Annotated in this window: 187 protein-coding genes, 3 tRNA genes and 1 pseudogene; 97 read left to right on the forward strand and 94 right to left on the reverse strand. The window is 66.3% G+C overall.

All coding sequences use genetic code 11. The features are described 5' to 3' along the window. Nucleotides 1-73: 73 nt before the first annotated feature. The 7 genes from DVH29_RS05935 to DVH29_RS05955 all read right to left on the reverse strand — a co-directional run bounded on the left by DVH29_RS05935 (nucleotide 74) and on the right by DVH29_RS05955 (nucleotide 3,720). Nucleotides 74-1,165, reverse strand: a complete 1,092-nt coding sequence (locus tag DVH29_RS05935; RefSeq protein ID WP_114645254.1) for a terminase large subunit domain-containing protein — start codon at nucleotides 1,163-1,165, stop codon at nucleotides 74-76. 66 nt (nucleotides 1,166-1,231) lie between these two features. Then, nucleotides 1,232-1,579, reverse strand: coding sequence for an HNH endonuclease (locus DVH29_RS05940; RefSeq protein ID WP_114645424.1), 348 nt, complete (start codon nucleotides 1,577-1,579; stop codon nucleotides 1,232-1,234). Continuing rightward, entirely contained in the window at nucleotides 1,572-1,817 is a 246-nt protein-coding gene (locus DVH29_RS16170) for a hypothetical protein (RefSeq protein WP_147276013.1), read from the reverse strand. The genes DVH29_RS05940 and DVH29_RS16170 overlap by 8 nt, the downstream gene beginning before the upstream one ends. Then, nucleotides 1,807-2,514, reverse strand: coding sequence for a hypothetical protein (locus DVH29_RS16175; protein ID WP_147276014.1), 708 nt, complete (start codon nucleotides 2,512-2,514; stop codon nucleotides 1,807-1,809). Before DVH29_RS16175 ends, DVH29_RS16170 begins: the two co-directional genes overlap by 11 nt. Before the next feature lie 228 nt (nucleotides 2,515-2,742). Beyond that, nucleotides 2,743-2,819, reverse strand: a tRNA-Arg gene (locus DVH29_RS05945). Nucleotides 2,820-2,984: 165 nt separating this feature from the next. Next, nucleotides 2,985-3,287, reverse strand: coding sequence for a DUF1150 family protein (locus DVH29_RS05950; RefSeq protein ID WP_114645255.1), 303 nt, complete (start codon nucleotides 3,285-3,287; stop codon nucleotides 2,985-2,987). 13 nt (nucleotides 3,288-3,300) lie between these two features. Continuing rightward, a complete protein-coding gene (locus tag DVH29_RS05955) occupies nucleotides 3,301-3,720 on the reverse strand; it encodes an Hsp20 family protein (RefSeq protein WP_114645256.1) in 420 nt (139 codons plus the stop codon). 115 nt (nucleotides 3,721-3,835) lie between these two features. On the opposite strand from DVH29_RS05955, the gene DVH29_RS05960 reads away from it, so the two are divergent. Beyond that, nucleotides 3,836-4,684, forward strand: a complete 849-nt coding sequence (locus DVH29_RS05960; RefSeq protein WP_158541578.1) for a glycosyltransferase family 2 protein — start codon at nucleotides 3,836-3,838, stop codon at nucleotides 4,682-4,684. 6 nt (nucleotides 4,685-4,690) lie between these two features. Here the strand turns inward: DVH29_RS05960 and msrA are convergent, their stop codons facing one another. The 5 genes from msrA to DVH29_RS05985 form a co-directional block, all read right to left on the reverse strand. Continuing rightward, nucleotides 4,691-5,197 carry a peptide-methionine (S)-S-oxide reductase MsrA gene (msrA, locus tag DVH29_RS05965; RefSeq protein WP_114645258.1) on the reverse strand — a complete coding sequence of 169 codons (507 nt, stop codon included), beginning with the start codon at nucleotides 5,195-5,197 and terminating at the stop codon, nucleotides 4,691-4,693. Further along, nucleotides 5,194-5,634 carry a peptide-methionine (R)-S-oxide reductase MsrB gene (gene msrB / locus DVH29_RS05970; RefSeq protein ID WP_114645259.1) on the reverse strand — a complete coding sequence of 147 codons (441 nt, stop codon included), beginning with the start codon at nucleotides 5,632-5,634 and terminating at the stop codon, nucleotides 5,194-5,196. The genes msrA and msrB overlap by 4 nt, the downstream gene beginning before the upstream one ends. A gap of 196 nt (nucleotides 5,635-5,830) precedes the next feature. Then, nucleotides 5,831-8,722 carry a DNA polymerase I gene (gene polA, locus DVH29_RS05975; RefSeq protein ID WP_114645260.1) on the reverse strand — a complete coding sequence of 964 codons (2,892 nt, stop codon included), beginning with the start codon at nucleotides 8,720-8,722 and terminating at the stop codon, nucleotides 5,831-5,833. Between the two features lie 101 nt (nucleotides 8,723-8,823). Beyond that, nucleotides 8,824-9,360 carry a CAP domain-containing protein gene (locus tag DVH29_RS05980; protein WP_114645261.1) on the reverse strand — a complete coding sequence of 179 codons (537 nt, stop codon included), beginning with the start codon at nucleotides 9,358-9,360 and terminating at the stop codon, nucleotides 8,824-8,826. A 66-nt stretch (nucleotides 9,361-9,426) separates the two neighbouring features. After that, nucleotides 9,427-10,008, reverse strand: a complete 582-nt coding sequence (locus DVH29_RS05985; RefSeq protein WP_114645262.1) for an HdeD family acid-resistance protein — start codon at nucleotides 10,006-10,008, stop codon at nucleotides 9,427-9,429. Nucleotides 10,009-10,291: 283 nt separating this feature from the next. Here DVH29_RS05985 and rpmI point away from each other — a divergent pair, with 283 nt between their 5' ends. The 5 genes from rpmI to pheT all read left to right on the forward strand — a co-directional run bounded on the left by rpmI (nucleotide 10,292) and on the right by pheT (nucleotide 14,998). Further along, complete coding sequence (gene rpmI, locus DVH29_RS05990) at nucleotides 10,292-10,492, forward strand: 50S ribosomal protein L35 (RefSeq protein WP_114645263.1); 201 nt, start codon at nucleotides 10,292-10,294, stop codon at nucleotides 10,490-10,492. Between the two features lie 68 nt (nucleotides 10,493-10,560). Continuing rightward, the gene (rplT, locus tag DVH29_RS05995) at nucleotides 10,561-10,962 is read left to right on the forward strand and encodes a 50S ribosomal protein L20 (RefSeq protein ID WP_114645264.1); all 402 of its coding nucleotides are present in this window, start codon (nucleotides 10,561-10,563) and stop codon (nucleotides 10,960-10,962) included. 135 nt (nucleotides 10,963-11,097) lie between these two features. Further along, nucleotides 11,098-12,183: a phenylalanine--tRNA ligase subunit alpha gene (pheS, locus tag DVH29_RS06000; protein WP_114645265.1), complete on the forward strand. Its 1,086-nt coding sequence runs from the start codon at nucleotides 11,098-11,100 to the stop codon at nucleotides 12,181-12,183. Next, nucleotides 12,183-12,593, forward strand: a complete 411-nt coding sequence (locus tag DVH29_RS06005) for an ASCH domain-containing protein (RefSeq protein WP_199562534.1) — start codon at nucleotides 12,183-12,185, stop codon at nucleotides 12,591-12,593. The genes pheS and DVH29_RS06005 overlap by 1 nt, the downstream gene beginning before the upstream one ends. Continuing rightward, nucleotides 12,590-14,998, forward strand: a complete 2,409-nt coding sequence (pheT, locus tag DVH29_RS06010) for a phenylalanine--tRNA ligase subunit beta (protein ID WP_114645267.1) — start codon at nucleotides 12,590-12,592, stop codon at nucleotides 14,996-14,998. The genes DVH29_RS06005 and pheT overlap by 4 nt, the downstream gene beginning before the upstream one ends. A 60-nt stretch (nucleotides 14,999-15,058) precedes the next feature. On the opposite strand, the gene DVH29_RS06015 is transcribed toward pheT, so the two are convergent. Continuing rightward, nucleotides 15,059-15,562: a DUF2306 domain-containing protein gene (locus DVH29_RS06015; RefSeq protein WP_114645268.1), complete on the reverse strand. Its 504-nt coding sequence runs from the start codon at nucleotides 15,560-15,562 to the stop codon at nucleotides 15,059-15,061. An 87-nt stretch (nucleotides 15,563-15,649) separates the two neighbouring features. On the opposite strand from DVH29_RS06015, the gene DVH29_RS06020 reads away from it, so the two are divergent. Continuing rightward, a complete protein-coding gene (locus tag DVH29_RS06020) occupies nucleotides 15,650-16,429 on the forward strand; it encodes a LytTR family DNA-binding domain-containing protein (RefSeq protein ID WP_114645269.1) in 780 nt (259 codons plus the stop codon). A gap of 53 nt (nucleotides 16,430-16,482) precedes the next feature. On the opposite strand, the gene infB is transcribed toward DVH29_RS06020, so the two are convergent. The 10 genes from infB to DVH29_RS06070 form a co-directional block, all read right to left on the reverse strand. Further along, entirely contained in the window at nucleotides 16,483-19,122 is a 2,640-nt protein-coding gene (infB, locus tag DVH29_RS06025) for a translation initiation factor IF-2 (RefSeq protein WP_114645270.1), read from the reverse strand. Beyond that, a complete protein-coding gene (locus tag DVH29_RS06030) occupies nucleotides 19,119-19,709 on the reverse strand; it encodes an RNA-binding protein (protein ID WP_114645271.1) in 591 nt (196 codons plus the stop codon). Before DVH29_RS06030 ends, infB begins: the two co-directional genes overlap by 4 nt. Before the next feature lie 134 nt (nucleotides 19,710-19,843). Further along, nucleotides 19,844-21,451, reverse strand: a complete 1,608-nt coding sequence (gene nusA / locus DVH29_RS06035; protein WP_114645272.1) for a transcription termination factor NusA — start codon at nucleotides 21,449-21,451, stop codon at nucleotides 19,844-19,846. A gap of 10 nt (nucleotides 21,452-21,461) precedes the next feature. After that, nucleotides 21,462-22,082: a ribosome maturation factor RimP gene (gene rimP, locus DVH29_RS06040; protein ID WP_114645273.1), complete on the reverse strand. Its 621-nt coding sequence runs from the start codon at nucleotides 22,080-22,082 to the stop codon at nucleotides 21,462-21,464. A gap of 112 nt (nucleotides 22,083-22,194) precedes the next feature. Beyond that, nucleotides 22,195-22,533 carry a type II toxin-antitoxin system HicB family antitoxin gene (locus DVH29_RS06045; protein WP_114645274.1) on the reverse strand — a complete coding sequence of 113 codons (339 nt, stop codon included), beginning with the start codon at nucleotides 22,531-22,533 and terminating at the stop codon, nucleotides 22,195-22,197. Further along, complete coding sequence (locus DVH29_RS06050) at nucleotides 22,530-22,784, reverse strand: type II toxin-antitoxin system HicA family toxin (RefSeq protein WP_114645275.1); 255 nt, start codon at nucleotides 22,782-22,784, stop codon at nucleotides 22,530-22,532. Before DVH29_RS06050 ends, DVH29_RS06045 begins: the two co-directional genes overlap by 4 nt. Nucleotides 22,785-22,821: 37 nt before the next feature. Next, nucleotides 22,822-23,511: a tRNA (guanosine(46)-N7)-methyltransferase TrmB gene (trmB, locus tag DVH29_RS06055; protein ID WP_114645425.1), complete on the reverse strand. Its 690-nt coding sequence runs from the start codon at nucleotides 23,509-23,511 to the stop codon at nucleotides 22,822-22,824. Between the two features lie 86 nt (nucleotides 23,512-23,597). Further along, entirely contained in the window at nucleotides 23,598-24,767 is a 1,170-nt protein-coding gene (gene metK / locus DVH29_RS06060) for a methionine adenosyltransferase (protein WP_114645276.1), read from the reverse strand. 136 nt (nucleotides 24,768-24,903) lie between these two features. Further along, nucleotides 24,904-26,523, reverse strand: a complete 1,620-nt coding sequence (lnt, locus tag DVH29_RS06065; RefSeq protein WP_114645426.1) for an apolipoprotein N-acyltransferase — start codon at nucleotides 26,521-26,523, stop codon at nucleotides 24,904-24,906. A gap of 135 nt (nucleotides 26,524-26,658) precedes the next feature. Beyond that, on the reverse strand, nucleotides 26,659-27,264 hold the full coding sequence (locus DVH29_RS06070) for a hypothetical protein (RefSeq protein WP_147276015.1): 606 nt from the start codon (nucleotides 27,262-27,264) through the stop codon (nucleotides 26,659-26,661). 329 nt (nucleotides 27,265-27,593) lie between these two features. On the opposite strand from DVH29_RS06070, the gene DVH29_RS06075 reads away from it, so the two are divergent. The 4 genes from DVH29_RS06075 (at nucleotide 27,594) to DVH29_RS06090 (ending at nucleotide 29,610) form a co-directional block, all read left to right on the forward strand. After that, the gene (locus DVH29_RS06075) at nucleotides 27,594-28,295 is read left to right on the forward strand and encodes an AzlC family ABC transporter permease (protein WP_114645278.1); all 702 of its coding nucleotides are present in this window, start codon (nucleotides 27,594-27,596) and stop codon (nucleotides 28,293-28,295) included. Continuing rightward, nucleotides 28,292-28,612, forward strand: coding sequence for an AzlD domain-containing protein (locus DVH29_RS06080; protein ID WP_114645279.1), 321 nt, complete (start codon nucleotides 28,292-28,294; stop codon nucleotides 28,610-28,612). Before DVH29_RS06075 ends, DVH29_RS06080 begins: the two co-directional genes overlap by 4 nt. 77 nt (nucleotides 28,613-28,689) lie before the next feature. Then, complete coding sequence (locus tag DVH29_RS06085; RefSeq protein WP_114645280.1) at nucleotides 28,690-29,076, forward strand: MliC family protein; 387 nt, start codon at nucleotides 28,690-28,692, stop codon at nucleotides 29,074-29,076. 42 nt (nucleotides 29,077-29,118) lie between these two features. Beyond that, nucleotides 29,119-29,610: an MmcB family DNA repair protein gene (locus tag DVH29_RS06090; RefSeq protein WP_114645281.1), complete on the forward strand. Its 492-nt coding sequence runs from the start codon at nucleotides 29,119-29,121 to the stop codon at nucleotides 29,608-29,610. On the opposite strand, the gene DVH29_RS06095 is transcribed toward DVH29_RS06090, so the two are convergent. After that, nucleotides 29,602-30,402, reverse strand: coding sequence for a YbaY family lipoprotein (locus DVH29_RS06095; RefSeq protein WP_114645282.1), 801 nt, complete (start codon nucleotides 30,400-30,402; stop codon nucleotides 29,602-29,604). The genes DVH29_RS06090 and DVH29_RS06095 overlap by 9 nt on opposite strands. 230 nt (nucleotides 30,403-30,632) lie before the next feature. Between DVH29_RS06095 and DVH29_RS06100 the strand changes: the two genes are divergently transcribed. Further along, nucleotides 30,633-31,094: a hypothetical protein gene (locus DVH29_RS06100; RefSeq protein WP_114645283.1), complete on the forward strand. Its 462-nt coding sequence runs from the start codon at nucleotides 30,633-30,635 to the stop codon at nucleotides 31,092-31,094. A 54-nt stretch (nucleotides 31,095-31,148) separates the two neighbouring features. On the opposite strand, the gene DVH29_RS06105 is transcribed toward DVH29_RS06100, so the two are convergent. Then, nucleotides 31,149-31,802, reverse strand: a complete 654-nt coding sequence (locus tag DVH29_RS06105; protein ID WP_158541579.1) for a helix-turn-helix domain-containing protein — start codon at nucleotides 31,800-31,802, stop codon at nucleotides 31,149-31,151. Nucleotides 31,803-31,920: 118 nt separating this feature from the next. Here DVH29_RS06105 and DVH29_RS06110 point away from each other — a divergent pair, with 118 nt between their 5' ends. From DVH29_RS06110 to DVH29_RS06145, 8 genes are all read left to right on the forward strand, one after another. Continuing rightward, a complete protein-coding gene (locus DVH29_RS06110) occupies nucleotides 31,921-33,093 on the forward strand; it encodes a hypothetical protein (RefSeq protein ID WP_114645285.1) in 1,173 nt (390 codons plus the stop codon). Nucleotides 33,094-33,169: 76 nt separating this feature from the next. After that, the gene (locus DVH29_RS06115; RefSeq protein WP_114645286.1) at nucleotides 33,170-34,090 is read left to right on the forward strand and encodes a ribokinase; all 921 of its coding nucleotides are present in this window, start codon (nucleotides 33,170-33,172) and stop codon (nucleotides 34,088-34,090) included. Continuing rightward, on the forward strand, nucleotides 34,087-35,283 hold the full coding sequence (locus DVH29_RS06120; RefSeq protein ID WP_114645287.1) for a class I SAM-dependent RNA methyltransferase: 1,197 nt from the start codon (nucleotides 34,087-34,089) through the stop codon (nucleotides 35,281-35,283). The genes DVH29_RS06115 and DVH29_RS06120 overlap by 4 nt, the downstream gene beginning before the upstream one ends. Before the next feature lie 141 nt (nucleotides 35,284-35,424). Further along, a complete protein-coding gene (gene ugpB, locus DVH29_RS06125; protein WP_114645288.1) occupies nucleotides 35,425-36,756 on the forward strand; it encodes a sn-glycerol-3-phosphate ABC transporter substrate-binding protein UgpB in 1,332 nt (443 codons plus the stop codon). 69 nt (nucleotides 36,757-36,825) lie between these two features. Continuing rightward, the gene (ugpA, locus tag DVH29_RS06130) at nucleotides 36,826-37,710 is read left to right on the forward strand and encodes a sn-glycerol-3-phosphate ABC transporter permease UgpA (RefSeq protein ID WP_114645427.1); all 885 of its coding nucleotides are present in this window, start codon (nucleotides 36,826-36,828) and stop codon (nucleotides 37,708-37,710) included. A 13-nt stretch (nucleotides 37,711-37,723) separates the two neighbouring features. Next, nucleotides 37,724-38,563 (forward strand): sn-glycerol-3-phosphate ABC transporter permease UgpE, encoded by an 840-nt coding sequence (gene ugpE, locus DVH29_RS06135; RefSeq protein ID WP_114645289.1) that lies wholly within the window; start codon nucleotides 37,724-37,726, stop codon nucleotides 38,561-38,563. A 4-nt stretch (nucleotides 38,564-38,567) separates the two neighbouring features. Next, nucleotides 38,568-39,620 carry a sn-glycerol-3-phosphate import ATP-binding protein UgpC gene (locus tag DVH29_RS06140; RefSeq protein ID WP_114645290.1) on the forward strand — a complete coding sequence of 351 codons (1,053 nt, stop codon included), beginning with the start codon at nucleotides 38,568-38,570 and terminating at the stop codon, nucleotides 39,618-39,620. Nucleotides 39,621-39,691: 71 nt separating this feature from the next. Then, nucleotides 39,692-40,318 (forward strand): DUF4893 domain-containing protein, encoded by a 627-nt coding sequence (locus DVH29_RS06145; protein WP_158541580.1) that lies wholly within the window; start codon nucleotides 39,692-39,694, stop codon nucleotides 40,316-40,318. Nucleotides 40,319-40,331: 13 nt separating this feature from the next. On the opposite strand, the gene DVH29_RS06150 is transcribed toward DVH29_RS06145, so the two are convergent. Beyond that, nucleotides 40,332-40,763 (reverse strand): Lrp/AsnC family transcriptional regulator, encoded by a 432-nt coding sequence (locus DVH29_RS06150; RefSeq protein WP_114645428.1) that lies wholly within the window; start codon nucleotides 40,761-40,763, stop codon nucleotides 40,332-40,334. Nucleotides 40,764-40,888: 125 nt separating this feature from the next. Between DVH29_RS06150 and DVH29_RS06155 the strand changes: the two genes are divergently transcribed. Continuing rightward, entirely contained in the window at nucleotides 40,889-41,989 is a 1,101-nt protein-coding gene (locus DVH29_RS06155; protein WP_114645292.1) for a saccharopine dehydrogenase family protein, read from the forward strand. A gap of 53 nt (nucleotides 41,990-42,042) precedes the next feature. On the opposite strand, the gene DVH29_RS06160 is transcribed toward DVH29_RS06155, so the two are convergent. Beyond that, nucleotides 42,043-42,840 (reverse strand): DUF72 domain-containing protein, encoded by a 798-nt coding sequence (locus tag DVH29_RS06160; RefSeq protein ID WP_114645293.1) that lies wholly within the window; start codon nucleotides 42,838-42,840, stop codon nucleotides 42,043-42,045. 127 nt (nucleotides 42,841-42,967) lie between these two features. On the opposite strand from DVH29_RS06160, the gene DVH29_RS06165 reads away from it, so the two are divergent. The 3 genes from DVH29_RS06165 (at nucleotide 42,968) to DVH29_RS06175 (ending at nucleotide 45,418) form a co-directional block, all read left to right on the forward strand. Continuing rightward, on the forward strand, nucleotides 42,968-43,672 hold the full coding sequence (locus DVH29_RS06165; RefSeq protein ID WP_114645294.1) for an HAD family hydrolase: 705 nt from the start codon (nucleotides 42,968-42,970) through the stop codon (nucleotides 43,670-43,672). Nucleotides 43,673-43,718: 46 nt separating this feature from the next. Beyond that, nucleotides 43,719-44,606 (forward strand): cation diffusion facilitator family transporter, encoded by an 888-nt coding sequence (locus tag DVH29_RS06170; protein ID WP_199562535.1) that lies wholly within the window; start codon nucleotides 43,719-43,721, stop codon nucleotides 44,604-44,606. A 230-nt stretch (nucleotides 44,607-44,836) separates the two neighbouring features. After that, a complete protein-coding gene (locus tag DVH29_RS06175) occupies nucleotides 44,837-45,418 on the forward strand; it encodes a cell wall hydrolase (RefSeq protein ID WP_114645295.1) in 582 nt (193 codons plus the stop codon). A 73-nt stretch (nucleotides 45,419-45,491) separates the two neighbouring features. Here DVH29_RS06175 and DVH29_RS06180 read toward each other — a convergent pair whose 3' ends face one another. Next, nucleotides 45,492-47,090, reverse strand: a complete 1,599-nt coding sequence (locus DVH29_RS06180; protein ID WP_114645296.1) for a phosphoenolpyruvate carboxykinase — start codon at nucleotides 47,088-47,090, stop codon at nucleotides 45,492-45,494. A gap of 292 nt (nucleotides 47,091-47,382) precedes the next feature. On the opposite strand from DVH29_RS06180, the gene DVH29_RS06185 reads away from it, so the two are divergent. The 12 genes from DVH29_RS06185 to trxA all read left to right on the forward strand — a co-directional run bounded on the left by DVH29_RS06185 (nucleotide 47,383) and on the right by trxA (nucleotide 63,532). Then, nucleotides 47,383-48,102 (forward strand): response regulator transcription factor, encoded by a 720-nt coding sequence (locus tag DVH29_RS06185; protein ID WP_114645297.1) that lies wholly within the window; start codon nucleotides 47,383-47,385, stop codon nucleotides 48,100-48,102. Nucleotides 48,103-48,110: 8 nt separating this feature from the next. Then, the gene (locus tag DVH29_RS06190; RefSeq protein ID WP_114645298.1) at nucleotides 48,111-49,898 is read left to right on the forward strand and encodes a sensor histidine kinase; all 1,788 of its coding nucleotides are present in this window, start codon (nucleotides 48,111-48,113) and stop codon (nucleotides 49,896-49,898) included. After that, nucleotides 49,895-50,362, forward strand: a complete 468-nt coding sequence (locus DVH29_RS06195; protein ID WP_114645299.1) for an HPr kinase/phosphorylase — start codon at nucleotides 49,895-49,897, stop codon at nucleotides 50,360-50,362. The genes DVH29_RS06190 and DVH29_RS06195 overlap by 4 nt, the downstream gene beginning before the upstream one ends. 76 nt (nucleotides 50,363-50,438) lie before the next feature. Next, nucleotides 50,439-50,837, forward strand: coding sequence for a PTS sugar transporter subunit IIA (locus DVH29_RS06200; RefSeq protein ID WP_114645300.1), 399 nt, complete (start codon nucleotides 50,439-50,441; stop codon nucleotides 50,835-50,837). After that, the gene (locus tag DVH29_RS06205; protein WP_114645301.1) at nucleotides 50,834-51,151 is read left to right on the forward strand and encodes an HPr family phosphocarrier protein; all 318 of its coding nucleotides are present in this window, start codon (nucleotides 50,834-50,836) and stop codon (nucleotides 51,149-51,151) included. Before DVH29_RS06200 ends, DVH29_RS06205 begins: the two co-directional genes overlap by 4 nt. 30 nt (nucleotides 51,152-51,181) lie before the next feature. Next, on the forward strand, nucleotides 51,182-51,700 hold the full coding sequence (locus tag DVH29_RS06210; protein ID WP_114645302.1) for a DUF2937 family protein: 519 nt from the start codon (nucleotides 51,182-51,184) through the stop codon (nucleotides 51,698-51,700). Nucleotides 51,701-51,815: 115 nt separating this feature from the next. Next, nucleotides 51,816-53,219, forward strand: coding sequence for an adenosylhomocysteinase (gene ahcY / locus DVH29_RS06215; protein ID WP_114645303.1), 1,404 nt, complete (start codon nucleotides 51,816-51,818; stop codon nucleotides 53,217-53,219). A gap of 392 nt (nucleotides 53,220-53,611) precedes the next feature. After that, nucleotides 53,612-56,083, forward strand: a complete 2,472-nt coding sequence (locus tag DVH29_RS06220) for a sensor histidine kinase (protein WP_114645304.1) — start codon at nucleotides 53,612-53,614, stop codon at nucleotides 56,081-56,083. 1 nt (nucleotide 56,084) lies between these two features. After that, complete coding sequence (gene tsaE, locus DVH29_RS06225) at nucleotides 56,085-56,552, forward strand: tRNA (adenosine(37)-N6)-threonylcarbamoyltransferase complex ATPase subunit type 1 TsaE (protein WP_114645305.1); 468 nt, start codon at nucleotides 56,085-56,087, stop codon at nucleotides 56,550-56,552. A gap of 52 nt (nucleotides 56,553-56,604) precedes the next feature. Next, nucleotides 56,605-59,703 (forward strand): double-strand break repair protein AddB, encoded by a 3,099-nt coding sequence (addB, locus tag DVH29_RS06230; protein WP_114645306.1) that lies wholly within the window; start codon nucleotides 56,605-56,607, stop codon nucleotides 59,701-59,703. Then, the gene (gene addA / locus DVH29_RS06235) at nucleotides 59,703-63,083 is read left to right on the forward strand and encodes a double-strand break repair helicase AddA (RefSeq protein WP_158541581.1); all 3,381 of its coding nucleotides are present in this window, start codon (nucleotides 59,703-59,705) and stop codon (nucleotides 63,081-63,083) included. The genes addB and addA overlap by 1 nt, the downstream gene beginning before the upstream one ends. Nucleotides 63,084-63,208: 125 nt before the next feature. Then, a complete protein-coding gene (gene trxA / locus DVH29_RS06240; RefSeq protein ID WP_114645308.1) occupies nucleotides 63,209-63,532 on the forward strand; it encodes a thioredoxin in 324 nt (107 codons plus the stop codon). A gap of 70 nt (nucleotides 63,533-63,602) precedes the next feature. Here trxA and DVH29_RS06245 read toward each other — a convergent pair whose 3' ends face one another. The 4 genes from DVH29_RS06245 to DVH29_RS06260 all read right to left on the reverse strand — a co-directional run bounded on the left by DVH29_RS06245 (nucleotide 63,603) and on the right by DVH29_RS06260 (nucleotide 67,972). After that, nucleotides 63,603-64,895 (reverse strand): bifunctional folylpolyglutamate synthase/dihydrofolate synthase, encoded by a 1,293-nt coding sequence (locus DVH29_RS06245; protein ID WP_199562537.1) that lies wholly within the window; start codon nucleotides 64,893-64,895, stop codon nucleotides 63,603-63,605. A 34-nt stretch (nucleotides 64,896-64,929) separates the two neighbouring features. Continuing rightward, a complete protein-coding gene (accD, locus tag DVH29_RS06250) occupies nucleotides 64,930-65,928 on the reverse strand; it encodes an acetyl-CoA carboxylase, carboxyltransferase subunit beta (RefSeq protein WP_114645310.1) in 999 nt (332 codons plus the stop codon). Nucleotides 65,929-66,020: 92 nt separating this feature from the next. After that, nucleotides 66,021-66,848, reverse strand: a complete 828-nt coding sequence (gene trpA, locus DVH29_RS06255) for a tryptophan synthase subunit alpha (protein WP_114645311.1) — start codon at nucleotides 66,846-66,848, stop codon at nucleotides 66,021-66,023. Nucleotides 66,849-66,934: 86 nt separating this feature from the next. Beyond that, a complete protein-coding gene (locus tag DVH29_RS06260; RefSeq protein WP_199562538.1) occupies nucleotides 66,935-67,972 on the reverse strand; it encodes an aldo/keto reductase in 1,038 nt (345 codons plus the stop codon). Between the two features lie 120 nt (nucleotides 67,973-68,092). Here DVH29_RS06260 and trhO point away from each other — a divergent pair, with 120 nt between their 5' ends. Next, a complete protein-coding gene (gene trhO, locus DVH29_RS06265) occupies nucleotides 68,093-69,097 on the forward strand; it encodes an oxygen-dependent tRNA uridine(34) hydroxylase TrhO (RefSeq protein ID WP_114645313.1) in 1,005 nt (334 codons plus the stop codon). Here the strand turns inward: trhO and DVH29_RS06270 are convergent. Further along, nucleotides 69,091-69,609 carry a GNAT family N-acetyltransferase gene (locus DVH29_RS06270; RefSeq protein ID WP_114645314.1) on the reverse strand — a complete coding sequence of 173 codons (519 nt, stop codon included), beginning with the start codon at nucleotides 69,607-69,609 and terminating at the stop codon, nucleotides 69,091-69,093. The genes trhO and DVH29_RS06270 overlap by 7 nt on opposite strands. A gap of 11 nt (nucleotides 69,610-69,620) precedes the next feature. Continuing rightward, nucleotides 69,621-70,385, reverse strand: coding sequence for an alpha/beta hydrolase (locus tag DVH29_RS06275; RefSeq protein ID WP_245944896.1), 765 nt, complete (start codon nucleotides 70,383-70,385; stop codon nucleotides 69,621-69,623). A 210-nt stretch (nucleotides 70,386-70,595) separates the two neighbouring features. Between DVH29_RS06275 and infC the strand changes: the two genes are divergently transcribed. Continuing rightward, on the forward strand, nucleotides 70,596-71,132 hold the full coding sequence (gene infC, locus DVH29_RS06280; RefSeq protein ID WP_199562542.1) for a translation initiation factor IF-3: 537 nt from the start codon (nucleotides 70,596-70,598) through the stop codon (nucleotides 71,130-71,132). A 69-nt stretch (nucleotides 71,133-71,201) separates the two neighbouring features. Here infC and DVH29_RS06285 read toward each other — a convergent pair whose 3' ends face one another. Both DVH29_RS06285 and DVH29_RS16790 read right to left on the reverse strand, forming a co-directional pair. Beyond that, nucleotides 71,202-72,089: a hypothetical protein gene (locus tag DVH29_RS06285; protein WP_147276016.1), complete on the reverse strand. Its 888-nt coding sequence runs from the start codon at nucleotides 72,087-72,089 to the stop codon at nucleotides 71,202-71,204. 382 nt (nucleotides 72,090-72,471) lie between these two features. Then, nucleotides 72,472-73,395 carry a transglycosylase SLT domain-containing protein gene (locus DVH29_RS16790; protein ID WP_114645318.1) on the reverse strand — a complete coding sequence of 308 codons (924 nt, stop codon included), beginning with the start codon at nucleotides 73,393-73,395 and terminating at the stop codon, nucleotides 72,472-72,474. A 144-nt stretch (nucleotides 73,396-73,539) separates the two neighbouring features. Between DVH29_RS16790 and DVH29_RS06295 the strand changes: the two genes are divergently transcribed. Next, on the forward strand, nucleotides 73,540-74,211 hold the full coding sequence (locus DVH29_RS06295; RefSeq protein WP_114645319.1) for a pseudouridine synthase: 672 nt from the start codon (nucleotides 73,540-73,542) through the stop codon (nucleotides 74,209-74,211). A gap of 3 nt (nucleotides 74,212-74,214) precedes the next feature. Here DVH29_RS06295 and DVH29_RS06300 read toward each other — a convergent pair whose 3' ends face one another. The 5 genes from DVH29_RS06300 to ectA form a co-directional block, all read right to left on the reverse strand. Beyond that, complete coding sequence (locus DVH29_RS06300) at nucleotides 74,215-75,657, reverse strand: aspartate kinase (protein WP_245944897.1); 1,443 nt, start codon at nucleotides 75,655-75,657, stop codon at nucleotides 74,215-74,217. A 35-nt stretch (nucleotides 75,658-75,692) separates the two neighbouring features. Further along, nucleotides 75,693-76,619: an ectoine hydroxylase gene (gene thpD, locus DVH29_RS06305; protein ID WP_114645321.1), complete on the reverse strand. Its 927-nt coding sequence runs from the start codon at nucleotides 76,617-76,619 to the stop codon at nucleotides 75,693-75,695. A 61-nt stretch (nucleotides 76,620-76,680) separates the two neighbouring features. After that, nucleotides 76,681-77,073: an ectoine synthase gene (locus DVH29_RS06310; RefSeq protein WP_114645322.1), complete on the reverse strand. Its 393-nt coding sequence runs from the start codon at nucleotides 77,071-77,073 to the stop codon at nucleotides 76,681-76,683. A gap of 35 nt (nucleotides 77,074-77,108) precedes the next feature. Next, nucleotides 77,109-78,395 carry a diaminobutyrate--2-oxoglutarate transaminase gene (gene ectB / locus DVH29_RS06315; protein WP_245944898.1) on the reverse strand — a complete coding sequence of 429 codons (1,287 nt, stop codon included), beginning with the start codon at nucleotides 78,393-78,395 and terminating at the stop codon, nucleotides 77,109-77,111. Nucleotides 78,396-78,478: 83 nt separating this feature from the next. Beyond that, on the reverse strand, nucleotides 78,479-79,036 hold the full coding sequence (gene ectA, locus DVH29_RS06320; RefSeq protein ID WP_114645324.1) for a diaminobutyrate acetyltransferase: 558 nt from the start codon (nucleotides 79,034-79,036) through the stop codon (nucleotides 78,479-78,481). A 278-nt stretch (nucleotides 79,037-79,314) separates the two neighbouring features. Here ectA and DVH29_RS06325 point away from each other — a divergent pair, with 278 nt between their 5' ends. The 8 genes from DVH29_RS06325 to DVH29_RS06360 all read left to right on the forward strand — a co-directional run bounded on the left by DVH29_RS06325 (nucleotide 79,315) and on the right by DVH29_RS06360 (nucleotide 84,675). Next, entirely contained in the window at nucleotides 79,315-79,818 is a 504-nt protein-coding gene (locus DVH29_RS06325; RefSeq protein WP_158541582.1) for a MarR family winged helix-turn-helix transcriptional regulator, read from the forward strand. Next, nucleotides 79,815-80,414, forward strand: coding sequence for a nucleotidyltransferase family protein (locus DVH29_RS06330; protein ID WP_158541583.1), 600 nt, complete (start codon nucleotides 79,815-79,817; stop codon nucleotides 80,412-80,414). Before DVH29_RS06325 ends, DVH29_RS06330 begins: the two co-directional genes overlap by 4 nt. A 117-nt stretch (nucleotides 80,415-80,531) precedes the next feature. Further along, nucleotides 80,532-80,783, forward strand: a complete 252-nt coding sequence (locus DVH29_RS06335) for a GlsB/YeaQ/YmgE family stress response membrane protein (RefSeq protein WP_114645327.1) — start codon at nucleotides 80,532-80,534, stop codon at nucleotides 80,781-80,783. A gap of 159 nt (nucleotides 80,784-80,942) precedes the next feature. Next, entirely contained in the window at nucleotides 80,943-81,389 is a 447-nt protein-coding gene (locus DVH29_RS06340) for a TadE/TadG family type IV pilus assembly protein (RefSeq protein ID WP_114645430.1), read from the forward strand. A gap of 3 nt (nucleotides 81,390-81,392) precedes the next feature. After that, nucleotides 81,393-83,048 carry a TadG family pilus assembly protein gene (locus DVH29_RS06345; protein ID WP_114645328.1) on the forward strand — a complete coding sequence of 552 codons (1,656 nt, stop codon included), beginning with the start codon at nucleotides 81,393-81,395 and terminating at the stop codon, nucleotides 83,046-83,048. Between the two features lie 138 nt (nucleotides 83,049-83,186). Next, nucleotides 83,187-83,621, forward strand: coding sequence for a curlin (locus DVH29_RS06350; protein ID WP_114645329.1), 435 nt, complete (start codon nucleotides 83,187-83,189; stop codon nucleotides 83,619-83,621). Nucleotides 83,622-83,694: 73 nt separating this feature from the next. Next, nucleotides 83,695-84,081 carry a curli-like amyloid fiber formation chaperone CsgH gene (gene csgH, locus DVH29_RS06355; protein WP_114645330.1) on the forward strand — a complete coding sequence of 129 codons (387 nt, stop codon included), beginning with the start codon at nucleotides 83,695-83,697 and terminating at the stop codon, nucleotides 84,079-84,081. 186 nt (nucleotides 84,082-84,267) lie between these two features. Further along, nucleotides 84,268-84,675 (forward strand): curlin, encoded by a 408-nt coding sequence (locus DVH29_RS06360; RefSeq protein ID WP_114645331.1) that lies wholly within the window; start codon nucleotides 84,268-84,270, stop codon nucleotides 84,673-84,675. A 16-nt stretch (nucleotides 84,676-84,691) separates the two neighbouring features. On the opposite strand, the gene DVH29_RS06365 is transcribed toward DVH29_RS06360, so the two are convergent. Then, a tRNA-Ala gene (locus DVH29_RS06365) sits at nucleotides 84,692-84,767 on the reverse strand. Nucleotides 84,768-85,227: 460 nt separating this feature from the next. Beyond that, complete coding sequence (locus DVH29_RS06370) at nucleotides 85,228-85,665, reverse strand: TIGR02300 family protein (protein ID WP_114645332.1); 438 nt, start codon at nucleotides 85,663-85,665, stop codon at nucleotides 85,228-85,230. 268 nt (nucleotides 85,666-85,933) lie between these two features. Here DVH29_RS06370 and aroA point away from each other — a divergent pair, with 268 nt between their 5' ends. The 3 genes from aroA (at nucleotide 85,934) to rpsA (ending at nucleotide 89,803) form a co-directional block, all read left to right on the forward strand. Beyond that, nucleotides 85,934-87,280 carry a 3-phosphoshikimate 1-carboxyvinyltransferase gene (gene aroA, locus DVH29_RS06375; protein WP_114645333.1) on the forward strand — a complete coding sequence of 449 codons (1,347 nt, stop codon included), beginning with the start codon at nucleotides 85,934-85,936 and terminating at the stop codon, nucleotides 87,278-87,280. Further along, a complete protein-coding gene (gene cmk / locus DVH29_RS06380) occupies nucleotides 87,277-87,915 on the forward strand; it encodes a (d)CMP kinase (protein WP_114645334.1) in 639 nt (212 codons plus the stop codon). Before aroA ends, cmk begins: the two co-directional genes overlap by 4 nt. Before the next feature lie 184 nt (nucleotides 87,916-88,099). Further along, nucleotides 88,100-89,803: a 30S ribosomal protein S1 gene (rpsA, locus tag DVH29_RS06385; RefSeq protein ID WP_114645335.1), complete on the forward strand. Its 1,704-nt coding sequence runs from the start codon at nucleotides 88,100-88,102 to the stop codon at nucleotides 89,801-89,803. Nucleotides 89,804-89,926: 123 nt separating this feature from the next. Here rpsA and DVH29_RS06390 read toward each other — a convergent pair whose 3' ends face one another. Next, a complete protein-coding gene (locus DVH29_RS06390) occupies nucleotides 89,927-90,796 on the reverse strand; it encodes a division plane positioning ATPase MipZ (RefSeq protein WP_245944899.1) in 870 nt (289 codons plus the stop codon). Between the two features lie 117 nt (nucleotides 90,797-90,913). Further along, nucleotides 90,914-91,345: a DUF6841 family protein gene (locus DVH29_RS06395; RefSeq protein WP_114645336.1), complete on the reverse strand. Its 432-nt coding sequence runs from the start codon at nucleotides 91,343-91,345 to the stop codon at nucleotides 90,914-90,916. A 339-nt stretch (nucleotides 91,346-91,684) separates the two neighbouring features. Between DVH29_RS06395 and DVH29_RS06400 the strand changes: the two genes are divergently transcribed. The 11 genes from DVH29_RS06400 (at nucleotide 91,685) to DVH29_RS06450 (ending at nucleotide 104,832) form a co-directional block, all read left to right on the forward strand. After that, nucleotides 91,685-93,595, forward strand: coding sequence for an autotransporter assembly complex protein TamA (locus DVH29_RS06400; protein ID WP_439331614.1), 1,911 nt, complete (start codon nucleotides 91,685-91,687; stop codon nucleotides 93,593-93,595). Then, nucleotides 93,592-97,950, forward strand: coding sequence for a translocation/assembly module TamB domain-containing protein (locus DVH29_RS06405; protein ID WP_114645338.1), 4,359 nt, complete (start codon nucleotides 93,592-93,594; stop codon nucleotides 97,948-97,950). The genes DVH29_RS06400 and DVH29_RS06405 overlap by 4 nt, the downstream gene beginning before the upstream one ends. Before the next feature lie 175 nt (nucleotides 97,951-98,125). Further along, nucleotides 98,126-98,626 carry a GNAT family N-acetyltransferase gene (locus DVH29_RS06410; RefSeq protein ID WP_114645339.1) on the forward strand — a complete coding sequence of 167 codons (501 nt, stop codon included), beginning with the start codon at nucleotides 98,126-98,128 and terminating at the stop codon, nucleotides 98,624-98,626. Between the two features lie 45 nt (nucleotides 98,627-98,671). Continuing rightward, a complete protein-coding gene (sppA, locus tag DVH29_RS06415) occupies nucleotides 98,672-99,613 on the forward strand; it encodes a signal peptide peptidase SppA (RefSeq protein ID WP_114645340.1) in 942 nt (313 codons plus the stop codon). Nucleotides 99,614-99,669: 56 nt separating this feature from the next. Beyond that, a complete protein-coding gene (locus DVH29_RS06420; RefSeq protein ID WP_114645341.1) occupies nucleotides 99,670-99,951 on the forward strand; it encodes an integration host factor subunit beta in 282 nt (93 codons plus the stop codon). Between the two features lie 38 nt (nucleotides 99,952-99,989). Further along, complete coding sequence (locus DVH29_RS06425; RefSeq protein ID WP_114645342.1) at nucleotides 99,990-100,340, forward strand: lipopolysaccharide assembly protein LapA domain-containing protein; 351 nt, start codon at nucleotides 99,990-99,992, stop codon at nucleotides 100,338-100,340. Next, complete coding sequence (locus DVH29_RS06430; protein WP_114645343.1) at nucleotides 100,337-100,981, forward strand: phosphoribosylanthranilate isomerase; 645 nt, start codon at nucleotides 100,337-100,339, stop codon at nucleotides 100,979-100,981. Before DVH29_RS06425 ends, DVH29_RS06430 begins: the two co-directional genes overlap by 4 nt. Nucleotides 100,982-101,010: 29 nt before the next feature. Then, on the forward strand, nucleotides 101,011-102,231 hold the full coding sequence (trpB, locus tag DVH29_RS06435) for a tryptophan synthase subunit beta (protein WP_114645344.1): 1,221 nt from the start codon (nucleotides 101,011-101,013) through the stop codon (nucleotides 102,229-102,231). A 162-nt stretch (nucleotides 102,232-102,393) separates the two neighbouring features. After that, nucleotides 102,394-102,576 (forward strand): DUF1127 domain-containing protein, encoded by a 183-nt coding sequence (locus DVH29_RS06440; protein WP_147276017.1) that lies wholly within the window; start codon nucleotides 102,394-102,396, stop codon nucleotides 102,574-102,576. A gap of 168 nt (nucleotides 102,577-102,744) precedes the next feature. Then, nucleotides 102,745-104,559, forward strand: a complete 1,815-nt coding sequence (lepA, locus tag DVH29_RS06445) for a translation elongation factor 4 (RefSeq protein ID WP_114645346.1) — start codon at nucleotides 102,745-102,747, stop codon at nucleotides 104,557-104,559. An 84-nt stretch (nucleotides 104,560-104,643) separates the two neighbouring features. Then, the gene (locus DVH29_RS06450; RefSeq protein ID WP_147276018.1) at nucleotides 104,644-104,832 is read left to right on the forward strand and encodes a hypothetical protein; all 189 of its coding nucleotides are present in this window, start codon (nucleotides 104,644-104,646) and stop codon (nucleotides 104,830-104,832) included. Between the two features lie 110 nt (nucleotides 104,833-104,942). Here the strand turns inward: DVH29_RS06450 and ptsN are convergent, their stop codons facing one another. Beyond that, complete coding sequence (gene ptsN / locus DVH29_RS06455; RefSeq protein WP_114645348.1) at nucleotides 104,943-105,410, reverse strand: PTS IIA-like nitrogen regulatory protein PtsN; 468 nt, start codon at nucleotides 105,408-105,410, stop codon at nucleotides 104,943-104,945. A gap of 103 nt (nucleotides 105,411-105,513) precedes the next feature. Next, on the reverse strand, nucleotides 105,514-106,086 hold the full coding sequence (gene hpf, locus DVH29_RS06460) for a ribosome hibernation-promoting factor, HPF/YfiA family (RefSeq protein WP_114645349.1): 573 nt from the start codon (nucleotides 106,084-106,086) through the stop codon (nucleotides 105,514-105,516). 191 nt (nucleotides 106,087-106,277) lie between these two features. Here hpf and DVH29_RS06465 point away from each other — a divergent pair, with 191 nt between their 5' ends. Together DVH29_RS06465 and irrA are read left to right on the forward strand one after the other, a co-directional pair. Beyond that, nucleotides 106,278-106,562 (forward strand): hypothetical protein, encoded by a 285-nt coding sequence (locus DVH29_RS06465; protein WP_147276019.1) that lies wholly within the window; start codon nucleotides 106,278-106,280, stop codon nucleotides 106,560-106,562. 97 nt (nucleotides 106,563-106,659) lie between these two features. Continuing rightward, nucleotides 106,660-107,100, forward strand: a complete 441-nt coding sequence (irrA, locus tag DVH29_RS06470; RefSeq protein ID WP_281270807.1) for an iron response transcriptional regulator IrrA — start codon at nucleotides 106,660-106,662, stop codon at nucleotides 107,098-107,100. Nucleotides 107,101-107,150: 50 nt separating this feature from the next. On the opposite strand, the gene fabB is transcribed toward irrA, so the two are convergent. The 7 genes from fabB to DVH29_RS06500 all read right to left on the reverse strand — a co-directional run bounded on the left by fabB (nucleotide 107,151) and on the right by DVH29_RS06500 (nucleotide 113,216). Then, nucleotides 107,151-108,377 (reverse strand): beta-ketoacyl-ACP synthase I, encoded by a 1,227-nt coding sequence (fabB, locus tag DVH29_RS06475; protein ID WP_114645351.1) that lies wholly within the window; start codon nucleotides 108,375-108,377, stop codon nucleotides 107,151-107,153. 41 nt (nucleotides 108,378-108,418) lie between these two features. Next, entirely contained in the window at nucleotides 108,419-108,934 is a 516-nt protein-coding gene (fabA, locus tag DVH29_RS06480; protein WP_114645352.1) for a 3-hydroxyacyl-[acyl-carrier-protein] dehydratase FabA, read from the reverse strand. Nucleotides 108,935-109,042: 108 nt separating this feature from the next. Then, nucleotides 109,043-110,542, reverse strand: a complete 1,500-nt coding sequence (rpoN, locus tag DVH29_RS06485; protein ID WP_114645353.1) for an RNA polymerase factor sigma-54 — start codon at nucleotides 110,540-110,542, stop codon at nucleotides 109,043-109,045. 122 nt (nucleotides 110,543-110,664) lie between these two features. Beyond that, a complete protein-coding gene (gene lptB / locus DVH29_RS06490; RefSeq protein WP_114645354.1) occupies nucleotides 110,665-111,405 on the reverse strand; it encodes an LPS export ABC transporter ATP-binding protein in 741 nt (246 codons plus the stop codon). Then, nucleotides 111,405-111,923, reverse strand: a complete 519-nt coding sequence (locus tag DVH29_RS06495) for an LptA/OstA family protein (protein ID WP_158541584.1) — start codon at nucleotides 111,921-111,923, stop codon at nucleotides 111,405-111,407. Before DVH29_RS06495 ends, lptB begins: the two co-directional genes overlap by 1 nt. Beyond that, nucleotides 111,910-112,584 carry a hypothetical protein gene (locus tag DVH29_RS16180; protein WP_147276020.1) on the reverse strand — a complete coding sequence of 225 codons (675 nt, stop codon included), beginning with the start codon at nucleotides 112,582-112,584 and terminating at the stop codon, nucleotides 111,910-111,912. The genes DVH29_RS06495 and DVH29_RS16180 overlap by 14 nt, the downstream gene beginning before the upstream one ends. 14 nt (nucleotides 112,585-112,598) lie before the next feature. Then, a complete protein-coding gene (locus DVH29_RS06500) occupies nucleotides 112,599-113,216 on the reverse strand; it encodes a ribonuclease D (RefSeq protein ID WP_114645356.1) in 618 nt (205 codons plus the stop codon). 184 nt (nucleotides 113,217-113,400) lie between these two features. On the opposite strand from DVH29_RS06500, the gene DVH29_RS06505 reads away from it, so the two are divergent. Next, nucleotides 113,401-113,925 carry a hypothetical protein gene (locus DVH29_RS06505; RefSeq protein WP_114645357.1) on the forward strand — a complete coding sequence of 175 codons (525 nt, stop codon included), beginning with the start codon at nucleotides 113,401-113,403 and terminating at the stop codon, nucleotides 113,923-113,925. 111 nt (nucleotides 113,926-114,036) lie between these two features. Beyond that, nucleotides 114,037-114,642, forward strand: a complete 606-nt coding sequence (locus DVH29_RS06510) for a hypothetical protein (protein ID WP_147276021.1) — start codon at nucleotides 114,037-114,039, stop codon at nucleotides 114,640-114,642. Nucleotides 114,643-114,727: 85 nt separating this feature from the next. Here the strand turns inward: DVH29_RS06510 and DVH29_RS06515 are convergent. Then, nucleotides 114,728-114,814: transfer RNA gene (locus tag DVH29_RS06515), tRNA-Leu, on the reverse strand. A gap of 99 nt (nucleotides 114,815-114,913) precedes the next feature. Beyond that, nucleotides 114,914-115,273, reverse strand: a complete 360-nt coding sequence (locus tag DVH29_RS06520; protein ID WP_114645359.1) for a GFA family protein — start codon at nucleotides 115,271-115,273, stop codon at nucleotides 114,914-114,916. Nucleotides 115,274-115,413: 140 nt separating this feature from the next. Here DVH29_RS06520 and DVH29_RS06525 point away from each other — a divergent pair, with 140 nt between their 5' ends. The 12 genes from DVH29_RS06525 to DVH29_RS06580 all read left to right on the forward strand — a co-directional run bounded on the left by DVH29_RS06525 (nucleotide 115,414) and on the right by DVH29_RS06580 (nucleotide 126,581). Further along, nucleotides 115,414-116,394 (forward strand): complex I NDUFA9 subunit family protein, encoded by a 981-nt coding sequence (locus DVH29_RS06525; protein ID WP_114645360.1) that lies wholly within the window; start codon nucleotides 115,414-115,416, stop codon nucleotides 116,392-116,394. Nucleotides 116,395-116,573: 179 nt separating this feature from the next. Next, entirely contained in the window at nucleotides 116,574-117,254 is a 681-nt protein-coding gene (locus DVH29_RS06530; RefSeq protein WP_114645361.1) for a glutathione S-transferase family protein, read from the forward strand. Then, complete coding sequence (queG, locus tag DVH29_RS06535) at nucleotides 117,251-118,366, forward strand: tRNA epoxyqueuosine(34) reductase QueG (RefSeq protein WP_114645362.1); 1,116 nt, start codon at nucleotides 117,251-117,253, stop codon at nucleotides 118,364-118,366. Before DVH29_RS06530 ends, queG begins: the two co-directional genes overlap by 4 nt. Continuing rightward, nucleotides 118,354-119,226, forward strand: coding sequence for an SDR family oxidoreductase (locus DVH29_RS06540; RefSeq protein WP_199562539.1), 873 nt, complete (start codon nucleotides 118,354-118,356; stop codon nucleotides 119,224-119,226). The genes queG and DVH29_RS06540 overlap by 13 nt, the downstream gene beginning before the upstream one ends. 70 nt (nucleotides 119,227-119,296) lie before the next feature. Next, nucleotides 119,297-119,665: a 30S ribosome-binding factor RbfA gene (rbfA, locus tag DVH29_RS06545; protein ID WP_245944900.1), complete on the forward strand. Its 369-nt coding sequence runs from the start codon at nucleotides 119,297-119,299 to the stop codon at nucleotides 119,663-119,665. Between the two features lie 13 nt (nucleotides 119,666-119,678). Further along, nucleotides 119,679-120,596: a tRNA pseudouridine(55) synthase TruB gene (gene truB / locus DVH29_RS06550; RefSeq protein WP_245944901.1), complete on the forward strand. Its 918-nt coding sequence runs from the start codon at nucleotides 119,679-119,681 to the stop codon at nucleotides 120,594-120,596. A gap of 92 nt (nucleotides 120,597-120,688) precedes the next feature. Continuing rightward, entirely contained in the window at nucleotides 120,689-122,425 is a 1,737-nt protein-coding gene (locus DVH29_RS06555; protein WP_114645366.1) for a sensor histidine kinase, read from the forward strand. Between the two features lie 42 nt (nucleotides 122,426-122,467). After that, the gene (locus tag DVH29_RS06560; RefSeq protein WP_114645367.1) at nucleotides 122,468-122,719 is read left to right on the forward strand and encodes a type II toxin-antitoxin system RelE family toxin; all 252 of its coding nucleotides are present in this window, start codon (nucleotides 122,468-122,470) and stop codon (nucleotides 122,717-122,719) included. Continuing rightward, nucleotides 122,709-123,053: a helix-turn-helix transcriptional regulator gene (locus tag DVH29_RS06565; RefSeq protein ID WP_114645368.1), complete on the forward strand. Its 345-nt coding sequence runs from the start codon at nucleotides 122,709-122,711 to the stop codon at nucleotides 123,051-123,053. Before DVH29_RS06560 ends, DVH29_RS06565 begins: the two co-directional genes overlap by 11 nt. Before the next feature lie 66 nt (nucleotides 123,054-123,119). Continuing rightward, a complete protein-coding gene (gene rpsO / locus DVH29_RS06570; RefSeq protein WP_245944904.1) occupies nucleotides 123,120-123,497 on the forward strand; it encodes a 30S ribosomal protein S15 in 378 nt (125 codons plus the stop codon). A gap of 262 nt (nucleotides 123,498-123,759) precedes the next feature. Next, nucleotides 123,760-125,898 (forward strand): polyribonucleotide nucleotidyltransferase, encoded by a 2,139-nt coding sequence (gene pnp, locus DVH29_RS06575; protein WP_114645433.1) that lies wholly within the window; start codon nucleotides 123,760-123,762, stop codon nucleotides 125,896-125,898. Nucleotides 125,899-126,158: 260 nt separating this feature from the next. Continuing rightward, nucleotides 126,159-126,581, forward strand: coding sequence for a YciI family protein (locus DVH29_RS06580; RefSeq protein ID WP_114645370.1), 423 nt, complete (start codon nucleotides 126,159-126,161; stop codon nucleotides 126,579-126,581). Between the two features lie 12 nt (nucleotides 126,582-126,593). On the opposite strand, the gene DVH29_RS06585 is transcribed toward DVH29_RS06580, so the two are convergent. Next, nucleotides 126,594-127,601, reverse strand: coding sequence for a 2-hydroxyacid dehydrogenase (locus tag DVH29_RS06585; protein WP_281270808.1), 1,008 nt, complete (start codon nucleotides 127,599-127,601; stop codon nucleotides 126,594-126,596). A gap of 219 nt (nucleotides 127,602-127,820) precedes the next feature. Between DVH29_RS06585 and DVH29_RS06590 the strand changes: the two genes are divergently transcribed. Further along, nucleotides 127,821-128,375 (forward strand): SH3 domain-containing protein, encoded by a 555-nt coding sequence (locus tag DVH29_RS06590; RefSeq protein ID WP_158541585.1) that lies wholly within the window; start codon nucleotides 127,821-127,823, stop codon nucleotides 128,373-128,375. 16 nt (nucleotides 128,376-128,391) lie between these two features. Here DVH29_RS06590 and DVH29_RS06595 read toward each other — a convergent pair whose 3' ends face one another. The 7 genes from DVH29_RS06595 to ubiE all read right to left on the reverse strand — a co-directional run bounded on the left by DVH29_RS06595 (nucleotide 128,392) and on the right by ubiE (nucleotide 134,532). Beyond that, nucleotides 128,392-129,132, reverse strand: coding sequence for a HesA/MoeB/ThiF family protein (locus DVH29_RS06595; RefSeq protein ID WP_114645372.1), 741 nt, complete (start codon nucleotides 129,130-129,132; stop codon nucleotides 128,392-128,394). Nucleotides 129,133-129,135: 3 nt separating this feature from the next. Continuing rightward, nucleotides 129,136-129,882, reverse strand: coding sequence for a DUF2259 domain-containing protein (locus tag DVH29_RS06600; RefSeq protein ID WP_158541586.1), 747 nt, complete (start codon nucleotides 129,880-129,882; stop codon nucleotides 129,136-129,138). Further along, nucleotides 129,842-130,294 (reverse strand): dUTP diphosphatase, encoded by a 453-nt coding sequence (gene dut / locus DVH29_RS06605; protein ID WP_114645374.1) that lies wholly within the window; start codon nucleotides 130,292-130,294, stop codon nucleotides 129,842-129,844. The genes DVH29_RS06600 and dut overlap by 41 nt, the downstream gene beginning before the upstream one ends. A gap of 2 nt (nucleotides 130,295-130,296) precedes the next feature. Then, the gene (locus DVH29_RS06610; RefSeq protein ID WP_147276022.1) at nucleotides 130,297-130,890 is read right to left on the reverse strand and encodes a hypothetical protein; all 594 of its coding nucleotides are present in this window, start codon (nucleotides 130,888-130,890) and stop codon (nucleotides 130,297-130,299) included. 114 nt (nucleotides 130,891-131,004) lie between these two features. Next, complete coding sequence (gene coaBC / locus DVH29_RS06615; protein ID WP_158541587.1) at nucleotides 131,005-132,222, reverse strand: bifunctional phosphopantothenoylcysteine decarboxylase/phosphopantothenate--cysteine ligase CoaBC; 1,218 nt, start codon at nucleotides 132,220-132,222, stop codon at nucleotides 131,005-131,007. Continuing rightward, complete coding sequence (ubiB, locus tag DVH29_RS06620; protein ID WP_114645377.1) at nucleotides 132,219-133,766, reverse strand: 2-polyprenylphenol 6-hydroxylase; 1,548 nt, start codon at nucleotides 133,764-133,766, stop codon at nucleotides 132,219-132,221. The genes coaBC and ubiB overlap by 4 nt, the downstream gene beginning before the upstream one ends. A gap of 1 nt (nucleotide 133,767) precedes the next feature. Then, nucleotides 133,768-134,532: a bifunctional demethylmenaquinone methyltransferase/2-methoxy-6-polyprenyl-1,4-benzoquinol methylase UbiE gene (gene ubiE, locus DVH29_RS06625; protein ID WP_114645378.1), complete on the reverse strand. Its 765-nt coding sequence runs from the start codon at nucleotides 134,530-134,532 to the stop codon at nucleotides 133,768-133,770. Between the two features lie 101 nt (nucleotides 134,533-134,633). Between ubiE and mutM the strand changes: the two genes are divergently transcribed. The 7 genes from mutM to DVH29_RS06660 all read left to right on the forward strand — a co-directional run bounded on the left by mutM (nucleotide 134,634) and on the right by DVH29_RS06660 (nucleotide 145,708). Further along, nucleotides 134,634-135,497, forward strand: coding sequence for a bifunctional DNA-formamidopyrimidine glycosylase/DNA-(apurinic or apyrimidinic site) lyase (gene mutM, locus DVH29_RS06630; protein WP_114645379.1), 864 nt, complete (start codon nucleotides 134,634-134,636; stop codon nucleotides 135,495-135,497). A gap of 184 nt (nucleotides 135,498-135,681) precedes the next feature. Beyond that, complete coding sequence (gene rpsT / locus DVH29_RS06635) at nucleotides 135,682-135,945, forward strand: 30S ribosomal protein S20 (protein WP_114645380.1); 264 nt, start codon at nucleotides 135,682-135,684, stop codon at nucleotides 135,943-135,945. Nucleotides 135,946-136,730: 785 nt separating this feature from the next. After that, nucleotides 136,731-138,167, forward strand: coding sequence for a chromosomal replication initiator protein DnaA (dnaA, locus tag DVH29_RS06640; RefSeq protein ID WP_245944906.1), 1,437 nt, complete (start codon nucleotides 136,731-136,733; stop codon nucleotides 138,165-138,167). A gap of 207 nt (nucleotides 138,168-138,374) precedes the next feature. Continuing rightward, nucleotides 138,375-139,493, forward strand: coding sequence for a DNA polymerase III subunit beta (dnaN, locus tag DVH29_RS06645; RefSeq protein WP_114645382.1), 1,119 nt, complete (start codon nucleotides 138,375-138,377; stop codon nucleotides 139,491-139,493). A gap of 227 nt (nucleotides 139,494-139,720) precedes the next feature. Continuing rightward, nucleotides 139,721-140,845: a DNA replication/repair protein RecF gene (recF, locus tag DVH29_RS06650; RefSeq protein WP_114645383.1), complete on the forward strand. Its 1,125-nt coding sequence runs from the start codon at nucleotides 139,721-139,723 to the stop codon at nucleotides 140,843-140,845. Between the two features lie 111 nt (nucleotides 140,846-140,956). After that, nucleotides 140,957-143,386, forward strand: coding sequence for a DNA topoisomerase (ATP-hydrolyzing) subunit B (gene gyrB, locus DVH29_RS06655; RefSeq protein WP_114645384.1), 2,430 nt, complete (start codon nucleotides 140,957-140,959; stop codon nucleotides 143,384-143,386). Nucleotides 143,387-143,581: 195 nt separating this feature from the next. Continuing rightward, nucleotides 143,582-145,708 (forward strand): transglycosylase domain-containing protein, encoded by a 2,127-nt coding sequence (locus DVH29_RS06660; RefSeq protein WP_114645385.1) that lies wholly within the window; start codon nucleotides 143,582-143,584, stop codon nucleotides 145,706-145,708. Nucleotides 145,709-145,762: 54 nt separating this feature from the next. On the opposite strand, the gene DVH29_RS16350 is transcribed toward DVH29_RS06660, so the two are convergent. Together DVH29_RS16350 and DVH29_RS06670 are read right to left on the reverse strand one after the other, a co-directional pair. Further along, nucleotides 145,763-146,497: a M48 family metallopeptidase gene (locus DVH29_RS16350; RefSeq protein WP_158541588.1), complete on the reverse strand. Its 735-nt coding sequence runs from the start codon at nucleotides 146,495-146,497 to the stop codon at nucleotides 145,763-145,765. A gap of 313 nt (nucleotides 146,498-146,810) precedes the next feature. Next, nucleotides 146,811-147,248 carry a DUF2852 domain-containing protein gene (locus DVH29_RS06670; protein ID WP_114645387.1) on the reverse strand — a complete coding sequence of 146 codons (438 nt, stop codon included), beginning with the start codon at nucleotides 147,246-147,248 and terminating at the stop codon, nucleotides 146,811-146,813. 149 nt (nucleotides 147,249-147,397) lie between these two features. On the opposite strand from DVH29_RS06670, the gene DVH29_RS06675 reads away from it, so the two are divergent. Both DVH29_RS06675 and DVH29_RS06680 read left to right on the forward strand, forming a co-directional pair. Then, nucleotides 147,398-148,735 carry an ActS/PrrB/RegB family redox-sensitive histidine kinase gene (locus tag DVH29_RS06675; RefSeq protein ID WP_211198139.1) on the forward strand — a complete coding sequence of 446 codons (1,338 nt, stop codon included), beginning with the start codon at nucleotides 147,398-147,400 and terminating at the stop codon, nucleotides 148,733-148,735. A 68-nt stretch (nucleotides 148,736-148,803) separates the two neighbouring features. Next, nucleotides 148,804-149,355 carry an ActR/PrrA/RegA family redox response regulator transcription factor gene (locus tag DVH29_RS06680; protein ID WP_114645388.1) on the forward strand — a complete coding sequence of 184 codons (552 nt, stop codon included), beginning with the start codon at nucleotides 148,804-148,806 and terminating at the stop codon, nucleotides 149,353-149,355. A gap of 34 nt (nucleotides 149,356-149,389) precedes the next feature. Here the strand turns inward: DVH29_RS06680 and DVH29_RS06685 are convergent, their stop codons facing one another. From DVH29_RS06685 to DVH29_RS06760, 16 genes are all read right to left on the reverse strand, one after another. Continuing rightward, complete coding sequence (locus DVH29_RS06685) at nucleotides 149,390-150,511, reverse strand: hemolysin family protein (protein WP_245944902.1); 1,122 nt, start codon at nucleotides 150,509-150,511, stop codon at nucleotides 149,390-149,392. Between the two features lie 46 nt (nucleotides 150,512-150,557). Next, nucleotides 150,558-151,049: an rRNA maturation RNase YbeY gene (gene ybeY, locus DVH29_RS06690; protein ID WP_114645389.1), complete on the reverse strand. Its 492-nt coding sequence runs from the start codon at nucleotides 151,047-151,049 to the stop codon at nucleotides 150,558-150,560. Beyond that, a complete protein-coding gene (locus DVH29_RS06695; RefSeq protein WP_114645390.1) occupies nucleotides 151,046-152,077 on the reverse strand; it encodes a PhoH family protein in 1,032 nt (343 codons plus the stop codon). Before DVH29_RS06695 ends, ybeY begins: the two co-directional genes overlap by 4 nt. Nucleotides 152,078-152,126: 49 nt before the next feature. Further along, nucleotides 152,127-153,509, reverse strand: coding sequence for a tRNA (N6-isopentenyl adenosine(37)-C2)-methylthiotransferase MiaB (gene miaB, locus DVH29_RS06700; protein WP_114645391.1), 1,383 nt, complete (start codon nucleotides 153,507-153,509; stop codon nucleotides 152,127-152,129). Continuing rightward, entirely contained in the window at nucleotides 153,506-154,318 is an 813-nt protein-coding gene (locus tag DVH29_RS06705; protein WP_114645392.1) for a lysophospholipid acyltransferase family protein, read from the reverse strand. The genes miaB and DVH29_RS06705 overlap by 4 nt, the downstream gene beginning before the upstream one ends. A 10-nt stretch (nucleotides 154,319-154,328) precedes the next feature. Then, entirely contained in the window at nucleotides 154,329-154,763 is a 435-nt protein-coding gene (locus DVH29_RS06710) for a Fur family transcriptional regulator (protein WP_114645393.1), read from the reverse strand. Between the two features lie 46 nt (nucleotides 154,764-154,809). Continuing rightward, the gene (gene rimI / locus DVH29_RS06715) at nucleotides 154,810-155,289 is read right to left on the reverse strand and encodes a ribosomal protein S18-alanine N-acetyltransferase (RefSeq protein WP_114645394.1); all 480 of its coding nucleotides are present in this window, start codon (nucleotides 155,287-155,289) and stop codon (nucleotides 154,810-154,812) included. Continuing rightward, nucleotides 155,286-155,885, reverse strand: a complete 600-nt coding sequence (gene tsaB, locus DVH29_RS06720) for a tRNA (adenosine(37)-N6)-threonylcarbamoyltransferase complex dimerization subunit type 1 TsaB (protein WP_114645395.1) — start codon at nucleotides 155,883-155,885, stop codon at nucleotides 155,286-155,288. The genes rimI and tsaB overlap by 4 nt, the downstream gene beginning before the upstream one ends. Before the next feature lie 41 nt (nucleotides 155,886-155,926). Beyond that, nucleotides 155,927-156,115, reverse strand: a complete 189-nt coding sequence (gene tatA, locus DVH29_RS06725) for a twin-arginine translocase TatA/TatE family subunit (protein ID WP_114645396.1) — start codon at nucleotides 156,113-156,115, stop codon at nucleotides 155,927-155,929. Between the two features lie 172 nt (nucleotides 156,116-156,287). Then, on the reverse strand, nucleotides 156,288-156,857 hold the full coding sequence (locus DVH29_RS06730; protein WP_114645397.1) for a NifU family protein: 570 nt from the start codon (nucleotides 156,855-156,857) through the stop codon (nucleotides 156,288-156,290). 141 nt (nucleotides 156,858-156,998) lie between these two features. Beyond that, complete coding sequence (locus DVH29_RS06735) at nucleotides 156,999-157,493, reverse strand: universal stress protein (RefSeq protein ID WP_114645398.1); 495 nt, start codon at nucleotides 157,491-157,493, stop codon at nucleotides 156,999-157,001. A 67-nt stretch (nucleotides 157,494-157,560) separates the two neighbouring features. Further along, nucleotides 157,561-158,595: a tryptophan--tRNA ligase gene (gene trpS / locus DVH29_RS06740; RefSeq protein WP_114645399.1), complete on the reverse strand. Its 1,035-nt coding sequence runs from the start codon at nucleotides 158,593-158,595 to the stop codon at nucleotides 157,561-157,563. Between the two features lie 51 nt (nucleotides 158,596-158,646). After that, the gene (gene murJ / locus DVH29_RS06745) at nucleotides 158,647-160,209 is read right to left on the reverse strand and encodes a murein biosynthesis integral membrane protein MurJ (protein WP_114645400.1); all 1,563 of its coding nucleotides are present in this window, start codon (nucleotides 160,207-160,209) and stop codon (nucleotides 158,647-158,649) included. A 16-nt stretch (nucleotides 160,210-160,225) separates the two neighbouring features. Next, a complete protein-coding gene (locus DVH29_RS06750) occupies nucleotides 160,226-163,015 on the reverse strand; it encodes a [protein-PII] uridylyltransferase (protein ID WP_114645401.1) in 2,790 nt (929 codons plus the stop codon). Next, a complete protein-coding gene (mutS, locus tag DVH29_RS06755) occupies nucleotides 162,996-165,698 on the reverse strand; it encodes a DNA mismatch repair protein MutS (RefSeq protein ID WP_114645402.1) in 2,703 nt (900 codons plus the stop codon). Before mutS ends, DVH29_RS06750 begins: the two co-directional genes overlap by 20 nt. Nucleotides 165,699-165,788: 90 nt before the next feature. Continuing rightward, the gene (locus tag DVH29_RS06760) at nucleotides 165,789-166,640 is read right to left on the reverse strand and encodes a GNAT family N-acetyltransferase (RefSeq protein WP_114645403.1); all 852 of its coding nucleotides are present in this window, start codon (nucleotides 166,638-166,640) and stop codon (nucleotides 165,789-165,791) included. 131 nt (nucleotides 166,641-166,771) lie between these two features. Here DVH29_RS06760 and DVH29_RS06765 point away from each other — a divergent pair, with 131 nt between their 5' ends. From DVH29_RS06765 to xylA, 3 genes are all read left to right on the forward strand, one after another. Next, entirely contained in the window at nucleotides 166,772-167,803 is a 1,032-nt protein-coding gene (locus tag DVH29_RS06765; RefSeq protein ID WP_158541589.1) for a LacI family DNA-binding transcriptional regulator, read from the forward strand. 82 nt (nucleotides 167,804-167,885) lie between these two features. After that, complete coding sequence (gene xylB / locus DVH29_RS06770) at nucleotides 167,886-169,352, forward strand: xylulokinase (RefSeq protein WP_114645405.1); 1,467 nt, start codon at nucleotides 167,886-167,888, stop codon at nucleotides 169,350-169,352. Beyond that, complete coding sequence (gene xylA, locus DVH29_RS06775) at nucleotides 169,349-170,656, forward strand: xylose isomerase (protein WP_114645406.1); 1,308 nt, start codon at nucleotides 169,349-169,351, stop codon at nucleotides 170,654-170,656. The genes xylB and xylA overlap by 4 nt, the downstream gene beginning before the upstream one ends. 69 nt (nucleotides 170,657-170,725) lie before the next feature. Here xylA and DVH29_RS06780 read toward each other — a convergent pair whose 3' ends face one another. Both DVH29_RS06780 and DVH29_RS06785 read right to left on the reverse strand, forming a co-directional pair. Next, nucleotides 170,726-171,154, reverse strand: coding sequence for an organic hydroperoxide resistance protein (locus DVH29_RS06780; protein ID WP_114645407.1), 429 nt, complete (start codon nucleotides 171,152-171,154; stop codon nucleotides 170,726-170,728). 124 nt (nucleotides 171,155-171,278) lie between these two features. Continuing rightward, complete coding sequence (locus DVH29_RS06785; RefSeq protein WP_114645408.1) at nucleotides 171,279-172,679, reverse strand: helix-turn-helix domain-containing protein; 1,401 nt, start codon at nucleotides 172,677-172,679, stop codon at nucleotides 171,279-171,281. A 164-nt stretch (nucleotides 172,680-172,843) separates the two neighbouring features. Here DVH29_RS06785 and DVH29_RS06790 point away from each other — a divergent pair, with 164 nt between their 5' ends. The 3 genes from DVH29_RS06790 to DVH29_RS06800 all read left to right on the forward strand — a co-directional run bounded on the left by DVH29_RS06790 (nucleotide 172,844) and on the right by DVH29_RS06800 (nucleotide 176,173). Next, entirely contained in the window at nucleotides 172,844-173,059 is a 216-nt protein-coding gene (locus DVH29_RS06790) for a hypothetical protein (RefSeq protein ID WP_114645409.1), read from the forward strand. Nucleotides 173,060-173,090: 31 nt separating this feature from the next. After that, the gene (aceA, locus tag DVH29_RS06795) at nucleotides 173,091-174,386 is read left to right on the forward strand and encodes an isocitrate lyase (protein WP_114645410.1); all 1,296 of its coding nucleotides are present in this window, start codon (nucleotides 173,091-173,093) and stop codon (nucleotides 174,384-174,386) included. Nucleotides 174,387-174,589: 203 nt separating this feature from the next. Continuing rightward, nucleotides 174,590-176,173, forward strand: a complete 1,584-nt coding sequence (locus DVH29_RS06800; protein WP_114645411.1) for a peptide chain release factor 3 — start codon at nucleotides 174,590-174,592, stop codon at nucleotides 176,171-176,173. A 24-nt stretch (nucleotides 176,174-176,197) separates the two neighbouring features. Here DVH29_RS06800 and DVH29_RS06805 read toward each other — a convergent pair. The 10 genes and pseudogenes from DVH29_RS06805 to DVH29_RS16355 all read right to left on the reverse strand — a co-directional run. Next, nucleotides 176,198-177,088: pseudogene (locus tag DVH29_RS06805) on the reverse strand (YifB family Mg chelatase-like AAA ATPase); the annotation flags it as partial. 330 nt (nucleotides 177,089-177,418) lie between these two features. After that, nucleotides 177,419-177,958, reverse strand: a complete 540-nt coding sequence (locus tag DVH29_RS06810) for a putative glycolipid-binding domain-containing protein (protein WP_114645412.1) — start codon at nucleotides 177,956-177,958, stop codon at nucleotides 177,419-177,421. Nucleotides 177,959-178,167: 209 nt separating this feature from the next. Continuing rightward, on the reverse strand, nucleotides 178,168-178,752 hold the full coding sequence (locus tag DVH29_RS06815; protein ID WP_114645413.1) for a DedA family protein: 585 nt from the start codon (nucleotides 178,750-178,752) through the stop codon (nucleotides 178,168-178,170). A gap of 17 nt (nucleotides 178,753-178,769) precedes the next feature. Next, nucleotides 178,770-179,369, reverse strand: coding sequence for a hypothetical protein (locus DVH29_RS06820; RefSeq protein ID WP_114645414.1), 600 nt, complete (start codon nucleotides 179,367-179,369; stop codon nucleotides 178,770-178,772). A gap of 64 nt (nucleotides 179,370-179,433) precedes the next feature. Continuing rightward, nucleotides 179,434-180,558, reverse strand: a complete 1,125-nt coding sequence (locus DVH29_RS06825; RefSeq protein ID WP_114645437.1) for a transporter substrate-binding domain-containing protein — start codon at nucleotides 180,556-180,558, stop codon at nucleotides 179,434-179,436. A 46-nt stretch (nucleotides 180,559-180,604) separates the two neighbouring features. After that, the gene (locus DVH29_RS06830; RefSeq protein ID WP_114645415.1) at nucleotides 180,605-181,777 is read right to left on the reverse strand and encodes a PrsW family intramembrane metalloprotease; all 1,173 of its coding nucleotides are present in this window, start codon (nucleotides 181,775-181,777) and stop codon (nucleotides 180,605-180,607) included. 156 nt (nucleotides 181,778-181,933) lie between these two features. Continuing rightward, a complete protein-coding gene (locus DVH29_RS06835; protein WP_245944903.1) occupies nucleotides 181,934-182,359 on the reverse strand; it encodes a hypothetical protein in 426 nt (141 codons plus the stop codon). 17 nt (nucleotides 182,360-182,376) lie between these two features. After that, nucleotides 182,377-182,796, reverse strand: a complete 420-nt coding sequence (locus DVH29_RS06840) for a hypothetical protein (RefSeq protein WP_147276023.1) — start codon at nucleotides 182,794-182,796, stop codon at nucleotides 182,377-182,379. Between the two features lie 151 nt (nucleotides 182,797-182,947). Continuing rightward, nucleotides 182,948-183,484, reverse strand: coding sequence for a YqhG/Tai3 family protein (locus DVH29_RS06845; RefSeq protein WP_114645418.1), 537 nt, complete (start codon nucleotides 183,482-183,484; stop codon nucleotides 182,948-182,950). A gap of 68 nt (nucleotides 183,485-183,552) precedes the next feature. Next, a complete protein-coding gene (locus tag DVH29_RS16355; protein ID WP_158541590.1) occupies nucleotides 183,553-183,768 on the reverse strand; it encodes a hypothetical protein in 216 nt (71 codons plus the stop codon). Nucleotides 183,769-184,142: 374 nt separating this feature from the next. Between DVH29_RS16355 and DVH29_RS06855 the strand changes: the two genes are divergently transcribed. From DVH29_RS06855 to DVH29_RS06870, 4 genes are all read left to right on the forward strand, one after another. Beyond that, on the forward strand, nucleotides 184,143-184,877 hold the full coding sequence (locus tag DVH29_RS06855; RefSeq protein WP_158541591.1) for an AraC family transcriptional regulator: 735 nt from the start codon (nucleotides 184,143-184,145) through the stop codon (nucleotides 184,875-184,877). 387 nt (nucleotides 184,878-185,264) lie between these two features. Beyond that, complete coding sequence (locus tag DVH29_RS06860; RefSeq protein WP_114645421.1) at nucleotides 185,265-185,837, forward strand: tyrosine-type recombinase/integrase; 573 nt, start codon at nucleotides 185,265-185,267, stop codon at nucleotides 185,835-185,837. A gap of 521 nt (nucleotides 185,838-186,358) precedes the next feature. Continuing rightward, nucleotides 186,359-187,201 carry a hypothetical protein gene (locus DVH29_RS06865; protein WP_114645422.1) on the forward strand — a complete coding sequence of 281 codons (843 nt, stop codon included), beginning with the start codon at nucleotides 186,359-186,361 and terminating at the stop codon, nucleotides 187,199-187,201. A 72-nt stretch (nucleotides 187,202-187,273) separates the two neighbouring features. Beyond that, nucleotides 187,274-187,804: a hypothetical protein gene (locus DVH29_RS06870; RefSeq protein WP_114645423.1), complete on the forward strand. Its 531-nt coding sequence runs from the start codon at nucleotides 187,274-187,276 to the stop codon at nucleotides 187,802-187,804. Nucleotides 187,805-187,889 lie beyond the last annotated feature (85 nt).

Consider the following 187,889-nt stretch of genomic DNA (forward strand, 5'->3'; position numbering starts at 1 on the left):
CGCGCGACCCACTTCCTAAGCTTCTTGCAACTCGCCGCAGCAATGCTGTGGATGCGATGAATGTCGATTCAGCCTAGCCGCCCTGCTCATCGGGAAACACCATGACGAAGGCGGTCAGATCACGCGTTGCGCCCAGATCAAGGCCGGCGAAGCACTGCCGGCCTTCCAGCCGCGCCAGGTCCGGCTTGCCACCATTGGCATTCCATTCCGCCTTGTGGATGAAGCGGGAGACCGACGACACGCGCTGATTGAGGATCAGGTTTCGGAATGCGGCCTCTTTTGACGGCACAAGGCGAGCCTGGCCAGCCTGGCGCTGTACGTCTTCGAGCGAACGGAAATCGCCGATGGCCGGGTTCGCCAGCAGCCAGGTATCCGGCTCCCAGGGGTCCGCATCCTGCGGCGCGGCATAGAGCGTCAGATGAAAGCTGGGATCGACAATATCGCCATCCTGGCAGCGTATCCCATAGTCCACCAGCTCGCTCATGACGGCATGGTCATCGGCCGCCTGGGTGGAAATCACCATCATCAGCGGATTGTCTCGGGCACCCGACGCGGTATCCATGGCGTCGAACAGCGCCCGGTTCGGCGCGCTGCCCAACTCGTCATAGACGACGAAGGAAGGCGATAGGCCCAGCTTGCTCCCGGCATCGGCGGACAGCGCCGTATAGATCGAGCCCATGCCGTCGCCGGATAGAACCTCGATCTGTTTGGTGAAGCGCACCACGTTGCAGCGGTCATCCAGCTCGGGATGAAATTGCAGGATCGCCGCCATCTCGGCATAGAGCTTCGCGGCCTGGTCGCGGGTCAGGGCGCAGGAATAGACCTCACCACGCGGCTCGGCTTCCGGCCCCAGCAGATGGCACAGCGCGAGCGCCGCCGCGAGCTGGGTCTTGCCGTTTTTGCGGCCCATCGACAGCACCGCCGTTCGCACCGGCCGGTTGCCGGCATCGTCCACTGCATAGACATCGCGGATGAATTCGCGCTGCCACTCTCGCAACTCCATCTGCGATCCGGCCAGCTTCCCGGCCGTGATCGGCAAATCTTCGCAGAAGGCAATCACCCGCTCGGCACGGGTCAAACCCGGCTCGTCCCAGGGCGCGACCTCGCGAACCTCGATCTTTCCGCGAGCCGAAAGTGCCTTCGCTCCCTTGCCTCTAAGTGCCATCTGCCAATCCCCTAAATCCTGCTAAGTTTTTGAAACTAAGTATTTTGTCATTACCCCCGCCGCTCCTTAGGTCCCGCATTTCTGGTCTTTCGAGGCACCCCCACCATGCCAATCATCACCGGGATCAATGGGATTGCCTTGTGCGTCGAAACCTTTGAAGCGTCGTCCGGTCGCTGCTCGATCCGGCCGATCAACCGCGCCGGTCTTCTCATTGTGGCATCGGTCGCAAAGGCTCATCAGCCCATCGAGCGAGGGGAAGGGATCTCCGCCCGACTTCACTGACTTGATGTGATCGACCGCGCGAGCCATGACGATCTGCCCGCGCAACTGGCAGGCAAAGCACAAAGGATCATGGGCCAGCTTGGCGAGGCGTAACCGCCGCCAGGTCGCAGTATTGTAGGGCCAATCAGCCATTAGCGGTTTCTCCCCGATCCAGTCGTTCCCGCGCGGCAGGCAGCACATCGACCGGCACAGTCACCCATTTATGTTGAAGCATCCAACGGCGATCCTCCCCATCGACACGAGAGGACCATTCCGCCAGGCAAGCGGCGGCGAAAGCCCTGCTTTTTGAGGTGTTGATAGACACATAGCTCTGCCCATCGCTGGCGATAAAGCGCTCCGATTGTGCCTCATCCTTCGGCCTATACAGCATCTGAACCTCCCGTTCGGTTCAGTGTGCCCGGACTTCGCCATTTCCTTCGTTCCAGAGCCCCTTTCTGCCTCTCCAATGGCACTGAGCTATTAAGAGGAATAGACTGGTTTTCCGTGGTAGGACACGAATGTCCCCCTATGCGGCGCGACGGCTTCGGCCCCATCTTGATCCACGTCATCCATTCCGCCGAAGCGATCGCGACAACATTGGAGAGGTGCTTGCGGCCCCTCACAGGCCGCTCAGTGACTTTGACCCAGCCAAGCTCGGTTAAACGATCCTGCGCCCGCTTTGCCGTCTTGCGGCACATGCCGCCGCGCGCAGCGATTTCATCGAGCGTTAACCGGCAATCGCCAGATCGCTTGACCTCATCGGAGACGATGCGAGCATAGGCAACTTGGCTTGTGGTGAGAGAGCCTGCCATCGCGGGCGGCATCGGCCACGTTGCTGCGAGTGTGCGCCGCCTATGGATCGACCGCTCCCGATCTGGAGACCGCTGCAGGCGGCGCTTCGCGAACCGGCTCATTGTCGGATAGAGGTGTCCGCTCTTTGGGCCGGTGAGACGGGTGGGAACGGTTGTCGCTGGAACGGTTGCGATCTCGCCGGTGAGATAGCCCGCATAGCGCTGGGGGTCGCGGATAGGTTTGTTCAGAACTCCCAAAAGGCCAGATGACACGGCAATGGGTTTGGCGGCGCTCATGCAGCACCTCCAATCCCGCATGAGACCATTGCGACCGTTGGCTTTGCATGATAGAAATTGCCGCTGAAAACGCTGGTGTGTTTTCCATCTGCATAGTCGCCGTTCCGGGGTCCAGCCGGGGCGGCGTTTTGCATTTCCGCAAACCCCTGAAAGGGCCGTAGCGCGGACAATCTGCGGACAGAGGCAATTCGGCCTTACGGTCGATACCTGCTAAGTCATTGGGAAGATTGGCGCACCCGACACGATTCGAACGTGTGACCTCTGCCTTCGGAGGGCAGCGCTCTATCCAGCTGAGCTACGGGTGCCAAGGCAGAAGACGCCTGACGATGGGCGCGAACCTACTGTAAGGCGGACCCAGGCGCAACATGGGAATTGGCTTCGGGCCACTTCTTTTGTCGGGGAAAAGCGAGAGGGGAATGGTCCCCGCGGGGAAGGGATGAGGAAACCCCGCGGGGGGAAGGGCGGGCCGGTCAGTGGAGGGTTGCCAGCCGCACTTCGTGGGTGTCGATCCAGTCGATGACCGCTTCCGGACTGTCGGCGATCAGCACCGGGGCGCCGTCGGCGCTCATCAGCAATTCGAGGCGCTGCTGGGCCGGAGCCATGGCAGCCTGGGGAATGAACGCGGCCAGTTCGCCGGCATCCATCTGCTTCCAGAACACGATATCGCCGGCGCCAAGCGCGGCGAACTGGGCTTCGGTCAGGGTCTTGAGCGGTTCAGCCGCCAGCCCGAACCGGGCTTCGGCATAGGCCGATTTTTCATTGGGCTTGTTCATAACGCACACCTTTCTACTCGACCGAGCTGATCTCGATGCGGCGAGTCACCGGTTTGGCAACGGGCCGGTATACGGTGATAACGAGCAGGCCGTTCCTGAGTTCGGCCCCCTCGATTCTCATGCCGTCCGCCAGAAGGAAACTGCGCTGGAACTGCCGGGCGGCTATGCCGCGATGCAGATAGTCCCGCGTGCCGTCATCCTTCTGCCGGCCCCGCACGATGAGCTGATTATCCTCCCCAATCACTTCCAGATCGTTACGCGAGAACCCGGCCACCGCGATGGCGATGCAATAGGTCTCTCCATCACCCTGGGTGATGCGCTCGATATTGTAGGGAGGATAGCCCTCGGCGGCCTTGGCCAGCCTGTCGAAGCGCTCTTCGAACGCGTCGAACCCCAAAAGAAAGGGGGCGGAAAACACAGATACCCTCGTCATCGGTCGAGATGTCCTTGATCGTCAAGCAACATGTCCACGATGACCCGCAATTTCGGCATCATCGTCGATTGGCTATGATATGGGTCTTCGACCGCGCCATTCAAGGGAAGCCGCAATGTCCGCACCCCCTCCGGTGTCCATCGTCATGCCGGTTTATCGCGGCCAGGCGACCATAGCCCGCGCCGTGCGCTCGGTGCTGGAGGGCGGCCATGCGGATTTCGAATTGATCGTGGTCGCCGATGACGGGGACGATTACGAGGCCATCCTCGGCCGGGCCGGGCTGGCCGATCCCCGCATCCGTCATTTCGAGAGCGGGGTTTTCGGCGGCGGCTCGCCTCCGGCGCGCAATGTGGGGCTCGATGCGGCCCGCTACGACATCGCCGCCATTCTCGATGCCGACGATGCCTATAAGCCCGGGAAACTGGCCATCATGGCCCCGCTCGCCGCCCGGCACGGGCTGGTCTCCTGCGCCCTCGACGTCACCCTGCCCGATGGCACGCATCTGCGCCATGTGGGACGGGGGCCGGACCGGCTATTGTCGCCGGGAGCCTACAAGTTCACCAATTTCTCCATGGATTCCATGCTGGTGCACGACCGGCGCCGCGTCGATCCGCGCTATGATCCCAGCCTGCCCTGCCTTACCGATCTCGATTTCCTGCTCAAGCTGTTCGCGGTCCTTCCGGCCTGCTTTCACGTGGGCACGCCGCTGCACGATTATGTGAAGATGCCGGTCTCGGTTTCCAACGGTCCGGGAGTAACCGAAAAGATGGTGGCGACCAAGCTGCTGATGCGCCACAGGCTGGCCACGGGCTTCTATCCCCTCGCCGACCCGCGCGGGTGCGAAGGGCTGGACCGCTTCCTCGCCCTCTCACTGGCCGCCGAACGCGCCTTCGCGCCGGATGCTCCAGCCTCCGGCGGGGTCGCGCTGTTCGAGGACCATATCGAGCCGCGGCTGGGCGCCTGAACGGCTCTATTCCGCCGCGGCACGCCGGGGCAGCACCCATCCGGGGCGCGGGAAATGGCAGGTATAGCCATTGGGGATGCGCTCGAGATAATCCTGATGCTCGGGCTCGGCCTCCCAGAAGGGGCCCACCGGTTCGATTTCGGTCACCACCTTGCCGGGCCACAGGCCCGAGGCCTCCACATCGGCGATGGTATCCAGCGCGGTCTTTTTCTGCGCCTCGTCCTCGTAATAGATCGCCGAACGATAGCTGGTGCCGATATCGTTGCCCTGCCGGTTCGGCGTGGTGGGATCGTGGATCTGGAAGAAGAATTCGAGCAGCTTGCGGTAGGAGAGCGTTTCGGGATCGAAGACGACCTCGATGGCTTCCGCATGGGTGCCGTGATGACGATAGGTGGCGTGGTCCACATCGCCCCCCGAATAGCCCACGCGGGTTGTTTCGACGCCGGGCAGCCTGCGGATCAGATCCTGCATGCCCCAGAAGCAGCCTCCGGCCAGGACGGCACGTTCACTCATGATTGGGTCTCCACCTGATCAACATAATCGCCATAGCCTTCGCGTTCCATGGCCTCGAGCGGCACGAAACGCAGGGAGGCGGAATTGATGCAATAACGCAGCCCGCCGCGATCGGCCGGCCCGTCGGGGAAGACATGGCCGAGATGGCTGTCCCCATGCACCGAGCGGACCTCGGTACGGATCATGCCATGGCTGGTGTCGCGCAATTCGGTGACATTGGCCACCGGCTTGGTGAAGCTCGGCCAGCCGCAACCGGAATCGAACTTGTCCGAGGAAACAAAGAGCGGCTCGCCGGAGACGACATCGACATAAAGGCCAGGGGCCTTGTGGGTGTTGTATGCGCCGGTGCCGGGATATTCGGTGCCATTTTCCTGGGTGACCCGATATTGTTCGGGCGTCAGCCGGGCAATGGCCTCGTCAGTCTTCTTGTATGTCATGACGGCTCCTTAGGTTTTGCCCAATATGGGGATTGGGGCGGACATTTGCGAGGGGGCGGGGCTCCGCCGGCTCAGCGCCCCTCATCCGTCCGTCGCTAGAGTGTGATCCAGCTTCGTTGAATCTGGATCACACTCCAAATTGCTGATGTGTCGTGCGGTCGAACCGGAAAAGTCTGCAACTTTTCCTGACCGCACTCTAATGCGCCTCGTCCCAGTTGCTGGCGGCCTTGGCCTCGACGCTGAGCGGCACGCTGAGGCGCAGGGCCGGTTCGGGGGCCCCCTCCATCACCCGCTTGATGATGGGGATCGCCTGCTCGGCCTTGTCGGCGGGGGCTTCGAAGATCAGTTCGTCATGGACCTGCAGCAGCATGTCGGCCGGGACGTTCTCGTCCGCCAGCACACGCTCCATGCGGATCATGGCGCGGCGGATGATATCGGCGGCCGAGCCCTGGATGGGGGCGTTGATCGAGGCGCGCTCGATGAAGGCCCGCTCCGACGGGTTCTTGGTGTTGACGTTCTCGAACGGAATGCGACGGCCGAAAATGGTCGAGACATAGCCCTGCGCTTTGACGATGCGGCGCTGCTCGCTCATATAGTCCTGGATGCCGGGGAAACGGGCGAAATAGGTCTTGATGTACTCCCCCGCCTCGCCGCGCGAAATGCCGAGCTGGTTGGCAAGGCCAAAGGCGGAAATGCCGTAGATGATGCCGAAATTGATCGCCTTGGCCCGGCGACGGATCATCGGGTCCATGCCCGCGATGGGCACGCCGAACATCTCCGACGCGGTCATGGCGTGGATATCCAGCCCCTCCTCGAAGGCGTCGCGCAACGACTGGATGTCGGCGATATGGGCGAGGACCCGCAATTCGATCTGCGAATAGTCGGCGGAGATCAGCACATTGCCCGGGGTGGCGATGAAGGCGTTGCGGATCTTGCGGCCATCCTCGGTGCGGATGGGGATATTTTGCAGATTGGGCTCGTTGGACGACAGCCGTCCCGTCGCCACCGAGGCTTGGTTGTAGGAGGTGTGCACGCGCTGGGTGCGCTGATTGACATAGCCGGGCAGCGCGTCGGTATAGGTGGATTTGAGCTTGCTCACCCCGCGCCAGTCGAGAACCGTCTGGGCCAGCGGGACGCCCTTGGCGGCGAGGTCGTCGAGCACCGAGGCGCCGGTGGCCCAGGCGCCGGTCTTGGTCTTTGTCCCACCTTCGAGCCCCATCCGGCCGAAGAGGATGTCGCCCAGCTGCTTGGGGGAGCCGAGATTGAACCTTTCCCCGGCCAGTTCGTAGGCCTGCTCCTCGAACGCGGCGGCGCGCTGGGCGAAATCCCCCGACAGGCGCGACAGGATCTGCCGGTCGACGGTGATGCCCCGCGCTTCCATGCGGGCCAGTACCGGGGTCAGCGGACGGTCGAGCGTCTCGTAGACCGTGGTGACCCCCTGGGCGACGAGGCGCGGCTTGAGCACCTGCCAGAGCCGCAGGGTGATATCGGCATCCTCGGCGGCGTAGCGCGAGGCGGTGTCGATGGCGATGCGGTCGAAGGTCAGCTGGTTCTTGCCGGTGCCCGCCAGGTCGGTGAATTTGAGGCAGGTATGGGAGAGGTATTTGTCGGCCAGCGCATCCATGGAGTTGTTGCGCGCGCCGTCGAGCGCGTAGCTCATCAGCAGCGTGTCGTCGATCGGCGCCATGACGATGCCGTAGCGGACCAGGATGCCCAGATCGTATTTGACGTTCTGGCCGATCTTGAGGATCGCCGGGTCCTCGAGGACGGGGCGCAGCATGTCGAGGGCGGTGCGCATGTCCATCTGCCCCTCGGCCAGCCCGCCGCCGAACATGTCGCCCTCGCCGGTGACGTGCCCCAGGGGAATGTAGCAGGCGCGGCCGGGGCGGGTGGCAAGGCAGATGCCGACCAGATCGGCGGCCTGGTTGTCGAGCCCGGTGGTCTCGGTATCCACCGCCACATGGCCGGTGTCCACGATGTCGGCGATCCAGGCGGCCAGCGCGTCGGCGTCGCGGACGATCTCGTAATCCTCGTGCCGGCACGGAATGGCGCGGATCTTTTCCAGCACCGCTTCCGCATGGGCGTCGGGACCCGACGTGCCCGAAGCCGGGGACGGGCCTTCCGAGACCGCGATGGCGCCGGGGATCGAGGCGCCCCGCGCCGCCAGCTCGGGATCGGCCTCGAAATCGTCAGGGTCCACGTCGAGCAGCGCGGCGATGCGGCGGGTGATCGAGGTGAATTCCATGGCCTTGAGGAACGGCATCAGCGACTTGGCGTCGAGGGGCTGGCGCACCAGATCGTCGAGCGGGATCTCGACCGGGGTATTGCAATCGAGCTCGACCAGCTTGCGCGAGATGCGGGCCAGATCGGCGTGCTCGATGATCGATTCCCGACGTTTTTGCTGCTTGATCTCCGAGGCGCGGGCCAGGAGGGTTTCCAGATCGCCATATTCGTTGATCAGCAGGGCGGCGGTCTTGACCCCGATGCCGGGAATGCCGGGCACGTTGTCGACCGGGTCGCCGCACAGCGCCTGCACGTCGACCACCTTGTCCGGGGTGACGCCGAATTTCTTCATCACCTCGTCCGGGCCCATCCAGCGCAGGGGCGGCTGGCCGGGGCGGGCGATGGTATCGAGCATCTGGATGTGATCGTCGTCGATCAGCTGCATCATATCCTTGTCGGAGGAGACGATGGTGACCTTGCCGCCCCGGTCGCGCATCTGACAGGCATAGGTGGCGATGATGTCGTCGGCCTCATAGCCTTCCTGCTCGATGGAGGGCAGGCAGAAGGCGCGGGTGGCGGCGCGGGTGAGGGGGAATTGCGGGACCAGGTCCTCGGGCGCTTCGGGCCGATGCGCCTTGTACTGGTCGTAGAGATCGTTGCGGAAGCTGGTGCCGGAATAATCGAAGATCACCGCGAAATGGGTGGGCTCGTTCTCCCCCTTGAGGTCCTCGCCGAGCTTGAACAGCATGTTGCAGAAGCCCGAGACCGCGCCGACCGGCAGGCCGTCCGATTTGCGGGTGAGGGGCGGCAGCGCGTGATAGGCGCGGAAGATGAAGGACGAGCCGTCGACTAGGACGAGATGCATGGCGGGTTTCCTCGGGCCCGGCATTGCGCGCCCTCAACGATTCTGTTTGGTGCGGACTTTCGCGCGAATAGGGATGGGGGGCAAGCGCCCAGGCGTCATGCCTAGGCACGACCCGGCGGGGATTTGACCCCCATGAGCAGCGCCCAATAGGTGCCATAAGTGTTGTAGGTGGTCGAGGGCCCGCGCCGCAGGGCCAGGCCGAACTGCACGTAATCGGGATTGACCATAGTGCGGTGATGCGAGGGCGATTTGAGCCAGCCGGCGATCACCGCGTCGAGATTGGGCGGGCCGCCGGCGAGGTTTTCCCCCGCCCCGCCCCCGAACCCGGCCCGGCGCAGGCGGACGATGAGGGTCTGCTCGGGCGCGGCGGTATGGGCGATGGTGGTGGTGTCGGCCATCAATTGCGCCTGCTCCTCGGCGACCTTTTGCAGCGTGGCGTTGTGGCCGAGCAGCGGCAGGTTGCGCTCCGCGCGCATGGCGTTGAGCTTTTCGCTCGCCTCGGCGATGGTGATCGCGGAGACCGGATCGGCGCGGGCGGTCTGCATGATCATCGGCCCGCCCATGCAGCCGCTGAGCGCGGCGGCGCCAAAGCCCAGGGCGGAGAGGGTGAGGAATCGGCGGCGGGTGGGTTCGGTCATGGGCGCAATCCTAGCCGAACCGGGCCGCTTTGAAACCTCCCAAATCACCGTTTTCCGGCCTTGGCCTCACGCCTTGGCCGCCATGCGGATCGACCAGGCGAGATAGCCGATGGCGGCGCCGATGACGATCAGCTGCAGCCCGACCAGCATGGCCAGCACCCAACTGGCGGCGGTTTCCAGATTGGCGATGAGGAACACCGAGAGCACCATGCCCAGGGCGCCGCTCAGCGCCACCCAAGGCCAGCCGGGCAGCGGGCGGATGGTGAGGGCCCAGATGAGCTTGCCCAGCCCCTCCATCATGAAGAAGACCACGATGAGCAGGCTGAAGCCGATGATCGACTGGGCCGGGTTCATGAGGATGAGGACGCCGATCAGAACCCCCAGCACCGCCGACATCAGTTGCAGCGAGGCATAGGAGGCCCGCCAGGTGGCGATGAGGCTCAGCCCCTGCATCAGCCCGCTCAGGATCAGCAGCCAGCCGATGGCGAGCGTGATGGTCTGGGCGGAAAAGATCGGGAAGATGATGGCCAGAATCCCGGCGACGATCATCAGCCCGGCCTGGACGAGATAGAGAAAGGCCGAGCGGCGCACCGAGTCGCGAATGGCTTCCTGGTAGATTTCCGATGCGGCATTGACGGATACGGGCATGGCGGCCTTCCTTGCGGTTGCAGCGGGCGGATCGATCCGCCCAGCATGCGCCTCGAATGTTAAGGTTCATTTGCCGTCTCCCCGCTTGCACGACGGCCGGCTTGGCCCTATAAGCGGTCGATCCATGGACACGCCCTTGCGGCCTGGCCACGGATTGTGTATGTCGCGCATCTCGCATACCCGATGCGCATTCGAGCCGCCCGGCCAAAAGGCATGCCGTGGCGGTTCATGAAAGCGGAAGCTCACCAGAGCGGCTGCAAGAAGACCAAAAGGAAACCGCAAAATGCCCAAGATGAAGACCAAATCTGGCGCCAAGAAGCGCTTCAAGGTCACCGCGACCGGCAAGGTCCTGGCCGGTGCCGCCGGCAAGCGCCACCGCCTGATCAGCCACAACGCCAAGTACATCCGCACCAATCGCGGCACCTCGGTCATGGCCGACGCCGATGCCAAGATCGTCAAGAAGTACATGCCCTACGACCGCTGAGCGGTTGCCGGCAGTTTTGGATTGTCGCGCTGGCTTGACAGCGCCCCGTCAGATTTGAGGATAACAACATGTCCCGCGTGAAAAGAGGCGTTACCGCCCACGCCCGCCACAAGAAGGTGATCAAGGCCGCCAAGGGCTATTATGGTCGCCGCTCCACCAATTACCGCTCGGCGGTCCAGGCCGTCGAAAAGGCGGCCCAGTACGCCTATCGCGACCGCAAGGCCAAGAAGCGCAATTTCCGTGCGCTGTGGATCCAGCGCATCAACGCCGCCGTGCGCAGCCATGGGCTGACCTATGGCCGATTTATTGACGGCCTCAGCAAGGCTGAGGTCGCAGTGGACCGCAAGGTCCTGGCCGATCTGGCCGTGCACGAACCGGCGGCTTTCGAAGCGCTGGTCGTCAAGGCCAAGGACGCCCTCACCTATCTCGGTGACATCGAAGCGACCACCCACGAGCGCATTTCCGCCTGATTTTCCAGCGGACGCGCACGCGCCTTAACTGAGGCCGGAGATTCAAAGCCTTGCGCTGCCCCCTTTAGGGGTGGCGCGGGGCTTTTTCGTTTGCTACCGCTTCGCCCGAAACCCGTTCACGATACGAAGAAGATCATGTCCACCGCCATCGCCGACCTTTCCCTCTCGATCCGTGCCGCGATTGCCGAGGCGCAGGACGAAACCGCACTCGAAGCGGTGCGCGTCTCCGCTCTGGGCAAGAAGGGCTCGATTTCCGCCCTGCTGGCCACGCTGGGCAAGATGAGCCCCGAGGAGCGCAAGGAGCAGGGCCCGGCCATCAACGGGCTGAAATCCGAGATCGCGGCCGCCATCGAAGACAAGCGCGCAGACCTGGCCGCTTCGGCGCTGGAGGCCCGCCTGGCGCGCGAAAAGCTCGACGTGACCCTGCCGCTGCGGCCCGCTCCCACCGCCATCGGCCGGGTGCACCCGATCAGCCAGACCATCGACGAGATCACCGCCATCTTCTCGGACATGGGCTTCGCCATCGCCGAAGGCCCCGATATCGAGACGGACTATTATAACTTCACCGCGCTCAACTTCCCCGAGGGGCACCCGGCGCGCGAGATGCACGACACCTTCTTTTTCGAGCCCGACGCCAAGGGCGAGCGCAAGCTGTTGCGCACCCACACCTCGCCGGTGCAGATCCGCACCATGGAACAGGCCGAGCCGCCGATCCGCATCGTCATCCCCGGCCGCACCTATCGCAACGATTCCGACCAGACCCATACCCCCATGTTCCATCAGGTGGAGGGGCTGGTGATCGACAGGAATTCCCATATCGGGCAGTTGCGCTGGGTGATCGAGGAGTTCCTCAAGGCCTTCTTCGAGGTCGAGAGCGTCACCACCCGCTTCCGCCCCAGCTTCTTCCCCTTCACCGAGCCCTCGATGGAGGTGGACGTGCAATGCGACCGCTCGGGCAGGGAGGTCAAGATCGGCGAGGGCAATGACTGGCTGGAGATCCTGGGCTGCGGCATGGTGCACCCCAATGTGATCCGGGCCGGGGGTTTCGATCCCGACGTCTATCAGGGCTTTGCCTGGGGCATGGGGATCGACCGCATCGCCATGCTCAAATACGGCATGCCGGACCTGCGGGCCTTTTTCGACGCCGACAAGCGCTGGATCGACCATTACGGCTTCCGTCCCTTCGACCTGCCGACCCTGTTCGGGGGCTTGTCGAGCTGATGGCTCTGCCGGCCCGCTATGCCGATGCGCATCGCTTCGCCTTCGGGGACAGCCCCGAACTGGCGGACGAACTGCTTGCGCTGGTGCTGGCGGGAACAAAAACCGCGACGTGCGGTGCCTTGCGCGACCACGAGGCCGATGGCGAGCCGCTTCCCGAGATCGGGCGGCGCGACATCGTGCTCGACGGGGCCGGCCGCCCGGCCTGCGTCATCGAGACCACCGCGGTCGAGATCATGGCATTCGACGCGGTGAGCAAAGATTTTGCCGAGGCCGAGGGCGAAGGCCCCTATGCGGCCTGGCGCGAAGGACACATCGCCTTCTTCTCCCGCAATGGCGGGTGGAGCGGCGAGATGAAACTCGTTTGCGAGCGCTTCAGGCTCATCGAAGTGCTGGATAGGGATCCAAGATGAAATTCACGCTTTCCTGGCTCAAGGACCATCTCGAGACAACCGCAACCTCCGACGAGATCATCGAGACCCTGACCATGGTCGGGCTCGAGGTCGAGGCGGTGACCGACAGCGGTGCGGCGCTCAAGGATTTCGTCACCGCGCATGTGGTGAGCGCCGAACAGCACCCCAATGCCGACAAGCTCCGCGTCTGCAAGGTGGATGCGGGCACCGGCGAATTGATCGACGTGGTCTGCGGCGCCCCCAATGCCCGCACGGGGCTGAAATCGGTGTTCGCCTTCCCCGGCACCTATATTCCGGGCAAGGACATGACCATCGGCAAGGGCAATATCCGCGGTCAGGTTTCCAACGGCATGCTGTGTTCCAATGCCGAGCTGGAGCTCTCGGACGACCATGACGGAATCATCGAGTTGCCTGAGGATGCCCCGGTCGGGGTCTCCTATCCCCAATATGCCGGGCTCGACGAGGTCGTCATCGAGGTCGGGCTGACCCCCAATCGCGGCGATTGCGCCGGCGTGCGCGGCATCGCCCGCGACCTCGCCGCCGCCGGGCTGGGCACGCTGCGGAACGAGGCGGTTGCCCCGGTGCCGGCGAGCGCCGGGCCGTCCCCCATCGCCGTTGCGGTCGATGGGGAGGTCTGCCGGATGTTCGCCGGGCGGCTGGTGAAGAACATCGCCAACGGCCCCTCGCCGCAATGGCTACAGGACCGTTTGCGCGCCGTCGGGCTGCGCCCGATCAACGCCCTGGTCGATATCACCAATTACGTGTCCCTCGACCGGGCGCGGCCGCTGCACGTCTATGACGCCGACAAGCTGGCCGGCGGGGTTTCGGCCCGCATGGGGCGGCAAGGCGAGAGCTTCCTCGCCCTCGACGGCAAGACCTATGAGGTCGACGAGACCCTGTGCGTGATCGCCGACGACGAAAAAGTGCTGGGGCTGGCCGGGGTGATCGGCGGCGAGGATACCGGCTCGACCGACCAAACCACCAATGTGTTCATCGAATGCGCCTGGTTCGAGCCCAAAGCCATCGCGGCGGCCGGACGCAAGACCGGCATCGTCTCGGACGCCCGCTACCGCTTCGAGCGCACCGTGGACCCCGCTTCGGTCATGCCGGGGATCGAGCTGGCGACCCGTATGGTGCTCGATCTGTGCGGGGGCGAGGCCGCCGAAGTGGTCGTCGCCGGCCATGTGGAAGCCCCCGGCACCCGGATCGATTTCCCCTTGAGCGAGATCGAGCGGCTGACCGGCCTCAAGGTCGAACCGGCCGAGGTTGAGGCCATTCTGGGCCGGCTGGGCTTTGCGGTGTCGGGCAGCGGCGAGCGCAGGCAGGTGCGCGTGCCGAGCTGGCGCCCCGACGTCACCATGAAGGCCGACCTGGTCGAGGAGGTGATGCGCATGGTCGGGGTCGACAAGGTCCCGGTGACGCCGCTGGCCCGGCTGTCGGGCGTGGCGCCGCGCATGCTCACCCCGATCCAGAACCGCCGCCGCATCGCGCGGCGGGCACTGGCGGCGCGCGGCATGAACGAGGCGGTGACCTGGTCGTTCATTTCCACCGAGCTGGCCGAAACCTTCGGCGGCGGCACGCCGACCCTGCGGCTGGCCAATGCCATCGCGTCGGACATGACCGATATGCGCCCCTCGCTGCTGCCGGGCCTTTTGTCGGGCGCCGGCCGCAACGCCAATCGCGGCTTTGCCGATGTGGCGCTGTTCGAGGTGGGCCAGGTGTTCTTCTCCGACGCCCCCGAGGGCCAGCGCACCCATGCTACCGGCATCCGCACCGGTACGGCCGGGTTCACCGGCGCGGGCCGGCACTGGCAGGGCAAGGCGGACAAGGTCGGCGTCTATGACGCCAAGGCCGACCTGGCGGCGGCCCTCGACGCGCTGGGGATCGATATCGAAAAGGTGCAGGTGGTGGCCGAACCGGCGGCGTGGAGCCATCCGGGCCGCGGCGGACGCGTGCAGCTCGGGCCCAAGCTGATCCTGGGCTGGTTCGGGGAACTGCATCCCGGGCTGGTGGACCAGCTCGATCTCGACGGACCGGTGGCGGCCTTCGAGATCGATCTCGACGCCATTCCCGAGCCGCGCAAAAAGCCGACCCGGGCCAAGCCGGCGCTGGAGCTCTCGCAGTTCCAACCGGTCAAGCGCGACTTCGCCTTCGTCGTCGACGCCGATGTCGAGGCGGCCGGCCTGTTGCGCGCGGCGCGCGGCGCCGACAAGGGCCTCGTGAGCGAAATCTCGGTGTTCGACGTCTTTGCCGGAGCCCATCTGGGCGAGGGCAAGAAATCGGTGGCCATCGAGGTGACCCTGCAGCCCAGGGACCATACGCTGACCGAAGAGGAGATCGAGGCGGTGAGCGGCCGCATCGTCGCCGCGGTCGAAAAGGCCACCGGCGGCGCGCTGAGAGCCTGAGCCCTTGCGGCAACCGGGACAAGACAAAAGCCCCGCCGAGCGATCGGCGGGGCCGGCATCCTAATCGGCAGCGCGTGATCGCACCGCATGCCGCTGGCGGCGTTGATAGTGAAGCGCGACCAGCGTTCCAGCGACGAGTATGGCGAACAGCACGGCCATCGCTCCGCCATCGGTGAAGATCACCTGATGCATGATGCGGCCGGGCAGGAGCGTGAAAAGCCCCGCACCGATCAGCCCCCCGCCATAGACGGCAATCATGGTCGACCGGTGCGTCCTGACATCGCCGGCCCGGATGGCGCGCCACCCGCCCCAGAGGCCGAACAGCGTCAGCAGCGAGAGCAAATGAATCGGGCTATAAGGACCCAGCACCCGGATTTCGCTGATGAAGAAGGATGAGGCCGAAACGCAAAGCATCAGGCCGATCCAGATCCGGCCCAGGGCCTTGTGCAGGGGCGTGCCCTTTTCCCAGAACAGCGACAGCGTTCCGATGATCAGGGCCAGCACCGCGCAGGCGGCATGGATCTGGATGAAGACGGTCGCTTCGATGAGGGCGGTTGCATCCATGGGGGCTCTCCGGCATGACTTCGCAGACGTTCAATCGCGTGGACGCCGCCCCGGCAACACCCTCTACGCCAGCGACAGGATTGGTTCGTGAAGGAAACGCTTGTGCAATTGACGCTTCGCGAATTGCGCCGTGTGTATTCCGACCCGCTCGCCCTTGCCGTCATGATCGGCGTCGGGGCCATGGCGGGGCTCACCGGCCCCTTCGGAACCTTTGCCTTGCTGCCGCTGGCGCCGCGCCTCCTCTATTGGCTGCTGATCGCGCTGGGCAGTTACGGGGCAGGTCTGGTGGGCGCAGTTCCCGCTTACGCGCGCCTGACCGCACGACATCCGCTCGCGCTGCGTATCCTCATCCTGGGGTTGGGCGCCTCGGTGCCGGTCACCCTCTATGTCATCGCGGTGAGCCTGTTGTTCTTTCCCGATCTGGGCCAGACGGGCATCGCGTTGCACGAGCTCTATCTCTATAATCTCGCCATAAGCCTCGGTCTGATGACGCTTCTCGAAGCGGTGGTGCGTCCCCGCCTTGCCGCAGGCGCGCTGCCGGAGGAGCCCACCTCCCCGCCCATCCTCGATCGTCTGCCGCAGGCCGTGCGCGGCAGGCTGACCCATATGTCCATGGCCGATCACTATGTCGAAGTGTTCACCGAACGCGGCAAGGCGCTGGTTCTGATGCGCCTGGCCGATGCCATCGCCGAAACGCGGGGCATCGACGGGTTGCAGATCCACCGGAGCCATTGGGTGGCGCTTGGCGCGGCGGCTGGCCTCGGCAGGGTGGACGGCCGCGCCGTCGTGAAGCTCAGGGACGGCACGGTGCTTCCCGTCTCACGCTCCCATCTGGCCGCTGCCCGGGCCGCATTCGGAAGCTCATGAAAAAGGCGCGGCCTTTGCGGTCCGCGCCTGATGCTTTGACGAGAGGTCGCAGCCTACAACGAGCGCTGCACCTTCTCCACGCGGTAGCATTCGATGACGTCCCCGGGGCGCATGTCCTCGTATTTCTCGAACGCCATGCCACATTCCTGGCCGGCCGGCACTTCCTTGACCTCGTCCTTGAAGCGCTTGAGGGTCGAGAGCTTGCCTTCGTGGATCACCACGTTGTCGCGGATGAGACGCACCCCGGCGCCACGTTCCACCATGCCCTCGGTGACCCGGCAGCCGGCGACCTTGCCGACCTTGGAGATGTTGAACACCTCGAGGATCTCGGCATTGCCGATGAAGGTCTCGCGCACTTCCGGCGCGAGCATGCCGCTCATCACGCCCTTCACGTCGTCGATCAGGTCGTAGATGATGTTGTAGTAGCGGATCTCGATGCCTTCGCGATTGGCCAGTTCGGCGGCCTGCTTGTTGGCGCGCACGTTGAAGCCGATGATCACCGCCTTGGAGGCGGTGGCCAGGGTCACGTCGGATTCGGTGATCCCGCCCACGCCCGAATAGAGGATCTGCGCCGAGACCTCGTCGGTCGAGAGCTTGTTGAGCGCCGAGACGATCGCTTCCACCGAGCCCTGCACGTCGCCCTTGATGACCAGCGGGAACTTGGCGATGTCGCTGTCCTTGAGCTGCTTCATCATCTGCTCGAGCGAGGTCGCGCCGCCACCGGCCGACTTTTCGCGGATGACGCGCTGGCGGTATTCGGTGATCTCGCGGGCCCGAGCCTCGTTCTCGACCACGGCGAAGCGGTCGCCGGCATCGGGGACGCCCGAGAAGCCCAGCACCTCGACCGGGGTCGAGGGACCGGCGGCCTTGACCTGCTCACCCTTGTCGTCGATCAGGGCGCGGACCTTGGCCCATTCATTGCCCGCCACCACGATGTCACCGACGCTCAGCGTACCGCGCTGCACGAGGACGGTCGCCACGGCGCCACGACCCTTGTCGAGCTTGGATTCGATCACGAGGCCCTGGGCCGAGCCCTTTTCCGGCGCCTTGAGCTCAAGCACTTCGGCCTGCAGCAGCACCGCTTCGAGCAGCCCGTCGAGATTGATCTTCTTGAGCGCCGAGACTTCCACGTCCAGCACGTCGCCGCCCATGGATTCCACGAACACCTCGTGCTGGAGCAGGTCGGTGCGCACCTTGGTGGGGTCGGCGGCGGGCTTGTCGATCTTGTTGATCGCCACGATGATCGGAACCCCGGCCGCCTTGGCGTGCTTGATCGATTCCACCGTCTGCGGCATCACCGCATCGTCCGCCGCCACCACCAGGATGGCGATGTCGGTGGCCTGGGCGCCGCGGGCCCGCATGGCGGTGAACGCCTCGTGGCCCGGAGTGTCGAGGAAGGTGATCTTCTGGCCGTTCTTTTCCACCTGATAAGCGCCGATATGCTGGGTGATGCCACCCGCTTCGGTCGAGACCACATTGGCCTCGCGCAGCGCGTCGAGCAGGCTGGTCTTGCCGTGGTCGACATGGCCCATGATGGTGACGACCGGCGGGCGGGCGACCAGGTCGCCTGCATCGTCCTTGGCCACGTCGTCGAACAGGCCTTCTTCCACGTCGCTCTCGGCCACGCGCTTCACCGTATGGCCCATTTCGGTGGCCACCAGCTCGGCGGTGTCGGCGTCGATCACGTCATTGATCTTGAGCATCTGCCCCTGGGCCATCAGCAGCTTGATGACGTCGACGGCACGCTCGGACATGCGGTTGGCCAGTTCGGCCACCGTGATCGCCTCGGGGATGATCACCTCGCGGCTGAGCTTGGGCTGGGCCGCCTTCTGGGTCTTGCCCATCTTCTTGTTCTGGCGCCGGCGCATGGCCGCGAGCGAGGGCCCGCGCTGGTCGTTGTCGTCCAGCGCCGAATTGACGTTGAGCCGGCCGCGCGAGCTGTTGTCGCGCCGGGTCGGGGTGGCGCTGGGCTTGGGGGCGGCGGAGCGCTTGGCGCGCTCGAGCTCGTCCTTGTCGACAAGCGCCTTGGGGGCCGGCGCGGCGCGGCGGCGCACGCGATCGTCCTCGCCTTCACCCGGCGGGGGCGGGGGCGGCATATTGGGCTGGGCAGCGCGCGGCGAGGGCTTGGCCTGCGGCTTGGGACGGGCCTGGCCGGCGCGGACCGGCACGATGGAATCGAGCTCGTCGCGAACCTTTTCGGCTTCGGCTTCCTCGGTCTTCTTGGCCTCTTCCTCGGCGGCGCGGCGTTCGATTTCGTCGCGCTCGGCCTTACGGCGGGCGTCGATCTCGGCGAAGCGGCGCTCTTCCTCCTCGGCCTTGATGCGGTCTTCCTCGGCGCGGGCCGCCGCTTCGCGCAAGGCGCGTTCGCGGGCCTGGTTCTCGCTCTGGGTCAGGCTGCCGGCCGGCGCGCCCGAATGGCGCGGGCTGGCCGATTGCGGCCTGCCGCCGCCCGGACGCTGGCCTCCGGGGCGCTGGCCGCCCGGCTGCGGGCGGCCGCCACCGGCCGGTGCGGCGCCCGAACCCTGCGGCCCGGCGCCGCCCGGCGCGCCGACCCGGCGGGTGCGCTTTTCAACAACCACGGTACGTGAGGACCGCGACATGCCGGGCCGTGCGCCGAGATTGGGCGCGCCCTTGAGGGTCAGGGTCTTTTTCCCCGGGCCCTGATTGTCGCTGGTCTTGTCCTTATCGGTCATATGGTGCCGTCTTCTTCTCTGTCTGTGGCGAGAAAAGCGCTGAGCCGATGGGCCCGCTCTATCGCCGAATTTGCCGCCGCGCCGGAGGTCAGCGCAGCGTGTATCACATTTTCGAGCCCCAATGCCAAACCCAATTGGGCCGACGAAAGAGATTCGATATGGGGCAGCTTCTCCTCGCCGAAACCGCGCCGCATCGACTGCAACATCTTGCGGCGCCCGTCCGGCGCCGCGTCGCGCGCCGTGATGAGGGCCCCGGCCCGCCCCGTCTCGAGAAGGCCGGCGACCTTGGCCGCGCCAGTCACGAGAATGCCGGCCTTGCGCGCCAGGCCCAGAGCGCCGCTGAGGCGCTGTTCTAACCGGGACCGGACCATTTGTGCAAGGTCGGGCGGCACCTTGACGTTTTCCTTGAGGCTGCGGGCGAAAACCTTCCGCTTCACCGCCTCTTCCACCGCCTGCTGCGAGCAGGTGATCCAGACCCCCCGGCCCGGGGCCTTGCCGTCCACATCGGGCAGGATGTCTCCCTCGGGCGAAACCGCGAAGCGGATGAGTTCGGAAGCGGGACGCTCTTCCCGCGTCAGCGCACACATCCTTTGAACTTGCTTTGCGCGGCCCAAGGCCAATCCCTCTTCATGCTGTCGCGGGCGCGATGGGCCCGCGGCACCGTCAAACTCTCACCGGGGCCACCGGTCGGGCGGCCCCGTTCATCCTTTAGGCGGCGGCCTCAGCCGGCGATCTCGGCCTCGGCTTCCTCGCCTTGCGCCTCTTCCGCCTGCGGCAGGTCGTCCTCGGTGATCCAGCCCGCCTTGAGCCGGGCCGCCATGATCATGTCCTCGGCCTCTTCGCGGCTGAGCGGATAGGCCGAGAGCGTGCCGTCATAACGCTTGGTCTCGCCGTCCTTGCGCTCGGACCAGCCGATGAGGTCGTCGGCGACGCAGCCGGCGAAATCCTCGACCGTCTTGATGTCGTCCTTGCCCAGCGCCACCAGCATGGCGGCGGAAAGGCCCGGAATGTCGTAGAGCGCGTCCTCGACCCCGAGCTTCTGCCGCTCCTCGTCCAGTTCGCGTTCGCGCGCGTCGAGATATTCGGTGGCGCGGTTCTGGATCTCCCCGGCCGTCTCCTCGTCGAAGCCGCCGATCGAGGCGATTTCCGAGAGATCGACATAGGCCAGCTCCTCGATCGAGGAGAAGCCTTCCGAGGCCAAAAGCTGGGCCACCATCTCGTCCACGTCCAGCGCGTCCATGAACAGGGCCGAGCGTTCGGTGAATTCCTTCTGCCGGCGCTCGCTCTCTTCCTGTTCGGTCAGGATGTCGATATCCCAGCCCAGAAGCTGGCTGGCGAGACGCACATTCTGGCCGCGGCGGCCGATGGCGAGCGAGAGCTGCTCGTCGGGAACCACCACTTCGACCCGCTCGGCCTGCTCGTCGAGCACCACCTTGGCGACGTCGGCCGGCTGGAGCGCCGAGACGACCAGATCTGCTATATTGTTCGTCCAGGGGATAATATCAATCTTTTCGCCCTGCAATTCTCCCACGACCGCCTGCACGCGGCTGCCGCGCATGCCCACGCAGGCGCCGACCGGATCGATCGAGGAGTCCGAGGAGGTCACGGCGATCTTGGCGCGGCTGCCCGGATCGCGGGCGATGGAGCGGATGGTGATGATGCCGTCGTAGATTTCCGGCACTTCCTGGGCGAACAGCTTAGCCATGAATTGCGGATGGGTGCGCGAGAGGAAGATCTGCGGCCCGCGCTGCTCGCGCCGTACGTCATAGATATAGGCGCGCACGCGATCTCCATAGCGGAACTGCTCGCGCGGGATCAGTTCGTCGCGGCGGATGATGGCTTCGCCCCGGCCCAGATCGACGATCACATTGCCATATTCGACGCGCTTGACCGAGCCGTTGACGATCTCGCCGACCCGATCGGCATATTCCTCATACATGCGGTCGCGCTCGGCATCGCGCACCTTCTGCACGATCACCTGCTTGGCCGACTGGGCGGCGATGCGGCCGAACTCGATGGGGGGCAGCGGCTCGGTGACGTAGTCGCCCAGCTTGGCGGCGGAATTCTTGCCGATGGCTTCCTTCAGGGAAATCTGCCGGCCATATTCCTCGACCCGCTCCACCACTTCGAGCAGGCGCCACAGGCGCAGTTCGCCGGTGCGCGGGTTGATCTCGGCCTTGACCTCGGTTTCGGCGCCATAGCGGGCCTTGGCGGCGCGCTGGATGGCTTCCTCCATCGCCTCGATCACGATCATGCGGTCGATGGATTTTTCCCGCGCCACCGCATCCGCGATCTGCAAAAGTTCCAGTCTGTTGGCTGAAACGGCCATCTGTGGTCTCCTAATTGCGCTCTTCGGCGTCGGGGCCGTCGGTTTCGTCGGTGTAGATGGTTTCGACATCCTCGTCGGAGTCGTCGTAATCGGGATCGTCCGCCTGGCGCTGGCGGGCCTCCTCGAGCAGCTTGTCGGTCATCACCAGCTTGGCATCGGCCAGAAGCGCCAGCGGCAGAGTGTGCACCGGCTCGGTGCCGGCCGGGGCGTCGGGCAGGCGGATGGAGAAGGTCTCCTCGTCGGCGCCCACGATCTCACCGCGAAAGCGCCGCCGGCCATCCACCATGTCGGAGAGTTCGACCTTGGCCTCGTGCCCGGCCCAGGCCGCGAAATCGCGGGCCCGCACCAGGGGGCGGTCGATGCCGGGGGAGGAGATTTCGAGGTGATATTCCCGGTCGATCGGGTCTTCGAGATCGAGGATCGGGTTGAGGTCGTTATGGAGCTTTTCGCAATCGTCGATGGTGAAGCGCCCGGTCTCGTCCTCGGCCATGATCTGCAAGGTGCAGCCATTGTCATTGGTGACGCGGATGCGCACCAGATCATAGCCCAGGGACTGGGCCACGGGCTCGACGATCCCCGCGATGCGGGCTTCGAGGGCGGATTCGCGAATATAGCGTCTGGTATGGGCCATGCGGTGTCTTGATCAATAAAAAAGAGCGGGGCCGGTTGGCACCCACTCTCTCATTTTCCGAGATTGTTGGCGATTATATAGCGCGCAAGCCGGGAAAAGGCAAGGTCCGCTCTCAGGACGCCTTGGCGGCTTCGGCGAGGGTCTGGGCCACCCATTCATTGAGGCTCTTGTTCTCGGCCGCCGCCGCCGCCACGGCCGCTTCATGCAGGGACGGATCGAGGCGGACGTTGAACCGTCCCGAAAACTGCCGGAAGGGCGCTATGCCCTTTTCGGCGCAGACCTCCAGATAGGTCCCGAGCGACAGGCGCCCTTCTTCCCGCAGGGCATCGACGCTGGCTGCATAGAAATCGGCGCCGCCGGACAGGCCGAGAAATTCGCCACGCAACAGGCCCAGGTCCGGGTCGAAGGTCACCAGCGCCTTGTGCCCGTCGATCTCGATGATGTTTTTCATGGTGTCACTCCATGGCTTTCGAGCCATTTCCGCATACTGGCCACTGCGCCCTTGTCGGTGTCGGGGGAAGGATGGGGCCGGTGAAAAATGCGCACATCGTCAAAAAGCACCACGGCGATCCGCGATCCTTCGCGCTCGGAAATCTCAGCCCCCAGGGCGATCAGCAACGCCTCGATCTCGGCCCATCGGATCGATCCGCTGACGGGACGGGCAAAGATCCGCTGCAGGGTCGCCTCGTGCTTTCGCTTCATGCATCATGGTACCATATGGCGATACCACGAGCAATCATCAAGCCCGGCGCAGGAACTCCAAGTAAAAGCTCTGCATCCGGCCTTGCCGCCGCGCCTTTTCTTCGTAGCGAGTGGGTTGCCAGCCGGGATAGGGCGCGTGCCAGGCGCCCGGCGCCTGAACCGGCCACGAAAAATCCTCGCTGCGCAGGATGTGGGCCAGGGTCCAGTTGGCATAGTCCTCGATATCGGTGGCAAAGCGGAAGCGGCCGTCCGGCTTCAGCACCCGGGCGAATTCGGCCAGCACCGGAAACTGGATCAGCCGCCGCTTGTGGTGGCGCGGCTTGGGCCAGGGGTCGGGATAGAGCACGTAAAACCGGTCGACCGAGGCGTCGGGCATCACGGCCAGGAGCTTGATGACGTCATCGGGAAAAAGGCGGATATTGCCGATCGCCTCGGCGTCGATGGTTTCGAGCAGCTTGCCGATGCCGCCAGTGAACACCTCGCAGCCGATAAACCCATCCTCTGGGTTTTCCCGCGCCATGCGCGAAATATGCTCGCCCCCGCCATAGCCGATCTCGAGATGGATATGGCGCGCCGCGGGAAACAGAATCCCCGGATCGACCGGCGCGGAAATATCCACCGAGAGCTCGGGCAGCAGCGTTTCGAACAGCGCCCTCTGGCCCTTGTGCAGCTTCTTGCCGGAGCGGCGGCCGAAAAAGGCGCGCGGGCCCTTGGGGTCCTGCGGAATGGGTTTCAAACTGGATACCTCGACAAAACAAAAGCGCGGCAGGGCTGCGCCGCGCTTTTATGGCCATCGCCGCCGATGGGCAAGGCTCAGCTCAGTTCGGCCCTGATGTCCTCGGCCAGGTCGGTCTTTTCCCAGGAAAAGCCGCCATCGGCGTCCGGCTCGCGGCCGAAATGGCCATAGGCGGCGGTGCGCTCATAGATGGGTTTGTTCAAGCCCAGATGCTCGCGGATGCCGCGCGGCGAGAGGTTCATCACCTTCTGGAGCACGATGCCCAGCCGGTCCTCGTCCACCGTGCCGGTGCCATAGGTGTCGACGAAGATCGACAAGGGCTTGCTGACCCCGATGGCGTAGGCGAGCTGGATGACGCATTTCTCCGCCAGCCCCGCCGCGACGACGTTCTTGGCCAGATAGCGCGCCGCATAGGCCGCCGAGCGGTCGACCTTGGTGGGGTCCTTGCCGGAAAAGGCGCCGCCGCCATGGGGCGCCGCGCCGCCATAGGTGTCGACGATGATCTTGCGCCCCGTGAGCCCGGCATCGCCGTCCGGCCCGCCGATGACGAAGGCGCCGGTGGGATTGACGTAGAATTCGCTCTCCGGCGGCATCCAGCCCTCGGGCAGCACCTCCTCGACAAAGGGACGGACCCGTTCGCGCATGCACGCCTGGGAGACCCCCTCGCGGTGCTGGGTGGAGACCACCACGGCGGTGACCCCCACCGGCTTGCCGTGCTCGTAGCGCAGGGTCACCTGGCTCTTGGCGTCCGGGCCGAACTCGCTGACCGCGCCCGAATGGCGGGCGGCGGCCATGTTGCGCAGGATCTTGTGGGCGTAGATCAGCGGGGCGGGCATCAGTTCGGGAGTCTCGTTGACCGCGAAGCCGAACATGATCCCCTGGTCGCCGGCGCCCTCGTCCTTGTTGCCGGCGGCGTCTACCCCCTGCGCGATATGGGCCGATTGCTCATGCACATGGCAGGAGAAATCCAGCGTCTTCCAGTGGAACCCCTCCTGCTCGTAGCCGATGCGCCGGACCACGCCGCGCGCCAGCTCCTCCATGCGCCCGGCATCGATGGAGGCGGGGCCGCGCACCTCGCCGGCCAGAACGATGCGGTTGGTGGTGGCAAGGGTTTCCACGGCGACGCGGGAATAGGGGTCTTCGGTGAAAAAGGCGTCGACGATGGCGTCGGACACCTGATCGCAGATCTTGTCGGGATGGCCCTCGGAAACCGATTCCGAGGTGAACAGATAGGAGGAACTGGCCACGTTAAACCTCATTTCTAAAGCGGCGAGGGCGCACGCGGTAGTGCGCGTGCATGGAGACCCATGCACTTTCAGCTCCGCTTGTCGCAGGTTCGCGGCCGGAATGCAAGGTGGACATAAAGAAGTCTTTATGTGGCGATCAGCCGTCGAGCCCCTTGCGGCGGCGGCGCCAGCCGGGGAGGGCGGCCACGAGGCCCAGCGCCAGCAGGACGAGCAGCGGCCCGTACCGCCATTGGGCGAAAACCGTCGCGGCGAGGGGCTGGTCGGGCACCCCCTTGATGGCCCCCACCTGTCCTTCCGCCAGCATGGTCTCGATCCGGCCCAGCGGGTCGACCAGGGCGGAAATGCCCGAATTGGCGGCGCGCACCAGGGCACGCCCTTCCTCGACCGCCCGAATGCGGGCGTGGTGGAAATGCTGGGCCGGGCCGATCGAGCCGTCGAACCAGGCGTCATTGGTGAGCACCAGCAGGAAGGCCGCCTCCTCGACCGGGCCCAGCGCACCGGGGAAGACGATCTCGTAGCAGATGAGCGGCAGGAAGGCGGGCGAGCCCGGGAGCTCCATCAGCCGGCGTTCGGACCCCGCTGCCCAACCCTGTGATCCCGCGACGAACTGCGTGACGCCCAGGGCGCGGAACAGGTCGTCAAAGGGCAGATATTCCCCGAACGGCACCAGATGGGTCTTGTCGTAGGAAGTCACCACCTCGCCGGCTCCGTTGAAGGCGAGGATGGAGTTGTATGGCTTGGCGCCGGGCACGATTTCGCCATTGGTGCCATAGGGCTCGCGCGGCGCGCCGGTCACCAGCCAGATTGCGTCGGGCAGCGTGCGGGCGATCTGGGCGAGCAGTTCGGGCTCGTCGGAGAGAAAGAACGGGATGGCCGCCTCGGGCCAGATGAGATGGGTGACGTCGTCCAGACCGGCGTCGTCGGGGCCGACCTGCATGGTCGAAAGATCGAGCAGGCGCTGGATGGTCTCGGCCCGGGCATAGGTCTGCCATTTGATGTCCTGGGAGATCACCGGCTGCACGATGCGCAGATTGACCCCGTCGAGCGGCGTGGTCGGGGTGTTGCCGAGGCGGTAGTGCCCCCAGCCGATCTGCAGTGCGATGAGGGCGAAGGCAGCGAACAGCGGCGCGATGCGGGCCACCAGCGAGCGGTCGGCCGCCGGCCAGACCAGGGCGGGCGTCGCGGCGATGAGGACGGCGAAAAAGCTCAGCCCATAGACCCCGACCAGGCTGGCCGCCTGCATCATCTCGGCATTGGCGGTGAGGGCATAGCCCAGAAGGTTGAAGGGAAAGCCGGTGAAAAGGGTCCCCCGCGCCCATTCGGCGAGGGTGAGTCCAACCGCGAGGGCGAAAATGCGCCCGGCCCCCGACGACCAGAGCATATGGGCCAGCGCCGTCCCCATTCCCCAGAACAGGGCCAGCACCAGCGCCAGCCCGGCGACCGCCGGGGGCATGGCGGCGAGCAGCCAGCCGCCATCGACCAGGAAGGCCGCCCCCACCCAATGCAGCGTCACGGCGAAATAGCCGAACCCGAAGGCGAACCCGATGCGGAAGGCCGGGCCGAACACAGCGCCCGCAAGCCCCTTGCGGCGCTCAGCGCCGTCAAGCGCCCAGACCAGTACGGACAGCCCGAGGAACAGGGCGGGGAGGAAAAACACCGGCGCCGCCGACAGTCCGGCGATCGCCCCGGCCAGCATGACAAAGAGAGCCCGGCGCCAGCCGAAGGACAGCATGGCGAATTCGGCGAGAGCGGTCATCATCATCCTTGCGGCCGAATCAGTACGCCATGACGGTGGCCATGAGAGGGGCCTCGCGTCAACCGAACCGGCGCCCGGACGGCAAAAAGGGCGGAGCGCGCAAGCGCCCCGCCCTGGACTTTGGTCGGCCGCGAATTACTGCGTGGTGACCTCGCCTTCGACGTCGGTTTCCACATCGGTGGTGACGTCGGTCCCGGCGCCGCCATCCATGTCGCTGGAGGCGTCATCGACATAGATGGTCACCGAGGTGTCGGCTTCAGCCCACACCGCGACCACGTCGCTGCTGTCATAGCCTTCGGCTTCCAGCGCCGCGACGATCTCGGCATTGCCGTCGATATTGGCCTGCAGCGCGTCGATATCGGCCTCGAATTCGGTCCGCGTATCGGCAAAGCTTTCGGCCGTGATCTCATCGGCATCGCCCAGCGTGGAAATCGGCACGATGCTGATCTCGGTCTCGGCGGTGATGGCGCTCAGATCGACCGTCGCCGCCGACTGGACCGCCGTGGACAGGTCCTCATAGGTATGGACGCCGTCTTCGGCTTCCCCGCCGACAGTCACCACGGCATCGACGCCAGCATCGACACCCGCGTCCACACCGGCATCCACGCCAGCGTCGACATCGAGGTCGTCACCGACATCGACCCCGACGTCCACGCCGGCATCGACATCCTGGGCCAGTGTTGCCAGGGGCATGGACAGGGCCAGGGCCGTACCAAGGGCAAGAGCAGAGAGCTTCTTCATTTTCAGTCTCCGTTTTTGAGCGTTTGGAAGGGCTTTGGCGCTCTTCCTCTTTCGGAAGCGGTTGAACGGGCCGGACCCGGATTCGCCGCCTCTCTCGGGGGAGACAACGGATGACTTCCCATCGGGTTGCACAATTGCCTGCGCGATCTGTCGCAGCCCGGAGGCGGCTTTGCAGCCCCGCTGCTGCCCGCGCAAAGGCTGGAAATGCGGTCATTATCATGGATTACAGGCGGGTTGAGCGCCCATGAGCGGGCTCGTGCGATCCACTGGCCATCGCCCCGAAACCGCATTATGGTCCCGCCTCTTTTCCACGTGCCCGAATTTCCCCCATGTCCGCACCTCCCGCCTCCTTCCGCCTCGGCGCGCAGATATCCATGCCGTTCACCATCGGCTATGTCCCGGTGGGGATCGCCTTCGGCATCGCGGCGATCAAGGTCGGGCTGTCGCCGCTCGAAGCGGTGTTCATCTCGGCGGCGGTCTATGCCGGGGCGAGCCAGTTCCTCGTCCTGGCGCTGCTCGGGGGCGGCGCGCCGATCCTCGTCACCGCGCTCTCGATCATCGCCACCAATGTGCGACACATCTTTTACGGCCCCGCCCTCATCGAAAAGGCGCGCGACCGGGCCGACAAGCGCCATGCCTGGGCCTGGAGCTTCTGGCTGTCGGACGGGGCCTTCGCCTCGGCGCTGATCGGGCTCAACCGCTCCAAAGACAATTTCTCCCCCCGCTACATGTTCGGGATCGGCTTCGGGCCGTATTTCGCCTGGCTGGCGGGCACCATCATCGGGGCGTATTTCGGCGCGGTGCTGGGCGCCTATCCGGTGATCGACGCGGCCATGGAATTCCTGATGCCGGCCCTGTTCCTTGCCATGATGCTGTCCATGCTCGACCGCGAGACCGTGCCCGTGGTGATCGTCACGGCGCTGGCTGCCATCGGCCTCACGCTCACGGTTTCGGTCACGGTGGGCATCATCGGCGGCATGGTGGTCGGCGCCCTCGCCGGGCTGGTGCCGTGGCGGAGGCTGGGGCGATGAATTCCGAATTCTGGACGATCACCATATTGGTGGCCATCGGCACCTATCTCATCCGCTTCCTGCCCACCTTCCTGATGCGCGGCACCGGCAATCCCGATTCCCCGCTCAGCCGGTTCCTCGCCGCCACCGGGCCGGCGGCCATTGCCGCGCTGTTCGTCGGCGCCCTTCTGCCCCGGATCGCGCCCGACTGGCCGGTCATCGCCCCGCTGGCGGCCGGCGCGCTCGCCGTAGTCGCGGTCTATTGGTGGCGGCGCGAGGTGACCATCGCCACCCTGGCCGGGGCGGTGGCCTATGGCGTCGTCTTCGCACTGGTGTGATCGCCGCCGCCATGGCACGGTCATCTTTTGGATGCTAGCCTCCCGGCCACGGGGGTGATTTGCCAAGGAGGACCAGGATGAAGACGCTTTTGCTTGCCACGGCCATCGGTGCCCTGGCGCTGTCGGCCGCTCCGGCGGGGGCCGTGGAGACCGGCATGCAGCTGGTGTTCGAGCTCGAGGGCAATGCCCAGCGCGACATTGCCGTCTATCAGTGCGACGGCATGGATGAACCCAAATCGGTGCAATATATCAATGCCCATCCCCATTTCCTGGCCATCGTGCCGGTGGAAGGGGAGGACCTGATCTTCGTCAACGTCATCTCGGGCTCGGGCGCGCGCTATGTCTCGGGCCAGTATGAATGGTGGAGCCGGGGCAACGAGGCCATGTTCACCGACGCCATGACGGCAACCGAGGATGCCGAGGCCGAGCCGGCCATGTGCCACACCATCGAGGATATTCCCTGAAAATCAGTTGAGCGATGGGGCTTGTGAGAATAAAAGAGGAACATGAACCCCGCCCAGCCCTTGCTTGAACCCTCCCTCACCGATGGCCGCCAGTCGGCCACCGCCCTGCGCGTGCAGCGCGGAGTGATGCGCTATCTGCGCTCGGTGCACGACATGACCTGCTTTGCCGAAGTGCCGCTGCGCAATGGGCGCCGGGCCGATGTGGTGGGGCTGGGCTGCAAGGGCGAGATCTGGATCGTCGAGATCAAGTCGAGCCTCATCGACTACAAGGTTGACGCCAAATGGCCCCATTACAAGGAATTCTGCGACCGGTTCTTCTTCTGCAAGCCCCCCGAGCTCGATGCGGGGATTTTCCCGGAGGCCGAGGGGCTGATGGTGGCGGACGGCCATTGGGGCGACATCATGCGCCCCGCCGCCCATGACCCGCTGCCCGGCGCGCGGCGCAAGGCGATGATGCTCAAGCTCGCCCGGCTGGGCGCCGACAGGGTCCATGCGCTGATGGACCCCGAGACCCGGCGCGAGGATCTATTCTGACGGCGTTTCCGCTGCCGCCTCGGCGGTAAGGGTGGCGAGGCGATTGCCCTCGGCATCGATGAGGATCAGCGTGTCGCCCTCGATCCCATAGGCGGTCGCGGCCTGCAGCGCGGCGAAAAAGCCCTGCTCCTGCTCCATGCTGGCCGGGTCGCACGCCATCAGGGTCGCCGCCACCTGTCCGATGGCGAAGCTGCCATCCTCCGCAAAGGCGATATTGCCGCCATAGGAATTGCAGCCCCCATTGCCGCCCAGCGACGCGCCCCCGGCCTCGAAACGCAGCGTGCTCTCGACCCCTTCATTGGCCGCCTCGGCGCCCAGCAGGGACAGCCGCCAGGCCGTCCCGGCCAGCTCGGCAGGCATCGCCGCCTCGGCCTCCGCGCCGGGCGCTTCCGAGAGGGCGCGCACCAGCTCGAGCCCGATGGGCTCATTTGCGGCGAGGGGGTCGAGCTCGTTCCGGGTGTCGGTGATGAACCACAATTCGCCCTCGACCTCGATGCGCGCCGCGAGGGCATAGGTGTGGCCCGCCTCGATCGCGGACGCGTCGACCTCGAGCACGAAGCCGATGGGAATCTGCCCGGCCGGGTCGATCACCTGTTCGGCGAGGGTCCGGGACGGCGCATCGGCCAGCGACACGTCGAGCAGCGAGACCGTGGCGACGGCGCTCTCGGGGAGGGCGATGCGTTCGCGATAGGCGAGGTCGCCGGTGATCGTATGGGTCTGGGCCAGGGCCGAGCCGGCCAGAAAAAGGCTGGACAGGGCGGCGAGCGCGAGGGCGGGCAAACGGATGGTCATGGCAAAATCTCCGGTCGGGAAAGGGGTAAAACCGTGGCGGGGGTTGTGGGTTCCCGGCGCTGAACGCGGGCTGAACGGGCCGGTAACGCTAACCCGCAGCGTTAATTTCCCGGCCAAACGCGCATAAAGCGCATGGGACGCATATAAACATGGTTAAGCATTGATGAAGCCCGTCCGCCGGGGCTCTGCTCGTTTCGTCGAAGAGCAAAACCCGCCCCAAGGAGGCAATCATGAAACTTCTCGCAACCGCTACCGTCGTTTCCGCCCTGGCCTTCGCCGCTCCGGCCCATGCCCAGCTGCTCAATTCGGGCAATTCGGGCCTGCTCGGCATCGGCAACAACCTGCTCGCCTTCCAGACCGGCCATATCTCGGTCCTCAACGGCGGCGTCCTCAACGGCTCCAACGTCTTGTCGGGCATCGGGCTCGGTTCGTCCGCCAGCGCCAACAACGCCGCGACCAACACCACCGGCTCCAGCCATGCGGTGGTCACCGGCCGCGACAACACCTATATCCCCGGCCGCGGCAACACCATCGTCTCGGGCAAGGGCAACACGGTGGGCTCGGGCAATATCTCCGGCTATGGCCACACCGTCGTCCCCGGCAACAGCAACGTGATCGGCACCGGCAACGCGGTCGGCAACCAGTGGGGTTCCAATTTCTACACCCACTCGCTCAACAGCTTCGGCTGGTGACCTCCCGCAGGCTTCGTTCCGACCGTGCCCCCGGGACGAGCGAGACCTGCACCACTACCAGTCAGGCCCGGTCCGGGTCGGCATTGCGCCGGCCCGGGCTGTGGCGTTGGGTGCGTTTTCGGCCCCGGTCCGCGCCGGCACGACGCCAGACGCTTCGAGGGTGATGGTGGTCACCGCGTGGCGCGGGTCGCGCGCGAAACTCATCTCCCCGATGGCATAGGGCTCGGAGGCCACCGCCGCCACGCTCAGCCGCCCGCGACAGGCCCAGGGCTCGTCCTCATGGGTGAAGGGAATGGCCAGGGCAATCACCGCCTCGCTGCGCGCCAGCCTCTGGAAGCGCTGCGCCATGGTGGCCAGCACCGGGTTGATCGCCGCGTCGAACAGCCAGCCGAACTGGGCCAGCGGCCCGCCGCGCATGCGCAGGAACGGGCTGGCGGCCACAATGTCCAGCCGGGCGTCGAACAGCGCCAGCGGTCCATGGGCGCCTTCCACATAGGCCAGCAAGGCCTCCACCTGCTCGTCCCGCCGTCCCCAGACCAGGGCCCTGATGGCCTCGGCATTGTGGGCGCGCGGGGCGTCGCGGCCGCTTTCCCAGCGCGAAATCTGCCCCTGGCTCACCCCCAGGGTCCGGGCGATGGCCTCCTGATTGATCCGGGCGCGGATGCGAAAGCGCCGCAGCGCATCGCCCAGATCCCCGATATCGCTCATCTGTGTCATGCTACGTAAAAACCCCGGTCCGCCGATGATGGGAGTGTCAACCACGCCCGCCCCATGCTCGACGCCATCAGAGCATCCGCCGGTGAACAAGTGTTATGGGGGCGTATCCGTGATCATCCTGAACTGGGGCCGCATCGCCTGCCTCGTCCTCGCCGCCACCGCTGCCGCGCCCGCCGCCGCTGGGGACCTCCCCGTGGCGCTGGAGAGTTCTTTCGAGGCGGGCTGGACCTCCAACGCCCAGGACGGGCCGGGGGGCAGCGGCTCGGCCTATGTCATCGACAGCCACACCCTGGCGCTCACCGCCGGGGAGGGCGATGCGATGCTGCGGGCGGCGTTCGGGATCGAGCAGACCCGCTATCTCTCCCTGCCGGCCCTCGATGACTGGCTGGCCCGGGCGCGTATCGAGGCCGGCATCGGATTGGGCCCCGACACCCGGCTGCGGGGGCGGCTGGACCTCTTCTATGAGGAACAGGGCAATTGGGCCGCGACCGGGCTGGAGATGCTGGGGACACGGAGCCCGCTCTTCACCGGCAAGGCCGGTCTGCGCCTCGAACACCGCGCCGGGCAGGCGCTTCTTGGCCTCTCGGTTGGCTATGAGGCGCGGCGCCCGGGCGAAACCCGGATCGAGGCCGATCTGGTGCCGCCGCTGCGCACCGCGTCCCATGCCGATCTCTTTTCGGCCGGGCTCGATCTCGCCCATCCGCTCGGCCGCCACGCCACCCTCTCGGGCGTGGTGGAATGGCAGGCGGTCGTGGTCGAGGCGGCCGAACAGGCGCTTTACGGCCGCGTGCCCGGCCAGCTCTGGCGCATCGCCGGGGGCATCGAGATCGGCGACGGTAGCGGCACGGCGCTCGCCCTGCGCGGCGGCGCGGACATGCTGTTCGCCGGCCTTGACGGCATCGCGCCCATCGTCCTGCCCTATGCCCGGGCGGAGATGAGCCTCGTCCTTGTCCCCGGGCTGACGCTGCGCGGCTCGCTCTCGGCCGAGGCCGATATCGGCGATCCGGCCGATCTCTACGCCGATTGGCGCCTGCGGGCCCGCGCCGGGCTGATGGTCAACCCGCTCGACGGCCTCTCGCTGGAGGCGGCGCTGTCCGCGCAGCAGCGCCGCTCGGCGGCCCTCGACGTCACCATCGAGACCGAATGGGGCGCTTCCGCCGAGGCGGTCTATCGCCTCGGCCCGCTCTCGCTTTCGGGCAAGCTCGCCTATCGGCGGGTCGAGGGGCTGGCCGGGCCCTATGACGAGAACCGGCTGGGCCTGCGCGTCGCGGCCAATCTCTGACGCTGCGTCAGTCTGCGGTTGGCTCGGCCGCCGCCCTCTGGCAAAAGGGGGCGCTGACAGCCAGACGGAGGATTCCATGATCGTCGTTTTCGGTTCGATCAATATCGACCTGATCGGGCACGCCCCGACCCTGATGCGGCCGGGCGAGACCGTTCTGGGCACGACGCTCGAATTTTCCCCCGGCGGCAAGGGCGGCAACCAGGCGCTGGCCGCCAGCCGGGCCGGGGCTGCGGTCAAGATGGTGGGGTGCGTGGGGTCGGACGATTTCGCCACCCGCGCCCTGGCGCTGCTCAGCGAAGCCGAGATCGATCTCTCCGGAGTGCGCCGCATGGACCGCCATACGGGCACGGCGCTGATCATCGTCGACGACGCCGGCGAGAACATGATCACCGTGCTGCCCGGCGCCAATTCGCGCCTGCGGGCCAGCGCGCTGGAACAGGCCGGCATCGAGGCGGGCGACTATCTGCTGCTCCAGCTCGAAACCCCGCTCGAGGGCACCATCGCGGCGGCGGCGCTGGCCCGGCGGCGGGGCGCGAAAGTGATTCTCAATCTGGCGCCCTTCATGGTGTTCGACGCCGCGCTGCTCGACGAGGTGGACGTGCTGGTGGTCAACGAGACCGAGCTGGCCGGCGTCCTCGACCTGTTCGACGCCCCCCGGATGGCCGAGGCCGAGGCCCTCGCCTGGCTGTCGCAGAGGATCGGCGCCACCGTGGTGGCGACCCTGGGCGCGCGCGGCGCCATCGCCATCGAGGACGGAAAGCCCCTTTCGGCCCCGGCTCTCGCCATCAAGCCCGTCGATACGGTGGGGGCGGGCGATACCTTTGTGGGCTATCTCGCCGCCGGGCTGGCCGAGGGCCTCGATCTGGGTGCGGCCATGGCCCGGGCCGGGGTCGCGGCGGGCCTGGCCTGCCTCACCCCCGGCGCGCAGCCCTCGATTCCCGAGCGCGGCGCGGTCGAGGCCCGCATCGCGCAGGAGGCGGCCGCCGCCGCCCCATGAGAGCCACCCTCACCATCGACCGGCTCGGCCATCGCGGCGAGGGCATCGCCGAGCTGGACGGTGAGCGGGTGTTCGTGCCCCTCACCCTGCCCGGGGAGACCGTCGCCGTCGACCGCGAGGGCAATCGCGGCCAGGTTCTGGACATCCTCGCGCACAGCCCCGACCGCGTCGCCCCGCCCTGCCCGCATTTCGGCGCCTGCGGCGGCTGCCAGCTCCAGCATATGGCGCCCGCCGTCTATGAAGGCTTCAAGCGCGGCCTCGTCGCCTCGGCGCTGGCCTGGGCCGGACTCGCGGCGGAAACCGAGGAGATGGTCGCGGCCCATGGGGAGGGCCGTCGCCGCGCCACCCTGCACGCAGCCGGCGGAGCGGCGGGCTTCATGGCCCTGCGCAGCCATACCATTCACGATCTCGACGCCTGTCCCATCCTCGTCCCGGCCCTCGCCAGGGCGCCGCAGATCGCCCGCGCCATTTCCGCCCTGCTGGGGCCGTGCGACGTGGCGTTCACCGCCAGCGCCATGGGCCTCGACGTCGCCATCCGCGCCAAAGGCGCCGGTGTCCATAAGGGCCTCGCGGCCATAGCGCGCGATTTCGACCTGGCCCGGCTGGCGCTCAATGGCGAGGTGCTGGTCGTCGCCCGCCCGCCGCTCATCGCCATGGGCCGGGCCGATGTGCCCCTGCCGGTCGGCGGCTTCCTGCAGGCGACCGCGCGGGCCGAAGCGGTTCTCGCCGATCTCGTCCTCGAGGCGACACGGGGTGCCCGGGAGATCGCCGACCTCTTTTGCGGCGTCGGGCCCTTCGCCCTGCGGCTGGCCGAGCGCGCCACCGTGTTCGCCGCCGATTCCGACGCCCCGGCCATTGCCGCCCTTGACGCGGCGCGGCGGAAGGCCAGCAAGCTCAAGCCCATCACCGCCGAGCGCCGCGACCTGTTCCGCGAACCGCTCGGGGTGTTCGAGCTCAACCGCTTCGACGCCGTGGTGCTCGATCCGCCCCGCGCCGGCGCCCAGGCGCAGGCGAAAGAGCTGGCCCGCTCCCGGGTGCCGACCGTCGCCTATGTCAGCTGCGACCCGCAGAGCTTTGCCCGCGACGCGGCGATCCTGGTCGCCGGCGGCTATCATATGGGGCCGGTGACCCCGGTCGATCAGTTCGCCTTTTCCGCCCATACGGAAGTGTTTGCGCGGTTTTCCCGGCGCTGAGCCCCGTATAGGGGGCGTTCGGGGCGTCATCGAACCGTCATCGATCCGTCACGCCAGCTTTATCCCCAGGGCCTAGGTCTCGCCTCGCAACGGCGGACGCATGGGCGTCGCCGACGGATCAGCAAGGTTTGGATCACCAACATGCTCAAGACACTGCTCGCCGGCTCCACCGCCGGTATCGTACTTCTCGCCGCTGCCGCTCCGGCCCTGGCACAGACCGAAATCAACTGGTGGCACTCCATGGGCGGCGAGCTTGGCGAACGCCTGGTCGGCATCGCCGATGATTTCAACGCCTCCCAGGACGAATACGTCGTCGTCCCCTCCTATCGCGGCGAATACGAGGAATCGATGGTCAACACCATCGCCGCCTTCCGCGCCGGCGAACAGCCCCATATCGTGCAGGTCTATGAAGTTGGCACCGGCACCATGATGGCCGCCCAGGGCGCCGTCTACCCGGTCTATCAGCTCATGGCCGACCACGGCTCGGATTTCGATCCCAACGCCTATCTCCCTGTGGTCACCGGCTATTACACCGACACCGAAGGCAATATGCTTTCGATGCCGTTCAACTCCTCGACCCCGATCCTTTACTACAACAAGGACGTGTTCGCCGCCGCCGGCCTCGATCCCGAAACCGCTCCGGCGACCTGGGAAGACATCGAGTCCTTCTCGCAGGCGATCCTCGATTCCGGCGCCGCCCAGTGCGGTTTCACCATGGCTTATACGGCAACCTGGCTCGGCACCGAAAACCTCTCGGCGCTGCACAACGTGCCCTATGGCACGCTGGAGAACGGCTTTGGCGGCCTGTCGAGCGAGTTGGCCTTCAACCATGAGCTCGCCGTCCGTCTCTGGGACAAGCTGGCCGAATGGCAGGATGCGGGCATCTATGCCTATGGCGGCACCGCCGGCGGCGCCGACAATGCGCCCAAGTTCTATTCGGGCGAATGCGCCATGTACATGAACTCCTCGGCCTCGCGCGCTGGCGTTCTGGCCAATGCCGATGGTTTCGAAGTCGGCTTCGGCATGCTGCCGGTGTTCGGCGACGTCGCAGGCGCCCCGCAGAACTCGATCATCGGCGGTGCCACCCTGTGGACCCTCGCCGGTCACGAAGACACCGAATATGAAGGCGTCGCCGAATTCCTCACCTATCTGTCCTCGGCCGAAGTGCAGGCCGCCTGGCACCAGGCCACCGGCTATCTCCCGGTGACCCTCGCCGCTTACGAACTGAGCCAGGAACAGGGCTATTACGACGCCAATCCGGGTTCGGACATCGCCATCCGCCAGATCAACCTCAACGAGCCGACTGAGAACTCCAAGGGCGTGCGCTTCGGCAACATGCCCCAGATCCGCACCGTTCTCGATGAGGAATTCCAGGCAGTTCTCTCGGGCGACAAGACTGCCCAGGAGGCCCTGGATTCGGCCGTCCAGCGCGGCAACCAGATCCTGCGCGAATTCGAAGCCGCCAACAGCTAAGGCAGACGCCACCCGCATGGAAGGGCCGGTCGAATCCGGCCCTTCCCTTTTTTTCACGATGGGCGGATGATGGAAACCAAACGCACAGTCTTTCCCAACAAATTGCTGCCCTATCTGTTCGTGGCGCCGCAATTGGTCATCACTCTGGTGTTCTTCATCTGGCCGGCGACCCAGGCGGTCAAATCCTCGTTCGAGCGCACCGATCCCTTCGGGTTCTCGACCCAGTTCGTGGGGATCACCCATTACATCCGCCTGTTCCAGGACCCGCTCTATCTCAATTCCGTCGGGCGCACGGTGGTCTTTGCCGTCGCGGTCACTGCGATTTCCATGGGGCTGGCGCTGTTGTTTGCCGCGGCGGTGTCCCGGCTGGTGCGCTCGTCCCAGTTCTACACCACGCTGCTGGTCTGGCCTTATGCGGTGGCCCCGGTGGTCGCGGGCATATTATGGTGGTTCCTGTTCAATTCCTCCACCGGCATCCTGCCCTATATGCTGCGCTATTTCGGCGTGGTGTGGAACGCCAATCTCAATGGCACCCATGCGATGATCCTCGTCATCATCGCCGCTGCCTGGAAGCAGATTTCCTATAATTTCCTGTTCTTTCTCGCCGGCATGCAATCGGTGCCCCATTCGCTGACCGAGGCCGCAGCCATCGACGGCGCGGGTCCGCTCAAACGCTTCTGGACCATCGTCTTCCCGCTCTTGTCGCCGACCACCTTCTTCCTGTTCATCGTCAACATCAACTACGTGATGTTCGACACCTTCGGCATCATCGCCGCGACCACCAATGGCGGGCCCAACCAGGCGACCAATATCCTGGTTTACAAGGTTTATTCCGACGGATTCATCGGGCTCAACATCGGATCGTCATCGGCCCAATCGGTGGTGCTGATGCTCTTTGTCATCGCGCTCACCTTCATCCAGTTCCGCTATGTGGAACGCCGCGTAAACTATTGAGGGGAACGGTCCCGTGGTTGAAAACAGACCCTTTCTCGGTTTTCTCACCCATCTGGTGCTGATCGCCGGCGTCATCGTCGTCGCCTTCCCGGTCTATGTGGCGATCATCGCCATGACCCATACCGACGTGACCCTCAACAGCGGCGCCCCGCTCCTGCCCGGCGCCGAGCTGATCTCCAATCTCATCGCCGTGTGGACCTTCGACCCGCCGGGCGCGCCGCCCTTCTGGCTGATGGTGTGGAACTCGACGCTGATGGCGCTGATCATCATGGTGGGCAAGATCGCCATCTCGATCATATCGGCCTATGCCATCGTCTATTTCCGCTTCCCCTTCCGAACGCTCGCCTTCTGGATCATCTTCATCACCTTGATGCTGCCGGTGGAAGTGCGAATCATCCCCACCTATGAGGTGGTCGCCAATCTAGGCATGCTCAATTCCTATGCCGGGCTCACCATCCCGCTCATAGCCTCGGCCACCGCGACCTTCCTGTTCCGTCAGTTCTTCATGACCATCCCCGACGAGATGATGGAAGCGGCACGGGTCGATGGCGCGGGTCCGCTCAAATTCTTCCGCGATATTCTCCTGCCGCTCTCGCGCACCAATATCGCGGCCCTGTGCATCATCCTCTTCATCTATGGCTGGGTGCAATATCTCTGGCCGCTTCTGGTCACCACGCGCGAGGAGCACTTCACCCTGATGATGGGCGTGCGCCAGATGGCCGGCGCCCAGGAGGTCGATCCGCAGTGGAACCTCATCATGACGGCGGTGGTACTCGCCATGCTGCCCCCCGTTCTCATCGTCATTGCCATGCAGCGCCTGTTCGTCAAAGGCCTCGTGGAAACGGAGAAATAACCCCATGGCCTCCATCACGCTTTCCGCCGTCAAGAAGACCTATCAGGGTCAGGTGACCGCCATTCACGGGCTCGATCTTTCCATCGCGGACGGTGAACTCGTCGTCCTTGTCGGCCCGTCCGGCTGCGGCAAGTCCACCCTGCTGCGCATGATCGCCGGGCTTGAAACCATCACCTCGGGCGAGGTGAGGATCGGCGACACCATGGTCAACCGGCTCGAACCCGCCGAGCGCGACATCGCCATGGTGTTCCAGAACTATGCGCTCTATCCGCATATGAGCGTGCGCCAGAACCTCGAATACGGGCTGAAGAACCGCAGGACGCCGCGCCCCGAGATCGACCGCCGCGTCACCGAGGCGGCCCGCATCCTCGAGATCGAGCCTTTCCTCGACCGCAAGCCGCGCCAGCTCTCGGGCGGGCAGCGCCAACGCGTCGCCATGGGCCGCGCCATCGTGCGCCAGCCCAAGGCCTTCCTGTTCGACGAGCCGCTTTCCAATCTCGACGCCAAGCTGCGCGGCCAGATGCGGGTGGAAATCCGCCGCCTGCAGCGCACGCTGGGCACCACGTCGGTCTATGTCACCCATGACCAGCTCGAAGCCATGACCATGGCCGACAAGCTGGTGGTGATGAATGGCGGGCGGATCGAGCAGGTCGGCCGGCCCCTCGAAGTCTATTCCCGGCCCGCCTCGCTGTTCGTCGCCGGCTTCATGGGCTCGCCGGGCATGAACCTCATTCCCGCCCCGGCCCTGGCCGGCATTGCGGGCGGGCTGCCCGACAGCGTCGGCCCGGCCTGCGGCACCATCGGCATCCGCCCCGAGGACGTGGCGCTCACAGCCCCCGACCGGCCGCATCTGCGCCTCGATGCGGTGCTTGACGCGGTGGAACTGGTCGGCTCGGAAAGCCTCGTCTATGCGCATGTGGCGGGGCTGGACAGCGAGGTGGTGCTGCGCACCCCCGGCATCCATGCCGGCGAGCCGGGCCAGACACTGGGCCTTCACATCGCCCATGCCGACCTGCACTGCTTCGACGCCGAAAGCGGACGGCGGCTCGCTTCCTAGCGGCTTCGCCAGAATCGCGCCGCAGATCGGGTCCACGCTGGCCGGGACGTATCCGAGCGTGGAGACCCAAGGTGAAGCCTATCCTGATCGTGCTGCTGGCCGTCCTTGCCGGCGGCCCCGCCCTCGCCCAGGCGCCCGAGACCGCCCCCTATGCCAAAACGCTGTTCGCCCGGCTCCATCCCGAGGACCAGGGTCTGGCCCGGGGCTGGCAGGAGGGGCTCGCCGGACTGCTCGACACAGTCCGGGAGTCGTCCGACGATCCGGAAACCCTCGATGCCATTCCCCAATTCCTGGCCCTGGCCGAGGCGCCGCACCTTCCCTTCGCCCTTGCCGAACTGGAGGGCGACTGGCGGATGCGCTCCCTGCAGGCCACCGATTACGGCGCCTTCATCTACCAGTATTTCCCGGCCCGCATTTATCCCGAGGGCGATGCCTATGTGTTCGACAAGAATTCCGGCTCCCAGCGCCATCGCGGCCTTCTGGCCCAGAAGGATGACACCAGCGCCTTCTTCGTCGGCGCGCTCTATTACGGCTACGAGGCCCCGCGCCTCTATTCGGCGATGACGGTGGGGGAAACCACGCCGGAACAGCGCGAATTCGACGCGGTGGCCGAGATCTACAAGATCGGCGAAGCGCATTTCCTCATGGCCTTCGCGCCGGAAGACGGCCGCTATCGCCTCTACGAAATCCGCAAATAGCGCGCCCGCAACGCTACCGATCGATCCGCGTCGAGAGGATGATGGCGCTCATGGTGCGCTCGACCCCCTCGATTCCGCCGATCCTGTCGATCACCGCATCGAGCTCGGCGACCGAGGGCGCCTGGAGGATCACGATCATGTCGAAGCTCCCCGAGACCGAATGCACCGTGCGCACCGCGATCAGCGCTTCGAGGGCCTTGACCACCTGGGAGACCAGCTTGGGCGAGACGGTCACGAGAAGATGGGCGCGAATCTGGCTGGAGAGGTAGCGCCCCGAGAGCTTGACGGCATAGCCGGCGATGATGCCGGTACGCTCCAGCCGTTCGAGCCGGCTCTGGGCCGTGGAGCGCGAAACCCCCATGCGCCGGGCCAGTTCGGCCACCGGCATGCGGGCATCCTCCCGCAACAGGGCGAGAAGGGTTTCATCGGCGTTAATTTTCGTCATTATGACGTAAATTTCCGTCAGTTTGTCCAATCTTACCCGCAATTGTGCTCTGAATGGGCCTACAAATCAACGGGAGTGCATGCCATCCTTTCGGCAAGACTGATCCGAATGCACAGGAAGATGGTATGAAACAGATCGTCGTCGTTGGGGCCGGACGCATTGGCGCCACTATCGCGGACATGCTCGATGAGAGCGGCGATTATGCGGTGACCGTGGTCGACCGCTCGGCCGAGGCGCTGGCGGCCCTCGATACGGGTCCCAAGGTCAAGACCGCGCAATGCGAGGTCTCCGAGCCCGGCGCGCTGGAAAAAGTGCTCGAAGGCAAGTTCGCCGTGCTCTCGGCGGCGCCCTATTCGCTGACCATCCGCATCGCCGAGGCCGCGGCGGCGGCCGGGGTGCATTATCTCGACCTCACCGAGGACGTGAAATCCACCCGCCGCGTCAAGGAAATCGCCGCCGGCGCCGAAACCGCCTTCATTCCCCAATGCGGGCTGGCCCCCGGCTTCATCGCCATCGCCGCCATGAGCCTTGCCAAGCGCTTCGACACCCTCGAAGAGGTCAAGATGAAGGTCGGCGCCCTGCCGCAGCATCCCGCCAATGTGCTCGGCTACGCCCTCACCTGGTCGCCCGAAGGGGTGATCAACGAATATTGCGAGCCCTGCGAGGCGATCGTCGACGGCAAGCTGGCCGAGATCGCCCCGCTCGAAGACCTCGAAGAGGTGAGCATCGACGGCGTGCGCTACGAGGCCTTCAACACCTCGGGCGGGCTGGGCTCCACCCCGCAGGCGCTGCTGGGCAAGGTCAAGAACCTCAACTACCGCACCATTCGCTATCCCGGCCACGCCGCGATCATGAAGCTGCTGCTCAACGATCTCAATCTGCGTGACCGCCGCGACCTGGCCCTCGATATTTTCCGCCACGCGCTCACCCCCACCAGCCAGGACAAGGTGGTGATCCTTGTCGAGGTGACCGGGACCCGCGACGGCAAGCCGGCCCAGGAGCGCTTCGAGCGCACCGTGCTGTCGGGCCGGGTGGGCGATCGCGAGCGCACGGCGATCCAGATCACCACCGCCTCGGGCATTTCCACCGTGCTCGATATGCTGGCTTCGGGCGCCCTGCCGCAAAAGGGCTTCGTCGCCCAGGAGGACATCGATCTCGATACCTTCCTCGCCAACCGCTTCGGCAAGGCCTATGCCGCCGACGGGCCGGTGCGCAAGGTCGCCTGATCGCCGACCCGGAAACGGGATCGGCGCGAAGGTGAGGGGAAAGCGGTGCCCTCCTACCGCGCCCTCACCTTCGCGATCAGCGCCATGGCCGCGGCCGGGTTGTTTTCCTTGAAGCCGGAAATGACGAAGGCGAAGACGTCGCGCGGCGTCGCTTCGGGCGCCTTGCCGCGCAAAGGCAGGTCCTCGGGCACCCCGCCCCCGGCATAGGTGACGATCCGGTCGGCCCAGGCGTCGAGCGCCGCCTCGGAATAGCCCTTCTCATGCTCGGCGCTGCTGCCCTGCAGCCGCAGATAGACGAAATCGGCGGTGGGATCGGCGATCACCTCATATTCGGCGTCGGCGCCGGTGACCAGCCCCACCCCATATTGGCGCGCCAGCGCCACGGCCTCGCCATTGGCAAAGCTCGCATGCCGCGCCTCCACTGCATGGCGCAGCCTGCGTCCGTTCACCTCTTCGGGCAGCAGCTTGAGGAAGGCCTCGAAATCGGCCGGATCGAACGGCTTGGTCTTGGCCAATTGCCAGTTGATCGGCCCCAGCTTGTCCTTGAGTTCGGCCACCCCGCCGTCCACGAAGCGCATCACCGACTCCCCCGCCTCGCCCAGCACCCGGCGATTGGTGGCATAGCGCGTGCCCTTGAGGGCGAACATGAAGTCATCCGGCACCGAATCGTGCCATTTGGCGAAACTTTCCGGCTTCTGGCTGCCATAGAAGGTGCCGTTGATCTCGACCCCGGTCATGGTCGCGCCCATATGCTCGAGCTCGCGCTTTTGCGGCAGCTTTTCGGGATAATAGGTGCCGCGCCACGGCTCGAACGTCCAGCCGCCCACCCCGATGAATATCCTGCCTGCCATGCCGGGTCCTCCGCTGCGATGGCCGCCAGCCTAGCACGCGCCCCGCCCCCTGCGGCAAGGGGGCTCTTTTCCTTTGGTAGGGGGCGTGATAAGGCAATCTGCCTTTCTTCCTCTCGCCGAAAGCGCCATGTCTCCTCTCTCCCATCCGTTCGACGCCGCCATCTTCGACATGGACGGCACCCTGCTCGACACCGAGAACGTCTTCAAGACCATCGTCTACGAGATCTGCGCCGAGCTGGGCTTCGAGATGACCGAGCAGGTGCATATGCGCATGGTGGGGTCCTCGCACGAAACCACTGCCCGCCTGCTCGAGGAAACCTATGGCACGGGCTTTTCCTATCTCGAATTCGATACGCGCTGCCGCGCCGTGATGAGCGACCGGCTGCATCAGGGGGTTCCGGTCAAGCCCGGGGCGCGGGAATTGCTCGGCGCGCTGCGCGAGCTCGACATCCGGCTGGCCGTCGCCACCTCCTCGCGCGCCAGCCACGCCCTGTCGCATCTGCAACGGGCCGGGGTGATCGAATTCTTCGACACCATCGTCACCCGCGACGACGTGCTCCATCCCAAGCCGCACCCCGAACCCTATGTCACCGCCGCCGGGCGGCTGGGGGTCGATCCGGCGCTGTGCATCGCCTTCGAGGATTCCCATGCCGGCGTGCGCGCCGCCCATGCGGCGGGCATGCGCACCGTCATGGTGCCCGATCTCGTCCAGCCCACCGACGAGGTCGCGGCGCTTTGTGCCGCGGTGCTCGAGAGCCTGGCCCATGCCCATGAACACCTGGTGCCTGCAAATGGGTTGCAAAGGCATTTGCAAGTAAAATCAAGAGGATAGACAGGAGCGACGAATCTGGATTATGCCATGCGCAGTGGAGCGCATCATGACCCAGACCCTCAGACTCGCCCTTGGCAGCCTCGGCATCGCCATCGCCGTATTGGCGCTCAAGCTGTGGGCGGCCCGCATCACGGGATCGGTGGCGCTGCTCTCGGATGCGCTGGAATCGGTGGTCAACCTCGCCACGGCGCTGGCGGCGCTGATCGCCGTGCGGCTGGCGGCGCGCCCGGCCGATACGCGCATGCCCTATGGCTATCACAAGGCCGAATATTTCTCCGCCGTGATCGAGGGGGTGTTCATCGTCGTCGCGGCGCTTTTGATCTTCCATCAGGCCTATGAGGGGTTCCGCGCCCCCGCTCCCATCGAAGCGCCGTTCGAGGGCATCGCGATTTCCATGCTGGCCACGGCGATCAACGGCGTCTGGTGCGTGGTGCTCATCCGCCAGGGGCGCAGGCTCCACTCCCCGGCGCTGGAGGCCGATGGCCAGCATCTGTGGACCGATGTGCTCTCCTCGATCGGGGTGGCCGCCGGGCTGGTGCTGGTGATCGTCACCGGCATGCCGGTGCTCGATTCCGTGCTTGCCGCGCTGGTGGGGCTCAACATCCTGTGGTCGGGGACCCGGCTGCTGGCCAGCAGCGTCGGGCAGTTGATGGACGTCGCCGTGCCCAAGGAGCAGCTCGACGCCATCAGGGAAACCATCGGGGCCAATGCGCAAGGGGCGATCGAGGCCCATGACGTGCGCACGCGTCAGGCGGGCAAGGTCACCTTCATCGACTTCCACCTCGTGGTGCCCGGCACAATGAGCGTCGAGGAGGCGCATGCGATCTGCGACCGCATCGAGGCGGCGCTGCAGGCCGACCACGCCGAGGCCATGGTCACCATCCATGTGGAGCCCGAGGCCAAGGCGAAGCATTCGGGCATCGTAGTGCTCTGACCTCTTGCGGCGGCCATGCGCCGCACCGCGTCGCAATTGCATCAAATGCCGGCCAATCCCGCCACTTCCCCTTCAGGTCCTCCCGATAGGCCTTCTCAAACGCGATCAAACTGGCTAGGTTAACCAAAAATTAAGCTTAACATCGCGTTAATTGCCGCGTGTGACTAGGGTGCGCGTGCAATCGGAAAAACGGCTGGTCAGGGCCGGACGGGGTACAAGAAGGGGCACATATGGCGCGGGCGACGCACGCCATTCTGGGCATGGTTACGGGGGCCGTCATGGCCCTTTCGGTTGCGGGGGCGGCCAAGGCGCAGGAGGCGGAACTCACCGCTGAGCTGCTCACCCATTATATCGCTTCCACCGATTACCGCCCCACTGATGAGCGCAAGGAACTGGCGGCGAGCGAGGTCTATTGCCTCGCCCAGGCCGTCTATCACGAATCGCGCGGCGAGCCGGAAAGCGGGCAATGGGCCGTCGCGTCGGTGATCCTCAACCGCGTAGAAAGCCGCGCCTATCCCGATACGGTGTGCGACGTGGTGTTCCAGAACGCCCATCTGCCCAATCGCTGCCAGTTCTCCTTTGCCTGCGACGGACGCCCCGACGATGGCGGCAAGGGCAATATCATCGATCGCGAGAGCTGGGTGAAGTCCAACCTCATCGCCCAGATCGCCTATCGCCAGTTCCTCGAAGGCGAGCGCCATCCCGATGACGGGCTCACCACGGCCATGCATTTCCACACCACCAGCGTCCGGCCCTCCTGGGCCTCGGCCTATGTGGAAGTCGCCGCCATCGGCAATCATATCTTTTATTGAACGCCTACCAGATACAAAAAAGGCCCGCTCCGGCATCCCGGAGCGGGCCTTTTCATTTATAGCGCCGTAAAGCCTATTCGGCGGCCACGGCGAGGCGCGGGCCGGCTTCGGCGATCTGCGCGTCGGCGGCGGCGAATTTCTCGAAATTGGCTTCGAACAGGCCGACCAGCTTGGCCGACTGGCGGTCATAGGCGTCCTTGTCTTCCCAGCTCTCGCGCGGGGTCAGCAGCCTGGAATCGACGCCATTGACCGCGAGCGGCACCTGGAAGCCGAACACCGGATCGACGCGGGAGGGCACGTTGACCAGTTCCCCCGACAGGGCCGCGTTGAGCAGCAGGCGGGTGTCCTTGATCGAGATGCGGCTGCCCACGCCATAGGGGCCGCCGGTCCAGCCGGTGTTGATCAGCCAGCATTCGGCGAGGCTTTCGCGGATGCGCTTCTTGAGCATGCGGCCATAGACCGTGGGGTGCAGGCTCATGAAGGGGGCGCCGAAACAGGCCGAGAAGGTGGCCTCGGGATCGACCACGCCGCGCTCGGTCCCCGCCACCTTGGCGGTGTAGCCCGAAAGGAAGTGGTAGATCGCCTGCTCGGGCGACAGCCGCGCGATGGGCGGCAGGACGCCGAAGGCATCGGCGGTCAGCAGCACCACATTGGTCGGCGTCGGGCCGGTGCCGGTGCGCGAGACATTGTCGAGCACATAGAGCGGGTAGGCGGCGCGGGTGTTCTCGGTCTTGGAGCCGTCGGCGAAATCGGGCTCGCGGGTTACGGAATCGAGGGCCACGTTCTCGAGCACGGTGGCGAAGGTCTTGGCGGCGGCGTAGATTTCCGGCTCGGCCTTTTGCGACAGGTTGATGGTCTTGGCGTAGCAGCCGCCTTCGAGGTTGAAGACGCCTTCGTCGGACCAGCCATGCTCGTCATCGCCGATCAGCACGCGCTCCGGATCGGTCGAAAGCGTGGTCTTGCCGGTACCCGACAGGCCGAAGAACAGCGCCGTATCGCCGCCCTTGCCGGTATTGGCCGAGCAGTGCATGGGCAGGACGCCATCGGACGGGGCGTGGAAATTGAACAGCGAGAACACCGATTTCTTGATCTCGCCGGCATAGGCGGTGCCGCCGATCAGGACGATATTGCGCGCCAGGTCGAGGGCGATCACCGTGTCGGTGCGCGTGCCGTGCCGGGCCGGATCGGCCTTGAAATCGGGGTTGTGCAGGATGGTGACGTTGGGCGCGAAGCCGTCGAGTCCGGCCCGGGCCGGACGGATCAGCAGGTTGCGGATGAACAGCGCGTGCCAGGCCGAGGGGGTCAACACTTCCACATTGAGCTGGTGCTTGAGCTCGGCCCCGGCCAGCAATTGCTGCGAGAACAGCTCGGCCCCGGCGAGGCTGGCGGTGAAATCGGCCAGCAGGATCTCGAAATGCTCCGGGCTCAGGGCCTTGGTATTGTCCCACCACACGAGGTTCTCGGTCACCTCGTCGCGGACGATGAACTTGTCGGACGGGGAGCGGCCGGTGAACTTGCCCGTATCGGCGACAAAGGCGCCGTCGGCGCTCAGCTGCCCCTGGTTGCGGGCAATGGCGGCTTCGAGCAGCACGGGCGCGGCATCGTTATAGTGGATCGCGCTGGCTTTTCCGGCAATATCGGCGGCAAGGCTCTGGCAGGTCACGTCGGTCATCTCGGGCACTCATGGATGCAATGATAGTGCCGCCAACTTAAGGGGCCGGCCCCGTGCGGGCCATCTGGCAAAGGGTCGTAAGACGATAGTCTCACAGTGCGGCCAGCGATGCGGAGGGAGCGCAATTGCGCTGCAGCGGGGCAAAGCCGCGCGAGGGCGGGCGGGAACCATTTGGCCTTGCCTTAATTTGCGCGTATTATGAGGGGCACAAGGCACCATATGTTCATGTGATGTTGAAAGACTGGCCGGCCACCCCTATCTGCCGGCCGTAAACCGCCATGAAGGGAAGTGCATGCCCAAGATCGCTCTGGTTGACGACGACCGCAACATTCTCACCTCGGTGTCGATGACGCTTGAGGCCGAAGGTTATCAGGTCGCGACCTTCACCGACGGCGCCTCGGGCCTTGACGGGCTGACCTCGGAACGCCCGGACCTGGCCATTCTCGACATCAAGATGCCGCGCATGGACGGCATGGAGCTGCTGCGCCGCCTGCGGCAGAAATCCGACGTGCCGGTGATCTTCCTCACCTCCAAGGACGAGGAGATCGACGAATTGTTCGGCCTCAAGATGGGGGCCGACGATTTCATCACCAAGCCGTTCTCCCAGCGGCTCCTGGTCGAGCGGGTCAAGGCCGTGCTGCGCCGCGCCGCCGCGCCCAAGGAGCAGGGCGCTGCCGCCGTCACCAATGGCGAGGACGGGACGCCCCGCACCTCGCTGGAACGCGGCTCGCTAGTCATGGACCAGGAGCGCCATACCTGCACCTGGAAGGGCCAGCGGGTGACCCTCACGGTCACCGAATTCCTCATCCTGCTCGCCCTGGCCCAGCGCCCCGGCGTGGTCAAGAGCCGCAACGCCCTGATGGACGCGGCCTATGACGACCAGGTCTATGTCGACGACCGCACCATCGACAGCCACATCAAGCGGTTGCGCAAGAAGTTCAAGAGCGTGGACGACAATTTCGACATGATCGAAACGCTCTATGGCGTGGGCTACCGCTTCAAGGAGCAATAGGTCCCTCGGTGGACGCCAGCGCGCCAATCCCCTCCGACCCCGCGGCGCGGGACGATCGCAAGGCCGAGGCCGCCCGGGAGAGGCGCGCGGCCCGGCGCCCCCTGCTGCGCCCGGTCTTCGCCTTTTTCCGCGCCATCGGCCGGGCCATCAACTTCACCTTCTTTTCCTCGCTCACCCGCCGGATCGTCATCCTCAACCTCGTGGCGCTGGCGGCGCTGGTGGCGGGGATCATGTATCTCAATTCCTTCCGCTCGGGGCTGATCGACGTGCGCGTCTCGGCCCTGCGGGTGCAGGGGGAGATCATCGCCGCGGCGATCGCCGCCTCGGCGACGGCGGATTCGGAAACCATCACCGTCAATCCCGACCGGCTGCTCGAGCTCTATATGGGCGAATACGCCTCCCCCTACGCCCTGTTCGATCCCAGCCTCGAATTTCCCATCAATCCCGAGCGGGTGGCGCCGCTGCTGCGCAATCTCGTGACCCCGACCCGGACCCGGGCCCGCATCTACGACCGCGACGGCATGCTGATCCTCGACAGCAACAACATCTATGCCAGCGGGGAGATCCTGCGCCAGGCGACGCCGGCCGCCGAACCGCGCGACACCCCGTTCTTCTTTGCGGTGTGGAACTGGTTCGGGCGCCTGCTGCGCGGGGGCGACTATCCGCTCTATCAGGACTATGCGGCCCATGAGGGGCTCAACTATCCCGAGGTCGCCGCCGCGCTGGGCGCCGCCCCCGCCGATATCGTGCGCGTCGACGCGCGCGGGCAATTGGTGGTCTCGGTCGCCGTGCCCATCCAGCGCCAGCGCAATGTGGTGGGGGCGCTGCTGCTCTCGACCAGCCCGGGCGAGATCGACGCCATCGTCGCCCAGGAACGCTGGTCGATCCTGCGGCTCTCCTTCGTCGCGGCGCTCGTCACCGGCACGCTCTCGGCGCTGATGGCCAGCACCATCGCCGGGCCCATGCGCAGGCTGTCGGCCGCCGCCGAGCGGGTGCAGACCACCATCACCGCGCGGGCGGAAATCCCCGACTATACGGAGCGCTCCGACGAGATCGGGCATCTGTCCGGCGCGCTGCGCGCCATGACCAACGCGCTTTACAACCGCATCGAGGCCATCGAGCGCTTCGCCGCCGACGTGGCCCACGAGCTCAAGAACCCGCTCACCTCGCTGCGCAGCGCCATCGAGACCCTGCCCCTGGCCCGGACCGAGGCGGACCGCCAGCGACTGGTCGACATCATCCAGCACGATGTGCGCCGCCTCGACCGGCTGATCTCCGACATCTCCAATGCCAGCCGCATCGACGCCGAGCTGGCGCGGGAGAACACCGAGACGGTCAACCTCGCCGAACTGGGGGCGGCCATCGTCGCCATCCAGGCCGATCTGGCCGCCAATCACGGGGTGACGGTGCATCTGGCGGTCGCGCCGTCGCGCCATGCGCCGCTGGTCAAGGGCCATGATACACGCCTCGCCCAGGTGTTCACCAATCTGATCGACAATGCGGTGTCCTTCTCCCCCGAGGGCGGCACGGTGACCGTGCGCATCGGCACCGATTCCGAGAGCGTATGGGTCGCCGTCGAGGACGAGGGGCGCGGCATCGAGGGCGATAGCGAAAAAGTGTTCCAGCGCTTTTACACCGACCGCCCGGAGGGCGAGAGCTTCGGCGATCATTCGGGGCTAGGCCTTTCCATTTCACGCCAGATCGCCCAGGCGCATCAGGGCACGCTTGACGCGGATAACCGTTCCGATGCAACTGGGGCGGTTTTCACCCTCAAGCTGCCGCGAGCCAGGACGTGACGAGCCCAAAGCACAATACCCACGGAACCGGCATCCTGGTCGGCGACCACGGCATCCTGCTCACCGGCGTCTCGGGAGCCGGCAAGTCGCTGCTGGCCATCGACCTTCTGGAACAGGCCCGACTGCGCCGCGAGACCGCGCTGCTGATCTCGGACGACCGGGTGCTGCTGTCGGTCGACGAGGACGGGCTGGTGATGGAAGCCCCCGACACCATCGAGGGGATGATCGAACTGCGCGGGCGCGGCATCGTCACGCTGCCCTTCACCAAGCGCGCCCATGTGCATCTGGTGGTCGAACTGGTCGAGGAGGAGGAGCGCCTGCTCGAGGAAAGCGCGCTCTCGACCCGGATGCACGGGATTTTCGTGCCCCGCTGCCCGGTGCCGCGCCGCGGGCGGATCGACGGGCTGCATCAACGCTTTCTCGTCCATGCCGCCCTGCGGGCGCTGGGCGCCAGGCTGGGATAAAAAACGCTTGCAACCCCGCCCCGCCCGTTCAAGAGTCCGGCGGGACGGGCGCTGGCCAGGAAAGGGTGCTGTTGCAATGATTGGCATGGTCCTTGTGACCCATGGAAAGCTCGCCGAGGAGTTCCTCTCGGCGCTCGAACACGTGGTGGGCCCGCAGGACAATGTGGCCACGGTCTCGATCGGGCCCGATGACGACATGGAGGCGCGGCGCCAGGACATCCTCACCGCCGTCGAGGCGGTGGATGCGGGCCGGGGCGTGGTGATTCTCACCGACATGTTCGGCGGTACCCCCTCCAACCTCGCCATATCCGTCATGCAGGACCGCGAGATCGAGGTGATCGCCGGGCTCAACCTGCCCATGGTGGTCAAGCTGGCCCGGGTGCGCGAGGGTGCCGGCATGCGCGAGGCGGTGGGGCTCGCCGCCGAGGCCGGGCGCAAATATATCAACGTCGCCAACGACGTCCTGGGCAAATGAGCGCCCCGGTGACCGATTGCGGCCGGGCGATCTGCCAGCGGCTCACCATCTGCAACCGGCGCGGCCTGCACGCCCGCGCCTCGGCGCGCTTCGTGCGCATGGCCGATCATTTCGACGCCGAGGTCAGCGTCACCCGCGACGGGGTGACGGTGGGCGGCACCTCGATCATGGGGCTGATGATGCTGGCGGCGGGGCCCGGCGCGACCATATTGGTGCAGGCCACCGGGCGGCAGGCCCGGGAGGCGGTCGAGGCGCTGACCGAACTGGTCAATAACGGCTTTGACGAGGACAATGACGGTGCCGAACCCGCATAGGCCCGGCGCCGCACAAGCCCGGACACGGCCATGATCAAGCGCATCGTCTGCGTGGCCGGGGCCCTTCTGGGCGCGGTGGCCCTCTCCCAGACCCCCGAATATACCCAGCAATATACCCAGCGCCTGGCCGGGGCGGTGGACGAACTCACCACGATCATCACCCGCTTCGACGAGGACGCGGCCCGCTTCGGGCTGAGCCGGGAGGAAGGGCTGGAGCGCTACCAGGCCAGCCCCGACGATTTCCTCGCCGGGCGCGGCCTTTCCATGCAGGCGGTGTTCGCCCGCCACGAGGCGCTTGCGGCGCAGCTGGCCGATCTGCGCGCCGCCGGCGGCATGACCAAAATCCTCTCGCTCACGCAATATTTCGATAGCGATGTGGGCGCCGCAGCGCTGGAGGATTTCCGCCCCGCCGTGCCGGTCACCCTCGAGGGCCTCGCCTTCGCCCTGGTCGGCTGGGTCATGGGCTATGCGCTGGCCTGGGGCGGAGCCACCACCGCCGCTGCGCCCTTCCGCCGGCGCCGCCCCCGGGTGCGCGTCAGCCGGCGCTGATCGGGTCCGACGGGATATAAATCTTTCTTTATGTCCCGGTTGCCTCGGCGGCGCGGGCTGGCGTATAAGGTCGGCTGACCACGATCACCAGCAACCAGAAGCGGAGAACGGGCCCATGAGCGCGGCTTCCCCCAATTACGCCGTTCGCGACATTTCCCTTGCCGGCTATGGCCGCAAGGAGATCGCGATGGCCGAGATCGAGATGCCCGGCTTGATGGCCATTCGGGCCGAAAATGCCGAGCGCCAGCCCCTGAAGGGCGCGCGCATCGCCGGCTCGCTGCACATGACCATCCAGACCGCCGTGCTGATCGAAACCCTGGTGGCGCTGGGGGCCGAGGTGCGCTGGGCCTCGTGCAACATCTTTTCCACCCAGGACCACGCCGCCGCGGCCATTGCCGAAGCGGGCATTCCGGTCTTTGCCCATAAGGGTGAAACGCTCGAGGAATACTGGGATTTCGCCGACCGCATCCTCGACTGGGGCAATGGCGAGGTCGCCAACATGATCCTCGACGATGGCGGCGACGCCACCATGCTGGTGCTGCTGGGCGCCAGGGCCGAAACCGATCCTTCCGTTCTGGCCGACCCCAAGAACGAGGAAGAGGAAGCGCTGTTCGCCACCATAAAGCGGCGGCTGGCCAGCCAGCCGGGCTTTTATTCCCGCTGCCGCGCGTCGATCCGCGGCGTATCCGAAGAAACCACCACCGGGGTAATGCGGCTCTACCAGTTGCAGGAGCGGGGCGAACTGCCCTTCCCGGCCATCAACGTCAACGATTCGGTGACCAAGTCGAAATTCGACAACCGCTATGGCTGCCGTGAAAGCCTCGTGGACGCCATCCGCCGCGGCACCGACGTGATGATGGCCGGCAAGGTGGCGATCGTGTGCGGCTATGGCGATGTGGGCAAGGGCTCGGCCGAATCCCTGCGCGGGGCCGGGGCGCGGGTTCTGGTCACCGAGATCGACCCCATCTGCGCGCTGCAGGCGGCCATGGACGGCTATGAGGTGGTGACGCTGGACGACGCCATCGAGCGCGCCGACATCGTGGTCACCGCCACCGGCAACAAGGACGTCTTGACCATCGAGCACATGCGCCGCACCAAGAACATGGCCATCGTGTGCAATATCGGCCATTTCGACAACGAGATCCAGGTCGCCGCCCTGCGCAACCTCAAATGGGACAACGTCAAGCCCCAGGTCGACCTCGTGGAATTTCCCGACGGCAAGAAGATGATCCTGCTGTCCGAGGGACGGCTGGTCAATCTGGGCAACGCCACCGGCCACCCCTCTTTCGTCATGAGCGCCTCGTTCTCCAACCAGACGCTGGCGCAGATCGAATTGTGGACCAAGGGGGACGATTACGGCAACGAAGTCTACATCCTCCCCAAGCATCTCGACGAGAAGGTGGCGCGTCTGCATCTGGACAAGCTGGGCGCCAAGCTGACCCAGCTCAGCCCCACCCAGGCCGCCTATATCGGCGTCGACCCCCACGGCCCCTTCAAGAGCGAACACTACCGGTATTGAGGGACGCGCGGTCCCTCCCCAAGCCCCGGAATCGCCCTCCCCTTGACGGGGAGGGGTTAGGGGTGGGGTGGGGCCAAGGGCTCAAGGCCCGATTTGCCGGCTGACGCCGGCACCCCCACCCTCAATCCCTCCCCTCAAGGGGGAGGGAGGCCAGGCTGTGCGGGAGGTGGGGTGGGGCCAGGGGCACCAGCATCCGCCTTCATCCCATGCCGGAACAAATCAGGACCGCCGCCCGCGTCAATGGCGGCGGCGGGGTTTAAGTTATCCCCGTCCGCAAAGTTGACTCTTTTTCCCGATTCGCCCCCCCTGTATGGTTAACCGATTCGCGAGGCCCGTCTCGGTGATCGCACGGGCAAGTCAAGGTGAAATCTTTGGGCAAGGGGGCATTGGCAATGCAGCCGGCAGGATTCCGGAAACGCGCTGGAGTCGCAGCCCTTTCCGCCACCGGCCTCGTCCTGGCCTCCCCCGTCCTCGCCTCGCCCATCGCCCCCCTCGCCGCCACCTCGCTCAGCGCCGCCGCCCCCTATGCCATCACCCTCGGCGCGGCGGGATTTGCCCTGGTCAGCGCGCTGCTTGCCCTCAAATGGCGCCGCGAGGCCGATGCCGCCCGCGCCGACAGTGGCGAACGGCTCGGGGCCATGCGCGCCGCGCTGGACGAATTCGAAACCCTTTTGGCCGGCATGCCCGAGGTCACTATCATCTGGCGCGATACCGGGATTGAACCCTCGGTGCTGGGCCCGGTCTCGGCACTGCTGCCGGGAGAAACGCGGCCCCAGGCGGTGCTCGAATTCCGCACCTGGCTCGACCCCGAAGCGGCCCGCGAGCTGGCCGCCCGCCTCACCGATCTGCGCATCGAGGGACGGATGTTCGAAACCTCGGTCACGGCGCGCGACGGCCGCATCGTGCGCGCCACCGGGCGGCTGGTCGGGGGCACCGCCGTGGTGCGGCTGCGCTCCTCGGGCGCCTCGATCGAGCCCCCCTTGCGCGGCGACGCCCTTGCCCGCTTGCCTTCCCCCGCCGAAGCCCAGGCGGTGCTGGCCAGCCTCACCATCCCCGCCTGGCTGCGCGACAAGGACGGGCTGCTGATCTATGCCAATGCCGCCTATCTCCATTTCACCCGCACGCTGGGGCTGAAGGGCGAGCGCGGCACCGCCCCCGACATCTTCGACGCCGTGACGCGCGAAAAGCATTTGAAGGCCCTCGAGGACGCCGCCGACACCATCGCCTTCACCGAGCCGCATCCGGCGGCCGGCGGGCTCGATCTGGTGCTGTTTCCCCTTTCGGGGGGCAGCGCGGGCTATTGCTATCCGCCGGTCACCCGCGCCAAGCCGGCCGAGGCCGAGACCGGCCAGCCCGATCTGGGCCATCTCACCACGGTGATCGACGCGCTGGCCACCCCCATCGCCGTCTTCGACAAGCGGCGCCAGCTCACCCATTACAACACCGCCTATGCCCGCTTCTGGGGGCTCGATATCGCCTGGCTCAACACCGCCCCCGACGAGCGGGCCATCCTCGACCGCCTGCGCACCCAGGGCATGCTGCCGGCCGAGACCGATTATCGCGACTGGCGGGCCCGGCACCTGATGAGCTATGCGCTCACCAGCCCGCGCGAAACCCCCTGGTATCTGCCGGACGGGCGCTGCGCCAATGTCATCGCCGCCCCGGCCACCGGCACCGGCGGGGTGATCTATGTCTTCGAGGACATGACCGAGCGGCTGGAGCTCGAAACCCGCCACAACGCGCTGATCCACGTGCAGCGCGAAACCCTCAACGCCCTCAGCGAGGGCGTGGCGGTGTTCGGCACCAATGGCCGGCTGCGGCTGCACAATCCGCGGCTGGCGCTGCTGTGGTCGCTGCCCATGGCAAGCCTGGGCAACCACCCTCATATCGACGACATGGCCCGCGCCTGCGCCCAGGCCTTCCCCGAGGACGGGGCCCGCATCTGGGCCGACCTCAAGCAGCGCGTGGTCGATCTCGACCCCAACCGCATGGACACCAAGGGCCGCATCAACCGCGCGGACGGTCGGCTGCTCGATTATGCCGTGGTGCGCCTGCCCGACGGGCAGACCATGATGACCTTTGTCGACGTCTCGGAAAGCGCCAATTACGAGCGCGTGCTGCGGGAGCGCAACGAGGCGCTGATCGCCGCCGACCGGCTCAAGGACACTTTCGTGCAGAACGTTTCCTACGAACTGCGCTCCCCCCTCACCAACATCATCGGCTTTGCCGATCTGCTCGCCAATGATTCCGGGCCCCTCAACGACAAGCAGCGCTCCTATACCGACTATATCCGCGCCTCCTCGGCCAATCTGGGTCTGTTGATCGATAATATCCTCGACCTCGCCACCGTCGATGCGGGCATCGCCCAGCTCCATCCCGAACAACTCGATATCGCCCAATTGATCGAAAAGGCCCGCGCCGGGCTGTCGGCCGCCTTTGCCGGCACCGACGCCGCGGTCGACATCACCGTCGAGATCGAGGACGGCCTGCCGGTCCTCGTCGCCGATGGCACGCGCATCGTGCAGGTGCTCTACAACCTGCTTTCCAACGCGGCGCGCTTTTCCGATCCGGGCTCCGAGGTGCGGGTGCGGGTTTCGGCGCGCGGGCCGGACCACATCGCCTTCGCCGTCGAGGATGACGGGGCGGGCATTCCCGAGGACATGCGCAGCGCCATGTTCCAGCGCTTCGAGGGCCAGTCGGTGGAAGGCCGCCAGCGCGGGGCGGGGCTGGGGCTGGCCATCGTCAAGACCTTCGTCAACCTGCATGGCGGCACGGTGCTGATCGAAAGCCGCGAGCCGCGCGGCACCCGCGTCACCGTCATCGTGCCGGCCAATGCGGCGCTGGCCCTCAACGCCGGCGAATAGGATGCTCACCGCCTTCGCCCCCGACGACGCCGCAACCGCCGCCATCGGCACGGCGCTGGCCGCGGTGCTCCGCCCCGGCGATGTGGTCGCCCTCGACGGGGGGCTGGGGGCCGGCAAGACGGCCCTGGCCCGTGCCATCATCCGCGCCCGGCTCGGGGCGCCCGATCTCGAAGTGCCCTCTCCCACCTTCGCCATCGTGCAGCCCTATCCCGGCATCCTGCACGCCGATCTCTACCGGCTGGCCGATGAGAGCGAGATCTTCGAATTGGGCCTGTTCGACGATGACGACGTCATCCTGCTGGTCGAATGGCCTCAGCGCGCGCCGATCCTCTTTGACCGCGACGGGCTCAAGCTGACCCTCGACATGGGCGAGGACGGCGCCGGGCGGGTGCTCTCGGTCAAGCCCATGGGCCACCGCGACATGGCTCCCGTCGCCACGGCGCTTGCACCCTGGCTGCGGACGCGGTGAAATCGGGCATGGCCGATTCGCTTTTCCCCCTTCCTGCCGATCCCCAGACGCAATGGACGCCGGCCGGCGCGCGGCTCTGATGGCGCGGCACGGCTCGGTCTTTTCCATCCCCCCCGACGCCCCGTTCCTCGCGACGCTGGCCGAGGCGCTGCTCGATGGCCGGCTGACCCCGGACTGGCCGCGCGAGGGCCCGTTCTGGCTGTCCGACATCACCCTCTACCTGCCCACCCGCCGCGCCGCCACGGCGCTGTCGCGGCTGATCGCCGGGCGGCTGGGCGCCGCTCCCCTGCTGCTGCCCGATATCCGCCCGCTGGGCGGCGAGGACCCGAGTCAGGAGCCCTTCCTGCCGCCCTATGAGCCCATCGTCCTGCCGCCGGCCGTCAACCGTTTCAAGCGCCGCCTGCTCCTGGCCGAGCTGGTCGAGGCCTGGCTCGGCACCCAGCGGGGCGCCACCGCCTTTTCCGCCCCCGGTCTCGGGGGGTTCTCGGGCCCGCCCAACAGCGCCGAAATCCTGGCGCTCGCCGATTCGCTGGCCACGCTGATCGACGATTTCGCCATCGCCCGCGTGCCGCCTACGCTTCTGGCCGATGTCGATGACGCACAACTGGCCGCCCAATGGCAGGCCAATCTCGATTTCGTCGCCTTCGTGCTCGACGCCTGGCCGGACATTCTATCGGCCGAGGGCGAGATGGACGCGGCGGCGCGCACCAATCATCTCCTCGAGCGCAAGGCCGCCTCCCTCGCCGCCGTGCATGGGACGCGTCCGGTGATCGTGGCCGGCTCCACCGGCTCGATCCCCGCCACCGCCGACCTCATCGCCGCCATCGCCCGCCTGCCCAATGGCGCGGTGGTGCTGGGCGGGCTCGATACCGGCCTCGACGCCACGACCGTCGAGACCCTGCGCAATCCTGCCGCCAATCCCCATGGCCATCCGCAATATGGGCTGGTGCGCCTGTTGCGCCGGCTCGAAACCGGGCCGCAGGCGGTCATCGCGCTGGCCGCGCCTGGCCCGCGCGCGAAGATGCTCGATGCGGCGCTGGGCCTGCCGGAAACCACGGCCCATTGGGAGCGGCTGACCCGCGATCTGGGCCCGGACCTCGAACAGGCCGTTGCCGGGCTGAGCCTTATCCGGGCCCGCACCCCCGAGGAGGAGGCCCGCGCCATTGCCATCGCGGTGCATGAGGCGCTGGCTGCCACCCCGCCGCGCGCGGTGGCCATCATCGCCCCCGACCAGACCCTGGCCCGGCGCATCTGCGCCGAGCTCGCCCGCTTCGATATCGCGCTCGACGACGCCGCCGGCACCCCGCTGCTGCGCACAAGGGTGGGGCGGCTGGTGCGGCAGGCCGTGTCGCTGGTGGCCAATGGCCTCGCTCCCGTCGACCTGATGGCGCTGCTGCGCGACCGCCATGTGGGGCTGGGCCTTGGGCGGGCCGCCGTCTCGCGCGCGGCCCAATGGCTCGACCTCGGCGCGCTGCGCGGCCAGCGCCCGCTGCCCGGCTTTGCCGGCCTGCGCAAGGCCGTGACCGACAATTTCGACAAGCGCACCGCCTATCCGGCCCTTAGGTTGCAGACCGGCGAGGCGATCGCGGTGCTTGCCCTGCTCGACGCGCTCGAAACCGCTTTGGCCCCGCTTGCCGCCCTCGCCTCGGAGGCATTTTCGGCCAGCCGCTTCGCCGCCGCCCTCGCCGAGACGCTTGTGCTGCTGCGCGATACCGGCCCCGATCCGCTGCCCGCCATCGAGGGCGAGGCCGAGCTCATGGCTTGGATCGAGACCGCCATGGCCCAGGGGGCGCGGGGCCCGCGATTTTCCGGCGCGGCGCTCGGCCAGGCGCTGGAGGGGCTGTTGGCCGGTCCCAGCGTGCGCCCGCCACGCCCCGAGGCCGAGGACGTGGTGCTGTTCGGCCGCCTCGAAGCCCGGCTCATGCAGGCCGACCGGGTGATCCTTGCCGGCATGATCGAATCCGTGTGGCCCGAGATCGCCGATCCCGGCCCGTGGATGAGCCGCGGCATGCGCATGGCGGTGGGGCTCGAGCCGCCCGAAAAGCTGCACGGGCTGGCCGCCCACGACTTCCTCATGGCGGCCGGGGCGCCGGAGGTTATCTTCACCCATCCCGAGCGCGCCGGCACCTCTCCGGCCACCCCCTCGCGCCTCATCCAGCGGCTTGAAGCCTTTGTCGGCGAGGACCTCAGCGGCCAGATGGCGGCGCGGGGCGAGCATTTCCTGGCCCAGGCCCGGCGGCTCGACGCCACCGGCCATCCCCCGCGCCCCGCCACCCGCCCGGCGCCCAATCCCCCTCCCGGCGTGCGCCCGCGCGCCCTTTCGATCACCGAGGCCGAGACCCTGCTGCGCTCGCCCTATGACATCTATGCCCGCCACGTGCTGGGGCTGCGGCGCATCGATCCCCTGGGCGCCGATCCCGACCATGCCGAGCGCGGCACGCTGATCCACGCCATACTGGGCGATTTCATCTCCGAAGGGCAAGACCCCGCCGCGCCCGAGGCCTTCGAGACCATCATGGCCATGGCGCGCCGCGACTATGCTCGGCTCGACGCGCTGCCGGCCCGGCAGGCCCTCTGGCTCAGGCGCTTCGAGACCATCGCAAGCGATTTCCTCGCCTTCGAGCGCCGCCGAGGCCATATCGCCACCCGCCGGGCCGAGATCTCGGGCCGGCTGGACATGGTGGTGGGAGGCGCCGACTTCACCCTGCGCGGCCGCGCCGACCGCATCGACCGCACCCGGCTCGGCACCCTCGAAATCATCGATTTCAAGACCGGCGAGCCGCCAAAGGCCGGGGACATGAGGGCCTTCTTCGCGCCGCAACTGCCGCTCGAGGCCCGCATGGCCGCCGCCGGAGCCTTCGGCCCCGATCTCGCCCGACCCACCGAGGCGATGGGGTTCATCAAGCTCTCCCATGGTCCCGAGGCGCTGAAAGCCACCGCCTTCGCCCTTCCCAAGGGCATGGCGCTGGAGGAGATGGTCGAGGAGACCTTCCGCCGCTTCCAGACCCATGTGGAAGCCATGCTGATCCGGGGCGAGGTGCCCATGCCGGCCCGCGTCCTCCCCCGCCCCGGCCAGCGCTTCAAGGGCGATTACCACCATCTGGCCCGCACCGAGGAATGGACGGTGCTCGACGGCGAGGAGGAGGAGTGATGGCCGAGCCGCGCGAAGAGCTGCGCATCCCCACCGATACCCAGGCCACCCAGGCCCTGGTCATCGATCCGCGCGCCCATGCCTGGGTCTCCGCCAATGCCGGCTCGGGCAAGACCTATGTGCTCTCGCGCCGCGTCTTGCGGCTGCTGCTCGACAATGTCGCCCCGGAGGCCATTCTGTGCCTCACCTATACCAAGGCCGCCGCCGCCGAGATGCGCCACCGGGTGACCACCATCCTCGCCGGCTGGGCCCGCCACGACGCCGCGCGGCTGGACACGGACCTCGCCGCGCTGCTCGGCCGCGCGCCCTCGGAGGCCGAACGGGACCGGGCCCGCAGTCTGTTCGCCCTGGCGCTCGATACGCCGGGCGGGCTCAAGATCAACACCATCCACGCCTTTTGCGAATCGGTGCTGCAGCGCTTTCCGCGCGAGGCCGGGGTGCCGGTCAATTTCGCGGTGATCGAGGAGGCCGAGGCGGCTCGTCTGCTCGACGCGGCGCGCGAGGACACGCTGGCCGAAGGGCTCGCCGCGCCCGGCCCCGTCGGCGATGCGGTGCGGGCGCTGTTCGCGGCGCTCACCGACCACCAGATCGAGACCGCGCTCGGCAAATGCCTCACCAATGCCCGCAAGCTCGGCGGCATCCTCGCCGATCCCGAAGCGGCCATCGCCGCCATGCGCGCCAGTCTCGGCCTCGCGCCGGGGGAGACGCGGGCCGGCTTCGAGGCCGAGGCGCTGGCCGGCATGATCGTGCCGGTGGCCGACTGGCCCCTGATCTTTGCCATCTGCCCGCCCGATGCCGACAAGACCCGCTTCGAGGACAAGCTGGCCAGCATCGATCCCGCCGCCCCGACCCTCGACGCCCTCTTCGCCGCCTATCTCAAGGGCGACGGCACGGTTCCAGCCCGCTTCCCCAAATCCGATTTCGCCAAGCGCGATCCCGGGCTGGCCGACCGGCTGGCCCGCGAGGCCGACCGGCTCGCCATCCTGCATGATCGCCGCCGGGCGCTGGTGATCGCCGAAAATTCCGCCGCCCTCACCCGCGTCCTCGCCGTCATCGTTGCCCGCTATGAGGGGCACAAGCGGGCCCGCTCGCTGATGGATTTCGACGATCTGGTGGCCCGCACCGCGCTGCTGCTCGCCGATCCGGCCCTCGGGCCCTGGGTGCGCTACAAGCTCGATGCGGGCATCGACCATATCCTCGTCGACGAAAGCCAGGACACCAATCCCGAGCAATGGGCGGTGATCGACGCGTTGGTCGAGGATTATTTCTCCGGCGCCGGGGCGGCGCGGCGGCCCAAGACCGTGTTCGCGGTGGGCGATCCCAAGCAGTCGATCTATTCCTTCCAGGGGGCCGAGCCCGAACTGTTCATCGAAAAGGGCCGTGCGCTGGCCCGCCGGGCCCGCGAGGCGGGGCAGGACTGGCACGGGCGCACCCTGCGCACCAGCTTCCGCACCCTCGCCGAGGTGCTGCGGGGGGTCGACAGCGTGTTCCGGCGCGCCGATATCGCCGCGGCGCTGCTGTCCGCGCCCGAGGAGATCGGCCATGAAAGCGCCCGCACGCTTGAGGGCGGGCGGATCGAGATCTGGCCGGTCGTGGAAAATCCCCCGGCCCCCGCCCCCGGCGACGACTGGCCGGTCGCGCCGCTGGAAAACCTCGCCAGCGCCCCGCGGCAACTGGCGGGACGCATCGCCGACACCATCGCCGGCTGGGTCGAGGCCCGCGTCCCGCTCGGCCCGCGCGGCCGCGCCATCCGGCCCGAGGATATCCTCGTCCTCGTCCAGAAGCGGTCGGGGATATTCCCCGAGATCGTGCGGGCGCTCAAGCATCGCAACATCGCCAGCCCGGGCTCGGACCGGCTGCCGGTTTCCGCCCATATCGCCATCGACGACCTTCTGGCGCTGGCCGATGTGCTGCTCAACCCAGCCGACGACCTCTCGCTCGCCGCCCTGCTGCGCTCGCCGCTGTTCGCGCTGTCCGAGGACGACATCTTCGCCCTCGCCCATGATCGCGACGGCGAAACCCTCTGGACCCGGCTGGAATTGAGCGCCATCGCCGCCGCCCGCACCGCCTTTGCCGAGCTCTCCGCCCTGCGGGCCCGGCTCGATTTCGAGCGCCCCTATGAGTTCTTCGCCCATATGCTCTATGCCCGGGGCGGGCTCAAACGCTTCCACACGCGGCTGGGCGCGGAGGTCGACGAGGTGATCGCCGAATTCCTCGACCTGGCGCTGGAGCACGAAACCTCCGAGCAGCCCTCGCTGACAGGGTTCATCGCCGCCATGCGCGCCTCCGACATCGTCATCAAGCGCGACCTCGCCGCCAAGGCGGCCGGGGTGCGCATCATGACCGTGCACGGCGCCAAGGGGCTGGAAGCACCGGTGGTGATCCTCGCCGACGCGGCCAGCAAGCCGCGCGGGATCAACGACACGGTCTATTTCGGCACCCATGCGGGGGCGCCCTTCCTCCTTTTCTGCCCAAACAGGGACAGCCATTGCGCCGCCTCCCAGCCGCTGCGCCAGGCGCTGGAGGCGCGCGGCATGGCCGAATACTGGCGCAATCTCTATGTCGCCATGACGCGGGCCGAGGACCGGCTCTATGTGGCCGGGGTCAAGGGCCAGGCCAAGCTCGAGGAAACCTGGCACGGCGCGGTGTCCCAGGCGCTGGGCGAACACGCCGAGCCGGTCGCCGATTTCGAGGGCGCGCTGCGCTTTCCCGCCGGCGCGGCGCCTTCCGCCGCCATCGCCGAAGCACCGGCTGAGGAACGCCCCTCGGACCAGCCGCTTGCGCTGGGCCCGGTGCCGCGCGCCGCGCCCATCCGCACCCTCGCGCCCTCGCGCCACGAGTTCGAAACGGGAAAGCTCGAAGCGCTGGCCCCGGCGGTGGAAAGCCTCCTCGACGCCCGGGCAGCGCGCCATCGCGGCATTGCGCTGCATGCCCTGCTCGAACATCTGAGTGCCGTACCTCAGGAGCTGCGGGCCAGCGTGGCGCTGAGCGCCGCGCAGACGCTGCTCCCCGACGAGCCCGACCTCGCGGCGCCGGTGGCCGATGCGGCGCTCGCCATCCTCTCGGCTCCCGAACTTGCCCCGATCTTCGGCCCCGATAGCCGCGCCGAGGTGCCGTTTTCCATCCTCGCCACCCGGGACGGCGCGCCAGTGCGCATTGAAGGGCGCATCGACCGGCTGGTGGTTTCGGACGCCGGGGTCACCATCGTCGATTTCAAATCCGACGCCGCCGTGCCCGCCGGCCCCGATTCGGTTCCGCCCGCCTATCGCGCGCAATTGGGGCTCTATGCCGCAGCCATGGCGCAGGTCTTCCCCGGCCGTCCCATCGCCACGGCGATCCTGTGGACGGCCGACCGCACCCTGATGCCGGTCGTGCTTTAAGTCACGCCGATATGAGCGCCGCGCCGGGTGCGGCGGGGTTGAACTGGTTCCCGACTCTGCCTAGCTATGGTGCCATATCTGTGTTTGGACCCCGACATCTGGGGCCAGTTTCTGGAAGGTGAACAATGACCGGACATGTGACCGACGCCAATTTCGCGACCGAAGTGCTGGGCGCCAAGGAGCCCGTGCTCGTCGATTTCTGGGCCGAATGGTGCGGGCCGTGCCGGGCCATCGCCCCGATCCTCGAGGAGATTTCGGGCGAGATGGAAGGCCGGGTCAAGATCGTCAAGCTCAATGTGGACGAGAACCCCGGCACCGCCGCGCAATATGGCGTGCGCTCCATTCCCACCATGATCCTGTTCAAGGGCGGCGAGGCGGCCGATATCAAGATCGGCGCCGGCACCCCCAAGGCGGGGCTGGTCAAATGGCTCGAAGGCCACGCGGCCTGACCCTCGCCTCTTCCGAACCTCTCGCCGCTCCTTTCGTTCTCCGGCGAGATGCAAAACGCCTCCGGCCCGATCAGGCCGGGGGCGTTTTGTTTTGCCTCAGCACCGCGCCGGCGAGATAGAGCGAGCCGCAGATCACCACCCGCGCGCCGGGGCTATGGGCGGCCCGGGCCAGCGCGGCGGGCACCGAGCGGGTGATGGCGGTCTCCAGCCCCCGCGCCCGGGCGAACCCGGCCAGGGCCCGCGCCGGCAATGCCCCCGGCTCGCCGGGAATGGGCACGGTGAACACTTTGGGCGTCATGGCCGCGAAAGCAGCGAAGAAATTGGCGGCGTCTTTCGATGCCATCATGCCGCAGACCAGCACCAGGGGGGCGGGGCGCTGGCGGTTCATGTCCTTGAGCGCCTGGGCCAGCACCTCGGCCCCGGCGGCGTTGTGCCCGCCATCGAGCCAGAGCTCCTGGTCCTCGGCGAGATAGGCGTTGAGCGCCCCGCGCAGGGGCATCAGCCGGGCCGGCCAGGTGACGGCGCGCAGGCCGCGGGCCAGCGCCGCCTCGTCCCCCGCCAGCCCGAAATGGCGCAGCGCCGCGATGGCGAGGGCGGCGTTGTCGATCTGGTGCGCGCCGACCAGGGCCGGCAGCGGCAGGTCGAGCAATCCGTCCTCGTCCTGATAGACCAGCTTGCCGCGCTGGGCGAAGCCGTCGAAATCGATCCCGGCGCAGAAGGGCGAGACCCCATGCGCCGCCGCCTCGTTCTCGATCACTGCCATGGCGGCATCGGGCTGGCGCGCCACGACGAGGGGGCTGCCGCGCTTGATGATCCCCGCCTTGGCCGAGGCGATCTCGGCAAGGCTGTCGCCGAGGAACTGGGTGTGGTCGGACGAGACCGGGGTGATCACCGTCCCCAGGGGGCGGTCGATGACATTGGTGGAATCGAAGCGCCCGCCCAGGCCCACTTCGAGCAGCAGCACATCGGCCGGGGTGCGCGAGAACAGCAGCAATGCCGCCGCCGTGGTGATCTCGAAAAAGGTGATGGGCCGGCCCTGGTTGGCCCGCTCGCATTCCTCCAGCGCCCCGTTGAGGGCCCGCGAGGACACCAGCCTGCCCGCCAGCCGGACGCGCTCGCGGAAGGCCACCAGATGGGGGGAGGTGTAGACGTGGACGCGCTTGCCCTGGGCTTCGAGCATGGCGCGCATGAAGGCGATGGTCGAGCCCTTGCCATTGGTCCCGGCCACATGGATCACCGGCGGCAGCCGGTCCTGCGGCCGCCCGATGGCGTCGAGCATGGCGAGGGTGCGCCCCAGCTCGAGATCGATCAGCTTGGGGTGCAGCCCGAGCAGCCGCTTCAGAATCGCATCGGTGCGGGACACGGCCGGTCCTGTATTTTGTATCGTCAGGTTGACGCTATTCGGCGTGTCCGGCGACCGGGGTGGTGGCGAGCAGTTCCATCTCGTCCTCGCCGCCGGCTTCGGCGGCCACCGCCGCATCGCGCATCGAGACCGCGGCGGCGATCGCCGCCCCGCTGCTGCGCGCCGCCGGAATGGCCTCGTTGACCGGCGCCCGGGTCAGCATGCCGATCAGCGAGCCTATGGTCGAACGCAGATTGTGCCGGTGCACCACCATGTCGACCATGCCGTGCTCGTAGAGATATTCCGAGCGCTGGAAGCCCTTGGGCAGCTTTTCGCGGATGGTCTGCTCGATGACGCGCGGGCCGGCAAAGCAGATCAGCGCCCCCGGCTCGGCGATCTGCACGTCCCCCAGCATGGCGTAGGAGGCGGTGACGCCGCCAGTGGTGGGGTTGGTGAGCACGACGATATAGGGCAGGCCCGCCTCGCGCAGGCGCTGCACGGCGACCGTGGTGCGCGGCATCTGCATCAGCGAGAGGATGCCCTCCTGCATGCGTGCCCCGCCCGAAGCGGTGAAGATAACGAAGGGCAGGCCGCGCTCGACGGCGGTTTCGAGGCCGGTGACGATGGCCGAGCCGGCCGCCATGCCGAGCGAGCCGAGCATGAAATCGCCGTCCTGCACCGCGACCACGGTGTCCTGGCCATAGAGCTTGCCCACCGCCACCACCAGCGCGTCCTCGGTGCCGGTCTTGGTGCGGGCTTCCTTGAGCCGGTCGGTATAGCGCTTGGAATCGCGGAATTTGAGCGGGTCCTGCACCACGCCGGGCAGGTCGATCTTAGAATATTCGCCGTCATCGAAGAAATGCGCCAGCCGGTCGGTGGGCTTGATCTTCATGTGATAGCCTGAATTGGGCACCACCCATTGATTGGCCTCGAGGTCGCGGTGGAACACCATCTCGCCCGTCTCGGGGCATTTCACCCACAGATTGTCCTCGACTTCGCGGCGGTTGAGGAAGGAGCGGATCTTGGGGCGGACGACGTTGTCGATCCAGTTCATGGCGATGTCTCGGTGTTATTTGGGGGGCGGCGCCCGCCTGGCGGGGGCACCTGTCATTGCGGCTGATATAGGAACCAATTATGGCAATACTATCAGTTTCTGGCGCTGCGCGCACCTTGAGAAAGGCTGTGGACCAATCTGTGCACGGCCTCGGCCGTCTCGGCCACCGACTGCCCCCCGTCGCGGGATCGGGCGATTTCGGAGACCAGCGCCGAGCCGACCACGACCCCGTCCGCGTCCCTGCCGATGGCCGCCGCGTCCTCGGCCGATTTGATGCCGAAGCCGACCGCGACCGGCAGGCGCGTATGGGACTGGATGCGGTTGACCGCGTCGCCCACCGCCGCGCGGTTCTTGATCTCGGCCCCGGTGATCCCGGTCATCGAGACGTAATAGACGAAGCCCGAGGAATTTTCGAGCACCGTGGCGAGGCGTGCGTCGTCGGTGGTGGGGGTGATGAGCCGGATGAAGTTGATGCCGGCGGCCAGCGCCGGCTTGCACAATTCCGCGTCTTCCTCGGCCGGCAAGTCGACGACGATGAGCCCGTCCACACCCGCTTCCACCGCCGCCGCGAGGAAGGCCTCGACCCCATAGATATAGATGGGGTTGTAATAGCCCATGAGGACGATGGGGGTCTCGTCATCGGTGCGCCGGAAGCGCGCCACCATGGCCAGCACCTTGTCCAGCGTCATCCCCGCCTTGAGCGCCCGCTGCCCGGCCAGCTGGATGGCGACCCCATCAGCCATGGGGTCGGAAAATGGCATGCCCAGCTCGATCACGTCGGCCCCCGCCCGGGGCAGGCCGGCGAGGATGGCGTCGGCGGTCGCCTCGTCGGGGTCCCCCGCCATGGTGAAGGAGACGAAGGCCGGCCGGTTCTCGGCCCGGGTCTTTTCAAACCGCCTGTCGATGCGTGTTGCGCCCATTCACCGCTCCGCTCATTGTCCATGGATCGTTGCGCGCGATAAAGGCCATCCGCGCGCCGGAAGTCAACACCGGGCCGCCTCCGGCCTCAGCGCAGCCAGCCCGAGGGCTGGGGATGAAGGTCGATCAGCCCGCCCGCCACCGCGGCATCGATGGCCGCCGCGTCCTCGTCCGAAAGATCGGGGGCGGCGAGGGTGCCCAGATTGTCCTTGAGCTGGGCGAGGCTGCGCACCCCGACCAGCGCCGAGGTCACCTCCCGGCGGCGCAGCACCCATGAGAGGGCCAGCTGCACCATGGTTTGCCCGCGCCGCTCGGCGATGGGACGCAGGCGCTCCACCGCCTCAAGCACGGCCGGGCTGGTATGGGAGGCGCGCATGGGGCCCTTCTGGTTGTCGGCCCGCGTCGTCTCGGTCGTGCCCCGGCCGTATTTGCCCGACAGCACCCCTTGGGTCAGGGGCGAGAAGGCGATGACGCCGATCCCCAGCTCGCGGCAGGCATCGATGGTGCCGTCCGCCTCGATCCAGCGATTGAGGATGGAATAGGAGGGCTGGTGGATGGTGAGCGGCACCCCGAGCGCTTTGAGGATCGCATGCGCCCGCCGCGTCTCGGCCTCGGGATAGGAGGAGATGCCCACATAGAGCGCCTTGCCCTGCCGCACCATCTGGGCCAGCGCCCCCATGGTTTCCTCGAGCGGAGTGTCGGGGTCGTAGCGGTGGGAATAAAAGATATCCACGTAATCGAGCCCCAGGCGCTTGAGCGACTGGTCGAGGCTGGCGGTGAGATACTTCTTCGAACCGAACTCACCATAGGGGCCGGGCCACAGGCGATAGCCGGCCTTGGTCGAGATGATCATCTCGTCGCGATAGGGCTGGAAATCGCGGGCAAGCACCCGGCCGAACAACTCCTCCGACGATCCCGGCGGGGGTCCGTAATTGTTGGCGAGGTCGAAATGGGTGATGCCTTGGTCGAAGGCGAAGCCGAGGATTTCGAAGGCCGAAGGGTAATCGCGCGCCTCGCCGAAATTCTGCCACAGCCCCAGCGAGAGCGCCGGCAGCTTGAGGCCCGAGCGGCCCGAGGGCCGATAGGCCATGGTGTCGTAACGCGCGTCGGCCGCACGATAGGTCATGATGATGCTCTCCTTGCGAAAACCCGCGCCCGAGACCCCGGGCTATAGCTCTTGGCCTGAACCCTAGCGCCGCCCATTGCGCGCTGGCAAGAGGCGGCCGGCGATGATAAAGCCCCCGCCATGACCGAGCCTGCCATCAAGATCGTCGCGCTGTACAAATTCGTCGACCAGCCCGATTTCGCCGTGCTGCGCGCGCCCATCGCCGGGTTCTGCGCCGAGCGCGCCATTCGCGGCACCCTGCTGCTGGCCCCCGAGGGGATCAACGGCACCCTGGCCGGCCCCCCGGCGGCCATCGACGCGCTGGTCGCCTGGCTCGAGGACGGCAATCTGTTCGGCGGGCGCTTCCGCGATGCGGAGGTCAAATACGCCTTTGCCGACACCCAGCCCTTCCACCGCATGAAGGTGCGGCTCAAGGCCGAGATCGTCACCCTGCGCGCCCCCGAGGCCAATCCGGGCCGCGCGGTGGGCACCTATGTGGCCCCCGAGGACTGGAACGCGCTCATCGCCCGCGACGACATCGTCCTCATCGACACCCGCAACGACTACGAGGTGGCGCTGGGCAGCTTCCGCAAGGCGCTCGATCCGCGCACCGCCAGCTTCACCCAGTTCAAGGACTATGTGGCCGAAAACCTCGACCCGCGGACGCACCGCAAGGTCGCCATGTTCTGCACCGGGGGCATCAGGTGCGAGAAGGCCTCCTCCTATATGCTCGCCCAGGGCTTTGAGGAGGTGTTTCATTTGAAGGGCGGCATCCTCGCCTATCTCGAGCACACCCCCGCGCAGGAAAGCCTCTGGGACGGGGAGTGCTTCGTCTTCGACGAGCGCGTCTCAGTCACCCATGGGCTCGGGATCGGGGAGGCGCAATTGTGCCGGGCCTGCCGCCAGCCCCTTTCCCCCGCCGACCGGGCGCGGCCCGAATTCGTCGAGGGCATCCAGTGCCATCACTGCGCCGCTGAGGACAATGGCGCGCGCCGGGCCGCCGCCGCCGAACGCCAGCGCCAGATCGATCTCGCCGCCGCGCGCGGCGAGGCGCATCTGGGCGAGGAGGGGCGCGCCATCGCCGAGCGCCGGCGCCGCGCCAGCAAGGCCCGCCGCGAAGCCGACCGCAAGCGAAGCGCTCAATAGCCCGCGGGCGGCGGCGGGGCGGCGTCGAGCAACAGGTACATATGCACCTGGTCGAGCCAGCGCCCCTGCTTGAAGCCCGCCTGGGGCAGGGTGCCGGCCAGGGTGAACCCCAGATGCTCGTGGAAGCGGATCGAGCCGATATTTTTTGCTTCGATCACCGCGATTATCAGGTGGAAGCCCTTGTCCCGCGCATCGGCGATCAGGGCCTGCATCAGCGCCCGGCCGGCGCCGCTTCTCTGGGCGTCCGGCGCGAGGTAGACCGAATGCTCGACCGTCTTGCGATAGCCCGGCTTGGGCCGGTAGGGGCCATAGCTGGCATGGCCGATGACGCGCCCTCCGGCCTCTGCCACCAGCACGGGAAAGCCTTCGGCCAAGCGCGTCTGCAGCCAGGCCCGGCGCTCGTCCAGCGTCTCCTCGGTCTCGGTCCAGATGGCGTCGAGGTGGCGGACGGCGTGGTTGTGGATGGCGAGGATCGCCGGCAGGTCGGCCGGGGTGGCGGGGCGGACGATCACCGGCGCCGTCCTCAGGTCAGCCGCAGCACGGTCTGGCGCAGCAGCTCCAGATCGCTTTCGCGCGACAGGCGGTGGTCCCCCTCGGGCACGAGGGTGAAGGTCACCGGGTCGGAAACGAGGTGGCTGACCAGCTTGAGCGCATGGGCCGGCGGCACGTCGGTGTCGCGCCCGCCCTGCAGGATCGCCACCGGGCAATGGGTGCGGATCGGCGTCCCGAACAGGAGGTGACGGTCCCCGTCCTCGATCAGCGCGCGGGTGAGGACATAGGGCTCCTCGGAATAGTCCGAGGGCTGTTCCACCCGGCCCCGTTCCCACAATTGCGCCAATTGGGCGTCGGTGAAGCCGTCGCGCATCAGGTCGCGGGTCATGTCGACGGCTGGGGCGATCAGCACCAGGGCCAGCACCCGCTCCACCCCCTCGGCCCGCAGCGCCCTGTTGAGCAGCAGGGCCAGCCAGCCGCCCATGGAGGAGCCGATGACGATCTGCGGCCCCTCGGTCAGCGCGAACACCGCCTGCGCCTCTTCGAGCCAGCGCGAGATGGTGCCCTTGAGAAAGGCCCCCCCCGACTGCCCGTGGCCGGAATAGTCGAAGCGGGTCACCGCCAGCCCTTCGGCCGCGCCCAGCGCGTCGAGCGCCTCGGCCTTGGAGCCGGCCATGTCGGAGCGGAAGCCGCCGAGCCAGAACAGGCCCGGCGCCCCGCCTTCGCGGACCCGCGTGGCGATGGTCCGTTCGGCCTCGCCTGTGCCGACGGAAAGGGTGCGGGGGATGGGCGCCATTGAACCTTCTCGTTTCGTCACCATATCAGGTATCGTGTAGCCACGCCGCGCGGGCGCGGCAAGCCCGGTTCGCCTTTGGCGCGAAAAGAGCGGCCAATGGCCGCTTTTCCGCCGTGTTTGCCTGTTGACTTTGTGCCCGTTTCCCAAGATTTTAGGGCGATGCCGCGCGGCCGACCGCACGCTTTACCAACAGCTGAAGGATACATCACCATTCGTCGTCCGATGAGACCCGTGCAGCCCCAGAAGGATGGGCCGCGCTCCAACAACGAGATTACCGTCCCCGAAGTCCAGTTGATCAATGCCGAGGGCACCAATATCGGTGTCGTGCGCACCAGCGAAGCCATCGCCATGGCCCTGGATGCGGGCATGGATTTGGTCGAGATCGCTCCCAACTCCACGCCGCCGGTGTGCAAGATCCTGGATCTGGGCAAGTACAAATACGCCGCGCAAAAAAAGGCCGCCGAGACCCGCAAGAAGCAGAAGGTCATCGAGGTCAAGGAAATCAAGCTGCGGCCCAATATCGACGACCACGACTATGACGTGAAGATGCGCTCGGTGGAAAAGTTCATCGGCGAGGGCGACAAGGTCAAGGTGACCATGCGCTTCCGCGGCCGCGAGATGGCGCATCAGGAAATCGGGCTGGAACTGCTCAACAAGGTGCGCACCCAGTTCGACGAGATCGCCAAGGTCGAATCCAATCCGCGCGCCGAAGGCCGCCAGATGGTGATGGTGCTCGCCCCGCGCTGAGCTCCCCCGGCCCTCTCGACATGAAAAAGGCCCCGCTTTCCGGCGGGGCCTTTGTTTTTGGCGCCGCTGTCACGCCCTGGGGCGGTCGCGGCGGGTGAAGAAGGCGATCACCGTCTGCTGGTCGCGATGGTTGCCGCCCATGGTGGCGGCGAACCACGCCCCGGCCGCGCCCACGGCCAGCGAGGCCGCGGTGAGGAAGGCGACGAGGATGGCGATGTCGCCGGCCTGTTCCGCCGCCGCCTCGATATCGGCCTGCACCGCCTCGGCCCGGGCCATCACCTCGTCGACCCGCGCCTCGACCTCTTCCGGGGCCAGACCGGTGCGCGCGGCGGCCAGATCGACCAGATATTGCCGGTCGGCCTCGGAAATCCCGTCGCCGGCGAGGCCCGACGCGATGATGCGCGTGACTTCGGCCCGCGCCGCCTGCGGATCGGTGCCGCTGATGTCGCCGCGGAACAGCAGGTCCACCGTGCCGGCGAAGGGATCGGCCTCCGCCGCCGCGCCGGCCACGGCGCCGGCCGCGCCGCCCACCGCATTGCCCACGCCCTGGGTGAGGCTCGATACCCCGCCAAAGGCGAGGAGGCCGGAGATCACCACGGCGGTGGCCCAGACCAGCAGCCCGTGGAACCCGTCGCGCACGTCGGATTCATGCTCGCTGGCGTCGAAATTGCGCCGCCGCATGCGACCGGTGAGATAGCCGCCGGCCATCATGGCCGAGACCTGTACCCAGACCACCCAGATGGCCATGGTGATGGCGATCCAGACCAGCGAGACGCCTTCGCGCCCGAAGGGATCGGAAAGAGTCAGCCCGATGGCCGAGCCGAAGGTGAGCATGACCAGCGAAATCGCCGCCGCGGTCATGGCTCCGGCGATGATGGCGGGCCAGTCCACATAGGAGGACGTCTCGGCCGGCCGGGCGGTCGTCGCCACCGGAATGTCTGAAGGGATGGTCGCCATCGGCGTGCCTCCTTGGGTTGGCGCCTCAGGCGAGGCCGATGAAGGACAGGATGGCCATGACGACGACGACAAGGCCGACGAGATAGATGATGGCGTTCATATTTGAGTCTCCATGGAACGATGGACGGCGCCCGCGATCGGGACGATCACAGGACGAAGATCAGCAACAGGATGATGAGGGGGATCGGGATGCCGATCAGCCAGAGCAATATGCCTGCAAACATTGCGCGGTCTTCCTTGACTGGAGCCGGACGCCCATTGGGGACGCCGTGGCCGGTTCGAGTGCAGGATTAAGCGCCATCGCCCCCGCTTGGTTCCAATCCGGGCGGAAATGGGGCGCGCGCCGAAAAGGGACGGACGGACGCGCCGAACAGCCCGGGCCTTACTGCGCCGCTGGGGCGAGGGATTCCAGGAGGTCGAAGGTGGAGGCGATGAGGTCGATGGAGGGGCGCAATTGCGCCACCTGCGCGATCCGGGCCGCGGGCGCGGGGGAGAGCATGGCGCTTTCGGCACGCCGCATGGCGGCGAGGCCGCGGTCAAGCGAGGGCGCATAGGCCAGCGCGGTCATGGAAGACGGTCCGAAATCGGGGCGGGCCGGAACGGCGCGCGGGGCGGAGGGCGCCTCGGCGGCGGCGATGGCCACCAGGGCCTCGCTGGCCGGAGCCTCGGCCTCCTCGAAGACCAGCCCCAGCGGGCGGGCCGGGGGGAGAAAGCCCAGCGGCACGATCTCCGCACTGGCCGGCACGGGGGAAATCGCCGCAGTCTGGATCACGTCGACCACCTCGGCCACGGGGGCCGGCACCGGCGCGGCGGCAACCATCACGGGCGGCAGGCCGGTGGGCGGGGTGGGGGCGACGGGGCTGGCCGGGCCGGGGCGCAGGCCGGTCTGTTCGAGCAGGCCGGCCGCCTTGGCCTCGTAATAATAGCCCTTGGCGTAAAGCTGCACGGCGCGGTCATGGCTGCCCCCGGCCAATAGCCAGGCGCCGCGCAGATATTTGACCGCATAGATGAGATTGGTTTCCGCGTTCAGAAGATCGGAGGGTTCGCCGCGAAATCCCATGGTGCGCGCCGTGGCGGGCAGGATCTGCATCAGCCCGTAATAAGGCCCGTTGCGCGCCGAGGGGTTGAAAGTGGATTCCCGGTTGATCACCCGGCGCACCAGCTCGAGCGGCACGTCGTAATATTGCGCGTAGAACTGGGCGAGGGTCTCGATCTGCCCCCGCGTATGGCTCTGCGCCTGCGCCGGCACGGTGGAAAAGCCCAGAACAAGGGCGGCGAACAGCGCGATCAGCCGCTTTGCAAACATGAGACCCGGAAACGAACGTTGAACCCTGAAGCGGTGCCCTTAGCACACAATCGCCCATAATGGGAGCCTCTGTGGCAAATTGGAGGCCGGAGCGTGGCACGAACCAAACTTTCCCGGCCGGAAAATTGCTGCTAGAGCGCTGCGATGCTCAATCCCATGCCGAAAACCTTCGTCTACGATCCCCCCACCGAGCCCTGGCTCGTCATCGTCCACGAGGACGACGACATCGTGGTGTTCGACAAGCCCTCAGGCCTGCTCAGCGTGCCCGGCAAGGACCTGCGGCTCGCCGACAGCCTGCAAACCCGCGCGCTGGAGCGCTATCCGGGGGCGGGGACCATCCATCGGCTCGACAAGGACACCTCCGGCCTCATCGTCATGGCGCGGCACAAGGGGGCGCATGGCCATATCGGCAAGCAGTTCGAATACCGCCAGACCAGCAAGGCCTATATCGCCCGCGTCTGGGGCGAGATGGCGGAGGAGGAGGGGCTGGTCGACCTGCCGCTGGCCACCGATTGGGAGAACAAGCCGCGCCAGCGGGTCGATCATGAGCGCGGCCGCCCGGCCCAGAGCCGCTGGCAGGTGATCGGGCGCGAGCCCGGCGCGACCCGGCTGCGCCTCGTGCCGATCACCGGGCGCACGCATCAATTGCGCGTGCATATGCGGGAAATCGGCCACCCGATCCTCGGCGACGAATTCTATGCCACCGGCCCGGCGCTCGACGCCGCCGACCGGCTGCAACTGCACGCCGCCGAGCTGGGCTTCCGCCATCCGCGCGGGGGAGAGCCGGTGCTGTTTACTTCCACGCCCCCATTTTGAGCGTCACGCCACGCGGCGCAGGCCGGCCGCGCGGCGGGCGGCGCGCTCCTCCACCAGCCCCTTGTGCAGGGCGATGATGGCGGCGTCGAACGCCTCCTCGGCGACCAGCACCTGCAGGTCGACCTTGCGGACCATGTCGGTGAGCCCCACGGGCTCGATCCCGGCCTCGGAGAGGGCGGCGATGGCGCGGGCCAGCACATTGGCGCCGCGCAGGTCGCGCCCGATGGCCGATACCATGGCCAGCCTGGAAAGCCGCGTGGTGGCGCTGGGAAAGGCTTCGGCAAGATCGGCCTCCACCCGCTTGATGGCCTTCATCGAGCCCTTGAGATAATGGGTGATGGTGTTGGCGTTGGAGGTCTTGGAGACGATCCACACCTTGTGCCGGGTCAGCGCCTCGAGGATTTTCGCGTCATAGCCCTTGACCCCCACCATGTCCTGATCGTGGAATTCGAGCGCGAAGACGCCCTTGAGCCCGGTGACGATCTCGGCCCCCGGCGTTTTGGGCGGCAGGTCGGAGACGATCACCGTGCCGGGGTGGTCGGGCTCGAAGGCATTGGTGACCCGCAAGGGGATGCCGGCCTGGCGCAGCGCCTTGGCGGCGCGGGGGTGGATGGCCTCCATGCCCATGTTGGAGAGCTGGTCGGCCACGTCGTAATTGGTCTCCCCGATCACCCGCACCTTGTCGGCGCCCACCAGCTTGGGATCGGCCGAGGAGAGGTGGAATTCCTTGTGGATGATGGCTTCCGCCGCCCCGGTCACCACCGCGACCCGCGACAGGGTGACTTCGGAATAGCCGCGGTCATAGGTCTTCATCAACTGCTCCGCGCATTGGGCATAGCCGGTGACGATGGGCAGTTCGCGCGTGAGATCGATACCCTCCAGCCGGCGCGCGATATGGGCGTCGAGCGGCAATTCCCCGTCCTGGCGCCAGCCGGTGAGGTCGACGAAGCGGGCCGCGACCCCGTTGCGCTGCAACAGGAGCGCGGTGTTGAAGGCCGATTGCGCCTCGCCCAGCGCCGAGAGCATTTCGCGCACGGTCAGCAGATGGGCTTCGAGCTGGAAATGCCCGAACGAGCAGAGGCGCGAGAGATCGACGAGGCAGGAGCGCACGCCCGCGATGCGCTCGGCGATGAACCGGTCGGCGGCGTCGCGGTCCTCGGGGTCGGAAAACAGCGCGGCGTTGGTGTCCGCCATCCGCGCCCCGACCGCCGACAGCGCCTCGCCCCATTGGGCTTCGGTTTCGGCGCTGGCGAACAGGGCATAGACCCCCGGCGCGCCGGATTTCTTGTGCTCGAGCAGCGCGTCGGTCATCCCGGCATAGGCCGAGACGACGAAGATGCGGTTGTAGAGCGCGGGGCCCTTGCGGTCGCCGATCAGCACGGTGCGCAAGAGGTCCTCGCTGCGCGACATGGAGGTGCCGCCGATCTTTTCCACTGTGTGGGTCATGGTCACCATTGGTTTCGTGTCGAAAGGTCCCCGGGCTACCGGATCGGGCCCGCGACGATGTCGAGGGGCGCCTCGGGGTCGCGGCTCGACAGGAAGGCCGGGCGCGGCCGGGCCGCCGCGAAGGGGGCGCCCACCCGGTTGGACCAGGCATTGTAGACGAAGAAGGCGTTGGAGCGCGGGAACGGGGTGATGTTGCCGTTCGAGCCATGCATGGTGTTGCAGTCGAAAAGCACCACGGTTCCGGCCTTGCCGGCCCCGTAGGCGATGCCGAACCGCTCGGCCATCCGGGTCAGCGCGTCGGGGCTGGGCACGCCCACCTCCTGCTGTTTCAGCGAGGATTTGTGATTGTCCTCGGGGGTTTCCCCCGCGCAGGAAATATAGTGGCGGTGCGATCCGGGCATGAGCATGAGCGGCCCGTTGAGCGCGTCATTGTCGGTGAGCAGGATGGAAGCGGAAATGGCGCGCATGCGGGCCATGCCGTCCTCGGCGTGCCAGGTCTCGAAATCGGAGTGCCAGTAAAATTCCTTGCCGGTGAAGCCGGGCTTGTAGTTGAGCCGGCTCTGGTGGAGATAGAGCGCATCGTCGAGGAGGAATTGCACCACCCCCGCCACGCGCGCGTCGCGGGCCACCCGGTTGAAGAACGGGCTTTCGTCCTCCAGCCGGAAAATGGTCCGCACCGCGTCCGAACCCGGTTCGGTCACCACATTGTCCGGGCGCAGCCCGGTCTCTCCCGAGCGTAGGCGCAGCGATTCGTCCCGCAACCGGTCGATTTCCTGCGCGGTGAACAGGTTTTCGAGGACGAGGAACCCGGTTTCGGCGAAGGCTTCCGTCTGGGCGCGGGTCAGGGGCGCCTCGGGCGTCCAGCGGCCCCAGACCACCGGGTCCTGGCGCTCGCGCCAGCTTTCCTCGGGCAGCCGGGTCGGATAGGCGTCGGATCGGGTGTGAACGGCAGAGAGTGTCATTGCTGTTCCTGCTCCTTGGTTCGGGGTGATGAAACGGGGCCGGACGGTCTTCGCGCCGGGCTCAGGCGGGGGCCGGTGCGGGGGCGTAGGAGCCATCCTCGCGGTGCACTTCGGTGCCGGTGACCGGCGGATTGAAGCAGCAGGCCATGACCATTTCCGCCCTGGCGGTGAGCCGGTGGCGGTCGTTCTTGTCGAGCGCATACATCACCCCGGGGCGGATCTGGTGCACGGCGCCGGTTTCCAGGTCCTCGATCTCGCCATCGCCGGAGATGCAGTAGACGCTTTCGAAATGGTGCTTGTAGTGGAACTGGTGGCTGGTTCCGGCATGGATGCGGGTGATGTGGAAGGAAAACCCCATGCCGTCGCCGGCCAGCAGCAGCCGGGTCGAATCCCAGCCATCGGCCTTGACGAGCCGTTCGCCCATGCGGGCCGTTTCGAGATCACGCACGATCATTGTTCTTGTCCTTGTGGTTGTTTGAGGGCCCGGCCCTATTCCGCCGCGGCGCGGGGAAAGGCGCCCTCGCCGGCCAGCACAGCTTCGAACGCGTCGGCGACGATGTCGAGGCCCCTGTCGAGATCGGCCGGCGCGATGGTCAGCGGGCAGAGGATTTTTACCACCTCGTCCCGGCTGCCCGAGGTCTCGATGATCAGCCCCTCGTCAAAGCAGCGGGCGCAGATGCGCGCCGCGCCCTGGGGGTCGCCGGTGTCGATGCCCAGCATCATGCCGCGCCCGCGCACGGCCAGGCCGTGGCGCGCGGCGATGGCCCGGAGGCGGGTTTCGAGATGTGCGCCCTTGGTCCGCACGGTCTCGGCGAAGGCGTCGTCGCTCCAGAATTTTTCCAGCGCCACCCGGGCGGTGACGAAGGCGTGATTGTTGCCCCGGAAGGTGCCGTTGTGCTCGGCCGGCTTCCAGATGTCGTGCTCGGGCTTGATCAGCGCCAGCGCCAGGGGCAGGCCCATGCCCGAGAGCGATTTGGCCTGGGTGATGATGTCGGGGCTGAGCCCGAACCCCTCGAAGGAGAAGAAGCGCCCGGTGCGCCCGCAACCGGCCTGGATGTCGTCAACGATAAACAGCGCCCCGTGCTTGCGGGCGATGGCCTCGATCCGTTGCAGCCATTCCGGCGAGGCGGCGTTGAGCCCGCCCTCGCCCTGCACCGGCTCGACGAGGATGGCCGCCGGGGCGTCGACGCCGCCCGAGGGGTCGTCGAGCATCCGTGCCAAGAGGTCGGCGGTGTCGATATCGGGGCCGAAATAACCCTCGAAGGGCGCCCGGTGGATGCCGGGCAGCGGCGCGCCGGCCCCGTCCCGCTTGCTGGCATTGCCGGTTGCGGCCAGGGCTCCGAGCGTCATGCCGTGAAAGCCGTTGGTGAAGGCGATCACATTGGTGCGCCCGGTCACCTTGCGGGCCAGCTTGAGCGCCGCCTCCACCGCATTGGCGCCGGTGGGGCCGGTGAACATCAGCTTGTAGTCCATGCCGCGCGGCTTGAGGATCGTCTCCTCATAGGCGGCGAGGAAGGCCTGCTTGGCCTCGGTGAACAGGTCGAGCCCATGGGCGATGCCGTCTGAGGCGACGTAATCGAGCAGCGCCTGCTGCATGTCGGGGTCGTTATGGCCGTAATTGAGCGAGGAGCAACCGGCCAGGAAGTCGATATAGGCGCGGCCGTCGGCGCCATAGAGGGTGGCGTTCTTGGCGCTGGCGAAGAGGCGGGGAAAGCTGCGCGAATAGGAGCGCACGCGGCTCTCGCGCCGCTCGAAGATGGCGGGGGAAAGGGTCATTTCTGGCCTCCGTTGCGGGATGGCAGGATAGGGAAGAAGCGGGGTGCGGGCCTGCATGGGCGTCGGCGGGGCGTGGCGGCGGGTCAGGCCGCCGAGCGCACTGCGCGCCCGTCCCGCGCGAAGGGGCCGATGGTGACGAGGAACTCGGTCTCGTGCCGCCCGGCGAAATGATCCGCGCGCCGGAAATGCGGCGCGCGGATCATCTCGGCGTCCAGCGTCTCGGCGATCGCACCGAACAGCGCCCAGGACGCGGCATTATCCCGCGTGATGGTCGATTGCACGGTCTCGATCCCGGCACAGGCCGGGCGGGCCAGCACGGCCTGAATCAGCCGCTTGGCCAGACCCTGTCCGCGCGCCTCCGCGGCGACGCAGACCTGCCAGACGAAATAGGTCCGGGGATGTTCGGGCGGGATATAGCCCGACACCCAGCCCACCACCGCGCCGCCCCGCTCGGCCAGGGCGCAGGTGGCGGCGAAATGGCTGCACTGCAAGAGGTTGCAATACATGGAATTGTCGTCGAGCCCGGCGGTGTCGGCCACCAATTGCCAGACCGCGGCGCCGTCCTCGCGGCGGGGGGCGCGAATCGCGGGGAGGGGCGGGGACTCGGGGCGCGTGTCCCGGCCCAGTGCTGCAAGCGTCATGGGTTTCCTCCAGTGAGTGTTGCGCATTTAATTAGCTTGCTCAAACTAAATGTCAACCGGGGAAGTGGTGGGAAAATTGCCGATTTTTCTGATTTATATCGCTAAAACAAATGGATAGTATTTATTTGAAAAGTTTTGATGGCTCCCATATGCGAGGCACCTCACCAAATTCCTTAGCATAATCTAAACATCTGTGGCAGGAAGCGGCGGGAATCGCTTGGGGGCGGAAGAAAGCGGAGGTAAGGACCATGCATGGCCCATCCCTGGAGAGCCGAGACGTGCAAGCCCCGACCAAGACAGCGCTGTCGGCCCTGCGCAAGATCCTGCGCAAGACCGAACTCAATTCCAAGGCGCTGATGCGCGAGACCGGGCTCACCCCGTCGCAGCTCATCTTCATGCAGATCCTCGACGACGGCGCCGAGCATACGGCGGGGGCCGCCGCCCTGCGCATGGGCATCACCCAGGCCACCGCCACGGCGCTGATCCACAAGCTCGAGGCCCTGGGCATGGTGGCGCGGCGCAAGGGCGAGGCCGACCGCCGTCAGGTGTGGCTCAGCCTCACCGACAAGGGCCGCGCCGTGCTCGAAATCGCCCCGGACGGGGCCCATGCCCAGTTCCACGCCGCCTTTTCCCGCCTCGCCCAATGGGAGCAGCTGATGCTGATCGCCGCGCTGGAGCGGATCGCCGACATGCTGGGGGCCGAGGACGACAGCGCCCCGGTGCTCAGCGCCGACCCGGTCCTCGCCCCCCGGCTCGACGCCGACGCCGACCCCGCCCCATGATCGCGCTGGAGCAGTGCGCCACCCTCGTGCTGGCCGCCGGCGCCTCGCGCCGCTTCGGCGCCGACAACAAGCTCCTGGCCGAGATCGAAGGCCGGCCCATGGTCGAGCATATCCTCATGCGCATCGCCGCCTTGCCGTTCGCCCAGCGCCTCGCCGTGGTCGACGATCTCGAGGGGCCGGTGGCCGGGATCGCCCGACGCCACGGGATCACGCCCGTCCTCTCGCCCGATGCGGCGACGGGCATGGGCGCCTCGCTCGCCGCCGGCGCCAAAGCCCTTGGTTCCGAAAGCGCGGCGGTGTTCGTGCTGCTGGGCGACATGCCCTTCGTGCCCGCAGCCATCTTCGCCGCCCTGGCCGCGCGGCTGGAAGACCCGGTCTCCATCGCCCGCCCGCGCACCCCGCAGGGGCCGGGCCATCCGGTGCTCTTCGCCCGCCGTCATTTCTCCGCCCTCGCAGGGCTGGAGGGCGACAGCGGGGCCGGGGCGGTGATCGCCGCCCATCGCGACCATCTGGACTGGGTGGACACCACCGAGACGGGGTGTATTGCCGATTTCGACACAACCGCCGCGCTGGCCGCCTGGCGCGGCTCGGTGTGACGCGGCACGGCAAAATCGGCCCGTCGCGGCTTCCGATTGCAACCTCTTGGCGCTTCATGCGTTAATAGCTTCGTCCCGATGGGGGACGACACATCGAAACGCTGTTGTGGGGTTACTATGGAAGACGCTGGAATCGGCTGGATCGCAGCCATTATCATCGGTGGTTTGGCCGGGTGGATCGCCTCGGCGATCATGAAGACCAATACCGGAATTTTTCTCAACATCATCCTCGGCATCATCGGCGCGGCCATTGCCAGCTTCCTGTTCGGGCTGATCGGCGTGTCGTTCGGCGGCTGGCTGGGCTATCTCATCGCCGGACTGATCGGCGCCTGCATCCTGATCGCCATCGTGAGAGCCGTGCGAAAATAGCGCCCCTCCCGATGCGTGCGTGAAAGGCCCGCCCCCCTCGCGGGCCTTTTTTCATGCGCAGTTCTGCCGATCGCAGTTTTCCGCATCCCGGCGATAACCCGGTCCTCGCCTTCCCCCGCCATGATGGCCCCGGTGCAATCGGCAAGCGGAGGGGGGACCATGACTCGGCGCGGCGATCGGCCCTTGCGGCAGGGGTTCAGGACGGCGTCGGACGGCGCCTCGGCGGTGGAGTTCGCCCTGATCGCCCCAGTATTCCTGCTCCTCGTCTTCGGCGCCATCGCCTATGGGCTTTATTTCGGCGCCGCCCATTCGGTGCAGCAACTGGCCGCCGACGCCGCCCGGGCGGCGGTGGCCGGGCTCAGCGACCCCGAGCGCGACGCCCTGGCCCGAAGGTTCATCGCCGCCAATGGCGACAGCTATGTGCTGATCCGGGGCGCGCTTTTGGACATAGACACCGTTCCGGGCACCGCCGATCCCGACCAGTTCATCGTCCGGCTGACCTATGACGCCAGCCATCTGCCGATCTGGAACCTTTACGCCCCGCTCCCCCTGCCGGGAGAAAGGACCATCACCTTTTCCTCCACCATCCGCCATGGCGGGGTGTGAGCCATGCCCGCCCGTCTCCTGCGTTTCGCCCGCGCCGAAGCCGCCAATGTGGCGACGCTGTTCGCCCTGGTGCTGCCGCTGCTGATCGGCGCCGCCGCCTTTGCCGTGGACGAGGCGGCGCTGCATCTGGAACGCCGTCAGCTCCAGCTCGTGGCCGACCTTGCCGCCATCCACGCGGCGGGCGACCCCGCCCGGGCCCGCGACCGCGTGCTCGCCGTCCTGGCCGATGCCGACTATGCCCTGCCCGCCGAGGCGGTGGTGATCACCAGGGGGCGCTACGCCGCCGACCCCGCCCTCGCCCCGGCCCAGCGCTTCGTCGCCAATGCCGACCCGGCCAATGCGGTGCGGGTCGAGCTCGCCGATCGCGGGCGCATCTATTTCGCCTCGATCTTCGGCATGGCCCCGCCCGATATCGGGGTTTCAGCCCTGGCCAGCGCCACCCCGCGCGCCGCCTATTCCATCGGCTCGCGCCTCGCCAGCCTCAATGACGGCATGCTCAACGCCGTGCTGGGCGGGCTTTTGGGGACCGAACTCTCGCTGTCGCTGCTCGACTACAACGCCATCGCCGACCTCGATGTCGGGCTGTTTGATTTCCTCGACGCACTGGCCGGCCGGATCGACCTCACCGCCGGGACCTATGGCGAGTTGCTGGCCGGCCGGGTGGCGCTGGCCGATATCGGCGCGGCGCTGGCCATCGCCTCGGGCGGCAATGCGGTGCTGCTGCATCTGGCCGGGCTGATCGACGATACCATCCATGTGGAAATGCTCAACCTCGTCGCCGGCGACGGGCTCGCCCATCTGGCGCTGGGGTCGGCCGCCGCGGCCGAGGCCCGGATTTCGGCGCTGCAGGTGCTGTCGGCGGCGGCGATGGTCGCCGATGGCCAGCGCCAGATCACCCTGGCGCTGGGGGCAGACCTGCCGGGGCTGGCGGGGATCGACGTGGCGCTGGTGGTGGGCGAAGTGCCCCAGGGCGGCTGGTTTACGCTCGCCGGCGAGGGCAGCTATGTGCGCACCGCCCAGGTGCGGCTGCGCCTCGACATCTCCATCCTGGGCAGCGCCGGGGCGCTGGGTCTCCTCGACATCACGCTGCCGGTCTATGCCGAGCTCGCTCCGGCCGAGGCACGCCTCGCCGCGCTCTCCTGCCCGCCGGGCCGGCCGCAGGCGGCAACGGCCACCGTGGCCGCCACCCCGGGCGTACTGCGCCTTGCGGTGGGCAAGACGGCGCCATCCGCCTTTCTCGACACCACCCGCCCCTTGCAGGTCGCCCGCACCCCGATCGTCTCGATCCTTGGTGGAGTGGCCGAGGTGACCGCCCATGCCGATATCGCCATGGCGCAAACGACGCCCATCCCGGTGGCGTTCACCCATGCCGATGTGGTCAACCGCAGCGTCAGGACGGTCTCCACCACCACCCCGGTGGCCTCCCTCACCGGCTCGCTCCTCTCGGGGCTCGACCTGCGGCTCGAAGTGCTCAAGCTCAACCTGCTGGGCGCCCTGCTCTCGGGGGCTACCGGCGCGGTCAGCGCTCTGGTCACCCCGGTCGCCCCGGTGCTCGACGCGACGCTGGTCGCCCTGTTCGACGCGCTGGGACTGGGGCTGGGCGAGGCCGATATCCGCATGCACGGCTTCGATTGCCGCAATGCGGCGCTGGTCGGCTGACCGCCGCGAGATCGGTTTTTTTCGGTGAACCCGATCTGAATCGGGTCTTCAGCATGGGTTGCGCATGGGGGGATTAGAACGGTCTCCATCATCGGCGCGGTCAGAGGGACCGGGCCACAACCCAAAGGGAGACCCATCATGATCCGCAAACTTCTCGTCGCCACCCTCGCCGCCACCGCGCTGGCCGGGGCCGCCATGCCCGCCATGGCCAACAATCTGTTCATCAACCAGTATGGCTTCGGCAATGCCGTCGGCGGTGGCCAGAGCGGCTGGAACAACACCTTCGGCGCCTTCCAGAACGGCAATTGGAACACCGGCATCGCCAACCAGCAGGGCGGCAACAACGTCACCGCCATCGGCCAGGACGGCAGCAACAATTATGGCGATGTCTGGCAGAATGGCTGGAACAATCAGGCCGGCACCGGCCAGTTCGGCTCCAATCACACCACCATCGTCACCCAGGACGGCAATGGCAATGTCGCCGCCGGCGTGCAGGTCGGCAATGGCTGCAACGCCAATGTGCTGCAGCAGGGCGCCAACAACGTCACCGCCTTCGTGCAGGTCTGCCCGTAAGACCCCGTCTCATCGCTCCGCGCGCCGGGGGCGGATCGCCGCCCCGGCGGCTCAGGAAAAAGGGAGGTTCACCATGGTTCGTTCAATCCTCTTCGGCGGGCTGGTGGCGCTCGGCGCGCTTGCCCTGGCCGGCGCGGCCGCGGCGTCGGGCGCGTCCGGCCCCGGCGGCGGCCTCGTCTGCGGCATCGACACCAGCACCGAGCGCGGGCTGATAACCATCTCAGGGGTGGCGCACAGCCCCATTGCGCTCAGCGGGCAGTACAGCCTGGCGCTCGAGAGCCGGGGCAGCGGCGGTTCGGCCAATATCAGCCAGGGCGGGGCATTCGCGCTCGATCCCGGCGCGGTCGGGACGCTGGGCGAGGTCACCGTCAATGCCGGCGCGAGCGTTACGATCGCCTTCACGATCACCAGCCAAGGCCGGCAGGTCGATTGCTCCGCCCCGATCGCCCGGGCGGCCTGACGCCCCCGGCCTTATCTCCCCCTACATCGCCCCGCTCCGGCGGGGCTTTTTTGTGCCGTGGCGCGGGCGGTGAATGCGGTGTGAACGGGGGGCTCCGGGGCGGTTCAGGGCGGCGGGCATAGGGTGGTTTGCAGCGCTGGAGCAACCGGCGCACGGGAACGCAAACACACGCATCGGAGACCGCGCATGTCCATTCGTTTTTCCAAGACCATCGCCACCACGATCACCGCCGCCCTCTTGGGCATCGCCCAGCCGGCCATGGCCGGGGGGCAGATCTCCATCGGCTTCAGCCCCAGCGATCCGCAGCAGGCCCAGGCGCTGGGCATGGGGCTGCAGATGTTTTCCCTGATGCAGGGGCTGTCGGCCAGCGGCGCCAATGCCTATCAGAACGGCTCGGGCAATGCCGCCGGCTTCTTCCAGGGCGGCGCGGGCAATCACGGCCTCATCTACCAGAACGGCAACGGCCATACGGACACCGTCACCCAGACCGGCAACGCCAATAGCTGCGGCCTGTTCCAGTTCGGCCAGGCCACCAATGCCCAATGCACGCAGACCGGAAACCAGACCGGCATCACCACGGTGTTCGGGTTCTAGGGTGAGATCGAGAAAATGGTGGAGCCAAGCGGGATCGAACCGCTGACCTCCTGCATGCCATGCAGGCGCTCTCCCAGCTGAGCTATGGCCCCATCAAGACGGGTCCGCCATGTGGCGGGCCTGGGTGGTTCGCGAAGGTTCCCCCCGCGAACGGCCGGAACCTAGTGAGAAGTGTTTGGGGAAGCAAGAGCAAATATCGCCTTGCATCGCAAATTTTTCACACCCCGCATAAAACCCGCGTGATCCGCGGGACGGGCCCCGCCGCACACACCGCGGCGCGGCCCGAAAAGCCGACGGACGAGGCCGAGCCGAGGACCCCGCGCGACGTTTCGCGCGCCCCGCCGGAGGGCCAGCGCCTGGCATAGCGCGGTTTCAGCGCGTCATGCCGGGCGCGGTACGGCCCGTGAGGCCAATAATTGGACGAGGCACAGCCGAGGACCCCGGCGAACGTTTTCGCCGCGCCGTCGCAGGCGCAACGAAGGCCATAGGCGCGGCTTTAGCGCCGTCATGGCCGGAGTGGTGCGCGCCGTGAGACAAAAAGAGTCTTAAATCTTACCGCTCGTCGTCGTCCACTTCGACGTCGAAGTCGATTTCCTCGTCGTCGTCATCGCTTTCGAGGAAGGTGTCGTCGTCGTCGCCACCCAGTTCCTCGTCGACTTCCACATCCTCGACATCGGGGATGGTGTCCTCGCCCTCATCCTCGTCGTCGCCATCGTCCTCGGCGTCGCTGAGCGAGATGACCTCGGCGCCGGCCGCCGCGGCGGCCTGGTCGATATCGGCCTCCTCGACTTCGTCCTCGTCCTCCTCGTCGCCCTTCTTGCGCTCCTTGGCGCCGAACTTGACGGCGGCCTTTTCCTGGGCGGCTTCGAAAAAGCTCAGGGGGTAGGATTTGCCGGTATAGGGCGAGACCACGGGGTCCTTGCCCAGATCGTAGAATTTCTTGCCCGTTACCGGGCAGGTCCGCTTGGTACCGCGTTCGTCACTGGCCAAGGCACTATCCCCATTGGTCTGAGAAGCTATCTGGTGGTCCATCGGCTGCATGTGGGCGGAAAACCCGTCCGGCGCAAGCGCGACAGGGCATAATCGAGGCGCGCCAGGCCCCCTTGGGAGAAAGCCGCCGCTTTGGCCGATCGGTTAGCGTGAAATTTTCGCCCCTGTCAAACCCAAAATGGCGCCGCCTCGCCGCCGTTGGCACGGGGGAGCGATCATGCTAAGCCCGGCCACGATCTCCAGCCGTCTCATTTCCGGTTTGCCAGCCATGTCCCACAGCCTGCCCCCGCGTCCCCGTTCCGCCCATAAGTCCGGACCGCTTTCCGGTTCCATCGCCGTTCCGGGAGACAAGTCCATCTCCCACCGCGCCATGATGTTCGGCGCCATGGCGCTGGGGCGCACCCGGGTATCGGGCCTGCTCGAGGGCGAGGACGTCCTGGCCACCGGCCGCGCCATGCAGGCGCTGGGCGCCAGGATCGAAAAGCGCGGCGACGTCTGGGAAATCGATGGCGTCGGGGTCGGCGGCTTCACCGCGCCCCAGACCGATCTCGATTTCGGCAATGCCGGCACCGGCGTGCGCCTCGCCATGGGCCTGGTGGGCGCCTATCCCTTCACCACGCGATTCGTGGGCGACGCCTCGCTCACCGCGCGTCCGATGAAGCGCGTGCTCGATCCCCTGCGGGCCATCGGGGTCGAGGTGGTCGAGCATCACGACGACCGCCTGCCCATCGCCCTCAAGGGCCCGACCGATCCGGTGCCGGTGCATTACCGCGTGCCCATGGCTTCGGCGCAGGTCAAATCCTGCGTGCTGCTGGCCGGGCTGGCCATTCCCGGCACCACCACGGTGATCGAGCCGGTGATGACCCGCGACCACACGGAAAAGATGCTCGAAGGCTTCGGCGCCGACATCCATATCGAAACCGATGCCGACGGGGTGCGCACCATCACCGTCCAGGGCCTGCCGGAACTGAAGGCGCAGGATCTGGTGGTTCCGGGCGATCCGTCCTCGGCCGGCTTCCCGCTGGTCGCGGCGCTGATCGTGCCGGGCTCGGACGTCCTTATCGAGAACGTCCTCATGAACCCCACCCGCACCGGGCTGATCGACACGCTGATCGAGATGGGCGGCGATATCACGATCGAAAACCGCCGCATCTCGGGGGGCGAGGACATCGCCGATCTGCGCGTCCGCCATTCGCGCCTCAGGGGCGTCCGGGTGCCGCCCGAACGCGCCCCCTCGATGATCGACGAATATCCGGTGCTCGCCGTCGCCGCCGCCTTCGCCCAAGGGGTGACCGAAATGCCCGGCATCGAGGAATTGCGCGTCAAGGAATGCGACCGGCTCTCCGCCGTGGCCCGCGGGCTCGAGGCCAATGGGGTGGCCTGCGAGGAAGGCGCGGACTATCTGATCGTCACCGGTGGGGCGCGGGTGCCGGGCGGCGGGACGGTGGCCACCCATCTCGACCATCGCATCGCCATGAGCTTCCTCGTCATGGGCATGGCGTCGGATAATCCGGTCACCGTCGACGACGACCGCATGATCGCCACGAGCTTCCCCAGCTTCATGGCGGATTTCACGCGCCTGGGGGCCGGCTTCTCGGCGGAGGCCGCGGCATGATCATCGCCGTCGATGGGCCTGCGGCTTCCGGCAAGGGCACCATCGCGGCGGCGCTGGCCCGCCGGTTCGGCCTGCCCCATCTCGATACCGGCCTGCTCTACCGGGCGGTGGGGCTGTCGGTCAAAGCCCATATCGAGGCCCCCGACATCGAGGCCCGCGCCACCCGCGCCGCCGAATTGCTCGATGTCACCGGGGTCGATCCCCAGGCCCTGCTCGGGGCCGATGTGGGCATCCTCGCCTCGCGCATCGCGGTGTTTGCCGGGGTGCGGCGGGCGCTGTTCGCCGTGCAGCGCGATTTCGCCCTGCAGCCCGCGGGGGCGGTGCTGGACGGGCGCGACATCGGCACGGTGATCGCGCCGGAGGCCGACGCCAAGCTGTTCATCGTCGCCGATGCGGCGGTGCGCGCCGGGCGCCGGGCCCGCCAGCTCGAGGCGCGCGGGCTCACCATCGACCGCACCCGGCTTTTGGCCGATATCGAGGCCCGCGACGCCCGCGACCGCGCCGCGCCGCATGGGGGATTCCACCCCGCCGACGATGCGGTCTTGCTCGATACCACCGATTTGGATATAGAAGCGGCCATTACGGCAGCCATCGCCGAAGTCGAGGCGGCCATCGCCCGCAAAACCACGTCTTGAAATCGAGCGCGTGAAATCCAAATTTGCGGGGATGGGCCGGCAACACTTTGCGCCGGGCACTCGATCGTCATCGCAAGCGCCGAGCCTGCTCGGCCCTGTCGCGCGGCGATCCATTCCCCTGCCCGACCCCATATCGTCAACCCTAACCAAGCATGTTCCGGACGCCGTCCGGAATGGAGATTGAATGGCTAACCAGACAGCATCCGCTGAAGATTTCGAACAGCTCTTGATGGAGAGCTTCCAGGACATCGATCCCGTCGAGGGCACCGTTGTCAAAGGCAAGGTCGTCGCGATCGAGAAGGACCTTGCGATCATCGATGTGGGCCTCAAGACCGAGGGCCGCGTGCCGATGAAGGAATTCGGCGCCGCCGGCCGCGACGGCACCATCGCCGTGGGCTCGGAAGTCGAGGTCTATGTCGACCGGGTCGAGAACGCCATGGGCGAAGCCGTCCTGTCGCGCGAAAAGGCCCGCCGCGAAGAGAGCTGGGTGCGTCTCGAAGCGCTCTATGAAAAGAACGAGAAGGTCGAAGGCCAGATCTTCAACCAGGTCAAGGGCGGCTTCACCGTCGATCTCGACGGCGCCGTGGCCTTCCTGCCGCGCTCCCAGGTCGATATCCGCCCCATCCGCGACATCGCGCCGCTGATGAACGTCGCCCAGCCCTTCCAGATCTTGAAGATGGACAAGCGCCGCGGCAATATCGTCGTCTCGCGCCGCGCCATCCTCGAAGAATCGCGCGCCGAACAGCGTTCGGAAATCGTCCAGCAGCTCGAAGAGGGCCAGGTGGTCGAAGGCGTGGTCAAGAACATCACCGATTACGGTGCGTTCGTCGACCTGGGCGGCATCGACGGCCTCCTGCACGTCACCGACATCGCATGGCGCCGGGTCAACCACCCCAATGAAGTGCTCTCGATCGGCGAGACCATCAAGGTGCAGATCATCCGCGTCAACCAGGAGAGCCACCGTATCTCGCTGGGTATGAAGCAGCTGCAGGCCGATCCGTGGGAAGGCATCGCGGCAAAGTATCCGGTCAACGCCAAGTTCACCGGCCGCGTCACCAACATCACCGACTACGGCGCGTTCGTGGAACTGGAGCCGGGCATCGAAGGCCTGATCCACGTCTCCGAAATGAGCTGGACCAAGAAGAACGTCCATCCGGGCAAGATCGTCTCGACCAGCCAGGAAGTCGAAGTGATGGTGCTCGAGGTCGATCCCGAGAAGCGCCGCATCTCGCTGGGTCTCAAGCAGACCCTGTCGAACCCGTGGGAAAGCTTTGCCGATCGCTTCCCGATCGGCGCCGAGATCGAGGGCGAAGTCAAGAACAAGACCGAATTCGGCCTGTTCATCGGTCTCGACGGCGATGTGGACGGCATGGTCCACCTCTCCGATCTCGACTGGAACCGTCCGGGCGAGGAAGCGCTCGAGGACTATAACCGCGGCGACATCGTCAAGGCCAAGGTTCTCGACGTCGATATCGAGAAGGAACGCATCTCGCTCGGCATCAAGCAACTGGGCACCGATAGCTTCGAAGCGGCCTCGGCCGGTTCGGACGGGGTGCGCAAGGGCGCCATCGTCACCACTGAAGTCACCGCGGTGACCGATGGCGGCATCGAGGTGCGCATCGCCGACACCGACCTCACGGCCTTCATCCGTCGCTCGGACCTCTCGCGCGACCGCGAAGACCAGCGCCCCGAGCGCTTCGCCGTTGGCGAGAAGGTCGACGCCCGCGTCACCCAGTTCGACAAGAAGACCCGCCGCATCGGCCTCTCCATCAAGGCGCTGGAAATCGCCGAGGAGAAGGAAGCCGTGGCGCAATACGGTTCGTCCGACTCCGGCGCGTCGCTGGGCGACATCCTCGGCGCCGCCCTCAAGGGCCAGGACAAGAAGTAAGCGCACGGGAGTGCTGCCAGGAAAAGTGGCTCCACTTTTCCGGTTCGGCAGCGCGACCACGAAAAACTGTGTTTGACTTTAGAAGGCTCGCGCGCAGGCGCGGGCCTTTTTTATGGGATGTGTTCAGGCTGTCAGCCGGCTGGCCTCTCCGGCCGCGTTGGCGGCGGAAGGCACCGGCAGGGTAGCCGGCAGGCGCAGGGCGGCAACGAGGCGGCGATATTCCTGCCGCGCATTGACATGGGACATGGAGGGCGTGCCGCCCAGCAACTCGGCGTCGAGGGGATCGAACACCGTCATGCCGAGCGGGAACAGCGAGCGGAAGATCACCCGCTCGGCAATGCCGGCGGCGACGCGGCAGCCCAGCCGGGAAGCGACCTTGTCGATGGTCGTCTGCACCTGGTCGGCATTGCGCGAGCCCAGATTGGAGATGCGGTTGCGCACCAGCACCCAGTCCATGCCTTCCCCGGTCCGCGCCAGGCGCTCGGAGCGCACCCGCTGCACATTGCGCGAATAGGGGCTGGTCTGGATCGGCTCCCCGCTCTGGTCGTCGATGCGCGCCAGGACGTCGAGATCGATCATGCTGTCATTGAGCGGGGTCACCAGCGTGTCGGCGGCCCCATGGGCGGCACGGGCCAGGTTGCAGTCGAAGCCCGGCGTGTCGATGACGATGAAATCCACCGCCGCGCGCAGCCCGTCCAGCGCGCGGGTGAAGACGTCAAGCTCGGCGCTGTGGTTCTCGCTGATCGAATCGCCCCAGGCGGTGGGGATATAGAGATGGCGGGGCAGCGGCACCGTCCTCTCCGTCGCCGCCATGGTGGCGCGGCGGTTGCGGACATAGCGCGTCAGGGTCTGCTGCCGGCTGTCGACATCGACGGTGCCGACGCGATGGCCCTGATGCAGGAGGTAGACGGCCAGGTGCAGCGCCGTCGTCGATTTTCCCGAACCGCCCTTTTCATTGCCCACCGCAATGACATGCGCGCCGTTTTGCGCCATCTCGCTTCCCCAAATCAGCCATGGATCGTCCGGCCCATCAGGTGGCAACAGGGTTAACAGAGGCTTAACGCCCCGCCCCTCGGGCGGCGCCGGGCGCGGGTTTTCAACACCCGCGCTTCAGACGATGCCGCGCTCCCTGAGCAGCGCCTCTTCGTCGCCCGAGATCCAGCCAAACACCTTCGCGTCTCCTTCCCGCACCTGCACGAGATAATGCACCTCGAAATCGATGCTGGTTTCGGGCAGGTCGTCGCGGGCATAGGTCGCGGTCCAGGCCACATGGGCGACGCAATGGAGGGCATCGATGGGGGAGAGGCGCAGATGGCGGATGCGCATTTCCCGGGTGCCGATCCGGCGATAATGCTCATAGCCCTGGAGCATCGTCTCGCCGAACCGCTCGTCGTTCTTGCCCGCCATCACCCCGAGCGGGGAGGCAGCGATGAACTCCGTGGCATAAAGCGCCGTCCGCTCGCCGGCATCGGGTTGCCCGGCGAGGGATTGGTTGAAAAACCGCTCATAGCGCTCGAACAGCGCCCGTATGATGGCCTCCATCCGCGTTTCCTTTTTTGCCGTGGGCGGAAAAGATAGCATTCCTGCGCTTGCCGCCCCACCCCACCCCACCCCGCCTCACCCGCCAGCCTCATCACCCTCCCCCTTGCGGGGAGGGGTTAGGGGTGGGGGTGCGAGCGAAAGCGAGCTCTTGCCGGTGGCGCGCATCGGTATTCTTCCTGTGCCGCATATGTGACACGGTTGGGTAAAATTGAGCAAAAACCTGCCGCTTCGGGGGTGCCATTAACGAAAGCCGTGTTAGGGTTGGCCGAAAATGGGTGCGTGCGGCTCGGGGGATCGTGCGCGGCCGCACCGGAATGGATCAGTGGAAGCGTACCAGCCGTGACCAGACACACACCCCAGAAATGGATGGCCGCCCTCCTCGCCGCCAGCGCCCTCGCCGCCCCGGCCCAGGGGTTCGAACTGTTCGGAATCCAGTTCTTCGGCTCCGAGGCCGAGGAGGCCGCCGAGGCGGTGATCGCCGATCCGCGCACCTATACGCTCACATTCGAGACCGGCGCCGAGGGCGAGCTGGACGGGGCCCTGCGCGGCGCGTCCAACCTCTGGGGCGATCGCGACGCACCGGCTTCCGGCGTGCCGGGGCTCCTGGCCAAGGCGCGCGGCGACTATGCGCGGCTGACCGGCGCGCTCTACAATCTGGGCTATTATGGCGGCGCGGTCTCCATCCTCGTCAACGGTCGCGAGGCCGCATCGCTGTCCCCCGACGCCAGCCTGCCCGAGCCGGCCACCATCGTGGTCACCGTCAATCCCGGCCCGCAATTCGTCTTCGGGCGGCTGGCCGTCGCCAATCGCGCCCCGGGCCCGGTGGCGCCCGAGGACATGGTGGACGCGCCCGAGGAGATCGGGTTCGTCTCCGGCCAGGTGGCGCGCGCCACCATCGTCGCCCAGGCCGAGCAGCGTCTGGTGCAGGCCTGGCGGCAACTGGGCTATCCCAAGGCCGAGATCGCCAGCCGCAATGTGGTGGCCGACCACCGCACCACGGCGCTCGACGTCACCATCACCGTCGATCCGGGCGCCCATGCGGCCATCGGCCCGATCGGCGTGGAGGGGACCCAGAACATGAGCCCGGCCTTCATCGTGCGCCAGACCGGGCTGGTCGCGGGGGCCGAATACGACCCCGACGACATCGAGCTGGCGCGCGAAAGGCTGACCCGGCTCGGAGTGTTCCGCTCCCTGCGCATCGAGGCGGCCGACGCGGTTCCGGCCAATGGGCTGTTGCCCTACCAGATCATCGTGCAGGAACAGGCGCTGCGCCGCTACGGCATCGGTGCTACCCTCGCCACCATCGACGGGCTCGGGGTCGAGGGCTATTGGCTGCACCGCAACCTCTTCGGCGAGGCCGAGCGCCTGCGGCTCGACGCCAAGGTGGCCGGCATCGGCTTTCCCATCGATACGGCCGAATTCGACTATTTCTTCGGCGGCACCTTCACCAAGCCGGGCATCTACACCCCCGACACCGACCTCGTCGCCGCCATCAGCGCCGAGCGCTCGGTGCTGCCGCTCTATACCGAAACCTCGCTGCGCGGCCGCATCGGCATCGAGCAATTGTTCACCGATACCATTTCGGGCGGGGTGGGCGTGCAGTTCCAGCACTCCTATTTCGAGGACGACGCCACCTTCGGCAACCGCAACTTCACCACCGTGGGGCTCTATGGCCAGGGGGTGTTCGACAATCGCGATTCCCAGCTCGATCCCACCGAGGGCTTTTACGTCGCGGCGACCATCGATCCGCTCTACGAGCTCGAATACGACAACGCCATCGTCCGCGCGACACTCGAGGGGCGCACCTATTTCGGCTTTGGCGAGGACGACAATTTCGTGCTCGCCGCCCGCGTCAGGGGCGGGGCGATCGCCGGGCCGTCGCTGTCGGAAATCCCGCCGGACCTCTTGTTCTTCGCCGGCGGCGGCGGATCGGTGCGCGGCTATGGCTATCGCTCCATCGGGGTCGATGACGGCACCGGCACGGTGACCGGCGGGCGCTATGTGCTCGAGGGCTCGCTCGAGGGGCGGGTCCGCTTCAACGACCAGTTCGGCGCGGTGGCCTTTGTCGATGGGGGCTATGTGGCCGCCGACCGCTTCCCGGGGCTCGACGAGCTCAGCCTCGGGGCCGGCATCGGGCTGCGCTACTATACGGCGCTCGGCCCCTTGCGGCTCGACGCCGCCATTCCCCTCAACAAGCGCCCGGGCGACCCCGATTACGCGCTCTATGTCGGCATAGGTCAATCGTTTTGAGAGCCCTTCTTTCCATAGCCCTCACGGGCGCCGCCCTGGCGCTGCCCCTGGCCGCCATCGGGCAGGAGGCCGCGCCCGAAAGCCTGATGGACGTCCTGGCCCGCGCCACCCAGCTCAACGAGACCGAGCAGCGCAACGGGCTGATCCAGTTCGTCGAGAACCAGATCTCCAGCCCCGACCGGCAGATCCGCTTGAGCGGCATCGACGGCGCGCTGTCGTCCAACGCCGCCATCGCCCAGATCACCGTCTCGGACACCGAGGGCATCTATCTCATCGTCGAGAACGCGGCGCTCACCTGGAACCAGGGCGCGCTCCTGTTCGGGCGGCTGGAGATCCAGTCGCTTTCCGCCGATTCCATCGCCTATATCCGCAACCCGGTGATCACCGAGACCCCCGGCGCGCCGCCGCCCGAGGCGGGCGGCTTCTCGGTGCCCGAACTGCCCGTGGCGGTGATCCTCGAAAACCTCTCCGTGCCCTCGGTGCGGTTCGGGGAACAGGTGTTCGGGCTGGGTTCGGAAATCTCCGTCGCGGGCGCCATGACCCTCGATGGCGGCGCGCTCGACGCGACGCTGGACATCGCCCGACTCGATGGCCCCGGCGGCACCCTCGACCTCGCCGTGCAATACGCCAATGACAGCCAGGAGATCGACCTCGATCTCAACCTCGTCGAGCCCGAAAACGGCATCATCGCCAATCTGCTCAATATCGAGGACCGGCCCGAGATCGCCCTTGGGGTGGCCGGGGCGGGCCGGCTCGACGACCTCGACGTGACGCTCAGCTTCGACGCCGCCGGCAACCGCATCCTTTCGGGCACCGGCGTGGTCGACCAGACCCCGCAGGGACTGGCCATCGCCGCCGATCTCCAAGGGCCGCTGGCGCAAATCCTCCCCGCCGCCTATCGCGAGTTCTTCGGCGCCAACACCGCGCTGTCGGTGCGCGCCCTGGCGCGGGAGGAAGGCGGGTTCGAGCTCTCCGACCTGGCGCTGACCGGCGGGCAACTCTCGCTGTTCGGCAATGCGGCGACCACCGGCGACGGCTTCCTCAACCGCCTCGACATCAATGGCGAGATCGCCGCCGCCGACGGCGCCAAGGTGATCCTGCCGGTGCCCGGCGCGCAGACGCTGCTCGAGCGGGCCCGCTTCGCGGTGGATTTCGGCGCCGAGGGCAGCGAGGACTGGACCGGGCGCTTCGAGATCCTCGGCTTCGAGACCCCCGACCTCGCCGCCCAGAGCCTCGTCATCGACGCCGGCGGCGTGGCCGCCGATCTGGAGAACCCGGCGGCGCGGCGCATCACCTTCAACGCCGATGGGGCGCTCGAGGGCGTGCAATCGTCCTCCGAGGAGATTTCCGAGGCCCTTGGCCCCTCGATCGGTCTGGGGCTGGCCGGGCTGTGGCAGGCCGGCGAGCCGGTGACCCTGGCGCAATTGCGGCTGGTGGCCGAGGCGCTGTCGGTGGAAGCGGCGGGGCAGATCGCCGACATGGTGTTCGATGGCGACATCATCGTCGAGACCGCCTCGATCGCGCCGTTTTCGGGGCTGGCCGGACGCGAGCTGTCCGGCGCCATTTCGCTCGTGACCCAGGGCACGATTTCGCCCCTTGTCGGCGGGTTCGACCTGACCCTGGACGGCAGCGGGGAAAATCTCTCCATCGACGACGCAATCGCCGACACTCTTCTGGCCGGCACCGCGGCGCTGTCGGGCCGCATCGCCCGCACCGAGGCCGGTCTGGTCGCCGACGATTTCCGCATCGAAAACGACCAGATCGCGCTGCTGGCCGATGGCACCTATGCCACCGGCGAGGCCGATTTCGCCTTCGACCTTTCGCTGGCCGATCTGGGGCTGCTGACCCCGGAGGCGAGCGGGCGGCTCACCGTCTCCGGCCGGGCGACCGGCAGCGAAGGGGTGATCGATCTTTCGGCCGAGGCTGCTGTGCCGCAGGGCACCCTTAACGGGCGCACTTTGCGCGAGGCGCGCATCGGCTTTGCCGGCACCTCCTCGGCGGAGGGACTGCTGGGCGACGTGACCGGCGAGGCCTTCCTCGACGGCTTCCGCGTCACGCTGGCCAGCGAAGTCGACAATACCGCCGAGCGGCTGCGTCTGGCCGGGCTGCGCTTCAACGCGCCGGGCACCGAGCTCACCGGCAATCTCACCCGCTATGCCGATGGGCTGCTCGAAGGCCGCGTGGTGCTCGACGCGCCCAATATCGAAACCGCGGCCGCGCTGGCCCTGCTTGAGGCGCGGGGCGCGGCGGAAGCCGACATCGTCCTCGACCGCGACGGCGAGACCCAGAGCGTCGAGGCGCGGGCCAGCCTTTCCAATGTGGTCATCAACGATATCTCCATCGCCAGCGCCGAAGCCGAAGCGGCGGTCGCCGACCTGTTTGGCGTGCCGGTGATCGACGGCTCCATCGCGGCGCGCGGCGTGGTGGCGGCGGGCACCGAGGTCGAGACCGTGTCGCTCACCGCCAATGCCAGCGGGCAATCGACCCGATTCGAAGGCAGCGCGGCGCTGGCCGGCAATACCGGCATTACCCTCGCCGGACTGCTCGAACCCATCGCCGATGGCTATCGCGTGGCGCTCGACCGCTTCCGGCTCGAACAGGGCGCGCTGGCTGCCGCCCTCGCCCGTCCGGCCGAACTGACCGTCGCGGGGGACCTTGTGTCGTTCTCGGGCATCGAACTGGGCGTGGGCTCGGGGCAGATCAGCGCCACCGGCAGCGCCGGCGAAGCGCTCGACATCGCGCTCACCATCACCGCCCTGCCGCTCGATATCGCCAACACCATCCTGCCCGATCTGCGGCTGGCCGGCACGGTCTCCGGGTCGGCAGAGGTTTCCGGCACCGCCGCCGATCCGCGCGCCAGCTTCGCGCTGGAGGGCTCGGGGATCAACGCCGCCGCCATCGCCGACTACGGCATCGCCCCCCTCTCGCTCTCGGCGCGCGGCAGCTTTGCCAATGAGACGGTGCGGCTGGACAGCGCCAGCGTGTCGGGTTCGGGCGGGCTCAGCGCCACGGCCCAGGGCACCATCCCGCTGGCCGGCGCGGGGCTCGACATCGCCGTCAACGGCTCGGCGCCGCTGGCCCTCGCCAACCAGTTCGTCGCCGATCGTGGCGGGCAGCTCTCGGGCACGGCGACGCTGGCCGCACGGGTCACCGGGCGGCTCGACGATCCGCAGTTTTCCGGCACGGTCTCGGTGGCCGATGGCCAATATATCGACCCCGGCCTCGCCCTGCGCCTCGTGGCGATCAATGGCAGCGCGGCCCTGTCGGCCGACCGGGTGACCATCAACAGCCTCTCGGCCAATCTCGCCACCGGCGGGTCGATCTCGGTCTCCGGTGCGGTGGGGCTCGACGCCAATTTCACCTCCAACCTCTCGGTGGCGCTCAACGCGGCGCGCTATGCCGACGGCAATCTGGTGGTGGCGACCCTCAACGGCACGGTGGGGCTTTCGGGTCCGTTGCTCAATGGCGGGCAGGTGACCGGCCGCATCGACGTCGACCGCGCCGACATCACGGTGCCCGAAGGCTTTGGCGGGGCGGTGAGCGTCATCGATGTCGACCATGTGAGCCCGCCCCCCGCCGTGCTGGCGACCCTCGCCCGGGCGCGCATCGACCAGCGCTCGTCCTCCTCCGCCGGCATGGGCGGCGGCGGCGCGCCGCTGGGCATCGATCTCACCATTTCGGCCCCCAATCAGGTGTTCATCCGCGGGCGCGGACTGGATGCGGAAGTGGGCGGGGATGTGCGGCTGATGGGCAATCTCAACGCCATCCAGCCGGTGGGCGGGCTGGAGCTGATCCGCGGGCGGCTGTCGATCCTCGGCCAGCGCATCGATTTCGACGAGGGCTCGGTGACCCTGATCGGGGACATGGACCCGTTCATCAACCTCGTGGCGCGTACGGAGGGTAACGACATCACGGTGATCGTCACCGTCTCGGGCCGCGCCTCGGCCCCCAGCGTCGCATTCACCTCCGATCCGCTGCTGCCCCAGGACGAGGTGCTGGCGCGGCTGATCTTCGATCGCGGCGTGGGCGAATTGTCGCCGCTGCAACTGGCGCAACTGGCCGCCGCCGCCGCCGAACTGGCCGGCGGGGGCAGCGGGGGCGGCTCGCTGCTGGGATCGCTGCGCGAGGCGGCCGGGCTCGACGATCTCGACATCATCACCGACGAAGCGGGCAATGCCGCGGTGCGGGCCGGGACCTATCTCGACGACAACATCTATCTGGGCGTGGAAGCGGGCGCGGGCGGCGACAGCCGCGTCACCATCGACCTCGACATCACCGACCAGCTCCGCGCCCGCGGCCAGACCGGCACCGACGGCAACAGCTCGGTGGGCCTGTTCTACGAGGATGATTATTAGGGCGGCCCCGAAGGCTCTCTGACGCCCGCCTCACCCACCACCCTCATCACCCTCCCCCTTGCGGGGAGGGGCTAGGGGTGGGGGGTGCGAGCGAAGCGAGCCCTCTTCCCCCTTGACCCGCCCGGCCCGAGCCCGCATGGCTCTCCGACTGCCCCTCTCGCCCCGGTCCCTCCCGATGCCTCTCTGGCGCCCGCTCCGCTCCACAGACCTCCCCGCCGTCTCGGCCATCGCCGCCGTGGTGCATCCGGCCTATCCCGAGGACGATGCAGTGTTCGCCGATCGCGCCGCCATCGCGCCCGAGGCCTGTTTCCTCCTCGAGGTCGACGGCGCCCCGGCGGGCTATGTCCTGGCCCATCCCTGGCGGCACGACAGCCTGCCGGCCCTCAATACGGTGCTCGGCGCCGTCCCCGCCGCGCCCGATACGCTCTATGTCCACGATCTGGCGCTGCTGCCCGCGGCGCGCGGCAGCGGGGCGGCGGCGGAAATCGTGGCGCGTCTCGCCCGGGTGGCCCAGCCCCATGGCGCCATGAGTCTCGTCGCGGTCAATGATTCGGTCCCCTTCTGGACCCGGATGGGGTTTTCACCCAGGGTCATGCCACCGCTTGCCGCCAAACTTGCATCCTATGGCGCCGATGCGTGCTATATGACCAGACCCATGGCGCCGCACAGCTGCTAATTACAGCGCGCAAGACGGCGCACAACGCCCATTTGGGAGCTTTTAATGCCCAATGTTGACGACGATCCGGTGAGAACCATCCCCGTCGCCCGCGCCCTTGTCCGGTCGCGCGGCCGCTGGCGGTTCTTCGCCTTCCTCGCCTTGGCGCTTGCGGTGCTGGTCGCCTTTCTGCGCTTCGGCCCGGCCATCGCTCCGGCGAGCCAAGCCATTGCACGGGTTGGCATTTCCGGGGTGATCTCCACCAGCGCCGAGCGCACCGCCCTGCTCGACCGCCTGGCCGAGGACGAGACGGTCGAGGCGGTGATCGTCGAGATCAACAGCCCCGGCGGCACCACGGCGGGCGGGGAGGAGCTTTACATGTCCCTGCGCCGAATCAGCGAGCGAAAACCGGTGGTTAGCACGATCGGCGAACTGGGCGCCTCGGCCGCCTATATGGCCGCCATCGGCACCGACCGCATCTTCGCCCGCAATCTCTCCATTGTCGGCTCGGTGGGCGTCTATGTGCAACATATTGACGCGCAAGGCTTTTTCGAAATGATCGGCGTCGATCTCGACAAGGTGGCCTCCGGGCCGCTCAAGGCGGCGCCCGACTATGACGAGCCGCTGACGCCCGAGGCGCGGCAACCCCTTGAAGACCTTGTGCAATCCTCCTTCGACTATTTCCTCGATCTCGTCGTCGAGCGGCGCGGGCTCACGGCCCAGGAGACCCGACAGATCGCCGATGGCCGGGTGTTCAGCGGCCTCGCCGCCCATGCGCTCGGCCTGGTCGACGCGGCCGGCGGCTATGAGGACGCCCGCGCCTGGCTCGAATCCGAGCACGACATTGCCGCCGATCTCCCGGTTTTCCGGGCCTGGCCGCGCGACGAAGGCTTCGATTGGGTGGATTTTATCCTCGGTCGGGCCGGCCATGCCATACTGGGCGATGGCAGGACGGTGGGCTTGCCGCTTGACGGTTTGGTCTCGCTTTGGCACCCTTCGGCGCAATAAAACCGACAAAGCCAAACAGGCATTGGGCTTTTGAGCGCCGGGGGCGTGCGATATCCATGATCAAATCCGAACTCATCGAGAAACTGGCGGCGGAAAACCCGCATCTTTTCCACCGCGATGTCGAAAACATCGTCAATGCCATCCTCGATGAGGTGGGTGACGCGCTGGCCCGGGGCGATCGCGTGGAGCTGCGCGGCTTCGGGGCGTTTTCGGTCAAGAACCGCCCGGCCCGGGTCGGCCGCAATCCGCGCACCGGCGAACAGGTCGATGTGGGGGAAAAATACGTGCCCCAGTTCAAGGCGGGCAAGGAAATCCGCGAGCGGCTGAACGGGCACTGAGCCCGATCGCCGCCGCTCAACAGGGATAGCTAGGCATCATGCGCAAACGCATCGTCGGATGGCTCGTGCTCGTGCCCTTGTGCCTGCTGGTCCTCGTCTTCGCCTTGGCCAACCGCCATCAGGTCGCGGTCAATTTCAACCCGCTGATCGCCGTGGACGAAGCGGCGCCCGGCTTCGGGGTGCCGCTGTTCCTCGTCATCTATGCCGTTCTTTTCCTTGGCATTTCCTTGGGCGGACTGGCGGTGTGGCTGACCCAGGGCGCCCATCGCCGGGCCGAGCGCCGCCTGCGCCGCGACAATGAGCGGCTCGCCGCCGAGCTCGACGCGGCCCGCCGCGCCCCGGCCCGCCCGGCCGATCCGGCCCTCCTCGCCGCCGACGACCTGGCATGAGCGGGCCGGTCATCAAGATCTGCGGGGTCACCACCCCCGACATCCTCGACCATGTGATCGCCGAGGGCGCCGACATGGTGGGGTTCGTCCATTTCGCCAGAAGCCCGCGCCATCTGGAGATCGAGCGCATCGCGGCCCTGGTCGAGCACGCCGGCGGCCGCATCGAGACCGTGGTGCTGCTGGTCGATCCCGACAATGACACCGTCGCCGCCGCGACCGGCACCGGAGCCGCGTGGCTGCAGCTGCATGGGAGCGAGCCCAAGGGCCGCGTGGCCGATATCCGCGAACGCTCGGGGCTGAAGATCATCAAGGCGCTGCCCATCGGGGACGCCAGCGACGTGCGCCAGGTGCCCTTCTACCGCCCGGTCTGCGACCGGCTGCTGGTCGATGCCCGCCCCCCCAAACAGGCCGATCGCCCCGGCGGGCTGGGCAAGGTGTTCGACTGGTCGCTGCTCGAAGCCCTTGACCCGGGCTTGCCCTTCATGCTTTCCGCTGGGCTCACCATCGACAATGTGGCCCGGGCGGTCGAGAGGGTACGTCCCTTTGGCCTCGACGTGTCCTCGGGGGTCGAGCGCGAGCGGGGGATCAAGGACGAGGGCCTCATCTCCCAATTCATCGCCCGCGCCCGGGCCGTCCGATAATCCGGGCAGAGTTTAAGGTTTTGAGCATTATGAGCCAGCACAGCGCCAATTCCCTGCGTCAGGGGCCCGACGAGAATGGCCGCTTCGGCCTCTATGGCGGCCGCTTCGTCGCCGAAACCCTGATGCCGCTGATCCTCGAACTGGAACAGGCCTATCATGCCGCCCGCGTCGATCCCGATTTCCTTGGTGAGATGGACGATCTGCGGGTCCATTTCGCCGGTCGGCCATCCCCGCTCTATTTCGCCGAGCGCATGAGCGGCGAACTGGGCGGGGCGAAAATCTATTTCAAGCGCGAGGACCTCAACCACACCGGCTCGCACAAGCTCAACAACTGCCTGGGGCAGATCCTGCTCGCCAAGCGCATGGGCAAGACGCGCATCATCGCCGAGACCGGAGCCGGCCAGCACGGGGTGGCCACCGCCACGGTCTGCGCGCGGTTCGGCCTGCCCTGCACGGTGTTCATGGGCGCCACCGACGTGGAGCGGCAGATGCCCAACGTGCTGCGCATGCGCATGCTGGGGGCCGAGGTGCGCCCGGTGACCGCCGGAGCGGGCACGCTCAAGGACGCCATGAACGAGGCCCTGCGCGACTGGGTGACCAATGTGGACACCACCTATTACCTGATCGGCACCGCCGCCGGCCCCCACCCCTATCCGCAGATGGTGCGCGACTTCCAGAAGGTGATCGGCGAGGAGATCCGCACCCAGATCACCGCGGCGGAAGGCCGGCTGCCCGATGCGATCGTGGCCTGTATCGGCGGCGGCTCGAACGCCATCGGCACCTTCTATGATTTCCTCGACGAGGGAAGCGTGAGGATTTTCGGCGCCGAGGCGGGCGGGCACGGGCTCGAGGTCGAGAACGGCCACGCCGCCTCGATGACCGGCGGGCGCCCGGGCGTGCTGCATGGCAACCGCACCTATCTGCTCCAGGACGACGACGGGCAGATCCTCGAGGGCCATTCGATCTCGGCCGGGCTCGACTATCCCGGCGTCGGCCCCGAGCACGCCTTCCTGCGCGATGCCGGCCGGGTCACCTATGTGCCGGTGACCGACGCCGAGGCGCTCGACGCCTTCATGGCCTGCACCAAGCTCGAAGGCATCATTCCCGCCCTTGAAAGCGCGCATGGGCTGGCCCATGTGATGAAGCTCGCCCCCACCATGGGCAAGGACGAGATCATCGTGCTGTGCCTTTCGGGCCGCGGCGACAAGGACGTGGAATCGGTGGGCCGGCATCTGGGCATGGCGCTGTAGCCGCCCCGGCGACCTCCCGCCCCAAAACCCCGATCAGCCCCGTGACCGGCCAGCTCCGCGTTTTATGCATGGCTGGTAGTCCCTTACAGGCGCTTGTCCTCTTGGCACTTCATGCCCATCTTCAGCGTAACGGAATAAGACGCTGGTCCAAGGAGAACGACAATGGCACACAATCGGGTTTTGAATTCCATCTCGGACTTTTTCGGCGACATCGGTCGCGCCCGCAACGCTTCGAGCATCTATAGCGAGCTGTCCCACCTTTCGGATGGCGCGCTCAAGGCTCGCGGCCTGACGCGTGAAGGCATTGCCTCGCATGCCTTCAACAAGGCTTTCCCCTCCAAGTAAGCCCGGCAGTCCGCTGGCGAGCGGCGCCTGCGACCGACCAAACCCCTCGACCGCCTCCGGCGGCGAGGGGTTTTTCGTTTTCCCTTCCCCGCAATCGCTTGCGGTTCGCGGTTAACCGCGCACAAACCATCTTCCAAACACGCGCCATTTGCTGCTATCAGCGGCGCCATGAAAGCTCCGCACAAGACCCCGCTGTCCCGCATCCGCAATTTTTCCATCGTGGCCCATATCGACCACGGGAAATCGACCCTGGCCGACCGCCTGATCCAGTCGACCGGCGGGCTCGACGACCGCGAGATGAAGGAGCAGATCCTCGACTCCATGGACATCGAGCGCGAGCGCGGCATCACCATCAAGGCCCAGACGGTGCGGCTCGAATATGAGCATACCGATGGCGAGCACTATGTGCTCAACCTGATCGACACCCCGGGGCATGTCGACTTCGCCTATGAGGTCAACCGCTCGCTGGCCGCCTGCGAGGGCTCGCTCCTCGTAGTCGACGCCGCGCAAGGGGTCGAGGCACAGACCCTCGCCAATGTCTATCACGCCATCGAGGTCAATCACGAGATCGTCCCCGTCCTCAACAAGATCGACCTGCCCGCCGCCGAGCCCGAGCGCGTCAAGCAGCAGATCGAGGACGTGATCGGCATCGACGCTTCGGACGCGGTGGAGATTTCCGCCAAGACCGGGCTGGGGATCGACAAGGTTCTGGCCGCCATCGTCGAGCGCCTGCCGGCCCCCAAGGGCGACGAGACCGCGCCCTTAAAGGCCATGCTGGTCGACAGCTGGTACGATCTCTATCTCGGCGTCGTGGTGCTGATCCGGGTGATCGACGGCCGCATCCGCAAGGGCCAGAAGATCCGTATGATGCAGGCCGGCGCCACCTATGAGCTCGACCGGGTCGGCGTCTTCACCCCCAAGCTGGTCGAGGTCGGCGAGCTCGGGCCGGGGGAGATCGGCTTTTTCACCGCCTCGATCAAGGAAGTGGCCGACACCAATGTCGGCGACACCATCACCGATGACCGCAAGCCCGCCGCCGAGCCGCTGCCCGGCTTCCGCCCGGCCCAGCCGGTGGTGTTCTGCGGCCTGTTTCCCGTCGACGCCTCCGATTTCGACGATCTGCGCGCCGCCATGGGCAAGCTCAGGCTCAACGATGCGAGCTTTTCCTTCGAGATGGAAACCTCGGCGGCGCTGGGCTTCGGCTTCCGCTGCGGCTTTCTGGGGCTGCTGCATCTGGAGATCATCCAGGAGCGGCTGAGCCGCGAATTTAATCTCGACCTCATCACCACCGCGCCCTCGGTGGTCTATGAGGTCAAGCTCACCGATGGCAGCGAGATCCTCCTGCACAACCCCGCGGACTTGCCCGACCCGGTCAAGATCGAGGAGATCCGCGAGCCCTGGATCAAGGCCACCATTCTCACCCCGGACGAATATCTCGGGGCGATCCTCAAGCTGTGCCAGGATCGCCGCGGCATGCAGACCAATCTCTCCTATGTCGGCCAGCGCGCCATGGTCGAATACGACCTGCCGCTGAACGAGGTGGTGTTCGACTTCTACGACCGGCTGAAATCGATCTCCAAGGGCTATGCAAGCTTCGACTATCAGCTCGACGACTACCGGGCCGGCGACCTGGTCAAGATGAGCATCCTCGTCAATGCCGAGCCGGTGGACGCGCTGTCCATGCTCGTCCACCGCACCCAGGCCGAGCATCGCGGCCGCCAGATGTGCGAAAAGCTCAAGGAGCTGATCCCGCCCCATCTCTTCGTCATTCCCATCCAGGCCGCCATTGGCGGGCGCATCATCGCCCGGGAGACCGTGCGCGCCATGCGCAAGGACGTGACCGCCAAATGCTATGGCGGCGACGCCACCCGCAAGCGCAAGCTTTTGGAAAAGCAGAAGGAGGGGAAAAAGAAGATGCGCCAGTTCGGCAAGGTCGAAATCCCCCAGGAAGCCTTCATCAAGGCGCTCAAGATGGACGACTGAGGGGAACCTATGGACGGGGGGCGGATTACCCCTCCTCCACAGCCATGAGCCGCCATGGGGGAGCGGCCCGGGAAGGAGCCCGGCATGAAGGGACCCCAGAACACCCCGCCCCAAGATAAACCTCCTCAGGACACCGGCGGCACCGCCGGCAAGCAGCAGGGCGCTCGCTTCCTCGTCGACACCTTGGGCGTCGCCACGCGGGATGCAGCCCAGGAGGGCGATGAGTCCATCGAGGACGTCCCTGCCCCCGACAGCCCGCCAAAGGCGCCGTGAGGCGCTACCAGACGACGGCATGAAACCATGAAAAAGGGCCGCGTGCTGCGCGGCCCTTTTGGACTTTGTTTTGTCGCCTTTCCGAACCGAATAGGCGGCGCCCGGCCGCGTCAGGCGGCGTGGGTGGCTTCGATCGGGGTGGTAAGGATTTCGCGGATCTTGGCTTCGTCCTTGGTCGCCCGCAGGCGATCGACCACGCCATCGGTGCGCAACAGGCGCGCCACGCGGCTGAGGGCCTTGAGGTGGTCGGCGCCCGACCCCTCGGGGGCGAGCAGCATCACCACGAGGTCAACCGGCTGGTCGTCCACCGCATCGAAATCGATGGGTTGGGCGAGGCGTGCGAAAACGGCGACCACCCGGGGCAGGCCCTTGATCTTGCCATGGGGGATGGCAATCCCGTTGCCCAGCCCGGTCGAGCCGAGCTGTTCGCGGTTCATCAGCGTTTCGAAGATCGTCTGAGCGTCGATGCCAACAAGGGCCGACGCGCGGTCGGCCAGTTGTTGGAGGAGTTGGCGTTTGCTCGCGACCTTGGCGCAGGCAATCACCGAGTCCTGCGACATGATGTCAGCAAGTTCCATTACAAAACCTTTGGATGTCGTTGTTCACGATGACGGCCGACCATCTCGTCTCAGCCCGCACCATGATCCATCGTCCAATACGATGGCATGGGGGCAACGCACGTCATGCTCCTGACAGGGCCGGATCAATCCATCCGATGTTCCCGTCGGCCCGGCGGTAAACCACATTCATGCCGCCATGTCCAGCGTGGCGGAAGACAATCACGTCCGATTGCGCCAGATCGAGCTCCATGACCGCCTCGCCCACGCTCATGGTGCGCAGGTTCTGCGTGGTCTCGGCGATGACGGGGGGCGCGAAATCCTCGGCCAGTTCCTCGTCGCCCGGCACGGCGAGCACATAGGCGGCGTAATCGTCGCCGGCTCCGTTGCCATTGGCATTGCGGCGGTGATTCTTGAGTTTGCGCTTGTAGCGGCGCAGGCGCTTCTCGATATGGGTGGCCATGTCCTCATAGGCCAGGGTCGCATCATTGGCCGAGGCGGTGGCCTGCAGCACGATGCCGGTATCGAGGTGAATCAGGCAGTCGGCCTTAAAACCGATCCCCTCGGGTTCGAGGGTGAGGTGTCCGTCATAGCCTCCATCGAAATATTTTCCCACGGCGGCGTCGATACGGTCCGAAGCCTTGCCCCGCAGGGCATCGCCGACATCCATATTCTTGCCAGAAACACGCAAGCTCATAATAGCCTCTCGATCTGGTTACGAACGCCCGGCCATGGGTCCAGGCCCAAGTGTCACCGGGCAGGGTGAGTCTAGCCCTCTTGGCCGATGCTTGGCAATCGCCATCGAGGCCCGGCCACCCGATTCCTTTGGGTGACGGTGGATAACATCTTGGCTATGATAGAGGTTCCGGCTCGGAGGGGAGGCCCGTTTTGATATTGTTTTCCAATGTCTTGGCAGGGGTGTCCCTTGCCGCGCTCGTCCTGGGTTTCGCCATTGTGGTGGGCCATGTCGCCTGGAGACAGACCGCCCTTATCCGTACGCGCAGGCTCAATCCCTTCTCGCTCTCCGATGCGCTGGACGTGCTTGGAGGCCGCCACCACCCGCCGGGGGCGCCGAGCTTCTTTCAGACCCGGCACGGGCGCTGGTCGCTGTGGCTGATGGTCGGCGGGCTGTTCGGCCTGCTCGCCGCCGCCGCGCTGTTCATCATCGCGTGAAAGCGCCGCATCGGCCCGGTTTCCCCGCTTATTGTCACGTCAGGCGACGGCAGGTATAGTCGGCGCAAACAGGCACTAACGGATCGAACCGACCGCAATGACCATTTCCTCACGGGCCGAAACGCAGTCCTCCCGCGGCCCCTGCCTCATGGCCGTGCTGCGCATGGCGGGCCTGCGTCCCACGCGGCAGCGCCTGGCTCTGGCCGAATTGCTGTTTTCCGGACCGCATCGCCACATCAATGCTGAGCAATTGGCCAGCGAGGCGGAACAGGCGGGCGTGCGGGTTTCCCTGGCCACCATCTACAATTCGCTGCACCAGTTCCGCCAGGCCGGGCTGCTGCGGGAAATCTCGGTGGACGCGGCGCGCTCCTATTTCGATACCGACACCACCGACCATCACCATTTCTTCATCGAGGACGAGCAGCGGATCGAGGACATTCCGTCCGATTCGATCCAGATCGCCGGCATCCCCGACGCGCCGACCGGCATGAAGGTGACTCACGTCGATGTGATCGTGCGGGTCAAGCGCACGCAATAGGCGCGCGTCCCGAAGCGGCGGGCACTATTTAGAAGCGCTGCGGTCCGGGCCTAGAGGTCGGGGTGCTGGAAGACCAGGCTCGCATTTGTGCCGCCAAAGCCGAAGCTGTTGGACAGCACCACGCCCAGATCGACGTCGTCGCGCCGCTGGCGCAGGATCGGCATATCGGCGAATTCGGGATCGAGCGTTTCGATATTGGCGCTTTCGCAGATGAAGCGGTTCTGCATCATCAGGAGCGAATAGATGCATTCCTGCACCCCCGTCGCCCCCAGCGAATGCCCGGTCAGCGACTTGGTGGCCGAGAGGGGTGGGCACTTGTCCTCATTGCCGAACACTTCGCGCAGCGCCTCGATCTCCTTGCGGTCCCCGACCGGGGTGGAGGTGGCGTGCGGGTTGATGTAGTCGACCGGCGCCTTGACGGTGTCGAGCGCCATGCGCATGCAGCGCACCGCGCCCTCGCCCGATGGGGCGACCATGTCATAGCCGTCCGAAGTGGCGCCATAGCCGACGATCTCGGCGATGATATTGGCGCCGCGCGCCTTGGCGTGCTCGTATTCCTCGAGCACCAGCACCCCGGCGCCGCCGGCGATCACGAAGCCGTCGCGGTCCTTGTCATAGGCGCGGGAGGCCTTTTGCGGCGTGTCGTTGAAATTGGAGCTCATGGCGCCCATGGCGTCGAACAGGTTCGACATCGACCAGTCGAGATCCTCGTGCCCGCCGGCGAACACGATGTCCTGCTTGCCGAGCTGGATCTGCTCATAGGCGTTGCCGATGCAATGCTTGGAGGTGGCACAGGCCGAGGAGATGGAATAGTTCACCCCCAGAATGCCATAGGCGGTGGCCAGCGTCGCCGAAGCGGTCGAGCTCATGGCCTTGGGTACGGCGAGCGGGCCGATGCGCTTGGGGCTTTTCTTTTCTCGGGTGATGTCGGCCGCCTCGACCACGGCGCGGGTCGATGGTCCGCCCGAGCCCATGACGATGCCGGTGCGCGGGTTCTTGATGTCGCCCTCTTCCAGCCCGGCCTGCTCGATGGCCTGCTGCATGGCGATATAGTTCCAGGCCGCGCCCTTGGCCATGAAGCGGGTGGTGCGCCGGTCGAGCACTTCGAAGGGATCGAGGTTGGGCGCGCCATGCACCTGGCAGCGAAAGCCCAGCTCGACGTAATCCTCGGCCCGGGAGATGCCGGGGCGGGCATTTCTGAGGCTGTCGAGCACCTCGTCGAGATTGTTCCCGATGGAGGAGACGATCCCCATGCCGGTGACGACAACGCGCTTCATGTGCTGTGCCTCATGGTCTTTTTCGCGGTTCGCACGGAAGGCTAAAGAGCGCCCATGTCCGTAAAAAGGCCGACCCGCAAATCCTTGGCCTCGTATATGGTCTTGCCATCGGCTTTTACAAAGCCGTCGGCAATCCCCAATGTCAGTTTCGAGCGCATGACGCGCTTGATGTCGATTCCGTATTCGACCTTCTTGACGTCATTGGTCACCTGACCGGTGAACTTGATCTCGCCGGCCAGGGCCCGCCCGCGGCCGGGGGAACCGCCCCAGCCGAGGAAGAACCCGGTCATCTGCCACAAGGCGTCAAGCCCCAGGCAGCCCGGCATCACCGGGTCGCCGTGGAAATGGCACTGGAAGAACCACAGGTCCGGCGTCACGTCGAGCTCGGCGCGCACCAGGCCCTTACCGAACGGCCCGCCGGTGTCCTCGATCTGGGTGATCCGGTCGAACATGAGCATGGGCGGGAGCGGCAATTGCGCGTTCCCGGGTCCGAAAAGCTCACCGCGCCCACAGGCCAGCAACTGGTCGTAGTCATAGAAATGAGCGCGTTCCGCCATGGACTCCCCTCAAAATGGTCATGGTCTGTGTAGAAGGCATTGCCACGGGGGGTCAATAGACCTTTTGGCAACACCGCCCGCAATTTGGGGCTTGCCGTCGATGCCCGGTCACGCCATCTGCGCCTTTTTGCGGCGCCGGCGCACCACCGAGGAGGGGATGTTCATGGCTTCGCGGTATTTGGCCACGGTGCGGCGGGCCACGTCGATGGCCTGCTCGCGCTTGAGGATCTCGGCGATGGTGTCGTCGGAGAGAATGGCGTCGGGCGCCTCGGCCTCGATCAGCTGCCTGATGCGGTGGCGCACCGCCTCGGCGGAATGGTCCTCGCCACCCGAGGCCGAGCCCAGCGCCGTGGTGAAGAAATATTTCATCTCGTAGAGCCCGCGCGGGGTAGCGATATATTTGTTCGCCGTCACGCGACTCACCGTGGATTCGTGCATCTCGATGGCATTGGCGACCATCTTGAGCGTCATGGGCCGCAGATGCGCCACCCCGTGGGTGAGGAAGCCGTCCTGCTGCCGGACGATCTCGGTCGCCACCTTGAGGATGGTCTGGGCCCGCTGGTCGAGGCTCTTGGCCAGCCAGTTGGCGGTGTTGAAGGCATCGACGAGGAAGCTCTTTTCCCCCGGATCGCGGGTGCGCCCGCTCACTGTGGCGTAATAGACCCGATTGACCAGCACGCGCGGCAGGATGTCGGTGTTGAGCTCGATCTGCCAATCGCCGCGCGGCGAGCGCCGCACAAGCACGTCGGGCACCACCGCCTGCACCGGTGCCCCGTCGAAGGCGCGGCCGGGCCGGGGGTCGAGGGCGCGCAATTCGGCCAGCATGTCGGAGAGGTCGTCCCGGTCGGCCCCGATGCGGCGGCCCAGCGCCATGAGGTCGTGGCTGGCCACCATGTCGAGATTGTCGAGCAGCGCCGCCATCATCGGGTCGAGACGGTCCTTGTCGCGCAGCTGGATGGCGAGGCATTCGGGGAGGGTGCGGGCGAAGACCCCGACCGGATCGCAGCCCTGCACCTTGAGGAGCACGGCCTCGACGGTTTCGGACGTGGTGCCGAGCTGTTCGGCGATCTGGCCGATCTCGGCGGCGAGATAGCCGCGCTCGTCGAGATTGTCGATGAGGTTCTGCGCGATCAGCCGCTCGGCGGGGGATTTGAGGATCATCCCCACCTGCTCGGCCAGATGGGCGCCCAGCGACACCACGCTTGGGACGTATTGATCGAGGTCGGGGGCTTCCCCGCCCAGCCCGCCGCCCTTGCCTTCGGGCCACATGCTGGCCTGGCTCACCGAATCCTGGCCGGTCTGTTCGGGGAACACATTGGCGACTTCGGTGTCGAGGCTGTTGGCGATGGTGACCGCGCTGCCGAGATGGGAGGCGTGGTCGACCACGTCGCGATAGGGATCGATCTCCTCGGGCCGCTCGCGCTCCAGGGGGGTGTCGGTCTCCGGCCCGTCCTCGCGCTCGAGCAGGGGATTGCGCAGCAATTCGGCGTCGACGAAGGCGCTCAGTTCAAGATGGCTCAATTGCAGCAGCCGGATCGACGCCATCAATTGCGGCGTCAGCGTCAGCGATTGCGTCTGCCGGATATCCAGCCTTGGCGTAAGGGCCATGCCTCCCCCGAAATTCTTCGCGCTTCTCGATTTCACCGGCACCCGGTTTCGGGGCGAATCCTAGCCAGTTTTGGCGCAAGGAACAAGGCGGCTATACAATTTCCATGCCAATCGCCGCTTGCCTACAGCGAGAAACTTTCGCCCAGATAGACACGGCGCGCCTCGGGATCGGCCATGATGGTCTCGGGCCGCCCCTGGATCATCACCTTGCCGCCATGGATGAGATAGGCGCGATCGACCAGCCCGAAGGTCTCGCGCACCTGATGGTCGGTGATCAGCACCCCGATGCCGCGCCGGGTCAGCTGCCGCACGAGGCCCTGGATATCGGCCACCGCGATGGGGTCGACGCCCGCGAAGGGCTCGTCGAGCAGCATGAATTTGGGGTCGGCGGCCAGCGCGCGGGCGATCTCGACCCGGCGCCGCTCGCCGCCCGAAAGGGCCAGCGCGTCGGCGTCGCGCAGATGGGAGACGGAGAATTCCTCCAGCAACTGGTCGAGGCGCCGGTGGCGCTCGGCGCGGTCCCTGATATGGCCCTCGAGCACGGCCAGCACATTGTCCTTGACCGAGAGCCCGCGAAAGATCGAGGCCTCCTGGGGCAGGTAGCCGATGCCCAGCCTTCCGCGCTGATAGAGGGGCAGATGGGTGATGGGCAGCCCGTCGAGCAGCACCTCGCCGCCATCGGGGCGCACCAGGCCCATGATCATGGTGAAGACCGTGGTCTTTCCGGCCCCATTGGGGCCCAGAAGCCCCACCGCCTCGCCGCGGCGCACGGCGAGCGAGACGTCGCGCACCACGGCGCGGCGCTTGAAGCTCTTGGCCAGCCCATGGGCCACGAGCCATCCGGTCTGGTCGATCTGGGCCATCAGTTCCCCGGGGTGAAGGTGGAGGTGACGCGCCCCCCGCTGCCCTGCGAACCGGTGAACGAGGACGTCCCGGCCCGTGTGTCGATCACCAGCCGCTCGGCATTGACCGTGCCGGTGGGATTGGTGACCAGCACATTGCCGGAAAAGGTCAGCACCCGCAGGGTAAAATCGTAAAACACCGAATCGGCCTCCACGGTCTGCTCGTCGGTGCTCATGGTCACCCGTCCGCCCGACGTGGAGAAGTTTTCGAGGTCCGAGGGCCCGCCCTCGCCATAGGCGGCCAGCAGCACCGGAGCGGTCAGGCGCATGGCGCCCTGGGTCACCACAACATCGCCGGTAAAAGTCGCCGTGCTCGCCTCCTCGTTGATTTCGAGGTCGTCGGCGGTGACGTTGACCGCGTCGCCGGCGGTTTCGGCCAGTCCGCCAAATCCGGCCGGGTCGGTGACGGTGGTCTGGGCCAGGACCGGGCCAGCAACCAGCCCGAGGGCGAGAACGAAGGCGAGGCTAGTTGGGCGCATCGGGGGCCTCCACGGCAAAGGGATCGCGTTGGGCGCCGCTGTCGGGCTGCGGCACCATGTCGAGCGAAACGCCCCCAAACTGCCAGAGCGCGGCGCCAATGTCATGAACCATCGTATCGGCGATCAGTTGCGCGCCGCCCTCGAAGGTGAAGCGCACCGGCCCGTCGCTGAGGATGCGCTGATTGGCCCAGTCGACCTCGACCCCGGCCAGGATGCCACGCGCCCCGGTGGAATCGGACACCACCACGTCCTCGTTGGAGGTGAGGTATTCGGTGCTCATCGACCAGGTGGCGGTGGAAAATTCGGCGTCGGCCACATAGCCGTCCTCGCCGGAGAGATCGATGCGCAGCCCGTAAAGGTCGATGGTGTCGAGATCGCCGACCCGCGTCTCGGCCCGTTCGGAGACCATGGAATAGACCGTGCCCGCCTCGGTGCGTCCCTCGAAGGCCGGGCCGTCGACCACCAGCGTGTCGTTTTCGAGCCGTATCCCCTCAATGGGGATGACGTCGCGCACCGCCGTCGCCGCCAATTGGAGGGCCGGCAGCGCCAGGATGGCCAGCCCCAGCACCGGCACCAGCCAGCGCAGGGTGGCGATGCGCCGGTTGTGCCGGGCGAAGCGGTTATAGCTGTCGAGCCTGACGCTGGCGCTGGGCGGGGTCATCGGCGCGAGGGGCCTCAGCTATGGGCGAAGATGTCGGTCTCGGGCCAGCCGGCCAGGTCGAGACGGGCCCGTGTGGGCAGGAAATCGAAGCACGACGCGGCAAAGCGCGCCCGGTCCTCGCGCGACAGCATGCGGTCGAGATGGCGGCGCAGGTCGTGGAGGTAGAGAACGTCGGAGGCGGCGTAGTCGAGCTGGGCCTGGCTGAGCGTTTCGGCGCCCCAGTCCGAGGATTGCTGCTGCTTGCTCATATCCACATTGAGCAGTTCGCGCGAAAGGTCCTTGAGCCCGTGGCGGTCGGTATAGGTGCGCACCAGCTTCGAGGCAATCTTGGTGCAATAGACCGGGGCGGGCATCACCCCGAAGGCGGCATAGAGCGCCGCCATGTCGAAACGGGCGAAGTGGAACAGCTTGGTCTTGGTCTCATCGGCCAGGAGCGCGGCGATATTGGGCGCTTCGGTCTGGCCGGGCAGGATCTGGACCACGTCGGCGGTGCCGTCGCCGGGGGAGAGCTGGACCACGCACAGCCGGTCGCGGCCGGGATTGAGCCCCATGGTTTCGGTATCGATGGCCACCTGGCGGCCGGTATAGCGGGAGAGATCGGGCAGGTCGCCCTTGTGCAGTCGAACGCTCATCTGTGGTCCTGTCTCAAGATTCGGGCGGCTGGATCCGCGTCGGCCCGCGCCGGACCGGGTTTGTCGCGCTTGATGCCACACCCCGCCCCGGGCTGCAAATGCAACGTTGACGCTCCCGGCCCCAGGCGGCAGTCTGCCGCTCGCCGGGCGGGGCGTCCTCCGTCCCCTCGCCAAAGGAGACACCATGCGCCGCGCAACCGGCCTGCTGGCCATAGGGCTTTCGCTGCTCCCCGGTGTTGCGGCCGCCCAGCCCGACGCCACCGCGCAGCGGTTTCTCGACGACAGCCCCTCGATGATGGATTTCGGCATCGACCGGCTGCAGACCCATCTGCAGCTTGCCGTCGATTACGACCCGGCGGAGAACGCCATCACCATCCGCCGGCTGGTCCTCGTGCAACATGACGACCCGCTCGATTTCGCCGAGGATTGCCGCCAATGGGCGATCACGATGCGCGGCAGGGCGGGGGTGCATGGCGGCGCGGTGGCCGGAGGTCTGGGCCATTCCGACTTCGCGCACTTCTTTGCCCATGCCGGCCCCGGCCGCACGCTGGACGGGGTGGCCGAAGCCGAGGCGCTGGCCGCGCTCGACCGCCGCCGTGTGACCTGGCCGGTCCTGCGCCGGGCCCGCCGGGGCAGGACCGCGCCTCCGATCACGACCCGCTCTGCCTTCGACTGCAACACCACCCCCACTCAGGCGCTGCCCCCCTGAACAGGGGGGTGAACGCACTGCCTTCGGCCTTTAGCCTGCCCCGCACTTTTTCATGGAGATGAATTGCACTCGGGTGCGTTCAGCTCAGTGATTTGGGGAGGGGGAGCTTTGGTGCCCATCGCGTTGGACAGTAGCAGCGAGAGTGCCCGTGTGGCGATCTGCGTCAAGGACCTGAAATCGCACCTTGAAACCGAGCAACCGCTTGAGCGCTCCAAGATACTGGCGATGGCGCACATCTTCAGGCGGGATTTGTTCGGGCCCGACGTGGCCCCAATGGAGATGCTGGATCGGCCCTTCAGCTTCGACCGCCAAACAGCGGCGAGCGTATATGGCGTACTGGAACAATTGCGCAATACCAATCTCCGGCAAATGGAGAGCACCCGGAAGTCGCTGGCACGAATGGATATGCCGCTTCCCGATTTCATCTTGAGCCACGTCAGGACCTCAGCACGGGCTCTCGAGGTGTGGATGGTGACGGTTGGCGTGGGGATATCGCCGGACATGCGCGCCGATGTCCGCGCCATATGGGGCCATCTGGAGGGGGCAAGCCCGGTCCTGCCGGTCGCGTTCGCGGCGCTGCGGGCCTTTGCGGATGCCAATGAAGAAGTGACCGGCATACGCGGCAAAGCGCTTTTCAACAGCCTCGATGATGGTTTGTGGGCGGAGGCCTGCCGGTATATTCCGGCCTTCACGCGGGCGCGCATCTCAACCCAATAGCGATGCCGCCAACCGGGACCAGCGGTGGTCACCAGGCGGGTGACTTCACCGATTCCCAAGTCATCGCAAGAGCTTAGGGAGATGATGGTGCCCAGAAGAAGACTCGAACTTCCACTCCCTTTCGGGAACTAGCACCTGAAGCTAGCGCGTCTACCAATTCCGCCATCTGGGCAACGGAGGCACGCAATAAGCTGCGGGCCGGGCTTTGTCAATGCACTCGCATGCAGCAAGCCGATCATTTTCTCACGCGCCGGCAAGCCCGCCGCGGGGCTCAGAAATCGGCGCCGTTGAAGCGGGTGATGGCGTCGGCGTCGTAATGGGGGTCCTCGAGACAGTTGACGTTGATCACATGCAGGCCATTGCCCTTGGCGTCGGTGCCCGAGGCGAAGGGCTGGATGCCGCATGTGGTGCAGAACTGATGCGCGATCCGGTGGCTGTTGAAGCGATAGGTGGCCAGCGCCTCCGCGCCGCTCTCGAGGGTGAAATCGGCATCGGGCACCGAAGCCATCACCGCGTTGAGGCGCCGGCAGCGCGAGCAATTGCACATGAAGGGGGCCTCCAGCGCCGTGCGCGCGGTAAACCGCACCGCGCCGCATTGGCAACTGCCCGCATAGGTCCGTGCTTGGGCCATTTCCGGCCTCCCGGTTCTTGCTGCAATAAGAACAAAGATAGAACGAAAAGCGCGGCGTCGTCAAGCGCTTCCAATTTGGCCGCAACCGCTCTAGAACGGGCCATCCTCATCGAGAACTTTGGCGACGGACAGGCTTTCCCATGACGGTCAAACCCAGCAAGCTGGCTACCATTTTCGGCGGTTCGGGCTTTATCGGCACGCAGGTCACCCAGGAGCTGGCGCGGCGCGGGTTTGCGGTGCGGGTCGCGGTGCGCCGCCCCGACCTCGCCGGGCATGTGCGCATGTTCGGCTTTCCCGGCCAGATCCAGCCGGTGCAGGCCAATCTGCGCTATTCCGATTCGGTCGCCGCGGCGGTGCGCGGGGCCGATGTGGTCGTCAATCTCGTCGGCATCCAGGTCGAGCGCGGCCGGCAGCGCTTCCGGTCCATCCAGGCGCAGGGGGCGAAAACCGTGGCGGAAGCCGCCCGGGCGGCCGGAGCGGCCCGGCTGGTGCATGTCTCGGCGCTGGGGGCCGATCCCAGATCGCCTTCGGCCTATGCCCGCGCCAAGGGGCTGGGAGAGGCGGAAGTGCGCAAGGCATTTCCCGATGCGGTGATCCTGCGCCCCTCCATCGTTTTCGGCAGGGATGACGGGTTCTTCAACCTATTTGGCACGCTGGCCCGCATGTTGCCGGTGATGCCGGTGATCGGCGGCAAGACGCGCTTCCAGCCGGTCTATGTCGGCGACGTCGCCGAAGCCATCGCCCAGGCCGCCGAGGGCGCGGTGGAGGGCGGCAAGATCTATGAGCTGGGCGGGCCGGAAATCCTCACCATGGAGGAGATCATCGACCGGGTGCTCGAGCAGACCCATCGCCGCCGGCCGCGCCTCGCCGTGCCCTTCGGGCTCGCAAAGCCGCTCGCGGCGCTGATGGCCCTGCTGCCCCAGCCGCTGCTCACCCCCGACCAGGTGGTCCAGCTCGGGCTCGACAATGTGGTCTCCCCCGAGGCGCTGCGTCAGAAGCGCACCCTCGCCGCCTTCGGGGTGACCCCGACCACGGTCGACGCCATACTGCCCACCTATCTGTGGCGGTTCCGCAAGCATGGCGAGTTCGACCGCCACGTCAATCCGCTGGCCGATGGCTGAGCCGCGCCGGGCCCGATCGGTTAACATCGTGTTGACCGCTTGGTGCAAATGGCGGGCAAGTTTGGCGCCCGAGGCACAAAAAGACCTTGATTGCCCGCCAGTTTGGGCGGCCTAATCCCCTTTTCGAGGCCCTGGGCGCCCCACATCGCCGGGCGCGCCGTTTTCATTGCGATTGGTTCATGCCCCAGCTTCTGCACCACAAGCTCGATCCCGCCAGCCGGCTGATCCGGCTCATGTTTGCCGAATACGGCATCGAGGTCTCCCTCGTCGACGTGGCGCCGTGGCGCCGCGATCCCGATTTTCTCGAGATCAATCCCGCCGCCACCGTGCCGGTGATGCTCGACGAGCCCTTCGGCCCGGTGGTGGGAGTGCTTGCCGCCATCGCCCATATCGAGGCCAATTTCGGCCCCGAAGGCCATATCGAGGCGCTGCTGCCCGAAAACGGCACCGAACGCAACGAAGTGTGGCGCCTGCTCGAATGGGTGCTTTTGAAGCTCGGGCCCGAGGTCACCTCCTATCTGCTGGAGGAAAAGCTCATCAAGCGCGACCTGCGCTCGGGCGCCCCCGAACCGTCGGTGATCCGCATCGCCAAGGCCAATCTCGCCGAGCACCTGGCCTATTTCTCCTGGCTCTTGGCCACGCGGCGCTGGCTGGCCGGCGATACGCTCACCCTGGCCGATTTCGGCCTCGCCGCCCATATCTCGGTGCTCGACTATATGGGCGACATCGCCTGGGAGAAGGCCGGGGAGATGAAGGACTGGTATGCGCGCATCAAGTCGCGTCCCGCCTTCCGGCCGCTGCTCGCCGACCGCATCGTCGGCATGCCGGCCTCCTCCACCTATGCGGATCTCGATTTTTGACGCCAGAGGGCGACAGGCTGGTGGCCGAATTGCGGGCCCGCGCCACCCAGCTCGGCTTTGACAGCCTCGGGATCGCCCGGGCCGATGCGCGGCCCGACCTCGCCGCCCGGCTCGGTTTCGCGCTCGATGCGGGCTGGCACGCCGGCATGGAATGGATGGAAACCACGCGCGACCGCCGCCAGCGCCCCAACGCCCTCTGGCCCGAAGCGCGCTCGATTCTGATGCTGGGCACCAGCTATGCGCCCGAGACCGATCCCCTCGCCCGCCTCGCCGATCCGGGGCTGGCCAATATCTCGGTCTATGCGCAGGGGCGCGACTATCACGAGGTGATCAAGGGGCGCCTCAAGGAACTGGCCGGACTGCTGGCCCGCCGGAGCGGCGCCGAGGTCAAGGTGTTCGTCGATACCGCGCCGGTGATGGAAAAGCCCCTGGCCGAGGCGGCCGGGCTGGGCTGGCAGGGCAAGCATTCGGTGCTGCTGTCGCGCCAGGCGGGGTCGTGGCTGTTCCTGGGGGCCATCTTCACCACCGCGGAATTGCCCCCCGACGCGCCCGAGACGGAGAAATGCGGCAGTTGCACGCGCTGCCTCGACATCTGCCCCACCGATGCCTTCCCGGCCCCCTTCCGGCTCGATGCGCGCAAATGCCTCGCCTATTATTCGGTCGAGCACAAGGGCCAGATCCCGCTGCGCTTCCGCAAGCCCATGGGCAATCGCGTCTTTGGCTGCGACGATTGCCTCGCCGTCTGCCCGTGGAACAAATTCGCCCGCCGCAGCCGGGACGACAAGCTCGCGGCGCGTCCGGCGCTGCGCGATGCGCGGCTCACAGACATGCTGGCGCTCGACGATACAGCGTTTCGCGGCATGTTCGCCCAGACGCCGGTCAAGCGCCTCGGCTCGGCCCGCTTCCTGCGCAATTGCCTCGTCGCGGCGGGCAATTCGGGCGATCGCGACCATCTGCCGGCCATCGCGCGGCTGCTGCGCCATGACAGCCCCCTGGTGCGCGGCATGGCGGTCTGGGCCGCGCGGCAACTGGCCGGGCCGCGAGAGGCCGCCGCGCTGCGGGCCGGCAATGACGAAACCGATCCGGAGGTGCTGGCCGAATGGACCCATTGACGCTTTTCGTCTTCGGCGCCGGCTATTCGGCCCGCGCCGCCATCAGGGCACTCGGCCCCGACGCCCGGGTCGCCGCCACCACCCGCACCCCCGAGACGGCGGCGGCGCTGCAGGCATCGGGGATCGCGGCCCATCTCTTCGAAGGGACCGCGCCGGGCGTCACATTGGCCGCCGATCTGCGCGCCGCCACCCATGTGCTGATCTCTATCGCTCCCGATGCGGCGGGGGACCGGGTGCTCGCCCACCACGCCGCCGACATTCTCGCCGCGCCGCATCTGGCCTGGATCGGCTATTTCTCCACCATCGGGGTCTATGGCGACGCCGGGGGCGCCTGGATCGACGAGACCGCGCCCACCGAGCCGCTTTCGGCCCGCAACCGCTACCGGCTCGATGCCGAAGCGGCGTGGCGCGATCTGGCGGCGCAAAAATCCGTTCCCCTTGCCATCCTGCGGCTGGCGGGCATTTATGGGCCGGGGCGCTCGCCGTTCGACAAACTCGCCGCCGGCACAGCGCGGCGCGTCAACAAGCCCGGCCAGGTGTTCAACCGCATCCATGTGGACGATATCGGGGCCATCACCGCCCATGCGGCGCGGGCGCGGCTCGACTGGGTGTTCAACATCGCCGATGACGCGCCCGCCCCGCCCCAGGAGGTCATCGCCCACGCCGCCGCTCTCATGGGAATGGCGCCGCCGCCCGAGATCGCCTTTGCGGAGGCTGACCTCTCCCCCATGGCCCGCAGCTTTTATGCCGGCAACCGCCGCGTCTCCAATGCCAGAATCAAAGCCGCCCTGGGCTATCGTCTCCTCTACCCCACCTATCGCGAGGGCCATGCGGCGCTCCTGACGCAACGCCACGATTGACGAAACCCTTTCCACCCCCTATCTCGCTGCGATGGTCAAGAAGGCAACAACATCGGCACCCTCCCAGCGCATGCTTCGCGTCGGCGAACGCGTGCGTCACGAGATTTCGGCATTGCTCGCACGCGGCGAGATCATCGATCCGCTGCTCGAAACGGTCACCATCACCGTGCCCGAAGTGCGCATGACGCCCGATCTCAAGCTCGCCAATGTCTATGTCATGCCGCTCGGGGGTGGTGATGCGGAGGAGGTGGCCGCGGCGCTCAACGCCCATGCCAAGTTCATCCGCGGCCGGGTCACCCCGGCGCTGGGCCTCAAATACGCGCCGCAGTTCCGCTTCTTCGTCGACGACACCTTCGACGAATTCGGCCGGATCGATGCCATTCTGCGGTCCGATCGCGTGCAGCGCGACCTGGGGCCGCGCGAGGACGAAGACGAATAGGGAATATTTCGGTTTGAGCGACGCTCCCAGGAAACGCGCCAGGCGCGATCTGTCCGGCTGGCTTGTGTTCAACAAGCCCTATGACATGAGCTCCACCGAGGCGGTGGGCAAGCTGCGCTGGCTGTTCGGCGCCAAAAAGGCCGGGCATGCGGGCACGCTCGATCCGCTGGCCACCGGGGTGCTGCCCATCGCCTTCGGGGAAGCGACCAAGACCGTGCCCGCCGTGCAGGACGGCACCAAGGTCTATCATTTCGACATCGTCTGGGGTGCCGCCACGGCGACCGACGACACCGAGGGCGAGGTCATCGCCACCTCCGACATCCGCCCCGACCACGCCGCCATCGCGGCGGTCCTCCCCCGCTTCCGAGGGGTGATCACCCAGATCCCGCCGGCCTTTTCGGCCATCAGGATCGGCGGCGAGCGCGCCTATGACCTGGCGCGGGCCGGCGAAAAGCTCGACATGCCGCCGCGCCAGGTGGAGATCGACGCCCTCGAGATCGTCACCCACACCGAGGCGCGGACCCGGCTGTCGGCCACCTGCTCGAAGGGCACCTATGTGCGGGCGCTGGCCCGCGACATCGCCGAGGCGCTGGGCACCAGGGGCCATGTGGGAGCGCTGCACCGCGCCCGGGTGGGCGGGTTCACCGATGCTGACGCCATCAGCCTCGACGCGGTCGAGGCGGTGGAAGGGCCGGCGCGCGACGCGCTGCTGCTGCCAGTGGCGGCGGGGCTGGCCGAACTGCCCGAGATCGTGATCGACGCCCGCCAGGCGGTGACCCTGAGGCTGGGCAATCCGGTGCTGCTCACCGGGCGCGACGCGCCGGTCCAGCTCGACGCGGCCTGGGCCAGCCTCAAGGGCGAGGCGGTGGCGCTGGGCATGGTCGAGAACGGCCAGTTCAAGCCGCGCCGGGTGATCCTTCCGTCCGGATAGAACGGGAGGAGCGTCTCGCGGCCGCTTTCTCTTTACCGTTCGGGCACGAAAGGCTAAAGGTTTGAGGGTCCACGAGGATTGGCCACATCCCGATGTCAAAGACAGCCCCGCAAACCGGAGCCGCCTCCGCCGATCCCGTCGCCGGGAAGCCCATCGATCACCCGGCCCGCTCGATTCCCATCATCTTCTACCTGGCCTTTCTGATCGCCGTGGTCGTGCTGCCGGCCACCGCCTTTACCGCGGTGCTGCTCGCCCGGCACAATGTGGTGCAGGAAGAAACCGTCGAGACCTTCACCGTGGCGACCACGCGCTCGGTGGTGCAGTCGGTGGAGCGCGAGATTTCGGGCATGATCACCACCCAGAGGGTGCTGATGAGCATCGAGGCCCTCGATGACGGCGCGCTCGCCGCCTTTCACGAACACGCCCAGACCGCGCTGTCGGGCACCGGATCGTTCCTCATCATCGCCGACGCCGATTTCAACCAGCTTCTCAACACCCGCGTGCCTTTCGGCGCGCCGCTGGGGCCGCTGTCGGAAACCGAAGCGGCCGGAAGGGCGCTGCAAACCCCAGACGCCGTGGTCTCCGACGTGTTTTTCGGGCGCACGGCCGAGGATTACGTTTTCAATGTGGTGCGCCAGCGGCCCGGCATCGAGCCGCCGCAACTGGCCATCCTCACCCAGAGCGCCGCGTCGCTGTCCAATGCGCTCCTGACGCGCGAACTGCCGGCCGGCTGGCATGTGGCGCTGGTCGATTCCGACAATAACGTCCTCGCCGCCTCCCAGGATTCGGCGCGGGTGGGCGAGCCGCTGTTCATTCCCTTGCATGAGGGGCCGGGCACCCCGACGCGCTGGCGCGACCAGCAGATCGGCAATGAGGATTACAAGACCATCACCCAGCATTCGATCCTCACCGGCTGGTATGTGGTGGTGTGGGCGCCCGAATCGGTGGTCTATGGCGCGCTGCGCACCACGCTCTCCTGGCTGTTGCTGGGGGCGCTGGCCATTGTGGGGCTGGCGTCGGCCGCCGCCGCGCTCATCGCCCGGCAGATCGCCCGCTCGGTGCGCGGGCTGGCGCGGCAGGCCCAGGCCATGGGGGCGGGCATCGACATCGTGCCGGTGGCCTATCCGGTGCACGAGCTCGCCGAGGTCTCCCAGGCCATGTCCGACGCGGCGGCCAAGCGCAGGGCGGCGGAAACCGAGGCCCGCTTCCTGATGCGCGAGGTGGCGCACCGCTCCAAGAACCAGCTCACCGTCATCTCGGCCATGGCCAAGCAGACGGCGCGGGGGGCCGACAATGTCGAGAAATTCGTCGAGAATTTCCAGAACCGGCTCTATGGCCTCGCCCGCTCCACCGACCTGCTGCTGGCCCATGGTACGCAGGGGATCGGCCTGCGCGACCTGTTCCGCACCCAGATCGATCCCTTCCGCCCCGAGGACCCGGCCCGGGTGGTCAAGACCGGGGTCAATGTCTATCTCAACGTGCAGGCCGCCCAGGTGATGGGCATGGCGGCGCACGAACTGGCCACCAATGCCTCCAAATACGGCGCCTTTTCGCGCGATGGCGGCAAGCTGACCGTCAACTGGAACCGGGCCGGGGGCGGGCGCCTGCACCTGGTGTGGCGCGAATACGTCCCCGACTTCACCCCGCCCTCCGAGCGCAAGGGGTTTGGCACGGTGGTGCTGGAGACCATGGTGGCCGGCGCCCTCAAGGCCGATGTGGAGCGCAAGGTGCACGCCGACGGCATCGAATGGGTGTTCTCCATCCCCCTGGACCAGATCGACCCCGACCGCGACTCCCCCACCCCCGAAGAGCTCCGGCCGGAGCTGTGATGTAGCCCTTGACGACAAGGGAGACCGGGACCACATTGCAGCATGAAGCCCATCACCTATACGCGTGACGCCCTGAGGTCGCTGCGCCGGATGCCGGTGAATACGTCACGGCGCATTCGGGACAAGATCGAGGCCTATGCCCGTGACCCGGAGAGTCAGGCCAACAATATACGCGCCCTCAGGGGCCGTGATGCCATTCGGCTGCGGGTGGGCGACTGGCGGGTGATCATGGAGGACGGCGCCGTGCTTGCCGTGCTCGAGGTCGGACCGAGAGGAAGTGTTTATGACCAATGACACGATCACCATTTCCCGCGCCGAGTATGAGCGCCTGGTCGAGATTGCGGAGGAAATGGACGACATCGCCGCTTTCGACCGCGCCATCGGGCGCATGGCGCGCGGCGAGGATGAACCCGTCCCGGCCGCCTTCGCCGACCGTATCCTTGCGGGCGAGAGCCCGGCGCGGGTTTTCCGCGAGCTTCGCGGGCTCACCCAGGCCGCCCTCGCCGAGCGCTCGGGGGTGAACCGCGTCCAGATCGCCGACATCGAGAGCGGGCGGAAATCGGGTTCGATCGCGACGATCCGCAAGCTGGCCCAGGCCCTGGGCGTCGCCATGGACGACCTTGCCTGACCGGTGCCCGGCGGCCCATCGCCGGCCCGGCAGAGAAAAAACTTCTCATTTGCGCGCCGATATCCTATAGGAGCGCCATTGTCGGGCCCCCGGCCCGGCGGCAGAACCGGCCATTCCTGGACGACATCCCGGTCATGGCGTCACCTTACTCCTTATCATCGAAAGGAAATTCCGATGTCGATTACGCCCGAGCGCAAGGCTGCGCTGATCAAGGAATATGCAACCAAGGACGGCGATACCGGCTCCCCGGAAGTCCAGGTCGCCATCCTCACCGAACGCATCACCAACCTGACCGAGCATTTCAAGATCCACGGCAAGGACAATCACTCCCGCCGCGGCCTGCTGAAGCTCGTCTCCACCCGCCGCTCGCTTCTCGACTATGTCAAGCGCGGCAACGAAGCGCGGTACCAGAGCCTCATCGAACGGCTCGGCATCCGCCGCTAGGTTCTGAGCATGGTGCGAGGCCGGCGGGATACGCTGGCCTCGCATCGCATGGTTCGCCGGCAATAGGGCTGGCGGATCGACTGCCGGAAGCGCCCTTCAAAGGGGCATGGCAGGATCGCCGGGGATTTCACGGGTCGGGAATCCCTCGCCATCTTGTCCATGTTCCGGAAACTTGAGGGCCGGTTTCGGCGCCATTGGCGGCAACCGCCGGCCGCGCCGTTCGCGCGCCGCGGCGTCACCGCCCAAGAAGGAATGTCTTGAGATGACCATCAATTTCGACCACCACAAAGTCGAGCTCGACTGGGGCGGCCAGCCCCTGACGCTCGAAACCGGCAAGATCGCCCGCCAGGCCGATGGCGCCGTGCTCGCCACCCTGGGCGACACCGTCGTCCTCGCCACCGTGGTCTCGGCCAAGGAGCCCAAGGCCGGGATCGACTTCTTCCCCCTGACCGTCAACTATCAGGAAAAATACTTCGCCGCCGGCAAGATCCCCGGAGGCTATTTCAAGCGCGAAGGGCGCCCGACCGAGGCTGAAACCCTCACCTCGCGCCTCATCGACCGCCCGATCCGTCCCTTGTTCCCCAATGGCTACAAGAACGAGACCCAGGTCATCATCACCGTGCTGCAGCACGACATGGAGAACCAGCCCGACGTGCTGGCCATGGTCGCCGCTTCCGCTGCGCTGACCATTTCCGGCGTGCCCTTCATGGGCCCGATCGGCGCGGCCCGCGTCGGCTATGTCGATGGCGAATACGTGCTCAACCTGCCCATCGACCGCCGCGACGATTCCAAGCTCGACCTCGTGATGGCCGGCACCGCCGATGCCGTCCTGATGGTGGAATCGGAAGCCAAGGAACTGTCCGAGGACGTGATGCTGGGCGCCGTGATGTTCGGCCACGCCCAGAGCCAGAAGGTGATCGACGCCATCATCAAGCTGGCCGAACTGGCCGCCAAGGAGCCGCGCGACTTCGACCCCGAGGACATGTCCGCCCTCGAAGGCGAAATGCTCGCGATGATCGAGACTGAGTTGCGCGACGCCTATAAGAACACCGACAAGCAGACGCGCTATGCCGCCGTCGACGCCGCCAAGGCCAAGGTGAAGGCGCATTTCCTCCCCCTTGAGGGCGAAGCTCGCTTCACCCCCGAACAGGTCGGATCGGTGTTCAAGTCGCTGCAGGCCAAGGTGGTGCGCTGGAACATCCTCGACACCAAGACCCGCATCGACGGCCGCGACCTCGAAACCGTGCGCCCCATCGAGGCCCAGGTGGGCATCCTGCCGCGCACCCATGGCTCGGCGCTGTTCACGCGCGGGGAAACCCAGGCGCTGGTGGTGGCGACGCTGGGCACCGCCGATGACGAGCAGTTCATCGATTCGCTCGAAGGCACCTACAAGCAGAACTTCCTGCTGCACTACAACTTCCCGCCCTATTCGGTGGGTGAAGCGGGCCGCATGGGTTCGCCCGGACGCCGCGAGATCGGCCATGGCAAGCTCGCCTGGCGCGCCGTCAATCCCGTCCGCCCCTCGGCCGAGGAATTCCCCTATACGCTGCGGGTCGTCGCCGAGATCACCGAATCCAACGGCTCGTCCTCCATGGCGACCGTGTGCGGCACCTCGCTGGCGCTGATGGATGCCGGCGTGCCCATGAAGAAGGCCGTGGCCGGCATCGCCATGGGGCTGATCCTCGAGGGCGACAAGTTCGCCGTGCTCTCGGACATCCTCGGCGACGAGGACCATCTGGGCGACATGGACTTCAAGGTGGCCGGTACCCAGGACGGGGTCACCAGCCTGCAGATGGACATCAAGATCGCCGGCATCACCGAGGAGATCATGAAGATCGCCCTGGCCCAGGCCGGCAATGGCCGCAAGCACATCCTCGCCGAGATGGCCAAGGCGCTCGACACGGCCCGTTCGGAAGTGGGCGAATTCGCCCCGCGCATCGAGACCATCAAGATCCCCACCGACAAGATCCGCGAAGTGATCGGCACCGGCGGCAAGGTGATCCGCGAGATCGTCGAAAAGACCGGCGCCAAGGTCAATATCGAGGATGACGGCACCGTGAAGATTTCGTCCTCGGACGGCAAGCAGATCGACGCGGCCATCAAGTGGATCAAGTCGATCACCGACGAGCCGGAAGTGGGCGAGATCTACCAGGGCACCGTGGTCAAGACCGCCGATTTCGGCGCCTTCGTCAATTTCTTCGGCGCCAAGGACGGGCTGGTGCACATCTCCCAGCTGGCCGACCAGCGCGTGGGCAAGACCACCGACGTGGTCAAGGAAGGCGACAAGGTCTGGGTGAAGCTTCTGGGCTTTGACGAGCGCGGCAAGGTCCGCCTCTCCATGAAGGTCGTCGACCAGGAGACCGGCACGGAACGCGCCAAGGGCGAAGACGACGACGCCTAGAGCGTTTCCAGCAAAAGTGGACACCACTTTTGCGGTTCGGAAACGCGACGGATCAAAGTCTTAGAGCTCCGGTTCTGATTCAATCAGAACAGGAAATGCTCTAAGCGCCGGTTCGCATCGTTCTGAGAAAATTCACCGGCGCCCCGCAAGGAGCGCCGGTTTTTTTCCGCTCGCGCGGGCGGTTTTTTTCTGCCTGCCTGTCGGGATCGATATTCCGCCAACGTCCTTATGGCTATGCAACCCAGGATGGGAGAGACAAAATGCGCTTTATGGTAATGATCAAGGCTTCCCCCGACAGCGAGGCCGATATCGACCCCGAGGAGGGTCTGCTGCTCAAGATGGGCCAGTACAATGAGGAGCTGGTCAAGGCCGGCATCATGATCGACGGGGCCGGGCTGATGTCGAGTGCCAAAGGCGCCCGCGTCACGGTGGACAATGGCAAGGCCATGGTCACCGACGGCCCCTTCTCCGAGATCAAGGAAGTGATCGCCGGCTTCTGGATCTGGAATTGCGCCTCGCTCGAGGAGGCCATCGCCTGGGTGGCCAAATGCCCCATCGCCCACGGGCAGAACCGCTTCGAGATCCGCCAGATGCACGAGCTCGAGGATTTCGGCACCGAGGGCGAGGGCTATGAGCAGCACAAGAAGGTCGAGGCCCAGCTCGCGGCGCAGAAGGGCACCTGACCGCCGGCTTTTTCAGAGCGGCCCCCGTCCCTCGGGCAGCACCCGGTGGGGCGGGGTGTGGCCATCGAGGAAGGTGCGGATGTTGACGATCACCGTCTCGCCCATCTCGATGCGGCCCTCCAGCGTCGCCGAGCCCATATGCGGGGTGAGGATCACCTTGTTGGCGCGGGCCAGCTCGAGCAGGCGCGCATTGACGCCGCGCTTGTGCTCGAAGACGTCGAGCGCCGCGCCCGAAAGATGCCCGCTCTCGACCAGTTCGGCCAGCGCCGCCTCGTCGAGCAGTTCCGGGCGCGAGAGATTGACGAGGAAGGCCCCCCGCTTCATCAGACCCAGCCGCTCGGCCGAGAGGATGTTGTAGGTGTCCCGCGTATGGGGGGTGTGCAGCGACACGATGTCCACATGGGCCAGCATCTCCTCGAGGGAGGGCCACCAGGTGGCGCCCAGCGCCTCCTCGATCTGCGGCGCCTTGCGGGCCCGGCCGCAATAGTGGATGGCGAGGCCGAACACCCGGGCCCGCCGCGCCACGGCGGTGCCGATCCGCCCCAGCCCGACGATCCCCAGCGCCTTGCCCCCCAGCCGCCGTCCCAGCATCCAGGTGGGCGACCAGCCCGGCCAGGTGCCGTCGCGCAGCAGCACATGGGCGCCCTCGGCCAGCCGGCGCGGCACCGAGAGGATCAGCGCCATGGCCATGTCGGCGGTGTCCTCGGTGAGGACCGAGGGGGTATTGGTGACGGTGATCCCCGCCGCATGGGCCGCCTCGACGTCGATATTGTCGAAGCCGTTGCCGAACTGGGCGATGAGCCGGAGGGAACCCGGCATGCGGGCGATCAGCCCGGCGTCGATGCGGTCGGTGATCGAGGTCACCAGCACCTCGGCCTCGCCGGCCGCCGCCAGCAGCGCCGCCGGATCGAAGGCGATGTCCTCGGGGTTGAAGCGCACGTCGAACAGCGCCGCCATACGGGTTTCGACCTGCTCGGGCAGGCGGCGGGTAACGACGATCTTGCCCTGCTGGCGTGTCACATGATCACCTTGTTTGCGCGCCAGGACAACACCGTCCGCCAGCGCCGTCCCGACCCGGTTTCCCATCCGTTTTCAGCGACCATTAAGATCGCGGCGCTAGTGTTAGGGAAAAACCGGTGCCCTGCAAAGTCCCGGCGCAAAACAAGACCCCCGAATCCCGATCGCGGTTTCCCCGGCCGCCCCCCGGGCGCCGGGCTTAGACAAGAAAAGAGTTCCTTCGTGCGTTTCGCTCACTGGCTTCGCGTCCTCCTCGCCGTTTCCGCCCTCGCCGCCGCCGGTTTCGTCCCGGTCGCGGTGATGGCGCAGCAGGTGGGGCAGTCGAGCGGCCTGCCCATTCCGCGATTCGTCTCGATCCGCAACGCCCCCACCAATGTGCGGGTCGGCCCCGGCACCAATTACGCCATCGCCTACACCTTCCTCCGGCCCGGCATGCCGGTGGAGATCACCGCCGAGTTCGACACCTGGCGGCGCATCCGCGACGTGGAGGGCGACGAGGGCTGGGTGCACCAGAACCTCGTGGTGGGCGACCGCATGGCGCTGGTCGCCCCCTGGCAGCAGGAGGGGGCCTTTGCGCTGCGGGCCTCGGCCTCGCCCGAATCGGGGGTGCGGGCCTGGCTGTCGCCCAAAATGCTGGTCTCGGTGCGCGGCTGCGACGGCGTGGCCTGCGAGGTGCGGCTCAACCATACCGGCGAGACCGGCCGCACCACCACCTATCAGGGCTATCTCGCCCAGGAGGTGCTGTGGGGGGTCTATGAGGGCGAGATTATCGACTAAAAAGGGATAGCGGGCCTTACCGGTAGCCCATGATCCGGCTTTCCCCGGTGCGGGCGGAGTAGACCAGCAGCTTGCCCAGAAGCGGGGTGCCATAGCCCGCGATCCATTTGACAGCCTCATTGGCCATCATGGTGCCCACCACGCCGGGCAGCACGTTGACGACGCCGACCAGTTCGCAGGGCGGACTGTCCTCGGGATTGGGATCGGCGGGATAGAGCCGCTCAAAGCCCGGCCAAGGGGTGCCGTCCTCGCGGCGGAGATGGGGGGCGAAGACGGTCACCGAACCGTCGAACGGGCCCAGCGCCCCCATGACCAGCGGGATCGAGCGGTCGCGACACACGCCCGCGACGAGGCGCTTGGCGGCAAAACTGTCGGTGCCCTCGATGACGAGGTCGGGCGCGCCCAGCAGCCGCTCGGCCGTGCCCTCGTCGAGCCGTTCGACGCGGGCGAAGGCCGCGATCTCGGGGTTGAGCGCCATGGCGAAGCGGGCGGCAGTCTCGGCCTTGGACTGCCCGATATCGGCGTCGCGATAGATCACCTGCCGGCCCAGATTGGAGACCGCTATGGTGTCGTCGTCGATGATGGTCAGCCGCCCGATGCCCGCCCCGGCCAGATAGGCGATGACCGGCGCCCCCAGCCCGCCGGCCCCGACCACCGCCACATGGGCGGCGCTGAGCCTTTGCTGGCCGGCCCCGCCCACATCCTTGAGCACGATATGGCGGGCATAGCGGGCCGACTGGCCCGGGGTCAGCGCCATGGGTCAGCGATCCCCCACCGGCAGGGCGAGGAAGCGCCGGTCGGGGCCCTCGAAGCCGTGCGACCAATAGGAGAGCACCGCCACCGCCGAGCCATTGTCGAAGGCGTTGAAGGGCAGCATGACCCCATAGAACTTGTAGGTGATGACGCAGCCGCGCGAGGCCGGCACCCGGCTGTCGCTATGGAGCTCGGCCCGCTCGCCGTCGATCTCGCGGATCAGGCGATAGCCCATGGGATCGCCCTCGAACCAGTCGCAATCCTGGGTCGAGGGGGCCTTGAAGATTTCCAGCGACAGGCGGTAGTCGCCCTCGGTGCCGTCCAGCCCCCAGATGGGGATGGCGTAGTCGAGGGCGAGGCCCTCGTCGCCCGCCGCCTCCCCGTCGCCGCGCAGGGCGATGGGGATGGCCGGCCGGTCGATGGCCAGTTCGGTCAGCGCCTTTTGCGCCGCCGCATGCGCCGCGTCGCGGGCTTCGCCCAGCGCGGCCATTTCGGTGTCGATGCGGGCCCGGAACGGGGAGCCGCCGGCGAAGCGGTCGGTGTCGAGATCGATGATGGCGATCTCGGAATAGGGAAAGCCCGAGCCGTCCTGGATGCCGAACTGTTCGAAGGCGAAATAGCGCCCGTCCTCAGAATAGCCGATGGCGTCGAACTGGGCCCGCTCCGCGGCCACCGCGCCGCCTGTCGCGCAGAGGCCGAGCGCCAGAACCGCGCTAGCCAGCCATCCCCGTCGATCCAAATCCGTTTGCGCCACGATCGGTCTCCTCAAGCTCCTGCACAGATTCGAGCGCCAGGTCCGGCACGGCGGCGAACACCATCTGGGCGATGCGGTCGCCGCGCCGTATGGCGAAGGGCTCGGCGCCGTGATTGACGAGGATCACCTTGACCTCGCCGCGATAGTCGGCGTCGACCGTTCCCGGCGCGTTGAGCACCGTGACGCCGAACCGGGCCGCCAGCCCCGAGCGGGGGCGCACCTGCGCCTCATAGCCCTCGGGCAGCGCCAGGGCGAAGCCGCAGGGCACCAGCGCCCGCTCGCCCGGCGCGAGCGTCATCACCTCATCTTCGCCCAGCGCCGCGGCGAGATCATGGCCAGCGGCGGCGCGGCTCTGGCGGACCGGCATGGGGAGCCCTTCCCCATGCGCGAGCCATTTGAAGCGGACCGCCATGCCTATTTCTGCACCACGGCGTAGAGTTCCGCCGGCAGGTCGAGATCGGAGGCGAAGAGATCGGTGAAGGGGATGGCATAGCTGGCCGACTGCCCGTCCGCCGCGATGGCCATATTGGTGTCGGTGATGGTGCCGCCGGCGACCGTCATGGTGATCGCGTGGCCCTCGAACATGGAGGTGATCATCGCCATCATCTGCGGGTCGTCGCGAGCGCCGGTGTCCTCGGCCATGGCCTCGGCGATGTCGCCGGTGGGGAAGGAGACGCGCACCTGCCCGCCGCCGATGGCCGCGATCACCGGCCCGCCGCCCTCGGCGTCGAGATCGAGCTCGGCGAAGGGGCCGCTCTGGACCACATGGCATTCCATCATGTCGCCGCGCTCGATGAGCTCGCCCTCAGCGCAGAATTCGTCCTCGCCCTCCACCGACTGGGCCATGATCATCTGGTACATGTCGGCGGCCATGGCGGTGACCATGGTGGCCTCGGCCTCGGTCTGGCTCTGGATGTCGATGGTCATCTCCACATCCATGCAGGCGGCGAGGGCCAGCGTCAGGAGCCCGGCTCCCGTCAGGCGGGCGGCGGCAGTGATCAGGGTCATTTCCTTGTCCTCAGCATTGGGCGCCCGCGGTCCCATGGGCGCGTTCCCGGATTTGCGGGCACAATGGGTGGAAACGGGCCGGCTGGCAAGCCGTCCGCTGGCCGGTTGCGGCCCTCAGGCCCGCAAATGCGCCGCGATGCGCTCGGCCAGCCTTTCGCCCACCGCCGCCTTGCTCAGCGCGCCCCAGTCCTCGGCCGAATCACCGGCCAGAAAGAGGATCGCCGTGTCCGCGCCGCCGAACACCCCGGTGCCGGGGCTGACATCGTTGGCCAGCAGCCAGTCGCAGCCCTTGCGGGCCAGTTTGGCGCGGGCATGGGTCTCCAGATTCCCCGTCTCGGCGGCAAAGCCGATGACGAGGGCCGGGCGGCGGTCGGCGGGGAGATGGGCGATGCCGGCGAGGATATCGGGATTGGCGATAAATTCGAGCGCCGGGGCGGTGCCCGCCGCGTCCTTCTTGAGCTTGGCCGGAGCCGGTTCGGCGATGCCCCAATCGGCCACCGCCGCGGCGAACACCGCGATATCGGCGGGAAGCGCCGCCGCGACCGCGCGCTCCATCTCGAGCGCGGTGGTGACGGGGACGATGGTGCAGCCCTTGGGCCGGGCGAATTCGGCCGGGCCGGTGATGAAGGTCACCGCGGCGCCCCTCGTGGACAGCGCCTCGGCGATCGCCACCCCCTGGCGGCCGGAGGAGGCGTTGGAGAGGTAGCGCACCGGATCGATGGGCTCGCGGGTCGGCCCGGAGGTGACGATGGCCCTTTTGCCCGCGAGGGGCAGCGCACCGCCTCTGCGGGCGAAATGGCCCTCCATGGCCTCGAGGATGGCCTCGGGCTCGGCCATGCGCCCGGGCCCGTATTCGCCGCAGGCCATGTCGCCTTCGTCGGGGCCGACCAGCGTCACCCCGTCACTGATCAGCGTCTCGATATTGCGGCGGGTGGCGGCGGCCTGCCACATGCGCACATTCATGGCCGGGGCGGCGAGGATGGGGGTGTCGGTGGCCAACAGGCACGTGGTGGCCAGGTCGTCGGCCAGCCCATGGGCGAGGCGGGCAAGCAGATGGGCGCTGGCCGGGGCGACGACGATCAGGTCCGCCGAGCGCGACAATTCGATATGGCCGATCTCGGTTTCCTGCGTCAGGTCGAAGAGTTCAGTGAGCGCCGGCCGGCCGGAAAGCGTCGACAGCGTCAAGGGGGTGACGAACTGGGTGGCGCTCTGGGTCAGCACCGGCTGCACGCTGCCGCCCGCCTTCTGGATCAGCCGGATCAGATGGATCGCCTTATAGGCGGCGATGCCGCCCGAGACGATGAGGAGGATATGCTTGCCGGCTAGGGTCACAGGGCACCTTTGATGACGATGACAAGGGCGATGATCGCCAGCCCCATGGCGACCAGCGTCCCCCATTTCAGCGTTTCGATCAATGGGTCGCGCCGCGACTGGCGGATCTGGTCGGCTTCGAGCCGCCCCAGCACGGTTTCGGCGCGGCGGGCGATGGAGGGCAGGCGCCGCACGAGGTCGAGGGCCTCCTCGGCCGCCTCGCGGGCCAGGTCGAGCTTGCCCTGCGGCCCCACGGCGCGGCGCACCCAGGCCGACACCACCGGCTCGGCGGCGGTCCACATGTTGAATCTGGGGTCGAGGATGCGGGCGGTGCCCTCGACCAGCACCATGTTCTTTTGCAGCAGCACCAGCTCGGGCCGCGCCTTCATGTCGAACAGCTCGGTGACCTCGATCAGTTGCGCCAGCACCCGCGCCATGGAGATCTCGTCGGCCCCGCGCCCCACCAGCGGCTCGCCGATGGCGCGGATCGCCTGGGCGAAATCGTCGATGGTGTGGGTGTCGGGCACATAGCCGATATCGAGATGGCGCTCGGCCACCCGCCGATAGTCGCGGGTGATGAAACCATAGAGGATTTCGGCCAGGAAGCGCTGCTCGCGCCGGCCGATCCGCCCCATGATGCCGAAATCGACCGCGACGATGCCGCGCCCGTTGCGGTCGGCGAACAGGTTCCCCGGATGCATGTCGGCGTGGAAATAGCCATGGCCGATGGCCTGGCGCAGGAAAGAGCGAATGAGCGTATTGGCGAGGGCCGGCCGGTCGATCCCGGCCGCGTCCAGCGCCTCGGTGTCGCGGACCGGGATGGCGTCGATCCAGCTCGTGGTCAGCACGGCGCGCGCGGTCTGCTCCCAGAACACTTCGGGCACGTGGAAATCGCCATCGTCCCGAAGCGTGTCCTTGAGCTCGGATATGGCCGCCGCTTCCATGCGCAGGTCCATTTCGAGCTGGGCCGAGCGGGCCAGCGCATCGACCACCTGCCGCCCGTTGAAGCGCCGGGCCGAGGGCAGGAAGCGCTCGGCCACCCCGGCCAGGACATAGAGCCCGTCGAGATCGCGCAGGAAGCGCTCCTTGATATGGGGGCGCAGGAGCTTGACGGCCACGATGCGCGGGCCATCGGGGGTGGCAAGCGTCGCCTTGTGCACCTGGGCGATGGAGGCGGCGGCCAGTGGCGGGGAAATCTCGGTGAGCGAAGCGGCCTTGTCCCCCAGCGCCTCGGCCAGCAGGCCCGGCACCAGCCGCGCGTCGAATGGCGGCAGCGCGTCCTGCAGCGCGGCGAGGTCGGAGGCCACCGCAAAGCCCACGATGTCGCGGCGGGTGGCCAGCACCTGGCCGAACTTGACATAGACCGGGCCGAGCCGGGTCAGGGCATTGGCCAGCCGGGTGACGCGACCGGTCTTGCGCACGTCGCGCTTCTCGATCAGCCGGGCCATGGCGACCAGCAGCCGCGCCGATGGCGGGATCGGCTGGCCCTCGGCCAGCGAGAACGCCCCTTCGCGCGCCAGCACATAGCCGGCCCGGGCGAGCCTCAGATAGGTGCCCAGCCCCATGTCAGACTTTCCAGCCCCCGTGCAGGGCCGCGATATTGCCGCTCATGGGCGTATGGGTGACGCGCCTGAACCCCGCCTCGGCGATCATCGCGGCAAAGCGCTCGGGATCGGGAAAATTGCGGATCGATTCGACCAGATAGCGGTAGGGCTCGGCGTCCCCGGTCACCATCTTGCCCATGGGCGGGATCAGCGTATCGGAAAAGAGATCATAGAGCCGGTCGAGGCCCGGCACGTCGACGTGCGAGAATTCGAGCACCAGCAGCCGCCCGCCGCGCCTGAGCACGCGATAGGCCTCGGCCAGCGCCTTTTCGATGCGCGGCACGTTGCGGATGCCGAAGGCGATGGTATAGGCGTCAAAGCTCTTATCGGGGAAGGGCAGCTCCTCGGCATTGGCCTCGACGAACTCCACATTGGAGGGATAGCGCCAGGTTCTGGCCCGTTCGGCGCCCACCGCCAGCATGTCGGGGTTGATGTCGGAGACGGTGACCTGGGCAAAGCCATGGCTGGCGTCGAGGATGCGCATGGCGATGTCGCCGGTGCCCCCGGCCATGTCGAGCACGCGATAGGGGCGCGCGCCGCCGCGCGGCGGGGCCAGCCGAGCCACCATCTGGTCCTTCCACAGCCGATGGATGCCGCCGCTCATCAGATCGTTCATCAGGTCGTAGCGCCGCGCCACCTTGTGGAACACATCGTTGACCAGGTCCTGCTTGTCGCCGATCGGCACGGTCCGGGTGCCGAAATGGGTGGTCTGGGCGGTCTCGGTCATTGCGTGCCTCTCTTGCTTGCGGGCGGCGGGTCCGGTTATGGGCTTGGCCGGTCCATAACGCAAGCGCAAGCCGCCTGCATAATCGTCCCGGAGCCGCGTCCATGCCCGAACTGCCCGAAGTCGAAACCGTGAGGCGTGGCCTTGCACCGTTTCTCGAAGGCGCGGTGATCGAGAGCGTCACCCTCAACCGCCCCGATCTGCGTTTTGCCTTCCCCGAGGGCTTTGCGGCGCGGCTGTCCGGCCAGCGCATCGAGCATCTGGGCCGGCGGGCCAAATATCTGCTCGCCACCCTCTCGGATGGCGGCACCTGGCTGTCGCATCTGGGGATGACCGGGGGTTTTCTCGTTTCGGGGCAAAGGCTCGACGAACCCAGTCGGCTCCTGTCGAGCAGCCCGGCCGGCAAGCACGTCCATTTCGAGGCCCGTCTCCTTCATCCCGAGCACGGGCCGGTGCGCCTCGCCTATACCGACCCCCGGCGCTTCGGCTTCATGGCGCTCTTTCCCCTCGGCGCCGCCAATCCCTATATCGATCCGCTCGGCCCCGAGCCGCTGGGCAATGCGCTCGACGCCCTCACCCTCGCCATGGCGCTCCAGGGCAAGCGCGGGCCGATCAAGACCGTGCTGCTCGACCAGCGGGTGATCGCCGGGCTGGGCAATATCTATGTGTGCGAGGCGTTGTTCGGAAGCGGTATCGACCCGCGCCGCCCGGCCGGCAGCCTTGCGGCCGAGGAGGTCGGGCGGCTGGTCGTCGCCATTCGCGACGTGCTCGACGCGGCCATCGCCGCCGGGGGCTCAACCCTGCGCGATTTCGCCAATAGCGAAGGCCAGCCGGGCTATTTCCAGCACAGCTTCGCCGTCTACGGCCATGAGGGCGATCCCTGCCCGCGTCCGGGCTGCGGCGGGCAGATCGCGCGCATCGTCCAGGCCGGGCGCTCGAGCTTTTTCTGCCCGGTCTGCCAGCGCTAGCGCGTTTCCAGCAAAAGACTTAGCACTCCCGGGCATGTATCGACGACGCATTGACTCTTGCCGGGGAGCTTTCTATAGAGCGGCCTTCGTCGGGGTGGACGGCTTGTCCGCCCCTTTCATTTCCGGTTGTGCTCGCCGCCTGAGGCGGAGTGAGCACGCAAGGCATACCGCCACGAGGAACCAGATGGCAAATACACCTTCGGCCAAGAAGGCCACCCGCAAGATCGAAACCCGCACCGCGATCAACACCGCGCGCCGCAGCCGCGTGCGCACCTTCCTGCGCAAGGTCGAGGAAGCGATCGCCTCGGGCGACAAGGACGCCGCCGCCGCCGCCCTGCGCGCCGCCGAGCCGGAATTGCAGCGCGCCGCCGGCAAGGGCGTGTTCCACAAGAACATGGCCGACCGCAAGGTCTCGCGCCTCGCCAAGCGGGTCAAGGCGCTGGGCTGAACCCGCCCGCTCACCCGATCGACCCGATAGGGTTTGTCCCTAGAGAACAAGTTTTCACGACCCCCGCCAGGGGGTCGTTTCGTATCCGGCGGCGGCTCGGAAATTGCGTAATATTTCCGTCATCCCGGCGTCATCAAATGGTCACGGAGGCGGCTGGGAGGCCGGGGGCGGAAAAAAAATTCATTGGGACTCAAAACGGACCCAACGTGAATCTGCAAGGAGTCCCATAGCCTTAATTTTTCCTCTCCGGGAGCAGACTCGCACCCCCGCCCGGCCGGGGGAGAGTCAAGAGCAATTTTGAGTAAAACAGCGGTTGTGCGCAAAAAAATGGCTGTCTAAAATGGCCTCGTTGGATCAGAAAGAGGGCGGCGAAAGACAAGTCTAGAGCCAACCTCGCCCGGTCGATCCGGGGCTTTTCGAAAAGATGCCAGGACGGGACAACCCCTTTGCGGGTCCGGTCAAGTTCTGCTGAAGTCGAACGGCCTCGCCGTCTCGGGTTCAACATCGAAAGACGCGTTTTCGTCTTTGTCAAAGGCACCGTCGTGCCGATTTCAATTTGGTTCAGGTAGGGAGCCGCATCCTTAAACCAGATGCGGAAAGCGTTTTTTTGTGCCCCATGGGGGCGTATCGGGGAAGCATGGGCGCCTCAGGGCGGGCGCCACGAAAAACAGAAAAGAGGCACGGGAATGGATTCGATCGCGGCTGCGGATCGCGTGACATGGGGACAGACTGGGGACCGGCTTGGGGCCCCGCAGAACGAGGACACCACCAAAGGGGATGAGGCGATGACTCCGGACGCCGAACAGGTCTGGCTGCGCACGCGGGCGCGGCTTCGGGCAGCGGTCGGGGAAGACGTGTTCACGTCCTGGTTCGCCCGGCTCGAGCTCGAGGAGGTCGTGGGCGACCTGGTCCATCTCTCGGTCCCGACGCGCTTCCTGTGCTCCTGGATTCAGTCCAATTACGTCGAAAAGATTCTCGATGCCTTACGCCAGGAAGACGACGGCATTGCCCGCCTGCACGTCACCGTGCGGGTCAACGGCCAGGCCCGGCCGCGCCTGGTGACGGCGAGCGAACCCCCGGTCGAGGCGGAGCTGCCGCTGCAGCCGGCCGCGCCGCGTCCGCTGCCCGCGCTGGTCAGCCCCGGCCCGGCCCAGCCGGCCGCGCCCGGCGACGCGCTCTCGGGATCGGCGCTCGACCGTAAGCTCACCTTCGACACCTTCGTGGCCGGTGGCGCCAACGAGATGGCGCTCGGGGTGGCGCGGCAGGTGGCCTCGGCGGCCGCCAACAATGTGGTGACCTTCAACCCGGTCTACATCCATTCCTCGGTGGGGCTGGGCAAGACGCATCTGCTCAACGCCATCGCCTGGGCGGCGGGGGCGTCCGACACCACCCGCAACATCGTCTATCTCACCGCCGATCATTTCATGTATCACTTCATCACGGCGGTGAAGAGCCAGTCGGCGCTGGCCTTCAAGGAATGGCTGCGGCGCATCGACCTCTTGCTCATCGACGACATGCAGTTCCTGCAGGGCAAGTCGGCCACCGAATTCGGCCACACGCTCTCGACCCTGATCTCGGGCACCAAGCAGGTGGTGGTGGCCGGCGACGCGCCGCCGCGCGATCTCGACATGCTCGACGACCGGGTGCGTTCGCGGCTGTCGGGCGGACTGGTCATCCCCATCGCCCCCTTCGATCCGGAACTGCGCCGCGCCATCGTGCAGAAGCGCGCCGACCAGGCGACCTCGCGCTTTGCCGGGCTGAGCTTTCCGCCCGCCGTCATCGACTATATCGCCCGCTCGATCGTCTCCCATGGGCGCGATCTCGACGGGGCGGTCAACCGGCTGGTCGCCGCCAACCAGCTGACCGGCGAGCCGATCACCGTGCCTCTGGCCGAAAAGACCCTGCAGGACCTCATTCGCAACCGCGAGACGCCGCGGGTGCGCATCGAGGACATCCTCAAGATCGTCTCGCGGCACTACAAGGTGGCGCGCACCGAATTGCTGTCCTCGCGCCGCTCGCGCGACGTGGTGCGACCGCGCCAGATCGCCATGTATCTGGCCAAGGCGCTGACCTCGCGCTCGCTGCCCGAGATCGGGCGCAAATTCGGCGGCCGCGACCACACCACCGTGCTCCATTCGGTGCGCAAGGTGGAGCAGCTGATGAGCCAGGACGGCGACCTCACCCAGGAAATCGAACTCCTCCGCCGCATGCTGGAGGAGTGAGCCTCTTCCGCCGCTAGGCGGTTCCCGGCCCCACCCCAACCCAACCCTCCCCGTCAAGGGGAGGGTGTTTCTTTGGGGCGCCCCCCTCACGCGCCCGGCCGCTGTTTGGCGCGGCTGGGCCCTTGCGTTTTTTCCCCGTCCGATGCAGGGTCTCCGCCCGGCGTTTCGGCCGGAAGCTAACACGGACGATCAGGGGTAGACGACGCGATGAAGGTCACGCTGGAGCGCAACCATCTGTTGAAATCGCTGGGCCATGTGCACCGCGTGGTGGAACGGCGCAACACCTATCCCATCCTCGCCAACGTCCTGATGAGCGCCACCGGGGACGGGCTCGACCTGCGCGCCACCGATCTCGATATCGAGGTGACCGAAACCGTCCCGGCCATGACCGGCACGCCCGGCACCACCACCGTGCCCGCCCACACGCTGTATGAGATCGTGCGCAAGCTCTCGGACGGGGCCGATGTGGTGCTGGAGACCGACGGCAACGACCAGATGCTGATCTCCTCGGGCCGCTCGCGCTTCCACCTCGCCTGCCTCAATCCCGACGGCTTCCCCGATCTCAAGTCCGGCGCCTTCACCCACAGCTTCACCATTGCTGTCGCCACCCTCAGGGATTTGATCGAGCGCACCCAGTTCGCCATCTCCAACGAGGAGACCCGCTATTATCTCAACGGCATCTTCGTCCACACGGTGGACGGGCCGGGCGGGGTGGTGATGCGGGCCGTGGCCACGGACGGGCACCGGCTGGCCCGGGTCGAGGCCGAGGCTCCCGCGGGCTCGGCGGGCATGCCGGGCATCATCATTCCGCGCAAGACCGTGGCGGAAGTTCTAAAACTCCTCGACGGGGTGGAAGAGGGGGTCGCGGTCGAACTTTCGGACACCAAGATCCGCTTCACCCTGGGAGGCGTCGTGCTGCTCTCCAAGCTCATCGAGGGGAGTTTCCCCGATTACGAGCGGGTGACGCCCAAGAACAACGACAAGCTGCTCACCGTCGACCGGGCCTCCCTGGCCCGCGCCGTCGACCGCGTCTCGACCATTGCGTCCGAGCGCGGCGGCAAGGCGGTCAAGCTCTCGCTCACCCCCGGCCAGCTCGAATTGTCGGTGACCAATCCCGACCACGGCACGGCCAATGAGGAATTGCCGGTGGATTTCGAGCTCGACAGTTTCGAGATCGGCTTCAACGCCCGCTACATGCTGGAGATCGTCTCCCAGATCCGCACCGAGAACGCGCTGTTCCTGTTCAACGACGCCGGCTCCCCCACGCTGGTCAAGGAAGAAGGCGACGCCCAGGCCCTGTTCGTCCTGATGCCGATGCGGGTGTGAGGGCTGGCATTGTCGGTGATGTCCCGCCGGCCGTCCCGATCCTCCACCGGCTCAGCGCCCCCCTCACCCCGACCCTCTCCCAGCAGGGGAGAGGGGGCTCTTTTGGGGAGCCCTGCGTTGCCCTCTTTCCTTCTCCCCTGGTGGGAGAAGGTGGATCGCCCGCAGGGCGAGACGGATGAGGGGGGCGCGGCGCCGGCGACCACCCCGATGGCATCGGACCTTGCGCAATGAGCGATGATCGCCGCCACATCTCCCGCCTGCGGCTCACCGGCTTCCGCAACTACGCCTCGGCGGCGCTCGATCTCGATGCCCGCCATGTGGTGCTGACCGGCGAGAACGGGGCCGGCAAGACCAATCTCATCGAGGCGATCTCGCTCCTGGCCCCCGGGCGCGGCCTGCGGCGGGCCGGGTTCGAGACCCTGGCCATCGCCGGGGGCGACGGGCTGTGGGCCGTGGCGGCCACCATCGAGACCCCCTATGGCCCGGTCGATATCGGCACCGGCGCCACCCCCGACGCCGCGGCCCGCCGGGTGCGCATCAACGGCGCCAATGCCAGAAGCGTCGAGCAGATGAGCGACCATGTGCGGGTGTTGTGGCTCACCCCGGCCATGGACGGGCTCTTTACCGGCCCGGCCGGCGAGCGGCGACGCTTCCTCGACCGGCTGGTGACCACGCTGCAGCCCGGCCATTCGCGCACGGTCAGCGATTTCGAATCCGCCATGCGCCAGCGCAACCGGCTCTTGGCCGAGGCGGGCGATCCGGCCTGGATCTCAGCCATCGAGGCGCAGATGGCGGAACTGGCCAGCGCGCTCTATTTCGCCCGCGCCGATTCCCTGGCCCATCTGCAGGCGCTGATGCGCGCCAATCTCGAGGAGACCGGCTTTCCGGAGGCGCAGCTGGCCCTCACCCCGGTGTTCGACGGCCCGGTGCCGGAAACCGCCGGCGCGCTCGAGGAGAGCCTTGCCGCCCAATGGCGGGGGCTCCGGGCCCTCGACAGGGCGGCCGGGCGCACCACGCTGGGGCCGCACCGGGTCGACCTCATGGTTACCCACGCGCCCAAATCCATGCCGGCCGGGCTGTGCTCGACCGGCGAGCAGAAGGCGCTCTTGATCGGGCTGGTGCTGGTGCATGCCCGGCTGGTGGGGCAGATGACCGGGATCACCCCGATCCTCCTGCTCGACGAGATCGCCGCCCATCTCGATCCGGCCCGCCGCCGGGCGCTGTTTTCCGCCCTCGACCGGCTCGGCACCCAATGCTGGATGACCGGCACCGACCCCATCCTGTTCGCCGATCTGGGCGCCCACGCCCAGCGTTTCACTGTCGCGGCCGGCGCGCTCCACCCGGGCCAGTAATCCTGCGCCCCTTTCCCCGCGCAATTGCCGAAAAAGCGGCAAATTGCTTGGGGATAACCGCCCTTTGCGCTACAAAGAAGCAATTCCCAACAAGGCTGATTCTATTCCTCGATGAGCGACACGCCCCCCATCCCCAATGATGCAGACTATGGCGCGGATTCGATCAAGGTCCTCAAGGGCCTCGATGCGGTGAGAAAGCGCCCCGGCATGTATATCGGGGACACCGATGACGGCACCGGCCTGCACCACATGGTCACCGAGGTGGTCGACAACGCCATCGACGAGGCGCTGGCCGGCCATGCGGACCTCGTCACCGTGACCCTCAATGCCGATGGCTCGGTCACCGTCACCGACAATGGGCGCGGCATCCCCACCGGCATCCACAAGGAGGAGGGGATTTCCGCCGCCGAAGTGATCATGACCCAGCTGCATGCGGGCGGCAAGTTCGACCAGAATTCCTACAAGGTCTCGGGCGGGCTGCACGGGGTGGGCGTCTCGGTGGTCAACGCACTCTCGGTCTGGCTGAAACTCTCGATCCGCCAGGGCGGCAAGGTCCACGCCATGAGCTTCACCCATGGGGTCGCCGACGCCCCGCTCGCCGTGGTGGGCGACTATGAGGGCCGCTCGGGCACCATGGTCACCTTCATGCCGTCGACCGAAACCTTCACCATGATCGAGTTCGACTACAAGACGCTCGAACATCGGCTGCGCGAACTGGCCTTCCTCAATTCCGGCGTGCACATCGTCTTGAAGGACCTGCGCCACCCCGAAGTGGTCGAGACCGATCTTTATTACGAGGGCGGGCTCGAGGCCTTCGTCAAATATCTCGACAAGAGCAAGACCCCGCTGCTCGACGCCCCGATCTCGCTCAGCGCGGAAAAGGACGGCATCACCGTCGAGGTGGCGCTGTGGTGGAACGACAGCTATCACGAAAACGTCCTGTGCTTCACCAACAACATCCCGCAGCGCGATGGCGGCACGCATCTGGCCGGCCTGCGCGGCGCGCTGACCCGGCAGGTGATCGGCTATGCGGAGAGTTCGGGGGTCACCAAGCGCGAAAAGGTCTCGCTGACCGGCGACGACACCCGCGAGGGGCTGACCTGCGTGCTTTCGGTCAAGGTGCCCGATCCCAAATTCTCCTCCCAGACCAAGGACAAGCTCGTTTCGTCCGAAGTCCGCCCCGTGGTCGAGAACGTGGTCAACGAAAAGCTCAACCAGTGGTTCGAGGAGCATCCCACCGAGAGCAAGGCCATCGTCACCAAGGTGGCCGAGGCCGCCGCGGCCCGCGAGGCGGCGCGCAAGGCGCGCGAATTGACCCGGCGCAAATCGGCGCTGGAAATCTCGTCGCTCCCCGGCAAGCTCGCCGACTGCCAGGAGCGTGACCCGGCCAAGGCGGAAATCTTCATCGTCGAGGGCGATTCGGCCGGCGGCTCGGCCAAGCAGGGCCGCGACCGCGCCACCCAGGCGGTGCTGCCGCTGCGCGGCAAGATCCTCAATGTCGAGCGGGCCCGGTTCGACCGCATGATCTCCTCCGATCAGGTGGGCACGCTGATCACCGCGCTGGGCACCGGCATCGGGCGCGAGGAGTTCAACCCCGACAAGCTGCGCTACCACAAGATCATCATCATGACCGACGCCGACGTGGACGGCGCCCATATCCGCACCCTGCTGCTGACCTTCTTCTACCGCCAGATGCGCGAGATCATCGAGCGCGGATATCTCTATATCGCCCAGCCGCCGCTCTATAAGGTGACGCGCGGGCGCTCCGAGCAATATCTCAAGGACGAGCGAGCCCATGAGGACTATCTCCTTGCCGGGGGCACCGACGACGCCATCCTCACCACGCGGGCTGGCTCGGCCCATAGCGGGCAGGACCTTCTGGGCATCGTCGAGCAGGCGCGCGACCTCAACCATCTGATCGAGAACCAGAATTCGCGCTACAACCGGCAGATGATCGAGCAGGCCGCCGTGGTCGGCGCCCTCGATCCCGAGGCCATGGAGGACCCGCAGGCGGCCCAGGCCCTGGCCGACCGGGTCGCCAACCGGCTCAACCGCATGTCCGAGGAGACCGAGCGGACCTGGGAGGGCCGGCTGGACGGCGAGGGGGGCTTTACCTTCTCGCGCGTGGTGCGCGGGGTCACCGAGACCCATACGCTGGACGCGGCGCTGCTCGGTTCGGCCGATGCGCGCAAGCTGCGCAACCTCGCGGGCAAGCTCGACGAGATCTATGGCGGCGTGCCGGCCCTCACCCGCAAGGACGTGACGAGCGAGGTCTATGGCCCGCGCTCGCTGTTCTCCATCGTCATGGCGGCCGGCTCCAAGGGCGTCTCCATGCAGCGCTACAAGGGGCTGGGGGAAATGAACGCCGAGCAGCTTTGGGAAACCACCATGGACCCCAATGGCCGCACGCTGCTCCAGGTGCAGATCAAGGAAAGCGACGACGCGGATTCCATTTTCACCCAGCTGATGGGTGATCTGGTCGAGCCGCGCCGCGATTTCATCCAGGACAACGCCCTTTCGGTCTCCAATCTCGACATCTGACGGGAGCCTCCTCAGGTGTTGCAGCCGCGACACAAGCAGCGAAAACTCTGGAAAATGCCACATAAACCGGCCACAATTGGCCGCGATAGCGTTGATGGTCGATGGGGTGGCGCTGGCACCGCCCCATGCCGCGCCCCGCACCGGCCGCGCCGCGCTTCGCCCGACCCTTGCAACCCGGCCTGAAAGTGACCCTTGATGGATCTTCGCCTCTCTCCCGATGATCGCGTCGACAGCCGGGCGCGCAAGCCCCGGGCCCAGGGCGCCAAGCCGCGCTCCAGTGGCGGCGGCAAGCCGCGCAAGCCCAAAAATCCCAAGCGCAAGCGCTCGGGCGGCATGAAGTTCATCGTCGGGCTGGCCTATTTCTGCTTCACCCTCCTGCTGATCGGCGGGGTCGCGGTGGCCGGCATCGTGGTCTATTACGGGGGCGACCTGGGCTCGTCCTCGACCTGGGAAGTGCCGCAGCGCCCGCCCAATATCCGCGTCCTGGCCTCGAATGGGCAATTGCTCACCAATCGCGGCCAGACCGGCGGCGAGGCGGTGGGCATCCACGAACTGCCCGAATATGTCGGCCAGGCGGTGGTGGCCAGCGAAGACCGGCGCTTCTATTCCCATTTCGGCGTCGACCCCATCGGCCTCGCTTCGGTGGCCGTCGAGATGGTCCGAGCGCGCGGGGTGACCCGCGGCGCCTCGACCATCACCCAGCAGGTGGCCAAGAACCTGTTCCTCACCCCCGACCAGACCCTGGGCCGCAAGGTGCAGGAAGCGCTGCTGGCCGTGTGGCTGGAGCAGAACTACACCAAGGACCAGATCCTCGAGCTCTATCTCAACCGGGTGCATTTCGGCTCGGGCGCCACCGGCATCGAGGCCGCCGCCCAGACCTATTTCGGCATTTCGGCCCGCAATCTTTCGCTGGGCCAGGCGGCGATGCTGGCCGGCATCCTGCCGGCGCCGAGCTATTACAATCCCAAATCCCATCCCGACCGGGCGCGGGCCCGCCAGCAGCTCGCCCTCGCCAATATGGTGCGGGCCGGCTACATCACCGAGGCGCAGGCCCAGGCCGCCCAGGCCGACATCAATGCCGAGATCACCACCCAGCGCGTGGCCGGGGCCGAATATTACGTCGCCGACTGGGTCGAGACGCTGATGAACGACTATCTCGGCGAGGTCAATTCGGACGTGGTGGTCGACACCACCATCGAGTGGGACCTGCAAAAGCACGCTGAATTCGTGGTCAAGGAAGCCATCGCCCAGCACGGGGCGGAGCGCGACTTCTCCCAGGCCGCCTTCGTGGCGCTCGATACCGACGGGCGGGTGCGGGCCCTGGTGGGCGGGGCCGACTATACCCAGTCGACCTATAACCGCGCGGTGACGGCGCGGCGCCAGCCCGGCTCGGCCTTCAAGCCCTTCATCTACCTCACCGCGCTGCAGATGGGCTATACGCCCGACACGCTGATGGTGGACGAGCCGCTCAACTACAATGGCTGGGCCCCCGAAAACGCCAATGGCCGCTATGTGGGCCCGATCCTGTTGCGCGACGCGCTGGCCTTTTCCGTCAACACGGTGGCGGCGCGGCTGGCCATCGATGTGGGCCCGGAAAACGTGGTGGAAACCGCCTATCGCATGGGCTTTTCCTCCAATTTCCAGGCGGTGCCGGCCATCGCCCTGGGCACGCAGGAGGTCTCGCTGCTGGAATTGACCGCCGGCTACACCCCGTTTGCCAATGGCGGCTATGGGGTGGTGCCCAATGTCATCACCCGCATCAGCACCGTGGATGGCGAAGTGCTCTACGAAGCCTCCGATGCCGGGCCGGGGCGCGTCCTCACCGACGAGCAGGTGGGGATGATGAACGACATGCTGCAGACCGGCGTGCAGGCGGGCACGGGCCGCGCCGCCCAGCTCGGCAACTGGCCGATGGCGGGCAAGACCGGCACCTCGCAGCGCAATCGCGACGCGGTGTTCGTGGGCTATACCGCCAATTATGTCGGCGGGGTATGGCTGGGCAATGACGACGATTCCCCGACGCGGGGCCTGTCGGGGGGCGCCATCCCGGCCCAGATCTGGCGCGACATCATGACCGAGGCGCATCAGGGGCTCACGGTCGCCAACCTGCCGGGCCATTATGTCCGCCTGCAGGATCGCGTCGCGGTGCCTATGCAGGATACGGTGCCGGCCACCGGCATCCCGGTGACCATCGACCAGATCCAGGGCCAGCCCGGCCAGCAGCCCCAGCCGATGCCGCAACAGCAACAGCAGCAGCCGCAATTGCTCGGCCCGGCCGATGACGGGATCGGCAACCTGCTCAACGGCTTGTTCGGCGGATAAATTCAGCAGCTATCGACGATAAAAGGCCCGGAGCGATCCGGGCCTTTTGTCGTTTCAGAGCGCCATCAGCTTGGCGCCATGGGCCTTGAGCCAGGCCTGGCCGCGCCCATAATCGGGCAGGGCGCGCGCCAATGTGCGCCAGAAGGCCGGGCTGTGGTTCATCTCGACGCGATGGGCCACCTCATGGGCCGCCACATAATCGAGCACGAAATCGGGGGCGAGGATCAGGCGCCAATTGTAGTTGAGCGTGCCGCTCGACGAGCACGACCCCCAGCGCGTCGTCTGGTCGCGCAGCTTGATGGCGGCGATGCTCACCCCCAGCGCCGCCGCGTGGCGCGCCGAGGCCCGCTCCAGATCGGCACGGGCCTCCGCCTTCAGCCAGTCGAGCAGCCGGCGTCGGAAGTGATCGGGCCCGCCGGGCACATGGAGCTTTGGCCCCCCTTCGCCCGCCTCCACCCACACCCGCCCACGCGCACTGTCCGAGACGATTATGGCGTGATCGACCCCGCGCAGGGGCACCAGCCCGTCCGGCGCAAGGCGCCAGGGGGTGGCGAGCCGGGCCAGCCGGGCATCGAGCCAGCCGCGATTGCGCTCGAGGAAGGCTTCGGCCTCGCTCCAGTGCCCGCCGCGCGGCAGGGTCAGCACCGGTTCGCCCCGGGCCGAAACGCTCAGCCGATAGGACCGGGCCCGCGGATTGACCCGCACGCCGACCGCCACCGGCCCGGAAGCGGTCACCACCTCGACGGTCTGGGGGATCGGGGCGCGGCGGAGCAGGCGGGTCAGTCCCAAGGCATATCTCGCGAAAGAAGGCGGCGGGGGTCGGCCGAGTTTATGCGATTCGGAGAAACGCCGGCCCGAAAACAAGAAAGCGGCGCGGCCGGAGCCGCACCGCTTTCCATAGGTGCCTTGGGTGGAGGGAACCCAAGGCGGGCTTACGGGATCAAGGGAGGGGGAACGTCCCGCAAGCCGGTCACAGGAGCCGCCGGCCGCAGCCGGCGATTCGCTCGTGTCAGGGGATAGATGGGGAGCTTCGCAGCGGTTCGCAAGTGCGACCGAATGAAGCTGGCCGGCCCGCGGAAATCCCCGGGCCGGCCGGTGTGTGTCAATAGCCCTGGCGATCGCCTTCGGGCTCGCCGCGCTGGGCGTTGCGCTCGCGCATGAAGCGGTCGAACTCTTCGCGGTCGCGGGCCTTGTGCAGATTGGCCAGGTGCTCCTCGAAGGCCGCACGGTCTTCATCGAGCTTGCGGCGCTCCTCGTCGAGGCGGCGGAGCTGCTCTTCGCGGTATTCGTCGAAGGCGGCATTGCCGGTCGAGGTCGAGGCGAAGCCGCGCGGGGCGGAGCGGCAGGAACGGCGCGACTTGAAGCCTTCCGCCTGCCGTTTCACCCAGGCATCGGCCTTTTCCTGGCTGCCGCCCATATACTCGCCCCACAGGATGTAGGCGAGCACCGCCATGCCAAGCGGCCAGAAGACGATGAAGCCCAGCACCATCAAGGCGATCGTAAGCGGGGACCAGGCAGGTTTGATCAGTGCAGTGTTCATTGGTTCAGTCTCTCCAGTCTCGAACACGCTACATTTGGGAAGCCCCCCGGCGCCATCAAGACGCAAGGTCGCAATTTTTGCCTCTTGAAATCTGCTATAATTTTCCCATACGCCCGGCCTGTCGGCCGCACCCAAGGGGATTTTCCGCCATGCCAGAGCTCGCCTCCGCCACCATGCCGCCTTCGCCATCGGTCCATACCATGCGGCTGGAAACCCTCGTGCTGCTGCGCTGGCTGGCGGTGGCGGGGCAGGCGAGCGCGGTGATCTTCGTCGCCTTCGGCCTCGGCTATGCGCTGCCGCTCGGCCCGTGCCTGTTGCTGATCGGGCTCTCCATGCTGCTCAATGTGGGGCTGCTGGTGCGCTATGGCCCGGCCCACCGGCCCTCGCCGCGCCTCGCCTTCTACCAGCTCGTCTATGACAGCCTGCAACTGGGCGGGCTGCTGTTCCTCACCGGCGGGCTGGGCAATCCCTTCGCGCTGCTGCTGCTCGCCCCGGTCTCGGTCTCGGCCTCGACGCTCTCGACCCGCAACACCATCTGGCTGGGGACGCTGGTGGTCAGCGTCGCCAGCATCCTGGCCCTCTTCCACCTGCCCCTGCCCTGGAACGAGGAGCTGCCGTTCTTCCCGCCGCAGATCTATCTCACCGGGGTGTGGGTCGCGCTGGTCGCCGGAGTGGTGTTCGTGGCCGGCTATACCAACCGGGTGGCGCATGAGGCGCGCCAGCTGGTCGATGCACTCACCATCACCGAACTGGCCCTGTCGCGCCAGCAGCAGCTCTCGGCGCTGGACGGGCTGGCGGCCGCCGCCGCCCATGAGCTGGGCACCCCGCTGGCCACCATCGCGCTGGCCGCCAAGGAGATCCGCCGCGAGGCCGGGGAGGGGGAGCTGGCCGACGATCTCGACCTCATCATCGGGCAGGTGGCGCGCTGCCGGGCCATTCTGGGCAAGCTGCGCAGCCTGCGCCCCGGCGGCTCGGACATTTTCGACACCGCCACCCTCTCGGACATCGTCGCCGAGCTGGCCAAGCCCCATGAGGGCCCGGCCCTGGTGGCTGGCAAGTCCATCGTGCTCGATACCGGATCGAACGCCCATGAGCCGGTGATCGCGCGCAATGTGGGGCTGCTCTACGGGCTGGGGAACCTCATCGAGAACGCGGTGCAGTTCGCGCGCGAAACCGTGACCATCTCCGCCGATTGGGACGGCAAAAGGGTGATGATCGCCATTACCGATGACGGGCCGGGCTTCCCGCCCGACCTTCTCAGCCGGCTGGGCGAACCCTATCTCACCACCAAGTTCCGGGGGCGGGACGATCCGCGCAATCCCGATGCCGGGGGCGGGCTGGGCCTGGGGGTGTTCATCGCCAAGACGCTGCTGGAGCGCACCGGCGCCTCGCTGCGCTTTTTCAACGCCCGCGCCAATGGCTATGCCAGCGTCGAGATTCGCTGGCCGCGCGACGTGCTGGCCGAGGAAGCCTCGCGAACCGCATGAAAAATGCAACTCTAGATTTTGACCTTTGGCCCGATTGGTCATAAACCGTTGCGCGAGAGGAATTATCCATGACCGATATCAACGATCTCCCCGAAGCCGAACGCACCCTGCTGCTGGTCGATGACGACAAGCCGTTCCTGACCCGGTTGGAGCGCGCCATGGACAAGCGCGGCTTCATCGTGACCAGCGCCGACAGCGTGGCGGGAGGGCTGGCGGCGCTCGGCGCCGCGCCCCCGGCCTTCGCGGTGATCGACCTGCGGCTCGAGGACGGCAACGGGCTCGAAGTGGTCTCGGCGCTGCACGAAAAGCGCCCCGATGCGCGGGTGGTGGTGCTGACCGGCTATGGCAATATCGCCACCGCGGTCACTGCGGTGAAGCTGGGGGCCGTCGACTATCTCGCCAAGCCCGCCGATGCCGACGATATCGTCAAGGCGCTGCTGGCCAGCGAGGAGATCAAGCCCGAGCCGCCGGAAAACCCCATGTCGGCCGACCGGGTGCGCTGGGAGCATATCCAGCGGGTCTATGAATTGTGCGACCGCAACGTCTCGGAAACCGCGCGCCGGCTCAACATGCACCGGCGCACCTTGCAGCGCATCCTCGCCAAGCGCGCCCCGCGATAGATCGGGGCCTTATCTGCGGAAAAACTGCCGCCGATCACTCGGCGGCGTGCTGGTTGCCGTCCTCGGGCTTTGCGGCCGCGTCCGGCCGCGCCTCGGGCTTGGGACCAGCGATCATCAGCCGCGGCTTGCGCCGTTTGCGCGAGATGCGCACCTGCTTGATGCGCCGCGCATCGGCGCGGGTGATTTCGAGCTCGAAGCCCTTGAGCCTGGAGATCACCTCCCCGCGCACCGGAACCCGTCCGGCCAGCGCAAAGACCAGCCCGCCCAGGGTGTCGACCTCCTCGGCATAGTCGCCGGGATCGAAATCGCTGCCGATGGTCTCGACGAGATCGGCCAGTTCCACCCGCGCATCGGCGATATAGACGTCATCGCCCACGGCGCGCAGCATGGAGGCCTCGCCCTCGTCGTGCTCGTCCTCGATATTGCCGACCACGGCTTCGAGCAGGTCCTCGATGGTGGCCAGGCCGTCGGTGCCGCCATATTCGTCGATCACCACCGCCATGTGGATATGGGTGGCCTGCATCTGGGCCAGGAGGTCGGTGACCGGCATGGAGGGGGGCACGAACAGCATCTTGCGCACCAGGTCGAGCTTGCCGATGCGCTGCTTGAGCACGGGAGAGAGGAATTTCACCGGGCTCTGGTTGTTGTGCCCGTTGGCGCCGTTGCCGGCGGTGGGGGCGGCCGATTTGGCCGGCTCGGTCACCGCTTCGAGCACGTCCTTGATGTGGATCATGCCCACGACCTTGTCGAGGCTCTCCTCATAGACCGGCATGCGCGAATGGCCGACCTGGCGGAAGCGGTCGATCACATAGCCGACATTGACGCCGGTCTCCACCGCCTCGATATCAGCGCGGGGGACCATGACGTCCTCCACCCGCAATTCGCCCAGCTTGAGCACGTTTTGCAGGATGGTGCGCTCGGACGCGGAAAAGCTCGTATCCGAGGGCAGGACCGGGGCTTCGAGAGCCTCCCGCAGGTCGGTCCGCAGCGAAGCCGTCTTGCCGGGCAGGAGCGCGCGCACGCGCGTCCACAGCGATGGCTTTTTCTCGCTCGATGTCGGGGAAAGGGAATCGTCGCCCGAAGGGCGATGCGGCCGGCGCGCCGCGGCGCTAGATTGATCGTTATCGGTCATCTGGGGTGCGGTGGGCGTCGTCATGGGGCCCGGCCGCGGCACTCCGTATCTCGTTGCGCGAAAAGGGGGGTCACACCCCCACGATGAGATCCTGCCCGTCATAGGGGTCGGGATAGCCCATCAGGGCCATAATATCGGTTTCCTTTGCCTCCATGGCAAGGGCTTCTTCTTCGGTTTGATGATCATGGCCGAGAAGGTGCAGCAGGCCGTGCACGAGCAGATGCACGAAATGGGCCTCGAAGGGCTTGTCCAGCGCCTCGGCCTCGCGGCCAAGTGTCTCATAGGCCAGCGAAATATCGCCCAGCAGCCCCTCGACCGCGTCCTCGGGGCCGATGGCGGGGAAGGAGAGCACATTGGTCGGCTGGTCCTTGCCGCGCCATTGGCGGTTGAGCGCCTGCTGGCCCGCATCCCCGGTCAGCAGCAGCGAGACCTCGCATGGCCCCTCGATCGCAAAGCCGCAATTGGCGAGGGCCACCGAGAGGGCGCGCTCGGCCAGGGGGGCGAGGGTATCCGGCCAGTCGCCGGCCTCGACGGCGATTTCGACGGTGAGTTCGGGGGTCACGCGCCGGGCTTTCCGTCCGCCGCCGGGGTGGCGCCGCCCTCATAGGCGCGCACGATGCGGGCCACCAGCGCGTGGCGCACCACGTCCTTGTCGGAAAACCGCGTGATGTGGATGCCCTCGATATCGCTGAGCAGGCCCAGCGCCTCGACCAGCCCCGAGCGCTCCCCGCGCGGCAGATCGACCTGGGTGGGATCGCCGGTGACGATCATTTTCGAGTTTTCGCCCAGCCGGGTCAGGAACATCTTCATCTGCATGGAGGTGGTGTTCTGCGCCTCGTCGAGGATCACCGCCGCGTTGGAGAGGGTGCGCCCGCGCATGAAGGCGAGCGGGGCCACCTCGATGGTCCCCGCCGCGAGGCAGCGTTCGACCACTTCGGGCTGCATCATGTCGTAGAGCGCGTCATAGAGCGGGCGCAGATAGGGATCGACCTTTTCCTTCAGATCCCCCGGCAGGAAGCCCAGCCGCTCGCCGGCCTCCACCGCCGGGCGCGACAGGATGATGCGCGAGATCTCGCCGCGTTCGAGCAGCGTCGCCGCATGCGCCACGGCGAGATAGGTCTTGCCGGTGCCGGCCGGACCGACCCCGAACACCAGCTCGAACCGGTCCATGGCGCGGATATAGCCGTCCTGGGCCGGGTTGCGGGCCACGATGGTCGCCTTGCGCGTGGCAATCTGGGCCATGCGCACCTTGCCCTTCTTTTCCAGCGTCGGGAGGGACAGCTGGTTGTCCTCGGTCTGCACCATGCGGATGACCCCGTCCACATCCCCCGGGCCGACGGGCTTGCCCTCTTCGAGCATATCGTAGAGCGATTCGAGCACCCGGCGCGCCTGGTCCACCGCATTGGCGCCGCCGCGCAGCATGACGTGATTGCCGCGCGAATTGGCCTCGACGCCCATGCGCTGCTCGATCAGCGCCAGGTTCTGGTCGAACTCGCCGTAGAGCTGGGAGACGAGCCGGTTGTCCTCGAAGGCCAGTTCGAGATGGGCGGCGGCGGCGTGGTCGGTCTGCGACCTCAGATTGCGTGTCAAGCGCGAGGGCTCCGGAAGGGCGTGGCGACTCTGGTGCCCGGCGAGCCTATCAGACCGCCCTGCGCTCGGCTGTGACAATTGTGCCTTCGAGCGAATTTTTTGCCCGCCCGACGATCTCCACCGGCAGGATCTGGCCGATCAGGCCGGGGTCGGCGGCGATGTGCACGGGCTGCAGATAGGGCGAGCGCCCGGCCACCTGGCCGGGATTGCGCCCCGGCTTTTCGATCAGCACCGGCAGGACGAGCCCCACGCAGCCGGCGTTGAAGGCCTGCTGGTGCACGGTGATCTCGACCTGCAGCGCCTCGAGCCGCTCGGCCTTCACATGCTCTTCGATCTGATTGTCCATGGTGGCGCCCGGGGTGCCGGGGCGGGTGGAATATTTGAACGAGAAGGCCGAGGCGTAGCCGACTGCTTTCACCATATCGAGGGTAGCCTCGAAATCGGCATCGGTCTCGCCGGGAAAGCCGACGATGAAATCCCCCGACAGCGCCATGTCGGGGCGCGCGGCGCGGATCTTTTCGATCAGTTCGAGATAATGGGCCGCCGTGTGCTTGCGGTTCATGGCCTTCAAAATGGCGTCGGAGCCCGACTGCACCGGCAGGTGCAGATAGGGCATCAGCTTGTCGAGATCGCGATGGGCGGCGATCAGCTCGTCATCCATGTCGCGCGGATGCGAGGTGGTGTAGCGGATGCGCTCTATGCCCTCGATTTCGGCCAGCCTGTGGCACAGGGCCCCCAGGCTCACCGGACGGCCGGCATCGTCGCGCCCGTGATAGGCGTTGACGTTCTGGCCCAGAAGCGTCACCTCCTTCACCCCGCCCTCGGCCAGGGCCCGGGCTTCGGCCAGCACCTGGGCCACCGGGCGCGACACCTCCGTTCCCCGCGTATAGGGCACCACGCAGAAGGAGCAGAACTTGTCGCAGCCTTCCTGCACGGTGAGGAAGGCGGTGAGCCCGCGCGAAATGGTCACCTCGCGCCGGGGCGCGGGCAGATGGGCGAACTTGTCCTCTTCGGGGAATTCGGTGTCGACCACCCGTTCGGTCCCGGCCCGCGCCACCAGCTCGGGCAGGCGGTGATAGGATTGCGGCCCGAACACCAGGTCGACGGCGGGCGCGCGCGCCATGATCTCCTCGCCCTCGGCCTGGGCGACGCAGCCGGCCACCCCGATCAGCATCTTCTTGGCGTCCGGCCCGCGCTCGTCGCGGAAATCGCGGATGCGGCCCAGTTCGGAATAGACCTTTTCCGCCGCCTTTTCGCGGATATGGCAGGTGTTCAGAAGCACCAGGTCGGCCTCGCCCATCTCCTGGGTCGGCTCATAGCCATGCGGCGCCAGCGCGTCGGTCATCCGATCGCTGTCATAGACGTTCATCTGGCAGCCATAGGTCTTGATGAAGACCTTCTTGGCGTTGGGGAGGGTCCGGTTCTCGCTCATGAGGCGCGGTTTACCACTTCCCCCGGCTTTGGCAAAGGGTGTCCGCGATTGAGCGCCCCCAGCATGGAGCGCACCGCGGCCTCGGCCGTCCGGGCCACCCTCTTGCGGTCGCCGGCGCCATCGAGCGGGGCGCCCAGCGCCAGCACCACCTGTTTGGGCCCCGAGGAGAGGATCGCCCCCAGATTGTCGCCCACCCCCATATCCCCGATCCAGGCCACGGTGCGGCGGTCGGCCCGCGACAGGGGCAGGCCGGAGATTTTGGTATAGGCGATGGCGAGGGGCTGCACCGGCACCGCGCCCTCGCCTTCGCCCATGGCATCGCGCGCCGCCCCCAGCAGGGCCGAGCGGAAGGGCAGCACGTGGGTGCCGATATCGGAGGTGCCTTCGGCAAACAGCAGCACCGGCCCGCCCTCGGCGATGCGGGCCCGCATTTCCCGCGCCGTGCGCCCGGCATCGGTGCGCTTGCGGCGGTCGACGAAAATGGTCCTTTGCAGCCGCGCCATGGGGCCGACCAGCGGCCAGCCCGCCACCTCGGACTTGGCGACGAAGCTCACCGGCAGGACGGCGCCGATGGCGACGATATCGAGCCAGCCGATATGGTTGGCGACCAGCAGCACCGGCCCCTTGGCCAGCCTCTCCCCTTCGAGCCGCACCCGCAGGCCGAGCCCCACGGCCAGCAGGCGGTAGAAGGCCAGCGGCAACAGGCGCCAGAGCGGCACGTTCAGCGCCCGCAGCGCCAGTTGCAGCGGCAGGGCGAGGAGGGTGAAGGGCAGGACGACGAGGCCGAGAAAGCAAAGGCGCGCGATCATCGTCGGGCGGTCAGCTCTCCGGATCGGTCAAGGGCACCGCATAGAGCTCGAGCCGGTGGTCGATGAGCTTGTAGCCGAGTTTTTTGGCGATCAGCTCCTGGATGGCCTCGATCTCCTCATTGCGGAATTCGATGACCTTGCCCGAGCGGATATCGATCAGGTGATCGTGGTGCTCGTCGGGGATCTGCTCGAAGCGGGCCCGCCCGTCCTTGAAATCGTGCTTGGTGACCAGCCCCGCCTCCTCGAAGAGGTTGACGGTGCGATAGACCGTCGAGAGCGAGATTTTCGGGTCGATGGCCGAGGCGCGGCGATAGAGCTCTTCCACATCGGGGTGGTCGGTGGCCGCCTCGAGCACGCGGGCGATCACCCGGCGCTGCTCGGTCATGCGCATATTGCGCGCCACGCATTGCTCTTCGAGAGTTGGGTCGACCGACTGGCCTGCCATGGCGCATCTCCATACCGCCGCTTTGCGAAAGCGATCCCGCTTGCGGTTAGCCGATCGCCGCGCGCATGACAAGGGCGGTGGCCGCGCTGCCATCGGGCTTGGGATAATAGCCGCGCCGCCGCCCGATCTCGGCAAAGCCGAAGCGGCGATAGAGCCTTTGCGCCGCCAGATTGGTCTCGTCCACCTCGAGCACCATGGAGGTGACCGGGCTCATGGCCAGGTCGGCGAAGGCCGCTTCGAGCAGCGCCCGTCCCATGCCCTTGCCGCGCAGCCTGGGATCAACGGCGATGGTCAGCAATTCGCATTCCGCGCCGGCGCAGCGCAGCATGGCGAAGCCGGCCAGGGTGCGCCGGGCGTCGACCGCCACATAGGCGGGGGTGGTTTGCGGATCGGCCAGATAGGCCTCGAAATCGGAGGCCGGCCAGCCGCGGAAGAACCCGGCGGCGTGCAGCCGCGCCATGGCGGCGGCGTCCCGCGTCTCGCCCCGCGTCACGTGCCGCCCGGCCGGTGCAAGCCAGTAATTCATTGCCGCGCCACCCCGAACCCGGTCTGCGGCTTGGCGTCGGCGGCCCTTATATAGCTTGGCGCGGGGGGGAAATCCTCCGGCCGCGTCACCCGGGCCGCAAAGCCCGCCATGGCGGCGATGTCGATCACCGGATCGTCGGGGGCACCGCGCCCCGCCCGGGCCAACGCCGCTTCGAGCGCCACCAGTTCAGCCGGTCCGGACGGCACTCCGGGGGCCGAAAAACTCTGGCGATAGGCCTCGCCGCGTTTGGCGTCGACGACGATGTCGCCGGCCCCGCTCCTGCCCAGCGACAGGGCAAGGAACGAGGGGATGCCGATGACGGGAATGTCGAGGGCCAGCCCCAGCCCGCGCGCCGCGGAAAGCCCGATGCGCAGCCCGGTGAACGAGCCCGGCCCGGTCGACACCGCAAGGCGGTCGAGATTGGCATAGGCGAGGCCCTGCCGGGCCAGAAGCGCCGCGATGGCGTCGAAGATCACTTCGGCGTGACCCTTGGCGATGACGCGGATTTCGGTCGCTGTCGCGCCGTCGCCCATGACCAGCGCCAGTTGCAGGCGGTCGCGCGTCGTGTCGATGGCAAGGGTTGCGGGCGTCGTCATTGACGATGCTCTAATCAGAAAACCGATGCGCCGCAAGGGTTTCAGGGCTTGTCGGACGGCTGGTCCCTGTCGGCGGGCTGGTCGGGCTGGTCCTCCTCGGCCATACCCTTGCGGAAGCTCCTGAGCCCCTGGCCCAGATCGCCCATCACCCCGGCGATGCGGCCGGGGCCGAACACCACGAGCACCACGGCGAGGACGATGAGCCAATGGGGAAGGCTGAATGCACCCATGTCGCTGAAAACTCCGAACCCGTCGGCCGGCGCGCGGGGTGCGTGCGGCGGGCGGACCCTTGGGGTCTGCGCCCGGCTCGTGGCGATTGTGGGGCCGAATAGTCGGCACCCCGCGGCCGGTCTGGCGCGCGGGGTCCCGGTTCAAGGCGTGAGGCCTATCTCTGTTATTTCTTTAGATCTGCTGCACCTGTTCCACGCCGGGAACGAAGTGGCGCAAGAGGTTCTCGATGCCCGATTTGAGCGTCGCGGTGGAGGAGGGACAGCCGGCGCAGGCGCCCTGCATGTGCAGGAACACCGTGCCTTCCTTGTAGCCCTTGAAGGTGATGTCGCCGCCATCCATGGCGACGGCGGGGCGCACGCGGGTGGCGAGCAGTTCCTTGATCACCTCGACGGTCTCGGCATCCTCGGTGTCGAAGAATTCATCTCCGCCCGAATCGGTCGCCGTGGCGGCTGCGCCCTCAAGCAGGATCGGCTTGCCGCTCATGAAGTGCTCCATGACCACCCCGAGGATGGCGGGCTTGATATGCGCCCACTCCACGGCGTCGTCCTTGGTCACCGAGACGAAGTCCGCGCCCAGGAAGACGCCGCGCACGCCGTCGATGGAAAACACCGCCGAGGCGAGGGGGGACAGCCGGGCGGTGTCCGCATCGCGGAAGTCGCGGGGTTCGCCGGCCAGCACGTCGCGGCCGGGAAGGAATTTCAGCGTCGCCGGATTCGGCGTCGCTTCGGTCTGAATGAACATGATCGAGCCTCACATCGTGTCGGAATGTTCTTTAGAACCATTCCAAGTTCACACAACATAGGCTCATTGCGGCAATTTGCAAGCGCACAATAGCTAATTACAACGCCTGTGCGCCGAACTTCGACGCTTGTTCGGGGCCGATCAGCAGAGCGCGGCGAGGTCGGCATCGGAGATCGAGCCGGGCACCACGGTCACCGGCACCCGGAAGGCATTGTGCCCGCGGGCCGCGATCTGGGTCACCAGCGGCCCCGGCCCTTCCGAGGAATCAGCCGCCGCCAGCACCAGGATGGCGATGTCGGGGTCCTCGGCCAGAAGCGCCTCGATCACGTCGGTCTTCTTGCCCTCGCGCACCAGTTTCTCGGTCTTTATCGAGCCGAAGGCGGCGATGTTGGCGGCGTGCCGGGCCTGCAGATTCTGGCAGGTTTCATAGGCTTCGGTGCGCATCACCTCCTCGACGCCGAGCCAGTGCTGGAACTGGTCGGGCTCGATGATCGAGAGCAGCACCACGGTGCCGCCGGTGCGGCGCACGCGCAGGGCGGCAAAGGTCACCGCCTTGGCGCATTCGGGCGTATCGTCGACGATGACAAGGAATTTACGCTTGTATTCGTCGTCGATCAAGTCTTTGTTTTCGCTCAAGAAAACCGTCCGTCTGTCGTTGCGGGCAGCCGGTATTTTCGCACGGCCCGCAACTGGGACGCAAGCGTCAGCGAATAAAGCCGACGATATCGTGCACTTCGGTCATGGTGCGGGCGGCGAGTTCGCGGGCCCGGTCGGCCCCCTGGCGCAGGATGGCCTCGATCTCGCCCGGATCGGCCACCAGCCGGCGCATTTCCGCCGCCTGCGGGCCGAGCACCGAGACGGCGAGCTCGGCCAGGGCCGGCTTGAAGGTCCCGAAGCCCTGGCCGCCGAATTCGGCCAGCACCGCCTCCACCGACCGGTCGGACAGCGCCGCGTAGATGCCGACCAGATTGGCGGCTTCGGCCCGGTTTTCCAGGCCCTTGGCCTCCGAGGGGAGGGCGTCGGCGTCGGTCTTGGCCTTCTTGATCTTCCTGGTGATCGTATCGGCATCGTCCATCAGATAGATGGTGGCCATGTCCGAGCCGGACTCCGATTTGCTCATCTTCTTGGTGCCGTCGCGCAGGCTCATCACCCGGGTCGCCGGGCCGGTGATCACCGGTTCGGGCTGGGGGAAGAATTCCTCCCCATACCCGTTGGCGGCGATTGAGGGCGCGAAGTCGTGGTTGAACTTGGCGGCGATGTCACGAGCCAGTTCCAGATGCTGCTTCTGGTCCTCACCCACCGGCACATGAGTGGCCTTGTAAAGGAGGATATCGGCCGCCATCAGCGATGGGTAGGCGAAGAGCCCCAGCGAGACGTTCTCGGAATTCTTGCCCGCCTTGTCCTTGAACTGGGTCATGCGCGCCATCCATCCCATGCGGGCGACGCAGTTGAACACCCAGGCCAGTTCGGCGTGCTCGGCCACCTGGGACTGATTGAAAATGATGTGGTTTTTCGGATCGACCCCGGCCGCGATATAGGCGGCGGCAATCTCATAGGTTCGGCGCCTCAAATCGGCGGGGTCCTGCCAGACGGTGATCGCGTGCATGTCGACGACGCAATAGATGCACTCGTACTGCTGCTGCAGGGGCACGAAGCGGCGGATGGCGCCGAGATAATTGCCCAGATGCAGATCGCCCGAAGGCTTGATGCCGGAAAAGACGCGATTGGTGAAAGCCATGGATGGGACCGTCCCTAAAATGTGCGGGAAATGCTCCAGCGGTTTAGCCGCTTACCCCCGGCGCCGCAAGCGCGCCAGAAGCGGTCCCAGCGGCTGGACGCCGGTGACATGGAGAAGCGCGAAATAGAGCCCCGCTCCGAAGCTGCAGAGGGCCAGCAGCAGCAGCGCCTGCAGCGCAAAGCCGGCGCCCGGGGCAAAGATCGGCGCGGCCCAGCCGGCCAGGAGCCACAGCAAGGCCGCCATGACGAGGGCGATGGCCGAGGTCCCTGCCAGCCTGGCGATTTCGCTCCCCTGCATGCGGAAATGGCCACGCCGGGCAAGCAATAGCGCGAGCAGCACCACATTGACCCAGGCGGCGACCGAGGTGGCGAGCGCGATGCCGATATGTTCGAGCGAGGGGAACAGGGCCAGCGAAACGGCGATATTGACCACCAGCGACACCCCGGCGATCACGGTCGGGGTCTTGGTATCCTTGCGCGAGAAAAAGCCCGGCTGCAGGACACGCACGAGGACGAAGGCCGGCAGCCCGATGGCAAAGCCCATCAGCGCCTCGGAGACCGCGATGGTCGCCGCAGCGTCGAAGGCGCCGCGCTCGAACAGCACGCGCACGATGGGCACGGCCAGCGCGACCAGCGCGGTGGCGGCGGGGAGGGTGAGGGTCATCGAGAGCAGCAGGGCCTGGCTCTGGCTGGCCCGGGCCTCGACGTCGCGTCCGGCCGAGAGGTGGCGCGAGAGTTCGGGCAGCAGCACGGTGCCGATGGCGATGCCGATGATGCCCAGGGGAAGCTGGTAGAGCCGGTCGGCATTGGCGATGATGGCGATGGCGGCGTCGGCCTGACTGGCGATCACCGTGCCCACGAAGACGTTGATCTGCACGATTCCCCCCGCCGCGATGGCCGGCAGCGCCAGGAGCCAGAAGCGCTTGACGTCCGCATTGTAGCGCGGCCAGGAGAGGGCCGGGGCGAAGCCGGCCCGGTGGATGGCGCCCCAGACCAGCGCCAGTTGCGCCACGCCCCCCGCCATGGCGGCGATGCCCAGCCAGAAGGCGACATCGGCGGGGTTCTCGATGGTGAGGATGGCCAGCGGCACCAGCACGGCGATGTTGACGAGGTTGAGCAGCACCGGGGCGAAGGCGGCGGCGAAGAACCTGCCCAGGGAATTGAGGATCGCGCCATAGGCCGCCATCAGCGACATGCAGGCGAGATAGGGGAACATGATGCGCGAGAGGAAGACGGTGAGGTCGAATTTTTCCGCGTCGCCCACGAAGCCCGGGACGAACACGGTCATCAGCGGCTCCATGAAGAGCTCGGCGAGGAGGGTGACGACGAGGATGGCGGCGACCAGCCAGCTCATGATGCGCCCGGCCAGGCGCTTGGCCGCTTCGGGCCCCTCGGTTTCCAGCGCGCCCGAGAACATGGGGACGAAGGCGGTGTTGAAGGCCCCTTCGGCGAACAGCCGCCGGAACAGATTGGGGAAGCGGAAGGCGGCCTGGAAGGCGTCGGCGGCCGGTCCGATGCCGAGCACGGCGGCAATCAGCGCGTCGCGGATGAAGCCGAAAATGCGCGAGACGAGCGTCAGCCCGCCCACCGACAGCGTGTTGCGGAAAAGACTCATGGGCGGGACGGACGGCTCACGCCGAGGCCTTTTCGCGGCGGGCCGGGGAGAAAACCGCGGTCAGCGCGTCGCGGATGCGCTTCTGGCGCGGTTTCGAGGTGATCTTTCCCCCCGCCAGATCGGTGACATAGAACACGTCGACGGCCTTTTCCCCGTAGGTGCCGATATGGGCCGAACCGATGGTGAGGTTGAGGTCGGCCAGGGCGCGGGTGAGGTGGTAGAGCAGGCCCGTGCGGTCGAGCCCGGAAATCTCGATCACCGTGAACTTGCTGGACAGGGCGTTGGAGATGATGATCTCGGTGGGCACCGAAAAGGGCTTGAGCCGCCGGTTGTGCCGCGAATCGACGCCCAGATCGGCCGGGAGATATCGCCGTCCCTCGAGCAGGGACCGCACCGTATCGGTGATGCGGGAGGCGCGCACCTTCTCGTCCTCGTCCGAGGTGAAGGCCCGGCGCAGGCGGAAGGTGTCGAGGGCGTGGCCGTCGCGGGTGTTGAACACCTGAGCGCCGATAATCGAGGCATCGGCCATGGTGCACGCCCCGGCGATCAGCGAGAGCAGTCGCGGGTGGTCGGGGGTGTAGAAGGTGACCTCGGTGATCCCCTCGAAGGCCTTGATGGTGGTCGACCCGGCAAAAGCGGAGCGTTTCGCTTCGGCGGCGTCGATCATGCGGGCATGGGCCAGTTGCAGCTCGGGCTCGGCGCGCAGCCAGTAGTTGGAGAAGTGGCGCTCGATATAGGCGTCGAGCCTGGGCGCTCCCCAATCGGCGAGGCCGGATCGCAGCGCGTCCTGCGCCTCGGCGATGCGGTCGCGCTGGGAGACCTGGGAATGGCCGCCCGACAAGAGCGGCTCGGTGGCATAATAGAGCGCGCGCAGCAGCGAGCCCTTCCAGCCCGTCCAGGTGCCCGGCCCCACGGCGCGGATATCGCAGGCGGTGAGGATCATCAGCATGGTGAGGCGCTGCGGGCTGTGGACGATGGCGGCGAAATTGCGCGCCGTCTCGGGGTCCTGGATGTCGCGCGACTGGGCGATCTCGCTCATCACCAGATGGTGGCGCACCAGCCAGACGACGGTGTCGGTCTCGGCCGCGGACAGTCCGAGACGCGGACAGAACCGACGCGCAATAGTCGCCCCCGCCTCGGAATGGTCGTCGGGCCGCCCCTTGGCGATGTCGTGCAGGAACAGGGCGACATAGAGCAGGCGCACATCGGAGAGATGGGGCAGCAATTCATGGGTGAGGGGCAGTTCGGCCGTCAGCTCGCCATTGGCGATGTCGGCCATCACCCCCACGGCGCGGATCAGGTGCTCGTCCACCGTATAATGGTGGTACATGTTGAACTGCATCAGGGCGACGATCTTGCCGAATTCGGGCACGAACTTGCCCAGCACCCCGGATTCGTTCATGCGGCGCAGGATGCGCTCGACCGATTTGGGGCTGGTCAGGATGTCGAGGAAATAGGCATTGGCGCGGGGATCGTTGCGCAGGGCCTTGTCGATCAGCCGCATGGAGCGGGTCAGGAGCTTGAGCGCATCGGGGTGGAACATCACCCCCTCGCGGCCGGCTACCCAGAAGATCTTGATGATGTTGACCGGATCGCGTTGGAAGGCCTCCGCATCGGCGACGGTCAGCCGCCCGTGCTCGAGGACGAAATCGGGCTCGCCGCGAATCTGGCGGCGCGTCCGGCGGAAGCCCGCCAGGGCCTTGCCATAGCTGTCCACCGTCTTGGCGTGGGCGAATTCGAGGCTGGTGCAGAAGATACGGGTCAGGTCCCCCACATCCTTGGCGACGAGGAAATAGCGCTTCATGAAGCGCTCGACCCCCAGCATGCCGGCCCGGTTGTTGTAACCCAGCCGCTCGGCCATGTCCTGCTGCACCTCGAAGGCCAGCCGGTCGTCGGCTCGCCCGACCAGGAAATGGAGGTTGCAGCGCACCGCCCAGAGGAAATCCTCGGCGCGCTGGAAGGCGCGGTATTCGGTCTTCGAGAACACCCCCTTCTCGATCAGTTCGGCCGGGGTCTGGACGCGGTAGAAATACTTGCCGATCCAGTAGAGCGTATTGAGGTCGCGCAGCCCGCCCTTGCCATCCTTGACATTGGGTTCGACCACATAGCGGGTATTGCCCTGGGCGTCGTGGCGGGCATCGCGCTCGGCCATCTTGGCGGCGATGAACTGGGGGCCGGTGCGCTCGACGATCTCGGTCTCGAAGCGGGTGCGCATCTGGTCGAACAAGACCCGGTCTCCGACCAGGAACCGGCTTTCCAGCGTCGCGGTCCGCACGGTCATGTCGGACTTGGCCATGCGGATGGAATCCTCGACCGAGCGCACGGCGTGGCCGACCTTCTGGCCCAGATCCCACAGCATATAGAGCACATATTCGGTGACGCTCTCCCCCCAGGGGGTCTGCTTGCGCGGCAGGATGAACAGGAGATCGATATCGGAGCCCGGCGCCAGCGTGCCGCGGCCATAGCCGCCCACGGCGGCGATGGCGAGGGTCTCGCCCTCGATAGCGGCATCGCGGGGAAAGACATGGCGGGTGGCCCACAAATGCACTGCCCGGATGATCTCGTCCTGGGCGCTGGCAAGCGCCTGGGCGCAGCGCGTGCCCTTATGGGTCTCGATCAGCTCGCGCTCGGCCGATTTGCGCGCCGTCTTGAGCGCACCGCGTATGGTGGCCAGCAGGAGGGCCCGCGCCTCGGGGCCAGCCGGCGATCCGGTCCCGATCGCTTCGCGCACCTGGGCGACCAGCGCCTCGGCATCGGGCTGGGCAGCCTTTCTGCGCGCAATCGGTTCAATGGTCGCCGTCGGCATGGGCAGCCTTCTTGAGTTCATAGATCCAGTCGAGCGCAGCCCGGGGCGTAAGGTCGTCGGGCCGCACGGCCTCGACCATAGCGGCAACGGGGTTATCACGAGGTTGCGGCGGCGGCGAGGCCGGGGCTGGCATATGGGCAAACAGCGGCAGATCCGCAAGGGCCGAGCCGGGATTGGACTGGCCCTGCGCCTCCAGGAGGTCGAGGACCTGGCGAGCGCGGGCAATGACCGGGGCGGGAAGCCCGGCCAGCCTGGCCACCTGGATGCCATAGGAGCGGTCGGCGGCCCCCGGCACGACCTCGTGGAGGAAGATGACATCACCCCGGTATTCGCGGACGCTCATGGTGTGGTTCGAAACGCGGGCCAGCGGGCCGGCCAGGGCGGTCAGCTCGTGATAATGGGTGGCGAACAGGGCGCGGCAGCCGGTCGTCTCGTGCAGGGTCTCGACACAGGCCCAGGCGATGGACAGCCCGTCATAGGTCGCCGTGCCCCGGCCGATCTCGTCGAGGATGACCAGGGATTGGCGCGAGGCGCGGTTGAGGATGGCGGCGGTCTCGACCATCTCGACCATGAAGGTCGAGCGGCCCTGCGCGATATCGTCGGAGGCGCCCACCCGGGAGAACACCCGGTCCACCACCCCGATATGGGCCGCGACGGCCGGCACGAAGCCGCCCATCTGCGCCATGATGGCGATCAGCGCGTTCTGGCGCAGAAAGGTCGACTTACCGCCCATATTGGGGCCGGTCACCAGCCAGAGCTGGCCGCCATCTCCGGTCTCGGGGGCCGAAAGGGTGCAGTCATTGGCGACGAAGGATTTCCCGCCGGCCTGCAGGGTCTTTTCCACCACAGGATGGCGGCCGCCCTCTATGGCGAAGGCCAGCGACTGGTCGACCACCGGGCGGGCATAGCCTCGTTCGGCAGCCAGGGTCGCCAGCGCGGCGGCGACGTCGAGCCCGGCCATGGCGTCGGCGGCGGCGACGAGGGCCCGGCTCTCGCGCAGCACCGCGTCGCGCAGCCGGGCGAAGATCGCCGTCTCGATCTCGACGGCGGTTTCCTGGGCGCGGGCGATGCGGCCCTCGAGTTCGGCCAGTTCCCCGGTGGTAAACCGCATGGCATTGGCGAGGGTCTGGCGGTGAATGAAGCGCTCATGCTCGAGCAGCTTATTCCCATGGGAGGCGGGAACCTCGACGAAAAAGCCCAGCACATTGTTGTGCTTGATCTTGAGCGCCTTGACGCCGGTCAAATCGACCAGCTCGGCCTGCAACTCGGCGACCACCTTGCGGCTTTCGCTGCCCAGCCGGCGCTGGGTGTCGAGCTCGGCCTCATAGCCGGCGGCAACGAAGCCGCCATCGCGGGCCAGCAGCGGCGGCTCCTCGACCAGCGCCACCGCGAATTCGTCGGCCAGGATCTGCGGCGCGCGTTCGAGCCCGGCGGCGATATCCTTGAGGCCCTCGGGGCAATCGGGGAAGGTCGCGAGGGTGGCGGCCAGCGCCCGGGCCTGCACGATCCCTCTGCCGATGGCGGCGAGGTCGCGCGGACCGCCGCGCTCCAGGGTCAGGCGGGTCAGGGCGCGGGCCATGTCGGGGGCGGAACGCAGCGCCTTGCGGATGGAATCGGTCTCGATGGAGCGCTCGAGCAGGGCGGAAACGGTGTCGAGCCGGGCATTGATCGCGGCCGGGTCGTTGAGGGGGGCGGCGAGGCGGGCGGCAAAGAGGCGCGCCCCGGCCCCGGTCATGGTGAGGTCGATGGTGGACCGGAGCGAGCCGCGGCTCTCGCCGCGCTGGGTGACCAGCAATTCGAGCGAGGCGCGGGTCGCCGCGTCGATCTGCATATGGGCCGAGAGCGCTTCGAGCCGGGGGGGCCGCAGGGAGACCGAAATCCCCTTCTGGGTATCGGCCACATAGGCGATCAGCGCCCCCAGCGCCGCCCGCGCCGTGCGGGAAAAGGCGGTGGGGTCGACATCGCCGCGGAAGGTTTCGCGCAGCAGCCCCGCGCCGGCTTCGCTGTCGAACAGGCTATGGGGAAGGCGGCTGATCGTCGCCAGCCGCTCGGCGGAAAGGGCGCGAGTTTCCAGAAACTGGTCGGCGAGCCGGTCAGAAACCGCCAGTTCGGCGGGATCGATGCGGGCGATCTCGTCGGCGAGGATATCCGCGGAAATATCTGCGACTAGCAGGTCGCCGGTGGAGATATCGGCCCAGGCGAGGGCGAAGCCGTCGCCATCGGCCCCCAGCCGGGCGAGGCAGGCAAGAAAATTATTGCCCCTGGCCGGCAGCAGATCGTCCTCGGTGAGCGTGCCGGGGGTCACCAGCCGCACCACGTCGCGCTTGACCACCGATTTCGAGCCGCGCTTTTTCGCTTCGGCCGGGTCCTCGACCTGCTCGCATACGGCCACCCGATGGCCCAGCCCGATCAGTTTGCGCAGATAATCCTGGGCGGCATGGATCGGCACCCCGCACATGGGGATGTCCTCGCCCATATGCCGGCCGCGCTTGGTGAGGGTGATGCCCAGCGCCGCCGAGGCGATCTCGGCGTCCTCGAAGAACAATTCATAGAAATCGCCCATGCGGTAGAACAGCAGATAGCCGGGATTGACCGCCTTGATCTCGAAGAACTGGGCCATCATCGGCGTCATGCCCTGGGTGTCGGGCACGGCATACGGGGCCTGGGATGCTGTCTGGGTCATCTAGGTCGAGAAAACTTCTGCCAAAGCCTTGAAAATCATGGCACATGCTAAGGGAAATCCCCGGCGATTCCAACCGGTCATGCCAACCGCTCATGCAATGTGGGGATGGCGTATGCCGGTGACCCGCTCGATGCGCTGCCGATAGGCTTTCGGCGCGGCGGCGAGGGGGGCGGCGACCAATACATCGGTGGTGCCGAAAGCGTGGTCGATGAAGGCTTCGCTCGAGAACCGCGCATTGAGGCGCAGATAGCCACGCACCAGAGGCGGCATGGCGCGCAAAGCCGCATGGCGGTCGATGGACGTCCTGGGCAGGATGTCCATCGCCACACCGGCTCCGCCGCGCACCGGAACCGACCAGTCCGGTCCGGCGGCGGCGAAATGGCGCAGATAGGAAAGGGCGAGGGCGTGCCGGCGTGGATCGGTGCCGGCAAAACTCGCCGCCCCGATATAGGCGTCGATGCCATGGCGCGCGGCATAGGCCCACAGCCCGCACCATAGCGCCTCTATGGTGCGCATGGAGCGATAGGCCGGGGCGACGCAGGACCGCCCCACCTCGCAGAAGCGCATATGCCTGTGGCGGGCGAACAGCGCGTCCAGCGCGAATTCACCATCGGCGTAATAGCCCAGGCCGGGGGCCGGCTCGCGCATCACCCGATAGGTGCCCACGATGGCCGGGGATTCGTCGGGAGTTTCCGCCGCGCTGTCGATGACGATCACATGCTCGCAAAACCCGTCGAAGCGGTCGGCCTCGATATGAGCATCGTGATCCATCCAGGGAGCGTCGGCGCCGCGCTCGCGGTAAAACACCTCATAGCGCAGGCGCCAGGCCGCGTGACGCTCGGCGGCCGTCCGGGCGAGCCGCACCTCGAACTGGCCCAGCCGCGCCAGGGGCGCGGGAGCATCGGGGATGCGGGCTGACAAAAGGGCCGGGGTCTGGATCATGGCATGGTGTTTACCCCAGTTGGTCGGGCGTGGGAATGTTTTCGCGCTGCGAGGCCGGGTCGAGCCGGCTTGACGCGGCCGGCAAAGCGGGAGATGATTTACGTACCTCAAAGATCGATGGAGGCGTGGACTTGCAGATTCCCGGCCGGGTAACGGTGCGCGATCTGGCGCAGGCGGCGGGCGTGTCGCTGGCGACGGTGGATCGCGTGCTCAATGGCCGCCCCGGGGTGCGGCCGGCCACCATCGCAAAGGTCGAGGCGGCCATCGCGCGCCTGGGGTTCAGGCGCGATCTCACCGCCTCCATGCTGGCGCGGGCGCGTGATATCGGCCTTGCGGTCATCATCCCCGAGGGCAGCAACCAGTTCATGAACCGATTGGCCGAAGCGGCGCAGGCGGTCGGCCAGCAGGTGCGCGGCGAAAGGCTGCGGCTCGATCTCCTGCGCATAAGGGCCCTCGACCCAGGGGCGCTGGCCGGGGCGCTCGACGGGCTTTCGCCGGACATCCACGACTGCGCGGCGATCATCGCCATCGACATGGCGGAGGTGCACGCCGCCGTCGAGCGGGCCATAGGGCGGGGGATCAGGATCATCACTCTGGTTTCCGACCTGCCCCACTCGGCGCGGCATGGCTTTGTCGGCATCGACAATGTGGCGGCGGGCCGCACGGCCGCGTCGCTCATGGGGCGCTTCTGCCGCATGGGCAAGGTGGGGCTGGTGGCCGGGTCTCTGGACCTGCGCGACCACGCTGAGCGCATCGCCGGCTTTCGCGCCGTGGCCGACGCCGAATATCCCCGGCTCGAGATCGTGGGACCAGTGGAGGGCCAGGACGCCTTCACCGCCACCTATGAAAAGACCCTCGCCCTTCTCCGGACCCATCCCGGCCTTATGGGAGTGTACAATGTCGGCGCCGGCAATGCGGGCATGCTGACGGCGCTCGCCGAAATGGGGATGAACCACACCGTGGCGGTGATCGCCCACGAACTGACCGGGCCGACCCGGGCCGGCCTCGCCTCGGGCGCGGTCGACGCGGTGATCGACCAGGGCCCGGAAGCGGAAATCCGCGCCGTCTGCGCCATGGCGCGGCGGCTGGTGCTGGGAGCCGACGCGGCGCCGCCCGAACGCCCGTTGGAGATCAGGATCTTTTTGCGCGACAATCTGCCCTAGCGGCACGCGCCACCCAAAAGGACAGGATTTGCATGCATTATTTTGAGGTACGCACATCAAACTTTGCCGGAAGCGCGACGGGATGACCTATCTCGGCATCGATATCGGCACCTCGGGGATCAAGGCCGTGCTGATCGACGCGGCGGGACAGGCGTTGACCGAAGCGCGCGCGCCGCTCACCCTTTCGCGCCCCAAGCCGGGGTTTTCCGAGCAAGACCCGGCCGATTGGTGGACTGGTGTGCTGCATGTGCTCGATGCGATACGCGACAGCCATCCCGAGTTGATGGCGCGCGTCGAGGGGATCGGCCTTTCGGGGCAGATGCACGGGGCGGTGCTGCTCGATGCCAGCGACGCGGTCATCCGCCCGGCCATTCTGTGGAACGACGTCCGCGCCGCGGCGGAATGCCGGGAGATGGAAGAGCGCCTGCCCGACCTGCGCCGCATCGCCGGCAATATCGCCATGCCCGGCTTCACCGCGCCGAAAATCCTCTGGCTGCAAAAGCACGAACCGGAAAACCATGCGAGGATCGCCAAGGTCTTGTTGCCCAAGGACTATATCCGGCTGTTGCTGACCGGCGAGCATGTGTCGGACATGTCGGACGCCTCGGGAACCCTGTGGCTCGATGTCGCGCACCGGCGCTGGTCCGAGGCGCTTCTGGCGGTGACCGGGCTCACCGCCGACGCCATGCCGGATCTCGTCGAAGGCAGCGCGGTCTCCGGGCGGCTCAAGGAGGCGCTGTGCCGGCGCTGGGGCATCGCCCATGCTCCGGTGGTCGCCGGGGGCGGGGGCGACAACGCCGCCTCGGCCTGCGGCATCGGCGCGGTGGAGCCGGGCACCGGCTTTGTCTCCCTTGGCACGTCGGGGGTGCTGTTCGTGTCCAACGAACGCTTCTCGCCCAATACCGAAGGGGCCGTGCACGCCTTCTGCCACGCCATCCCCGACACCTGGCACCAGATGGGAGTGTTCCTCTCGGCCACCGACAGTCTCAACTGGTTCGCAAGGCTGGTGGGCCAGGACGCGGCGCATCTTTCGCAGACCGTGGCCGAGGGGTTCACGGGCCCGGGGACGGAAATCTTCCTTCCCTATCTTTCCGGCGAGCGCACCCCGCACAACAATGCCGAAGCGCGGGGGTCGTTTGTCGGCCTCTCCCATCTTTCCGACCCCCGCGCCATGGGGCAGGCGGTGATGGAGGGGGTGGCCTTCGCGGTGCGCGATTGCCAGCGGGTCCTCGTCGAAGCGGGAACGACCATCGACACGCTGATGGCGGTGGGCGGGGGGTCGAAATCAGAGCTGTGGCTGGAGATGATCGCCACGGTGCTCGACATGGCGATCGCGGTGCCCGAGGACGGCGATTTCGGCGGCGCGTTCGGCGCGGCGCGGCTGGGGCTGATTGCCGCCACCGGGGCCGATCCGAAATCGGTCTGCACCCGGCCCAAAATCAGCAGGACCATCACGCCAAGGGCGGAATTCAAATCCGCCTATGACGATCAGTATCAGCGCTATCGCGCGCTCTATCGGGGAATCGAGGAGGCCCGTTCGCAAGCATGAGTGATTTTTTCAAGGGCCTGGATAAGGTCCGCTATGAAGGGCCCGACAGCACCAATCCACTGGCCTTCCGCCATTACGATCCCGACGCCATCGTTTTGGGCAAGCGCATGGATGATCATTTGCGCTTTGCCGTCGCCTATTGGCATTCCTTTGCCTGGGAAGGCGGCGACCCGTTCGGCGGACGCACGTTCGAGCGCCCCTGGTTCGATGGCGGGATGGACGCGGCCCGGCAGAAGGCCGATGCGGCGTTCGATCTCTTCACCCTGCTGGGCGTGCCGTATTTCTGCTTCCATGACGCCGATGTGCGGCCGGAGGGCGAAAGCTATGCCGAAAGCACCAGGCGGCTCGGTGCCTTGGCCGACATCTTCGAGACGAAGATGGCCGAGACGGGCGTCAAACTGCTCTGGGGCACGGCCAATCTCTTTTCCAACCGGCGCTTCATGGCCGGCGCGGCCACCAATCCCGACCCCGAAATCTTCGCCTATGCGGCGGCGACCATCAAGGCGAACATGGACGTCACCCACCGGCTGGGCGGGGAGAACTACGTGCTGTGGGGCGGGCGCGAGGGCTATGAAACCCTGCTCAACACCAATCTCGGCCAGGAGATGGACCAGATGGCGCGCATGCTCGCCATGGTGATCGACTACAAGCACAAGATCGGGTTCAAGGGCACCATCCTGGTCGAGCCCAAGCCGCAGGAACCCACCAAGCACCAATATGACTACGACGTGGCGACGGTTTACGGCTTTCTCAAAAAATACGGGCTCGAACAGGAGGTGAAGGTCAATATCGAGGTGGGGCATGCCATTCTGGCCGGACACACCTTCGAGCACGAAGTGGCCATGGCGGCCGCTCATGGCATTCTGGGCTCCATCGACATGAACCGCAACGACATGCAATCGGGCTGGGACACCGACCAGTTCCCCAACAATGCGCCCGAGGTGGCGCTGGCCTACTACCACATCCTCAAGGCCGGAGGTTTTACAACCGGCGGCACCAATTTCGACGCCAAGCTACGGCGCCAGTCGATCGACCCCGAGGATCTGCTGCACGGCCATATCGGCGGGATGGACATCTGCGCCCGTGGCCTCAAGGCGGCGGCGGCGATCATCGAGGACGGAACCTATGAGCGCCTGCTCGCCGAACGCTATGCCGGCTGGGACGGTGCTGAAGCACAGGCCATGCTCAGGGGCGAACGCACGCTGGAGGAGATCGCGGCGCGGGTGGAGCGGGAGGCGCTCGACCCGCAACCCCGCTCCGGACGCCAGGAATATCTGGAAAACCTGATCAACCGCTTCGTGTGATCGGCGCCGGTTCAGAGCGCGGCTGGTTTCACGTGAATCCAGCCGCACCGTATCGGAATATTGCCCCGCTCAGGCGGTGCGGAGCTCGACCTCGATATTGCCCTTGGTGGCGTGGGAATAGGGGCACACGATATGGGCCGCGTCCATCACGCCCTTGAGGGCCTCGGCCTCCATGCCCGGCGCATCGGCGGTGAGGATGACCTTGAGGCCGAAACCCTGGCCATCATCGCGCTTGCCGAAGCCCACCTGGGCGTTGACCGTCGTCTCGGCCGGCAGGTCGACCTTGTCACGCTTGGCGGCAAAGCGCATGGCGCCGAGAAAGCACGCAGCATAGCCGGTGGCGAAAAGCTGTTCGGGATTGGTGCCCGCGCCCCCGGACCCGCCCATTTCCTTGGGCGTCGAGAGCCTGACATCCACCTTGCCGTCATCGGTTCTGGACTGTCCGTCCTCGCGGCCCCCGCCACTGGCCGTTGCGTGCGCGGTGTAGAGAATCTCCATGATGAACTCCCGTAGAGTGAACGATTGGCTGCAGCGAGATCGAAAAAAAGCCGCCGGCTTTTAGGCTTCGATCTCACCGTCAACGCGAAAGGTCCCGGCCCGGTTCGCATCGGGCATCGGCCCCCTATCCCATATACAGATTTTCCATGCGTTGCGCATCATTGGCCTCGAAGCGGTGGTCGGCGGGCGGATGGGCGCGCTGGCCGCATTCGCGGCGGGGGCAGATGCGGCAGCCCACCCCGATGGGCACGGCGCCACCGGGCCCTTGCAGATCGATGCCATCGGCATAGACCAGCCCCTGGGCGTGGTTGATGTGGCACCCCAGCCCGATGGAGATGTGGCGGCGCGGCGCGTTATAGGCGTGGGTGCCCTTGGCGATGGCCTTGGCGATGCAGAAATAGCGCTGGCCATCGGGCATCTGGGAGAGCTGGATATTGATCTGACCGGAATTGAGAAAGGCCGAATAGACGTTCCAGCGCGGGCAGGCGCCGGAATGGCGCGGAATGTGGATGCCCGAGAGGGAGAACCGTTTCGAGATGTTTCCGGCGATATCGGTGCGCACCAGATGCAGGGGAATCCCGCTCATGCCCGGGCGCTGGAGCGTCGTCATGCGGTGGGCGACCTGCTCGAAGCTCATGCGGAACCGCCGCCCGATGCGCTCGATATCGTAGCGGGTGTCGCGGCAGGCCCTGAAAAACGGCTCATAAGGCATGATCAGCGCCGCGGCGGTATAGGACGCCAGCACATTACGGGCGAGGCCGGTCGAATCGGGCTGCGGCATGGTGCTGGCCTCGATCAGCCGGGTGATCTCCGGGTCAGCGACCAGAAGCGCCAGATGCTGGGCGATGGCGAACAGCGCGGATTCGGGTTCGAGCGTGTCGGAAATGGCCAGCACCTGCCCATTGTCCTCTAGCCGGCGCACCACCCCATGGGGCAGGGAGGCGAGGCGGGTCTCCATGCCGAAGACATTGAACAGATAGTCCCGCAGCCCGGATTCGACATCCTCCTCGCGGGCGTCGATGTCGAGCCGCACCCGCTCGGCGGCCGCTTCGAGAGTGGGGAAATGATTGGCGCTTTCCTGCAGGAAATCAGAGACCGCCTCGCTGACCACATTGTGCCCGGTGGCGGGCACCTCGGTTCCCGGGCCGGCGCGGCGCCCCTCGAGATGGCGGAACTGGTCGAACAGCTTGAGGACGGCCCGGCCAACCGCCGGGTGCTGGGTGGCAAGATCGCGGATATCGGTATTGGTGAGATCGGAATCGACAAAAATGTCGTCGCCGAACATCTCCATGAGGTCTCCGGCCAACCTTCCGTCGTCGCTTTCCGCCAGCTCCCCCGCCTCGACGCCGAAATAGCCGGCGATGCGGAACAGGAGCGGCACGGTGATGCGACGGCGATTGTGCTCGATAAGGTTGAGATAGGAGGCGGAGATCTCCAGCGCCTCCGCCAGTTGCGCCTGGCTGATCTTCTTGTTGCGCCGCAACCGCCTGACGCGGCCGCCGATCTGCAACTGGTCCTGTTCCATCGGGCTCCTCCACCCTCGTCTTGGGGCCGAACTGTACACGCTTTACAGAATTTCAGCCGATTCTTTTCAGCGCTTTACACACTAACGCGCTGATTTCATTTCTAATCTTGCCTTTGCGCAGCTTCTTGTCAATTCTTTACCTACAACCTGACAGGAGACAGGCCATGAGCACCCCGATCGACACCACCAGCGAAGACTTCATCACCATCATCGCACCGTCGATGGCGGAGGTGATGGCCAGCTACAAGGCGCAGCGGCTCGCCGAGCGCCAGTATTCCATCGTCCACCGCGCCGGAAAGCACAGCTTCACCATGGCGGACGGCGAGCCCCTGTTCGAGGGCACCCCCATGATCGCCGCCACCTTCGCCCGACGCGGCTGAGCCAATCCAGATTTCCAAGGAGGACTATTTTATGCTCGACAAATCATCCGAACCGCAGAGCTTTGCCGCTCCCGACTGGGCGCCGGACCGCTGGACGCATATCCGGCGCGACTATACGCCCGACGACGTCGCGCGGCTGGCCGGTTCGCTGCCCATCCGGCACACGCTGGCCGAGAACGGCGCCAGGCGGCTGTGGGAATTGCTGCATCGGGAAGACTACCTGCCGACGCTCGGCACCTTCACCGGCAACCAGGCGGTCCAGCAGGTCAAGGCCGGGCTGAAGGCCATCTATCTCTCCGGCTGGCAGGTGGCGGCGGATGCCAACAGCTCGGGCAATATGTATCCTGACCAGTCGCTCTATCCGGTCGATTCCGTTCCCGCCGTCGTCAAGCGCATCAACAAGGCGCTGCAACGGGCCGACCAGATCCAGACCATGGAGCGGTTCGAGGGCGCGTCCGACGCCGATATCGACTATTTCGTCCCCATCATCGCCGATGCGGAAGCCGGGTTCGGCGGGGCGCTCAACGTGTTCGAACTGATGAAGGCGATGATCGAGGCCGGCGCGGCGGCCGTCCATTTCGAGGACCAGTTGGCCAGCGAGAAGAAATGCGGGCATCTGGGCGGCAAGGTGCTGGTGCCGACCCGCAGCTTCATCCGCACCCTCAACGCCGCGCGGCTGGCCGCCGACGTCCTGGGCGTGCCGACCCTGATCATGGCCCGCACTGACGCCGAGGCGGCCCAGTTGATCACCTCCGACGTCGACGAGTATGACGCGCCCTTCATCACCGGCGAGCGCACCGAAGAGGGCTTTTATCGCCTCCGTGGCGGGTTCGAGGCGGCGATCGCGCGCGGGCTGGCCTATGCGCCCTATGCCGATCTCATCTGGTGCGAGACCTCGACCCCCAGCCTTGAGGACGCCCGCCGGTTCGCCGAGGCGATCCGCAAGCAATATCCCGAGCAGATGCTGGCCTATAATTGCTCGCCCTCGTTCAACTGGGCCAAATATATGGGTGAGGCCGAGATGGCCGCCTTCCAGCGCGAGCTGGGCGCCATGGGCTACAAATACCAGTTCATCACCCTGGCGGGCTTCCACAACCTTTCGCTCACCACCTTCAACCTGGCGCGGGGCTACAAGGAGCGCGGCATGGCCGCCTATTCCGAGCTGCAGCAGGCTGAATTCGCGGCGGAATCCAGCGGATTTTCGGCAACCCGGCACCAGCGCGAAGTGGGCACCTCCTATTTCGATGCCGTCGCCACCGCGGTGAGCGGGGGAACCAGCTCGACCACCGCCATGGCCGGTTCGACCGAAACGGCCCAGTTCCACTGATAGCGGACAAGCCGGGGAAGGCGACGCCAAACGGTTTTCCCCGGCTTTTTGATTCACGTGAAGCATTTTCCGCCCCTCGGGGCCGCGGCGCCACCGCTCTCGGCGCCGTGCCGCTTCACGTGAATCATCCCCCGGGCTTTTGTCGGGCGGGGAATTGGTATAGTCAGGCGCGGCTTCATGACCATTTGCCGGAGACCAGACGCGTGAGCGCTTCCGCCCCCACGGGTTACCAGACCCGCCGCACCTTTGCGATCATCTCGCACCCGGACGCCGGCAAGACGACGCTGACCGAAAAGCTGCTGCTCAATTCGGGCGCCATCCATCTGGCCGGCGAGGTCAAGGAACGCGGCGAGCGCCGCCGCACCCGTTCGGACTGGATGGAGATCGAGCAGAAGCGCGGCATTTCCATCACCTCCTCGGTGATGACCTTCGAGCATGACGGGCTGACCCTCAACCTGCTCGACACCCCGGGTCACGCCGACTTTTCCGAAGACACCTACCGCACGCTGACGGCGGTGGATTCGGCGATCATGGTGCTCGACGCGGCCAAGGGCATCGAGGCGCAGACGCGCAAGCTGTTCGAAGTGTGCCGGATGCGCGACATTCCCATCATCACCTTCGTCAACAAGATCGACCGCGAGGCGCGCGACACCCTGGAAATCCTCGACGAGATCATGGAGACCCTGGCGCTCGACACCGTGCCCATGATGTGGCCGGTGGGGGCGGGTGTGGATTTTTCCGGCATGATCGATCTCGAACGGGGCCGCTTCGTCGCCCCGGACGGCCAGCCCGAAGCCCAGGCGCCCGGCGTGGACGCCATCGCCTCCCGCTACGCCAATTCGCAGAACCGGCAGATCGCCCTCGCCATGGAAGGGCTGGAACTGGCCAGCGGTTCATTGCCGCAATTCGACCGGGCCGCTTATGAGGAGGGCACGCTCACCCCGGTCTATTTCGGCTCGGCGCTCAAGTCGATCGGGGTGCGCGAACTGCTCGAGGCGGTGTGCCGCTTCGCGCCGCCGCCCCGCATCCAGCCCGCCGCGCCCACGCCGGTCGATCCGGGCGACCCTGCCTGCACCGGCTTCGTCTTCAAGGTGCAGGCCAATATGGACCCCAATCACCGCGACCGGGTGGCCTTTGTCCGGGTGGCGTCGGGCACCCTCAAGCGCGGCATGCGGCTCAAGAACGTGCGGTCGGGCAAGGACCTCAAGGTCGCCAACCCCATGTTCTTTTTCGCCCGCGAGCGCGAACTGGCCGACGAGGCGGTGGCCGGCGACGTGGTCGGCATCCCCAATCACGGCACGCTCTCGGTCGGCGACACGCTGACCGACGGGGCGGACGTGACGGTGACCGGGATCCCCAATTTCGCCCCCGAATTGCTGCGGCGGGTGCACCTGTCGGATGCCTCCAAGACCAAGCAATTGGCCAAGGCGCTCAACGATCTGGCCGAGGAGGGCGTGGTGCAGGTGTTCAAGCCCACCCTGGGCGCCGGCTATTATGTCGGCGCGGTGGGCCCCTTGCAGCTCGAAGTGCTGACCAGCCGCGCCCAGGCCGAATACGGGGTGCAGATCCGCATCGAGCCGGCGCAATATGTGACGGCGCGCTGGGTCAAGGTGAAGGACAAGACCCAGTTCGAGAAATTCTCGGCCATCCATCGGCTCAACGTCGCCGAGGACCGCTATGGCGATCCGGTCTTTCTCGCCCCCAGCCAGTGGGAAATCGACCGCTGCGCCAAGGACTATCCCGAGCTGACCTTCCTTGCCACCAAGGACCGCGGCATCACGGCATAGCCCGGCGATCGCGACCGGCCGGCTTCAATGTCCGGCCATGGCGATGCGATAGCTCAGCGCCTCGGCGATATGGGGCCGCGCCACCGTGTCGCCGCCTTCGAGGTCGGCGAGGGTGCGGGCGACCTTGAGCACCCGGTGATAGGCGCGCGCCGAAAGCGAGAAGGCTTCGGCCGCCTTAAGCAGCAGGGCACTGCTTTCCGCGTCGGGAGCCACGATCTCCTCGATGAGATGGGCCGGAGCGTCGGCATTGGTGCGGACCGCATCGAGCCCGTGGCCGGCATAGCGGCGGCGCTGGATGTCCCGGGCCCGCGCCACGCGCCCGGCGACCATGGTGCTCGCCTCCCCCGGTTTCGACCCGATCATGTCGGAGGCCGAGACCGCCGGCACGTCGATGCGGATATCGATGCGGTCGAGGAACGGCCCCGATACCCGCCCCTGGTAATCGGCCGCGCATTTGTCGCCGCGGCGGCAGGTATGGCCCGGCGTCCCGGCCAGCCCGCATTTGCAAGGATTCATGGCCGCCACGAGCTGGAAGCGGGCCGGATAGACCACCCGCGCATTGGCGCGGGCGATCATCGTTTCTCCCGATTCGAGCGGCTGGCGCAGGCTGTCGAGGGCCTGGGGCTGGAATTCGGGCAATTCGTCGAGAAACAGCACCCCGTTATGGGCCAGCGACACCTCGCCCGGCCGCACCCTGACCCCGCCGCCGACCAGCGCGGCCATGGAGGCGGAATGGTGCGGGGCGCGGAACGGCCGGCGGTCGGAAATCTGCCCGCCGCGCAATTCCCCGGCGATCGAGGCGATCATCGAGACGTCGAGTAGTTCGCGCGCATCGAGCGGCGGCAGGATCGAGGGGAGGCGCTGGGCCAGCATGGATTTGCCCGCCCCCGGCGGCCCGACCATCAAATGTGCATGTAACGTTTTGAGGCATCAGGGACCGGAATTTTCAAACGTAACACGCACACAGTCGTGCATGTAACGTTTGAATCGCCGGCGTTCGGGCACTTTTATGGGGTTTCACTGCAAACACGCATTGTTGCTCCGGGAAGGGCGAAAAAGGGGTGGATTGCTGAATGACAGCTTTGGCGCCGGAAGCACGGATAGTTGCCGTTACTACGGGCGCACCTCTTCGCCTCCATCAGCCGTTCTTCCATCCGGAAGACATTGTCCGCAGATAAAAGCGGCGGTTGGCTAAAGCGCAATAGCCGTTAACCCGCGCCGCCTCGCACGTCTCTGCCTAAGGCGTCACTTCCACACGTTCGAAGAGCTTGTGACCAAGCCATGACTATCAACGCGCAGCTGTGCCTGGAACCCGCTGGACAATCCCAGATCACGATAACGAAAATGGCCCGCGCCCAGGTGGTCATACGCTTGCCGGGAGCGTGAAACGTCCAATGTGTCGCCATCGAGATAGACGAGGTCGAAAGCAGCGGTTTTCAGTTTTCCATTCAACATGCGGAAAATTGGGAAGGTGTTGCAAAACGGCGTGAACGAAAGATCAACCAGCTCAGCTCCATCGAGGTCTTGCCGCTCCTTCCCGTTCACGGTCCACCCCTGTCCTTGCCGCGCGATCTGCACTTGGTAATCACCTTTGCTGTCGCATCGCTGCATGGTCAGCTTGAGAACCTGCCAGCAATCGGTGAATTGCCAATGGTGTCGGACTTCGGCCCCTCCATTTTCTACGTTGATTATCACACCTTTGGCCGTGTCTCGTGTCGGAGAGATAGAAAGACGCTCAAGACCGGAAACGTCGGTGCGCCTCCAGTAGATAGTAACCGGCTGCATGTGGGCCTCCTTCTATGTCAGCACACGCTCAAGACATTGCTCTCCTGCTGGTTCCTGAATTGTTGGACGACCAGGTGAGTGGCCACACCATTTTCCCTAAGAACGGGGCTGATATGCCATTACTCGTCACCGTTCCATCGATAGGGGGCAGCAACTGGACTGCATGGAAACAGAGATGTCGTTCCCCCGCACCGATCAGGCTCTATGGCCTAATCGCGCCGAACGGCCTTGCGCCGCATCCGGTGCATGAAAACAAGCCCAACCAGGACCACCAGCACGGCGACGCCTAAGGCAACCAGAAGGCGTTGGTGCCTTGCCAGTTCCGAACCGATGATCTGTTCCGCGGCCGTGCCGAACACATAGCCCATACCGGTGAAGATGCTGGCCCAGATCAGGGTCGCAACGGCGTTGAGCAGCAGGAATTTCATCGTCCCGATCCCGGCCAGTCCCGCGACGACCCCGCCGATCATGCGCAGGCCATAGACATAGCGATTGAGCAGGACATAGAGCGTAGGATATTTGCGCACCATGCGTTGCGCATAGGCAAAGGCGGGTTTGTCCTCGAGCCGGTGCACGAAGGCGGCGCCGGAGAAATGCTTCCCGACCAGAAAGAGCAATGCATCGCCGCAGAACGCACCGACATAGACCGTCGCAAACACCTGCCAGGGCACGAGAACGTCCTGATGGGCGAAGAAGCCGCCCAGGATCGCCACCGTCTCTCCTTCGAGGAGACAGCCGATGAAAATCGCCACAAGTCCGAACTGCTCTATGAAATGATGAAGAGTATCCGCCACGATTCAGGGCACCGGAGTTAGAGAAATTCGAAAAGGGTGAGACTCCAGACGATCTGAAGGATGACCGCGAACACGACGAACACGGCGTGATATTTTTCCGATTTCCAGATCATGGCCCCAATGGCGCCCAGCGCCAGGACACCCTGACGTAAAGGGTAATCCCAATTGTAGTGTTTGCTGAAATATTCGGGGCCCTTAATGACGGTATCCACGCTGTCGAGCACGATCATTAAAAGCAGGATGCCGAAAAACCATCGCCGACGTTCCTGAAAATAGATTTTGAACGTTCCGTACTCGTCGATGCGATCGGGGAACAACAGCGAAGCCAGCATCGCGAAAATACCGGCATAGCAGATCAGGAAGAGATAGATGGAAAACGACCATTGGTGGAGCATCGAGAGGGCAATCTCGAACCACCAGAAATGGACGATGAACAGAAAGGTGAACAGGACCCAGCCCATATGGATCGGATACATTTGCTCGCGGCCAGGATGCTGCACGTACCGCATCACTCCGTTCACCAGCCGCGCCAGGCTTATCCCGAGCACCATGCCGACAATGATGCGGATATGAACGAAGACCATCTCGCTCGGCAAAACCTCAGGAGCAGCATCCATATGTTGAACCTTTTCTAGCCCTCAAAGACTGCGGAGCGCATCCGGTCCTGTTTTGGGCAGATTATCACTGTCCGGAGCCGAAATAGCGCTGTTTCAGGGCTTCCAGCGCTCCCGATTCCTGGGCAGCGAGGATTTCCAACGTTACCGCACGCGTCAGTTCGCTCCCTAAGGGAAAGGCAAAACCATATTTGTCGGGATGAAAGATATTGCCGACAACGGCGAGCTGATCCTGGGGATTGTTGAGCACATAATGTTCGAGGATCGGCGCATCGCCCACGATGGCGTCCACCTCGCCGGCCTCCAGGGCCGCAACCGAAAGCGCGATATTGTCATAGGCCCGCGCAGAGAGTCCCAATTCGCGCATATAGTCTTCCGCCACGCTGCCGGTGAAGACGGCCGCTGTCTTGTCAGACATATCCGAGAGCGAATTGATTCCGCGTGTCAATGAAACGGTGGTCATTACGCTCGTTACCGATGAGGTGACATAAGCAATGACCGCGACCCCAACCACCAACCACAAAGCCTGCCAGATCCGCCCGACCCATCCGAACAGGTTCTTGCGCGCCGTTTTCCCGGACGTTGCAATGGACATGACGTGATGGAAGCTTTCGGCCACTCCTTCCCGCCAGCGTTTGGGGAAATCGGGATCGAACTTCCTGTCGAACAATGTCAGGCCCAGGGTGGCGAGAAGGATAACGATGGCCAGCCAGGCATAGGCGCGCAGATGCCCTGCATCGCCAAGCCCGGAAATGACGTCCCATCCGCTCGCGCCGCCTTCTTCTGGGACCATGAGCCGTAGGCCTGCGTCATACCAGGGTTGGGTGAAGGACACGACCTCGGCCCGATTGTGGGTAATGGTGAGATTTGTTACCGCCGCATCGACTGTGCCGTCGGCGGTGGCCTGCAAGAGATGGCGAAAAGTGGGATATTCTTCGTACTCAAAGGTAACACCGAGGCGTTGTGCGATCTGGGTCCAAAGATCGATGGCCATGCCGGTGTAGGCCGTCTCTCCGACGGTGTCGACAAAGGGCGGACTGACATAGACTCCAACCCGGAGCGGCCCTGCTTCGCCTCCCTCTTGCGCGTGTGTCGACCCGCAGATCAACAAGCCGAGCAAGATGATCAGAAAACCCAAAATCCTTCCGCCGGCGAAAGATCCGTGCGGGGATGAATCCAAATAATTATTCATGCCTTCCATTCGCCTGGGACTACTCCGAGATCCTGGCCAGATGCACTCAATCCGTGCCCATGGCGCGCGCGGACACAACAAGTTTGCGGAGCCGGACGTCTTCCTCTTCGGTGTGGTCTATTTGATTTTTCGCCATCAACGCCTTCTCCCTGTTGAGCGCCAGCAGGGTCTGGGCGGCAAAAAGGAGACGGACGGCTTGCCGGCGCAGCGCAGGCATGCGGCGTGTTCGCTTGACGGCAGCTCGTCTTGCTTTGGGATCGGCGACCGACGCGATTTCCTCGGCACTGAACCAGCCGGCCTCGGCGTATTCTGCAAGACGGGCCGTCAGCATTTTATCCTCGCGGCGCCGCAGGATACTCAACCCGACGATGGCGATAGCGGCATATACGGCGCCCTGGATGATCGGCTCAAAAAGCATGACGGTCTCGCCAGACGGCAGTACGGCCGTGCTGGTGTCCCACATGGCATGCAACGCGAACGCTGCGAGAAAACCCAGCCCAATCCAGACCAGGCCATGGCCCATCGAAAGCCCGTGCCGCGCGGCAAGACCGGCAGCCAGCCCCGTGCAGGCGGTAAACACGAGATGGGCATGCGCCGTAAATACCTCCCGCAGAACATAGTTCACGATCAGGCCGATGACGCCGCCATCGCTGAAGGCATTGGCCAGATAGCCAATGTCCTCGGCAAATCCGAACCCCGCGCCGACCAATGCGCCCACGAAGAGGCCGTCCCACGGCCCGCGCAAATGCCGCCGGCCGAAAATATAGACGAGGACGACGAACAGCCCCTTGGCCAACTCCTCGGAAAATGGAGCCACCACCATTAGACCCAGACTGGCCTCTCCCAATTCGGTCACCACTCCGTCGAGTTCGGTTTCCATGAAAACCGAAGCGAGTACCGCGGGAATGCAGCCCCAGAGGATGGCCAGAAAGACAAGCTTGCGCGCTCTGGGGATCCAGGGATCGAACCTGACCAGCAGCCGCATCCAAAGGAGATAGGGAACCAGTGTGGTCAGCCCGATCGCCACGTAGAGATCGAGTTGGGAAAATCCGGCATCTCCCAACACCATCATCACGAGGATGGTGATTGCGAAAACGACGATCAGCGAAATGACAGTCGACCAGACCCCGGCCGGACTTGTCCACGCGTCGGGCGTTACTCGATCCATAGCGGGCGTGGCCGCTGGAGCCGGTTGAACGCTCCAAAGTGTGGCTGTCATCGAAAGTCCCCCATTCTGCCCTCAACGGCGTCGGCCAATAATTCGGGGAGGCAGTGGTCCGCCCGGATGTTCAGGTTTTGCGATCGAAGTGATTTTGTTCAGGCCATTCCCCCTTTGCTCGAAACGAGCAAAGGGGCCGGCTCTTAGCGTACGCAATTAATTGTTGATCGCAGTGATCCTTGGCGCATCGTCCACAATGGAGAACCAGACTTCGCCATCCCCGATCATGACGCCCTGCCAATTGGCAAACAGCGTCTCGTAGCTCTGGCTCGTTACCGCGTCTTTGACATCGGACGTGAATATCTGGTCGAAATCGGTAACGAATTCGCTTTCGCCGGCGATCTCCACGCTCTCTCCATCGATCGTTACCGAAATCGGATAGGCAACCATCTGGGCCAGTGCATCCGCATCATCATTGGTCACGGCCTGCTGGAGTTCGGTAAAAAAGGTTTCGGGGCGCTCGTGCTCGCCAAAGAGCGTGTCGAGCGTTTCGTTCACTTCGGTAGCCGACTGCGCGACTGCCGGAGGCATTCCCCATGCCATGGCGCAGGCCAAAACAATGACAACGGAACGCATACCCATCCCAGCCTCCTATTGCTTCATTCTTCGATGATCGCGGTGTGATCGGCAAAGCAGGCGGCCAGATCGGCAGGAGCGCCGAGGCCTTCGGCAAAGGCGATCTGCTCATCGCGCTCGGAAGCGTCGGCAACTCCACCCCAAACGTCCTTGAACTGGTTTTGTCCGTCCACATCTTCGAAAAAGAAGTAGCCCGGATCGGCAGTCGGAACTGCGGCATAGACCGCGCTCCAATTGTCGCTTCTCATGAACGAGAGAAACTCCACTTCCTCCGGCGTCGTTCCGGCGGTCTCGGCGACCAGCGGTGCGTATTCCTGCGCGACCGCGAGGGTAATCGCGGTATCGAGCGAATCGCAGGCATCATCTTGCGCGATCGCTGCCGAGGAAGCAAACATCAGGGATAGGACGGCAGCACTCTGGCAAAATCGAATTGTCTTCAACATAGCTAAATCCTTACGTAAAACCTTCAGACCCTGAAGACGGCCCGATATCAGTCTAGGAGGAGCGGTTTTTGGCCGCAACCAGCTTCAAGCATTATTATGCATGGAATATGACAGGGTTGTTTTCCACAATCAGCGCCGCGCACCGTCAAAACTACTGTTCAAGGGCTTGAGCGAGCACGGCTCTGAGACTGGTCCGGCCATCTTCGCCATAGCGAATATCTTCCAGATGCCATTTCTCCCCATCTTGAGTCAGTATGAGCTTGTCGGACCAGCCCTCGCCGGGAGCATCGGCATAGCTGTAGCGCACGGCAACTTCTGCGCTCGCAGACGTTTCCACGATCGCGCCCGCCGTGCAGTCCGACGCGGCATCCTGAACCGATGTCCAGGGCACGCCATCGCCCAGCAGACCCTTGCCCCCGGTTTCGTTCTCGAACGCTGCATTATGGGCGAGCGCATTTTCGATCATGGCCGCCAGATCGGCGGTCACCAAAGGGCCGAAAACCGCGGGGTCGTCCGGCGGCCAGGCGCCTGACGCATTGGGATCGTAGTCCGCTACCGCCGGAACGAGCGTCTCGCAGAACCGGTCAACGAAGCCGGCGGCCTGTCCAGGGACCAGGTCTTGAGCGGGGGCGCTCGTGCTGTGACCGAGGGCGATTGCAGCCAGGGCCACCGGAAGAAGTTGCTTCATTATCTTGCCTCCTTGGTCGAAAAGGGCGGTATCGGTTAATGCCCTTCTCGATGATCAAACCAGGAGTATTATTCGAAAATCGTTTGCCCCGGTTCGGGAATGGCATCATCACCACCCTGCATCGTGGTCTGCCCGGGTTCGGGCGGGCCATCGTTGGGGCCCGTGAACGTCGTTTGGCCCGGCTCGGGCGGTGCGTCAAAAACGACATTTTCCGACGTGCTGCTGCACGCAGCAAGAGCAAGGATTGCCACGACGGCGGCCAGAGCATGGAAATGTTTTGCCATCAATCTCGATCCTGAATTTGTTGCAAGAGCGCGGAATTTGCGCGTGTTGATTGCCGCTGGCGACCCGCGTGCCGGTCGCAAACATGCGGTCAGTGCAAATGATCCATCCGAATATCGAACAAGCCAATACGAACTCTGTCAGAATCGAAGCTTTTATGCGCCGATCGTGACAATCGGCGATTCTTTGCTAGTCTGTCCGCGGCGCGACAATTTGGGAGGTGTCAGACCAGTTATATCTGCTTTTGTCGGGGAGGCGCGAAGAAATGCTGTCGAGTATACCGGAGGCATGGGGTCCTAAGTTTCAACATGACGGGGGTGCGGTCACCCGCACGCATACCGGCCCCGACACGATCGAGTTTAAAGCGCCAGCACACATGATGATCATCATGTTCAATCCTCAGCCTGGCCGCGAGATTGGGCTCAACAGCGATCGCAGAGCCATAGGCATGGCGCCTATGGGTTCACTCGAGATTGTCCCGGACCAATCGGAGCTCTTCGCGCGCTGGCGCAAGGAAAAGCAAAGCCTTTTGGTCGCCGTCCAACCAGAGCGGCTCCGTGATCTGGCCGGCATGGAATTCGATAACGAGACGTTCGAGCTTCATCCGCCCACGCTCGGTCATACCGACCGCAAGGCGCATAAACTGGCCTGCAACATGCGGTATGAAATCGAAAATCGCGAGCTGGCCTGGCGTGAAAATCTCGACGCCCTGATCACCGCATTCAGCATTCACCTCCTGCGCAATTATTCGTCGTTGCGACCCAGTCCACCCCGCCGGTTTACCGGCGGAATGGCTCCCTCGACCTGGCGCAGGATCAACGACTTTATTCATGGCCACCTGAATGAAACCTTGACGTTGAAACAGCTGGCCATCATTGCCGGGCTGTCGCCAAGCCAACTCGCGCGGGCCTTCAGGCAGACTGCCGGCCAATCGCCGCATCAGTACATCATCGGCTGCCGCCTCATGCTTGCCCGCCATTTGATCGTCAGTACCGACATGCCGCTGGAAAAAATTTCACGGACCGTTGGCTTCTCAAGCAATAGCCATATGACCGCTACGATGCGGCGGGCGTGGCACAAGACCCCTACCGACTTGCGCAACGAGCCCTGAGTACGAGATTTCTGCCGACACAATCTGCTCGGGCGGTCGTGTCCGATCTCATTGCCTCGGAAACCGATGATTCAAACCATCATAGTAGGGGGGTGTTTTGCGCATTTAATGCAACCATGGATGAATGACGGCTTTCGGGTCCTATCAGGAAGAGTTGCTACGTCCGAAAAGGCGTCGAAACCAGAATGTCCGGTATAAGTCGTTGGTGGACTGATCGGAGGCGTCGACCAAGCGAACATCACATAATGCGTATTTTATTTGGTCCCCAAAATCGCTGAAACGCCCGCATTTCTTGGCGTTTCGGGAGATTTCAATTCTTCGGTCGCGGGGGCGGGGCAACGACATCATCATGGTTTGTAACAGACCGCAACAAACCATGAGCTTCCCATGCGCCAAGCCCGAGTGCTCACCGATCCCGAATTCAAACGCCTGCTGGCCGTGGTAGCGCAGCGCAAACATGCAGCACGTGATCGCATGACGTTAATGCTGTCGCACCTCGCAGGTTTGCGGGTTGGGGAAATCGCCGGGTTGATCCTGCGGGACGTATTCGAGCCCAATGGCGATGTGCGCGAGCAGCTTCGGGTTCGCGCCGGAATCGCGAAGGGCGGGCATGAACGCGTCGTGTTCATGAGCGAACGCCTGCGTCGGGAGGTGATCCGTTACCGCGAGGCCATAATTAGTAATCATGGGGATCGGGATCGTCCGTTCCTGCTCACCCAGAAGCGCACCGCGTTCTCCCCGAATACGCTCTGTCAGCTGATGGGCCAGCTCTATCGGGCCGCTGGCCTCGATGGTGCATCATCCCATTCTGGCCGTCGCTGGTTCATCACCCAGCTTGCGCACTCAGGGGTGTCACCGAAAGTGATCATGACATTGGCTGGGCATCGAAACCTGACCACGACCCAGCGCTATATTGACGTGCGCGATGACATGATGCGGGCAGCAGTCGAACTGTTATAGCCGAGCACGTGGAAAGCAATTATCTCCCATGATTAGTAATTATGGGAGAAACCGATTCTTGTTAACCATAATTATACAGTATCGTTGCACGCTGTGGAATTCGTGATATTTCCTCTCTCGTGGCGTGACCTGATGCTGGTCACGGGAATAGCGCGGTCTATTATGCTGCGCTATTTCAGTCAGAAGGGGTGGCTCAACCCCGAATCCAACCTATGGGTCCGCTCGCGGACATGGTTTCTTCAGACGCCGATGGGCTCTGGGGAGTAATGATCTCGGTCACCAACCATAGGGCAAGCACAGGTGCAACCCGAGAGGGTGGCGTTCGATAAGAAGCGGCTTCGGCCCTCCCCAGACATGGGGCTGCTGTTGAAACAGTAGGAACGCTCAGTATGGAGGCGGCACCAAACGAGATCGCTCCGCAAGCGGCTCACCTAAGTCCCGACATGTCGTCGGGCGGGTGAGCCGTTTCGCGTTGAGAGCAACGGCCCACCTTTCAAACCTACGTTTTGAAAGGACTCAAAATGAGCCAGAAAAAGAGCGACAAGACCACCACTGCTGCCTCCCCGACACTCGATGAGACTGTCCGCAAATTCAGCGATTACGACGATTTCCGCCAATTCGTTGACACGTTCAGCGGAGAGGTCCTGCGGCAGGAGACCGAGCACAAGGAAGCCGTGGAGGCCCTGAAGGTCCAGAAACGCGTTGCAACCTACATTACCTTGGGCCAAGCCCTCGGGATGTGCACCGTGCTTGGGTCAGACGAGAACCGCCCCTTCCTCTTGCGTTTGTTGGCCGATCGCGGGATTGCGTGGGCCAAGGACGAGCAGAACGAGTTTCTGCCGTTCTGCAAGCTTTTGTTCGGCCATTTCGATGACAAGGGAAAGTTTGTCGTTGACCCGACCGCCAACGCCTACGCCCCTGTGTTGCGCTATCTTGATGAGCACAATATCCCACCTGCGGACGTAGCGCAGTTCATCGAGACCTTCTCGGGCAAATACGGCAAGAAGCTCGACGGCATCCGCAAGCAGGACCAGCAGAACCATGGAACTGGTCCCGACCACACGGCGGCACAAGCCGCTCTTGATCTGCTGTTGTCGGAGCCCGCACCCGCCGAGATTTCCCTGAAGCCGGAGAACCTGTTGGGCACGCCCGTGGAGGGCAAGCTGGCCGCCATGTGGGGGGAATGGAACGAAGGTCGTTTCATCCCTCGCGGGTTCATCAACTCCACTGCGGGACAGGTGGAGAAGCTGGCCCGGAAGCAGGCGGTCGCCAATGAGGGGGCCCTTCGTCGCCGACAACTAGCGCGTCAGGATGCCAAGATCATTCAGCTGGAAGCCCAGCTGAAGGCCAAAGCCTCCAACTAACAGCAACCACGCCCACGATAGCGACGGGGCGCGAATGTGCCTCGTCGCGCGGTTTCTCAAGGAAAATCTATTATGACGAATGACCTCTGGCGTCAGCAGGTGGAATCCCTGCTGATTACCCTCAAGAATGGCGGGAATCCCCTTGCCAATGATGCTTTGCTCGAACTGCTAGGACCTGATCTCTATGCGCGGTTCTGGGAGACCCAGCTCGAAGCGGAAGATGAGGATATCGCCCGCTTCGACGCGGTCAATAAGGCGGGCCTACCCGGCCCGGTCAAGGGCTACCTCTCCACCCGCGAAAGCGCCCTCACAGCTCTGAAGAAGTTGCGGCAGCTTCAAAAGCGTCAGGCCGCTCAAACCGCGCTAAAGCGGAAGCACATCGACGAAATCGTAAAGATGGCACGGAAAGCACTTGAACGGCTTTCCGACCACGACAGGGCGTTTTTGTGGCTCGACGAGATAGTCAGGGACGAGCCCGCTGAACGCCTTCCTCCTCTCCTGCCACTTCACCTCGTTGGCGATCCCTACAGGCAGCCATTCGAAGTCCGAGCCCAAATTGCAATTCTGGAAGCCGCACTGGCCGCCGAAGCGCAGAAGCTTTGATCCCCATGAGAACGGCGGTGCAAAATTAGTCCACGGTAGCGGCTGGATTGTCCTGCTGCGGGCGGCTTAAAAGTCGTCCACCTAT

Origin of the sequence: Pelagibacterium lacus, assembly GCF_003345525.1 — a bacterium.
Classification (GTDB): domain Bacteria; phylum Pseudomonadota; class Alphaproteobacteria; order Rhizobiales; family Devosiaceae; genus Pelagibacterium; species Pelagibacterium lacus.

Coding starts and splice junctions, on each gene's coding strand:
- DVH29_RS05935 (WP_114645254.1), bottom strand. CDS start 1,165: ATGGCACTTAGAGGCAAGGGAGCGAAGGCACTTTCGGCTCGCGGAAAG.
- DVH29_RS05940 (WP_114645424.1), bottom strand. CDS start 1,579: ATGGCTGATTGGCCCTACAATACTGCGACCTGGCGGCGGTTACGCCTC.
- DVH29_RS16170 (WP_147276013.1), bottom strand. CDS start 1,817: ATGCTGTATAGGCCGAAGGATGAGGCACAATCGGAGCGCTTTATCGCC.
- DVH29_RS16175 (WP_147276014.1), bottom strand. CDS start 2,514: ATGAGCGCCGCCAAACCCATTGCCGTGTCATCTGGCCTTTTGGGAGTT.
- DVH29_RS05950 (WP_114645255.1), bottom strand. CDS start 3,287: ATGAACAAGCCCAATGAAAAATCGGCCTATGCCGAAGCCCGGTTCGGG.
- DVH29_RS05955 (WP_114645256.1), bottom strand. CDS start 3,720: ATGACGAGGGTATCTGTGTTTTCCGCCCCCTTTCTTTTGGGGTTCGAC.
- DVH29_RS05960 (WP_158541578.1), top strand. CDS start 3,836: ATGTCCGCACCCCCTCCGGTGTCCATCGTCATGCCGGTTTATCGCGGC.
- msrA (WP_114645258.1), bottom strand. CDS start 5,197: ATGAGTGAACGTGCCGTCCTGGCCGGAGGCTGCTTCTGGGGCATGCAG.
- msrB (WP_114645259.1), bottom strand. CDS start 5,634: ATGACATACAAGAAGACTGACGAGGCCATTGCCCGGCTGACGCCCGAA.
- polA (WP_114645260.1), bottom strand. CDS start 8,722: ATGCATCTCGTCCTAGTCGACGGCTCGTCCTTCATCTTCCGCGCCTAT.
- DVH29_RS05980 (WP_114645261.1), bottom strand. CDS start 9,360: ATGACCGAACCCACCCGCCGCCGATTCCTCACCCTCTCCGCCCTGGGC.
- DVH29_RS05985 (WP_114645262.1), bottom strand. CDS start 10,008: ATGCCCGTATCCGTCAATGCCGCATCGGAAATCTACCAGGAAGCCATT.
- rpmI (WP_114645263.1), top strand. CDS start 10,292: ATGCCCAAGATGAAGACCAAATCTGGCGCCAAGAAGCGCTTCAAGGTC.
- rplT (WP_114645264.1), top strand. CDS start 10,561: ATGTCCCGCGTGAAAAGAGGCGTTACCGCCCACGCCCGCCACAAGAAG.
- pheS (WP_114645265.1), top strand. CDS start 11,098: ATGTCCACCGCCATCGCCGACCTTTCCCTCTCGATCCGTGCCGCGATT.
- DVH29_RS06005 (WP_199562534.1), top strand. CDS start 12,183: ATGGCTCTGCCGGCCCGCTATGCCGATGCGCATCGCTTCGCCTTCGGG.
- pheT (WP_114645267.1), top strand. CDS start 12,590: ATGAAATTCACGCTTTCCTGGCTCAAGGACCATCTCGAGACAACCGCA.
- DVH29_RS06015 (WP_114645268.1), bottom strand. CDS start 15,562: ATGGATGCAACCGCCCTCATCGAAGCGACCGTCTTCATCCAGATCCAT.
- infB (WP_114645270.1), bottom strand. CDS start 19,122: ATGACCGATAAGGACAAGACCAGCGACAATCAGGGCCCGGGGAAAAAG.
- DVH29_RS06030 (WP_114645271.1), bottom strand. CDS start 19,709: ATGTGTGCGCTGACGCGGGAAGAGCGTCCCGCTTCCGAACTCATCCGC.
- nusA (WP_114645272.1), bottom strand. CDS start 21,451: ATGGCCGTTTCAGCCAACAGACTGGAACTTTTGCAGATCGCGGATGCG.
- rimP (WP_114645273.1), bottom strand. CDS start 22,082: ATGGCCCATACCAGACGCTATATTCGCGAATCCGCCCTCGAAGCCCGC.
- DVH29_RS06045 (WP_114645274.1), bottom strand. CDS start 22,533: ATGAAAAACATCATCGAGATCGACGGGCACAAGGCGCTGGTGACCTTC.
- DVH29_RS06050 (WP_114645275.1), bottom strand. CDS start 22,784: ATGAAGCGAAAGCACGAGGCGACCCTGCAGCGGATCTTTGCCCGTCCC.
- lnt (WP_114645426.1), bottom strand. CDS start 26,523: ATGACCGCTCTCGCCGAATTCGCCATGCTGTCCTTCGGCTGGCGCCGG.
- DVH29_RS06070 (WP_147276015.1), bottom strand. CDS start 27,264: ATGAAGAAGCTCTCTGCTCTTGCCCTTGGTACGGCCCTGGCCCTGTCC.
- DVH29_RS06075 (WP_114645278.1), top strand. CDS start 27,594: ATGTCCGCACCTCCCGCCTCCTTCCGCCTCGGCGCGCAGATATCCATG.
- DVH29_RS06080 (WP_114645279.1), top strand. CDS start 28,292: ATGAATTCCGAATTCTGGACGATCACCATATTGGTGGCCATCGGCACC.
- DVH29_RS06085 (WP_114645280.1), top strand. CDS start 28,690: ATGAAGACGCTTTTGCTTGCCACGGCCATCGGTGCCCTGGCGCTGTCG.
- DVH29_RS06090 (WP_114645281.1), top strand. CDS start 29,119: ATGAACCCCGCCCAGCCCTTGCTTGAACCCTCCCTCACCGATGGCCGC.
- DVH29_RS06095 (WP_114645282.1), bottom strand. CDS start 30,402: ATGACCATCCGTTTGCCCGCCCTCGCGCTCGCCGCCCTGTCCAGCCTT.
- DVH29_RS06100 (WP_114645283.1), top strand. CDS start 30,633: ATGAAACTTCTCGCAACCGCTACCGTCGTTTCCGCCCTGGCCTTCGCC.
- DVH29_RS06105 (WP_158541579.1), bottom strand. CDS start 31,802: ATGAGCGATATCGGGGATCTGGGCGATGCGCTGCGGCGCTTTCGCATC.
- DVH29_RS06115 (WP_114645286.1), top strand. CDS start 33,170: ATGATCGTCGTTTTCGGTTCGATCAATATCGACCTGATCGGGCACGCC.
- DVH29_RS06120 (WP_114645287.1), top strand. CDS start 34,087: ATGAGAGCCACCCTCACCATCGACCGGCTCGGCCATCGCGGCGAGGGC.
- ugpB (WP_114645288.1), top strand. CDS start 35,425: ATGCTCAAGACACTGCTCGCCGGCTCCACCGCCGGTATCGTACTTCTC.
- ugpA (WP_114645427.1), top strand. CDS start 36,826: ATGGAAACCAAACGCACAGTCTTTCCCAACAAATTGCTGCCCTATCTG.
- DVH29_RS06140 (WP_114645290.1), top strand. CDS start 38,568: ATGGCCTCCATCACGCTTTCCGCCGTCAAGAAGACCTATCAGGGTCAG.
- DVH29_RS06150 (WP_114645428.1), bottom strand. CDS start 40,763: ATGACGAAAATTAACGCCGATGAAACCCTTCTCGCCCTGTTGCGGGAG.
- DVH29_RS06155 (WP_114645292.1), top strand. CDS start 40,889: ATGAAACAGATCGTCGTCGTTGGGGCCGGACGCATTGGCGCCACTATC.
- DVH29_RS06160 (WP_114645293.1), bottom strand. CDS start 42,840: ATGGCAGGCAGGATATTCATCGGGGTGGGCGGCTGGACGTTCGAGCCG.
- DVH29_RS06165 (WP_114645294.1), top strand. CDS start 42,968: ATGTCTCCTCTCTCCCATCCGTTCGACGCCGCCATCTTCGACATGGAC.
- DVH29_RS06170 (WP_199562535.1), top strand. CDS start 43,719: ATGACCCAGACCCTCAGACTCGCCCTTGGCAGCCTCGGCATCGCCATC.
- DVH29_RS06175 (WP_114645295.1), top strand. CDS start 44,837: ATGGCGCGGGCGACGCACGCCATTCTGGGCATGGTTACGGGGGCCGTC.
- DVH29_RS06180 (WP_114645296.1), bottom strand. CDS start 47,090: ATGACCGACGTGACCTGCCAGAGCCTTGCCGCCGATATTGCCGGAAAA.
- DVH29_RS06185 (WP_114645297.1), top strand. CDS start 47,383: ATGCCCAAGATCGCTCTGGTTGACGACGACCGCAACATTCTCACCTCG.
- DVH29_RS06200 (WP_114645300.1), top strand. CDS start 50,439: ATGATTGGCATGGTCCTTGTGACCCATGGAAAGCTCGCCGAGGAGTTC.
- DVH29_RS06205 (WP_114645301.1), top strand. CDS start 50,834: ATGAGCGCCCCGGTGACCGATTGCGGCCGGGCGATCTGCCAGCGGCTC.
- DVH29_RS06210 (WP_114645302.1), top strand. CDS start 51,182: ATGATCAAGCGCATCGTCTGCGTGGCCGGGGCCCTTCTGGGCGCGGTG.
- ahcY (WP_114645303.1), top strand. CDS start 51,816: ATGAGCGCGGCTTCCCCCAATTACGCCGTTCGCGACATTTCCCTTGCC.
- DVH29_RS06220 (WP_114645304.1), top strand. CDS start 53,612: ATGCAGCCGGCAGGATTCCGGAAACGCGCTGGAGTCGCAGCCCTTTCC.
- tsaE (WP_114645305.1), top strand. CDS start 56,085: ATGCTCACCGCCTTCGCCCCCGACGACGCCGCAACCGCCGCCATCGGC.
- addB (WP_114645306.1), top strand. CDS start 56,605: ATGGACGCCGGCCGGCGCGCGGCTCTGATGGCGCGGCACGGCTCGGTC.
- addA (WP_158541581.1), top strand. CDS start 59,703: ATGGCCGAGCCGCGCGAAGAGCTGCGCATCCCCACCGATACCCAGGCC.
- trxA (WP_114645308.1), top strand. CDS start 63,209: ATGACCGGACATGTGACCGACGCCAATTTCGCGACCGAAGTGCTGGGC.
- accD (WP_114645310.1), bottom strand. CDS start 65,928: ATGAACTGGATCGACAACGTCGTCCGCCCCAAGATCCGCTCCTTCCTC.
- trpA (WP_114645311.1), bottom strand. CDS start 66,848: ATGGGCGCAACACGCATCGACAGGCGGTTTGAAAAGACCCGGGCCGAG.
- DVH29_RS06260 (WP_199562538.1), bottom strand. CDS start 67,972: ATGACCTATCGTGCGGCCGACGCGCGTTACGACACCATGGCCTATCGG.
- trhO (WP_114645313.1), top strand. CDS start 68,093: ATGACCGAGCCTGCCATCAAGATCGTCGCGCTGTACAAATTCGTCGAC.
- DVH29_RS06275 (WP_245944896.1), bottom strand. CDS start 70,385: ATGGCGCCCATCCCCCGCACCCTTTCCGTCGGCACAGGCGAGGCCGAA.
- DVH29_RS06285 (WP_147276016.1), bottom strand. CDS start 72,089: ATGGCGACCATCCCTTCAGACATTCCGGTGGCGACGACCGCCCGGCCG.
- DVH29_RS16790 (WP_114645318.1), bottom strand. CDS start 73,395: ATGTTTGCAAAGCGGCTGATCGCGCTGTTCGCCGCCCTTGTTCTGGGC.
- DVH29_RS06295 (WP_114645319.1), top strand. CDS start 73,540: ATGCTCAATCCCATGCCGAAAACCTTCGTCTACGATCCCCCCACCGAG.
- DVH29_RS06300 (WP_245944897.1), bottom strand. CDS start 75,657: ATGACCCACACAGTGGAAAAGATCGGCGGCACCTCCATGTCGCGCAGC.
- thpD (WP_114645321.1), bottom strand. CDS start 76,619: ATGACACTCTCTGCCGTTCACACCCGATCCGACGCCTATCCGACCCGG.
- DVH29_RS06310 (WP_114645322.1), bottom strand. CDS start 77,073: ATGATCGTGCGTGATCTCGAAACGGCCCGCATGGGCGAACGGCTCGTC.
- ectB (WP_245944898.1), bottom strand. CDS start 78,395: ATGACCCTTTCCCCCGCCATCTTCGAGCGGCGCGAGAGCCGCGTGCGC.
- ectA (WP_114645324.1), bottom strand. CDS start 79,036: ATGACGCTTGCAGCACTGGGCCGGGACACGCGCCCCGAGTCCCCGCCC.
- DVH29_RS06330 (WP_158541583.1), top strand. CDS start 79,815: ATGATCGCGCTGGAGCAGTGCGCCACCCTCGTGCTGGCCGCCGGCGCC.
- DVH29_RS06335 (WP_114645327.1), top strand. CDS start 80,532: ATGGAAGACGCTGGAATCGGCTGGATCGCAGCCATTATCATCGGTGGT.
- DVH29_RS06340 (WP_114645430.1), top strand. CDS start 80,943: ATGACTCGGCGCGGCGATCGGCCCTTGCGGCAGGGGTTCAGGACGGCG.
- DVH29_RS06345 (WP_114645328.1), top strand. CDS start 81,393: ATGCCCGCCCGTCTCCTGCGTTTCGCCCGCGCCGAAGCCGCCAATGTG.
- DVH29_RS06350 (WP_114645329.1), top strand. CDS start 83,187: ATGATCCGCAAACTTCTCGTCGCCACCCTCGCCGCCACCGCGCTGGCC.
- csgH (WP_114645330.1), top strand. CDS start 83,695: ATGGTTCGTTCAATCCTCTTCGGCGGGCTGGTGGCGCTCGGCGCGCTT.
- DVH29_RS06360 (WP_114645331.1), top strand. CDS start 84,268: ATGTCCATTCGTTTTTCCAAGACCATCGCCACCACGATCACCGCCGCC.
- aroA (WP_114645333.1), top strand. CDS start 85,934: ATGTCCCACAGCCTGCCCCCGCGTCCCCGTTCCGCCCATAAGTCCGGA.
- cmk (WP_114645334.1), top strand. CDS start 87,277: ATGATCATCGCCGTCGATGGGCCTGCGGCTTCCGGCAAGGGCACCATC.
- rpsA (WP_114645335.1), top strand. CDS start 88,100: ATGGCTAACCAGACAGCATCCGCTGAAGATTTCGAACAGCTCTTGATG.
- DVH29_RS06390 (WP_245944899.1), bottom strand. CDS start 90,796: ATGGCGCAAAACGGCGCGCATGTCATTGCGGTGGGCAATGAAAAGGGC.
- DVH29_RS06395 (WP_114645336.1), bottom strand. CDS start 91,345: ATGGAGGCCATCATACGGGCGCTGTTCGAGCGCTATGAGCGGTTTTTC.
- DVH29_RS06410 (WP_114645339.1), top strand. CDS start 98,126: ATGCCTCTCTGGCGCCCGCTCCGCTCCACAGACCTCCCCGCCGTCTCG.
- sppA (WP_114645340.1), top strand. CDS start 98,672: ATGCCCAATGTTGACGACGATCCGGTGAGAACCATCCCCGTCGCCCGC.
- DVH29_RS06420 (WP_114645341.1), top strand. CDS start 99,670: ATGATCAAATCCGAACTCATCGAGAAACTGGCGGCGGAAAACCCGCAT.
- DVH29_RS06425 (WP_114645342.1), top strand. CDS start 99,990: ATGCGCAAACGCATCGTCGGATGGCTCGTGCTCGTGCCCTTGTGCCTG.
- DVH29_RS06430 (WP_114645343.1), top strand. CDS start 100,337: ATGAGCGGGCCGGTCATCAAGATCTGCGGGGTCACCACCCCCGACATC.
- trpB (WP_114645344.1), top strand. CDS start 101,011: ATGAGCCAGCACAGCGCCAATTCCCTGCGTCAGGGGCCCGACGAGAAT.
- DVH29_RS06440 (WP_147276017.1), top strand. CDS start 102,394: ATGGCACACAATCGGGTTTTGAATTCCATCTCGGACTTTTTCGGCGAC.
- lepA (WP_114645346.1), top strand. CDS start 102,745: ATGAAAGCTCCGCACAAGACCCCGCTGTCCCGCATCCGCAATTTTTCC.
- DVH29_RS06450 (WP_147276018.1), top strand. CDS start 104,644: ATGAAGGGACCCCAGAACACCCCGCCCCAAGATAAACCTCCTCAGGAC.
- ptsN (WP_114645348.1), bottom strand. CDS start 105,410: ATGGAACTTGCTGACATCATGTCGCAGGACTCGGTGATTGCCTGCGCC.
- hpf (WP_114645349.1), bottom strand. CDS start 106,086: ATGAGCTTGCGTGTTTCTGGCAAGAATATGGATGTCGGCGATGCCCTG.
- irrA (WP_281270807.1), top strand. CDS start 106,660: ATGACCATTTCCTCACGGGCCGAAACGCAGTCCTCCCGCGGCCCCTGC.
- fabB (WP_114645351.1), bottom strand. CDS start 108,377: ATGAAGCGCGTTGTCGTCACCGGCATGGGGATCGTCTCCTCCATCGGG.
- fabA (WP_114645352.1), bottom strand. CDS start 108,934: ATGGCGGAACGCGCTCATTTCTATGACTACGACCAGTTGCTGGCCTGT.
- rpoN (WP_114645353.1), bottom strand. CDS start 110,542: ATGGCCCTTACGCCAAGGCTGGATATCCGGCAGACGCAATCGCTGACG.
- lptB (WP_114645354.1), bottom strand. CDS start 111,405: ATGGCCCAGATCGACCAGACCGGATGGCTCGTGGCCCATGGGCTGGCC.
- DVH29_RS06495 (WP_158541584.1), bottom strand. CDS start 111,923: ATGCGCCCAACTAGCCTCGCCTTCGTTCTCGCCCTCGGGCTGGTTGCT.
- DVH29_RS16180 (WP_147276020.1), bottom strand. CDS start 112,584: ATGACCCCGCCCAGCGCCAGCGTCAGGCTCGACAGCTATAACCGCTTC.
- DVH29_RS06500 (WP_114645356.1), bottom strand. CDS start 113,216: ATGAGCGTTCGACTGCACAAGGGCGACCTGCCCGATCTCTCCCGCTAT.
- DVH29_RS06505 (WP_114645357.1), top strand. CDS start 113,401: ATGCGCCGCGCAACCGGCCTGCTGGCCATAGGGCTTTCGCTGCTCCCC.
- DVH29_RS06520 (WP_114645359.1), bottom strand. CDS start 115,273: ATGGCCCAAGCACGGACCTATGCGGGCAGTTGCCAATGCGGCGCGGTG.
- DVH29_RS06525 (WP_114645360.1), top strand. CDS start 115,414: ATGACGGTCAAACCCAGCAAGCTGGCTACCATTTTCGGCGGTTCGGGC.
- DVH29_RS06530 (WP_114645361.1), top strand. CDS start 116,574: ATGCCCCAGCTTCTGCACCACAAGCTCGATCCCGCCAGCCGGCTGATC.
- DVH29_RS06540 (WP_199562539.1), top strand. CDS start 118,354: ATGGACCCATTGACGCTTTTCGTCTTCGGCGCCGGCTATTCGGCCCGC.
- rbfA (WP_245944900.1), top strand. CDS start 119,297: ATGCTTCGCGTCGGCGAACGCGTGCGTCACGAGATTTCGGCATTGCTC.
- DVH29_RS06555 (WP_114645366.1), top strand. CDS start 120,689: ATGTCAAAGACAGCCCCGCAAACCGGAGCCGCCTCCGCCGATCCCGTC.
- DVH29_RS06560 (WP_114645367.1), top strand. CDS start 122,468: ATGAAGCCCATCACCTATACGCGTGACGCCCTGAGGTCGCTGCGCCGG.
- DVH29_RS06565 (WP_114645368.1), top strand. CDS start 122,709: ATGACCAATGACACGATCACCATTTCCCGCGCCGAGTATGAGCGCCTG.
- pnp (WP_114645433.1), top strand. CDS start 123,760: ATGACCATCAATTTCGACCACCACAAAGTCGAGCTCGACTGGGGCGGC.
- DVH29_RS06580 (WP_114645370.1), top strand. CDS start 126,159: ATGCGCTTTATGGTAATGATCAAGGCTTCCCCCGACAGCGAGGCCGAT.
- DVH29_RS06595 (WP_114645372.1), bottom strand. CDS start 129,132: ATGGCGCTGACCCCGGGCCAGTCGGCCCGCTATGCCCGCCATATCGTG.
- dut (WP_114645374.1), bottom strand. CDS start 130,294: ATGGCGGTCCGCTTCAAATGGCTCGCGCATGGGGAAGGGCTCCCCATG.
- DVH29_RS06610 (WP_147276022.1), bottom strand. CDS start 130,890: ATGACCCTGATCACTGCCGCCGCCCGCCTGACGGGAGCCGGGCTCCTG.
- ubiB (WP_114645377.1), bottom strand. CDS start 133,766: ATGGGGCTGGGCACCTATCTGAGGCTCGCCCGGGCCGGCTATGTGCTG.
- ubiE (WP_114645378.1), bottom strand. CDS start 134,532: ATGACCGAGACCGCCCAGACCACCCATTTCGGCACCCGGACCGTGCCG.
- mutM (WP_114645379.1), top strand. CDS start 134,634: ATGCCCGAACTGCCCGAAGTCGAAACCGTGAGGCGTGGCCTTGCACCG.
- rpsT (WP_114645380.1), top strand. CDS start 135,682: ATGGCAAATACACCTTCGGCCAAGAAGGCCACCCGCAAGATCGAAACC.
- dnaA (WP_245944906.1), top strand. CDS start 136,731: ATGACTCCGGACGCCGAACAGGTCTGGCTGCGCACGCGGGCGCGGCTT.
- dnaN (WP_114645382.1), top strand. CDS start 138,375: ATGAAGGTCACGCTGGAGCGCAACCATCTGTTGAAATCGCTGGGCCAT.
- recF (WP_114645383.1), top strand. CDS start 139,721: ATGAGCGATGATCGCCGCCACATCTCCCGCCTGCGGCTCACCGGCTTC.
- gyrB (WP_114645384.1), top strand. CDS start 140,957: ATGAGCGACACGCCCCCCATCCCCAATGATGCAGACTATGGCGCGGAT.
- DVH29_RS06660 (WP_114645385.1), top strand. CDS start 143,582: ATGGATCTTCGCCTCTCTCCCGATGATCGCGTCGACAGCCGGGCGCGC.
- DVH29_RS06670 (WP_114645387.1), bottom strand. CDS start 147,248: ATGAACACTGCACTGATCAAACCTGCCTGGTCCCCGCTTACGATCGCC.
- DVH29_RS06675 (WP_211198139.1), top strand. CDS start 147,398: ATGCCAGAGCTCGCCTCCGCCACCATGCCGCCTTCGCCATCGGTCCAT.
- DVH29_RS06680 (WP_114645388.1), top strand. CDS start 148,804: ATGACCGATATCAACGATCTCCCCGAAGCCGAACGCACCCTGCTGCTG.
- DVH29_RS06685 (WP_245944902.1), bottom strand. CDS start 150,511: ATGACGACGCCCACCGCACCCCAGATGACCGATAACGATCAATCTAGC.
- miaB (WP_114645391.1), bottom strand. CDS start 153,509: ATGAGCGAGAACCGGACCCTCCCCAACGCCAAGAAGGTCTTCATCAAG.
- DVH29_RS06705 (WP_114645392.1), bottom strand. CDS start 154,318: ATGATCGCGCGCCTTTGCTTTCTCGGCCTCGTCGTCCTGCCCTTCACC.
- DVH29_RS06710 (WP_114645393.1), bottom strand. CDS start 154,763: ATGGCAGGCCAGTCGGTCGACCCAACTCTCGAAGAGCAATGCGTGGCG.
- rimI (WP_114645394.1), bottom strand. CDS start 155,289: ATGAATTACTGGCTTGCACCGGCCGGGCGGCACGTGACGCGGGGCGAG.
- tsaB (WP_114645395.1), bottom strand. CDS start 155,885: ATGACGACGCCCGCAACCCTTGCCATCGACACGACGCGCGACCGCCTG.
- tatA (WP_114645396.1), bottom strand. CDS start 156,115: ATGGGTGCATTCAGCCTTCCCCATTGGCTCATCGTCCTCGCCGTGGTG.
- DVH29_RS06730 (WP_114645397.1), bottom strand. CDS start 156,857: ATGTTCATTCAGACCGAAGCGACGCCGAATCCGGCGACGCTGAAATTC.
- trpS (WP_114645399.1), bottom strand. CDS start 158,595: ATGGCTTTCACCAATCGCGTCTTTTCCGGCATCAAGCCTTCGGGCGAT.
- murJ (WP_114645400.1), bottom strand. CDS start 160,209: ATGAGTCTTTTCCGCAACACGCTGTCGGTGGGCGGGCTGACGCTCGTC.
- DVH29_RS06750 (WP_114645401.1), bottom strand. CDS start 163,015: ATGCCGACGGCGACCATTGAACCGATTGCGCGCAGAAAGGCTGCCCAG.
- mutS (WP_114645402.1), bottom strand. CDS start 165,698: ATGACCCAGACAGCATCCCAGGCCCCGTATGCCGTGCCCGACACCCAG.
- DVH29_RS06760 (WP_114645403.1), bottom strand. CDS start 166,640: ATGATCCAGACCCCGGCCCTTTTGTCAGCCCGCATCCCCGATGCTCCC.
- xylB (WP_114645405.1), top strand. CDS start 167,886: ATGACCTATCTCGGCATCGATATCGGCACCTCGGGGATCAAGGCCGTG.
- xylA (WP_114645406.1), top strand. CDS start 169,349: ATGAGTGATTTTTTCAAGGGCCTGGATAAGGTCCGCTATGAAGGGCCC.
- DVH29_RS06780 (WP_114645407.1), bottom strand. CDS start 171,154: ATGGAGATTCTCTACACCGCGCACGCAACGGCCAGTGGCGGGGGCCGC.
- DVH29_RS06785 (WP_114645408.1), bottom strand. CDS start 172,679: ATGGAACAGGACCAGTTGCAGATCGGCGGCCGCGTCAGGCGGTTGCGG.
- DVH29_RS06790 (WP_114645409.1), top strand. CDS start 172,844: ATGAGCACCCCGATCGACACCACCAGCGAAGACTTCATCACCATCATC.
- aceA (WP_114645410.1), top strand. CDS start 173,091: ATGCTCGACAAATCATCCGAACCGCAGAGCTTTGCCGCTCCCGACTGG.
- DVH29_RS06810 (WP_114645412.1), bottom strand. CDS start 177,958: ATGCAGCCGGTTACTATCTACTGGAGGCGCACCGACGTTTCCGGTCTT.
- DVH29_RS06820 (WP_114645414.1), bottom strand. CDS start 179,369: ATGGATGCTGCTCCTGAGGTTTTGCCGAGCGAGATGGTCTTCGTTCAT.
- DVH29_RS06825 (WP_114645437.1), bottom strand. CDS start 180,558: ATGAATAATTATTTGGATTCATCCCCGCACGGATCTTTCGCCGGCGGA.
- DVH29_RS06830 (WP_114645415.1), bottom strand. CDS start 181,777: ATGACAGCCACACTTTGGAGCGTTCAACCGGCTCCAGCGGCCACGCCC.
- DVH29_RS06835 (WP_245944903.1), bottom strand. CDS start 182,359: ATGGGTATGCGTTCCGTTGTCATTGTTTTGGCCTGCGCCATGGCATGG.
- DVH29_RS06840 (WP_147276023.1), bottom strand. CDS start 182,796: ATGTTGAAGACAATTCGATTTTGCCAGAGTGCTGCCGTCCTATCCCTG.
- DVH29_RS06845 (WP_114645418.1), bottom strand. CDS start 183,484: ATGAAGCAACTTCTTCCGGTGGCCCTGGCTGCAATCGCCCTCGGTCAC.
- DVH29_RS16355 (WP_158541590.1), bottom strand. CDS start 183,768: ATGGCAAAACATTTCCATGCTCTGGCCGCCGTCGTGGCAATCCTTGCT.
- DVH29_RS06855 (WP_158541591.1), top strand. CDS start 184,143: ATGATGATCATCATGTTCAATCCTCAGCCTGGCCGCGAGATTGGGCTC.
- DVH29_RS06860 (WP_114645421.1), top strand. CDS start 185,265: ATGCGCCAAGCCCGAGTGCTCACCGATCCCGAATTCAAACGCCTGCTG.
- DVH29_RS06865 (WP_114645422.1), top strand. CDS start 186,359: ATGAGCCAGAAAAAGAGCGACAAGACCACCACTGCTGCCTCCCCGACA.
- DVH29_RS06870 (WP_114645423.1), top strand. CDS start 187,274: ATGACGAATGACCTCTGGCGTCAGCAGGTGGAATCCCTGCTGATTACC.